Source organism: Streptomyces sp. NPDC045678 (assembly GCF_056432085.1).
On the sequence record NZ_JBWKJS010000001.1, the window covers coordinates 304334 to 535019 of the forward strand.

Annotated in this window: 179 protein-coding genes, 5 tRNA genes and 1 pseudogene (1 of these 185 only partly in view); 105 read left to right on the forward strand and 80 right to left on the reverse strand. The window is 71.3% G+C overall.

Translation table 11 applies throughout. The annotated features are described in order from the left end of the window. The first annotated feature begins 404 nt into the window (after positions 1–404). On the forward strand, positions 405–1460 hold the full coding sequence (locus AC07DO_RS01370) for a LacI family DNA-binding transcriptional regulator (protein WP_479056223.1): 1056 nt from the start codon (positions 405–407) through the stop codon (positions 1458–1460). A gap of 14 nt (positions 1461–1474) precedes the next feature. Here AC07DO_RS01370 and AC07DO_RS01375 read toward each other — a convergent pair whose 3' ends face one another. After that, positions 1475–2053 (reverse strand): hypothetical protein, encoded by a 579-nt coding sequence (locus AC07DO_RS01375; RefSeq protein WP_479056225.1) that lies wholly within the window; start codon positions 2051–2053, stop codon positions 1475–1477. A 75-nt stretch (positions 2054–2128) separates the two neighbouring features. Between AC07DO_RS01375 and AC07DO_RS01380 the strand changes: the two genes are divergently transcribed. Then, positions 2129–2425: a hypothetical protein gene (locus AC07DO_RS01380; protein ID WP_479056226.1), complete on the forward strand. Its 297-nt coding sequence runs from the start codon at positions 2129–2131 to the stop codon at positions 2423–2425. 21 nt (positions 2426–2446) lie between these two features. Here AC07DO_RS01380 and AC07DO_RS01385 read toward each other — a convergent pair whose 3' ends face one another. The 4 genes from AC07DO_RS01385 to AC07DO_RS01400 form a co-directional block, all read right to left on the reverse strand. Further along, positions 2447–3124 (reverse strand): DUF4352 domain-containing protein, encoded by a 678-nt coding sequence (locus AC07DO_RS01385; protein ID WP_479056228.1) that lies wholly within the window; start codon positions 3122–3124, stop codon positions 2447–2449. Positions 3125–3287: 163 nt separating this feature from the next. Then, a tRNA-His gene (locus AC07DO_RS01390) sits at positions 3288–3360 on the reverse strand. A gap of 111 nt (positions 3361–3471) precedes the next feature. Beyond that, entirely contained in the window at positions 3472–4074 is a 603-nt protein-coding gene (orn, locus tag AC07DO_RS01395; protein ID WP_150168196.1) for an oligoribonuclease, read from the reverse strand. 10 nt (positions 4075–4084) lie between these two features. Next, positions 4085–5314 (reverse strand): GlxA family transcriptional regulator, encoded by a 1230-nt coding sequence (locus AC07DO_RS01400; protein ID WP_479056229.1) that lies wholly within the window; start codon positions 5312–5314, stop codon positions 4085–4087. 1211 nt (positions 5315–6525) lie between these two features. Here AC07DO_RS01400 and AC07DO_RS01405 point away from each other — a divergent pair. Further along, positions 6526–7050, forward strand: coding sequence for a universal stress protein (locus tag AC07DO_RS01405; protein ID WP_479056230.1), 525 nt, complete (start codon positions 6526–6528; stop codon positions 7048–7050). Positions 7051–7328: 278 nt separating this feature from the next. On the opposite strand, the gene glmS is transcribed toward AC07DO_RS01405, so the two are convergent. From glmS to AC07DO_RS01420, 3 genes are all read right to left on the reverse strand, one after another. Then, positions 7329–9146 carry a glutamine--fructose-6-phosphate transaminase (isomerizing) gene (glmS, locus tag AC07DO_RS01410; RefSeq protein WP_479056231.1) on the reverse strand — a complete coding sequence of 606 codons (1818 nt, stop codon included), beginning with the start codon at positions 9144–9146 and terminating at the stop codon, positions 7329–7331. 10 nt (positions 9147–9156) lie between these two features. After that, complete coding sequence (locus AC07DO_RS01415; RefSeq protein WP_055565532.1) at positions 9157–9414, reverse strand: hypothetical protein; 258 nt, start codon at positions 9412–9414, stop codon at positions 9157–9159. A 97-nt stretch (positions 9415–9511) separates the two neighbouring features. Beyond that, positions 9512–10402 (reverse strand): DUF4429 domain-containing protein, encoded by an 891-nt coding sequence (locus AC07DO_RS01420; RefSeq protein ID WP_479056232.1) that lies wholly within the window; start codon positions 10400–10402, stop codon positions 9512–9514. Between the two features lie 126 nt (positions 10403–10528). Here AC07DO_RS01420 and AC07DO_RS01425 point away from each other — a divergent pair, with 126 nt between their 5' ends. Then, on the forward strand, positions 10529–12205 hold the full coding sequence (locus AC07DO_RS01425; protein ID WP_479056233.1) for a beta-N-acetylhexosaminidase: 1677 nt from the start codon (positions 10529–10531) through the stop codon (positions 12203–12205). Here the strand turns inward: AC07DO_RS01425 and AC07DO_RS01430 are convergent. The 7 genes from AC07DO_RS01430 to AC07DO_RS01460 all read right to left on the reverse strand — a co-directional run bounded on the left by AC07DO_RS01430 (position 12109) and on the right by AC07DO_RS01460 (position 20871). Continuing rightward, positions 12109–12447, reverse strand: coding sequence for a GNAT family N-acetyltransferase (locus AC07DO_RS01430; protein ID WP_479056234.1), 339 nt, complete (start codon positions 12445–12447; stop codon positions 12109–12111). The genes AC07DO_RS01425 and AC07DO_RS01430 overlap by 97 nt on opposite strands. Further along, a complete protein-coding gene (locus AC07DO_RS01435) occupies positions 12431–13795 on the reverse strand; it encodes a pyridoxal phosphate-dependent decarboxylase family protein (protein ID WP_479056236.1) in 1365 nt (454 codons plus the stop codon). The genes AC07DO_RS01430 and AC07DO_RS01435 overlap by 17 nt, the downstream gene beginning before the upstream one ends. A gap of 137 nt (positions 13796–13932) precedes the next feature. Next, complete coding sequence (locus AC07DO_RS01440) at positions 13933–14973, reverse strand: ABC transporter substrate-binding protein (protein WP_479056237.1); 1041 nt, start codon at positions 14971–14973, stop codon at positions 13933–13935. 111 nt (positions 14974–15084) lie between these two features. After that, a complete protein-coding gene (locus AC07DO_RS01445; RefSeq protein ID WP_479056238.1) occupies positions 15085–16239 on the reverse strand; it encodes an acyl-CoA dehydrogenase family protein in 1155 nt (384 codons plus the stop codon). A 6-nt stretch (positions 16240–16245) separates the two neighbouring features. Then, the gene (locus AC07DO_RS01450) at positions 16246–17199 is read right to left on the reverse strand and encodes a hydroxymethylglutaryl-CoA lyase (RefSeq protein WP_479057489.1); all 954 of its coding nucleotides are present in this window, start codon (positions 17197–17199) and stop codon (positions 16246–16248) included. 89 nt (positions 17200–17288) lie between these two features. Continuing rightward, complete coding sequence (locus AC07DO_RS01455) at positions 17289–19226, reverse strand: acetyl/propionyl/methylcrotonyl-CoA carboxylase subunit alpha (RefSeq protein WP_479056239.1); 1938 nt, start codon at positions 19224–19226, stop codon at positions 17289–17291. A 13-nt stretch (positions 19227–19239) separates the two neighbouring features. Next, on the reverse strand, positions 19240–20871 hold the full coding sequence (locus AC07DO_RS01460) for a carboxyl transferase domain-containing protein (RefSeq protein ID WP_479056240.1): 1632 nt from the start codon (positions 20869–20871) through the stop codon (positions 19240–19242). Between the two features lie 131 nt (positions 20872–21002). Between AC07DO_RS01460 and AC07DO_RS01465 the strand changes: the two genes are divergently transcribed. The 4 genes from AC07DO_RS01465 to AC07DO_RS01480 all read left to right on the forward strand — a co-directional run bounded on the left by AC07DO_RS01465 (position 21003) and on the right by AC07DO_RS01480 (position 24745). Beyond that, the gene (locus AC07DO_RS01465) at positions 21003–21593 is read left to right on the forward strand and encodes an SACE_7040 family transcriptional regulator (protein ID WP_479056241.1); all 591 of its coding nucleotides are present in this window, start codon (positions 21003–21005) and stop codon (positions 21591–21593) included. A gap of 94 nt (positions 21594–21687) precedes the next feature. Beyond that, complete coding sequence (locus AC07DO_RS01470) at positions 21688–22845, forward strand: acyl-CoA dehydrogenase family protein (RefSeq protein WP_479056243.1); 1158 nt, start codon at positions 21688–21690, stop codon at positions 22843–22845. Positions 22846–22866: 21 nt separating this feature from the next. After that, positions 22867–23727 (forward strand): acyl-CoA thioesterase, encoded by an 861-nt coding sequence (locus tag AC07DO_RS01475; protein ID WP_479056244.1) that lies wholly within the window; start codon positions 22867–22869, stop codon positions 23725–23727. 46 nt (positions 23728–23773) lie between these two features. Beyond that, positions 23774–24745: a cation diffusion facilitator family transporter gene (locus tag AC07DO_RS01480; protein ID WP_479056246.1), complete on the forward strand. Its 972-nt coding sequence runs from the start codon at positions 23774–23776 to the stop codon at positions 24743–24745. Here the strand turns inward: AC07DO_RS01480 and AC07DO_RS01485 are convergent. Both AC07DO_RS01485 and AC07DO_RS01490 read right to left on the reverse strand, forming a co-directional pair. Then, a complete protein-coding gene (locus tag AC07DO_RS01485) occupies positions 24706–25494 on the reverse strand; it encodes a phosphatase (protein ID WP_479056248.1) in 789 nt (262 codons plus the stop codon). The two genes, AC07DO_RS01480 and AC07DO_RS01485, sit on opposite strands and share 40 nt — an antisense overlap. 203 nt (positions 25495–25697) lie before the next feature. Continuing rightward, a complete protein-coding gene (locus AC07DO_RS01490; protein WP_479056249.1) occupies positions 25698–27161 on the reverse strand; it encodes a PucR family transcriptional regulator in 1464 nt (487 codons plus the stop codon). 177 nt (positions 27162–27338) lie between these two features. Between AC07DO_RS01490 and AC07DO_RS01495 the strand changes: the two genes are divergently transcribed. The 7 genes from AC07DO_RS01495 (at position 27339) to AC07DO_RS01525 (ending at position 38628) form a co-directional block, all read left to right on the forward strand. Further along, positions 27339–28802, forward strand: a complete 1464-nt coding sequence (locus AC07DO_RS01495; protein ID WP_479056250.1) for a sodium:solute symporter family protein — start codon at positions 27339–27341, stop codon at positions 28800–28802. Positions 28803–28858: 56 nt separating this feature from the next. Continuing rightward, on the forward strand, positions 28859–29845 hold the full coding sequence (gene speB / locus AC07DO_RS01500) for an agmatinase (protein ID WP_479056251.1): 987 nt from the start codon (positions 28859–28861) through the stop codon (positions 29843–29845). Positions 29846–29951: 106 nt separating this feature from the next. Beyond that, on the forward strand, positions 29952–31640 hold the full coding sequence (locus AC07DO_RS01505) for a thiamine pyrophosphate-binding protein (RefSeq protein WP_479056252.1): 1689 nt from the start codon (positions 29952–29954) through the stop codon (positions 31638–31640). A gap of 134 nt (positions 31641–31774) precedes the next feature. Next, positions 31775–32713 (forward strand): serine hydrolase, encoded by a 939-nt coding sequence (locus AC07DO_RS01510; RefSeq protein ID WP_479056253.1) that lies wholly within the window; start codon positions 31775–31777, stop codon positions 32711–32713. Positions 32714–32794: 81 nt separating this feature from the next. Further along, entirely contained in the window at positions 32795–36556 is a 3762-nt protein-coding gene (locus AC07DO_RS01515) for an ABC transporter ATP-binding protein (protein WP_479056254.1), read from the forward strand. 122 nt (positions 36557–36678) lie between these two features. Then, entirely contained in the window at positions 36679–37089 is a 411-nt protein-coding gene (locus AC07DO_RS01520) for a hypothetical protein (protein ID WP_479057490.1), read from the forward strand. 102 nt (positions 37090–37191) lie between these two features. Next, the gene (locus AC07DO_RS01525) at positions 37192–38628 is read left to right on the forward strand and encodes an aminopeptidase (protein WP_479056255.1); all 1437 of its coding nucleotides are present in this window, start codon (positions 37192–37194) and stop codon (positions 38626–38628) included. A gap of 135 nt (positions 38629–38763) precedes the next feature. On the opposite strand, the gene AC07DO_RS01530 is transcribed toward AC07DO_RS01525, so the two are convergent. The 3 genes from AC07DO_RS01530 to AC07DO_RS01540 all read right to left on the reverse strand — a co-directional run bounded on the left by AC07DO_RS01530 (position 38764) and on the right by AC07DO_RS01540 (position 43472). Next, entirely contained in the window at positions 38764–39417 is a 654-nt protein-coding gene (locus AC07DO_RS01530) for a hypothetical protein (RefSeq protein ID WP_479056256.1), read from the reverse strand. 78 nt (positions 39418–39495) lie between these two features. Beyond that, on the reverse strand, positions 39496–41364 hold the full coding sequence (locus AC07DO_RS01535) for a glycoside hydrolase family 3 protein (RefSeq protein WP_479057491.1): 1869 nt from the start codon (positions 41362–41364) through the stop codon (positions 39496–39498). 1103 nt (positions 41365–42467) lie between these two features. Further along, entirely contained in the window at positions 42468–43472 is a 1005-nt protein-coding gene (locus AC07DO_RS01540; protein ID WP_479056257.1) for a LysR family transcriptional regulator, read from the reverse strand. Positions 43473–43580: 108 nt separating this feature from the next. Between AC07DO_RS01540 and AC07DO_RS01545 the strand changes: the two genes are divergently transcribed. Beyond that, a complete protein-coding gene (locus tag AC07DO_RS01545; protein WP_479056258.1) occupies positions 43581–44654 on the forward strand; it encodes an EamA family transporter in 1074 nt (357 codons plus the stop codon). Here the strand turns inward: AC07DO_RS01545 and AC07DO_RS01550 are convergent. The 3 genes and pseudogenes from AC07DO_RS01550 to AC07DO_RS01560 all read right to left on the reverse strand — a co-directional run. Continuing rightward, positions 44638–45321: pseudogene (locus AC07DO_RS01550) on the reverse strand (sugar phosphate isomerase/epimerase family protein); the annotation flags it as partial. The gene AC07DO_RS01545 and the pseudogene AC07DO_RS01550 overlap by 17 nt on opposite strands. A gap of 66 nt (positions 45322–45387) precedes the next feature. After that, a complete protein-coding gene (locus tag AC07DO_RS01555; protein WP_479056260.1) occupies positions 45388–46371 on the reverse strand; it encodes a bifunctional helix-turn-helix transcriptional regulator/GNAT family N-acetyltransferase in 984 nt (327 codons plus the stop codon). Positions 46372–46420: 49 nt separating this feature from the next. Beyond that, entirely contained in the window at positions 46421–47020 is a 600-nt protein-coding gene (locus AC07DO_RS01560) for a LysE family translocator (protein ID WP_479056261.1), read from the reverse strand. Positions 47021–47049: 29 nt separating this feature from the next. Between AC07DO_RS01560 and pdxR the strand changes: the two genes are divergently transcribed. Beyond that, positions 47050–48645: a MocR-like pyridoxine biosynthesis transcription factor PdxR gene (pdxR, locus tag AC07DO_RS01565; protein ID WP_479056262.1), complete on the forward strand. Its 1596-nt coding sequence runs from the start codon at positions 47050–47052 to the stop codon at positions 48643–48645. 83 nt (positions 48646–48728) lie between these two features. Here pdxR and AC07DO_RS01570 read toward each other — a convergent pair whose 3' ends face one another. Continuing rightward, a complete protein-coding gene (locus AC07DO_RS01570) occupies positions 48729–49772 on the reverse strand; it encodes a LacI family DNA-binding transcriptional regulator (protein WP_479056264.1) in 1044 nt (347 codons plus the stop codon). A gap of 134 nt (positions 49773–49906) precedes the next feature. Here AC07DO_RS01570 and AC07DO_RS01575 point away from each other — a divergent pair, with 134 nt between their 5' ends. The 3 genes from AC07DO_RS01575 to AC07DO_RS01585 are packed head-to-tail and all read left to right on the forward strand — an operon-like array spanning position 49907 to position 53048. Beyond that, positions 49907–51058 (forward strand): Gfo/Idh/MocA family protein, encoded by a 1152-nt coding sequence (locus tag AC07DO_RS01575; RefSeq protein WP_479056265.1) that lies wholly within the window; start codon positions 49907–49909, stop codon positions 51056–51058. Beyond that, positions 51055–52215: a dihydrodipicolinate synthase family protein gene (locus AC07DO_RS01580; protein WP_479056266.1), complete on the forward strand. Its 1161-nt coding sequence runs from the start codon at positions 51055–51057 to the stop codon at positions 52213–52215. Before AC07DO_RS01575 ends, AC07DO_RS01580 begins: the two co-directional genes overlap by 4 nt. Next, complete coding sequence (locus AC07DO_RS01585) at positions 52212–53048, forward strand: sugar phosphate isomerase/epimerase family protein (protein ID WP_479056267.1); 837 nt, start codon at positions 52212–52214, stop codon at positions 53046–53048. The genes AC07DO_RS01580 and AC07DO_RS01585 overlap by 4 nt, the downstream gene beginning before the upstream one ends. A 41-nt stretch (positions 53049–53089) precedes the next feature. Here AC07DO_RS01585 and AC07DO_RS01590 read toward each other — a convergent pair whose 3' ends face one another. Next, a complete protein-coding gene (locus tag AC07DO_RS01590) occupies positions 53090–53626 on the reverse strand; it encodes a DUF937 domain-containing protein (protein WP_479056268.1) in 537 nt (178 codons plus the stop codon). A gap of 299 nt (positions 53627–53925) precedes the next feature. Between AC07DO_RS01590 and recD2 the strand changes: the two genes are divergently transcribed. Together recD2 and AC07DO_RS01600 are read left to right on the forward strand one after the other, a co-directional pair. Continuing rightward, positions 53926–56193, forward strand: a complete 2268-nt coding sequence (gene recD2 / locus AC07DO_RS01595; RefSeq protein WP_479056269.1) for an SF1B family DNA helicase RecD2 — start codon at positions 53926–53928, stop codon at positions 56191–56193. Between the two features lie 181 nt (positions 56194–56374). Beyond that, a complete protein-coding gene (locus AC07DO_RS01600; protein WP_190415400.1) occupies positions 56375–57673 on the forward strand; it encodes a citrate synthase in 1299 nt (432 codons plus the stop codon). 456 nt (positions 57674–58129) lie between these two features. On the opposite strand, the gene AC07DO_RS01605 is transcribed toward AC07DO_RS01600, so the two are convergent. The 4 genes from AC07DO_RS01605 to AC07DO_RS01620 form a co-directional block, all read right to left on the reverse strand. Next, on the reverse strand, positions 58130–60403 hold the full coding sequence (locus AC07DO_RS01605; RefSeq protein ID WP_479056270.1) for a heavy metal translocating P-type ATPase: 2274 nt from the start codon (positions 60401–60403) through the stop codon (positions 58130–58132). 119 nt (positions 60404–60522) lie between these two features. After that, positions 60523–60843, reverse strand: coding sequence for a heavy-metal-associated domain-containing protein (locus tag AC07DO_RS01610; protein ID WP_479056271.1), 321 nt, complete (start codon positions 60841–60843; stop codon positions 60523–60525). A 145-nt stretch (positions 60844–60988) separates the two neighbouring features. Continuing rightward, the gene (locus tag AC07DO_RS01615; protein WP_479056272.1) at positions 60989–61186 is read right to left on the reverse strand and encodes a MerR family transcriptional regulator; all 198 of its coding nucleotides are present in this window, start codon (positions 61184–61186) and stop codon (positions 60989–60991) included. Positions 61187–61463: 277 nt separating this feature from the next. After that, complete coding sequence (locus AC07DO_RS01620; protein WP_479056273.1) at positions 61464–62363, reverse strand: sugar phosphate isomerase/epimerase family protein; 900 nt, start codon at positions 62361–62363, stop codon at positions 61464–61466. A gap of 137 nt (positions 62364–62500) precedes the next feature. On the opposite strand from AC07DO_RS01620, the gene iolC reads away from it, so the two are divergent. The 10 genes from iolC to AC07DO_RS01670 all read left to right on the forward strand — a co-directional run bounded on the left by iolC (position 62501) and on the right by AC07DO_RS01670 (position 76338). Next, the gene (gene iolC / locus AC07DO_RS01625; protein WP_479056274.1) at positions 62501–63472 is read left to right on the forward strand and encodes a 5-dehydro-2-deoxygluconokinase; all 972 of its coding nucleotides are present in this window, start codon (positions 62501–62503) and stop codon (positions 63470–63472) included. Between the two features lie 5 nt (positions 63473–63477). Then, positions 63478–64353 (forward strand): Cgl0159 family (beta/alpha)8-fold protein, encoded by an 876-nt coding sequence (locus tag AC07DO_RS01630; protein ID WP_479057492.1) that lies wholly within the window; start codon positions 63478–63480, stop codon positions 64351–64353. A gap of 29 nt (positions 64354–64382) precedes the next feature. Next, entirely contained in the window at positions 64383–65195 is an 813-nt protein-coding gene (gene iolB, locus AC07DO_RS01635) for a 5-deoxy-glucuronate isomerase (protein ID WP_479056275.1), read from the forward strand. Next, complete coding sequence (iolD, locus tag AC07DO_RS01640) at positions 65192–67060, forward strand: 3D-(3,5/4)-trihydroxycyclohexane-1,2-dione acylhydrolase (decyclizing) (protein WP_479056277.1); 1869 nt, start codon at positions 65192–65194, stop codon at positions 67058–67060. The genes iolB and iolD overlap by 4 nt, the downstream gene beginning before the upstream one ends. A 17-nt stretch (positions 67061–67077) precedes the next feature. Continuing rightward, positions 67078–68589 carry a CoA-acylating methylmalonate-semialdehyde dehydrogenase gene (mmsA, locus tag AC07DO_RS01645; RefSeq protein WP_479056278.1) on the forward strand — a complete coding sequence of 504 codons (1512 nt, stop codon included), beginning with the start codon at positions 67078–67080 and terminating at the stop codon, positions 68587–68589. A 116-nt stretch (positions 68590–68705) separates the two neighbouring features. After that, positions 68706–69065, forward strand: coding sequence for a 5-carboxymethyl-2-hydroxymuconate Delta-isomerase (locus tag AC07DO_RS01650; RefSeq protein ID WP_479056279.1), 360 nt, complete (start codon positions 68706–68708; stop codon positions 69063–69065). Positions 69066–69452: 387 nt separating this feature from the next. After that, positions 69453–70886: an APC family permease gene (locus AC07DO_RS01655; RefSeq protein WP_479056283.1), complete on the forward strand. Its 1434-nt coding sequence runs from the start codon at positions 69453–69455 to the stop codon at positions 70884–70886. A 117-nt stretch (positions 70887–71003) separates the two neighbouring features. Then, positions 71004–73715 carry an alpha/beta fold hydrolase gene (locus tag AC07DO_RS01660; RefSeq protein WP_479056285.1) on the forward strand — a complete coding sequence of 904 codons (2712 nt, stop codon included), beginning with the start codon at positions 71004–71006 and terminating at the stop codon, positions 73713–73715. Continuing rightward, the gene (locus AC07DO_RS01665) at positions 73712–74575 is read left to right on the forward strand and encodes an ABC transporter permease (RefSeq protein ID WP_479056286.1); all 864 of its coding nucleotides are present in this window, start codon (positions 73712–73714) and stop codon (positions 74573–74575) included. The genes AC07DO_RS01660 and AC07DO_RS01665 overlap by 4 nt, the downstream gene beginning before the upstream one ends. A gap of 128 nt (positions 74576–74703) precedes the next feature. Next, on the forward strand, positions 74704–76338 hold the full coding sequence (locus AC07DO_RS01670) for a vWA domain-containing protein (RefSeq protein WP_479056287.1): 1635 nt from the start codon (positions 74704–74706) through the stop codon (positions 76336–76338). A gap of 66 nt (positions 76339–76404) precedes the next feature. Here the strand turns inward: AC07DO_RS01670 and AC07DO_RS01675 are convergent, their stop codons facing one another. Further along, positions 76405–78189, reverse strand: a complete 1785-nt coding sequence (locus tag AC07DO_RS01675; protein ID WP_479056288.1) for an arabinofuranosyltransferase AftB family protein — start codon at positions 78187–78189, stop codon at positions 76405–76407. A 119-nt stretch (positions 78190–78308) separates the two neighbouring features. Further along, positions 78309–78779, reverse strand: coding sequence for an SCP2 sterol-binding domain-containing protein (locus tag AC07DO_RS01680; RefSeq protein WP_479056289.1), 471 nt, complete (start codon positions 78777–78779; stop codon positions 78309–78311). A 69-nt stretch (positions 78780–78848) separates the two neighbouring features. Here AC07DO_RS01680 and AC07DO_RS01685 point away from each other — a divergent pair, with 69 nt between their 5' ends. From AC07DO_RS01685 to AC07DO_RS01700, 4 genes are all read left to right on the forward strand, one after another. Beyond that, positions 78849–79535 (forward strand): TetR/AcrR family transcriptional regulator, encoded by a 687-nt coding sequence (locus AC07DO_RS01685; protein ID WP_479056290.1) that lies wholly within the window; start codon positions 78849–78851, stop codon positions 79533–79535. Between the two features lie 148 nt (positions 79536–79683). Then, positions 79684–81606 (forward strand): AMP-dependent synthetase/ligase, encoded by a 1923-nt coding sequence (locus AC07DO_RS01690; protein WP_479056291.1) that lies wholly within the window; start codon positions 79684–79686, stop codon positions 81604–81606. A gap of 144 nt (positions 81607–81750) precedes the next feature. Further along, positions 81751–82737, forward strand: a complete 987-nt coding sequence (locus AC07DO_RS01695) for a hypothetical protein (RefSeq protein ID WP_479056292.1) — start codon at positions 81751–81753, stop codon at positions 82735–82737. 29 nt (positions 82738–82766) lie between these two features. Next, complete coding sequence (locus AC07DO_RS01700) at positions 82767–82943, forward strand: hypothetical protein (RefSeq protein ID WP_479056293.1); 177 nt, start codon at positions 82767–82769, stop codon at positions 82941–82943. A 60-nt stretch (positions 82944–83003) separates the two neighbouring features. On the opposite strand, the gene AC07DO_RS01705 is transcribed toward AC07DO_RS01700, so the two are convergent. Then, the gene (locus tag AC07DO_RS01705) at positions 83004–83432 is read right to left on the reverse strand and encodes a VOC family protein (RefSeq protein ID WP_479057493.1); all 429 of its coding nucleotides are present in this window, start codon (positions 83430–83432) and stop codon (positions 83004–83006) included. Positions 83433–83561: 129 nt separating this feature from the next. Next, positions 83562–83642: transfer RNA gene (locus tag AC07DO_RS01710), tRNA-Arg, on the reverse strand. Positions 83643–83755: 113 nt separating this feature from the next. Between AC07DO_RS01710 and AC07DO_RS01715 the strand changes: the two genes are divergently transcribed. Next, the gene (locus tag AC07DO_RS01715; protein ID WP_479056294.1) at positions 83756–84316 is read left to right on the forward strand and encodes a hypothetical protein; all 561 of its coding nucleotides are present in this window, start codon (positions 83756–83758) and stop codon (positions 84314–84316) included. Further along, complete coding sequence (locus AC07DO_RS01720; protein ID WP_479056295.1) at positions 84292–85194, forward strand: tyrosine-type recombinase/integrase; 903 nt, start codon at positions 84292–84294, stop codon at positions 85192–85194. The genes AC07DO_RS01715 and AC07DO_RS01720 overlap by 25 nt, the downstream gene beginning before the upstream one ends. 18 nt (positions 85195–85212) lie before the next feature. Here the strand turns inward: AC07DO_RS01720 and AC07DO_RS01725 are convergent, their stop codons facing one another. Then, positions 85213–86352, reverse strand: a complete 1140-nt coding sequence (locus AC07DO_RS01725) for a Fic family protein (protein ID WP_479057494.1) — start codon at positions 86350–86352, stop codon at positions 85213–85215. Positions 86353–86628: 276 nt separating this feature from the next. Here AC07DO_RS01725 and AC07DO_RS01730 point away from each other — a divergent pair, with 276 nt between their 5' ends. From AC07DO_RS01730 to AC07DO_RS01745, 4 genes are all read left to right on the forward strand, one after another. Next, a complete protein-coding gene (locus tag AC07DO_RS01730) occupies positions 86629–90186 on the forward strand; it encodes a type I restriction endonuclease subunit R (RefSeq protein ID WP_479056296.1) in 3558 nt (1185 codons plus the stop codon). A 14-nt stretch (positions 90187–90200) separates the two neighbouring features. Beyond that, complete coding sequence (locus AC07DO_RS01735) at positions 90201–91607, forward strand: restriction endonuclease subunit S (protein WP_479056297.1); 1407 nt, start codon at positions 90201–90203, stop codon at positions 91605–91607. Next, positions 91604–93160: a type I restriction-modification system subunit M gene (locus AC07DO_RS01740; protein ID WP_479056299.1), complete on the forward strand. Its 1557-nt coding sequence runs from the start codon at positions 91604–91606 to the stop codon at positions 93158–93160. The genes AC07DO_RS01735 and AC07DO_RS01740 overlap by 4 nt, the downstream gene beginning before the upstream one ends. Before the next feature lie 79 nt (positions 93161–93239). Next, positions 93240–93893, forward strand: coding sequence for a hypothetical protein (locus AC07DO_RS01745; RefSeq protein WP_479056301.1), 654 nt, complete (start codon positions 93240–93242; stop codon positions 93891–93893). A gap of 82 nt (positions 93894–93975) precedes the next feature. On the opposite strand, the gene AC07DO_RS01750 is transcribed toward AC07DO_RS01745, so the two are convergent. From AC07DO_RS01750 to AC07DO_RS01760, 3 genes are all read right to left on the reverse strand, one after another. Beyond that, complete coding sequence (locus AC07DO_RS01750; protein WP_479056302.1) at positions 93976–94845, reverse strand: CBS domain-containing protein; 870 nt, start codon at positions 94843–94845, stop codon at positions 93976–93978. A gap of 46 nt (positions 94846–94891) precedes the next feature. After that, positions 94892–95506, reverse strand: a complete 615-nt coding sequence (locus tag AC07DO_RS01755; RefSeq protein WP_479056303.1) for a hypothetical protein — start codon at positions 95504–95506, stop codon at positions 94892–94894. Between the two features lie 373 nt (positions 95507–95879). Beyond that, positions 95880–95952, reverse strand: a tRNA-Arg gene (locus AC07DO_RS01760). Positions 95953–96260: 308 nt separating this feature from the next. Between AC07DO_RS01760 and AC07DO_RS01765 the strand changes: the two genes are divergently transcribed. From AC07DO_RS01765 to AC07DO_RS01795, 7 genes are all read left to right on the forward strand, one after another. Next, positions 96261–97910 (forward strand): dynamin family protein, encoded by a 1650-nt coding sequence (locus AC07DO_RS01765; protein WP_479056305.1) that lies wholly within the window; start codon positions 96261–96263, stop codon positions 97908–97910. Beyond that, positions 97907–99865 carry a GTPase gene (locus AC07DO_RS01770; RefSeq protein ID WP_479056307.1) on the forward strand — a complete coding sequence of 653 codons (1959 nt, stop codon included), beginning with the start codon at positions 97907–97909 and terminating at the stop codon, positions 99863–99865. Before AC07DO_RS01765 ends, AC07DO_RS01770 begins: the two co-directional genes overlap by 4 nt. Positions 99866–99986: 121 nt before the next feature. Further along, positions 99987–100430 carry a single-stranded DNA-binding protein gene (locus tag AC07DO_RS01775; protein WP_479056309.1) on the forward strand — a complete coding sequence of 148 codons (444 nt, stop codon included), beginning with the start codon at positions 99987–99989 and terminating at the stop codon, positions 100428–100430. Positions 100431–100882: 452 nt separating this feature from the next. Then, positions 100883–102241 (forward strand): Cys-Gln thioester bond-forming surface protein, encoded by a 1359-nt coding sequence (locus tag AC07DO_RS01780; RefSeq protein ID WP_479057495.1) that lies wholly within the window; start codon positions 100883–100885, stop codon positions 102239–102241. A 175-nt stretch (positions 102242–102416) separates the two neighbouring features. Continuing rightward, positions 102417–104081, forward strand: coding sequence for an energy-dependent translational throttle protein EttA (gene ettA / locus AC07DO_RS01785; RefSeq protein ID WP_479056310.1), 1665 nt, complete (start codon positions 102417–102419; stop codon positions 104079–104081). A 7-nt stretch (positions 104082–104088) separates the two neighbouring features. Continuing rightward, positions 104089–104538 (forward strand): acyl-CoA thioesterase, encoded by a 450-nt coding sequence (locus tag AC07DO_RS01790; protein WP_479056311.1) that lies wholly within the window; start codon positions 104089–104091, stop codon positions 104536–104538. Next, positions 104535–105221 (forward strand): DUF8185 domain-containing protein, encoded by a 687-nt coding sequence (locus tag AC07DO_RS01795; protein ID WP_479056312.1) that lies wholly within the window; start codon positions 104535–104537, stop codon positions 105219–105221. The genes AC07DO_RS01790 and AC07DO_RS01795 overlap by 4 nt, the downstream gene beginning before the upstream one ends. Before the next feature lie 36 nt (positions 105222–105257). Here the strand turns inward: AC07DO_RS01795 and AC07DO_RS01800 are convergent, their stop codons facing one another. Beyond that, a complete protein-coding gene (locus AC07DO_RS01800) occupies positions 105258–105662 on the reverse strand; it encodes a globin (protein ID WP_409237345.1) in 405 nt (134 codons plus the stop codon). A gap of 134 nt (positions 105663–105796) precedes the next feature. Between AC07DO_RS01800 and AC07DO_RS01805 the strand changes: the two genes are divergently transcribed. Then, complete coding sequence (locus tag AC07DO_RS01805) at positions 105797–106756, forward strand: methyltransferase domain-containing protein (RefSeq protein WP_479056314.1); 960 nt, start codon at positions 105797–105799, stop codon at positions 106754–106756. Positions 106757–106776: 20 nt separating this feature from the next. On the opposite strand, the gene AC07DO_RS01810 is transcribed toward AC07DO_RS01805, so the two are convergent. From AC07DO_RS01810 to AC07DO_RS01825, 4 genes are all read right to left on the reverse strand, one after another. Beyond that, the gene (locus AC07DO_RS01810) at positions 106777–108189 is read right to left on the reverse strand and encodes an FHA domain-containing protein (RefSeq protein WP_479056316.1); all 1413 of its coding nucleotides are present in this window, start codon (positions 108187–108189) and stop codon (positions 106777–106779) included. Between the two features lie 83 nt (positions 108190–108272). Then, positions 108273–109628: a vWA domain-containing protein gene (locus AC07DO_RS01815; protein ID WP_479056317.1), complete on the reverse strand. Its 1356-nt coding sequence runs from the start codon at positions 109626–109628 to the stop codon at positions 108273–108275. Between the two features lie 69 nt (positions 109629–109697). Continuing rightward, positions 109698–111077 (reverse strand): PP2C family protein-serine/threonine phosphatase, encoded by a 1380-nt coding sequence (locus tag AC07DO_RS01820; protein WP_479056319.1) that lies wholly within the window; start codon positions 111075–111077, stop codon positions 109698–109700. A gap of 2 nt (positions 111078–111079) precedes the next feature. Beyond that, positions 111080–113227 carry a serine/threonine-protein kinase gene (locus AC07DO_RS01825; RefSeq protein ID WP_479056320.1) on the reverse strand — a complete coding sequence of 716 codons (2148 nt, stop codon included), beginning with the start codon at positions 113225–113227 and terminating at the stop codon, positions 111080–111082. A gap of 10 nt (positions 113228–113237) precedes the next feature. On the opposite strand from AC07DO_RS01825, the gene AC07DO_RS01830 reads away from it, so the two are divergent. Next, entirely contained in the window at positions 113238–113570 is a 333-nt protein-coding gene (locus AC07DO_RS01830; protein ID WP_479056321.1) for a hypothetical protein, read from the forward strand. Positions 113571–113607: 37 nt separating this feature from the next. Here the strand turns inward: AC07DO_RS01830 and AC07DO_RS01835 are convergent, their stop codons facing one another. The 9 genes from AC07DO_RS01835 to AC07DO_RS01875 all read right to left on the reverse strand — a co-directional run bounded on the left by AC07DO_RS01835 (position 113608) and on the right by AC07DO_RS01875 (position 124465). Next, positions 113608–114927: a coiled-coil domain-containing protein gene (locus AC07DO_RS01835; protein WP_479056322.1), complete on the reverse strand. Its 1320-nt coding sequence runs from the start codon at positions 114925–114927 to the stop codon at positions 113608–113610. Between the two features lie 94 nt (positions 114928–115021). Further along, positions 115022–116011 (reverse strand): glutamate ABC transporter substrate-binding protein, encoded by a 990-nt coding sequence (locus tag AC07DO_RS01840; RefSeq protein ID WP_479056323.1) that lies wholly within the window; start codon positions 116009–116011, stop codon positions 115022–115024. Between the two features lie 32 nt (positions 116012–116043). Continuing rightward, entirely contained in the window at positions 116044–117528 is a 1485-nt protein-coding gene (locus AC07DO_RS01845) for a hypothetical protein (RefSeq protein WP_479056324.1), read from the reverse strand. A gap of 208 nt (positions 117529–117736) precedes the next feature. Further along, positions 117737–118729, reverse strand: coding sequence for an N-acetylglucosamine kinase (locus AC07DO_RS01850; protein ID WP_479056325.1), 993 nt, complete (start codon positions 118727–118729; stop codon positions 117737–117739). Next, complete coding sequence (locus AC07DO_RS01855; protein WP_479056326.1) at positions 118720–119985, reverse strand: 6-phospho-beta-glucosidase; 1266 nt, start codon at positions 119983–119985, stop codon at positions 118720–118722. The genes AC07DO_RS01850 and AC07DO_RS01855 overlap by 10 nt, the downstream gene beginning before the upstream one ends. Positions 119986–119993: 8 nt before the next feature. Next, on the reverse strand, positions 119994–120908 hold the full coding sequence (locus AC07DO_RS01860) for a carbohydrate ABC transporter permease (protein ID WP_479056327.1): 915 nt from the start codon (positions 120906–120908) through the stop codon (positions 119994–119996). A gap of 9 nt (positions 120909–120917) precedes the next feature. Next, a complete protein-coding gene (locus tag AC07DO_RS01865) occupies positions 120918–121853 on the reverse strand; it encodes a carbohydrate ABC transporter permease (protein ID WP_479056328.1) in 936 nt (311 codons plus the stop codon). A 20-nt stretch (positions 121854–121873) separates the two neighbouring features. Beyond that, positions 121874–123214 carry an ABC transporter substrate-binding protein gene (locus tag AC07DO_RS01870; protein ID WP_479056329.1) on the reverse strand — a complete coding sequence of 447 codons (1341 nt, stop codon included), beginning with the start codon at positions 123212–123214 and terminating at the stop codon, positions 121874–121876. Positions 123215–123283: 69 nt separating this feature from the next. Then, positions 123284–124465 carry an ROK family transcriptional regulator gene (locus tag AC07DO_RS01875; RefSeq protein ID WP_479056330.1) on the reverse strand — a complete coding sequence of 394 codons (1182 nt, stop codon included), beginning with the start codon at positions 124463–124465 and terminating at the stop codon, positions 123284–123286. A gap of 830 nt (positions 124466–125295) precedes the next feature. On the opposite strand from AC07DO_RS01875, the gene AC07DO_RS01880 reads away from it, so the two are divergent. Further along, positions 125296–126099: an LPXTG cell wall anchor domain-containing protein gene (locus AC07DO_RS01880; protein ID WP_479056331.1), complete on the forward strand. Its 804-nt coding sequence runs from the start codon at positions 125296–125298 to the stop codon at positions 126097–126099. 121 nt (positions 126100–126220) lie between these two features. Beyond that, complete coding sequence (locus AC07DO_RS01885; protein ID WP_479056332.1) at positions 126221–126673, forward strand: hypothetical protein; 453 nt, start codon at positions 126221–126223, stop codon at positions 126671–126673. Between the two features lie 646 nt (positions 126674–127319). Here the strand turns inward: AC07DO_RS01885 and AC07DO_RS01890 are convergent. Next, a complete protein-coding gene (locus AC07DO_RS01890) occupies positions 127320–127988 on the reverse strand; it encodes a DUF4232 domain-containing protein (RefSeq protein ID WP_479056333.1) in 669 nt (222 codons plus the stop codon). A gap of 602 nt (positions 127989–128590) precedes the next feature. Here AC07DO_RS01890 and AC07DO_RS01895 point away from each other — a divergent pair. Next, positions 128591–129118 (forward strand): hypothetical protein, encoded by a 528-nt coding sequence (locus AC07DO_RS01895; protein WP_479056334.1) that lies wholly within the window; start codon positions 128591–128593, stop codon positions 129116–129118. 76 nt (positions 129119–129194) lie between these two features. Then, positions 129195–130493, forward strand: coding sequence for a GNAT family N-acetyltransferase (locus AC07DO_RS01900; protein WP_479057496.1), 1299 nt, complete (start codon positions 129195–129197; stop codon positions 130491–130493). Positions 130494–130519: 26 nt separating this feature from the next. Here the strand turns inward: AC07DO_RS01900 and AC07DO_RS01905 are convergent, their stop codons facing one another. After that, positions 130520–131653: a mechanosensitive ion channel family protein gene (locus AC07DO_RS01905; protein ID WP_479056335.1), complete on the reverse strand. Its 1134-nt coding sequence runs from the start codon at positions 131651–131653 to the stop codon at positions 130520–130522. A 266-nt stretch (positions 131654–131919) separates the two neighbouring features. Here AC07DO_RS01905 and AC07DO_RS01910 point away from each other — a divergent pair, with 266 nt between their 5' ends. Then, complete coding sequence (locus tag AC07DO_RS01910; protein ID WP_150184145.1) at positions 131920–132456, forward strand: HNH endonuclease; 537 nt, start codon at positions 131920–131922, stop codon at positions 132454–132456. Between the two features lie 77 nt (positions 132457–132533). Here AC07DO_RS01910 and AC07DO_RS01915 read toward each other — a convergent pair whose 3' ends face one another. Continuing rightward, positions 132534–135500: a beta-N-acetylglucosaminidase domain-containing protein gene (locus AC07DO_RS01915; protein ID WP_479056337.1), complete on the reverse strand. Its 2967-nt coding sequence runs from the start codon at positions 135498–135500 to the stop codon at positions 132534–132536. A gap of 450 nt (positions 135501–135950) precedes the next feature. Between AC07DO_RS01915 and AC07DO_RS01920 the strand changes: the two genes are divergently transcribed. From AC07DO_RS01920 to AC07DO_RS01930, 3 genes are read left to right on the forward strand one after another with little or no spacing between them, the layout of a single operon-like run. Then, the gene (locus AC07DO_RS01920) at positions 135951–136187 is read left to right on the forward strand and encodes a hypothetical protein (RefSeq protein WP_479056338.1); all 237 of its coding nucleotides are present in this window, start codon (positions 135951–135953) and stop codon (positions 136185–136187) included. Further along, entirely contained in the window at positions 136187–138595 is a 2409-nt protein-coding gene (malQ, locus tag AC07DO_RS01925) for a 4-alpha-glucanotransferase (RefSeq protein ID WP_479056339.1), read from the forward strand. The genes AC07DO_RS01920 and malQ overlap by 1 nt, the downstream gene beginning before the upstream one ends. Positions 138596–138615: 20 nt before the next feature. Beyond that, the gene (locus AC07DO_RS01930; protein WP_055569298.1) at positions 138616–138852 is read left to right on the forward strand and encodes a hypothetical protein; all 237 of its coding nucleotides are present in this window, start codon (positions 138616–138618) and stop codon (positions 138850–138852) included. Between the two features lie 116 nt (positions 138853–138968). On the opposite strand, the gene AC07DO_RS01935 is transcribed toward AC07DO_RS01930, so the two are convergent. Continuing rightward, positions 138969–139541, reverse strand: coding sequence for a TetR/AcrR family transcriptional regulator (locus AC07DO_RS01935; protein ID WP_479056340.1), 573 nt, complete (start codon positions 139539–139541; stop codon positions 138969–138971). Between the two features lie 126 nt (positions 139542–139667). Here AC07DO_RS01935 and AC07DO_RS01940 point away from each other — a divergent pair, with 126 nt between their 5' ends. The 3 genes from AC07DO_RS01940 to AC07DO_RS01950 all read left to right on the forward strand — a co-directional run bounded on the left by AC07DO_RS01940 (position 139668) and on the right by AC07DO_RS01950 (position 143153). Then, positions 139668–141152, forward strand: coding sequence for an FAD-dependent monooxygenase (locus AC07DO_RS01940; protein ID WP_479056341.1), 1485 nt, complete (start codon positions 139668–139670; stop codon positions 141150–141152). 133 nt (positions 141153–141285) lie between these two features. Next, positions 141286–142212 carry a DMT family transporter gene (locus AC07DO_RS01945; RefSeq protein ID WP_479056342.1) on the forward strand — a complete coding sequence of 309 codons (927 nt, stop codon included), beginning with the start codon at positions 141286–141288 and terminating at the stop codon, positions 142210–142212. A gap of 29 nt (positions 142213–142241) precedes the next feature. Further along, positions 142242–143153 carry a LysR family transcriptional regulator gene (locus AC07DO_RS01950; protein WP_479056343.1) on the forward strand — a complete coding sequence of 304 codons (912 nt, stop codon included), beginning with the start codon at positions 142242–142244 and terminating at the stop codon, positions 143151–143153. Between the two features lie 368 nt (positions 143154–143521). Here the strand turns inward: AC07DO_RS01950 and pepN (AC07DO_RS01955) are convergent, their stop codons facing one another. Further along, the gene (gene pepN, locus AC07DO_RS01955) at positions 143522–146089 is read right to left on the reverse strand and encodes an aminopeptidase N (RefSeq protein WP_479056344.1); all 2568 of its coding nucleotides are present in this window, start codon (positions 146087–146089) and stop codon (positions 143522–143524) included. Positions 146090–146390: 301 nt separating this feature from the next. On the opposite strand from pepN (AC07DO_RS01955), the gene AC07DO_RS01960 reads away from it, so the two are divergent. Further along, complete coding sequence (locus AC07DO_RS01960; RefSeq protein ID WP_479056346.1) at positions 146391–147668, forward strand: flavin-dependent oxidoreductase; 1278 nt, start codon at positions 146391–146393, stop codon at positions 147666–147668. Between the two features lie 102 nt (positions 147669–147770). Further along, entirely contained in the window at positions 147771–148292 is a 522-nt protein-coding gene (locus AC07DO_RS01965) for a DUF1203 domain-containing protein (protein ID WP_479056347.1), read from the forward strand. 3 nt (positions 148293–148295) lie between these two features. Here the strand turns inward: AC07DO_RS01965 and AC07DO_RS01970 are convergent, their stop codons facing one another. Then, the gene (locus tag AC07DO_RS01970) at positions 148296–149177 is read right to left on the reverse strand and encodes a LysR family transcriptional regulator (protein WP_479056349.1); all 882 of its coding nucleotides are present in this window, start codon (positions 149175–149177) and stop codon (positions 148296–148298) included. A 126-nt stretch (positions 149178–149303) separates the two neighbouring features. On the opposite strand from AC07DO_RS01970, the gene AC07DO_RS01975 reads away from it, so the two are divergent. Further along, entirely contained in the window at positions 149304–150503 is a 1200-nt protein-coding gene (locus tag AC07DO_RS01975) for an MFS transporter (RefSeq protein WP_479056350.1), read from the forward strand. Between the two features lie 23 nt (positions 150504–150526). On the opposite strand, the gene AC07DO_RS01980 is transcribed toward AC07DO_RS01975, so the two are convergent. Next, a complete protein-coding gene (locus AC07DO_RS01980) occupies positions 150527–151543 on the reverse strand; it encodes an aspartate-semialdehyde dehydrogenase (RefSeq protein ID WP_479056351.1) in 1017 nt (338 codons plus the stop codon). A gap of 199 nt (positions 151544–151742) precedes the next feature. On the opposite strand from AC07DO_RS01980, the gene AC07DO_RS01985 reads away from it, so the two are divergent. Further along, positions 151743–152276 carry an RNA polymerase sigma factor gene (locus AC07DO_RS01985; RefSeq protein ID WP_150167773.1) on the forward strand — a complete coding sequence of 178 codons (534 nt, stop codon included), beginning with the start codon at positions 151743–151745 and terminating at the stop codon, positions 152274–152276. 1 nt (position 152277) lies between these two features. Then, positions 152278–153018 carry a hypothetical protein gene (locus AC07DO_RS01990; protein WP_479056352.1) on the forward strand — a complete coding sequence of 247 codons (741 nt, stop codon included), beginning with the start codon at positions 152278–152280 and terminating at the stop codon, positions 153016–153018. 78 nt (positions 153019–153096) lie between these two features. Here AC07DO_RS01990 and AC07DO_RS01995 read toward each other — a convergent pair whose 3' ends face one another. Continuing rightward, a complete protein-coding gene (locus tag AC07DO_RS01995) occupies positions 153097–156381 on the reverse strand; it encodes a S8 family serine peptidase (protein WP_479056353.1) in 3285 nt (1094 codons plus the stop codon). A gap of 247 nt (positions 156382–156628) precedes the next feature. On the opposite strand from AC07DO_RS01995, the gene AC07DO_RS02000 reads away from it, so the two are divergent. The 3 genes from AC07DO_RS02000 (at position 156629) to AC07DO_RS02010 (ending at position 160431) form a co-directional block, all read left to right on the forward strand. Further along, positions 156629–157093 (forward strand): NUDIX hydrolase, encoded by a 465-nt coding sequence (locus AC07DO_RS02000; protein WP_479056354.1) that lies wholly within the window; start codon positions 156629–156631, stop codon positions 157091–157093. 255 nt (positions 157094–157348) lie between these two features. Then, positions 157349–159145 (forward strand): TIGR03767 family metallophosphoesterase, encoded by a 1797-nt coding sequence (locus AC07DO_RS02005; protein ID WP_479056356.1) that lies wholly within the window; start codon positions 157349–157351, stop codon positions 159143–159145. A gap of 110 nt (positions 159146–159255) precedes the next feature. Beyond that, positions 159256–160431: a serine hydrolase domain-containing protein gene (locus AC07DO_RS02010; RefSeq protein WP_479056357.1), complete on the forward strand. Its 1176-nt coding sequence runs from the start codon at positions 159256–159258 to the stop codon at positions 160429–160431. Between the two features lie 31 nt (positions 160432–160462). Here AC07DO_RS02010 and AC07DO_RS02015 read toward each other — a convergent pair whose 3' ends face one another. After that, on the reverse strand, positions 160463–161518 hold the full coding sequence (locus AC07DO_RS02015) for a hypothetical protein (RefSeq protein WP_479056358.1): 1056 nt from the start codon (positions 161516–161518) through the stop codon (positions 160463–160465). Positions 161519–161696: 178 nt separating this feature from the next. Continuing rightward, the gene (pepN, locus tag AC07DO_RS02020; protein WP_479056359.1) at positions 161697–164273 is read right to left on the reverse strand and encodes an aminopeptidase N; all 2577 of its coding nucleotides are present in this window, start codon (positions 164271–164273) and stop codon (positions 161697–161699) included. Positions 164274–164417: 144 nt separating this feature from the next. On the opposite strand from pepN (AC07DO_RS02020), the gene AC07DO_RS02025 reads away from it, so the two are divergent. Then, entirely contained in the window at positions 164418–165059 is a 642-nt protein-coding gene (locus AC07DO_RS02025; protein WP_479056361.1) for a mycothiol-dependent nitroreductase Rv2466c family protein, read from the forward strand. Between the two features lie 157 nt (positions 165060–165216). Here the strand turns inward: AC07DO_RS02025 and AC07DO_RS02030 are convergent, their stop codons facing one another. From AC07DO_RS02030 to AC07DO_RS02040, 3 genes are all read right to left on the reverse strand, one after another. After that, entirely contained in the window at positions 165217–165867 is a 651-nt protein-coding gene (locus tag AC07DO_RS02030) for a superoxide dismutase (protein WP_055701917.1), read from the reverse strand. 208 nt (positions 165868–166075) lie between these two features. Then, entirely contained in the window at positions 166076–167497 is a 1422-nt protein-coding gene (locus tag AC07DO_RS02035; protein ID WP_479056363.1) for an amino acid permease, read from the reverse strand. 174 nt (positions 167498–167671) lie between these two features. Continuing rightward, positions 167672–169093: an amino acid permease gene (locus AC07DO_RS02040; RefSeq protein WP_479056364.1), complete on the reverse strand. Its 1422-nt coding sequence runs from the start codon at positions 169091–169093 to the stop codon at positions 167672–167674. A 264-nt stretch (positions 169094–169357) separates the two neighbouring features. On the opposite strand from AC07DO_RS02040, the gene AC07DO_RS02045 reads away from it, so the two are divergent. Next, complete coding sequence (locus AC07DO_RS02045; protein ID WP_362723555.1) at positions 169358–169936, forward strand: biotin transporter BioY; 579 nt, start codon at positions 169358–169360, stop codon at positions 169934–169936. A gap of 22 nt (positions 169937–169958) precedes the next feature. On the opposite strand, the gene AC07DO_RS02050 is transcribed toward AC07DO_RS02045, so the two are convergent. Continuing rightward, a complete protein-coding gene (locus tag AC07DO_RS02050; protein WP_479057497.1) occupies positions 169959–171224 on the reverse strand; it encodes an FAD-binding oxidoreductase in 1266 nt (421 codons plus the stop codon). A 130-nt stretch (positions 171225–171354) separates the two neighbouring features. After that, a complete protein-coding gene (locus AC07DO_RS02055; RefSeq protein WP_479056366.1) occupies positions 171355–172830 on the reverse strand; it encodes an amino acid permease in 1476 nt (491 codons plus the stop codon). Positions 172831–173014: 184 nt separating this feature from the next. Here AC07DO_RS02055 and AC07DO_RS02060 point away from each other — a divergent pair, with 184 nt between their 5' ends. Beyond that, positions 173015–173500, forward strand: a complete 486-nt coding sequence (locus AC07DO_RS02060) for a ribose-5-phosphate isomerase (protein WP_479056368.1) — start codon at positions 173015–173017, stop codon at positions 173498–173500. 162 nt (positions 173501–173662) lie between these two features. Next, complete coding sequence (locus AC07DO_RS02065) at positions 173663–174475, forward strand: Fpg/Nei family DNA glycosylase (RefSeq protein WP_479057498.1); 813 nt, start codon at positions 173663–173665, stop codon at positions 174473–174475. Positions 174476–174484: 9 nt separating this feature from the next. Here AC07DO_RS02065 and AC07DO_RS02070 read toward each other — a convergent pair whose 3' ends face one another. Next, positions 174485–175714, reverse strand: coding sequence for a GNAT family N-acetyltransferase (locus AC07DO_RS02070; protein WP_479056369.1), 1230 nt, complete (start codon positions 175712–175714; stop codon positions 174485–174487). A 175-nt stretch (positions 175715–175889) separates the two neighbouring features. Between AC07DO_RS02070 and AC07DO_RS02075 the strand changes: the two genes are divergently transcribed. Then, entirely contained in the window at positions 175890–177035 is a 1146-nt protein-coding gene (locus AC07DO_RS02075; protein WP_479056370.1) for a SpoIIE family protein phosphatase, read from the forward strand. Between the two features lie 13 nt (positions 177036–177048). On the opposite strand, the gene AC07DO_RS02080 is transcribed toward AC07DO_RS02075, so the two are convergent. Then, positions 177049–178278, reverse strand: a complete 1230-nt coding sequence (locus AC07DO_RS02080; protein ID WP_479056372.1) for a cation:proton antiporter — start codon at positions 178276–178278, stop codon at positions 177049–177051. A 247-nt stretch (positions 178279–178525) separates the two neighbouring features. Between AC07DO_RS02080 and AC07DO_RS02085 the strand changes: the two genes are divergently transcribed. The 3 genes from AC07DO_RS02085 to AC07DO_RS02095 are packed head-to-tail and all read left to right on the forward strand — an operon-like array spanning position 178526 to position 182297. Next, positions 178526–179344, forward strand: a complete 819-nt coding sequence (locus tag AC07DO_RS02085; protein WP_479056373.1) for an ABC transporter ATP-binding protein — start codon at positions 178526–178528, stop codon at positions 179342–179344. Next, complete coding sequence (locus AC07DO_RS02090) at positions 179344–181800, forward strand: ABC transporter permease (RefSeq protein ID WP_479056374.1); 2457 nt, start codon at positions 179344–179346, stop codon at positions 181798–181800. Before AC07DO_RS02085 ends, AC07DO_RS02090 begins: the two co-directional genes overlap by 1 nt. After that, entirely contained in the window at positions 181797–182297 is a 501-nt protein-coding gene (locus AC07DO_RS02095; protein ID WP_479056376.1) for an HD domain-containing protein, read from the forward strand. Before AC07DO_RS02090 ends, AC07DO_RS02095 begins: the two co-directional genes overlap by 4 nt. Positions 182298–182303: 6 nt before the next feature. Here the strand turns inward: AC07DO_RS02095 and AC07DO_RS02100 are convergent, their stop codons facing one another. Further along, positions 182304–183512 (reverse strand): acyltransferase family protein, encoded by a 1209-nt coding sequence (locus tag AC07DO_RS02100; RefSeq protein ID WP_479056377.1) that lies wholly within the window; start codon positions 183510–183512, stop codon positions 182304–182306. 577 nt (positions 183513–184089) lie between these two features. Here AC07DO_RS02100 and AC07DO_RS02105 point away from each other — a divergent pair. Beyond that, positions 184090–184284 (forward strand): hypothetical protein, encoded by a 195-nt coding sequence (locus AC07DO_RS02105; RefSeq protein WP_055570088.1) that lies wholly within the window; start codon positions 184090–184092, stop codon positions 184282–184284. Between the two features lie 88 nt (positions 184285–184372). After that, entirely contained in the window at positions 184373–186520 is a 2148-nt protein-coding gene (locus tag AC07DO_RS02110; RefSeq protein ID WP_479056378.1) for a serine/threonine-protein kinase, read from the forward strand. A gap of 49 nt (positions 186521–186569) precedes the next feature. On the opposite strand, the gene AC07DO_RS02115 is transcribed toward AC07DO_RS02110, so the two are convergent. Continuing rightward, positions 186570–186640: transfer RNA gene (locus tag AC07DO_RS02115), tRNA-Gly, on the reverse strand. A gap of 143 nt (positions 186641–186783) precedes the next feature. Between AC07DO_RS02115 and AC07DO_RS02120 the strand changes: the two genes are divergently transcribed. From AC07DO_RS02120 to clpX, 5 genes are all read left to right on the forward strand, one after another. Then, positions 186784–186860, forward strand: a tRNA-Pro gene (locus AC07DO_RS02120). A gap of 126 nt (positions 186861–186986) precedes the next feature. Beyond that, positions 186987–188387, forward strand: a complete 1401-nt coding sequence (gene tig, locus AC07DO_RS02125; RefSeq protein ID WP_479056379.1) for a trigger factor — start codon at positions 186987–186989, stop codon at positions 188385–188387. A 419-nt stretch (positions 188388–188806) separates the two neighbouring features. After that, the gene (locus AC07DO_RS02130) at positions 188807–189412 is read left to right on the forward strand and encodes an ATP-dependent Clp protease proteolytic subunit (RefSeq protein WP_190329594.1); all 606 of its coding nucleotides are present in this window, start codon (positions 188807–188809) and stop codon (positions 189410–189412) included. Between the two features lie 62 nt (positions 189413–189474). Further along, positions 189475–190170, forward strand: a complete 696-nt coding sequence (locus AC07DO_RS02135; protein ID WP_479056380.1) for an ATP-dependent Clp protease proteolytic subunit — start codon at positions 189475–189477, stop codon at positions 190168–190170. Positions 190171–190337: 167 nt separating this feature from the next. Next, positions 190338–191624 (forward strand): ATP-dependent Clp protease ATP-binding subunit ClpX, encoded by a 1287-nt coding sequence (clpX, locus tag AC07DO_RS02140; protein ID WP_150184111.1) that lies wholly within the window; start codon positions 190338–190340, stop codon positions 191622–191624. Between the two features lie 83 nt (positions 191625–191707). On the opposite strand, the gene AC07DO_RS02145 is transcribed toward clpX, so the two are convergent. The 3 genes from AC07DO_RS02145 to AC07DO_RS02155 all read right to left on the reverse strand — a co-directional run bounded on the left by AC07DO_RS02145 (position 191708) and on the right by AC07DO_RS02155 (position 195063). Then, entirely contained in the window at positions 191708–192727 is a 1020-nt protein-coding gene (locus tag AC07DO_RS02145) for a hypothetical protein (protein ID WP_479056381.1), read from the reverse strand. A gap of 124 nt (positions 192728–192851) precedes the next feature. Beyond that, a complete protein-coding gene (locus AC07DO_RS02150; RefSeq protein WP_479056382.1) occupies positions 192852–193886 on the reverse strand; it encodes a hypothetical protein in 1035 nt (344 codons plus the stop codon). Between the two features lie 184 nt (positions 193887–194070). Continuing rightward, a complete protein-coding gene (locus AC07DO_RS02155) occupies positions 194071–195063 on the reverse strand; it encodes a hypothetical protein (RefSeq protein ID WP_479056384.1) in 993 nt (330 codons plus the stop codon). Positions 195064–195200: 137 nt separating this feature from the next. On the opposite strand from AC07DO_RS02155, the gene AC07DO_RS02160 reads away from it, so the two are divergent. After that, a complete protein-coding gene (locus tag AC07DO_RS02160) occupies positions 195201–197825 on the forward strand; it encodes a valine--tRNA ligase (protein ID WP_479056385.1) in 2625 nt (874 codons plus the stop codon). A gap of 56 nt (positions 197826–197881) precedes the next feature. On the opposite strand, the gene AC07DO_RS02165 is transcribed toward AC07DO_RS02160, so the two are convergent. The 5 genes from AC07DO_RS02165 to AC07DO_RS02185 all read right to left on the reverse strand — a co-directional run bounded on the left by AC07DO_RS02165 (position 197882) and on the right by AC07DO_RS02185 (position 203385). After that, the gene (locus AC07DO_RS02165; RefSeq protein WP_479056386.1) at positions 197882–199231 is read right to left on the reverse strand and encodes a glycosyltransferase family 2 protein; all 1350 of its coding nucleotides are present in this window, start codon (positions 199229–199231) and stop codon (positions 197882–197884) included. A 157-nt stretch (positions 199232–199388) separates the two neighbouring features. Beyond that, complete coding sequence (gene wecB, locus AC07DO_RS02170) at positions 199389–200540, reverse strand: non-hydrolyzing UDP-N-acetylglucosamine 2-epimerase (protein WP_479056387.1); 1152 nt, start codon at positions 200538–200540, stop codon at positions 199389–199391. Between the two features lie 235 nt (positions 200541–200775). After that, complete coding sequence (locus tag AC07DO_RS02175) at positions 200776–201459, reverse strand: response regulator transcription factor (protein WP_479056389.1); 684 nt, start codon at positions 201457–201459, stop codon at positions 200776–200778. Further along, complete coding sequence (locus AC07DO_RS02180) at positions 201456–202628, reverse strand: sensor histidine kinase (protein ID WP_479056391.1); 1173 nt, start codon at positions 202626–202628, stop codon at positions 201456–201458. The genes AC07DO_RS02175 and AC07DO_RS02180 overlap by 4 nt, the downstream gene beginning before the upstream one ends. Before the next feature lie 4 nt (positions 202629–202632). Continuing rightward, the gene (locus AC07DO_RS02185; RefSeq protein WP_479056393.1) at positions 202633–203385 is read right to left on the reverse strand and encodes a hypothetical protein; all 753 of its coding nucleotides are present in this window, start codon (positions 203383–203385) and stop codon (positions 202633–202635) included. Positions 203386–203565: 180 nt separating this feature from the next. Between AC07DO_RS02185 and AC07DO_RS02190 the strand changes: the two genes are divergently transcribed. After that, the gene (locus AC07DO_RS02190) at positions 203566–204726 is read left to right on the forward strand and encodes a sensor histidine kinase (RefSeq protein ID WP_479056394.1); all 1161 of its coding nucleotides are present in this window, start codon (positions 203566–203568) and stop codon (positions 204724–204726) included. A gap of 744 nt (positions 204727–205470) precedes the next feature. On the opposite strand, the gene AC07DO_RS02195 is transcribed toward AC07DO_RS02190, so the two are convergent. Beyond that, complete coding sequence (locus AC07DO_RS02195) at positions 205471–206487, reverse strand: rod shape-determining protein (protein WP_479056395.1); 1017 nt, start codon at positions 206485–206487, stop codon at positions 205471–205473. A 166-nt stretch (positions 206488–206653) separates the two neighbouring features. Here AC07DO_RS02195 and folC point away from each other — a divergent pair, with 166 nt between their 5' ends. The 18 genes from folC (at position 206654) to obgE (ending at position 230018) form a co-directional block, all read left to right on the forward strand. Then, a complete protein-coding gene (gene folC / locus AC07DO_RS02200) occupies positions 206654–208177 on the forward strand; it encodes a bifunctional tetrahydrofolate synthase/dihydrofolate synthase (RefSeq protein ID WP_479056396.1) in 1524 nt (507 codons plus the stop codon). Positions 208178–208183: 6 nt separating this feature from the next. Continuing rightward, positions 208184–208549 carry a DUF4233 domain-containing protein gene (locus tag AC07DO_RS02205; RefSeq protein ID WP_479056397.1) on the forward strand — a complete coding sequence of 122 codons (366 nt, stop codon included), beginning with the start codon at positions 208184–208186 and terminating at the stop codon, positions 208547–208549. A gap of 71 nt (positions 208550–208620) precedes the next feature. Then, positions 208621–209034: a nucleoside-diphosphate kinase gene (gene ndk, locus AC07DO_RS02210; RefSeq protein ID WP_150218669.1), complete on the forward strand. Its 414-nt coding sequence runs from the start codon at positions 208621–208623 to the stop codon at positions 209032–209034. A gap of 311 nt (positions 209035–209345) precedes the next feature. Next, the gene (locus AC07DO_RS02215) at positions 209346–210365 is read left to right on the forward strand and encodes a rod shape-determining protein (RefSeq protein WP_030362602.1); all 1020 of its coding nucleotides are present in this window, start codon (positions 209346–209348) and stop codon (positions 210363–210365) included. 163 nt (positions 210366–210528) lie between these two features. Next, the gene (gene mreC, locus AC07DO_RS02220; protein ID WP_479056399.1) at positions 210529–211482 is read left to right on the forward strand and encodes a rod shape-determining protein MreC; all 954 of its coding nucleotides are present in this window, start codon (positions 210529–210531) and stop codon (positions 211480–211482) included. A 12-nt stretch (positions 211483–211494) separates the two neighbouring features. Continuing rightward, a complete protein-coding gene (mreD, locus tag AC07DO_RS02225) occupies positions 211495–212166 on the forward strand; it encodes a rod shape-determining protein MreD (protein WP_479056401.1) in 672 nt (223 codons plus the stop codon). Then, complete coding sequence (gene mrdA, locus AC07DO_RS02230; protein WP_479056402.1) at positions 212163–214337, forward strand: penicillin-binding protein 2; 2175 nt, start codon at positions 212163–212165, stop codon at positions 214335–214337. The genes mreD and mrdA overlap by 4 nt, the downstream gene beginning before the upstream one ends. Next, positions 214337–215533, forward strand: coding sequence for a rod shape-determining protein RodA (gene rodA, locus AC07DO_RS02235; protein ID WP_479056403.1), 1197 nt, complete (start codon positions 214337–214339; stop codon positions 215531–215533). The genes mrdA and rodA overlap by 1 nt, the downstream gene beginning before the upstream one ends. A gap of 59 nt (positions 215534–215592) precedes the next feature. Continuing rightward, complete coding sequence (locus tag AC07DO_RS02240; protein WP_479056404.1) at positions 215593–217158, forward strand: CYTH and CHAD domain-containing protein; 1566 nt, start codon at positions 215593–215595, stop codon at positions 217156–217158. Positions 217159–217208: 50 nt separating this feature from the next. After that, the gene (locus AC07DO_RS02245; protein ID WP_479056405.1) at positions 217209–219134 is read left to right on the forward strand and encodes a TIGR03960 family B12-binding radical SAM protein; all 1926 of its coding nucleotides are present in this window, start codon (positions 217209–217211) and stop codon (positions 219132–219134) included. Positions 219135–219146: 12 nt separating this feature from the next. Beyond that, entirely contained in the window at positions 219147–219692 is a 546-nt protein-coding gene (locus tag AC07DO_RS02250) for a GNAT family N-acetyltransferase (RefSeq protein ID WP_479056407.1), read from the forward strand. Positions 219693–219698: 6 nt separating this feature from the next. Continuing rightward, positions 219699–220853: a hypothetical protein gene (locus tag AC07DO_RS02255; RefSeq protein ID WP_479056408.1), complete on the forward strand. Its 1155-nt coding sequence runs from the start codon at positions 219699–219701 to the stop codon at positions 220851–220853. Positions 220854–220900: 47 nt separating this feature from the next. Beyond that, positions 220901–221698: a TIGR03936 family radical SAM-associated protein gene (locus AC07DO_RS02260; RefSeq protein ID WP_479056409.1), complete on the forward strand. Its 798-nt coding sequence runs from the start codon at positions 220901–220903 to the stop codon at positions 221696–221698. Between the two features lie 231 nt (positions 221699–221929). Further along, positions 221930–226063: an Rne/Rng family ribonuclease gene (locus AC07DO_RS02265; RefSeq protein ID WP_479056410.1), complete on the forward strand. Its 4134-nt coding sequence runs from the start codon at positions 221930–221932 to the stop codon at positions 226061–226063. A gap of 222 nt (positions 226064–226285) precedes the next feature. Then, entirely contained in the window at positions 226286–227638 is a 1353-nt protein-coding gene (locus AC07DO_RS02270; protein ID WP_479056411.1) for a phospholipase D-like domain-containing protein, read from the forward strand. 186 nt (positions 227639–227824) lie between these two features. Then, positions 227825–228145 carry a 50S ribosomal protein L21 gene (gene rplU / locus AC07DO_RS02275; protein WP_055566950.1) on the forward strand — a complete coding sequence of 107 codons (321 nt, stop codon included), beginning with the start codon at positions 227825–227827 and terminating at the stop codon, positions 228143–228145. A gap of 14 nt (positions 228146–228159) precedes the next feature. Beyond that, positions 228160–228414 carry a 50S ribosomal protein L27 gene (gene rpmA, locus AC07DO_RS02280; RefSeq protein WP_150167684.1) on the forward strand — a complete coding sequence of 85 codons (255 nt, stop codon included), beginning with the start codon at positions 228160–228162 and terminating at the stop codon, positions 228412–228414. 155 nt (positions 228415–228569) lie between these two features. Then, on the forward strand, positions 228570–230018 hold the full coding sequence (obgE, locus tag AC07DO_RS02285) for a GTPase ObgE (RefSeq protein WP_479056412.1): 1449 nt from the start codon (positions 228570–228572) through the stop codon (positions 230016–230018). 94 nt (positions 230019–230112) lie between these two features. On the opposite strand, the gene AC07DO_RS02290 is transcribed toward obgE, so the two are convergent. Continuing rightward, positions 230113–230686, reverse strand: partial view of a hypothetical protein gene (locus AC07DO_RS02290; protein ID WP_479056413.1) — the final stretch only. It continues 1517 nt past the right edge of the window; the window shows 574 of its 2091 coding nt (coding positions 1518–2091); the start codon falls outside the window, past its right edge; its stop codon occupies positions 230113–230115.

The following is a 230686-nucleotide window of genomic DNA, read 5'->3' on the forward strand; positions in this document are numbered from 1 at the left end:
GGCACCTCGGATCATGTGGCCGTCCCTTTCTCGCTCCCTTCCCCCCCCCCCCCCCCGAGCCGACGGGACCTGCGGGACCGGCGGAAAGTGCTGCTGCGCATGACGTCCTCCTGTTGCCTGACGTGCCGACCCCCCGGCCAACTGCACTGCTGGGCCCGTTGGTTCACTCTGCGGCTCGGGCGGGGAACGTGCGGGATGTGTACGTGTCAGGTAGTGTGGGAGCGCTCCCACAAGTGATGAGTTGAAGACTCGTGGCTCGCGCCGGGGGTGTCAAGGGACCGGACATGGAGTTATGTCTTCGGTTATCGGGCCGTTACGGGACGCCCCTGGAATCGGCCCCGGAGCCCGGTGAAGATCGGGCTGTTACATTCCTCGCCGGGGGAAGTGTGACGGGAGGCGGGACTATGGCAGCTCACGCGGCGCGGGGCCGCAGCGGCGGACGGCCCACTCTGGAAGAGGTGGCGGCGCGGGCGGGGGTCGGCCGGGGCACGGTCTCCCGCGTGATCAACGGTTCGCCGCGGGTGAGCGAGGCGACCAGGACCGCCGTCGAGGCCGCCGTGGCCGAGCTCGGGTACGTACCGAACACCGCGGCACGCGCCCTCGCCGCCAACCGCACGGACGCCATCGCCCTGGTCGTCCCCGAGCCGGAGACCCGCTTCTTCGCCGAGCCGTACTTCTCCGACGTCCTGCGCGGCGTCGGCGCCGAGCTCAGCGAGACCGAGATGCAGCTGCTGCTGATCTTCGCGGGCAACGACCGCAGGCGCCAGCGCCTGGCCCAGTACCTCGCCGCCCACCGCGTCGACGGTGTCCTCCTGGTCTCCGTCCACGCCGACGACCCGCTGCCCGACCTGCTCTCCCAGCTGGAGATCCCCGCCGTCATCAGCGGCCGCCGCTCCGCCGAGGAAGCGCTGCCCTCCGTCGACTCCGACAACTTCGCGGGGGCCTGCTCGGCCGTGGAACACCTCCTGGCCCGCGGCCGCACCGCCATAGCCACCATCACGGGCCGCCTCGACGTGTACGGCGCGCAGCGCCGCCTGGACGGCTACCGCGCCGCGCTGCGGGAGGCGGGCCGCGAGGTCGACGAGCGACTGATCGCGCCGGGCGACTTCACCGAGGAGGGCGGCCACCGGGCGATGCGCGAGCTGCTCGCCGCCCATCCCGGCATCGACGCGGTGTTCGCGGGCTCCGACGTGATGGCGGCCGGCGCCCGGCAGGCGTTGCGCGAGGCGGGGCGCCGCATACCCGACGACGTGGCGCTCGTCGGCTTCGACGACTCGGCGATCGCCCGCCACATGGACCCGCCGCTGACGAGCGTGCGCCAGCCCATCGAGGAGATGGGACGCGCGATGATCGACCTCCTCCTCGCCGAGATCGCGGACAGCCGCCCCGCCGCCGCCCGGCGCCTGGAGCGGCGCCAGCTGGTGCTGCCGACGCGGCTGGTGGAGCGGGCCTCGTCCTGAGGCGCGGCGCCGTCCTACTCCGGGGCCTGCCCGTTGCCGGTCCTGCGGCTCGCGCGCAGGGCCTCCGCCATCTCGTGGGCCACCTCGGCGTGGCGCCGGTGCTCGGCGGCCCGCCGCGGCCGGTCGTGCTCGGCGTGGTCGTGGGCGAGCCTGGCGTGCGCGCCGAACAGCGTGTCGAGGATCCTCGAGGCCTGCTGCTGCAGACGCTGCACCCGGCCTTCCAGGGCGTCGCGCGCATCGGGGCCTTCGACGGTCCGCCGCGAGGTGGAGGCGGCCGCCTCCGGGGCGACGGCGTTCTGTTCCCGCGCGTCCGCGGTGTCCGCGGCGTCCGCGTGCCGCAGCGCCGACTCGCTGCGGTCGAGCCGTGCCCGGCTCGTCGTCAGCAGTTTCTGGATCCGGTCGATCTGTTCGTGCGAGCGCTGCCGTCTGCCGTGGGGAGCGCGGCCGGCGGCACGCTCCCCGTCGTCGACCTTCGCCTCCCGGTCGGTGAAGCGGCGCTCCCGCTCGTCGGCCGGCTGGTCCGGGACGTCGGCTGCCTCCGTGTGCTCATGGCCGTCCGGGTCGGGGGGACTGCTCTGCGGATCGGAACCCATGACGGCAGTATGCTCCGTCTGCTGCCTCCGGAGCGTGCGATCCGGCCGCGCACCCACGGCCGAGGAACCTGGCACATGAACTTTCCCGAGTACGGCGGTCCGGGCGACGGCGACGGCTGTGGCGTCGTCGACCACCACCCGGACGGCACCACCGTCCACTGCACGGCGGCAGGGACGTGGCACATCGCGTGGGAACACGAGGGCCCGGACGAGATCAGAACGTCCTTCGTGTGCGACGGCCACATGGGAGCGGTGCGGACGCACCACGTCTACCTGGACAGACACCCCGTCGGCCCGGACTGCACGCACCCCCGCGCCCGCTGGGTGGACAGCCGCGTCGGCGCCTGGTGCCGCGCGCCCGACGGCGGCTGACCGCCCGCCGACTTTCCCCCGCTACTTCACGTCGCCCGTGAAGATCGCGGCCTCAGACTCCATGTCCATCTCCGGCGAGACCTCGATCTGGATCGTCTTCTCGGCCTTCGGCATCTCGCACGCCCACGTCACCGTGATGGACCGCCCCGCGAGCAGCTTCGTGTCGGGCCCGCCGTTCAGCCCCTGCTCCGAGTCGAAGATCGATTCGCTCGACCTGCCGTCCTTGCCGTACGAGCAACTGGCGGTGAACATCGACGTGTCGACGGTCGACTTGCCGTTGTTCTTCACCTGCACGCCGAATCTGACGTACGGGGTGTTCTCCGGCGAGCCGTACGAGCTGGACGTGCCCCGGGCGAACTTCGACAGGCTCAGCTTGACGTCGTTCCCGTACTCCACGGTGTCGTCGAGCCCGGCCACCTCCCCCTCGGTGCTCTCGGGGCCGGACTCCGGCTCGGGCTCCTCGGCCGCCTCCTCCTCGTCCGCGACCACGTCGTCGGCCGGCGCGGACGCGGGGGCACCGGCGGTCTTCTCCGGCTTCTTGTCGTCGTCACCGCTGTTGACGACGACGATGCCCGTCGCGACGACGGCCGCGATGACCGCGGCGGCCGACCCGATGACGACCGCGTTGCTCGGCCCGCGCCTCGGCGGAGGGGGCTGCGGCGGATACATGGGCGGTGGTGGCGGCGTGGCGTTACTCATGGGTCCCCCCTGCGTTCGTGCGTTCTCAGGGCATCATCCGCCGATGTGTGGAGGATGTGAGGGGGAAGTGGCTGTTTCGTGATGTCACGATCAGGGGGGCGGTCCGGCCCCGGACATGACGAAGGCCCGGCCTGCTTTCGCAGGCCGGGCCTTGATCAATCAGGGTGAGTGACGGGACTTGAACCCGCGGCCACCTGGACCACAACCAGGTGCTCTACCAACTGAGCTACACCCACCATGCCCGGTCTTTTGTCGTTCTTCCGACCGGCCGAGAAAAAGTGTACAGGGTCTGGAGGGGTGCTCGCGCACACGTTTTCCCGACCCCGTACACAGGGCTCCCGCCTGGGCTATTCCGCAGGCAGGACGTGCTTGGCCGCGATCGTCCGCGCCGTCTCCGAGTCCGGGCCCGGCTGCGGGACGAAGATCGCCTCGCGGTAGTACCTGAGCTCCGCGATGGACTCACGGATGTCGGCGAGCGCGCGGTGGTTGCCGTTCTTGTCCGGGCTGTTGAAGTACGCCCTCGGGTACCAGCGCCGGGCCAGCTCCTTGACGGAGGAGACGTCGACGATGCGGTAGTGGAGGTACTCCTCCAGTGTCCGCATGTCCCGCGCCAGGAAGCCGCGGTCGGTGCCGACGGAGTTTCCGCACAGCGGGGCCTTCCGCGGCTCCTTGACGTGCTCACGTACGTACGCCAGGACCTGCTCCTCGGCGTCGGCCAGCGTGGTGCCGCCGGCCAGCTCGTCGAGGAGCCCCGAGGCGGTGTGCATGGTGCGCACCACCTCGGGCATGGTCTCCAGCGCCGCGTCCGGCGGGCGGATCACGATGTCCACACCTTCGCCGAGCACGTTCAGTTCCGAGTCGGTGACCAGTGCGGCCACCTCGATAAGTGCGTCGTCCGTCAACGAGAGCCCGGTCATCTCGCAGTCGATCCACACCATGCGATCGTTCATGCGTCTTACCCTACGGCGCGCTCCTCTGGCCGGGCAGAGGAGCACGTCCTGGCGCGTACACGTCCGAGTTCGGCTTGCCGGGATCGGTCGGCACCGAGGTCGAGGGGCCGAGCGCGCTCGCGGCAGCCGTACGCCGGGACTGGGACGGCACGGGTCCTGCCTCCACCAGGGTGGGCATGGCCTGCGACGTCGTGGGCACGGACTCCAGTGCCCGCTCGCCCTGTGGCCTGCGGGCGCGGTAGGCGGCCCGGTAGGCGGCGGGGGAGGAACCCAGCTGGCGTCGGAAGTGCCCGCGCAGCGCCACCGGCGAGCGGAAGCCGCAGCGGCCCGCGACCTCGTCGACCGAGTAGTCGGAGGTCTCGAGGAGTCGCTGTGCCTGAAGCACCCGCTGGGTGATCAGCCATTGCAGCGGTGCGCTGCCCGTGAGCGAGCGGAACCTGCGGTCGAAGGTCCGCCTGCTCATGTAGGCGCGCGCGGCCAGCGTCTCCACGTCGAACTGTTCGTGGAGGTGCTCCAGCGCCCAGGCGACGACCTCGGCGAGCGGGTCGGCGCCGATCTCCTCGGGTAAAGACCTGTCGAGATAGCGCTCCTGGCCGCCGGCCCTGCGCGGTGGCACCACGAGCCTGCGTGCGAGCGCGCCCGCCGCCTCGTTGCCGTGGTCCGTGCGCACGATGTGCAGACAGAGATCGATTCCGGCCGCGGTGCCGGCACTCGTCAGGACGTCCCCGTCGTCGACGAAGAGCTCGCGCGGGTCCACGTGGACGGACGGATAACGCTTCGCGAGCGTCGGCGCGTACATCCAGTGGGTGGTCGCCGGGCGGCCGTCGAGCAGTCCTGCCGCGGCGAGCACGAACGCCCCCGTGCACAGCCCGACGATGCGGGCGCCCTCCTCGTGCGCGCGACGCAGCGCGTCGAGCGCCTCGGGTGGCGGTGGCGATGTGATCGACCGCCAGGCGGGCACGACGACCGTGCCGGCCCGGCCGATCGCCTCCAGGCCCTGTGGGGCGGTGAGTTCCAGTCCGCCGGTGGTCCGCAGCGGGCCCTCCTCGCCGGCGCAGACCAGCAGCCGGTAGCGGGGGACGCCCGCGTCCTGCCGGTCGATGCCGAAGACGGAGAGCGGTATGGAACTCTCGAAAATGGGACCGCCGCTGAACAGCAGCACCGCTACGATCTCCCGGCGGCGCCGCCCCGAGAGTTTCCGAGCCGCGGCCTCCGGCGCGGCAGTGGAGTCGTGGCTCATGGTGCTAAACCCCCCTTGGACTTCGCGGCTCCTTGTTCCTGGCGTGCTTGACGTTTTTGACGTGCTTGACGCGCTTGCCTCGCTTGTCGCTCCTGCACGTTTCCCCTCGGTCCTCCACCAGTCCCCCGCCGTAATACAGTCAAGATCGAATCTACTGCGTCCCGTGCTGCCGGGGTGACCAGTTCATCACTCGGCAGATTGTCGACATGGCAACTTGGCGTGAAGCATTCGATCACGAAGCGTTGCACTCGTGCGGCTTGCTGGGAAGTACGCCTCCGCTCCATGGCCGGTCCCCGTAGGGTGCGGGCGGCCTGAGCGCGGCTTTCAGCCCTGGTCGGACGGGGGTTGAGGGGGCGTTCGGCCAAGAAATCGACGGCCCCCGGAAGTTGGCTGAAAACCTACGGGAGCGTGTGTGTGAATTGGTCAGTCCAACGGTGCACCATCGGCACTCTGACGGGTGCCCCTGTGCGCCCCCACGCCCGTCCTGCCGTGCCGTCCCCGGTGCCCTCTGTTCTGTTCTGCAAGCAGTCGCGCGGCGCCCCGCTCCGACTGTCGCAGAAGGACCCGGCACACCCCCGTGACGGCCACGAGCCCGAGCGCCGCGCCGGTGGCGCCGGCCAGTGAGCCCCCGTACCCGACAAGGACGACGGGGACCAGGACGCAGCTGAACGCGGCCCAGCGGACCACGTCGCTCACCGAGTCCTGCGGGGGTGCGGCGGGCGACTCCCGGGTGCGCGGCGCGGGCGCCGCGAGGGGGTGGCGGCCCGGTGTCCCTTGCTCGGGTGAAGACTCGGGTGAAGAAGGGAAGCGGGTGGAGGGTGGGGACGCGGTCGAAGGTCCAGGCACGGCGTGCTCCCTGTGGCATATGGCGTAGGACGGTCCAGCGCTGTCCAACGCGGGGCACGTCGGCGAGTCACTGCGGAAGCCTCCGGGTGGCGCCGGACGGGTGGGCAAAACGCCTGTAGGAGGCAGCAACCATTGCCATACGGGCGCGGCTCATGCATGCTCCGGTGAACGCCGGGAGGCCCTGTGGGGCCCGGGACGGGCTCCGAGCGGGGCTCTCCGCAGGCTCTGGGCAGAGGAGGAGTGTCGCCGTACCCTTGGGGGTATGGGGTTGGGAAGATGATTCCCGGACGACCTTCCAGGTCCTGAACGTTGTATCACCCGAAAAAGCCGACCCTCCCACAGAGGACTCCTTCGCCGAGACACCCATGGCCGGTCACGAATTCTCCGAACCTGCGGACCGCAAACGGCAGGTCGCCGATCCCACAGCGACCCCCCGAGCGGCGGAAGAACCGCGTCACGCCTGCGATCCCGCCTTCCTGCACGGTGTCGTCGTCGGCTTCGACGGCTCGACCTCCAGTGAGCGGGCCCTCGCCTATGCGATCGGGATGGCCCACCGCTCCGGATCGGGCCTGATCATCGTCCACGTCGCCAACCGGCTGCCCACCACGGTGTGGGCGGGTTGCGAGCCTCCGGTCTTCGTCGACGTACCGGATCACCGTACGGAAGTGCTCGGACTCGAACTGGCCTGCGCGGAGTACCTGTCCGAGGTGCCGTGGATCCTCGTCGAGCGCGGCGGGGACATCTGCCACGAGCTGGAGGAGGTCGGTCGTGAGTACAGCGCGGACGCGATCGTCGTCGGCTCCACGCACGGCATCGTCGGGCGCATTTTCGGCTCGGTCGCGGGCCGTCTCGCGCGCCGTGCGCAGCGCCCCGTCATCGTCATCCCGTAACGCCCGTACGCGCCCCGGCGGTTGGGGCGCGTGAGGCTCAACTCGCCTTGTGTAGTGCTTTTGTGGACAGATAAATCTACTCGCGCGTAGAGGTGGTTCGCGCCCCTGGGAAGGGTACATAAGGGTCACAACGGCGTCTCGGGCCGGCGGGTGACGGCCACCGGACGAGACGAGCGCGGGTCGGGGTAATGGGCGACCCCGGCCCTTCGGGAACGACCCCCTGTGTGCTGGTGGCACGCACAGGGGGTCGTTCACATGGAGGGGCTCCGGGGGGGGGGCTACTCCACCGTCACGGACTTCGCGAGGTTGCGCGGCTTGTCGATGTCCCGGCCGAGCGCCAGCGCCGTGTGGTAGGCGAGCAGCTGGAGCGGGATGCCCATCAGGATCGGGTCCAGCTCGTTCTCGTTCTTCGGGACGAGGATGGTCTGGTCGGCCTTCTCCTGCTCCTGGTGCGCCACCGCGAGGATCTTGCCGCTGCGCGCCTTGATCTCCTCCAGGGCGGCGCGGTTCTTCTCCAGGAGGTCGTCGTCGGGGACGATCGCGACCGTCGGCAGGGCGGGCTCGATGAGCGCGAGCGGGCCGTGCTTCAGCTCGGAGGCGGGGTAGGCCTCGGCGTGGATGTACGAGACCTCCTTGAGCTTGAGCGAGGCCTCGCGGGCGACGGGGTAGCCGCGTACGCGCCCGATGAAGAGCATGGAGCGGGCTTCCGCGTACTGCTTGGCGATCTTCTTGATCTCGTCCTCCTGCTTGAGGATCTCCGAGATCTGGCCGGGCAGCTTGCGCAGGCCCTCGATGATCCGCTTGCCGTCGGAGACCGACAGGTCACGGATGCGGCCCAGGTGCAGGGCGAGCAGACCGAAGGCGACCGTGGTGTTGGTGAAGCACTTGGTCGAGACGACGCAGACCTCCGGGCCCGCGTGGACGTACACGCCCGCGTCCGCCTCACGGGCGATCGCCGAGCCGACGACGTTCACGACGCCGAGGACGCGGGCGCCCTTGCGCTTGAGCTCCTGCACGGCGGCCAGCACGTCGTACGTCTCACCGGACTGGGAGACCGCGATGTAGAGGGTGTCGGGGTCCACGACCGCGTTGCGGTAGCGGAACTCGCTCGCCGGCTCCGCGTCGGCGGGGATGCGGGCCAGCTCCTCGATCATCTGGGCGCCGATCATGCCCGCGTGGTACGAGGTGCCGCAGCCGAGGATCTTGACGCGGCGCACCTTGCGGGCGTCGTGCGCGTCGAGGTTCAGGCCGCCGAGGTGCACGGTGGAGAAGCGGTCGTCGATGCGGCCGCGCAGGACGCGGTCGACCGCGTCGGGCTGCTCGAAGATCTCCTTGTGCATGTACGTGTCGTGGCCGCCCATGTCGTACGACTCGGCCTCCCACTCCACGGTGGTCGGAGAGGCGGTCGTGCGTGAACCCTCGGTGGTGTACGTGCGGTAGTCGTCGGCCTTGATCGTGGCCATCTCGCCGTCGTCGAGGGTGACGACCTGGCGGGTGTGCGAGACCAGCGCGGCGACGTCCGAGGCGACGAACATCTCCTTCTCGCCGATGCCGAGGACGACGGGCGAGCCGTTGCGGGCGACGACGATGCGGTCGTTGAAGTCGGCGTGCAGCACGGCGATGCCGTACGTGCCCTCGATGTGGCGCAGCGCCTCGCGGACCTTCTCCTCCAGCTTGTCGGCCTGGGAGCGGGCGATGAGGTGGGTGAGGACCTCGGTGTCGGTCTCGGAGAGGAACTCGACGCCGTCGGCGGTGAGCTTGGCGCGCAGCTCGGAGGCGTTGTCGATGATGCCGTTGTGGACGACGGCGACCTTGTTGTCCGCGGAGAGGTGCGGGTGGGCGTTCTCGTCGGAGGGTGCGCCGTGGGTGGCCCAGCGGGTGTGGGCGATGCCGGTCGTGCCCTTGAAGCGGGCCGGGACCTTGGCCTCCAGGTCGCGCACGCGGCCCTTGGCCTTGACCGTCTTCAGGCCGCTCGCCTTGGGACCGGTGACGGCGATGCCCGCGGAGTCGTAGCCGCGGTACTCCAGGCGCTGCAGGCCTTCGAGGAGAAGCGGGGCGACGTCACGCTTGCCGATGTATCCGACGATTCCGCACATAAAGGGTGTCCTAGCCGTAGACGATGCGGCGCAGCTGCCGGAGGGTGAGCTCCGGTGGCGCGACCGCGCGGTATTCGAGATCCGCCGAGATCTGCTGGAAGATCGCCGCGTTCAGCAGGCCCTGACCCTGCAGCTCGCGGTGGCGGCGACGGACGAACTGTTCGGTCGTCTCGTCGAAGTAGGCGAGCACGTCCTGGACGACCCGCAGCGCTTCGCCCCGCTGGAGCGGGGTGCTGCGGGTGAGGTGATCCACCAGGTCGTCGTGCATTCGTTGATCCTGGGGTATCGGACACCCTTTCGCAAGAATCCTGCCCGGAATCGGGCAGGAGCGTGTCGAACGGGTCTTCGCGTGGCGCGATCGGCGCTCACATGCGGCGCAGGACCGCCTGCTTGGCCGTCGTGAACTCCTCGCCCGTGAGGATCCCGGCCTGGCGCAGCTCGCCCAGCTCCCGCAGGCGGCGCAACAGCGTGTCGTGGTCGTCGGCGGCGGGCCGCTCCGCTCCGGCCGGCGAGTCGTCGGCGGACGGTTCCGCGAGTGTCTTCGGGGCGGCGGGGGCCGCGGGGTGCGGCAGGCGGGCCTGGACGGCGGCCGCCACCAGCGCCATCAGCGGGTCCTTCTTGAAGCCCCACAGCTCGACGGCGTTCGGGTCGTACTTCGGCGGGGCCTTGGTCGGCGCGTTCTTCACGGTGAACCGCAGATGGCCGTTCTCCAGGCCGACCGCGGGGTGCCACTCCACGGCCGCGACATCGGCGAGCGCCAGCGACCGCGTGCCCGCCGCCGTCTTCGCCTCCTCCGTCTTCCAGTTCCACTCCAGACGGACCGACTCCCCGTCGAAGCTCGCGGTGCCGTCCCCCGCGGAGACGGACAGCGGCACGGAAGGACCCGTCAGGAGGTACGCGTCGCAGGGCGTCGCCGGTACCTGTTCGATCAGATGGGCGTTGCGCACCTCGTCGACCAGATACTCCGCCACCCCGTACCGGTCGGGCTCGACCGTCAGCTGATACGGGTCCGAGGAGTCCGTCAGCTTCCCGCCCGTCGCCTGGAGCAGCGGGTCGGAGCCGTCGCGCAGCCGCAGCCGCAACCGGCCCGACTTCTTCCCCTGCTCGAAGGCGATGCCCGCCAACGCGGCCAGCGGGACCGTCAGTTCGCCCAGGGCCTTGCGCAGCAGCGACACGTTCTTGTCGTGGCCCGGCACAAGGCGCAGTGTCTCTCCGTCGAAGGTCCAGGTCCCGTCGCGCTGGATGATTTCCGCCATACGAGGATTCTCGCACCGACCCCTTGGACAAATGGTCTACGCCCCTTGACCCCTTGTGGGGGCCGCGTTACCAAGGAGGACCGTTCGATTGCGATGCACCACATATGCGCCCGAAGGGACCCGCTTGTGAGATCGCACAGAAGAACGACACGCATCCTCGGATCGCTCCTGCTCGTGGCGGCCGCCGGCATCTCCTCCTTCGCCGCGGCGCCCGCGCCGGGAGAGGCGGGAGCCCCCGCCACCACACCGCTCGGCCAGGTCGTGCCCGCGCCCCTGGCCGCCGAGCCGGGCGGCGCCGGATACGAGATCACCGCCAAGACCCGCATCCGCGTCGGCAAGGACAACGCCGAGGAGCGCCGCGTCGCCGAGTACCTCGCCGAGGTGCTGCGGCCCTCCACCGGCTACAAGCTTCCCGTCACCAGCGACCAGGGATCCGACGGCATCCGGCTGCGCATCAGCGCCGAACCGGCGAACAAGGCGCTCGGCAACGAGGGGTACCGCGTCATCTCCGCGCGCGGCTCCCTCACCATCACCTCGTGGAGCGGCGCCGGCCTCTTCCACGGCGTACAGACCGTGCGGCAGCAGCTGCCCGCCGCCGTGGAGAAGAGGACGAAGCAGCGCGGCCCCTGGCGGATCGCGGGCGGCACCGTCAAGGACATGCCGCGCTACGGCTACCGCTCCACGATGCTCGACGTCTCACGGCACTTCTTCACCGTCGACCAGGTGAAGCGCTACATCGACCAGGCCGCCCTCTACAAGATGAACAAGCTGCACCTGCACCTCAGCGACGACCAGGGCTGGCGCATCGCCGTCGACTCCTGGCCGCGCCTCGCGACGTACGGCGGTTCCACGCAGGTCGGCGGCGGCAGGGGTGGCTACTACACGAAGGCGCAGTACAAGGAGATCATCGACTACGCCGCCTCGCGGTACCTGGAAGTCGTCCCCGAGATAGACATGCCGGGTCACACCAACGCCGCCCTCGCCTCGTACGCCGAACTGAACTGCAACGGCGTCGCCCCGCCGCTCTACACCGGCACCCAGGTCGGCTTCAGCTCGCTGTGCGTCAAGAAGGACGTCACGTACGACTTCGTGGACGACGTGATCCGTGAGCTCGCGGCGATGACGCCCGGCAAGTACCTCCACATCGGCGGCGACGAGGCGCACTCCACCAGCCACGAGGACTTCGTCGCGTTCATGGACAAGGTGCAGCCGATCGTCGCCAAGTACGGCAAGACGGTGATGGGCTGGCACCAGCTGGCCGGCGCCCGTCCGGCCAAGGAAGCCGTCGTGCAGTACTGGGGCTACGACAGGACCGGTGCCGCCGAGCGCGAGCAGGTCGTGAACGCCGCGAAGAACGGCACCAAGCTGCTGCTCTCCCCGGCCGACCGCGCCTACATCGACCACAAGTACACCAAGGACACGCCGCTCGGCCTCTCGTGGGCGGGCTACGTCGAGGTGCAGCGCTCCTACGACTGGGACCCGGCGACCTACCTCCAGGGCGCGCCCGCCGACGCGGTCATCGGCGTCGAGGCGCCGCTGTGGACGGAGACCCTCTCGACCCCCGCCCACCTGGACTACATGGCGTTCCCGCGGCTGCCCGGCATCGCCGAGCTCGGCTGGTCGCCGGCCGCCACGCACGACTGGGACACGTACAAGGTGCGCCTCGCCGCGCAGGCCCCGCGCTGGGACGCGCTGGGCATCGGCTACTACGCGTCGCCGCAGGTGCCCTGGCCCGCCGACAGTTCCCGCAGGTCGTACCACTCCACGAGGAACGAGGGCACGCCCTTGCACAGGCCGAGGTAGGCCTCGCGGTGGCCGGAGGCCGCGATCGCCATGTAGGTGCGCTCGACGTCCGTCAGGGTGGCGTCCCGTGCCATCCAGTGCTCCGCCCGGGGGTGCGTCACCCAGGTGTGCACCAGCTCGGAGTCGGTCAGGGGGTCGAGGGTCCGGAGCGTGAAGTCGGCGCTCCCGCGGTCGAGGTGATCGAGGCGGTCGAGTCGGTCGAGACGGCCGGTGGGCAGGTGGAGGTCAGCTGGCGCGGTCAAGGTGCTCTCCCAAGTACTGCTCGGCGTGGCCGGCGATCAGGTCGAGGACGGCTTCGATGTCGGCGGTGCTCGTTTCGGGGTCGAGCAGGGTGAACCTGAGGTACTGGCGGCCGCCCGTCCTGGTGGTCGCCACGACCGCGTCGCCGGAGGTGTAGAGCGCCTTGCGGGCGTACAGGTTGGCGCGGTCGATCGCGGCGGGCGAACAGATCGGCGCCGGGATGTAGCGGAAGACGAGCGTGGAGAGCTGGGGCTCGGCCACGACGTCGAAGCGCGGGTCGGCGACGAGCAGTTTCCAGCCGCGGGTGGCCAGGCCGCAGACCTCGTCGAAGAGGTCGCCGATGCCGTCCGCACCCATCACGCGCAGCGTCATCCACAGTTTCAGCGCGTCGAAGCGGCGGGCCGCCCGCGGCTGCGGCAGCGCCCGGTCCCGTACCAGGACGGCGGACGAACCCACCGGCTGGAAGAAGGACTTGTCGAAGTCCACGGTGACCGAGTCGGCCCGCTCGATGCCGTCGAGGAGGTGCCGGTTCCGGCGCGAGGCGAGCAGCCCGCAGCCGTACGCGGCGTCCACGTGCAGCCAGGTCCCGTACTGCGCGCAGAGCCGGGCGATCTCCGGCAGCGGGTCGATGGAGCCGAAGTCGGCGGTGCCCGCGGTGGCGACGACCGCCATGGGGGAGAGGTCGTCGCGTGCGCAGCGCTCCAACGCGCGGGCGAGGGCCACGGTCTGCAGGCGTTTGTCGCGGTCGGTGGGGACGGTCACGACGGCGTCCTCGCCGAGGCCGAGCAGCCGGGCCGTCCGCCGGACGCCGGTCTGCGCGGCCTCGGAGACGAGGATCCGCAGGGTGGCCGGGTCCCGGTTCCCTGCCTCCTCGCGGGCGAGCAGCAGCGCCCGCAGTTCGGCGTCGGCGCCGCCGTCGGTGAACGCCCCGTCGGCGGCAGGGCCGAGGCCGATGCGCTCGGCGGTCCAGTCGATGAGGCGGCGCTCGATGAGCGGGGCGCCGGCCGGCTGGTCCCAGGCGCCGAGGGCGGAGTTGGCGGCGGAGAGCACCGCTTCGCCCAGGACGGCGGGGATGACGGCAGGGGCGTGGAGGTGGGCGAGGTGGCGGGGGTGGTGGGCGCGCACGGCGTCCCGCAGGTACAGCTCGTCGAGTTCGTCGAGGGCCGCGAGGGTGTCGTGCAGGGGCTCGTCCAGGTCGACGGCCTCGGCGCGGGGTGCGGGGCCCCCGGCGGGCGCGGCGGTGAACGGGTGGGAGGTGGTGGCCAGTCGGTCGGCCACCCGCTCGACTCCTTCGGTCACGGAGCTGCGGTACCGCTCCGCGGTGGTGCCGTTGAGCAGGTGCGAGCGCATGAACTGTCCTCCGGGTGAGGGGTTGACTTAGGTAAGCCTAACCTAATCTCAACTCCCCTTGGGGTCGGGGCCCGAAGAGCGGAACGACAAACGAAACCGCCCCCTCCGGGAGTGAAGGGGGCGGCGGGCGGCGGGTGTTACTTCAGCTTCTTCGCCTTCTCGATCGCGTCGGCCAGGTCCTCGAGGATCGGCGCGCACTTGTCGTACGAGAAGATCGGCTCCGCGATGCGCGGGATGACCTGCCCGGCCTTGACCGCGGGCAGCTTCTTCCAGGTCGGCTTGGAGATGTCGGCGGGCTGGATCGCCGAGGTGCGGTTGTCCATCATGATGACGTCCGCCTGGTACTTGTCGACGTTCTCCCAGCTCAGGTTCTCGAACCAGCCGCCGGACTCCTTCTTGGCCGCCTCGGGGGGCTCGACGAGGTTCACGCCGAGCGCCTTGAAGTACTCCAGGTCGACGGAGAGGTTGGAGCCGGAGACGTAGAACAGGTCCTGGCTCGCGGAGCCGACGAGGACCTTGATGTCCTTGTGGGCCTTGGCGACCTCGCGGAGCCGCTCGGACGCGTCCTCGAAACGCTTCTTCGCCTTGACGACCTTGTCGGCCTTCACGTCCGCGCCGAGCGACTCGGCGAGCGCCTGGATGCGCTGCAGCGGGTGCGTCAGCTGACGGTCGTAGACGCTGACGCCGACGCTCGGGGCGAGCTTGAGGATCTTGTCCTTGCTCTCCTCGGGGACGTACCAGAGCGTGCCCTTGTCGTCGAACATCGTGGAGATCAGCACGTCCGGGGCGAGGCCCGCGTACTTCTCGATGTTGAACTGGCCCCACTCGTTGCCGATGACCGTCAGCTTGCTGATGTCCATGTCGCCGGCCTGGACGTCGGCCTTGCCGTCCTTGGTCTTCGTCGGACCGAAGACACCCTTGACCTCGATGCCGTAGTCGAACAGGGCCGCGGCGACACCCGTGAACGCCACGATGTTCTTCGGCGTCGCGTCGCGCTTCGCGGTCTGGCCGCGGTCGTCCTTGAAGCTCCAGGGGCCGGTCTTGCCGCCGCCCTCGGTCTTGCCCGACCCGTCCTTCTTCTCGCTGCCGCAGGCCGCGAGGGCGGCGGTGAGGCCGAGGGCGCCGCCGGCGGCGAGGATGCCCCGGCGGGACGGCTGGGGGAGGCGGACCTGGCGCATGTGGGTCTCTGCTTTCGTGACGTACGGCGGCGGGGCCGCTGGCCGGAATTCGAGCTTAGGCTAACCTAAGCTAACTCCTGGCTCAGCAGCCCCTCGCGCCACGCCCCCCGATCAGCTCGTGAAACCCAGCTCCCGGGCGATCAGCATGCGCTGCACCTCGCTCGTCCCCTCGCCGATCTCCAGGATCTTCGAGTCCCGCCACATGCGGGCGACCGGGTACTCGTTCATGAAGCCGTACCCCCCGTGGATCTGTGTGGCCTCGCGGGCGTTGTCCACCGCGACCGTCGACGAGTAGAGCTTGGCGATGGCCGCCTGCTTCTTGAAGGGCTCGCCCGCGACCAGCCGGGACGCCGCGTCGTACCAGCCCACGCGCGCCATGTGCGCCCGCGTCTCCATGTCGGCGATCTTGAACTGGATGGCCTGATTCGCACCGATCGGCCTGCCGAAGGCGTGCCGCTCGCGCGCGTACTTCACCGACTCGTCCACACATCCCTGGGCAAGACCCGTGGCGAGCGCGGAGATCGCGATCCGGCCCTCGTCGAGGATCCGCAGGAACTGCGCGTACCCCCGGCCCTCCTCGCCGAGCAGGTTCGCCGCCGGGACGCGGACGTCCGAGAAGGACAGCTCGCGGGTGTCCGAGGCGTTCCACCCCACCTTCGAGTAGGGCGCGGCGACCGTGAACCCGGGTGTCCCCGACGGCACGATGATCGAGGAGATCAGCGGGCGCCCGTCGTCCTTGCGGCCCGTGACGGCGGTGACCGTGACCAGGCCGGTGATGTCCGTGCCGGAGTTGGTGATGAAGCACTTGGAGCCGTTGATCACCCACTCGTCGCCCTCGCGCACCGCCGTCGTGCGCGTACCCCCCGCGTCCGAGCCGCCGTCCGGCTCCGTCAGGCCGAACGCGCCGAGGGCCTCACCCGCGCACAGTCGCGGCAGCCACTCCCGCTTCTGCTCCTCCGTGCCGAAGAGGTGCAGCGGCATCGCGCCCAGGGAGACGCCCGCCTCCAGGGTGATCGCCACGGACGAGTCGACGCGCGCGAGCTCCTCGAGGGCGATGCCCAGCGCGAAGTAGTCGCCGCCCATCCCGCCGTACTCCTCGGGGAAGGGCAGGCCGAACAGGCCCATGCGGCCCATCTCGCGGACGATCTCGTACGGGAACTCGTGGCGCTCGTAGAAGTCGCCGATCTTGGGGGCGACGACGTCGTGCGCGAACGCCTCTACCGTGCGCCGCAGTTCCTCGTGCTCGGGGCTCAGACGGTGGTCCATCGTTGTTCACTGCTCCTGTGGGGCGGCGGTCCGCTCTTCGTGGGAGCGGGCCGTGAGGGCACGGACGGTGCGGGACGGGCTGGGCCGGCCCAGCTGGTCGGCCATCCAGGCGCTGGTGGCGCTGAGACGGACGAGGTCGACCCCGGTGTCGATGCCGAGGCCATGGAGCATCCACACGAGGTCTTCGGTGGCGAGGTTGCCGGTGGCGCTCTTCGCGTACGGACAGCCGCCGAGGCCGCCCGCGGACGCGTCCACCGTCGTCACGCCGTGCTGCAGGGCGGCGAGGGTGTTGGTGAGCGCCTGGCCGTACGTGTCGTGGAAGTGGACGCCGATGCGCTCGGTCGGCACCTGCACCGCGTTGAGCGCGGCCAGCATCGCCGAGACGTGGCCGGGCGTGGCCACACCGATCGTGTCGCCGAGGCTCAGCTCGTCGCAGCCCATGTCGAGCAGGGCGCGGCAGACGCGGACGACCTTGGAGATGGGCACGGCGCCCTCCCACGGGTCGCCGAAGCACATCGACAGGTAGCCGCGCACGTGCACGCCCTGCTCACGCGCGCGGGCGACCACCGGCGCGAACATCGCGAGGGCCTCGTCCACCGTGCGGTTGAGGTTGGCACGGGCGAACGACTCGGTCGCGCTGGCGAAGACCCCGACGCGGTGCGCGCCGAGGGCGAGGGCGCGGTCGAGTCCGCGTTCGTTCGGCACGAGGACCGGCAGGTGGACGCCCTGGAGGTCGCCGAGCAGCGGGAAGAGGTCTTCGGCGTCGGCCAGTTGGGGCACCCACTTGGGGTGCACGAAGCTGGTCGCCTCGACGGTGGTGAGGCCCGCGTCGGCGAGGCGGTGGATGAACTCCGCCTTGATCTCCGTGGGGACGACCGTCTTCTCGTTCTGCAGGCCGTCGCGGGCGCCCACTTCGTGGATGCGGACGCGGGTGGGCAGGCCGCGGGTCGGCACGACCATGGGGAGCGGTGCGGACGCCAGCTCCAGCGGCTCGTCCTCCGGTGCCGGGGACGGCGGGGTGCCCGGCGCGGCTGTCGGGTCGGTGCTGGTCATGCCTGCTCCTCCTCGGGGGTGACGACGGCGAGGACCTGGTCCATGGCGACGGTCGTGCCCGGGGTGACGTCGAGCTCGGTGACGGTGCCGGCGTGCGGGGCGGAGATGACGTGCTCCATCTTCATCGCCTCGACGACGAGCAGGCTCTGGCCCGCGGCCACCGTGTCGCCGGGGGAGACCTTCACGACGGTGACGGTGCCCGGCATGGGGGCGGTGAGCGCGTCGGCCCCGGCGTGCGCGGCGCCGGTGAGGGAGGCGGCGACGGGGTCGTGGTCCTGGACGTGCCAGGCGTCGCCGTCCCGGCCCAGCCAGTCGCCCGCGCGGCGGAAGGTGTGCAGGGTGCCGTCGACGGTGACGCGCACGCGATCGGCGGTGACGGTGTGACCGGTGCTCCGCAGGCGGTGAGTGACGGGTTCGAGTCCCGCCGCCTTGAGCCAGTGCGTCACGGGCGCCGGGGTGCCGCCGAGCCGCCAGCCGCTCGGCACGGAGAACGGGTCGGTCCAGCCGTCGCCCGCGGGCTTGAGGGCGTCCTCGCGGACCGCGGCCGCCGCCTCGTACACCTCGTCGGGCACGCCGTCCGGGACGAGCCCGTCCGCCTCGCGCTCCACCAGGCCCGTGTCCAGGTCGCCCGCGACGACGGCCGGGTGCGCGAGGAGCCTGCGCAGGAAGCCCGCGTTCGTCGGCACGCCGAGGATGACCGTGTCCGCGAGGGCGGCGCGCAGCTTGCGCAGGGCCGTCGCGCGGTCCGGGCCGTACGCGATGACCTTCGACAGCATCGGGTCGTAGAGACTGCCGACCTCGGTGCCCTCGCTCAGGCCGGAGTCGGTGCGCACGCCGTCGCCCTGCGGCTCGTGCAGCGCGAGGACCGTGCCGCCGGAGGGCAGGAAGCCGCGTGAGGGGTCTTCCGCGCAGACGCGGGCCTCCACCGCGTGCCCGGTGAGGGTGATGTCGTCCTGGGCGAACGGCAGCGGCTCGCCCGCCGCCACGCGCAGCTGCCACTCCACGAGGTCGAGGCCGGTGATGAGCTCCGTGACGGGGTGCTCCACCTGGAGGCGGGTGTTCATCTCCATGAAGTAGTACGACGACGGGTCACCGCCGGGGACGATGAACTCGACCGTGCCCGCGCCCGCGTACCCGCACGAGCGGGCCGCCTGGACCGCGGCCTCACCCATCGCCGCGCGCGTGGCCTCGTCGAGGAGGATGCTCGGCGCCTCCTCGATGATCTTCTGGTGGCGGCGCTGGAGGGAGCACTCGCGCTCGCCGAGGTGCACCACGTTCCCATGGCCGTCCGCGAGGACCTGGATCTCGATGTGCCGGGGGCGGTCGACCCACCGCTCCACGAGCAGCGTGTCGTCGCCGAAGGAGGCGCGGGCCTCACGGCGGGCCGCCGCGATCTCGTCGGCGATGAGCGCCTCGTCGCGGACCAGGCGCATGCCCTTGCCGCCGCCGCCCGCGCTCGGTTTGAGCAGCACCGGGGTGCCGATCTCGCGTGCCGCGTCGGCCAGTTGGGCGTCGGTCAGGCCGCTGCCCGAGGAGCCGGGGACGACCGGCACGCCGGCCGCCCGCACGGTCGCCTTGGCGCGGATCTTGTCGCCCATGAGGGAGATGGCCGCGGCGGGCGGGCCGATGAAGGTGAGGCCCGCGTCGGCGCAGGCCTGCGCGAACTCCGCGTTCTCCGCCAGGAATCCGTACCCCGGATGGACCGCCTGGGCGCCGGACTTCGCCGCGGCCTCCAGGATGCGCTCCACGGACAGATAGCTCTCGGCGGCCGGGGCGGGACCGATCCGCACCGCCGTGTCGGCCTCGCGCACGTGCTGGGCGTCCGCGTCCGCGTCGCTGAAGACGGCGACCGAACGGACGCCCGTCTCCCGCAGCGTGCGGATGACGCGGACCGCGATCTCGCCCCGGTTGGCGACCAGAACCGTGTCGAACATCGTCATTCGTTCCTCACATCCGGAAGACGCCGAAGCCGGGCGCCGTGTCGTCCCTCTGGGGAAGCGGGGCGCCCGCGCACGCGGTCAGGGCCAGACCCAGCACCTGCCGGGTCTCCATGGGGTCGATCACACCGTCGTCCCAGAGGCGGGCCGTGGCGTAGTACGCGTTCCCCTGTTCCTCGTACTGCGCGCGGATCGGGTCCTTGAAGGTCTCCTCGTCCTCGGCGCTCCACTGCTCGCCGCGGGCCTCCAGCTGGTCGCGCTTGACCGTGGCGAGGACGGAGGCGGCCTGCTCGCCGCCCATCACGGAGATCTTGGCGTTCGGCCACATCCACAGGAAGCGGGGGCTGTAGGCCCGGCCGCACATCGAGTAGTTGCCCGCTCCGTACGAACCGCCGACGACGACCGTCAGCTTCGGCACGCGCGTGGAGGCCACGGCCGTCACCATCTTCGCGCCGTGCTTGGCGATGCCACCCGCCTCGTAGTCCCGTCCCACCATGAAGCCCGAGATGTTCTGCAGGAAGACCAGGGGGATGCCGCGCTGGTCGCAGAGCTCGATGAAGTGGGCGCCCTTCTGGGCGGACTCGGAGAACAGGATGCCGTTGTTCGCGATGATCCCGACGGGGTGGCCGTGGATGTGGGCGAAACCGGTGACCAGTGTCGTCCCGTACTCCGACTTGAACTCGGCGAAGCGGGAGCCGTCGACCACGCGCGCGATGACCTCCCGCACGTCGTACGGGGTACGGGAGTCCGTGGGCACCGCGCCGTACAACCCCAGGGGGTCGACCTTCGGCTCCTCGGCGGGCCGCACCGGCCAGGGCAGCGGGGCGCGCTCGGGGAGGGTCGAGACGATCGTGCGGACGATGCGCAGGGCGTGCGCGTCGTCCTCGGCGAGGTGGTCGGTGACGCCGGAGGTGCGCGAGTGGACCTCGCCGCCGCCCAGCTCCTCGGCCGTGACGACCTCGCCGGTCGCGGCCTTCACCAGGGGCGGGCCGCCGAGGAAGATCGTGCCCTGTTCGCGCACGATCACCGCCTCGTCGCTCATCGCGGGGACGTACGCCCCGCCGGCCGTGCAGGAGCCGAGGACGGCGGCGATCTGCGGGACTGCGGCGGCCGACATCCGCGCCTGGTTGTAGAAGATCCGCCCGAAGTGCTCGCGGTCGGGGAAGACCTCGTCCTGCATCGGCAGGAAGGCGCCGCCCGAGTCGACCAGGTAGAGACACGGGAGGCGGTTCTCCAGGGCCACCTCCTGGGCGCGGAGGTGCTTCTTCACCGTCATGGGGTAGTACGTGCCGCCCTTGACCGTGGCGTCATTGGCGACGATCACGCACTCGCGGCCCGAGACGCGGCCGATGCCCGCGATGACGCCGGCGGCGGGGGCACCCCCGCCGTACAGCCCGTCGGCCGCGAGCGGGGCCAGCTCCAGGAAGGGCGAACCGGGGTCGAGGAGCGTGTCCACCCGGTCGCGGGGCAGCAGCTTGCCGCGCGCCACATGGCGGGCCCGCGCCCGCTCTCCGCCGCCGAGCGCGGCCGCCGCGAGCTTGGCCCGCAGCTCGTCGACGAGGGCGGTGTGCGCCGCCTCGTTCGCCCGCCATGCCTCGGACGCGGGATCAGCCGCGCTCGTCAGCACTGGTGCCTGCCGCATCAGTCGAGCCCCCTTGTCGGGTCCATTCGGTCGTGCCGGGTCCGGCGGATCGACACCCGGACCGGTTAATGACCGTTAACGCGTTTCCTTCAGGTTAACGAGCGCTAACCGGCCTGTCTAGAATCAATTCCATGGCCACGAGAACCGACGCCCCCACCCGGCGCGAGCAGATCCTCAAGGAGGCCGCCCGGCTCTTCGCCGAGCGTGGCTTCCACGGAGTCGGAGTCGACGAGATAGGAGCCGCCGTCGGCATCAGCGGGCCCGGTCTCTACCGGCACTTCGCGGGCAAGGACGCGATGCTCGCCGAGCTGCTCGTCGGTATCAGCGGGCAGCTCCTGACGGGCGGCAAGCACTGCGTGGCCGACGTGGGCGGATCACCCGAACGGGTTCTCGACGCGCTCATCCAGGGGCACATCGACTTCGCGCTCGACGACCGCTCCCTGATCACGCTGCACGACCGTGAGCTGGACCGCCTGCGGGACAGCGACCGCAAGCTGGTCCGCCAGCTCCAGCGGCAGTACGTGGAGATCTGGGTCGACGTCGTCCGCAAGGTCTACCCGGACCTCGCCGAGAACGCCGCGCGCGTGGCCGTGCACGCGGTCTTCGGGCTGCTCAACTCCACGCCGCACCTGAGCCGCCGCGACGCGCTGCCCAGCCGGGCGGCCATGGCGGAACTCCTGCACCGCCTGGCCCGTGGGGCCTTCGAGGCCGCCGCCGAGTGACACGCGTCTCTGGACGCTCTGGTGACTGCCGGGTAACCTGCCTCTGAGCAAGCGCTTAGTCGATGTAGGCAGATGCAGGCAGAAGGAGTTCTCCGTGCGCCGTACCGTTTTCAATGAGGACCACGAGGCGTTCCGGGAGACCCTGCGCGCCTTCATCGAGGCCGAGGTCGTCCCCGTCCACGACGAGTGGTTCGCCGCGGGTCAGGTGCCGCGCGAGTTCTACTACAAGCTCGCCGAGCTCGGCCTCTTCGGCATCAACGTCCCCGAGGAGTTCGGCGGCGCCGGCCTGGACACCCACAAGTTCGAGGCCATCCAGTACGAGGAGACCGCCCGCGCGGGCGTCACCTTCGGCGGCTCCGGCGTCCACGTGCTGCTCGCCCTGCCCTACATCAAGGCGCTCGCCACCGACGAGCAGAAGAAGCGCTACCTGGAGAAGTTCGTCTCCGCCGAGGAGATGTGGGCCCTCGCGATGACCGAGCCGGGCACCGGCTCCGACCTCGCGGGCATGAAGAGCACGGCCAAGCTCTCCGAAGACGGCACCCACTACGTCCTCAACGGCTCCAAGACCTTCATCACCGGCGGCGTCCACGCCGACCGCGTGATCGTCTGCGCCCGGACCTCCGCGCCCACCGCCGAGGACCGTCGCCACGGCATCTCGCTCTTCGCCGTCGACACCAAGTCCGAGGGCTACTCCATCGGCCGCAAGCTCGACAAGCTCGGCCTGAAGACCTCCGACACCGCCGAGCTCGCGTTCGTCGACGTCAAGGTGCCCGTGGAGGACCTCCTCGGTGAGGAGAACAAGGGCTTCTACTACCTCGGCAGCAACCTGCCCTCCGAGCGCTGGGGCATCGCCTACGGAGCGTACGCACAGGCCAAGGCCGCCGTCCGGTTCGCCAAGGAGTACGTCCAGGACCGCACGGTCTTCGGCAAGACGGTCGCCTCCTTCCAGAACACCAAGTTCGAACTGGCCGCCTGCCAGGCCGAGGTGGACGCCGCCGAGGCCGTCGCCGACCGCGCCCTCGAGGCCCTGGACGCGGGCGAGCTGACCGCCGCGGAGGCCGCCTCCGCGAAGCTCTTCACCACCGAGGTCGCCCACCGCGTCATCGACAAGTGCCTCCAGCTGCACGGCGGCTACGGCTTCATGAACGAGTATCCGATCGCCCGCCTGTACGCGGACAACCGCGTCAACCGCATCTACGGCGGCACCAGCGAGGTCATGAAGATGATCATCGCGAAGAACATGGGCCTGTAGAACGCCTGTAGAAATACCTTCATGAACCAGGCACTTGAAGCCCTCCTCGACCTGCTCGACCTGGAGCAGATCGAGGAGGACATCTTCCGGGGCGTGAGCCGCTCGGCGCTCGTGCCCCGCGTCTTCGGCGGCCAGGTCGCCGCACAGGCCCTCGTCGCCGCGGGCCGCACCGTCCCCGACGACCGCCCCGCCCACTCCCTCCACGCCTACTTCCTGCGTCCGGGGGACCCCGGCGCGCCGATCGTGTACTCCGTGGACCGGATCCGCGACGGGCGCTCCTTCACCACGCGCCGCGTCGTCGCCGTCCAGCACGGGCAGCCGATCTTCCACCTCTCCGCGTCCTTCCAGACGTACGAGGAAGGCCTTGAGCACCAGGCGCAGATGCCATCCGCGCTCGACCCGGAGACGCTGCCCACCGCCGCCGAGATGCTCCCGCGCCACCTGCCGAAGGACGTCGCCGACCGGCTCGTCGAGACCCGAGCCGCCGTCGACCTGCGCTACGCCGACACACCGCCCTGGGGCACCGTCGGGCAGCCCCGCGAACCGCGCTCCCAGGTGTGGTTCCGCGCCAACGGCAAGCTGGCCGACGACTCCTTGCTCCACGTCTGTCTGGCCACGTACGTCTCCGACATGACGCTCCTCGACTCGGTGCTGCTCGCGCACGGCAGGGGCGGCTGGGCCGTCGGCGACGTGGTCGGCGCCTCGCTCGACCACGCGATGTGGTTCCACCGGCCCTTCCGCGCGGATGAGTGGCTCCTCTACGACCAGGAGTCGCCGTCGTCCTCCGGCGGGCGCGGCCTCGGCCAGGCGCGGATCTGGACGCAGGACGGGCGGCTCGCGGTCACGGTCATCCAGGAGGGTGTGGTCAGGGTCCCGCGGTGAGGTCCGGCGTTCGCGTCTCCCGCTGATCGGACATACCGTCCGATACATGAGTGAGCAACCCTCCGAGGCGGGCGGCGAGAGTGCTTTCACCGTCATCGTCGCCGCCGTCGCCAATCTCGGGATCGCGCTGGCCAAGGCCGTCGCGGGCGTCATCAGCGGCTCCAGCGCCATGCTCTCCGAAGCGGCCCACTCCGTCGCCGACACCGTCACCGAGCTGATGCTGCTCGTCTCCCTGAAGGCCAGCGACAAGCCCGCCGACGAGGAGCACCCCCTCGGCTACGGAGGCGCCCGCTACATCTGGGCGCTCCTCGCCTCCGTCGCCACGTTCGTCGGCGGCGGCGTCTTCGCCGTCTACGACGGCATCCACACGCTCACCCACGGCGAGGACCCCGGCGACCCCCTCGTCTCGTACGTCGTGCTCGGCATCGCCTTCCTCCTGGAGGGCTACTCGCTGCGCACCGGCCTCAAGCAGGCACGCGGCGAGGCCGACCGCTTCGGAGTCCACATCAAGCGCTATCTGCGCCACACCCCCGACACCGCGGTCAAGGCCGTCGTGATGGAGGACTCCGCGGCACTGGTCGGCCTCGTGCTCGCCGCGGCCGGGCTCCTCGGCGGGCAGCTCACCGGGTCCGGCGTGTGGGACGGCATCGCCTCGCTCTGCATCGGCGTGCTCCTCGTGTACGTCGCCTGGGTCCTCGGGCATGCCAACTCCGAGCTCCTCATCGGACGCCCGCTGCCGCCGGAGATGCGGGCGGCGGTCCGCGCCGAGCTCCTCGCCGACCCGCACGTGGTGGACGTACTGGAGCTGACCACGCTCCTCCAGGGCCCCAAGGAGGCCCTGGTCGCCGCGAAGGTCGACTTCCGGGACGTGTCGAGCGCGGCGGACATCGAGCGGGCCTGCGACCGGATGGCGCTCCGCGTCCAGGAACGCTTCCCCGCGGTCCGCAGGGTCTACCTGGACCCGACACCGGGCCCCGCTCAGGCGCCGGGCGTCAGCCCCGCCGCGTCGAGCAGGTAGGCCGTCATCGGGTCGTAGTGGCGCGGGCTCGTCACGTGGTCGTCGAGCGGCACCGTCACCTGCACGGTGCCCTCGGCCTCGCCGATGAACAGCGCCGGGTCGTTGCAGTCCGCGTAGCCGACGGAGTCCAGGCCGCGCTGGCCCGCGCGGCCCGCCCAGCCGTGGTCGGCGACGACGAGGTCCGGCTGCGGCCGTCCCTCGCGCTCCAGGCCGTCCAGGATCGCGTTCATCGGCTCCGGCGAGTGCGTGTGCCACAGCGTCGCGCCGCGCTCCAGCATCGCCACGTCCGCGAACTGGAAGACCATGCCCTCGTCGGCCGTCAGGCCCTCGGGGATCACGACGATCTCGCAGCCCGCGGCGCGCAGGGCGGCGGCCGTCGCGCGGTGCACGTCGAGCAGTCCTCCGGGGTGACCGGTGGCGAAAAGCACCCTCTCCTTGCCGGCGGCCGCCTTCCGCAGGCGTGCGGCCATCCGCTCCAGGGCGGCGACCGTCAGCTCCGGGTCGATCGTGTCCTGGCCGTACCGGTGCTCCGGGTCGTCGATGACGCCGCAGCGCTCGGCCATCACCGCGAGGACGTCCTGCTCGTCCGTCCAGCGGTCGCCGAGCTCGAGCCCCAGCCAGTAGTGGCGGTCGCCGTTCGCGAGCTTCCTGTAGTGGCTGAGGTTGTTGTCGCGAGGCGTGGCTACGTCGCCCGCGATGCGGGTGCGGACGAGGTGATCGACTAGCGCGGCGCGGCTGGGTATCGGCATGTCTCTCATTGTGCGGGACGAGTGCTCTGCGCAGGGGGCGGGATCGCTCAGCCTGCGGCTGCGGTGCGGGTCTGTGGGGGCTTGTCGCGCAGTTCCCCGCGCCCCCGAACTCGCGCCTCCGTGACGCGCGCCCCCAAACTCGCGTCCCCGGACCCGCGTCCCCGGACCCGCGTCCCCGGACCCGCGTCCCCGACGGGGCTCCTTCAGTGGGGTCTGCTCAGGGCGAACCAGAGTTCCATGCGGACGTCCGGGTCGTTCAGGTCGGTGGCCAGGAGGGTCGTGCAGCGGGCGATGCGTTGGCGGACCGTGTTGCGGTGGACGCCCAGGGCCACTGCCGTGCGGTCCCAACTGCCGTGCAGGGAGAGCCAGGTGCGCAGCGTCGACGTCAGGGTCTCGTTGTCGGCCAAGGGCGACAGCAGCACGCGCGCGTGGGCGTCGGCCTCCTCGGGGGCGATCAGGTCGGCGACGCCGTTGGCGTGCTGGCGGACGAGGGGGGCCCGGGTGGCCTCCGCGCGGCGCAGGGCGCGGGCCGCCTGGGCGTCCGCTGCCGCGAGGCCCGCCGCGGGCGCCGGTGCGGAGGCGCCGAGAGTCCAGCCCTCCAGGGGGGTGATGTCGAGGTCGGCGGGGACGAGGAGGCGTACGGGGTCCTCACCCGGGTCGACCAGCGCCGTGCCCAGCGCCGTGGCGAGCGCGGAGGCCGACAGGGGAGTGGTGCGGTCTCCGCGCGCGTGCACCACGGTCCACAGCTCGCTCCCCAGGAGCGCGCCCACCGTGTGCGCGGGCGCGCCCAGGAGCAGGCGGACCAGCGCCGCCGACCGCGCCGCCTCCGACGTGCCCTGGTGTTCCCCCGTGAGCAGCGACAGCAGCACCACCGCCGCGCCCGCGATCGTGTGGTCGCCCGGCTCGCGGCGGTCCGTGGCCACCCCGAGCGCGAAGCCGCGGCCGCCGCCCAGCGCGTACGCGGCCAGGTGCGTGGCGCCCGCCGTGTCGGCCGCGGAGGCCGGGGCGGAGGGGGCGGCGCGGCGCACCACGCCCGTCAGCTCGCGGAGCGCGTCCCGCGCCGCCTCCCGCACGAGGCCCGCCGACTGGATCTCCGTGCCGTCGGGGCCGTACAGGACCGCCGCGCCGCCCAGCCGCGACGCAAGCTGGCGCAGGACGGCCGGTACCGGGTCCGTCCTTGCCGCCGCCGTGGCGAGGCCCTGCTGCGCCTCCGTGACCCGGCGCAGCTCCGCGTGCCGTGCCTCGGCCATCAACCGCCACACGGCGCGGGCGACCCCGCTGAACGTGGTGCGCCGGGGGACCTCGACCAGCGGCAGCCCGTGCCGGTCGCAGGCCTCGGCCAGGGCGCGCGGCACCGTGTCGTGCACGGGCGCCACGCCGAAGCCGAGGGCCGCGCCGCCCGCGGCGACGATGCGGGAGACGTACGCGTCCAGGTGGTCGCCGGCCGCGTCCGACGGGTCCGCGATGTGCACGCCCGCCGTGAGGAGCAGCTCGCCGCCGAGGAGGTACGGGTAGGGGTCCGCCATCTCCGAGGTGTGCACCCACTGCACGGCCGTGCCCGCCGCCCGCGCGTCGGGTCCGGCGAGCTGCCGCAGGCCCAGGTCCTCGCGGGCGAGCAGCGCGGCGAGCGGCACGGGCGGGGTGGGCGGAGCCGTGGGGTCGGCCATATGGGCATTCCATCCGTACAGGTCGCGGCGAGTGGAGGAAACGTACACTTCAGCGTTGCTTTCCGGCCACCTAAGGTCGTGCCGACCGGAGGCCGCGGGTACGGGCGGATGTCCCCGCGGCCGGTCCTCACCCCCATCTGCACGACCCGCCACCGAGGTGCGCGAAGGAGGCCCCCCATGGCCGTCGACTACACAGTGATCGTCGTCTATCTCGCAGGGATGCTGGCCATGGGCTGGTGGGGCATGCGCCGCGCCAAGTCCAAGAGTGAGTTCCTGGTCGCCGGTCGCCGCCTCGGACCCTGGATGTACTCCGGGACCATGGCCGCGATCGTCCTCGGCGGCGCCTCCACCATCGGCGGTGTCGGCCTCGGCTACCAGTACGGGCTCTCCGGCGCCTGGATGGTCTTCACCATCGGCCTGGGCCTGCTCGCGCTGAGCGTGTTCTTCTCGGCCCGCATCGCGCGCCTGAAGGTCTACACCGTCTCCGAGATGCTCGACCTGCGCTACGGCGGGCGCGCGGGCGTCATCTCCGGAGTGGTCATGTGGGCTTACACGCTGATGCTCGCGGTCACCTCGACCATCGCGTACGCCACGATCTTCGACGTCCTCTTCGACCTGAACCGCACCGTGGCGATCGTCATCGGCGGTTCGATCGTCGTCGCGTACTCGACGCTCGGCGGCATGTGGTCCATCACGCTCACCGACATGGTGCAGTTCGTGGTGAAGACCATCGGCGTGCTGCTGCTCCTGCTGCCCATCGCGGTCGTCAAGGCCGGCGGGTTCGGCGAGATGAGGGCCGAGCTGCCCACCGAGTACTTCGACCCGCTGGGCGTCGGCGGCGAGACGATCTTCACGTACGTGCTGATCTATACGTTCGGCATGCTCATCGGGCAGGACATCTGGCAGCGCGTCTTCACCGCCCGCAGCGACAGGGTCGCCCGCTACGGAGGCACCGTCGCCGGCACATACTGCCTGGTGTACGCCATCGCGGGCGCCGTCATCGGCACCGCGGCCAAGGTCATGTACCCGAAGCTGCCGAGCGCCGACGCGGCCTTCGCGACCATCGTCAAGGACGAACTGCCCGTGGGCGTGCGGGGGCTGGTTCTCGCGGCCGCCCTCGCCGCCGTGATGTCGACGTCCTCCGGAGCGCTCATCGCCTGCGCCACCGTCGCCAACAACGACATCTGGTCGCGGCTGCGGGGCGCGGTGGGGAAGCCGGCCGGCGAGGCGCACGACGAGGTCAGGGGCAACCGCGCCTTCATCCTCGTCATGGGCGTCGCCGTCATCGTCATCGCCATCGCGCTCAACGACGTCGTCGAGGCCCTGACCGTCGCGTACAACCTGCTCGTCGGCGGTCTCCTTGTGCCGATCCTCGGCGGGCTGCTCTGGCGGCGCGGGACGGCGGCGGGCGCGCTCGCGGCCGTCGTCGCCGGCGGTCTGTCCGTGATCGGCCTGATGTGGTGGTACGGGATCCTCGCCAACGAGCCCGTCTACTACGGCCTGTTGACCTCCCTCACCGTGTACGCCGTCGTCTCCCTCGCCACGAGGCCGACCGACGCGCAGGTCCTCGCGGCCTGGCGCGAGCGGCTCGCCGGACGCGCCGCCGAGCCCGTGGCGGAACCGGCCCCCACACCTCAGTAGAGTCAGAAAGCGCCCACAAAGCGCATCGAAGCGTAAAAAGGAAGGCACTCCCCACCATGAGCAGCAACGAGACGCCCCGCGGCCCCGTCGACTCCTCCCGCATCCCGCGGTACGCGGGCCCGGCGACGTACGCCCGGCTGCCCCGCCTCGACGAGGTCGGCGGCAAGACGGACGTCGCCGTGGTCGGCGTGCCGTTCGACAGCGGCGTCTCGTACCGTCCCGGCGCCCGCTTCGGCGGCAACGCGATCCGCGAGGCCTCCCGCCTCCTGCGCCCCTACAACCCGGCGCAGGACGCCTCGCCGTTCGCGCTCGCGCAGGTCGCGGACGCCGGTGACATAGCGGCCAACCCGTTCAACATCAACGAGGCCGTGGAGACGATCGAGGCCGCCGCCGACGACCTCCTCGGCTCCGGCGCCCGCATGATGACCCTCGGCGGCGACCACACCATCGCGCTGCCGCTGCTCCGCTCGGTCGCCAAGAAGCACGGTCCTGTCGCGCTGCTCCACTTCGACGCGCACCTGGACACCTGGGACACCTACTTCGGTGCCGAGTACACGCACGGCACGCCGTTCCGCCGCGCCGTCGAGGAGGGCATCCTCGACACCGAGGCGCTCTCCCACGTCGGCACGCGCGGCCCGCTCTACGGCAAGAAGGACCTCACCGACGACGAGAAGATGGGCTTCGGCATCGTCACCTCGGCGGACATCTACCGCCGCGGCGCCGACGAGGTCGCCGACCAGCTCCGCCAGCGCATCGGCGACCGCCCCCTCTACATCTCCATCGACATCGACTGCCTCGACCCGGCCCACGCGCCCGGCACCGGCACCCCCGAGGCCGGCGGCATGACCTCCCGCGAGCTCCTGGAGATCCTGCGCGGCCTCGCCTCCTGCAACCTCGTCTCCGCCGACGTCGTCGAGGTCGCCCCGGCCTACGACCACGCGGAGATCACGGCCGTCGCGGCCTCCCACACGGCCTACGAACTGACGACGATCATGAGCAGGCAGATCGCCGCCGCCCGCGGCGCGGAGCAGAGCACGAAGTGACCACGGCCGCAAGGCTGTTGGGTGCCCGTGCCCGCCGGGCCGTACGCGGCCCGGCGGCCGGAGCGCCTGCCGGGCCGTGGCCCGGACGAGACGGAGGAGACGTCGCATGACCCACGACCACGACCTGGTGCTGCGCCCCACGCCGCGCCAGACCGAGGCCGCCCTGAACCCGCCCCCCGGGCGCAACGGCGGCGACCTCGTCATGGAGACCCTCGCCGGCCTCGGTGCGACCACCGTCTTCGGCCTGCCCGGCCAGCACGCGCTCGGCATGTTCGACGCGCTGCGGCGCTCCCCGCTCTCGTACGTCGGATTCCGCGTCGAGAACAACACGGGCTTCGCGGCGGACGCGTACGGCCGCATCACCGGTGAGGTCGCCCCGCTGCTGCTCTCCACCGGGCCCGGCGCGCTCACCTCGCTCGCCGCGCTCCAGGAGGCGGCCGCGGGCTCCTCCCCGGTCCTCGCCATCGGCAGCCAGGTCCCGGTGGCCGGGCTCGGCGGCGGCCGCCACGGCTATCTGCACGAACTCCGCGACCAGCAGGCCTCGTTCAGGGACGTCGTGAAGTCCGTGCACACGGTCCGTACGGCCTCGCAGATCCCGTCCGCCGTCGCCGCGGCCTGGGAGTCCGCGCTCACCGCGCCGCACGGCCCGGTATGGGTGGAGATCCCGCAGGACGTGCTGCTCGCCGAGACGACGCTGCCGGTCGTCACCGCGATGGACGCGACGCCCGAGGAGGTCGTGCCGCGCCCCGAGCTGACCGCGGTCGCCGCCGACCTGCTGTCCCGCGCCGAGCGCCCCGCGATCATCGCGGGCGGCGGCGTCGTGCGCTCGGACGCCTCCGGCAAGCTGCGCGCGCTCGCCGAGCTGGTGAACGCCCCCGTCGTCACGACGTTCGGCGGCAAGGGCGCCTTCCCCTGGGAGCACCCGCTCTCGCTCCAGTCCTGGCTGGAGGACCGGCACACCACGGACTTCCTGGAGGACGCGGACGTCCTGCTCGTCGTCGGCTCCGGCCTCGGCGAGCTCTCCTCGAACTACCACACGTTCGCGCCCCGCGGCCGGGTGATCCAGATCGAGGCGGACGCCGGGAAGCTGGAGTCCAACCACCCCGCACTCGGCATCCACGCGGACGCGCGGACCGCGCTTTCGGCACTCCTCGAGACCATCGAGGAGCCGCGCGAGGACGCCTCGGCGCCCGAGCGGGTCGCGGCGGTCCTCGGCAGGGTCCGCGAGCGGATCGCCGCCCAGGACCTCACCCTGGAGCAGCAGGTCCTCGCCGCCGTGCGCGAGGCCCTGCCGGACGCGGCACCGTCCTTCTGGGACATGACGATCCTCGCGTACTGGGCGTGGTCGGCGTTCGACGCGCGGCGCCCCAACACGATGCACTCGGCGCAGGGCGCGGGCGGCCTCGGCTACGGCTTCCCGGCCGCCCTCGGCGCGGCCGTCGCGGACCCCTCCCAGCCGGTGCTCGCCGTCTCGGGCGACGGCGGCGCGATGTACTCGATCGCGGAGCTGGCGACGGCACGGCAGTACAACCTGCCCGTGACCTGGCTGATCGTCGACGACGGCGGCTACGGCATCCTGCGCGAGTACATGTCCGACGCCTTCGGCGAGGCGACGGCCACGGAGCTCGCGCGCCCGGACTTCGTGAAGCTCGCGGAGTCCTTCGGAGTGCCGGGCGTGCGGTCGTCGCCGGAGACGCTCCGGGACGACCTCGCGAAGGCGCTGGCCGAGCCGGGGCCTTCGGTCGTGGTGCTCCCGGCACTGCTGCGGATGTTCGCGCCCACGCATCTGGGCTGATCGATGCAGATTTTCATATAAGTCAGTGCAACCATTCACCGGTGCCGGTGAGTCATGTGTGATGAGCGTGCCGGGGGGCGCGCTTGTACGGGCCCCGAGGGTCTTGTACGGACCCAAGGGGACGGGAAAATTCCATGACTCACCCGGTATCGGGTATATCCAGGCGTGCCCGCGTGCTCTCGGCGGGCCTCGCCGCCGGCGTGCTGCTGCCGCTCGGCGCGACCGCCGCCGCCACGCCCGCCGCAGCCGCGACGGCGCCGCAGGTCACCTGCACCTCCGGACAGGCCGGCCTCGCCGCGAAGCTCACCAAGGACATCACCGCCGCGCTCAAGAACCGCAAGGGCACCGTCGCGGTCGGCCTCCACGACCGCACCACGAAGACGACCTGCACCCTGCGCGGGTCCACCTCGTACGACTCAGCGAGCGTCGTCAAGGCGACCGTCCTCGCGGCGCTCCTGTGGGATGCGAAGAAGACCGACCGGAAGCTGTCCGAGCGCGAGTCGGACCTCGCGTACGCCATGATCACCAAGTCGGACAACGACGCGACCAGCAAGCTCTGGCGGCAGCTCGGCACGGGGAAGATCAAGGGGTTCCTCGCGGCCGCGAAGATGACCAAGACCGTGCCCGGCTCCGGCGGCTACTGGGGGCTGACCCGGATCAACGCGACCGACGAGCAGAAGCTCCTCGCGCTGATCACCGCCAAGAACTCCGTCCTGAGCGACAACGCGCGCGCCTACATCCTCAAGCTGATGGGCAAGGTCGTCTCCTCCCAGCGCTGGGGCACCCCCGCGGGCACGCCGTCCGGCGTCTCCATCCACGTCAAGAACGGCTGGCTCCAGCGGTCGACGCACGGCTGGCGCGTGCACAGCATCGGCGCGTTCAAGGGCGGCGGCCACGACTACACGATCTCCGTGCTCACCCACGGCAACAGCACGATGAACTACGGCGTCGCCACGATTCAGGGGGTGGCCAAGGCGGTGCACAAGGACCTCGCGCCCCGTGCGGCGTCGGCGAGCAGGTACGCGCCCACGGACCAGCCCCGTGAGGCTTTCGTGGCGGTGCCCGCCGCCTGAGACCGGTTTGTTGCGGCGGGATGAAATCCGCGTCCCGCCGTGTTGGGCCTCTCGGCAGGTCAGGTCGACGGGAGGCAGCACGTGACGGAGCAACGGGGCGGGGTTCGGCAGGAGGAATCCGGCTGGGCCAGGCGACTCACCGGGTACGCGTGGCGATACCCGAAGGACGTCGTGCTCGCGCTCGGCTCCTCGCTCGGCGGCATGGCCGTCATGGCTCTCGTACCGCTGATCACCAAGGTGATCATCGATGACGTCATAGGCCAGGACGGCCAGGGCGGCGGCCGCTCCATGGGCCCCTGGGCGGGCGCCCTGATCGGCGCCGCCCTCGTCGTCTACGTCCTCACCTACATCCGCCGCTACTACGGCGGCCGCCTCGCCCTCGACGTCCAGCACGACCTGCGGACCGAGATGTACGGGACGATCACGAAGCTCGACGGGCGGCGCCAGGACGAACTGTCCACCGGGCAGGTCGTCGGCCGCGCCACCAGCGACCTGCAGCTCATCCAGGGTCTGCTCTTCATGTTGCCGATGACCATCGGCAACATCCTGCTCTTCGTGATCTCGCTCGTGATCATGGCGTGGCTCTCCCTGCCGCTCACCCTCGTCGCCCTCGCCGTCGCCCCCGCCCTCTGGGTCATCGCCCGCCGCTCCCGCTCCCGGCTGCACCCCGCCACCTGGTACGCGCAGGCGCAGGCCGCCGCCGTCGCCGGAGTGGTCGACGGCGCCGTCAGCGGCGTACGCGTGGTGAAGGGCTTCGGTCAGGAGGAGCAGGAGACCGGGAAGCTCCGCGAGGTCGGGCGCAAGCTCTTCGCCGGACGGCTGCGGACCGTCCGCCTCAACTCCCGCTACACCCCCGCCCTCCAGGCCGTCCCCATGCTCGGCCAGGTCGCCATGCTCGCCGTCGGCGGCTGGCTCGCCGTCAAGGGCGAGATCACCCTCGGCACCTTCGTCGCCTTCTCCACCTACCTCGCCCAGCTCGTCGGACCCGTGCGCATGCTCGCCATGGTCCTGACCGTCGGCCAGCAGGCCCGCGCCGGCGTGGAGCGCGTCCTCGAACTGATCGACACCGAGCCGAGCATGGAGGACGGCCGCAAGGAGCTGCCCGCCGACGCCCCGGCCACCGTCGAGTTCGACGACGTCTCCTTCGCCTACGAGGACGACCGGCCCGTCCTCGACGGCCTCTCCTTCGAGATCCGCCCCGGCGAGACCCTCGCCGTCGTCGGCTCGTCCGGCAGCGGCAAGTCGACCGTCTCGCTGCTCCTGCCGCGCTTCTACGACGTGACGCACGGCGCCGTCCTCATCGGCGGCCACGACGTGCGCGAGCTGACCCTCGACTCCCTGCGCTCCGCCATCGGGCTCGTCCCCGAGGACTCCTTCCTCTTCTCCGACACCGTGGGCGCCAACATCGCCTACGGCCACCCGGAGGCCACCCGCGAGCAGATCGAGACCGCCGCGCGCGCCGCCCAGGCCCACGGCTTCATATCCGAGCTGCCCGAGGGGTACGACACCAAGGTCGGCGAGCAGGGCCTGACCCTCTCCGGCGGCCAGCGCCAGCGCATCGCGCTCGCCCGCGCCATCCTCACCGACCCCCGCCTCCTCGTCCTCGACGACGCCACATCGGCCGTCGACGCGCGCGTGGAGCACGAGATCCACGAAGCGCTGCGCGGCGTCATGGCGGGCCGCACCACCCTCCTCATCGCCCACCGCCGCTCCACCCTCGGCCTTGCCGACCGCATCGCCGTCCTCGACGAAGGACGCCTCGCCGACCTCGGCACGCACGAGGAGCTGGAGGAGCGCTCCGCCCTCTACCGGCGGCTGCTCACCGACCCCGACGAGCTCGGCGGCGTCTCCCCGGGCCACGCGCTCCCCGCCGACCTGCCCGAGGACACCTCCGTACGCGAGGAGCTCGACGCCGAGTTCGACGCGGAGCGCGGCATCACGCCCGCCCTGTGGACCGGCGACCGGGACGCCAAGAGCGCCAAGGACCCGGCACTCGCCGGGATGCCGTCCACGCCCGAGCTCCTCGCCCAGGTCGAGGCGCTGCCCCCGGCCACCGACACCCCCGGCATCGACGAGGCGCGGGCCGTCACGCCCGAGGAGTCGTACGGGCTGCGCAGGCTGCTCGCCGGATTCGGCGTGCCGCTGCTGTTCAGCCTGCTCCTCGTAGCCGTCGACGCGGGCATGGGGCTGCTGCTGCCCGTCCTGATCCGGCACGGCATCGACGAGGGCGTCAGCGACCTCGCGCTCGGCGCCGTCTGGACCGCCTCGGGGCTCGCGCTCGCCGCCGTCGTCGTGCAGTGGGCGGCGCAGACCGGTGAGACGCGCATGACGGGACGTACGGGTGAGCGGGTGCTCTACTCACTGCGGCTGAAGATCTTCTCGCAGCTCCAGCGGCTCGGCCTCGACTACTACGAGCGGGAGCTCACCGGGCGCATCATGACCCGGATGACGACCGACGTCGACGCGCTCTCCACGTTCCTCCAGACCGGGCTCGTCACCGCGTTCGTCTCCGTCGTGACCTTCTTCGGCATCATGGTCGCCCTGCTCGTCATCGACGTGGAGCTCGCCCTCGTCGTCTTCGCGACGCTGCCGCTGCTGATCGTCGGCACGTACTTCTTCCGCAAGTCCAGCGTGAAGGCGTACGAGCTGGCGCGCGAGCGCGTGTCCGCGGTCAACGCCGACCTCCAGGAGTCCGTGGCCGGGCTGCGCATCGTGCAGGCCTTCCGGCGCGAGCGGGCGGGCGCCGAACGGTTCGCCGAGAACAGCGACAGCTACCGCCAGGCCCGCATCCGCGGCCAGTGGCTGATCTCCGTGTACTTCCCGTTCGTGCAGCTCCTGTCCTCCGTCGCCGTCGTCGCCGTGCTGATCGTCGGCGCGGGCCGGGTCGAGGCGGGCACCCTGACGACCGGCGCGCTCGTCGCCTACCTCCTCTACATCGACCTGTTCTTCGCCCCCGTGCAGCAGCTCTCGCAGGTCTTCGACGGCTACCAGCAGGCGACCGTCTCGCTCGGCCGCATCCAGGAACTGCTCCAGGAGCCGACGTCGACGAAGACCGCCGACGAGCCCATGGAGGTGCTCTCCCTGCGCGGCGAGATCGCCTTCGAGGACGTGGACTTCGCGTACGCGGCCACGGGCGAGGGCGACCCCGAGGAGGCGCTCAGCGACGTGCGCCTGCGGATCCCGGCGGGACAGACCGTCGCGTTCGTCGGCGAGACCGGCGCGGGCAAGTCGACGCTCGTGAAGCTCGTCGCCCGCTTCTACGACCCCACGGGCGGCCGCGTCACGGTCGACGGCACGGACCTGCGCTCCCTCGACCTCACCTCGTACCGCCACCGCCTCGGTGTCGTCCCGCAGGAGGCGTACCTCTTCGCGGGCACCGTCCGCGACGCCATCGCGTACGGCCGACCCGACGCCACCGACGCCCAGGTCGAGGCCGCCGCCCGCGCGGTCGGCGCCCACGACATGATCGCCACCCTGGACGGTGGCTACCTCCACGAGGTGAGCGAACGCGGCCGCAACCTCTCCGCGGGACAGCGCCAGCTGATCGCGCTGGCCCGCGCCGAACTGGTCGACCCCGACATCCTGCTCCTCGACGAGGCGACGGCCGCGCTGGACCTCGCCACGGAGGCGCAGGTCAACCAGGCCACCGACCGCATCGCGGGCAAGCGGACCACGCTGGTCGTCGCCCACCGCCTCACCACGGCCGCCCGCGCCGATCGCGTCGTCGTGATGGACCATGGCCGGGTCGCCGAGGACGGCACGCACGAGGAGCTCCTCGCGCTGGACGGGCGGTACGCGCGCCTGTGGCGGACGTTCGTGGGGGAGCCGGTCGAGGCGGTCTGAGCGGGTGCCGGGCAAAGGTGCCGGTAACCGGTTGCCGAAAAAGGGGCGGGATCCCGCAACCGCACGGGCCGCGGGCTGCGTCCGTACCTCAGAACGTTGAGACAGGAGTGGCGGGAGGGGCAATCGTGAGCAGTGGGCGCGGCAGTGGTCGGATACGACGGCGGCTGACGCTCGGCACCGCCGTGCTCGCAGCCGCCGTACTCCTCGCCCTCGCGGGCCCCGGCACCTCGTCGGCCCAGGCCGTCGACGGGCTCTGCGCCGGCCGCAAGGTGCGCACCCTGCCCTTCAGCACCGGCCGCGTCGACGTCTTCAAATCCCGCGGCTACGTCTGCGCCGTGGTCGTCGCCAAGCGCACCGGCGCCCGCAAGTCGATGTCCGTCAGCGTCAAGGCACGCGGCGGCCGCCCCGCCCGCGACAAGGGCCACTACAGCCACCACGCGGGCCCGGTGACGGTCCACGCGGGCCACCGCTGCGTGTGGGTGAAGGGGAAGATCAGCGGCCGCGGGGTCAGTTCGGGCTGGATTCTCTGCTGAAGTCCGGTCTGTGACCGCACGATGTCCCGATAACTCCCCCTGGTGCGGACCCAGTTGCTCCCGTAGGTTCCGGGGCATTGCTGTGTCGACAGGGGAGGGTGCATGCGCAAGACGCTCAGATGGGTGCTGTCGCTCGTGGTGCTGATAGGCACGATGGGCGTGGCCGGAGCGACGACCGGGGCGGCGACGGCCGCGGACCACACGAGAACCAACAGTCATGCTGACAGCACCGATATCAAGGACAGGCTGCTCGCCATACCCGGCATGAGCCTGATCGAGGAGAAGCCCTACCCGGGATACCGATTCTTCGTCCTCAACTACACCCAGCCGGTGGACCACCGGCACCCGTCCAAGGGCACCTTCAAGCAGCGCCTGACCGTGCTGCACAAGGACACCAGCCGCCCGACGGTCTACTACACCAGCGGCTACAGCGTCTCCACGGCCCCCAGCCGCCGCGAGCCGACGCAGATCGTCGACGGCAACCAGGTCTCCATGGAGTACCGCTACTTCACGCCCTCGCGCCCCCAGCCGGCCGACTGGTCCAAGCTCGACATCTGGCAGGCCGCCAGCGACCAGCACCGCATCCACCAGGCGCTGAAGCCGATCTACGGCAAGAAGTGGCTGGCCACGGGCGGCTCGAAGGGCGGCATGACCGCCACGTACTACGAGCGCTTCTACCCGCGTGACATGGACGGCGTCGTCGCGTACGTCGCCCCCAACGACGTGGTCGACAAGGAGGACTCGGCGTACGACAGGTTCCTCGCCGGCGTCGGACCGCGCGAGTGCCGCACCCGGATCCAGGACGTCCAGCGCGAGGCGCTGGTGCGCAGGGAGCCGCTGTCCGCGAAGCTCTCCGCCTACGCCGAGGCCGAGGGCTACACCTTCAAGACCGTCGGCACGCTCGACAAGGCCTTCGAAGCAGTCGTCATGGACCTGGTGTGGGGCTTCTGGCAGTACCAGCCGGCCGCCACCGCCTGCGGCAAGATCCCGACCGCGGCCACGGCGACCGACCAGGAGATCTTCGACTACGTCGACTCGGTGGGCGGCTGGTCCTCCTACACCGACCAGGGCCTGGAGCCCTACACGCCGTACTACTACCAGGCGGGCACGGAACTCGGCGCGCCCACCATCGGCCAGCCCTGGCTCGGCGGCCTCAGCCGCTACGGCTACCAGCCGCCGCGCAACTTCGTGCCGCGCGACATCCCGATGACGTTCAAGCCGCACGCGATGCGGGACGTCGACCGCTGGGTGCGGCACAACGCGCACCGGATGATGTACGTGTACGGCGAGTACGACCCGTGGGGCGCCGAGCCGTTCAGGCCCGCCCGGGGCGCCAAGCACGACTCGTACGTCTTCACGGCGCCCGGCGCCAACCACGGCGCGAACGTGGCGCAGCTCGTCGCCACCGACAAGGCGAAGGCGACGCAGCGGATCCAGGCGTGGGCCGGGGTGTCCTCTCCCTCGGGCAAGCCGCTGGCCGCGTACGACAAGAAGCTGGACCGGCGCGACGTGCGCAAGGAGCAGACGCTGCGCCCGTGAGGCACCGATCCGCTCATGTCGGGCGCTGACCCGCTCATGTCGGGCGCTGACCCGCACATGCCGGGCGCTGACCCGCACATGTCGGGTGCTGGAGGGCCGGTCCGGTTCGGGCCGGTCCTTCAGTGTTCGCGGGAGTCACATGTGTACCGCGCACCCCACCGGACGCGCACCGTCCAGCGTCACGTAGAGCCGCGTGGCGGCGGGACACCCGGCCCGGTCCTCCACCGCCGACGACACCAGGTACTCCGGGGGCCGTTCGCCGGAGCCGTCGCAGGCCGTCTCCCGCACCTCGCCGCGCCCCGCCCCGTACACGCAGTCGCCGACGACCGTCCGCGGGCCGCCGCCGCGCCCGGGGTCGCCGGGATGCGGTGCCTCCAGATTCCGCATGCAGGCGTACCCCTGAGGCACCTCGCCGTCACCGTCCTCGTCGACGGCGGGCCTGCTCTCGCTGACGTGCAGCACGAAATCGGTACGGGCCGGGCAGGCGGGCCCCTCCTTGACCTTGCCGTCGTAGCGCGCGATGACCCGCGCGGCGGCCCGCTCGCTGCCGCACGGCACCTCCGTGAAGGACTCGCGCCCCCGCGAACTGCACTCGTCCACGGCGAGGAAGCCGGTACCGAAGCCGGAGGGCCGGGCGGAGGAGGGGGTGGCGGAAGCCCGTGATCCTGATCCGGACGGCTTCTGGCAACCCGTCACCGCCGCGGCGGTCGTCGCGACGGCCGCGGTGAGCAGCAGAGCACAGACGGCCCGGCCGGCCGTACGCGGCCACCCCGAGTCGCAGGCAATCATGGCCATCCCCCCGATGCGTGCACCCAGCGTGACCCGCCGCGGCGGGCGCACGCCAGGCGTGCGGGGGCTTTGGGGTTCTTAGTCTTGGTACGTCAGTCCGTGCCCGATCGGATACAGCACCTGAGCGGGATCGTCCGCCCGCCGCACCGGCACGGGAAGTCGCCCCTGCGGGGCGGTGCGGCCCGCGATCACCCGTGCGGCGGCGCGCAGCTCGACGTCCGTCCAGCAGTACGAGGCGAGGGCGGCGTCCACGGGCGGCAGGTGCGCCACGTCGTAGGGGTTGCGGATCGCGAGGGCGATGACGGGGAGACCGGTGGCCTTGAGGGCGGCGACGAGGCCGACTTGGCCGGTGTTCTCGCCGTCGTACTCGTCGTTCTCGTCGTACTCGTTGCTGTCGTCCGGGTCCGTCGCCCGGTGGGCGCGGGCGTGCGGAGCGGGGCTCCGGTCCAGGGTGGTGTTCGCCGCCTGGGTGTTGTCCTTGGTGGCGGCGTGCGTGCTGATGTTGTACGTGGCCACGAGGACGGCGTCCTGACCCCGGGCGTCGGCCACCGCCTGCTCGATGGTCGCCTTGTCGGGCGCGGTGCCTGTGGGCAGCGCGACGGCCTGGAAACCGAGGCTGTTGAGGGCGCCCGCGAGGACCGTGGTCGGCGGTCCTGTGGTGCCGGACGGCGAACGGGGGTCCGCGCCGACGACCAGGACGCGGGGGTGGGTGGCGGGGGACAGGGGGAGGAGCGCGTCGGTGTTGACCAGGAGGGTCGTGGTCGCGTCGGCGATGTGGTCGGCGGCGACGAGGTGGGCGGGGGTGCCGACGGTGGCGTCGACGGAGGGGGTGGGGGCGGAAGGGGTGGGGGTGGAAGGGGTGGGAGTGGAGAGGGTGGGGGCGGGTGGCGTTGACGGTGCCGGTTCCCTCTCCAGCACCTGGTTCGACATCTGGTTCAGCACCTGGTTCAGGAGACCTGCCCGTGCCTTCATGCGGAGCACGCGGAGGACGGACTCGTCGATACGTTCCTCCGTCAGCTCGCCGCTCCGGACGGCCTCGATGACCGCGTTCCAGGCGACGTCGGGGCGGGGCGGGTTGAGGAGCTGGTCGGCGCCGGCCTTGAGCGCGAGTACGGCCACCCGGTCGTCGCCGTACTTCGTGCGGACGCCGCGCATGGCGAGGGAGTCGGTGGCGATGACGCCGTCGTAGCCGAGCTCCTCCCGGAGGATGCCGGTGAGGATCGGGTGGGAGAGCGTGGCGGGGTCGCCGGAGGGGTCCAGGGCGGGCACCACGATGTGGGCGGTCATGACGGAGTCGACGCCTGCGGCGATCGCGGCGCGGAAGGGGGGCGCGTCGTAGCGGTCCCACTCCTCGCGGGTGTGGCTGATGTGCGGCAGCTCGGTGTGGCTGTCGTCGGTCGTGTCACCGTGGCCGGGGAAGTGCTTGGCGGCGGTGGCGATGCCGGCGCTCCGGTAGCCGTCGATCTGGGCGGCCACGAATCCGGCGACGGCGTCGGGGTCGGCGCCGAAGGAGCGTACGCCGATGACGGGGTTGGCCGGGTCGACGTTCACGTCGGCGTCCGGGGCGTGGTTCTGGTGGATGCCGAGGGCGCGGAGTTCGGTGCCGGCGATCCGGGCGGCCTCACGGGCGTGCTCGTGCGAGCCGGAGGCGCCGAGGGCCATGGCGCAGGGGAGGAGGGTCGCGGGGGCGCCGATGCGGGCGACGGCGCCGTGCTCCTGGTCGACGGAGATCAGGACGGGGAGGGTGGGGGCGGCCTTCTGGATGCCCTCGGAGAGCTCGGCGATCTGGTGCGGGGAGCGGGTGTTGTGGGCCCAGCCGAAGTAGATGATGCCGCCGAGCCGGTACCGGGCGATGAGCCCGGCGGCGTCGCGCACGCCGAGCTCGCGGAGGTTGGTGTCGACGTCCGCCTGGTCGGGGTCGGTGGCGGTGTGCCCGTACACGTGCATCACGAAGAGCTGGCCGACCTTGTCCTCCAGGGACAGGGTGCGGATGAGGGCGCGGAGCGGGTGGTCGCGGTCGTGGTCGTGGTCGCGGTCGCGGTCGGCGGATGCGGACAAGGAGTGCTCCTGCGGCTGGGCTGGCTGGGCTGGAGGGGCTGGCGGGGCCGGCCTGAAGATTAGTTTCAGGAGCAACGGATATCCCGAAGATTTCTGCCGGTCAAGGGATGGGGCCCTGAGGGGCCGTCACCGGCGCTGTTGGAGGGGGGCGCACCGGTGACGGCGGGCTGTCGGCCGCAGGCGGCGGAGAGGGTGATCAGCGTTCGCAGCCAGCAGCGATGCCGACACCGCCGTGCGGAGACTCACCGACAGCGTGCGGGTTGGACGCGCGGGGGCGGCGGGGGGTTCCCCCTCCTGGCCGGGCTGGGGTTCGCCTGTTGCCCGTGGGTGGGGGCGGGGCCGCGGGGGTATGTGCGTACTCGCCATCCCTGCGCCCCGCGGAATGTCCCCGGCCGCCCCCGTGTGCTCGGTGCTCCGTGCGCACATACCCCCACGTCCCCTCGGGCGCGCGAGCGGCTGCGACCCCGGTGGGAGGTGGGGTACGAGCGCCGCCGCCCGGTCGGAGGTGGGGTGGGAGCGCCTCCGCCCGGTGGGTGCTGGGGCGCCCGGGCCGGTGGGGCGCGACCCCCCTCGCCCGGCGGGAGGCGGGGCGTGATCACGCTCGTCCGGAGGGGGTGGAGTGCGGTCACCCCCGCTCGGCGGGAGCCGGGGCGCGACCACCTCCGCCCGGTGGGTGCTGGGGCGCGACCACCTCCGCTCGGTGGGTGCTGGGGGTTCCCCGTGGATACTCTGAGCTCCCCCCACCCCCCCCGGTGGCTATCGCAAGTTCTCACCCACCCCCCGTGGCTTGCTACAAGCTCCCCCCCACCCGCTCCCACGTGGCTACTGTGAGCCCCCCCAACCCCCCCCATGGCTACTGTGAACCCCCCCGCTCGCCCCCGTACTACTGCGAGCCTCCCCCCCCCCACCCGCCCCTACTCCCGCTGGACGTCGCGGGGTGAACGGGTGGGTGGGTGGGGAGCTTCCGCCGCGAAGCGGCGGGGGTGGTGCTCCTACTCGTACGGGGCGGTGCGGGGTGAACGGGTGGGTGGGTGGGAGTGATCCGCCGCGGAGCGGCGGGGGTGGTGCTCCTGGCCCAGCGGGGCGGTGCGGGGTGGACCCTGCGGAGCCCAGTGCAACTGCAGCGTGCGGACCGTTTCGGCGATCGCGGGCCGCCGAGACGCCCCCGCCCGCCACAGCGCGTACAGGCGCCGGACCGGCACGGGAGCGAGGGGAACCGTGACCGCCCCGGACGGGATCGGCCCGCGCCCGAGGCGCGGGATGAGCGCGACCCCGAGCCCCGCCGCGACCAGCGCGACCAACGTGGGATTCTCCTCCGCCTGATGGGCGATGTCCGGCTCGCACCCCGCCTCCCGAAGCGTCCGGATGAGCCACTCGTGGCAGACGAGACCGGGAGGCTGCGTGATCCACCGCTCGGACTTGAGCTCCTCGCGCCGGACGGACTCCCGCCCCGCGAGCCGGTGGTCGTGCGGCACGACGAGGTCGCAGAAGTCGTCGCCGATGACCGCCTGTTCGACCCCCGGCGGCGTCGGAATCGGCGCGATGTCCCAGTCGTGGGCGACGGCCATGTCGACCGCCCCCTTGGCCACGAGGTCGATGGACAGATGCGGGTCGATCTCCGTCATGCGGGTGTCGAGGGAGGGGTGACGCCGCGCCAGGTCCGCGAGGACGGCCGGCATCAGCCCCCGCGCCGCCGAAGCGAACGCCGCGATCGTGAGCCGCCCCGCGGGCACCCCGCGCCGCTCCTCCAACTCGGTCTCCGCACGCTCGACGATGGCCAGCAACTCCCGCGCCGTGTCGGCGAGATGGCGGGCCTCCTCGGTGAGCGCGACCCCGCGGCCCTGCCGTTCGAGCAGAGTCGTCCGCGTCTCGCGCTCCAGTTTGGCGATCTGCTGGGAGACGGCGGACGGGGTGTATCCGAGCGCGGTGGCCGCCGCGCCGACCGTGCCGTGAACGGAGACGGCGTGCAGCGCGCGGAGCCGGCCGAGATCGAGCACGAGAAGAACCCCCAAAGGCACCGGACCCACACCATGAAGCGTTGCTTCATTCAACCATGCAGAGATCCGCGCTGGTGCTACACATTCCCGCCGGGTGATCCTCGACGCATGCGACCCGCACACATCTGCCTGGCCGTCCTCGTCGCCGCCGTATGGGGCGTCAACTTCGTCGTCATCGAAGTGGGACTCGACCACTTCCCGCCGCTGCTCTTCTCCGCCCTCCGCTTCCTCGTCGCCGCCCTGCCCGCCGTCTTCTTCGTGGGACGGCCGAAGGTGGCGTGGAAGTGGATCGTCGGGGTCGGACTCGCACTCGGCGTGGCCAAGTTCGGGCTGCTCTTCATCGGGATGGACGCCGGCATGCCGGCCGGTCTCTCGTCGCTGGTACTCCAGGTCCAGGCCGTCTTCACCGGATTCTTCGCGTACCTGGCGCTGGGGGAGCGGCCCGGCCGCGTACGGGTGACGGGCATGGTGCTCGCGCTCGGCGGGATCGCCGTGGCCGCCGTCGACGAGGGCGGGACCGGCCCGCTGACCGCGTTCGCGCTGCTCATGGGCGCCGCGGCCTGCTGGGGCGTCTCCAACGTCCTCACCCGCAAGGCGTCCCCGCCGGACTCCCTGAACTTCATGGTGTGGGTGAGCACGGTCCCGGTGCTGCCGCTGCTCGTGCTCTCCCTGCTCTTCGAGGGACCGTCCCGGGACCTCGACGCCCTGCGCTCCCTCGACTGGCAGGGCGCGGGCATCATCGTCTACGTCGCCTGGGTCACCACGGTCTTCGGCTTCGGCGCCTGGGGCTACCTGCTGCGCCGCCACCCCGCGTCGACGGTCGCCCCCTTCTCGCTGCTCGTCCCCGTCTTCGGGATGTCGTCGGCCGCCCTCGTCCTCGACGAGTCGGTGAGCGGCCTGCGGTGGTGTGCGGCGGCGCTGCTGGTGGGAGGGGTGTCGCTGGCCTCCTTCGCGAAAGCGGGGGCGGGACCGGAGGTGAGGGTGGGGGCGGGAACGGGGGCGACAGCAAGTACAGGTGCAGGCGTCGCCCCCAGCTCGACCGGGCTCCTCAGCCGGAGCGGTTCACCAGCCGTGACAACAGTTCCCGCCCCGGCCCCAACAGCTCCGGCAGCGGCGCCGCGTCCTCGTACCACCGCTTCTCGTACTCCCAGCACAGCCACCCCTCCCAGCTCTCCGCGCTGAGCCGCGCCACGCACTCCTCCAGCGGCAGGACTCCGGAGCCGAGGGCCAGGGGTGTCGTGTCGTCCGCGGACGCGATGTCCTTGACCTGTACGTAGCCGAGGTACGGGGAGAGCGCGGCGAAGGTCTCCGTGACGGACTCGTCGCCGAGCCAGGTGTGCATGAGGTCCCAGAGGGCGCCGACCTGGCGGTGCCCGACGGTGCCGAGGATGCGGGTGGCGTCGGCACCGGTGCGGTGCGAGTCGTGGGTCTCCAGGAGGATGCGTACGCCCGCGTCGGCGGCGTACCGCGCGGCGGTGCCGAGCCGCCGCGCGGCCGTCGCGTCGGCCTCGGCCGCGCCCTGCTCGGTGCCGCCGCCGGGGAAGACGCGGACGAAGGGGGCGCCCAGGTCGCGGGCGAGCGAGACGAGGGAACGTATCTCGTCGAGAACGGGCTCGTCGTCGCCGGGCGCCGCCACGCGCGCGTACCCGGCGATGCCGAGGATCTCCACCCCGGCCGCCTTGAACTCGGCCGCCACATCGGCCCGTTCGACGAGCCCGAGACCCGGGTGGACCGGCTCCTCGGGGTGCGCGCGGAGCTCGACGCCGTGGTAGCCGTGGGCGGTGGCGAGCTGCAGCACGTCGGGGACGGGCAGGCCGGGCACGCCGAGCGTGGAGAAGGCGAATTTCATGGTCCCGACAGTAGGCGGCGTGCGACCGTGGTCAACCCCGCCGCGAGGACGATGGACCCACGCGGCTCACTCGGGCCGCTCGTGCAGCGGAAGCAGCCAGTCCTGCCCGACGAGGTCGACGCCGAAGGAGCGGTGCGGCTTCTCGGCGACGAGGGCGAAGCCGTGGCGCCGGTAGATGCCGCGAGCCGATTCCAGTACGTCATTGGTCCACAGCGTCAGCTCGCGGTAGCCGACGCCCCGCGCGAACTCCACGCAGGCGGAGACCAGTTGGTCCCCGATGCCGAGCCCCCGCGCCTCGGGCTCGACGAGCAGCAGGCGCAGCCGGGCCGTGCCGGGCGCCTCGTCCCGTACGCACATCACGCACCCCGCGGGGCGCCCGTCGACCTCGGCGATCCACACTCGCTCCAGGTGCGGGTCATGGTCCTGGGAGAAGTCGGCGACTATACGGGCGACGAGGCCTTCGTACTCCGCGTTCCAGCCGAACTCCGCCGCGTACACGGCGGCGTTGCGCTGCACGATCCAGCCGAGGTCGCCGGGCCCCGGCTCCCGCAGCGTCACGTCCGCGCGGCGCTCGCGGCGGCGTTCCTGCCCCCGCCGCCCCTGCCCCCGCCGCCCCTGTCCGCGGCCGTCCTTCAGGATCTCCCGCACCGTGCGCATCGCCGCCGCGAGCCGGGACCGGTCGGCGGGAGGAACGTCGGCCAGCAGGGAGCCGACCGATTCCCGTGACCGCTCGTCGAGCAGCTCGGCGGCTTCGCGCCCGCGCGCGGTGAGCGTGATGCGCTGACGTCGCGAGTCGTCGGCCGACGGGGCCCGCTCGACCAGCCCGTCCCGCTCGAACTTGGCGAGGAGTCGGCTCAAATAGCCCGCGTCCAGGGAGAGATCCGCCCTGAGGTCGGCGGCGTCGGTGTGGGGTGCGCGGGCGAGTTCGTACAGGACGCGCGACTCGGTGAGGGTGTACGGGACGTACAGGTGGCGGCTGTAGTCGAGCGCGCCGATGAGGTTCGTGTAGAAGCGGTTGAAGGCGCGCATCTCGTGGATGGGTGTCGCCATTGCGCATCACTCTGGAATACCTTTGACTGAGTCAAAGGTAACCCCGTCGTCAGAGGAAGGCCAGCCTCGCCCCCAGCGCCGCGAACGCCACCGCGAAGGTGCGGCGCATCCGGGCCACCACGCGCGGGCGCGAGATGACGTGGTGACGCATGGCCGCGGCGAACCGTCCGTACGCCACGAAGACCACGAACGTGATCAGCATGAAGTAGGCGCTCAGCTCCGTCATGCGCAGGAAGGCGTAGGGCTCGTCGGTGCTCACGAACTGCGGCAGGAACGCGAAGAAGAACAGCGTCAGCTTCGGGTTGAGGATGTTGATCAGTACGCCCGTCAGGATCGTGCGGCCCGCCGAACGCGGCTCGCCCTCCCGCTCCGCGGTGAGCTCGCTCTTGTCCCGCCAGGTGCTCCACGCCATGTACAGCAAGTAGGCCACGCCCAGGTACTTGAGCGTCTGGAAGGCGACGGCGCTGGTGTTCAGGAGCGCCGCGAGCCCGGTGATCGCGGCCACCATGTGCGGGACGACGCCCAGCGTGCAGCCGACGGCGGCGGTCACTGCGGCGCGGGTGCCGCGCGAGAGGCCGGCCGCGATCGTGAACAGGACGCCGGTGCCCGGTGTCACGCAGACGACGAGGGAGGTGAGAAGGAATTCCATGCCCCGACCCTGGCGCCCACAATGGCTCCATGAACAGGTCCATTGGATCGCCTTCCCACAGGTCCATAACGTCTGCGCGGTCCGAGTCCGTCCGGTCCGAGTCCGTCCGGTCCGAGTCCGTCCGGTCCGAGTCCGTCCGGTCCGAGTCCGTCCGGCCGGGCGGAGTCTCCGACTTCCTCCAGCTCGACACCGGCGACGCCGGCAGGGGAGGCCTCGCGGACTGGCTCGCGCGGGAGATCAGGGACGCCATCGCCGACGGCCGCCTCCCCGTCGGCAGCAGACTCCCCGCCACCCGTACCCTCGCCGCCGACCTGCGCGTGTCCCGCGGCGTCGTCACCGAGGCGTACCGTCGGCTCACCGAGGACGGCCACGTCGCGGGCCGGGGCAGGGGCGGAACGGTCGTCGTGGCGGTACCGCATGTGCCGCCCGCGCCCTCGCCGCCCGCGCCCTCGCCGGGCGCGTCAACTCCCCCGCGGCAACCGGGAAGGGGTGAGGGGCTCTTCACGGTCCCGCTCGACGACCTCGGCGTCTTCGACGCCGTCCGCGCCGCGCCCGCCCGCATCGACCTCTCGCCCGGCCTGCCCGACCTCGCGGCCTTCCCGCGCGCGGCCTGGCTGCGCGCCGAACGCTCCGTGCTCGCCGGGCTCACCCCGTCGGACTTCGGTTACGGGGATCCGCGCGGCACCCCGGCCCTGCGCGCGGCCGTCGCCCACTGGCTCTCCCGGAACCGCGGAATCCGCGCCGAGCCGGACGACGTGATGATCGTGAACGGTACGGCCCAGGCGCTGCGGCTCCTCGTCGATGTCCTGCACGCCGACGGGGTCCGCGAGGTGGCGGTGGAGGAGCCGGGGTCGCTCGGTGTGCGGCAGCATCTGCGGCCGCTCGGCACGCCGCCCGTACCGGTCGACGCCCACGGCATCCGCGTCGACGCCCTGCGTGCCACCGGGGCACGCGCCGTGTTGCTCACCCCCGCCCACCAGTTCCCCACCGGCGTCGTCCTCGGCGGCGAGCGGCGCCGCGAGCTCATGGAGTGGGCCCGCGACGGCGGCCTCGTCATCGAGGACGACTACGACGCCGAACACCGCTACGACCGGCCCGCGGTCCCCGCCCTGCGCGCCCTGCTCCCGGAACACGTCTGCTACGCGGGCAGCGTATCCAAGCTCCTCGCGCCCGCGCTGCGCCTGGGCTGGCTGCTCGCCCCGCCCGCATACCGGGACGCGCTCCTCGACGCCAAACGCCTCACCGACCTCGGCACGGCGGCCCTGCCCCAGCTGGTCCTGGCGCACCTCATGGAATCCGGCGGCTTGGAACGCCACCTCCGCCTGATCCGCAGGCACCATCGCCGGCGCAGGGACGCCATGATCGCGGCGATCCGGACCCAGCTGCCGACGGCGGTCGTGCACGGTGCCGCCGCGGGGCTGCACCTGATGATCACCCTCCGTCCGGAGGCGTACGAGGGGTCCGACACCGCCCTCGCGGCCGCCGCCCTGGCCGAAGGCGTCAAGGTGCACCCCCTCTCCTGGCACACCCAACTCCCGCACCCGCCCGGCCTCGTACTCGGCTACGCGGCGAGCGGCACCGCGGAGATCGCCGAGGGGGTGGGGGTGCTGGGGCGCTTGGTGTAAGGCGCTTGGTGTGAGGCGGGGACGATCCGGTGGCGCTGCTGTCCTTACCGGTGCTGCGGTCCTTACCGGTGCCGCTGCCGTCCCTACCGGGGCCCCGCCGTGGACCCCCGCACCATCAACTCCCCGTGCACCGTCGCCACACCCCCGGGCGGCGGCTGCTCCTTGCTCATCGCGATGCGGCCCGCCCGGGCGCCCGCCTCGTGGAGGGGCAGACGCACCGTCGTGAGTGCGGGAACCGCGTCGGTGCTGAACGGCAGGTCGTCGAAGCCCGCCACCGACACGTCGTCCGGGATGCGCAGGCCCTTGTCGCGCAGGGCCGCGCACGCGCCGAGCGCCACCGTGTCGTTGGCGGCGACGACGGCTGTCAGGTCGGGGGCGCGGCGCAGGAGTTCGTCCGTGGCGTCGTAGCCGGAGCGGCGGTCGTAGGGGCCGTGGACCGTCAGCGCCGGATCGTCCGGGACGCCCCGGGCGGCGAGCGCGGCGCGGTGACCCTCCAGGCGGTGGCGGGTGGTCGTGCGTTCCTCGGGGCCCGCGATGTAGCCGATGCGGCGGTGGCCGAGGCTCAGGAGGTGGTCCGTCAACTGCTGGCCGCCGCCGCGGTTGTCGAAGGTGAGCGCCACCGCGTCGGTGTTCGGCGACGGCGGCCTGCCGCACAGCACCACGCGCGTGCCCGCCTCCGTGAGGCGCCGCAGCTTGCCGGAGATCGCGGCGGCGTGTCCGGCGTCCTCGATCGCGCCTCCGGTGAGGATCACGGCGGCGGCGCGTTGGCGCTGAAGGAGCGTGAGATAGGTGAGTTCGCGCTCCGGGGAGCCGCCCGTGTTGCAGACGACGGCCATCCGCTCGCCGCCCGCACGCCCGCCGGGACCGCCGATCTCGGACTGCACGGCGCCCGCCATGATCCCGAAGAAGGGGTCGGCGATGTCGTTGACGAGGATGCCGACCAGGTCGGAGGTGGCGGCGGCGAGCGCGCTCGCGGGGCCGTTGAGGACGTAGTCGAGCTCGTCGACGGCGCGCAGGACGCGCTCGCGCGTGGCGGTCGCCACCGGGTAATTGCCGTTCAGCACGCGGGAGACGGTGGCGGGGGAGACCTGCGCGCGGGCCGCCACGTCCGCAAGGGTCACGGTCATCTCATCGTCCTCCGGTCACCCGTTTGTCCCGCCCGGTCACCGCTCTCGACCGAAGCCCTTGTCCGAACCTTGTGCGGCAGGCTAGCTTGCCTCCAGATAGAAAGCGCTTGCTACGTATCTACGGAGGGACCTTCGTGACACGCAAGACGGTGCGCATCGCCATGAACGGCGTCACCGGACGCATGGGCCACCACCAGCATCTGGTCCGTTCGATCCTCGCCCTCCGGGAACAAGGGGGCCTCGATCTGGGCGACGGCACCGTGCTGTGGCCCGAGCCCGTCCTCGTCGGCCGCAGGGAACACGCACTGCGTGCCCTCGCCGAGCGGTACGGCCTGGACCAGTACTCGACCGACCTCGACGCGGTCCTCGCCGACCCGGCCGTCGACATCTACTTCGACGCGCAGGTCACCTCCGCGCGCGAGGACGCCATCAAGCGGGCCGTCGCCGCGGGCAAGCACATCTACACCGAGAAGCCGAGCGCCACCGGCCTCGACGCGGCACTCGACCTCGCGCGCCTCGCGGAGGCGGCCCGCATCAAGCACGGCGTCGTACAGGACAAGCTCTTTCTGCCGGGCCTGCGCAAACTGAAGCGGCTCGTCGACGGCGGCTTCTTCGGGCGGATCCTGTCGGTGCGCGGAGAGTTCGGCTACTGGGTCTTCGAGGGCGACTGGCAGCCCGCCCAGCGCCCGTCCTGGAACTACCGCGGCGAGGACGGCGGCGGCATCGTCGTCGACATGTTCCCGCACTGGGAGTACGTCCTGCACGAGCTGTTCGGCCGCGTGCGCAGCGTCCAGGCGCTCACCGCCACGCACATCCCGCAGCGCTGGGACGAGCGTGACAAGCCCTACGACGCCACCGCCGACGACGCCGTGTACGGCATCTTCGAGCTGGACGGCGGCGCCGTCGCGCAGATCAACTCGTCCTGGACGGTGCGCGTCAACCGCGACGAGCTCGTGGAGTTCCAGGTCGACGGCACCGAGGGATCCGCCGTCGCGGGCCTGCGCAACTGCCGCGTACAGCACCGCGGTACGACCCCGAAGCCGGTCTGGAACCCGGACCTGCCCGCCACCCACTCCTTCCGCGACCAGTGGCAGGAAGTGCCCGACAACGGCGACTTCGACAACGGCTTCAAGGCCCAGTGGGAGCTCTTCCTCAAGCACGTCTACGCGGACGGCCCCTACCACTGGGACCTCCTCGCGGGCGCACGCGGCGTGCAACTCGCCGAACTGGGACTCAAGTCGTCCGCCGAGGGCCGGCGCATCGACGTACCGGAGATCGCACTGTGACCACCCTCCTGCTCCCCGTCGCGGGCGGCGGCACGCGCGCGTACACGCCACGCGCCGAACCGCCGCCCACGACCGCCGGCGGCCCCCCGCTCACCTCGCGCACCGTCTTCTCCGCGGCGCACGTCGTCGCCGACCCGTTCGCCGACGTGTCCCCGGACGGCCCCGCCGCCGTCGACTGGGACGCCACCCTCGCCTTCCGCCGCCACCTCTGGTCGCACGGCTTGGGCGTCGCCGAGGCCATGGACACCGCCCAGCGGGGCATGGGCCTGGACTGGGCCGGGGCGGCCGAGCTGATCCGGCGGTCGGCCGCCGAGGCGAAGGCCACCGGGGGACGCATCGCCTGCGGCGTCGGCACCGACCAACTCGCGGGCCCGGCAACCCTGCCGGAGGTCAGGGGCGCGTACGAGGAGCAGCTCGCCCTCGTCGACGCGGCCGGCGCCCAGCCGATCCTCATGGCGTCCCGGGCCCTGGCCGCCGCGGCCACGTCGCCGGACGACTACCTGGAGACGTATGGCCCCCTCCTGCGCCAGGCCTCCGAACCCGTGATCCTGCACTGGCTCGGTCCCATGTTCGACCCCGCCCTGGAGGGCTACTGGGGCGCCACCGACCTGGACGCGGCCACCGAGACCTTCCTGGAGGTGATCAAGGCCCACCCCGACAAGGTCGACGGCATCAAGGTCTCGCTCCTGGACGCCGACCGCGAGATCGCCCTGCGCCGCCGCCTCCCCGACGGCGTGCGCTGCTACACGGGTGACGACTTCCACTACCCCGAACTGATCGCCGGGGACGACCACGGCTTCAGCCACGCCCTGCTCGGCATCTTCGACCCGCTGGGCCCCCTCGCCGCGGAGGCCGTGCGGGCCCTGGACACCGGGGACGCGAAGCGGTTCCGCGCCCTCCTCGACCCCACCGTCGAGCTCTCCCGGCACCTCTTCCGGACCCCCACCCGCTACTACAAGACCGGCGTCGTCCTGCTCGCCTGGCTGGCCGGGCACCAGACGCACTTCACGATGGTCGGCGGCCTCCAGTCGGCCCGCTCCCTGCCCCACCTGGCCCGCGCCTACGAACTGGCCGACGCACTCGGCCTGTTCCCCGACCCCGGCCTCGCGGCCGCCCGCATGCGATCCCTGCTCACCGTCCACGGAGTGCCCCGATGAGCGAGCCGGTGCCGTCGTCGCGGCTGAGCATCAACCAGGAGACCGTCAAGCAGTGGTCGCTCCCCGAACTCGCCGAGGGCTGCGCCAAGGAGGGCGTCGGAGCCGTCGGCCTGTGGCGCGCGCCCGTCCAGGAGTACGGCGTCGAGCGCGCCGCCCGCCTCATGCGGGACACCGGGCTCACGGTGACGAGCCTGTGCAGGGGCGGCTTCCTCACGGACGTCGGGGAAGCGGCACGCGCGCGTGCCCTCGACGACAACCGCGCGGCGGTCGACGAGGCGGCGGCGCTCGGCACGGACACCCTGGTCCTGGTCTCGGGCGGCCTCCCGGCCGGCAGCAAGGACCTGGCGGGGGCGCGCGAGCGCATCGCGGACGCGCTCGCCGTCCTCGGCCCTTACGCCGAGGAGCGGGGCGTGCGCCTCGCCATCGAGCCGCTGCACCCGATGTTCGCCTCCGACCGCTGCGTCGTCTCCACCCTCGGCCAGGCGCTCGACCTCGCGGAGCGCTTTCCGGCGCAGCAGGTCGGCGTGGTCGTGGACACGTACCACGTGTGGTGGGACGACCTGGCGTTCGCGCAGATCGCCAGGGCGGGCCGCGGCGGCCGTCTGCACGCCTTCCAGCTCGCCGACTGGATCACACCGCTGCCCGCGGGCGTGCTCCTGGGCCGCGGGCAACTGGGGGACGGCAGCGTCGACTTCAGGGCCTTCAGGGCGGCCGTCGACGGCGCCGGGTACCGCGGCCCGATCGAGGTGGAGATCTTCAACGAGGGGCTGTGGGCGCGGGACGGGGGCGAGGTGCTGAGGGAGACGGCGGAACGGTTCCGCGCGCACGCGTGAGCCGGGAGCCGGGATCTCCGTCTCGCTCCTTGCCGCCTGTCCTACTTCTTGCCGCCCAGGATCTGACCCAGCAGGTCGCCGAGACCGCCGCCGGAGGAGGGCGCGGAACCGCTCGGGGCACCGGGCCCCTTCGTCCGCGCCGCCCTCTTGGAGACCACGGTGAGCACCACGGGGATCAGCATCTCGATCACGCGTGTGACCTTCGCCGCCGGGAGGCCGGTCTTCTTGGAGACCGCGTTCGCCACCGGCTTGCTCACCTTCGCGAGCATGCCGGCCATCATCCCGCCGCCGAGGAGACCACCTAGGCCGCCGCCGAGAGCGGCGACCCCTTGCGGGGTCGGATCGGCCGGCCCGACTTCGGCGAAGGCCTGCCGCACCTCGTCGGCCTCCGCGGGGTCGGCGGCGCGGCCCCGGATGTCTCCGGAGAGCGCGGACGCGGTCGTGCCCACGACGTCCTGTGCACCGGACGTGTCCGTGCCGAGCACGTTCGCGATCTCCTGGAGCCGGTCGTCGCCGAGCTCGTCGAGGACGTCCTCCTCGAAGGAGCGGGGCTCAGAGGTCTGGGAATCATCGCTCATGCGACAAACGCTACGTCTGACCCGCTTTGTCAGCACCTGGAGCCGTCAGAAAAAAGTTGGCGACACGGTGCAACCCTCCGGGCACGACGCGTGTCGTATATGGCGTCAGGGCTTATGAGGGGGGAACCAGGATCTGGGGGGATCCGGGGGGATCGCGAGTTCTGACAGGGGAGGGAAAACCCGAAGGGGTCTGGCTGGGAGGTCGGGCCCCTTCGAAGTTCTCCACAGGACGCCGCGGCCGGGCGCGCGGTTGTCCACAGGCCCACCGCACTGTCGGTGCCGGGCGGTAGCGTCGGATCATGTCGAGTCCAGGTCCGGCGATGACGGTGCTCGAGGGGGTCCTCGAGCGCATCACGTACGCCAATGAAGAGACGGGTTACACGGTCGCGCGGGTCGACACCGGCCGCGGCTCCGGTGATCTGCTCACCGTCGTCGGCGCGCTGCTCGGCGCCCAGGCGGGCGAATCGCTGCGGATGCAGGGCCGTTGGGGCTCCCATCCGCAGTACGGCAAGCAGTTCACCTGCGAGAACTACACGACGGTGCTGCCCGCCACCATCCAGGGAATCCGCCGCTATCTCGGCTCCGGCCTCATCAAGGGCATCGGCCCCGTCATGGCCGACCGCATCACCACCCACTTCGGTGTCGACACCCTCGACATCATCGAGACCGCCCCCGAGCGTCTCGTGGAAGTGCCCGGGCTCGGCCCCAAGCGCACGAAGATGATCGCCGCCGCCTGGGAGGAGCAGAAGGCCATCAAGGAAGTCATGGTCTTCCTCCAGGGAGTCGGCGTCTCGACCTCGATCGCCGTGCGCATCTACAAGAAGTACGGGGACGCGTCGATCTCCGTGGTGAAGAACGAGCCCTACCGCCTCGCCGCCGACGTCTGGGGCATCGGCTTCCTCACCGCCGACCGCATCGCGCAGGCCGTGGGCATCCCGCACGACAGCCCGGAGCGCGTCAAGGCCGGTCTCCAGTACGCCCTTTCACAATCCACCGACCAAGGGAACTGCTACCTCCCCGAGGAGCGCCTGATCACGGACGCGGTGAAGCTGCTCCAGGTCGACACGGGCCTGGTCATCGACTGCCTCACCGAGCTCGCGGGGGACGAGGAGGGCGTCGTCCGCGAGACGCTGCCCGACCCGGACGGGGGCGACGACATCTCCGCCGTCTACCTCGTCCCCTTCCACCGCGCCGAACTGTCCCTGGCCGGCCAGCTGTTGCGGCTCCTGAGGGCCGACGACGACCGTATGCCCGCCTTCCGGGACGTCGCCTGGGACAAGGCGCTCGCCTGGCTCGCGGCCCGCACCGGCGCCGAGCTCGCGCCCGAACAGAAGGACGCGGTCCGGCTCGCCCTGACGCAGAAGGTCGCCGTCCTGACCGGCGGACCCGGCTGCGGCAAGTCCTTCACCGTCCGCTCGGTCGTCGAGCTGGCCCGCGCCAAGAAGGCCAAAGTCGTCCTCGCCGCCCCCACCGGCCGTGCCGCCAAGCGCCTCGCCGAGCTCACCGGAGCCGAGGCCTCCACCGTGCACCGCCTGCTCGAACTGAGGCCCGGCGGAGACGCGGCGTACGACAAGGAGCGGCCGCTCGACGCCGATCTGGTCGTCGTCGACGAGGCGTCGATGCTCGACCTGCTGCTCGCCAACAAGCTGGTGAAGGCCGTCCCGCCCGGCGCCCATCTGCTCTTCGTGGGCGACGTCGACCAGCTGCCCAGCGTCGGCGCCGGAGAAGTGCTGCGCGACATGCTCAGCGACGAGAGCCCGATCCCAGCCGTCCGTCTCACCCGCATCTTCCGGCAGGCCCAGGAGTCGGGCGTCGTCACCAATGCCCACCGCATCAACTCCGGTGTCCCGCCCATCACCCATGGCATGAAGGACTTCTTCCTCTTCGTCGAGGAGGAGACCGAGGACGCGGGCCGCGTGACGGTGGACGTCGCCGCGCACCGCATCCCCAAGAAGTTCGGCCTCGACCCGCGGCGCGACGTTCAGGTCCTCGCCCCCATGCACCGGGGCCCGGCCGGTGCGGGAAATCTCAACGGCCTCCTCCAGCAGGCGATCACGCCCGCCAGGCCGGACCTGCCCGAGAAGCGGTTGGGCGGCCGGGTGTTCCGCGTGGGCGACAAGGTCACCCAGATCCGCAACAACTATGAGAAGGGACAGAACGGCGTCTTCAACGGCACGGTGGGCGTCGTCACCGCCCTCGACAGCGACGAGCAGCGGCTCACCGTCCGTACGGACGAGGACGAGGAAGTTCCGTACGACTTCGACGAACTGGACGAGCTGGCGCACGCCTACGCGGTGACGATCCACCGCTCCCAGGGCAGTGAATATCCGGCGGTGGTGATCCCGGTCACCACCGGTGCGTGGATGATGCTGCAGCGCAATCTGCTCTACACCGCCGTGACACGCGCCAAGAGGCTGGTCGTTCTCGTCGGTTCGCGCAAGGCTCTGGGGCAGGCAGTGCGCACGGTCTCCGCGGGCAGGCGCTGCACGGCCCTGGACTTCCGGCTTTCCGGTCTTCCCGGGCGCCGCGGAGCAGGCCCTGGACGTTTTGATCGATCAAACGAGTAGGAAACCTCACACAGCACTTCCGGAACCGGGGCGAAGGGGGCAGGATGAGCAGGTTGGCGGCACTGAGTGCCGCCAATAGGCCCAATGGTCGACCCCGAGTGCACTCTCCAGGGCCAAATGGGGGATGGTAGAGACAGTCAGGGCACCTCGAAGAAGAGGCACAACGTCGGTGAGGGATGACGTGAGCGAGAACGCTAACAACGGTGTAGTACTGCGGTACGGCGACGACGAGTACACCTACCCGGTGATCGAGTCGACCGTGGGCGACAAGGGCTTCGACATCGGGAAGCTCCGCGCCCAGACCGGTCTGGTGACCCTGGACAGCGGCTATGGCAACACCGCCGCCTATAAATCCGCCATCACCTATCTCGACGGCGAACAGGGCATCCTCCGGTACCGCGGCTACCCGATCGAGCAGCTGGCCGAGCGCTCCACCTTCACCGAGGTGGCGTACCTCCTGATCAACGGCGAGCTGCCGAAGGTCGACGAGCTGGCCACCTTCAAGAACGAGATCACGCAGCACACCCTGCTGCACGAGGACGTCAAGCGGTTCTACGACGGCTTCCCGCGTGACGCGCACCCGATGGCGATGCTGTCGTCCGTGGTCAGCGCGCTGTCCACGTTCTACCAGGACAGCCACAACCCGTTCGACGAGAAGCAGCGTCACCTCTCGACGATCCGCCTTCTCGCCAAGCTTCCGACGATCGCGGCCTACGCGTACAAGAAGTCGCAGGGCCACCCGGTCGTCTACCCGCGCAACGACCTCGGCTACGTCGAGAACTTCCTGCGCATGACGTTCTCGGTGCCCGCCGCCGAGTACGAGCTCGACCCGGTCGTGGTCAACGCGCTCGACAAGCTCCTGATCCTGCACGCGGACCACGAGCAGAACTGTTCGACCTCCACCGTGCGTCTGGTCGGCTCCTCGCAGGCGAACATGTTCGCCTCGATCTCCGCCGGCATCTCGGCCCTGTGGGGCCCGCTGCACGGTGGCGCCAACCAGTCGGTCCTGGAGATGCTCGAGGGCATCCAGGCCTCCGGCGGCGACGTCGACACCTTCATCCGCAAGGTGAAGAACAAGGAAGACGGCGTGAAGCTCATGGGCTTCGGGCACCGCGTCTACAAGAACTTCGACCCCCGGGCGAAGATCATCAAGGCGGCGGCGCACGACGTCCTCTCGGCGCTCGGCAAGTCCGACGAGCTGCTCGACATCGCGCTGAAGCTGGAAGAGCACGCGCTGGCCGACGACTACTTCGTCGAGCGCAAGCTCTACCCGAACGTCGACTTCTACACCGGCCTCATCTACCGCGCGATGGGCTTCCCGACCGAGATGTTCACGGTCCTGTTCGCCCTCGGCCGTCTGCCGGGCTGGATCGCCCAGTGGCACGAGATGATCAAGGAGCCGGGTTCGCGCATCGGCCGCCCGCGCCAGATCTACACGGGTGAGGTCCTCCGCGACTTCGTCCCCGTCGAGGGCCGCTGACCTTCCCGGTCACCCCTCGGCAGCTCCCCGCAGAGAGCGGAAAGCGCCCCGCCGTCGATCCCCCCACGGGTCGACGGTCGGGGCGCTTCCCTTTTTCCCGGTGCGGATTCCCCCCACGGGATCCGGCCGGGCGTCTGTGGCGGCCCTGCGGTCTGCCGGGACGCGTACGTACGGGAGGGCCGCTCAAAGCTCCCCGGTGCACGTGCCCCGGCAACGCAATATCCAGGAACATCCCCCAAGATGTCCCTCGATGTCAGGAAGACGTCCCCCAAGACATCTTCCTGCATCGCCCCATTAGACTCGCGACCCCCCTCAATGGTTACGTTGCAAACACTGTGATCTGCGTCTCCTGCATATGTCCAGTAGATGCGCAAGATCCCCGATATGTGGATCTCGGGAAGCGGGTGCAGATGCTGAAACGACCTTGTGAAGACGGTATGTGAGCGCCTGGGATCGTTATCGGAACGTGCTCAGGCGAAGACTGTTGGTGACCACGAAGACCGACGAGAAGGCCATCGCGGCCCCCGCGATCATCGGATTGAGGAGACCGGCGGCGGCGAGCGGCAGTGCGGCGACGTTGTAGCCGAAGGCCCAGAAGAGATTGCCCTTGATGGTGGCGAGGGTCTTCCGGGAGAGCCTGATGGCGTCGGCCGCGACCCGCAAGTCCCCGCGCACCAAAGTCAGGTCGCTCGCCTCGATCGCCGCGTCCGTGCCGGTGCCCATCGCGAGCCCCAGATCGGCGGTGGCGAGCGCGGCCGCGTCGTTCACGCCGTCCCCGACCATCGCCACGACCTTGCCCTCGCCCTGCAACCGTCGTACGACGTCGACCTTGTCCTGCGGCAGGACCTCCGCGAACACCGCGTCCGGCGCGATGCCCACCGCGTCGGCGACCGTCCGGGCGACGGCCTCGTTGTCGCCCGTGAGCAGTACCGGCGTCAGACCGAGCGAACGCAGCTCGCGCACCGCCTCCGCACTGGTCTCCTTCACGGCGTCCGCGACGGCCAGGACGCCGCGCGCGGCGCCGTCCCAGGCGACCAGGACGGCCGTGCGCCCGGCGGCCTCCGCGTCGTCCCGCAGCTTGGCCACGTCTTCCAGGCCCGTCACCCCGGCCTCCGCGAGGAGCCGCTCGCGGCCGGCGAGGACCTCGTGCCCGTCCACCGTGCCGCGCACCCCGGCCCCGGCGACGTTCTCGAACCGCTCCGGCGCCGGCAGCTCCCCGGGGTCGAGGCCGAGGCGCTCGGCGGCCCCCGCCGTGACGGCGCGGGCCACCGGGTGCTCGGAGGCGTGTTCCAGGGCGCCCGCGAGGCGGAGCAGGAGCTGCTCCCGGGTGTCCCCGGCGACGTGCACGTCCGTCAGCTCCATGCGGCCCGTCGTCACCGTCCCCGTCTTGTCCAGGACGACGGTGTCGACGCGGCGCGTGGACTCCAGGACCTCGGGGCCCTTGATGAGGATGCCGAGCTGGGCACCCCGGCCGGTGCCGACCATGAGCGCGGTCGGGGTGGCGAGGCCGAGCGCGCAGGGGCAGGCGATGATCAGGACGGCGACGGCGGCGGTGAACGCGGCGGTCGCGTCGCCCGTGGCGCCCAGCCAGCCGCCGAGCGTGCCGACCGCGATGAGGAGGACCACCGGCACGAAGACGCCGGCGATCCGGTCGGCGAGGCGCTGCACCTGGGCCTTGCCGGTCTGCGCGTCCTCGACGAGCCGCGCCATCCGCGCGAGTCGGGTGTCCGAACCGACGCGGGTCGCCCGCACGACGAGGCGCCCGGAGACGTTCACGGTGCCGCCGGTCACGGCGGCGCCGACGCCCACGTCGACCGGCACGGACTCACCGGTCAGCATCGAGGCGTCGACGGCGGAGGCGCCTTCCTCGACGGTGCCGTCGGTCGCGACGGTCTCCCCGGGGCGTACGACGAACCGGTCCCCGACCGCCAGTTGCCCCACCGGCACGCGCCGCTCGGTGCCGTCCCGCAGGACCGCCACGTCCTTGGCGCCCAGTTCGAGCAGGGCGCGCAGCGCCGAGCCGGCCTTCCGCTTGGAGCGGGCCTCCAGCCAGCGGCCGAGCAGGATGAACGTGACGACGCCCGCGGCGACTTCGAGGTAGACGGTCGAGGCGCCGTCGCCCGGCGAGGCCGTGAAGTCGAAGCCGTGCCGCATCCCCGGCATCCCCGCGTCCCCGACGAACAGCGCCCACAGCGACCAGCCGAACGCGGCGAGCGTGCCGATGGAGACGAGCGTGTCCATCGTCGCGGCCCCGTGCCGCAGGTTGGTGAACGCGGCACGGTGGAACGGCAGCCCGCCCCACACGACCACCGGCGCGGCCAGCGTCAGCGAGAGCCACTGCCAGAAGTCGAACTGCAGGTCGGGAACCATCGCGAGCAGCACGACGGGCAGCGAGAGGACCGCGGAGACGATCAGGCGCTGCCGCAGGGTGTCGGGCTCGGTGATGTCGGCCGTGGTGGGGGCGGGGGTGCCGCCGGGAGCGGCGTCGAGGGGCTCCGGCGGGGGCGGCACGATCTCCTCGGCCGTGTAGCCCAGCTTCTCGACCAGCGCGATCAGCTGGGCGACCTCGACCGCCGCGCCGTCCTCGGCCTCGTCGAACGAGACCTTCGCCTTCTCCGTGGCGAGGTTGACCGTGGCGGTCACGCCCTCCACGCGGTTCAGCTTCTTCTCGATGCGCGAGGAGCAGGAGGCACAGGTCATCCCGCCGACGGCGAGTTCGACTTCGGTCATGACTCTTTCGTACTACTTCCGGGATCGTGGGACGGCTGCGGGCCCCGAGGTGTCGGTGTCGACACCCCGGGGCCCGGGTACCCGGCAGGCCGCCGGTCGTGCGGCGCGGCCCGGGAGGGTCAGGCCTTGACGCCGGCGAGGTCGTAGCCGGCCTCGTCGACGGCGGCGCGCACCGCGGCCTCGTCCAGCGGGGCCTCGGAGACCACGGTGACCAGGCCGGTCGCGGCGACGGCCTTGACCGAGGTGACGCCCGCGATCTCCGAGATCTCCTCGGACACCGCGCCCTCGCAGTGCCCACAGGTCATGCCCGTCACCTCGTACACCGTGGTGACGGCGCCCTGCGGAGCGGCGGCGGCGTCGGAGTGGCAGGAACCGCTGGGGGAGCAGCAGGACCCGGTCGTCTCGGACGCGGCCTGCGGGAGCTCGGTCTGGGCGCTCATGTCGTTCTCCTCGGGAGTGTGTACGTATGCGGCGTAGCGTGCAGAAGGGGGCCCGGGAACCCCGGCGACCTCCTGACACACTCGAGACTATACCCCTAGGGGGTATTCCTCAACGAGGTGGGGCCGCGCATGGCGGGGGCGCGCGTCAGCCGTTGCGCCCTCGGTTGCGGGGCCGGGCCGCCACCCAGGCGCGGACCGTGTCCGCGTACCAGTAGGGCTTTCCGCCCTCCACGTGATCGGGGTCGGGCAGCAGCCCGTGCTTGCGGTACGAGCGGACCGTGTCGGGCTGCACACGGATGTGCGCGGCGATCTCCTTGTACGACCAGAGCCTGCGGTCGGTCATCAGTGGCACCTCCCTGCGTGCGCCCAGGGCGGCCGGAGAGGCCGACGGGGGAGCTGGGCGCGACGCGTGGCGATCACTCAGCCTGTGCCCGTTGAACGACGCAGAGTGACCACCGGTGGGCGTCTGTCGATCCCCTGTGACGCAAGACCCGCGTACGTGAGACATGTGTGACAGGACGGGATTGTTTGTGACAGAAGAGACGCATGCGGAGGGCGCGAGGGCTCGTGGCTCCTACGCGCCGCGTCTCCCGGTTCCCACGCGCCACGTCTCCTGGTTCCTACGCGCCGCACGACCGCAGGAACGAGCGGGTGCGGCGGGCGATCGGCAGCGGCCTGTCCGGGTCGCACGGGTACATGTCCTGCTCCACGATGGCGAAGAGCTCGACCCCCAGCTTCTGCGCCGCGGCGAGCACGGGCTCCAGCGCCGGCACCCCGGCGGGCGGCTCGCACATCACCCCGCGCGCCACCGCGGGCCCGAACGGCACCTCGTCGGCCCGCACCTCGGCGAGGACGGCCGGGTCGACCTGCTTGAGGTGCAGATAGCCGATGCGTTCGCCGTACGTCTCGATGAGCTTGACGCTGTCGCCGCCGCAGTACGCGTAGTGCCCGGTGTCCAGGCAGAGCGAGACGAGGTCGGGGTCGGTGGCGTCGAGGAAACGGGTGACGTTCTCCTCGCTGTCGATGTGCGTGTCCGCGTGCGGGTGGACCACGACGCGCAGGCCGTAGCGCTCGCGGACCTCGTGGGCCAGGCGCTCGGTCTGGGTGGTCAGTTCGCGCCATTGTGCGGGCGTGAGGACACGGTCCTCCAGGACCTCGCCGGTCTTGTCGTCGCGCCAGAAGGACGGGATCACGACGAGGTGCTCGGCGCCCACGGCCTGCGCGAGCGCCGCGTTGTCCGCCACGTGCGCCCAGGTCCTGTCCCAGACGGCGGGCCCGTGGTGCAGCCCAGTGAAGACCGTGCCCGCGGACACCCTGAGGCCGCGGCGGGCCGTCTCGGCGGTCAGTTCGGCCGGGTCGGTGGGCAGATAGCCGTACGGTCCGAGCTCGATCCACTCGTACCCGGACTCCGCGACCTCGTCGAGGAAACGGCGCCACGGGACCTGCCGCGGGTCCTCGGGAAACCACACGCCCCACGAGTCGGGCGCCGAACCGATCCGGATGCGAGACAGCGTCGTCATGCCAGCCAGCGTCCAGGCCGCTTCGGAAGAGTGTCAAGCAGTGGTCCGAATGTAAGGACAAAATGTTGACAGGGTTCCGGGGGCGGGATTAGACCTGAGGGCACACGATCGTCGGGTCCGGCGAAGGGACGCACAGGGTGAGTGATCCGTACGACGTCATCACGATGGGGCGGATCGGGGTGGACCTGTATCCCCTGCAGAGCGGGGTGCCCCTCGCCGAGGTGACCGCGTTCGGGAAGTTCCTCGGCGGCTCGGCCAGCAACGTCGCGGTCGCCGCGGCCCGCCTCGGCCGCCGCGTCGCCGTCATCACCCGCACCGGTGCGGACCCCTTCGGGGCGTATCTGCGCGGCGCGCTGCGGGACTTCGGCGTCGACGACCGCTGGGTGACCCCGGTCGCGGGCCTGCCGACACCGGTGACGTTCTGCGAGATCTTCCCTCCGGACGACTTCCCCCTGTACTTCTACCGGCTGCCGAAGGCACCCGACCTGGAGATCCACGAGAGCGAACTCGACCTCGACGCGGTCGCGACGGCGCGGATCTTCTGGATGACGGGCACGGGGCTGTGCGCCGAGCCCAGCCGCACGGCGACGCTGGCGGCGCTCGCGCACCGGGCACGGAGCGGAATCACCGTCTTCGACCTGGACTGGCGACCCATGTTCTGGAAAGACACGGGCCGGGAGGGCGCCGGTGAGGCGCGGCCGCATTACGAGGCCGCCCTCGCGCACGCCACCGTCGCCGTCGGCAACCTCGACGAGGTGGAGATCGCGACGGGCGTGCGGGAACCCCGCGCGGCGGCACGGGCGTTGCTCGACGCCGGCGTCGAACTGGCCGTCGTCAAGCAGGGCCCCGCGGGAGTGCTCGCCATGAACCGGGCGGGGGAGGCGGCGCAGGTCCCGCCCCTGCCGGTCGAGGTCCTCAACGGGCTCGGCGCGGGGGACGCGTTCGGCGGGGCGCTCTGCCACGGGCTGCTCGCGGGCTGGGACCTGGAGACGATCATGCGGTACGCGAACGCGGCGGGGGCGATCGTCGCTTCCCGCCTCGAGTGCTCCTCCGCCATGCCGTTTCCCGGCGAGGTCGCCTCGGCGGTCGAAGCGGGGGCGGTCACGTGAGCGTCGTGGACGTCGGCGAGCTCGTCCGCACCCGTGCCCGGCACCCCGAAGCCATAGCCGAAGCCGCCTCCCGGCGTGTGCGGCGGGAACTGCTCGGGGACAGCGGGCGGCTCATGATCGTCGCCGCTGATCATCCCGCCCGGGGCTCCCTCGGCGTGGGGCGGGACCCGCTCGCCATGGCCAACCGCGCCGACCTCCTCGAACGGCTCTGTCTCGCGCTGTCGCGGCCCGGGGTCGACGGCGTGCTCGCCAGCGCCGACGTGCTCGACGACCTGCTGCTCCTCGGTGCCCTCGACGGCAAGGTCGTCATGGGGTCCATGAACCGCGGCGGACTCGCCGGTGCCTCCTTCGAACTGGACGACCGGTTCACCGGGTACCGGCCCGAGGACATCGAGCGGCTCGGCTTCGACGCGGGCAAGCTGCTGCTGCGCGTCGACTACGCAGACCCGGGCTCGCTGCGGACCCTGCACTCCGCCGCCCGCGTCGTCGACGCCATGGCCGAGCGCGGGCTGCCCGTCTTCGTCGAGCCGTTCCTGACCGCGCGCGACGGCACAGGACCGCCCCGCAACGACCTGGGCGCCGACGCCGTCACCCGTTCCATCGCCATCGCCTCCGGACTCGCCGGCACCTCCGCGTACACCTGGCTGAAGGTCCCCGTCACCGAGAACCCCGACGACATGGCCCGCGTCATGGAGACCTCGACGCTCCCCGCCGTCCTGCTGGGCGGCGACACGGGCGGCGATCAGGAGGCGGCGTACGAGAAGTGGCGCGGCGCCCTGCAACTGCCCACCGTGCAGGGGCTCGTCGTGGGCAGGGCGCTGCTGTACCCGCCCGACGGGGACGTGGCGGGGGCGGTCGACACCGCCGTGGGACTGTTGTAGGCGAGGCGGATCAGGCCCGGGAGGCCCCCATGACGTACGTACCGAAAGGGAGTGCGGCCGACGGCCCGTACGCCCTCGCCATCGATCCGAAACGGGCCGGTTGGAGCTACGCGCAGCTGCGCGTCGTCGAGCTCGAACCGGGCGGGACGCACTCCTTCACCACCGGAGAGAGTGAATGGATCGTGCTCCCGCTGACCGGCGGCTGTACGGTGCAGACAGCAGACGGGATCATCGAACTGCTGGGCCGCGAGAGCGTGTTCAGCGGAGTCTCCGACTTCGCTTACGTGCCGCGCGACGCCCGGATCCAGATCGCCTCCGGCGCGGGAGGCCGCTTCGCCCTGGCAGGAGCGAAGTGCGAGCGTCGACTCCCCGCCCGCTACGGCTCCGCGCCGGAGGTACCAGTCGAGAACCGCGGCAGCGGCGGCTGCGCACGCGAGGTGCGCAACTTCGCGTCCGCGGACGCCTTCGACTGCGACCGGCTCATCGCCGTCGAGGTCATCACGCCCGGCGGCAACTGGTCCTCGTACCCGCCGCACAAGCACGACGAGCACCGGCCGGGCGTCGAGGCGGAGCTGGAGGAGATCTACTACTTCGAGATCGAGGCGCACGGCGATCGCGAGGGCTTCGGGTACCAGCGGGTCTTCCCGTCCAGGGAGGGCGGCACCGACGTCCTCGCCGAGGTCCGTACGGGGGACGCCGTCCTTGTGCCCGACGGCTGGCACGGCCCGTCCGTCGCCCAGCCCGGCCACGCCATGTACTACCTGAACGTGATGGCGGGACCGGGCGAGGAGAGGGAGTGGCGGATCTGCTTCCTCCCGGACCACACGGAGGGATACCGATGATCCGGCTCACCACGGCCCAGGCCCTTGTCCGTTTCCTGGCGCGGCAGTACACCGAGCGGGACGGCGCGCGGCAGCGGCTCATCGGCGCGACCTGGGGCATCTTCGGACACGGCAACGTGGCCGGGGTCGGGCAGGCCCTCGTGGAGTACGCCGACGAGATGCCGTTCCACCAGGGGCGCAACGAACAGGCCATGGTGCACGCCGCCGTCGGGTACGCCCGGCAGCGCGGCCGCCTCTCCACCCACGCCGTCACCACCTCCATCGGCCCCGGCGCCACCAACCTCGTCACCGGCGCCGCGCTCGCCACCGTCAACCGGCTGCCCGTCCTCCTGCTGCCCGGCGACGTCTTCGCGGCCCGGCCCGCCGACCCCGTCCTCCAGCAGCTCGAAGTCCCCTACGCCGGAGACGTGTCGGTCAACGACTGCCTGCGCCCGGTGTCGAGGTACTTCGACCGCGTGACCCGCCCCGAGGCGCTGATCGCCGCCGCGCTCGCCGCGATGCGCGTCCTCACCGACCCCGTGGAGACCGGCGCCGTCACGCTCGCCCTGCCCCAGGACGTGCAGGCGGAGGCGTACGACTGGCCGGAGGAGTTCTTCGCCGAGCGGACGTGGACCGTACGCAGGCCCGCCCCCGACCCGCGCGAACTGGCCGCCGCCGCGGCCGCCGTGCGCGCGGCCCGGCGCCCCCTGATCGTCGCGGGCGGCGGCGTCCACCACAGCGCCGCCGAGGACGCGCTGCGGGAGTTCGTGGACGCGACCGGCATCCCCGTCGCCTCCACCCAGGCGGGCAAGGGCTCGCTGCGCCACGACCACCCGGCGGACGTCGGCGGCATCGGGCACACCGGCACGGCCACCGCCGACGAACTGGCCCGCACCGCCGACCTCGTGATCGGCGTCGGCACCCGCTACAGCGACTTCACCACCGCGTCCTGCACCCTCTTCGAAGCGGCGGACGTGCGCTTCCTCAACCTCAACATCGCCCCCTTCGACGGCCACAAAATGGCGGGCGCCACCCTGATCGCCGACGCGCGCGCCGGGCTCGAAGCGCTCACGGAAGCGCTGCGCGGCCACCGCGTCGATCCCGCGTACGTCGTCGGGTACGGGGACGGGAAGGAGCGCTGGGAGCGGCGCGTCACCGCCGCGTTCCAGTCGGACGAGCCGGACACGCGCCCGACGCAGGCCCAGGTCCTCGGCGTCCTCGACGAGGTGGTGACGGACGACGACGTGATCATCAACGCCGCCGGATCGCTCCCCGGCGACCTGCACAAACTGTGGCGGGCGCGGTCGCCGCGGCAGTACCACGTCGAGTACGGCTACTCCTGCATGGGATACGAGATCCCCGCGTCCATCGGCGTCGCGCTGGCCGCGCCGGAACGGCCCGTGTGGGCGCTGGTCGGTGACGGCACGTACCTGATGAACCCGACGGAGCTCGTCACCGCCGTCCAGGAGAACCTGCCCATCAAGGCCGTCATCCTCCAGAACCACGGCTACGCCTCCATCGGCGGCCTCTCCGAGTCCGTGGGCGGCGAGCGGTTCGGCACCGCGTACCGCTTCCGGGCGGCCGACGGGTCGTACACCGAAAGCCCACTGCCCGTCGATCTCGCCGCGAACGCGGCCTCGCTCGGCATGCGGGTGCTGCGCGCCGGGAGCGTCCGCGAGCTGCGCGCGGCGCTGCGCGAGGCGCGCGACGCAGACCGTCCCACATGTGTCTATGTGGAGACGGAAACGGCAGACACAGTGTCGGGCCCGCCCCCGGCACAGGCGTGGTGGGATGTGCCCGTGGCCGAGACGGCGACCCGGGTGTCCGCGGTCAAGGCCAGGGAAGAGTACGACCGGCACGTCACTGCCCGACGCCGCCACCTGTGAGAAGAGGGATGCTTGTCATGACGAAGACCGTCAACCACTGGATCGGTGGAAAGTCCGTCGAACAGGCTGCGGGTGCGTCCGGCACGTACGGTTCGGTGACCGATCCGGCGACCGGCGCCGTCACGACGCGGGTCGCCTTCGCGAGCGTCGACGAGGTGGACGCGGCCGTCGCCGCCGCCCGTGAGGCCTTCGCGACCTGGGGCACCTCCTCGCTCGCCAGGCGCACCGCGATCCTCTTCAAGTTCCGCGCGCTGCTCGACGCCAACCGCGACGCGATCGCCGAGCTGATCGTCGCCGAGCACGGCAAGGTGCACTCGGACGCGCTCGGCGAGGTCGCCCGCGGCCTGGAGATCGTCGACCTGGCGTGCGGCATCACGGTGCAGCTGAAGGGCGAGCTGTCGACGGAGGTGGCGTCCCGCGTGGACGTCTCCTCGATCCGCCAGCCGCTGGGCGTCGTCGCCGGCATCACGCCGTTCAACTTCCCCGCCATGGTGCCGATGTGGATGTTCCCGCTGGCCATCGCGTGCGGCAACACCTTCGTGCTCAAGCCGAGCGAGAAGGACCCGTCCGCCTCGATGAAGATCGCCGAGCTGCTGAGCGAGGCGGGTCTGCCGGACGGCGTCTTCAACGTCGTGCACGGCGACAAGGTGGCCGTGGACCGCCTCCTGGAGCACCCGGACGTGGCGGCCGTCTCCTTCGTCGGCTCCACCCCGATCGCCCGCCACATCCACGCCACCGCCTCCGCCAACGGCAAGCGCGTGCAGGCCCTCGGCGGTGCCAAGAACCACATGCTGGTCCTGCCGGACGCCGACCTGGACGCGGCCGCCGACGCCGCGGTCTCCGCGGCCTACGGCTCGGCCGGCGAGCGCTGCATGGCCATCTCCGCGGTCGTCGCGGTCGGTTCGATCGGCGACGAGCTCGTCGCGAAGATCAAGGAGCGCGCCGAGAAGATCAAGATCGGCCCCGGCAACGACCCGACGTCGGAGATGGGCCCGCTGATCACGGCCGCCCACCGCGACAAGGTCGCCTCGTACGTGACGGGAGCGGCGGCCGAGGGCTGCGAGGTCGTCCTCGACGGCACCGGCCACACGGTCGAGGGTTACGAGGACGGCCACTGGATCGGACTCTCGCTGCTCGACCGCGTCCCGACGACCGCCAAGGCCTACCAGGACGAGATCTTCGGCCCGGTCCTGTGCGTGCTGCGCGTCGACACGTACGACGAGGGCGTGGCCCTCATGAACGCCTCGCCGTTCGGCAACGGCACCGCGATCTTCACCCGGGACGGCGGCGCGGCCCGCCGCTTCCAGCTGGAGATCGAGGCGGGCATGGTGGGCGTGAACGTGCCGATCCCGGTGCCGGTGGGCTACCACTCCTTCGGCGGCTGGAAGGACTCGCTCTTCGGCGACCACCACATCTACGGCAACGACGGCACGCACTTCTACACCCGCGGCAAGGTCGTGACCACGCGCTGGCCCGACCCCTCGGACGCGCCGGCCGGCGTGGACCTCGGGTTCCCGCGCAACCACTGAGCCGCCGCCCCCCCCGGCTCACGAGCCCCCGGCCCAGGCCGGGGGCTTCGCCGTTGGTTCACCGTGTTGGTTCACCGTTCTACGATGTGTGTGCACTACATGAAAGGCCGTGAGCCATGCCGCACATCGACATCGACTACGCCGACACCCTGTCCGGCACCCTGGATCTGCCCGCCCTCGTGGCGGAGCTGCATCCCCTGGTCGTGGAGCGGGTGGACTCGGTCGGCGTCGGCAAGACGTTCTGCCGGCCCTCGGCGGCGTTCGTCGACGGCAGGCCCGGGGCCGCCTTCGTGCACGTCACCGTGGGGTTGCTGGCGGGGCGTACGCGGGGCGTGAAGGTGGCGCTCTCGGACGACGTCCTCGCGCTGCTCGGCAAGCACCTGTCCGGGGTCGAGGGCGCGACGTGCTCGGTGGAGATCCGCGACCTCGATCCTTCGTACCGCCTGGACCCGACGTACGGGGGGCGGCGGGACTGAGCGCAGTGGGGTCGTGACCGACCGTGGAGCAGGGCCGTCCGGAATTCGGACGGCCCTGATTCTTTTTTGGCGCCGCCCTTGCGGTTCCCGTGCACAGGGTGCAATCCGGGCAGCTAAACCCGACGCGTTCATGTGCCTGCAATACGAAGGTCATATTCGGCAGCGGCATGTTCATTACGGCCCGCGAGGGCAAACTCTTGGGAAAGCGAGGCGACTTGAGGGGCGGCGGGGCTGCGGATTCCGTAGGTGAATGACCGTTGACGTTCCGGTTGCCCCCGGGGTTCGATGACGCGCCGGGAGCCACAGAAAGACGCAGCTCAACTGCCTTCGGAGGCGATAGCGCTCCCGCCGCACCTCTTGCCGCACGACTCGATCGGACCGCGCTTCATGACCGATACGCTTCGCCCGCTCCAGTCCGCCCCCACCGAGGCACCCTCACAGACGCCCTCGGTGACAGCCGTACCGGGCGACCCCCAGAAGCTCAAGCGCTCCATCGGCGTCGTCGGCGGCACCCTCCTCACGCTGTCGTGCGTGACGCCCGCCTCCACGCTCTTCGTCGTCGTCCCCGACCTCTTCTCCTCCCTCGGCACGGCCACCGCGCTCACCATCGCGATCGGCTCGCTGCTCTGCGTGGGCGTCGCGTTCTGCTACTCGGAGCTCGGCACGCTCATCCCCAGCGCGGGCGGCGAGTACGCGATGGTCTCGACGATGGCGGGGCGCCTGGCCGGCTGGCTCGTCTTCGTGCTCTCCCTGCTGGTCGTGATGATCGTGCCGCCCGTGATCGCCATGGGCACGGCCGACTACCTGGCGCCGGTCATGCACCTCGACCCGTCCTACGCGGGCGCCGGCGTCATGATCTGCGCCACCCTCGCCGGCCTCCTCGACCTGCGGGCCAACGCGTGGATCACCGGCATCTTCCTGGTCCTCGAAGTCGTGGCGGCCGGCGTCGTGGCCGTCCTCGGCTTCGCACACGCCGAGCGCGGCCCCGGCAGCCTGGTGGACCTCACGGTGGCGTCCGGCCCCGGTTCCGGTCCCGGCGGCGTCGACACGGTCACCGCGATGCTGATCGTCTCCGGCCTCGCCATCGCCCTCTTCGTCACGCAGGGCTTCTCCACGGCGGTCTACCTCTCCGAGGAGATGGAGAACCCGCGCCGCAATGTCGCGCGGACCGTCCTCGCCACCCTCGCCATCTCCTCCGTGATCATCCTGGTGCCGGTCGTCGCGATCACCATGGGCGCCGAGAGCCTGACCGCCCTCACGGAGGGCGACATCAGCGCCATGGTGACGGCCTGGTCGAACTCCGCGGTCGGGACGTTCGTCAGCCTCTGCGTGGCCCTCGCGATCATCAACGCGGGCATCGTCATGGTCATCCAGAACTCCCGCGTCCTGTTCGCCTCCGCCCGCGACAAGGCCTGGCCCACCCCGGTCAACAAGGCCCTCTCCAAGCTCGGCGCGTCCGGCGCCCCCTGGGCGGCCACGCTCCTCGTCGGCGTCCCCGGCGCCCTCCTGTGCTTCGTCAACCTGGACACCCTGTACGGCGTCACCGGCGTCTCCGTGACCGGCATGTACCTGCTGGTGGCGGTCGCCGCCCTGCTGGGCCGCCGCGGCTCCCACGGCACCGGTCACGCCTGGCGGATGCCGCTGTGGCCCGCGGTACCGGTGGTCCTGATCGCGGTACTCGGCTACGTACTCAGCCAACAGGAACTGCCCTACCTCGGCTGGACGGGAGGCATCGTGGTCGCGGCGACCCTGTACTGGGCGCTGTACCTGCGGCCGCGGCGCGAGACGCGGTGGCTGGTGAGCGTGCCGGAGGGGTCCTGACACCGGCCGGCTACGACGACCGCGGTAGGCGGGCGCGGAGCCTACTCCCCGGGGAGGCACCCGGGTTCAGACCGGCGGCTGCCCCGGTTGTCGGCGGTCGCCCGTACGGTTGACGGCATGGATCTACGACTGCCCAGGCCAAGGATGTCCGTGCCACGCGGTCCGCGCAGGCTGATCGCCGCCGCGGCCGCCGTCGCGGTGCTCGCCGGTGTGGGCACGTGGTCGGCGGTCGCCTCGGAGGGGTCGGCGGACGACGGGGCTGCCGTGCGGCGCACGGACCGCGTGATGGACACCGGTGGCGCGCGGATCGACACCTCGTACTTCACGGCGGGCGACCCGGACACCAAACGCCCCGCGATCCTCATCGGGCACGGCTTCGGCGGCAGCAAGGCGGACGTGCGCGAGCAGGCCGAAGACCTGGCCCAGGACGGGTACGCGGTCCTGACCTGGTCCGCGCGCGGCTTCGGGAAGTCCACCGGCAAGATCGGACTCAACGACCCCAAGGGCGAGGTGGCCGACGCCCGCAAGCTCATCGACTGGCTGGCGACCCGACCCGAGGTGCGGCTCGACAAGGACGGCGACCCGCGCGTGGGCATGACCGGCGCCTCGTACGCGGGAGCGGTCTCCCTTCTCACCGCCGGGTACGACCGGCGGGTGGACGCGGTCGCCCCCCAGATCACGTACTGGAACCTCGCGGACGCCCTGTTCCCCGACGGCGTCTTCAAGAAGCTGTGGGCCGGCCTCTTCATCAACACCGGTGGCGGCTGCGAGAAGTTCGAGAAGCAACTGTGCGCCATGTACGAGCGGGTCGCCGAGGCCGGCAAGCCCGACGCGGAGGCACGCAAGCTGCTCGCCGACCGCAGCCCGGCCGCCGTCGGCGACCGCATCAAGGTGCCGACGTTCCTCGCCCAGGGGCAGACCGACTCCCTCTTCCCGCTCGGCCAGGGCGACGCCATCGCCAAGGCGGTCCGCAAGAACGGCGCACCCGTCTCCGTCGACTGGATCGCGGGCGGCCACGATGGCGGCGACCGCGAGCAGGGCCGCGTCGAGGGCCGCGTCAACGACTGCTTCGACCGCTACCTGAAGAACGACAAGAACACCGACACGGGCCCCGCGTTCCGTGTCACCCGCACCGGAGGAGTCGACTCAACCGACGGCGCCGCCCGCAAGCGCGGCGCGAGCGCGGAGGCGTACCCGGGCCTGGAGAGCGGCACGCGCGCAATACCGCTGCGCGGCCGCGAGCAGACCTTCGACAACCCGGCCGGCGCCAGCCCGCCCGCCATCTCCGGACTCCCCGGCGTCGGCGGCAGCCGCCTCTCCCAGTTCGCCTCACTCGGCGTCGGCATCTCCGTGGACTTCCCCGGACAGTTCGCCAAGTTCGACTCGGCACCGGTCCGCGACGACCTCCGCATCACCGGCTCGCCCACCGTCCGCGCCCGCGTGAAGTCCTCCGGCGACGACGCGGTGCTCTTCGCGAAGGTGTACGACGTCAGCCCTGACGGCAAGCAGCAGGTCCTGCCCTCACAGCTCGTCTCGCCGGTCCGCGTGACCGACGCACGGCAGGGCAAGGACGTCGAACTGCGGCTGCCCGCCGTCGATCACAAGGTGCAGAAGGGACACCACCTGCGCCTCGCCCTCTCCTCGACCGACTTCGGCTACGCGTCGCCGTACAAGCCCGCCAAGTACACCGTCTCGCTGAAGGGCGACCTACAGGTGCCGACCGCGCCCGGCGTGGACACCGCGGCCGCGCCGCTGCCCGCCTGGGTGTGGTGGCTGCCCGCCGCCGGCGCCGTGCTCGCCCTCGGTCTGCTCGGCACCGCACGCAGGCGCACCACCGCGCCCGCCCCCGACCCGGCACTGGCCGAAGTGCCGCTCCAGATCACCGACTTGAGCAAGCGCTACGCCAAGTCCAGCGACCGGTACGCCGTCCGTGACGTCTCCTTCACCGTCGAGAAGGGCCAGGTACTCGGTCTCCTGGGACCGAACGGCGCGGGCAAGACGACGACGCTGCGCATGCTCATGGGCCTCATCCGCCCCGACGCGGGCGAGATCCGCGTCTTCGGGCAGGCCATCAGGCCCGGCGCGCCCGTCCTCTCCCGCGTCGGCGCGTTCGTCGAGGGAGCGGGCTTCCTGCCGCACCTCTCCGGCCTGGAGAACCTGGAGCTGTACTGGAAGGCGACCGGCCGCCCCGCCGAGGACGCCCACCTGGACGAGGCCCTGGAGATCGCGGGCCTCGGCGACGCTTCCCCGAGTTCTCGGCTCCGCTCGAACAGGGGAGACCCCATCGCCCGCGCCGTGCGGACGTACTCCCAGGGCATGCGGCAGCGCCTCGCCATCGCCCAGGCCATGCTCGGCCTGCCGGACCTGCTGATCCTCGACGAACCGACCAACGGCCTCGACCCGCCCCAGATCCGCGAGATGCGCGAGGTCATGATCCGGTACGCGCGCGGCGGCCGCACGGTCATCGTCTCCAGCCACCTCCTCGCCGAGGTCGAGCAGTCCTGCACGCACCTGGTCGTCATGGACCGCGGCCGACTCGTCCAGGCGGGCCCCGTCGCCGAGATCGTGGGCTCCGGAGACACGCTCCTCGTGGGACTCGCGGAGGACATCCCCGACCCGCTGGTGGAGAAGGTCGCCGCGCTTCCCGGCGTCGCGTCCGCGGTCCGCGCGGACGACGGCCTCCTGGTGCGGCTCGACGGCACGGAGCACGCGAGCGCCGTACGCCTGCTGCCCGAACTGGTCCGCCTCGGCGTGCCGGTGGAGTCCATGGGCCCGCACCGCCGCCTCGAAGACGCGTTCCTCACCCTGATCGGAGGCACCACCGCATGAGCGCCACCCTGGAGCGCCCGACCGCGCCCGGCTACCGCGCGTGGCGGACCCTGCCCCTGCGGGTCGAGGCGGTCCGCCAGCTGAAGCGCCGCCGCACGCTCGTCATGGGCGGCATCATGGCGCTCCTGCCGATCGTGCTCGTCATCGCGTTCGCCGTCGCGGACGGCTCGCCGGGCTCCCGCAACGGCGACGTGACACTGATGGACACGGCCACGTCCTCGGCGGCCAACTTCGCCGCGACGTGCCTGTTCGTCTCCGCGGGCTTCCTGCTCGTCATCCCCGTCGCGCTGTTCTGCGGCGACACCGTGGCCTCCGAGGCGAGCTGGTCCTCGCTGCGCTATCTGCTCGCCGCGCCCGTGCCGCGGGCCCGGCTGCTCTGGTCCAAGATGATCGTCGCACTCGGCATGAGCGCCGCCGCGATGGTGCTGCTGCCGCTCGTCGCGCTGGCGGTCGGCGCGGTGGCGTACGGCTGGGGCCCGCTGGAGATCCCGACCGGCGGCACGCTCCCCGTGGGCACGGCGACCCGGCGCCTGCTCGTCGTCGTCGCGTACATCTTCGTCTCCCAACTGGTCACCGCGGGCCTCGCGTTCTGGCTGTCCACGAAGACGGACGCGCCGCTCGGCGCGGTCGGCGGCGCGGTCGGCCTGACCATCGTCGGGAACGTCCTGGACGCGGTGACCGCGCTCGGCGACTGGCGCGACTTCCTCCCCGCGCACTGGCAGTTCGCCTGGGCCGACGCGATCCAGCCGCAGGCCGAGTGGGGCGGCATGATCCAGGGCTCGGCGATCTCGGTGTCGTACGCGCTGGTGCTGTTCGCGCTGGCGTTCCGGGGGTTCGCGCGGAAGGACGTGGTGTCGTAGGGCCTGTGTCACCACCCGGGCTCTCGGGCCCGTAGCCGCATCGAGACTCTTCCGCAACGGTTCCGAGCGATCGTTCGCAGGTCCTCCGGCGTCACAGTCGTGTGAGCGGACGACGCGAGGGGGACCGGATGAGGAATCGGTGGAGCGGGCGGATCGCGGGGCCCTGGCGGGCCGGGCGGCCCGGACGGGGCGGGAAGGTGCGGCAGGGGGCGCTCGCCGTGGCCGTGGCCGGGGGCCTCGCGCTCACCGGCTGCTCGGGCGGCGGCGGGAGCGATGCTCACCGGGCAACCGGTGACAGCGGCGGGAAGCGTGACAGCGCGCCGATGCCCGCGCCCGCGCTGCCGGACGGCGGCACCGGCGCGCCCTCCGGCGAGCAAGGAGACGACGACCAGCGGGAGTTCGCGCCCGACCACCTGTCCACGTTCGCCCTGGACGTCGACACCGCGTCGTACGGCTTCGCGCGCCGCACCCTCGCCGAAGGGCGCCTGCCCGATCCGTCGACGGTCCGGCCCGAGGAGTTCGTCAACAGCTTCCGGCAGGACTACCCCCGGCCCGACGGCGACGGCTTCTCCGTGAGCGTGGACGGCGCCCGCACGGACGACGACGGCTGGTCGCTGGTCCGGGTCGGCCTCGCCACCCGAGGCGAAGCGGCGGACACCGAACGTCCGCCCGCCGCCCTCACCTTCGTCATCGACGTGTCCGGCTCCATGGCGGAGCCGGGCCGCCTCGACCTCGTGAAGCAGTCCCTCGGCCTCATGACCGACCGGCTGCGCCCCGACGACTCGATCGCCCTCGTCACCTTCAGCGACACGGCGGAGACAGTGCTGCCGATGACGCGCCTCGGGGGCAGCGGGGACGGCGGGGACGGGCGTATGCGCGTGCACCGGGCCGTCGAGGGCTTGGAGCCCACCGAGTCCACCAACCTCGAAGCGGGCATCACCACCGGCTATGACACGGCGGTGCGCGGCAAGAAGGAAGGCGCCACCAACCGCGTCGTCCTGCTCTCCGACGCCCTCGCCAACACCGGAGAGACCAGCGCGGACGGCATCCTGGACCGCATCTCCGACGCCCGCCGCGAGCACGGCATCACCCTCTTCGGCGTGGGCGTCGGCAGCGACTACGGCGACGCCCTGATGGAGCGGCTCGCCGACAAGGGCGACGGTCACACGACGTACGTGTCGAACGAAGAGGACGCGCGCGACGTGTTCTGCGAGCAACTGCCCGCCCACATCGAGCTGCGGGCCCGCGACGCGAAGGCGCAGGTGTCCTTCGACCCGGAGACGGTCGAACAGTTCCGGCTCATCGGGTACGACAACCGGGAGGTCGCCGACGACGACTTCCGCGACGACTCCGTGGACGGCGGGGAGATCGGCCCCGGCCACACGGTGACGGCGCTGTACGCGGTGCGGACCACGGCGGGCGCGGGCGGTCATCTGGCCACGGCGAGCGTCCGCTGGCTCGACCCTGACAGTCGCGCGCCGCACGAGGAGTCGGGCCGCATCGAGACGGCCGACCTCGACGGGTCACTCCGGGAGGCGGACGCGGGCCTCCAGGTCACCGCGGTGGCGGCGTACTTCGCGGACGGCCTGCGCGCCGCCGCCCCGCCCGGCGGCCACGCGGCCCGGGACCTCCCCGAGCCGGCCCCCGCCACGCCGTCCCTCGCGGAGCTCTCCGAGCGGGCCCACGCGCTGCCGACCCGCACGAGGCAGATCCGTGAACTGACGTCGTCGATCGACGCGGCGGCGCGCCTGAGCGGGGACTAGGACCTGTGCCGCACGCTGCGGGGCCCGCCCTCCGGGCGGAACGACGGGACTTCCGGCACAGGCCCCCTAGCGCCCGCACACCTGCCGTTCCGCCCGCACCGGGTCGCTCGGGAAACGGAACGACGTGCGCTCCACGGACCCCGTCAGGTTCCGCCAGAAACGGCCGACGGTCAGGGGCGCGCGGGTGGCGGCCCGCAGTTCGGCGAGGGGCCCGCAGCGCAGGGCCCGGCGGGCGGCCTCGACCCGGGCGGGGTCGAGGCCTTCGGGCACGTCGGCGGCGCCGCGCTCGGCGACGATCCACTCGTCGGGCAGCCGCTTGTCGTGTCCCACGCGGCCGTTGACGATGCCTTCGGAGTGGGCCGCCAGAGGGTAGGCGAGCCCGATGGGGTCGAGGGCCGCGCCGGAGAGCGGGACGACGGAGCCGCTGAACCCGAGCGTGTTGTAGACCCCCGTCACCCCCGGCGCACCGCCCGCCACGGGCGTCCGGGCGAGGAGCAGGGTCGGGGCGCCGCTCAGCGCCCGCTCCCGTACGAGAGCGGCGTACGCCCGGTTTCCCGGCTGGCCCGCGAAGTCGTGGTGGAGGGGGTGGGGAGAGGCGTTCTGGCGTACGTACACGCCTCGCTCGTCCGCGATCCCGCCCGCGCCGATCCGCCCTTCGTACGGCACCCGAAGCACGCCCGCGCACGCGACGGCCCACACGCCGATCACCAACGCGGCCACGCCCCACGCGCGCGTGAGGGGCACCAGGAAGACGGGCAGCAGCATCAGGAGCAGCCCCGGCAGGAACATCCGGCCGTGCATGAAGTCGCCGCCGACCTTGATGACGTAGAGCCAGCAGAGGGCACCGGCGAGGACGGGGGCGCCTGCGAGGACGGGGGTGCCTGCGAGGACGGGAGTGACGACCGGGGCGGCGTCCCGCACGATGTCGGGATCGCGTACCTGTCGTACGCCGAACCTCCCTGCGTACAACGCAGCCGCGCCGACCGACACCATCGCCACCATCGGCGCCCACAGCGCGTACGGCCCCGTGAAGTCCCAGAGGTAGTCGAACCCGCGCCCCCACAGACTTCGCGACGCCTCCTTCGTGACGCCGGGCAGCGGCATCAGATGCCCGTAGTAGCCCATGCGGAAGATCTCGTACGCCACGGGAAGCGCCCCGGCGGCCCCCGCCCCGGCGAGCGCCCCGCGCCACGAGGGCCGTACCGTCACCCACTGCGCGGCCAGGAGGACCACCGACACCAGCGCCAGGTCGGGCCGCACGAGAGGCCCGAGTCCGAGCACGGCGCAGGTCACGAGCGACCGGGGGCGTGCCACGAGCGCGAGCCAGGCGCCCGCGATCCAGCAGGTGGCGAGCCCCGTCTCCAGGCCGGAGGTGGCGAAGTCCCAGACGGGCGGGAGCGCGAGCAGGACCACGGCCCCGCAGGGCACGAGGAGCCCGCCCCTGCCGCCTCCCCGCAGCCGCGCCGCTCCGACCCCGGCGAGCGCGAACCCGGCGACGGTGAACAGCAGCCCCCCGTACATCGCCACGGTCGCCACATCGGCCCCCACCGCCCCGCCCGCCACCAGCAGCCACTGCCACAGGGTGCCGGTGGACGATTCCGCGCGCTCGCCCGCGTTGAAGACGGGCCCGTTGCCGGCGAGGACCTGCCGGACCGTACGGACGTAGATGTGCCCGTCGTCGGACATCCACCGCCGCTGGAAGCCGGCGAAGCCGATGACGAGCGCGGGCAACAGGCAGGCCCCGAGCCGGGCGTGGTCCCGCCATCGGCCGGGCGCTCCTGCTCCCGCTCCCGGGGAGGGCCCGGCGACGGCTTCGGGGTCACGGACGGAGGTGTGCGCGGACGTCGTCATGATCACTACATCGGCGCAGGCCGACGACGGCTTGAGGCAGCCGGAGAATCCCCGGGCCCGAGTCCGAGTCCGAGTCCGATCCCGGGCCTGGCCCCGACCCGCGGTCGCCCGAGGGGGTGTCAGACCTTGGGAATGTCGAAGTACCGCGTGAGCCCCGCGGCCAGCGCCACATCACCCACCACCCGTACCTTGCGCATCATGAACAGCGCGACGGGACCCACGTTTCCGGAGACGAGCTTGAGGAACTCGGCGTCGGCGAGGATCAGCGTGACCCGCGGCTTCGACTCCGACTGTCCCTCGCGCACGGCACACGTGCCGTCGGCGATGTCCGTCTCGTACACCACGTCTTCGTTGCCGCCACTGCCGGTGATCTTCCAGCGGATGAGCGCGGTCACGGAGGCCGCGGCCTCGGGCTTGAACTGTCGTTCCATCCGCCCGAAGACCTCCTGGAGGACGCGTCCGCGCAGCGTGCCGTCCTCGGCGAGCTCGGTGAACTGCTTTCTGGAGAGCCCTTTCACGATCCGCGCGAATTCCTCGGGCGTGACGTCGGCGAAGTCGAGTTCGGCGATCTCGCTGATGTCGTCGGCCACGTCAATCTCCTTACTCCACAGTAAACTTACTAAACGGTAAGGTAATCGTCACCAGGGAGGCTGACAAGGGTGAGCGGCACATTCGAAGACGCACCGGACCCGAAGGGCGCCCGGGCCCCGCGCAGGCGCCGGGTGCCGCGCCGCGAGCGGGAGCGCCAGATCGTCGATGTGGCGGTCCGGGTCTTCGCCAAGCGTGGCTATCACGGGGCGTCGGTGGACGAGATCGCCGAACTCGCGGGCATTTCCAAGCCGATGGTGTATCTGTACCTGGACTCCAAGGAAGGCCTCTTCCTCACCTGCCTGCGACGTGAGGCGGACCGCCTGGTCGGCGCCTTCCAGGGCGCGGTGACGACGAGGGGCGCGACGCCCGAACTCCGGCTGCACGCGGGGCTGCTCGCGTTCTTCGCGTTCGTCGCCGAGCACCGCGACAGCTGGGTGGTGCTGCACCGCCAGGCGTCGGAGCTGAGCGAGGCCATCGCGGCCGCCGTCGCCGAGGCCCGTGTCGCGGTGATGGCGGAGGTGGCCGGGCTGGTGCGGGCGGGCATCGCGGAGGCGGGCCCCGCGGCGCAACTGTCCGACGACGACGCGGATTTCGTGGCCCACGCGCTGGTGGGCGCGGCGGACTCGCTGACGGACTGGATGGCCCGCCACCCCGACCAGTCGCCGGAAGGCGTGACGCTGCGGCTGATGAACATGGTGTGGGTCGGGATGGGGCGGGTGCTGGAAGGGGAGACCTGGAAACCGGCGACAGGCTGAGGGGCCGTCCCTCTTGAATTTTCCTTACGCGCCAGTAAGTTGACTCACCAGTAAATAAGTCGGTTCGCTCTTGGGCGAGTTGACCCACGAGCAAGTACGCGCGCCGATCGCCTGCACATCAGCTGGGAACCGGAATCCGGGAGCCGTCATGGGCGTACGCAAGGATCTGAAGAGGGCACAGCGCCACAGCGACCTGGCGGAACGCGGCGAGGTCGAAATCGTCAAGGACGAGCACGGCACGGTACGTGAGGCGCGTACCGCCCCCCTCGTGTCCCGCGCCACCGCGGGCAGTACCGCGGACATCCCCTTCACCAACGCGGTCGAGGCCCCCGACGCCGTGGTCCTGCGCCGCAAGCAGGCCGGTCGGTGGCGCCCCGTCATGGCCGCGGCCTTCGCGCGCGAGGTGACGGAGACGGCCAAGGGGCTCATCGCGGACGGCCTGGAACCGGGCGGCCGCGTCGCGCTCATGTCCCGTACGCGTTACGAGTGGGCCGTCCTGGACTTCGCGATCTGGGCGGCGGGCGGCCAGACCGTCCCCATCTACGCGACGTCCTCCGCGGAACAGATCGAGTGGATCGTCCGGGACTCGGGCGCACGCTTCCTGATGACCGAGACGGCGGAGAACGCGAAGACGGCGGGGGAGGCCCTGGCCGCCTTGGACGGGCCTCCGCTCGTACGCACCATCGACGGCGGAGCGATGGCGGAACTCGCCTCGCTCGGACGGCACTTGTCGGACGAGGAGGTCACGAAACGCAGGTCCGCACTCACCCCGGACTCCATCGCGACCCTTTGCTACACCTCGGGCACCACGGGCCGCCCCAAGGGCTGCGTCCTCACGCACGGCAACCTGCACGCGGAGGCGGCGAACACCGTCGAGCTGCTCCACCCCGTCTTCAAGGAGATCACGGGGCAGGTCGCCGCCACGCTCCTCTTCCTGCCGCTCGCCCACATCCTGGGCCGCAGCATCCAGATCGCCTGCATGATGGCGCGCATCGAGCTCGGTCACTGTCCGAGCATCAAGCCGGACGAACTGCGCCCGGAGCTCCGGGCGTTCAGGCCGACGTTCGTGGTCGGCGTCCCGTACCTCTTCGAGAAGATCCACGAGACGGGCCGGGCGACCGCGGAGAAGATCGGGCGTGCCGCTTCGTTCGACCGGGCCGAGCGGATCGCGGTGCGCTTCGGCGAGGCGTACCTGAACAAGTTCCTGGACAGGAGCGGGCCGGGTCCGTCCCTCGGTCTGCGCGCGGGCTGGGCGCTGTACGAGCTGCTCGTCTACCGCCGCATCCGCAAGGAGGTCGGCGGCCGCCTGCGCTACGCGATCAGCGGCGGCTCACCCCTGGACCGCAACCTCAACCTCTTCTTCTACGCCGCCGGGATCATCATCTACGAGGGGTACGGCCTGACCGAGACCACGGCCGCCGCCACCATCACCCCACCGCTCAAGCCCCGCCCGGGGACGGTCGGGCTGCCCGTGCCGGGCACGTCGGTACGTATCGCGGACGACGGCGAGGTGCTGATCAAGGGCGGCATCGTCTTCGGCTCGTACTGGAACAACCCGGCCGCGACGGACGCCGTGCTGACCGACGGGTGGTTCGCCACGGGCGACCTGGGGGCGCTGGACGGCGAGGGCTACCTCACGATCACCGGCCGCAAGAAGGACATCCTCGTGACCTCCGGCGGCAAGAACGTCTCGCCCGCGGTCCTGGAGGACAGGCTGCGCAGCCGGTCGCCGGTCGGCCAGTGCATCGTCGTGGGGGACAACCGCTCCTACGTGGCCGCGCTCGTGACCCTCGACCCCGAGGCGGTCGCCCACTGGCTCACCGTACGCAAGCGCCCCAAGGACACGCCGCTGGAGGAGCTGGCGCGGGACCCGCAGATGATCGCGGAGGTCCAGAAGGCGGTGGACTACGCGAACGCGGCGGTCTCCAAGGCGGAGTCGATCCGTAGATTCGCCATAGTGGGCGGCGAGTTCACGGAGGACAACGGCCTGCTCACCCCCTCCCTCAAGATCAAGCGACATGCGGTGACGGAGGCGTACGCGGCGGAGATCGAGGAGTTGTACGGCGCGTAACAGCCGGACCGGCCGAACCTGTATCGGGACCAAAGTCCCTCCTCCGTCTTCTACACATGTGTAAAAGTATGGGCGGCGCCCCGGGCGGGGATCCTCTTGCGAGGGCTCGGGGTGCCTTCGTATGCGCAAAAACGGGAGGGACCCATGAACATCACGAAGAGCGGCGCGCGGAAGAAGACGAGACGAATGACGGGCGGCTTCGTCGCGTCGGTGACGGCGGGCGCGGTCCTCGGGGCGCTGGCCCCCGCGGCCGTGGCGGACGAGGCGCCGTCGTCGACGGCGGCGGCACGTGCCGCGGAGGTCGTGGAGAAGGCGACCGGTACGGCGGACCTGACCCAGCTGGACGGAGGCCGCCGGGGCACCGCACGGACGGCCGAGGGCGAGGTGACGGTATCGGCCCCCGCGACATCGACGGGCGACGTTCTCCTGGACGCCCCGAACGCCGACGTCTCCCTCGGTCTTCCGGAGGTGAAGGACACGGCGGGCGTGACGGCCGGCGCGGGCACGGTGGTCTACCCCGACGCCGCACCGTCGACGGACATCGCCGTACAGCCCACGTCGGACGGCGCGGCCCGCACGCTGGTGACGCTCAAGGACGCGAAGGCGCCGACGACGCACGACTTCGACCTGAAGCTCCCCGAGGGGACGGGCCTGACGGAGGACGGCGAGAACGGCTTCCTGATCACGAAGGCGCACGGCGAGGACACGGAGGTCCTGGGCGCGATCGACGCGCCGTGGGCCAAGGACGCCAACGGCAAGGCCGTACGGACGAGTTACCGCCTCGACGGCGACAGGCTGACGCAGACGGTGGACGTCACACCGGACACGGCGTTCCCGGTCGTGGCCGACCCGAAGATCTCGCTGGGTTGGTCCATCTACCTCCGCTTCAGCAAGAAGGAGGTGAAGGACATGGCCAAGACCCCGATGTACCACTTCGCGGCCACGGCGACGGTCATGGCCTGCGCCAAGATCCCCAACGCGGTGGCCGCGGCGGGCTGTGGCGCCGCTCTGACGGCCCAGGCGAGCTCTCTGCGGGGCCAGATGCAGGACGCGGCGAAGGCGAACCAGTGCGTGGAGTGGAAGGTCAGCTACGTGGGCGTGATCACGAACTGGAAGCGCTACAAGTGCTGAAGACGGACAAGCGGCAAGAGGCGAGGGACATGAGCAAGAAGAAGGACTTGGCGCTCCTCACCGTCACGTACGTGGCACTGGTGCTGATAGCCGGAGCGTTGATGGGCTGGTCGACGGCCCGCTGGATGCTCCTGCTCCTGCCCGTCCTCGTGGCGACCCGTGCGCTGACCTACCGGGGAAAGGGGCAGTGCGAGCCCCGGAAGTAACGAAGTGGCGAGCTCGCCCCGAGGGGACCACGCGGAGGCCCCTCGAGGCGAGCCGGCCCCTCAATCGATGCAGAACTCGTTGCCCTCGATGTCCAACATCGGAATGCACGCGTCATTGCCGTCATACAACGTCTGCACGTACACGGCCCCGAGCGGGACCAGCCGATCACGCTCGGCCTCCAGCGCGGCGAGCCGCTCCGGGCCCACGAGTCCCGTGCCGACCCGCACATCCAGATGGACCCGGTTCTTCACAGCCTTCCCTTCGGGAACCCGCTGGAAGTACAACCGCGGGCCGACACCCGAGGGGTCGACGCAGGCGAACGAGGAGTCCCGCTGCTCAGGCGGCTGCGACTGCTTGAAGTCGTCCCAAGTGGCGAATCCGTCCGGGGGCGGCGGTACGACATACCCCAACACTTCGCACCAGAAGCGGGCGAGGCGCTCGGGTTCTCCGCAGTCGAAGGTGACCTGGAACTTCTTGATCGTCGTCATCCGCTCACGGTAGGAGCGCACGCCCACTCCCTGGAACCCCCGACGCCGGCGAAGGCGCTTGCTGTAGAGCGATGTGCAGCCGCACAGGAAAGAGCCCCTCACGCGTTTTTGCAGGTGAGAGGCTATGTGCGCCCCCGGCAGGACTCGAACCTGCGGCCAAGCGCTTAGAAGGCACTTAGTCTAACGGTACCTCTACCGCCCTGACCTGGCCTTTTATCGTCCAGTGACGCATCGTCAACTGTTTTGGGGGACGCATGTGGGACGATCTTGCCGCCCGGTTGGTGGTGGGATCATGGAGGTAGAGCCCGTAGCGGTTCGGGGACATGGGTTTCCGCGAGGCGGGGCGCCACGGGCGGGATCGGATCGCGGTGCGGACCATGGATACCACCTTTGACGTCAGGGTCTGGCAGATCGAGAGGGGTTCCGGGAAGCTGCGCGAGTCCTACAGGGTCCGCTGGTCCGTGGGTGGAAAGCGTCAACGCAAGACGTTCCAGACGTACGCGCTGGCCGACGGTTTCCGAGCGGAGCTGGTGACCGCGACGCACGCTGGAGAGCCGTTTAACATGTCGACCGGCTTGCCGGAACGGCATGAGCCGAGAGCTTCCTCGGTCGGGTGGTACGACTTCGCCGTCCAGTTCACGGACGCCCAGTGGCCGCGTGTGTCGGCGAACCACCGGAAGAACACGGCTCGCACGCTGATGATCGTCACCACTGCGCTGATGGACCGGGATCCACCGGGCGTTCCATCTCCGCGGGTCCGTACGGCGCTCAGTGACTGGGCCTTCAACACGGGCCGCCGCGACGATGCCCCGGATGACGTAGTCGCGGTTCTCGGCTGGTGCGGCGACACACTCCGACCATGGACGCCTGGACTGATCCGCTGATCGTCCAGGACGTGCTGTTGGTACTGGGAACGCTGCTGGACGGGAGACGAGCGGCGGCCTCATCTGTGAAGCGACATCGGCGGGTTCTGCATCTGGTGATGAGGTATGCGATCGTTCGCGGGATTCTGCTGTCCGATCCGGTTCCTCAGGGGCGGAACCTCACTCCACAGTCTGCTGGCGCGATCGATCGACGCCGTCTACTCAATACGCGGCAAGCGGCGCAGTTGCTCGACTGGATACGCAATCGGCCGCGCAGCGGGCGAAGGCTGCATGCGTTCTTCGCCACGTTGTACTTCACAGGGCTGCGCCCGGAAGAGGCTGTCGCGCTGCGTGTGTCAGATCTTGTCGTGCCTGCTTCAGGAGAGGGGCAGTGGGCCGACATCGTGGTGCACGCCGCCGAGCCCGAGATCGGGCGTACGTGGACCGACAACGGAACCCGGCACGATCAGCGGCATCTGAAGGGGAGAGCAGAGGGTGAATCGCGCATCGTGCCGTGCCCTCCCGGGCTTGCCCGTATTTTGCGGGCGCGTATTCAGGAGGCGGTCCTGCTCCCCGACGACCGGTTCTTCCCCGGAGAGCACGGCGGAGTTCTCGCGGGTTCCGTCTACCGCCGCATGTGGGACCGCGCCCGTAGCGCGATCTTGCCACCGCATGTATGCGCGTCACCGACTGGACGACGCGTGTACGACCTTCGACATACCCGGCTGACGATGTGGCTCAACAACGGCATCCCGCCTGCTCAGGTGGCCGAGTGGGCCGGCACCAGTGTTGCCATGTTGTTCGCCACGTACGCGCAGTGCATCAGTGGTCAAGAGCAAGATCTGCGGCAGCGGCTCGACGAGATGCAGGACGCCCCGGCTAACCTGGCGGCGGCATAACCGCTGAGGGTGGGTGGGTCACCGTTCCCGCCGGTAGGGATCTGTGTACGGCTCCATGGACTGGCGGACCTCGTCTCGGACTGGGCCCATGAGGGGCCCGGGGGCGTAGTAACGGGCGCGGGCCTTGCCGTGGGGGACGAGCCAGCCGCGGGCCACGAGCTCCCGGATATCGCGAATGGCTTGCTGGTCGCTGAGGTCGGCGTCCTGCTGGTAGACGGTGCGACGGACCTTCGCGTCAGAGAACGCGGGCAGCAGGGCGTAGACGACCCGCTCGTCGAGGCCAGTTGCCTCGACGCCTTCGACCAGGCGGCTCCAAGCCCGCGACATCACGTCGAAGCGCCGCTGGGCCTGCTGGGCCTGGCGGTGGTGGGCGGTCAAGCAGAATCGGATCCAGGGCCGGGTGTCCCGCTCGGGGCTCCAGTGCGGGCCGCCCACGTCCTCTAGGGCCTGGTAGTAGGCGTAGGTGTTCTGTCCCCGGCCGAGCCATTCCTCGATGGAGGAGAACTCAGGGGGCATCAGAGCCTCGCGGGAGAACACCAGAGTGGACAGGGCGCGGGACATGCGCCCGTTGCCGTCCTTCCATGGGTGGATTTTGACGAGGTTGAGGTGAGCCATGGAGGCGCGGACGTGGACGGGGGCGTCGAGGTCGCCCTCGTTGAGCCAGTCGATGAACTCGGACATCAGAGCGGGAACGTCCGCCTGGTCGGGTGCGGTGTAGGCGGGGACCAAGGGGTCGTCGGGGCTGGTGACGTAGACGGGTCCGTCGCGCCAGCGGCCGGGCCGTTTGTCCAGGTGGTGGCCCTGGAGCATGAAGTGCAGGCCGTTGAGCAGGCCGGCGTCGTACCGGAAGTCGTCCCCGGCGTCGGCGAGAGCCTGGATGTAGGTCATGCCGCGCTGGTAGCCCTCCAGCTCGGCGCGCGTCTTCTCGCCGGTCTCCAGCGGTTCCTCGCCGGACATGAGGGCTTCCACGTCGTCGACCGTCGCCGCGTACCCCTCGATGGTGTTCGATCCGGCGATCGCGCGGGCGGTGAGATTGCGGCGCAGTTGACGGGTCCAGCGCGGGGTGGCTCGGAGCATGTGGCGCAGGGAACGGCGCATGCTCTCGATCTCGTCGAGGGCTCGCTGGTCATCGGAGGTCAGGCGTGGGGTCGCGTACATCACGAGTCAATGACACTATGATTGTGTCATCTAGTCAAGTGCTCAAGTGGGAGAACCCTTCTCTGGACCGGTTGAGCCTTCCGATCGCGACCGGTGGACACTCATGTACCTGCTCCATCCGTGGCGTGAAGTTCGGGTGAGGCACCGTAGGTTTTGCGCCACATCACTCGCTTCGTGTGCCTGGCCGCAGGTATCCAAGCTCACACGTGCCACAGCTGCCCGCGTAGGCTGAGGGGTCATTCGTACGGCAACCGCGCCTCGGGGGAGAAGAGCAGGATGGACGACCGGCTTCGCGATTTCGCGAAGGGCTCACCGAACTTCGCGGTGCTGTATCAGCACCAGCCTCTGTTGGCTCTGTACGGAGCGTCGGCCGAGGCGACAGTCTTCAGCAACCCCAATTCGTCCTTGGTGCAAGCCGGCCAGTTCGGAGAGGTTCTCGCCGAGGAACTAGTCGCCCGGATCGGGATGCGTATTGAGGGAGACCGCCAGATTGACCGGCTGACCGCGCTCACACGCGCCGGAGTCCTCGTCTCCGAGATTCGTGACGACTTCGACAGGTTGCGCCGAGACCGGAACAGGGCAGCTCACAGTCACCTTTTCGACACCTCGCGGGCTCTTGCCGCCGTCCGTGTCTGCTACAAGCTCGGGCTGTGGTTCCATGACGCCATCGACGGACGCCGGACCGTGGCGGAGTTCGTGCCGCCCACGGATCCTGGTGCGACCGCCGAGGTCACAGACCCGGCCGAGCTGGCCGAGCTGCGGGAGGCCCTGGACGGCCACCGCCAAGCGCTTACTCAGGCCCGAACCCGGCTCGCCGAGTCCAGCGATGCTCTGGAGGCTGAGCGCAAGGCGCGCGCCGAGGCTGAGCGCCTGATCGCCAGCGCCGATACCAACAGGCGCGAACTGCTCGCCCGCGTCGAGCAATTGAGCGCGGAGATCGAGGGGCTGCGCAACGCCCAGCAGGCGAAGTACGACGCCGCTCGCAGGCAGCCGCGGCAGGTGGACGCCGGCAGTCGCGACGCCATCATCCACCGAGCCCAGCGGCCGGCCCCGCTCAACGAAGTGCAGGCCCGCGGCACCATCGACGCGATGCTCCGCGCCTCCGGCTGGCAGGTCCAGGACCGGGACCAGCTCAACCCGCAGGCCGGACAGGGCGTGGCCGTTCGCGAGTTCACGCTGGCCACGGGCCGCGCCGACTATGTGCTGTACGTCGACGGGCGCATCGTCGGCGTCATCGAGGCGAAGCGCGAGGGCGACCACCTCTCCAGCGCCGTCGAGCAGAACGACCGGTACGCGACCGGCGTGCTCAAGGAGCACCGGCTCGCGGTGTGGCGTGAGGCCGAGCCCTTCGCTTTCCGTTACGCGACCACTGGCGCGGAGACATACTTCGTCAACCGGCTCGACCCGGATGCCCGCTCCCGCGAGGTCTTCTCTTTCCACCGTCCGGAGACGATCGCAACCTGGGTGCGGCGGGCGGACGAGTCCCCTGGTTGCCCGACCTTCCGGGCAGCCTTGCGACAGCTGCCTGTGCTGGAGCCGAACGGACTGCGGCTTGCCCAGATCGACGCGATCTCCGGCCTGGAGGAGTCCCTGGGCGGGGACCGCGCGCGGGCGCTGATCCAGATGGCGACTGGCGCGGGCAAAACGTTCACGGCGGTAGCACAGACGTATCGCCTGCTCAAGCACGCCAAGGCCCGCCGGATCCTGTTCCTCGTCGACCGTAACAACCTGGGCAAGCAGGCGCTCGACGAGTTCCGAAAGTTCACCACGCCCGACGACGGCCGCAAGCTCTCCGACATCTACAACGTCGACCGGCTCGGCGCTTCCGGCCTTCAGGACACCTCGTCCGTCGTCATCTGCACGATCCAGAAGATGTACTCGCTGCTACGGGGCGAGACATTGACGGACGACGAGCAGGCGGACGCGGCGGCGGACAGCGCGGCGTATGAAGACACGTACGAGACTGCCGCGCCTATCGAGGTGTCGTACAACCCGGATGTGCCGATCGAGTCGTTCGACCTAATCGTCGTGGACGAGTGCCACCGTTCCATCTACGGCCTGTGGCGGGGTGTGCTGGAGTACTTCGACGCGCACCTCGTCGGTCTCACCGCCACCCCGAAGCCGCAGACGCTGGGTTTCTTCCACCGCAACCTGGTCTCCGAGTACACGTACCCGCAGGCGGTCGCGGACGGCGTGAACGTCGATTTCGACGTCGTACGCATCCGCTCCGATCTGCGCGAGAACGGCGTCGCCACCATCGAGTCGGGTACGACGATCAGGGTTCGGGACCGCAAGACGCGGCGGCAGCGTTACCAGGAGCTGGACGACGACTTCACGTACACGACCGGGCAGATCGGCCGGTCCGTGGTGACGGTCGACGAGATCCGGTCCGTGCTGACCGCCTACCGGGACAACTGGCGGAGCTGGTTCCCGGGGCGGACTGAGGTTCCCAAGACTCTGATCTTCGCGGTGGGTGAGGACCACGCAGAGGACGTCCTGGCCCAGGCGAAAGAGCTCTTCGGCCGCGGCGACGACTTCGCGAAGAAGATCACGTACAAGAGCCGGCAGGCCGGGGAGGACCCCGACGAGCTGATCCGCGCGTTGCGGACTTCGCCGAGGCTGCGGATCGCGGTCACGGTCGACATGATCGCGACGGGGACGGACGTGAAGGCCCTGGAGTGCGTGATTTTCCTGCGCGAGGTGCGCAGCGCTGTGCTCTTCGAGCAGATGAAGGGGCGTGGGGCGCGGACGATCGATGCGACCGAGCTCCAGGAGGTCACCCCGGACTCGGACGCGTCGGTGCGCAAGGACCGGTTCGTGTTGGTGGACGCGGTGGGTGTGACGGACTCGCCACTGGTCGATGCGCGGCCGCTCGTGCCAGCGAGCGAGCGGCAAGTATCGCTGGCCAAACTGCTGGACAAGGCTGGCACGAAGTCGATCAGCGCGAGCGAGGCCGAGACCCTGGCAGGGCGCTTGGCGCGTCTCAACCAGCAACTGACGGACGACGAGCGTGAGCAGTTGGAGCGGTCGGCAGGCGGCCGGACCCTGTCCCAGATCGCGGGCGCGATCGTCGCGGCCGTGGACCCGGACCGGCAGGAGCGGGTGCGCGATGAGCAGGGGGCGCGGGCTGCGCGTCAGCTGGTCGAGGACGCGATCGCGCCACTGACGGCTAGCCCCGAGCTGCGCCGGCAGATCATAGAGATCCGGCGGGACAAGGACTACGTCTTCGACGAGACGACTGCCGTGAACGTCAATCTGGAGGAGATCCCCCGGGAGGCTCGGGCGCGGGAGGAGATCGGCCGCTGGAGCCGCTTGCTGAAGGAGGAGCGGGACCGTATCGCGGCGGTGTCACTGGCGCTGAGCAGCCCCCGGACGATGTCGCCTTCGGAGGCGTACACGGCGCTGCGGGAGCTGGCCACTGAGATCCACCGCCCGCAGTTCGCGTGGACGCCGCACGTGCTGTGGACGTACTACGAAGACCTTGGCGCGGCGGCACACCGGCCGGGACGTGAAGCGGGCGTCCCCGATCTGATCTCGCTCATCCGGTATGAGTTGGGCGTGGATGAGGACCTTCGTCCGTACCGGGATACGGTGGAGCGGCGCTTCGAGGCGTGGCTGCTGAAGCAGGAGCAGGCCGGGGCGGACTTCTCGGAGGAACAGCTGTGGTGGCTGCGGGCCATACGGGATGTCGTCGCGAGTGATGTCGGGATCGGCACGCAGGAGTTCAACGCCGAGCCGTTCAAGGGGCGGGGCGGGGGGCGCGGGTTCCAGCATGCGTTTCCGGGGCGGGATGTTCGGGCTTTGCTTGGTGAGCTGAATCGGGAATTGGCTTGAGTGGGATTAGTGACATGAAGCTCCCGGCAGGGTGGGTGCAGACTACCTTGGGCGAGGTCGCGACATGGGGCAGCGGAGGAACCCCCAAGAGTGGTGTCGCCCAGTACTACGGTGGGGACATCCCGTGGATTCTGAGTGGCGACCTGGACGACAAGCCACTCCATGAGGCCACATCGAAGATTACCCCTGATGGCTTGAATTCAAGCTCGGCGAAATGGGTTCCCGAAGGTTCCGTCCTAATCGCCATGTACGGCGCAACGATCGGGAAGCTGGCGATCACACGGCGATCTGTAACCACTAATCAGGCAGTGGCGTTCGCAACTCCTTTCCGGGATCTCATGGATGAGCGATTCCTATTCTGGTACCTGCGTTCTCAGCGCGACGCATTGCGTAAGACCGGAAAAGGTGGAGCTCAACCGAACATTAGCCAGACCATCCTCAAAGCGTGGCCCGTTGTCGTGCCACCGCTAGCGGAGCAGCAGCGCATCGTCGAGGCCCTCGAAGGCCACCTTTCTCGCCTCGATGCCGCCACAAGTGAAGTTGAGGCGGCGCTTGGAAAGGTTGTGGCCTTGCGAAGGGCTGCTCTCATGCGGTTCGTTCCAGAAATGACGCCTGATTCCTGGAAAATGACTACCACCGGAGAAGCTGGTGCAATTGACCTCGGGCGCCAGCGGCACCCTGACTGGCATCACGGTCCCGAGATGCGGCCATACTTGCGTGTAGCGAACGTATTTGAAGATCGCATCGACGTCTCAGACGTGATGGAGATGGACTTCTCCGGCGTGTTCGAAAAGTACCGACTAAAGCCAGGTGACGTTCTTCTAAATGAAGGGCAGAGCCCGCACCTTGTAGGGCGTCCGGCTCTGTATCGAGGGGATCCGGAGAAAGTCGCCTTTACCAATACCTTGCTCCGCTTTCGGGCTCGCTCTGATGTGCTCCCAGAGTGGGCACTGATGGTGTTCCGGCGACACATGCACGCTCGTCGTTTTATGCGAGAGGTTCGCATTACGACCAACATTGCTCACCTGTCGGCAAAGCGCCTTAAAAGTGTGGAATTTCCCATTCCTCCGCTCGATGAGCAGAAGCGCCTGGTCCAATCCTGCGAAGAGCTTATGAGTAATGCCGATGCCTTGGAACGTACGTTGCGGCGCAGCCGACTGCGGGCGATGCATTTGCGTCAGACTCTCTTTGGCCGCGCCTTTACGGGGGGGCTTGTCCCCCAAGACCCCGCTGACGAACCCGCCTCCGCCCTTCTCGACCACATCCGCGCCGAGCGCGAGGCGCAGAACGGCGGCAAGGGCGCAGCCAAGCGCGCTAACCGTCGCCCGCACAAGGTTACGGCCACCGGAGACGTCCCGCCGCCCCCGCCCCCCTCAAGCCCCTCCCCCACCACCGCCGTTCAGCAGGAGCTCCCGCTGTGACCCCCGCCACCACCGCCCAGGCAAGTGCCCAGACCAGCACCCTGGTCGCCAAGCTCTGGAACTACTGCAACGTTCTGCGGGACAACGGCCTGTCGACCATTGAGTACGTCGAGCAGCTCTCCTACCTGCTCTTCCTGAAGATGGCCGACGAGATCGCCTCGGACCCCTTCACCGAGGAGGAGGCCAAAACAGTCGTACCCGCCGCGTATGACTGGAAGTCGCTCGCCCGTCTCAAGGGCATTGATCTCGAAGTGCACTACCGCGAGATCCTCGCCGCCCTCGCCAAAAACCCTGGCACCACCCTCGGCACGATCTTCGCCAAGTCCCAGAACCGGATCACCGAACCCGCCCTCCTAGAAAAGCTGGTCGTCGATCTGATCGGCAAGGAGGACTGGACGATCCAGGGGACCGACCTCAAGGGCGACGCCTATGAAGGGCTGCTCGCCAGGGGGGCTGAGGACACCAAGACTGGGGCCGGGCAGTACTTCACCCCCCGCGCGCTCATCGACGCGATGGTCGACGTGATGCAGCCCCGTCCCGAGGACACCATCACGGACCCTGCCTGTGGCACTGGCGGCTTCCTCATCGCGGCCCACAGCTACATTCGCAAGCACCACATGCAGAATCTTTCGCGCGAGCAGCGACTTGCTCTCGGCAACGGGAAGATCTGGGGCAACGAGCTAGTGACCGGTACCGCGCGGCTCGCAGCGATGAACATGCTGCTCCATGGGATCGGTGACGCCGACGGGCCGTCGCTCATCACCGAAGGTGATGCGCTCGCCGAGCAGCCTGGTCGGCACGCCTCCCTCGTTCTCGCCAACCCACCCTTCGGTAAGAAGTCGGCGATCACGGTCATCGGCACGGACGGCAAGGCCGAGAAGGAGGACATCTCCTACGAGCGTGACGACTTCCGCGCCACCACCACGAATAAGCAGCTCAACTTCCTCCAGCACATCATGTCGCTGATGGAGATGAACGGACGTGCCGCTGTCGTCCTGCCCGACAACGTCCTCTTCGAAGGCGGGGCCGGCGAGAAGGTACGACGGCGACTGCTTGAGGACTTCGACCTGCACACCATCTTGCGGCTGCCCACCGGCATTTTCTACGCGGGCGGCGTCAAGGCCAATGTCCTGTTCTTCGAGAAGCGGCCGCCTCGCAGTGAAGGGGCCAACACCTCCAAGCTTTGGGTGTACGACTTCCGAACCGGCAAGCACTTCACCCTGAAGCAGCACCCGTTGCGGCGGGCCGACTTGGACGAGTTCGTCGAGGCGTACCTGCCGGACAAGCCGCGCAGCGAACGCGTCGAGAGTGAGCGGTTCAAAGCCTTCGACTACGACGAACTCATCGCCCGTGACAAGGTCAACCTTGACATCACCTGGATGAAGGACCCGGCTCTCGACGATTCCGACAGTCTCCTCCCACCCGAGGTGATCGCCCAGGAGATCGTCGAGGACCTGCAAGCGGCCCTCAGCGAGTTCGCCGCCATCGCCGAAGCTCTCGGCGGCGAAGTCCCGGCTGACACCGACGAGATCCAGCCAACTGGAACCGACTAATCTACAAGTGAGTTGCCCTCCTCCCCGCTCTGGCCGGATTCTGTTTCGTGAGGTCCAGCGAGACGGGGAGAAGAGTTCCATGCCGGTGGCAGCACATCCACAGACGCGCGAGTTCCGGGCGTTCCTGACCAACCTTGAGTACGCCCGGAAGATGGTCGTCGCCGGCCAAAGCCTGGCCGCGTTCCAGTCCCCGGTCATCGACATCGGCGATTTCTATCGTGCTGCCTGGGTGCAGGCTGTCAGCGCCATCGACCACTGGTTCCACGAGGAGTTGTACCGGCGCGTCGCCGAGCTGGCTGCCGAGGACAGCCCTGGCATGCCGTACCAACTGACTAGATTCGAGCTGCCGTTGGTCAAGGTCGAGGAGGTGCGGCGGGGTGCGACCACTCTCGCCGATGCCGTCTCAGAGCATGTCAAGGCGAAGTGGGGCAACGCCGCTCTCCAGAACCCTCGAAAGATCAGCGAGGCGCTGAAGCTGGTCACCGAAGAGGACATCTGGGCCAAGGCCGCCGTCCAGCTCAACCAGTGGAATCACGACCGTACGTCGTTCAACGCGCAGTCCCTCAAGCAGCAGTACATCTCGATTACCGACCGCCGCAATCGCATCGCCCATGACGCGGACCTGCTCGACGGCGACCTCAAGCGCCGCCGCGCGATCTCCGACGCTGAGGTCACGGACGCGATCGACTGGGTCGAGCGGATCGCTCTCGCCATCGCAGCAGTACTGGGCTGATCTCGATAAGTTGAGAAGAACTGAGACAGATGGCATCGCTCCGCGCTGATCGACCAGCGCGGAGCGATGCCATCTGTCCTGATCACGGCCGTGGGTCGTGGTCGATCAGCTTCAGCAGGCTCAGCAGCTGCTTGGTCTCCGTCAGTGCCTCAGTTTTCGTCTCTGGGGCGTCCATGTCCCAGTGAGCCAGTTCGTTCCGATAGTCCTTGACGGCGGTGACGCGCAGGACGAGATCGTCCTGCTCGTACGGCCACGCCAGCCTCGCCCAGCAGGCATTGTCCTTGAGGGCTTCCGGATACTGGCCGAGAGTGAGGTACTTGCCTGCGGCGCGTGTCTTGCGCACTCCCGAACCCGTGGGCAGCTCGTCCACGGGCAGCCGATCGGTGAGGCGACGCAGCCGCCGCTCCGCCTCGCCGAGAAGGATGAACGGCTCAACCCGGAGCTTGAGCTGGTCGGCCAAGTCGGATGCGGTGAGGATGCCGAGCACGAGATTGTCGCCGTCGGTGACGATGAGGAAGCCGTGGCGCTGGATGTCGTCGATGCGGACGAACAGCTCCTCCTGCTCCTGAGCGGTCAGCGGATGAGGATCCAGGGCTGCGGCTATGGTGGCGCCGCGGTGCCCCAACTGGGCACGGGCGATACTCTCCCAGGTGACGACCCCACGCAGCACGTTGTTCCGGTTCACCACCGGAAGCTGCGAGAAGTCACCCTGGACCATGCGTGTGATGGCGCGGCTGAGCGGTTCGTCGAAGCCGACCGTGACCACGTCGCGGGCGAAGGGGAGGCTGCCGATGCGCCAATGGCGACTCAGATCCTCGCCCGCGGCCCTTGTGGGCGTGTGACCAAGGTCTGTCCCCGGAGGCTCCTGAGCTGCCTCTCCCGTCAGGGTGGTCTCCTCCGCGGAGACCGTGACCAGGCCGTCGAGCTGGACTTCCGTGAAGTGCGGGGCCACCTGCAGACCACGAGCCGCAAGCTCCCGGTCGACGAGGTCGATGACATCACCGGTGCGCCTCCCAGCCCCACAGGCCGATCAGGTCCCGGGCGGTCAGCTGTCGGGTGCCCTCGTCGCGCACATCCTGCTCCAGCGCCTCGGGGTCCGCAGGCGGCTCCACGGCGCCCTTGTAGCCCGGGTCGACACCGGTCTGCGCCAGTGTCTCGACACGGTGTGCTGCGTCACGGCGGCGCAGCTCGCTCACGGTCAGGAACGCGCCGATGCTGTCCCGGAGGTCGCCACCGATCGCGGCCCGCTCGACCTGGGTGCGCACCCACTCCACCTTGCGCGTGTGCCGGAAGCCGGGGGCGGCCTCGCTCCGGTACTCGTACCCCTCGGTCAGTCGCCCGATGGCGACGACTCCCAGGAACTTGCGGGGCATCACGACCAGATCCCCGGTCTCCATCGTGATGAAGCGCCACAGCTGGTGCTTCCAGTTGTCCACCCTGCCGGGCAGCTCATCCGGATATGCCCGCGCCAGCACATCCCCCACATCGGCGATCGAAGCGCAGCTGCTCAGATCGCCGACCTCCTCCCAGCCGGCGATCACCACACCCTCGTCCAGTGCCTGCTCTTCGCGCTCTCCGTGCTGGCCCCCGCGGACCGTCCAAGCTCTGACCATGGTTCCCCACCCGTAAAGCCCTCCAGCCGCATCCCCGTCGGGCGGCTCGCGTCGGGGATGAATCTACGTGCGCGTTGCGGCGTGACGACAGGTGCGGAGCAGATTGAGCCAGCAGCCAAGAACAGGGCAGGCGCCGCTTTGGCGCCTGCCCTGTTCTTGGCTGGCAGGTCATCAGTATGGCTCTGACCAGGGGCGACTCTCTGGCGAGTGGCGGCTAGGCGTATGTCGGTGCCGCAACCGGGGGACGTATGTGGGACGCGGTCCCTCAATCGGGGGTGTATATACCCACAAAATACCCTCACAGGCACTGAAAAAGCCCTCCGCGGGCGATCTCGCGAAGGGCTAAAAACAGCCTCTGACCTGCATAAACGAGCGCCCCCGGCAGGACTCGAACCTGCGGCCAAGCGCTTAGAAGGCGCCTGCTCTATCCACTGAGCTACGGGGGCCGGGTGTGGCTTGGTGGCACGGAGCCGGATGTGGGGGTGATCCGTGACCTTGCCGGGGACAAGGATAGGGCTCCCAGGTCCCTGTCCCTGATGCTTCGCCTCCGCGCCGTGATGTGGAGGTTCGGTGAAGCGATCCTGATAATCGCAGGCAGGTGCGAATCTCGCATCGCTTTTGGCGTCTCACGCCCCGGGTGTTGTGCACTCGTTATGCCTGCGCCCCGGTCGCCCCTTCCCTCACCTGCGTCCGATCGGCGCGCAGAGGCGTCCATATGCTTCAGAAAGGCGCCAAAATTGGGCATTCTTCGCATGTGGTGACCTTGGACGTACGGCCTCAGTTGCTTGACGCACTCTCCGCCCTGCGCGAGCGTGTCGCCGCCGCACGCTTTCCGCTCCCCCTGCCGGGAGCGCCACGCGCGCGTGCCAACCGGGACGAGTTGCTGGCACAGCTCGATGACTATCTCGTGCCCCGACTCAAGGCCCCCGAAGCGCCTCTTCTCGCCGTCGTCGGCGGATCCACCGGGGCCGGCAAGTCCACCCTCGTGAACTCCCTCGTGGGGCGACAGGTCAGTGAGGCGGGTGTGCTGCGGCCCACCACCCGCACGCCGGTGCTCGTCTGCCATCCGGAGGACCATCACTGGTTCTCCGGGATGCGGATCCTGCCCGACCTCACGCGCGTGTGGGTGCCCCGGCAGGACCCCGGGGAGGAGGGAAGCGAAGGGGAACAGGACGACGGCGGAGACGTGCCGGACGTCGTCGGTGAGGAGGAGCGCGCGCTACGCATCGAGACCGCACCCAGCCTCCCCCGTGGACTCGCCCTCCTGGACGCACCCGACATCGACTCCCTCGTCGCCGACAACCGCGTCCTGGCCGCCGAACTCATGTCCGCGGCCGACGTATGGGTGATGGTCACCACCGCGTCGCGGTACGCCGACGCCGTCCCCTGGCATCTGCTGCGCACCGCGAAGGAACACGACGCCACCCTCGTCACGGTCCTCGACCGCGTGCCGCACCAGGTGGTGACCGAGGTGTCACGGCAGTACGGAGCACTGCTCGCCAAGGCCGGCCTGGGCGACGTACCGCGCTTCACCGTGCCCGAACTGCCCGAGTCCGCGGGCGGTGGCGGGCTGCTCCCCGCCACCGCCGTCGCACCCCTGCGCGCCTGGCTCGCCCACCACGCCCAGGAACCCGCCGTCCGAGCCCAGGCCGTCGCCCGTACCGCCCTGGGGGCCATCCGGTCCCTCGACTCGCGCATGCCGGAGCTCGCGGGCGCCGTCGCCGCCCAGTACGCCGCCGCGCTGCGGCTCACCTCCGCCGTCGACGAGGCGTACGAGAACGAGCACGCGCGCGTGGGGAGGCGATTGCGGGCGGGCGGAGTACTGGCCGGCGGTGCCTTGAAGCGCTGGCGCAGCTACCCGCTCGACTGCGGGGCCGGCGAACTGCTCGACGCCATCGCCGAGAGCCTGGAGGCGCTGCTGCTGTGCGCCGTCACCGCCGCCGACGAACGCATCGACGAGGCCTGGCGGCGCGAACCCGCCGCCGGAGCCCCGGCCCTGGCCGGCCGCGACCCGGAGATCGAGACCGCCGAGCACCGCATCGGGATGGCGGTACGCAGGTGGCGGCGCGAACTGGAGGAGTACGCGGAGGACGAGGTGCGCTGCCTCGAACGGGTCGACAAGAACGGCCTGCCCGACCCCGAGGTGGTCGCCGCGCTGCTCGCCACGGCGCTGCTCGGCGGGCGCCGGGCGCGTGCGGCCGGGGAGGTGCTCGCCGAGCGGATCGGCGCGCAGGCCGCCGTCCGACTGCGCGACCGGGGCGGACGCCTGCTGACCGACTACCTGGAGAGAGTCCTCGACGCCGAGCGGGAGCGCAGACTCGCCCCCTTGGACGCCCTCGAAGTGCACCCCGAACCCCAGGCCGAGCTGATCGCCGCCCTGTCCGTACTGCAGAAGGAGAGGTGACCGCGGTGACCGCCGTCACTGATCACGCCGATCCCGTCGATCCCGCAGATCGCGCCGGCCGGGCGCACAACAGCGACCGGGACCGGGACCGGGAGCGCGGCCCGGGCCGGGACCGCGGCCGCGGCACGTCCGACGCCGACGCCGCCCGCGAGACCCCCGCGAGCCGCGACGAACGCACCGACAGCCGTTCCGGGCGTGCCTGGGACGACGGCCTCATCGCCCGCCGCGTCGAAGACGCGCAACGGCCGCCGGGCGGCGGGAGCGCGGACCTGGACATCAGCGGCGGGGCCCGCTCGTACGCCCCGGCCCCCTCCGCGTCCCCCACCCCCTCCTACGGGAACCCCCTGCGGACCCGCCTCGACGCCCTGCGCGAACTCGTCGGGCTCTCCCGCACCCGCCTCGACAGCGGCACGCTCGCCGAGGCCGGGCGTGTCCTGGACGAGGCCGCGGCCCGGCGAAGGCTCTCCGAACGGCACACCGTCGTGGCCATCGCCGGGGCCACCGGCAGCGGCAAGTCGACGCTCTTCAACTCGCTCGCCGGAGTGATGATCTCGGAGACCGGTGTGCGCAGGCCGACCACCGCCGCGCCCATCGGGTGCAGCTGGACGGACGGCGCGGCGGGCCTCCTCGACCGGCTCGGGATCCCCGGACGCCTGCGCCGGCGCCCGCTCCAGGGGCCCGGTGCCGACGAGCTCCAGGGGCTCGTCCTGATCGACCTGCCCGACCACGACTCGGCGGTGGGCGAGCACCGCGAGCACGTCGACCGCATCCTGGCCCTCGTGGACGCCGTGATCTGGGTCGTCGACCCGGAGAAGTACGCCGACGCGATGCTCCACGAACGCTATCTGCGCCCCATGGCAGGCCACGCCGAAGTCACCTTCGTGGTGCTCAACCAGATCGACCGGCTGCCAGGGGACGCCGCCGACCAGGTCCTCGACGACCTGCGGCGGCTCCTCGACGACGACGGCGTCGCCCTGGGCGAGCACGGGGAGCCGGGCGCCACCGTGCTCGCGATCTCCGCGCTGACCGGCGAGGGCGTCGCCGAACTGCGGGAAGCACTGGGGCAGTTCACCCAGGAGAGGGGCGCCGCGGCCCGCCGCATCTCCGCGGACGTGGACGCCGCCGCGGAACGTCTGCGTCCGGTGTACGTCTCCGGGGTGCACTCCGGCCGCAACCGCGGGCGGATCGGGCTCAGCGAGGAAGCCCGCGAGGAGTTCGCCGACCGGCTCGCGGACGCCGTGGGCGCGGCGGCCGCCGGGGACGCCGCTGAGCGGTCCTGGCGCAGGCACGCGGGCAAGGCGTGCGGGGACCCGTGGTTCAGGCTGTGGCGCTGGTACGAGGCGCGACGCTTCTCGCAGGGCGTTCCGACGCCCGTCGCCCTCGCCCCCGTGGACGAGGAGGCCACGGCGCGCCAGCGGGTGGAGCACGCCGTGCGCACGGTGGCCGACGAGGCGGCGAGGGGGCTGCCCCTGCCCTGGGGGCAGGCCGTGCGGGAGGCCGCGGTGCGGGGTGCCGAGGGGCTGCCGGAGGCGCTCGACGAGCTGGCGGTGACGGTGGGGGTGCCGGGCGGGCGGCCGCCGCGCCCCGGCTGGTGGCCGGTCGCGGTCCTGGCGCAGGCGGCGATGACGTTGCTGCAAGTCGTGGGCGGCGTCTGGCTGGTGGGCCAGATCATCGGGGTCGCCACGCCGAACCTGGGCGTTCCGGTGCTGTTGATGCTGGCGGGCATCGTGGGAGGTCCGTGCGTGGAGTGGACGAGCCGGATGGCGGCGCGGGGGCCAGCGCGCCGGTACGGGAACGACGCGGAACGGCGGCTGCGGGAGGCGGCGGCCGGGTGCGGACGGGCGAGGGTCCTCGATCCGGTGGCGGCGGAGCTGCTGCGGTACCGGGAGGTCAGGGAGCAGTTCGTGCGGGTGTCCGGGGAGCTGTCCGGGGCCGCCCGTTCCCCGATCGGGTGACGGAGTTTTCCCCAACCAGGCGGTGGTCCACAGAGCTCAGCGGGATCTCCCCGACCGGTGCAACCTGGGATCACAGCCGCGGGGCTGCACAAGACGGATGAAGCGGGGGAGGGGTTCGGCGATGAACGAGACCTTGGTGACGGTGGTGGGGAACGTCGCGACGACGCCGGTGTACCGGGAGCTGCCGTCGGGACCGGTGGCGCGGTTCCGGCTCGCGGTGACGGCGCGGTACTACGACGGGGCGAAGAGCACATGGACCGACGGGCACACCAACTTCTTCACGGTCTGGGCGTGGCGGGCGCTCGGCACGAACGTGCAGGGGTCGGTGTCCGTGGGCGAACCGGTCATCGTGCAGGGCAGGTTGAAGGTGCGCGACGAGGAGCGGGGTGGGCAGCACTGGACGTCGGCGGACATCGAGGCAGTGGCCATCGGCCACGATCTGTCGCGCGGCACGGCGGCGTTCAGAAGGGTGGGCAGGGGCAATCCGGCACTGACGGATCCGGCGTCGGGGCGGGGCGCGGGTACGGCCGGGGCGCGGGAGATGCAGCCCGAGCCAGTGGGGTGACGGCCAGTCAGGGACAGAGCCACGGGAGGTCCGTCGGTCGTGGCGGGCGTCGCGCCCGGACGCGACCGAAGTGTGGCATATCGGTGAATGGGCGCCGTTGATTTGTCGATAAGCCCAGCTCGGAGCGGTTGTTGGGGATAACGATTCCGAGTCGGATCCGCCGTCCGGTGATCTGCGTAGGGATCGTGATGCGGCGTTTCCTTAGGATGCCGAACGTAGCTCACGGGGCAGTCGGCAGGTGATGTCACGCAGGTGGCAGATGAACCTGCCCCTTTCAGTCTGCTGGCGGGACCACCCCCCACGTTGTGAACGGGTCCCGCCCGGAGGGGAATTCAGTGTTTTCTGCGTTGTCCATACGTAGCCGAAGCCGAAGCCGGGGCCGCGACGGAAGCCGGAGCCGCGCCCGACGCCAGGGCCTCGGCCACGGCCGGGGCGCCGCCCGGCTCGCCGCGGTGACCGCGGCGGCGGGTCTGGCCCTGGCGGGCGGGGTGACCTTCGCGGGCGCGGCCGCGGCGGAGGAGACGCCGGCGCACCGGGGCGGAGCCGTCGCGACGCTGGGCGGGCTGCAGACGTTCGACCAGGCCGTCATCCGTGACAACGGCATCTCACAGCGGGTGCCCGCGGGACTCTTCGAGATGTCCGTGGAGGGCGGCGGCACCCTGCAGACGTACTGCATCGACATCCTGAACCCCACGCAGAAGGACGCCAAGTACCAGGAGACCCCCTGGAGCGGCACCTCGCTGAACGGCAACCGGGACGCGGGCAGGATCCGCTGGATCCTGCAGCACTCGTACCCGCAGGTGAACGACCTCGCCGCGCTGGCCCGCAAGGCCGGGGTGCGGTCCCTCACCGCGCAGACCGCCGCGGCCGGCACCCAGGTGGCGATCTGGCGGTACTCCGACGGCGCGAAGGTCGACGCCGTCGACCCGCAGGCGGAGAGACTCGCCGACTACCTCTTCAAGAGCGCGCGGAACAGCGCCGAGCCCAAGGCGTCGCTGACGCTGGAGCCGCCGGCCGTGTCGGGCCGTGCGGGGGAGAAGCTCGGCCCGGTCACCGTGCGGACCGACGCCGAGTCGGTGACGGTCACGCCGCCCGCGGACTCCGAGACGAGCGGCGTGAAGGTCGTCGGCAAGAACGGCAAGCCGGTGAAGTCCGCGCGCGACGGCAGCCGTCTCTACTTCCACGTGCCGAAGGACGCCCCCGACGGCGCGGCCGCGCTGTCCGTGCAGACGTCGACCACCGTCCCGGTCGGGCGGGCCTTTGCGTCCGAGACCAGGAGCCAGACGCAGATCCTCGCGGGCTCCAGCGAGTCGACGGTGTCGGCAGTGGCGACCGCGAACTGGGCCGCCGAGGGGGCGCTGCCCGCCCTGTCGGCCGAGAAGAACTGCGCCAAGAGCGGGGTGGACATCACCGCGACCAACAAGGGCGACAAGCCGTTCACCTTCCGCCTGATGGGTTTCAAGCACACCATCAAGGCGGGCGCGTCACAGACGGTGACGATCCCGCTGCAGGAGGACCAGCCCTACGACTTCACGATCAACGGGCCGAACGGCTTCGAGAAACGGTTCAAGGGCGTGCTCGACTGCCGCACCGCGGGCGACACGGTCACGAGCAAGGCGGAGCCCGTCTCCCAGCCGAGCCCCGCGTCGGCGGGCGGCAGTGTCGGCGGCGGGGACCTCGCCGAGACCGGCAGCAGCAGCAACACCCCGCTGATCGTCGGCATCGCGGTGGCATTCGTCGTGGTCGGCGGCGCGGCGGTGTTCTTCCTCCGCAAGAAGGACGTCCCGACGGAGACCCCCACCGGGGAGTAGGTAGCGGTGTCCCACCGAGGAGTAGGCGGCCGGTGACGGAGGCGCGCGCGGTAGTCGTACGGCTACCGCGCGCGAGGCGGGGATCCGGTGGCCCACCATCCGGTTTCCGCCGGGGGCTGGCTGTACGGCAAGATGGGGTGTATCTGCCCACTCACTGATTGCCGGACGGTTTCTCTTGGCTGAGTACATCTACACCATGCGCAAGACGCGCAAGGCGCACGGCGACAAGGTGATCCTCGACGATGTCACCTTGAGCTTCCTTCCTGGCGCGAAGATCGGTGTCGTGGGCCCCAACGGCGCCGGTAAGTCCACGGTGCTGAAGATCATGGCCGGGCTCGAGCAGCCGTCCAACGGCGACGCGTTCCTCACGCCCGGGTTCAGCGTCGGCATCCTCATGCAGGAGCCGAAGCTCGACGAGTCCAAGACCGTCCTGGAGAACGTGCAGGACGGCGCCGCCGAGATCATGGGCAAGCTCAAGCGCTTCAACGAGGTCGCCGAGCTCATGGCGACCGACTACTCGGACGCGCTCATGGAGGAGATGGGCAAGCTCCAGGAGGACCTGGACCACGCCAACGCGTGGGACCTGGACGCCCAGCTGGAGCAGGCCATGGACGCGCTGGGCTGCCCGCCCGGCGACTGGCCCGTCGTGAACCTCTCCGGTGGTGAGAAGCGCCGCGTCGCGCTCTGCAAGCTCCTCATCGAGGCGCCCGACCTGCTCCTCCTCGACGAGCCCACCAACCACCTCGACGCCGAGTCGGTGAACTGGCTGGAGCAGCACCTCGCGCAGTACGCGGGTTGCGTCATCGCGGTCACCCACGACCGGTACTTCCTGGACAACGTCGCCCAGTGGATCCTCGAGCTCGACCGCGGCCGCGCGATCGCCTACGAGGGCAACTACTCCACGTACCTGGAGAAGAAGCAGTCCCGGCTCAAGGTCGAGGGCCAGAAGGACGCCAAGCGTGCGAAGCGTCTGAAGGAAGAGCTCGAGTGGGTGCGGTCGAACGCCAAGGGGCGGCAGGCCAAGTCCAAGGCGCGTCTGGCGCGCTACGAGGAGATGGCCGCCGAGGCGGACAAGATGCGGAAGCTGGACTTCGAGGAGATCCAGATCCCGCCGGGCCCGCGTCTCGGCTCGATCGTCGTCGAGGTCGAGCACCTGTCGAAGGCCTTCGGCGACAAGGTCCTCGTCGACGACCTCAGCTTCTCGCTGCCGCGCAACGGCATCGTCGGCATCATCGGCCCGAACGGCGCGGGCAAGACCACGCTGTTCAAGATGATCCAGGGCCTGGAGCAGCCGGACTCCGGCAGCATCAAGATCGGTGACACGGTCAAGGTCAGCTACGTCGACCAGGGCCGCGCCAACATCGACCCGAAGAAGACGCTGTGGGCCGTCGTCTCCGACGAGCTGGACTACATCAACGTCGGCCAGGTCGAGATGCCGTCGCGGGCGTACGTCTCCGCGTTCGGCTTCAAGGGCCCGGACCAGCAGAAGCCGGCCGGGGTGCTCTCCGGTGGTGAGCGCAACCGCCTCAACCTGGCGCTGACCCTCAAGGAGGGCGGCAACCTGCTCCTCCTCGACGAGCCGACGAACGACCTGGACGTCGAGACCCTGTCCTCCCTGGAGAACGCGCTCCTGGAGTTCCCGGGCGCCGCTGTCGTGATCTCCCACGACCGCTGGTTCCTCGACCGGGTCGCCACGCACATCCTGGCGTACGAGGGCGACTCCAAGTGGTACTGGTTCGAGGGCAACTTCGAGTCGTACGAGAAGAACAAGATCGAGCGTCTCGGCCCGGACGCGGCCCGTCCGCACCGCGCCACCTACAAGAAGCTCACCCGGGGCTGAGGCGACTGTGGCTCGACACCTATACCAATGCCCGCTCCGCTGGTCGGACATGGACGCCTTCGGGCACGTCAACAACGTCGTCTTCCTGCGGTACTTGGAAGAGGCGCGCATCGACTTCATGTTCCGGCTGGCGCCCGGTGACGGCTCGCCGTCGTTCTCCGGCGGGTCGGTCGTGGCCCGGCACGAGATCGACTACCTGCGGCCGCTGGTGCACCGGCACGAGCCGGTCACCATCGAGTCGTGGGTGACGAAGATCGGTGCGGCGTCGCTGACCATCGCGTACGAGATCAAGGACGCGCAGCAGGTGTACGTGCGGGCCTCCACCGTCGTCGTGCCCTTCGACCTGGAGGCGCAGCGACCGCGGCGGATCTCGGCCGAGGAGCGCTCGTTCCTCGAGGAGTACGTGGACGACAGCGCCGGAGGCGTCGAAGGCGGCTCGGGGGCGCTTGCCGCATGACCGCGCGGCTCCACTTCGCCGATGCCGGGGAGGCGGCTGACCTCGCCGCCTTCCTGGCCCGGCTGGTCCACTACGACAAGGCGGCCGCGGTGCGGCTGCAGGCCGCCGGGGACACGCTCGCCGTGTTCGGGCGGCCGCCGTCGTTCGAGGTGCTCGTCATCCGTACGGCACGGCTCGCCAAGCCGTACGAGTACGGACTCGACACCACGCTCGACGTCACCGTCTCCGCGGGCGAGTTCCTGGAACGCGTCGGCGAATCGGCGGAGTCCATGGAGACGGCGGGTGTCGCCGAGGTTCCCGCGGCCGTCACCGGACCGCCGTGGGCGGGCGTGCTGCCGCCGCGCGGCGGCTGGCGGCAGGAACCGGGGCTGCCCGCTCCGGAAGCGATGCGGTCCCTGGTCAAGCGGGCCGTCGCCGAATTCAGGTCGCGGGTCGAGGAGTTGCCGGCCGAGCGGCGCGTGCGTGCCGAACTCGACCGCGTGGGCCGGGAGATCTGGTCCCGGCCCGTCGCCGACACGCAACTCCCGGTCAGGGCGGCGCACGCGGCGCAGTCCCTCGGGTTCCTGCGGGGCGACGTGCTGACGCTGCTGTCCTCGGGAGCGTGGCTGCGGCTGCGCACGGCCTACGGGTCCGTCGCGGTGCGCCGCGCCGGAGTCGGAGGGCTCACGGTCACGCCCGCGTAGGAGCGGGCGCCACCGTGTCCCGGACGACCGCCGCTGTCAGCCCTCGGAGTTGACCATGGAAGCCGCGGCGTACGTCAGGTAGTTCCACAGCGTCCGCTCGTGCTCCTCGGAGAGGTCGAGCCGGTCGACCGCCGCACGCATGTGCTTCAGCCAGGCGTCGTGCGCGGCCCTGTCGACCGTGAACGGCGCGTGCCGCATGCGCAGCCGGGGGTGGCCGCGGTTGTCGCTGTAGGTACGGGGACCGCCCCAGTACTGCATCAGGAAGAGCGCGAGGCGCTCCTCGGCGGGCCCGAGGTCCTCCTCTGGGTACATCGGCCGCAGCAGCGGGTCCTCCGCGACCCCCTGGTAGAAGTAGTGCACCAGGCGTCGGAAGGTCTCCTCGCCGCCGACCTGCTCGTAGTAGGTCTGCTCCTGAAGCGTGCCGCGCGGGATATCTTTCACGCGTTCCATGGTCTCAGACGGGGCGGCCGAGTACGGAAGGCTTAGGACCATCGCCGATCACCGGGGTCCGCCCGGTGGCGGTAGCGGTGGTTCCGCCACTCGCATCGGAGGCCGCGGCGCAGCACAGTGGACCCATGGAACCCGATCCTGTACTGCTCGCAGAGGTCCGGGCCGGCCTCGTGCGGGAGATCGAGGCGAGCGGGGCCTGGCGGGACGACTCCGCCTGGCGGACGGCGTTCACCGCCGTCCCGCGGCACCTCTTCGTGCCCTACTACTACGTGGGCGTGAGCGGCGGGTACGAGCGGCTGTGGGGCGAGGACCCGGACGACGGCCGCCGCACCCGCTGGCTGCGCGGCGCCTACACGGACGCCCCCCTCGCGACCCGCGTGCGCGACGGGGACCTGCTCTCCTCCAGCAGCCAGCCGTCCCTGATGGCGAAGATGCTCGCCGAACTGGACGTACGCCCGGGAGACCGCGTCCTGGAGATCGGCGCGGGCACCGGCTACAACGCGGCGCTGCTCGCCCACCGGCTCGGCGACGACCACGTCACGACCGTCGACCTGGACCCGGAGATCACGGAGTCGGCCAGGCAGCATCTGGCGTCCGCCGGGTACCGCCCTGCCGTGATGACCGGCGACGGCGCGGCAGGCTGCCCCGAGCGGGCGCCCTACGACCGGATCATCGCCACCTGCACCCTGGGCTCGGTGCCGAGGGCGTGGCTCGCCCAGTGCCGGCCGGGCGCCCGCATCCTGGCGCCGCTGGCCACCGGCCTGATCGCGCTGACCGTGCGGAACGCGGAGCAAGCCGAGGGGCGCTTCCTGCACACGCCCGCCTACTTCGTGCCGCTGCGCGGGGGAGACGCGAGGACCCCGTACGAGCACCACGTCGCGGGGCTGCCGCGCAGGGCCCTGCAGAACGAGCTCTTCCGCTTCCTTCTGGAGCTGACCGCGGGCAGCCTCGATCCGTACGAAGCGCTCGCGCTGTGGCAGCGCGAGGGGCGGCCGGTGCGCGAGCGCTTCGGTGTCACCGCGAGCGGGCCGTACGAGTGGGCCTGGCTCGACGACCCCGAAGGGCCGTACGTCTGGCCTCTCTGAACCGGCGCGTTCCGCCTCCGTCAGTCGCGGCGGACGGTGAGCGTCGTCCAGGCGCCCACGTGGACCTGGTCGCCGTCCTGGAGGGGGACGGGCACGAACGGCTGGATGGGCTCCTCGCCGCCGTTGACCGTGGTGCCGTTCGTGGAGTTCTGGTCGACGACCGCCCAGCTGCCGTCCGGCTGCTGCACGAGGATCGCGTGCTGGTGCGAGACGCCCGGGTCCTCCGGCGGCACCGACAGGTCGATGTCCGGGGTGTCACCCGTGGAGTGCCTGCGGCGGCCGATGGTCAGCTGGTTGCCGGCCAGCGGGCGCTGCTGCTCCGGCGAGTACGCGGGCAGGTTCAGCCCCGAGGCCTCGGGGCCGCTGCGCTGCATCATCGCCATGAAGTACTCGCGGTCGGGACCGATCGTCACCGTCCACGTGCCGGGACCCTGCGCCTGCTGGGGCGGCTGCTGCTGGAACGGTTCCTGGGGCTGGAACGGCTGCTCCGGCTGCTGGAACTGTTCCTGCGGCTGAAACTGTTCCTGCTGGGCCGGGGCCGACGGAGGCGAGATCACCCAGTCGTCGGCGCCGCCACCGCCGAAGGACGGGCCGCCAGGGCCGCCGGGACCGCCGGGACCACCAGGGCCGGGCGGCGGCGGAGGGGGCGGGCCCTGCGGGGCGCCCGTCTCCTGCGGGAACGCGGGCGGCGCGGGCGGACCCGGCTGCTGGAACGCCTGAGGTGCGCCGGGCGGGGCCTGACCCGGGCCGGGACCGTGGGGACCACCGGGGCCCTGGGGGCCACCCGGACCCTGCGGACCGGGCTGTCCCGGGAACGGCTGACCAGGACCCTGGGCGCCGGGCTGCCCCGGGAAGGGCTGCCCCGGACCCTGCTGGCCACCCGGACCCGGACCCTGCTGGCCACCCGGACCCTGCTGGCCGCCACCGCCACCGCCACCGTTGCCGAACGGCGGGATCGGCTCGGCGGGCCGGTTCATCTGCGAGGGCCGCGAGCCCTGGTACTCGTAACCCGGCGGGGGCTGCTGGAACTGCTGCGCCGGGTTCGGACCCGGCGGCCTTCCGGGACCGCCACCGGGTCCGGCGTGCGTGCCCGGCAGCGGCGGGTTCGGTGCGGCCGGGGTGTACGACGTCGCCGTGTTCGTCAGGAAGTTCCAGCGGCACTCCTCGCAGAACGGCGCGTTCGCCTCGCGGGGCGTGCGGCACTGCGGGCAGAGCTCCGCCTCGGGAGCCGGGTCCGGCACGGCGGCCAGGTGCGGGCGCCCCGGCGCGGGCTGCGGGAAGCCCGGGTCCTGACCGGGCGGCGGCGGAGGGTAGCCATACCCGGCCGCGGGCGGCGGCGGGGGCGGCGGAGGTACGGCACCGGCCATGCGGTGACCGCAGACCTCGCACCAGTCATCGGAACCCGACTGGTGTCCGTTCGGGCAGGTCGGCATGTCGGCGCTTCCCCCTCTCCTTCTCCGGCCCGAGGGCCGTACGTCCTGCTTCTCGGTGCTGTCCGCGACGCCGGAGCGCCGCGCTACTGCTTCTTCACGCGAACAGTCTTCGTGGACCGCGTCTCGAGTGTCATCTCGTCGGCCTCGGCGACCTTCGCCTTCAATCGAACAGTACCTGCCGCGGCGTCCACGACGTCCACCACCTTCGAAAGCAGTTTCGCCGTATCCGCGTTGCCCGAGGCGCTCGCGAGCTGCACCGCGCGGCCCAGTTTGGCCGTCGCCCCGTCGACATCTCCCGATTTGCGGGCGTCGAGGCCCTGTTGGATCACCTGGGCCAGTTCCGCCTGGCCCGTGTAGTGCGCGACCTGCGGATTGATCGAGGTGGAGGCCGCCATGTCGTCCGTCCACACCGCCCGTACCAGGCCCTGCGACAGCGTCTGCGCGCTGCCGTCCTCGTGCGGCACGACCAGCGAGACACGGGCCGCGAGCATCTCCTGGCCCAGCTCGGCGCCCGGCACCTGGACACAGATGTGGTAGTCGCGGGACTCGTCGCCCCAGGACCCCGTGGGGTAGTCCCCGGCGCGCGGTCCGGCCTCCGTACGACGCGCGGTCAACTCCTCGACCGTGGGCGCCACCTGCTTCACGAACTTGATCTCCACGCCCACCGGCGTCCACAGCCGCAGACTGACGTCGGCGACCTCCTTGCCCATAGCCGTCTCCATCATCTGCGTGAAGTCGGCGGCGAGCCCGGCCGGATCGGCGACGATGTCGGCGGTGCCGAGCAGCGCGGAGGCGATCCCTGTGACCTCCTTCACCTCCCAGTCCGTGCCGACGCCGCGGGCGTCGCAGGTGTAGCGGCCCGCGCAGGAGTCCAGGGCGGCCTGGAGATCCTCGGGTGACTCGTGTTCGTTGCGGCCGTCGGTGAGCAGGATGCCGTGCCGCACCGCCGTCGCGGGCACGTCCGCGGAGGCCAGGAGGCGGTCGGCGAGGCGCAGCCAGGTGCCGATCGCCGTGCCGCCGCCCGCGCTCAGCCTGCGCAGTGCCTGCTTGGCCAGCTCACGGGTCTGCGGTCCCGCCACGGCGAGCCGGCCGCCGCCCGGATAGACCTCCTTGGCGATGTGGGTGCCGCCGATCACCGCGAACTGCACGCCGTCGCGGAGCGCGTCGATCGCGGCGGCGGTGGCGTCCCGTGCGCCGCGCATCTTCGTCGGCGGGTAGTCCATCGAACCGGAGCAGTCCACCATGATCGCGACGGCGGCGTCCGGGCTCCGGCCCGCCGCGTACAGGTGCGGTGCCCCGACCGCGGCCCCGATCGTCCCGCCGCCGGTCGAGGTGACCGTGGCGATGGCGTTGACCTCGCGGCCGCCGTCCGGGAGGTACTCGTTCTGGTAGACGTCCACAGAGAACTGCGGCACGTTCGATTTCGAGAAATTGGCCATGGAACTGCTCCCCCTCAGATCCTCAGAACCTCAAGACCACATGCCCCGGTACGGTCCCCCCGCCGGGCGCTAGGCCGATCCTGCCCCCTGCGGCACGAATGGGAACGGCACGACGGCCACTGTTACGTTGTCGTGGCCCCCGCCGTCCAGTGCGTGGCCGACCAGGACCTGGGCGCTGTGCAGCGGCCGGTCCGCGGCGTCGGCGGGCACCGCGGCGGCCATCTCCTCGACGGCTTCCGCGTAGTTCCACAGGCCGTCCGTGCACACCACCACTACACCCGCACGGTCCGGCTTGAAGGAAGCGGTGTGCGGCTCCAGTTCGTACGCGTCCGCGCCGAGCCAGCCCGTGATGGCGTGCGCGCGCTCATCGGCGTACGCCTCGGCCTCGTTCATCAGCCCCGCGGCGACCATCTGCGCGGCCCACGAGTCGTCCTCGGTCAGGCGCACGGTGGGGCCCTCCCGGTCGTCGGGGACCCAGTAGGCGCGGCTGTCGCCGACCCAGCCGACGACGAGCAGGCCGCCCGCGACGATCGAGCCGACCAGGGTGCAGGCGGGCGCGTTCTGGTGAGGGCTGTGCTCGCGGGCCGACGCGGGCTCGGCGGCGAGCGCGTTGACGGCGTCGGCCGCCGAGAGGATCGCCTCGTGCATCGCCTGCTGCGGATGCGTGCCGCGCGGCAGCGAGACCAGCAGCGACTCGTTGGCGGCGCGGGACGCGGCGAGCGAGGCCTCGTCAGGGCGGGTCGCGGACGAGACGCCGTCGCAGACGATCGCGACGACGGCGGGTGAGCCGTCGGGCAGCGCGGCCGTGGAGATCGCGAAGGCGTCCTCGTTGCGGTGGTGGCGCAGGCCGCGGTCGCTGACGGCGGCGACGGTGTCGAGCTCCTGCTCCATGTGGTCGCGCTCGCGGGGCTGGGCGTGCCCGCAGTTCTCGCAGTACCCGTCCGGGTCGACGCGGCCCGACCGGCACGCCACGCAGAGCTTGGTACCCGCGGAAGGCGTAGCCGTACGGGGGTCGGTGGTCGGGGCGGTCGGGGCGCCGGGGGCGGGCAGCGGGTACTCGTCCGGCTCGGCGGAGGCGTCAGGAGTGACCGGGGCGGCATCCGGAGTGACAGGACCGGCGTCCGGCGTGGTGGAAGCGGCGTCCGGGGCGACGGAGGCGTCCGGCCGCTCCGGGAGTTCGCCGCCCGCCGAGTCCGTGCCCGGCAGGTCCGTGGGGAGATGCGTCGGCACCGGGGTGTCGGAGCTGTCGGCCTCCGGCGCGACCGGCCACTCGGAGGGTTCCCCGCCCGCGGCGGCGGCCCGCACGGACCCGCCGGATCCGTTGGGGGAGACGTCCGGCCGCGGTGGCACCGCCGACAGATCGAACCCGCACGCACCGCAATACAGGTCACCCGACTCCAGCGGCTCCTCACAGCTGGGGCAGGCAGACAGCTGGGGCATCTGCGACATACTCACACCCACGTCCGGGGGCGGAAACGGTTGGCCCGCTCCACCAGTTCGATCCTCTCCTCGCCACCCTGAGCGAGCCGGGCCAGTGTCCGGTACGAACGCTCCAGGCCGAACCGGAGGCCGCGCTCGTCCAGGTCGCTGCCGAGCAGTACGGCCCGCGTCCCGGGGGTGCCGGGTGGCGCGGAAACGTGACCAGAGTGCCTACCGGAGAGTACCCAGTCGAGCGCCGTCCCCAGAACCTCGGTCGACAGGCGCTCCCTGCGCACCGCGTCGAGCCCGAACCCGGCAAGTGCCTCGATCTGCCCTGCGGCGGCCGTCAGCTCGTCCAGGAAGGCGACGCCCGAAGGGGCCTGCGTGTCCGACGTCATACGCTGACGCAGCCGCGCCCGCACCGCCGCCACCCGGGCCGCGGTGTAGTGGATGGAGGACTCCGGCACCGACTCCAGCGTGCGCACGGAACCGGCCCTGTCGCCGGCCGCGAGCTGCACGCGGGCCAGGCCGAACGCCGCGCTCACATAGCTCGGGTCGGTCGTCCACACCAGGCGGTAGTACTCGGCGGCGTTGTCCAGCTGGCCGAGGACCTCCGCGATGACGCCGAGCGCCAGCTTCGGCGCGGGCTCCCCGGGGAACGCGTCGTAGATCGCGTCGAAGGAGAGCGCCGAGTTCTCGAAGTCGCCGGTCGCCAGGGTCGCGACGCCCCGGTACCAGACCACCCGCCAGTCGTCCGGGTGCTGTTGCTCCAGCTCGACGAGGGCCTGGGCGGCGGGCGCCAGCTCCCCCATGGCGAGCCGGGCGCGCAGGCCGCGCAGTTGCAGTTCGAGGGAGTCCGCGGGCGCCGTGCCGAGCGCGGTGATCAGCTCGGCGGGCGCGGCCGTGATGAGACCGGCGAGGAACCCGGCGTTCGGGTCGTTCGGGTCCACCAGGGGCACGGGCAGCGCGAGGGCGGTCGCGGCGGAGTCGAGGCCCCGGACGATCCCCGCGGTCGAGGTGCTCTCCGGCAGCGCCCTGCCGTTCTCCCCGGCGGTGAGCTCGGCGCGGGCCCCCAGCCGGGAGACCTCCCCGGCCAGTTCGGCGAACAGCTCCGTGTCGGGCACCTTCACCTCGGGCCCGAACAGCGTCGACAGCGCGGGCCGCGGCAGCCCCGTCTGGACCGCCACGACCTCTCGCAGGACGCCCGTCAGCTGCTCGGCCATCTCCTGCGCGGAGGCGAACCTGCGGGCCGGGTCGGGGTCCGTGGCGCGGACCAGGAGGCGGTAGAAGGACTCGTACGTCCGGAAGACCTCGATGTTGTCGGGGTCGGGCAGGGAGTCCACGAACACGTTCGTGTAGCCCTGGAAGTCGAAGGTGAGGACGGCGAGGGTGCGGGCGACGGTGTAGAGGTCGGAGGCGACCGAGGGGCCGACGTCGGCGACCTCGGGGGCCTGGTAGCCGACCGTTCCGTAGATCGCGGACTCGTCGTCGTCCATCCTGCGGACCGCACCCATGTCGATGAGCTTGAGCTGGCCCTCGGTCTGGATGGCGTTGTCGACCTTGAAGTCGCAGTACAGGAGCTTGCGGCTGTGCAGATGGCCGAGGGCGTCCAGGGCCTCGATGCCGTACGCGCAGGCCTGCTCGACGGGCAGCGGGTCGCGTCTGCCCTCCGGCGTGCGGCGGCCGTTGGCGATCTCCTTCAGGGACTTGCCGCCGACGTACTCCATGACGATGTACCCGTCCATGGAGCCGGTGCGCTGGTCGAGGTGCTCGACGAAGTTGTAGATGCGGACGATGTTGGAGTGCTCGATCTCCGCGAGGAAGCGCCGCTCGGAGATGGCCGCGGCCATCGCGTCCTGGTCACCGGTGTCGAGCAGACCCTTCAGGACCACCCACCGGTCGGACACCGCACGGTCGATGGCCAGATAGACCCAGCCGAGCCCGCCGTGCGCCAGACAGCCCACGACCTCGTACTGGCCGTGCACGATGTCGCCCGGGTGCAGCTTCGGCACGAACGAGTAGGGGTGGCCGCACTTGGTGCAGAACCCCTCGGTGCGGCCGGGGCGTTCGCCGCGCGCGCGGCCCACCGGCGCCCCGCAGTCGGAGCGCGAGCAGAATCGCTTCCGCTCGGGCACCTCGGGGTTCTTCTGCACGGCCCCGCGCGGATCGGGGCGCGGCACGTCCGGGACGGTGACCAGACCGACGCCGAGCCGTCCGCGCGCCGAGGAGCCGGTCGCCGAGCCCGAGCTGCGCACCGACACCGAGCGCGACGTCGAACCGCCGGACAGGGAGCGGGAGAGCCGCCCCGACACCGACCTGCGCGAGGACTGCGAGCGCGACGACCGGGACGTACGGGCCGACCGCGACGACGACGAGCGGCCGCTGGAGCTCCCCGAACCCCGCGAGCCCCTGCCGCCCGCCGTGAGACCGGTCGGCGACGACGCGACCATGCCGTCCGGCGCCACGACGGGAGCGAGCCCGCACGTGTCGCAGTACAGCTCACCGCCGCCGAAGTCGTCGTAGCTGCCGGTGCACTTGGGCCGCTGACATTCACGCCGGCTCATGATTCCCCCGTCCGGTCGGTGGGCCCGCCCTGCTGCGGGACCCTCGGCGCAAGCACTTCGGCGGCCGCCTGCTGATAGCGGAGGACCGCCTGCTCGGCCACCCGGAGATCGCAGGGCGCGCTCCACAGCATGCGGCGCGCCGCGTCGTACCGCTCGACGAGGAGCGGGTCCTCGGCGTGGCCGAGCCGGGCGACCTTCGCCTTGTACGCGTCCAGGCGGCCGCGCAGCTCGGCGCGGACCGCGAGGGGCGCGGTGACGGCGGTCAACGACTCGCGGGCGCGCATCAGTTCGTCCTCGGCCTTCTGCTCCAGGGATTCCAGGAGCGGCGAGAGGCGGTGCCACTGGGCGTGCCTGCGGTACTCCGACGCCATCGCCAGCTGCTCCTGGAGCGCGGTCGGCGGGCCGCTGACGGCGGGCACCTCGGAGGCGGCGATCTTCGCGAGGACCTCCCCGCGCGCGGAGCGGGCCTCGGCGAGGGTGCGGTCCGCGCGGGAGAGCACGTCGCGGAGCCTGCCGAGGCGGACCTCCGCGTCCTGCCGGACGGTGAGCACCGCCTCGATCTCGCGGCGCACCTCTTCCAGCGCGCGTGCCTCGCGGTCGTAGCGCTCGGTGTGCGGGCGGCCGCCGCCGGGCGCCGAACTGCCCTCCGCGCGCCGCCAGAACGCGAGCGGGTCGGAGACCACCTGCTCGCGCAGCGCGGTCAGGGTGCGGGTGATGCGCTCCAGGTCGTCGCCGGCGGGGTGCTCCCCGGGACGTACGCCGACGGAGTGCGCGAGCTGCCGGGTGCGGTGCAGCTCGGCGGCGAGCAGGTCGATGCGGGCGGGCAGCGCGGACCACACCGCGTCGGCGGCGACGACCATGTCGAGGGAGTCCGCGTACAGGTCGTTCATGCGCGTCACGAGCTCTTCGAGGGTGAAGCGCTCGGTGAGCCGTGGGGGGCCGGTGAGCGAGGGGGACGCGCCGGACGAGGAGCCGCCCGCGACGGTCACCGCGTCGCCGCGCAGCAGCTCCGTCAGCTCGACGAGGTCGTCCTTGCTGGGCCACCGTCTGCGCTCACGGACGTCGCGTGCGGTGCGCAGGGCGCCCGCGTACGCGTCGAAGTACGCCCAGAGGAGGGTGATCCGGGCCTCCGTGGCCGTCCAGCGCTCCTCGGTGACGCCGGTGAGCCTGGCGCCTTCGAGCAGGCGGCGGCCCGCGTGGTCCTGGAGGGCGAGGAGCGAGGTCTCGATCGCCTCGTGCTCGGCGTCGAGCCGCGCCAGCGCACGGTCCACCTCGTCCCGGTCCATCACCGGACCGGGGGGTCCCGCGACGCTCATCGATCACTCTCCGCTCTGCGTTGCCCCGGGGTTCTCGGTAGTTGAGGTCCCGTCGTAACTCTCCAGTCGTACCAGGTCGGTTGTCGGCTCCGGGTCAGTCCCGGTACTCGGCGTCCGGCGGGCCCGAGGACGTGCCGAGTCCCTCCTTCAGCCACTTGTCGTAGGACTTCTGCCAGCCGCCGTCCTCGCGGTAGTCGTCGAGGACCTTGTTGACCCGGCGGACCAGGTCGTCCGAGCCCTTCTTCATCGCCACGCCGTAGTGCTCGGTGGTGAACGGCTCCTTGCCCTTCAGCTCGACCGTCGGATCCTGTGCGGCCTGGCCCGCGGCGAGGGCGCTGTCGGTCACCACGGCGTCCACCTCGCCGAGCTGGAGCCGCACCAGGCAGTCCAGCTGGTTGGGCACGGTGGTGGAGATGTCGGCGGAGTAGTTCTTCTTCTTGAGCTCGTCCTCGGCGATGGAGCCGGCGGCGGTGCAGATCTTCTTGCCGGTGAGCGACGGGTCGTACCCCGTGATGTCGGACTTCTTGGGGGCGAGGACCTGCTGGCCCGTCTCGAAGTACCCGGTGGAGAAGTCGACGTCCTTCAGGCGCTCGCAGTTGACGGTCATCGTGCGGACGACCATGTCGACCTGGCCGCTCTGGATCGCGGGGATGCGCTCGTTGGTCGGTATGGCACGGAAGACGACGGCGTCGCGGTCGCCGAAGATCTCCTCGGCGATCTCGCGCGCGAGGTCGATGTCAAAGCCCTCCAGCTCGCCGCCCTTCTTGTTCGGGTCGCGGTAGCCCCACCGGTAGCTGTTCTGGTCGACGCCGACGATCAGCTTCTTGACCTCGCGGTTCCTGATCTTCTCGATCGTCGGGCCGTCCTTGGGGGACGGGCTCAGACTGCGGTCGTTGCAGTCGTCGGCGTCCGCACGCGCGGGCGCGGCCACCGTCGAGCCCGGACCGCGCCGTACGCCGTCGTCCCCTCTGTCGCCCCTGTCCGGCAGCACCAGGACGAGCGATCCCGCCACGGCGCAGGCAAGACCCATCGTGCCCACACCGCCCCAGCCGCGCAGCCTGGCCGTGCCGCGTCGCGTCCGCATCGTCTGCGCGCCCCCTCTCACCTCTGACTCCATCACCGGTACTCCGAAAGCCTGCGGCCGATGCCGAGGACGGCGCCCGCCGCGGCGAGGACCGCGAGGACGGCGGCGCCGACGGCGAGGCCGCTCATGGCACCCCTGCCGTCCTTCGCCGCCTGCTGGAACTCGCGCTGTTCGTGCGCCAGGGCCCGGTCGAGGGCCGCGTCCACGTTGTCGAAGCACTCGCCGGTCGGCTCGTCGCCCTTGGAGCCGATGACCTTGTCGAGCGCCCCTTGGTAGTCACCGGAGTCGTCGCTGGAGCGGGCCACCTTGTGGCGGTCCTTCCAGACGCCCACGTTCTTCGCGGCCTCGGCGACCGGGTTCCCGCCCTCCGAGTCGTCGGCGAGGTCGGCGGCCCTGCCGAGCAGGCCGCTGTCGGCGCCGCCCAGCTGCTTCATCTGCGCGCGGTAGGCGACGTCGAACTTGTCCTCCGACTTGCCGGCCACCTCGGTGGTCTCGGCGCCGCGGCTGACCAGGGTCAGGTTCTCGTTGCCGCGCGCCTTCAGGGAGCTGATCCGGGCGTCGTTGAGGACGTTCAGGGAACGCACGCCGTTGTCGTACGAGTCGTTGAGCCCCGAGCGCGCGAAGGTGTGGCCGACGACGAGCCAGAGCAGCACGACCGTGGCGGCCGCGGTCGCGGCGAGCAGACCGTGGTTGAACACCCGGTTCGTACGGCGGTAGTTGCGGTGCTGCGCCCAGCCGAGCGCGGCCAGCGCGAGGACACCGAGGACGATCGCGAACCAGGGGTACGGCTTCGCGTTGCCGTAGTCGGAGCTGAGACGTTCGTTCTCCGCCTTGTAGAGCTTCTCGGCGGCCGGGAGCATCTGCGTCTGCATCTTGTCGTTCGCGTACCGCAGATAGGCGCCGCCCAGCGGCAGGCCCTGACGGTTGTTGGCGCGGGCGCGCTCGATCAGGCCCGTGTACTCGGGCAGGAGCCTGTTCAGCTTGCCCACCGCGGTCGCCGACGACGAGTCCGCGCCCGCGTTCGACGCGGCGGTCGCCAGCTTCTCGGAGGCCCGCTCGATGTCCCGCTCGTACCGCGCGCGGACGGCGGCCGGTTCCTGGCCGCCCGCGAGGAACCCGCTGGACGCCGCGGTGTTGGCGTCGGCCAGCGAGCGGTAGATGGCGGCCGCGTCGGCGCTCAGCGGCTGGCTGCGGCCGAGCACGTCGTCCGCGGCGGCCGAGCGCTCCGTCATCTGCCAGGTGGTGACCGCGCCGAACGCGACGACGAGCAGCGCGAGGAGCGCGCCGATGATCCGCAGCCTGCCCGGCTCCGTGGTCGCCGCGGCCCGCACCCGGTCGACGCCCTCGGACCAGGCGGTGCGGCGCGGAGCAGCGGGCGGCGCGGCCGGGGCGCCCGGCGCCTGGGGCGGCACGGTCGGCATCGTCGGAGCGGGCCGCTCCGGAGCCTGCGCGGGCACGGCCGGTGCCTGCACGGGCGGGCCCGACGGCACCGCGCCGCCGTTCGGCGGATGTGTCACCTTGCCTCGACCTCCCCCTCGGTCATCGGACGCTGGTCTCCGCCCGGCGCGCGCGGAGCGGGAAGTGCACGGCCGCAAGTATTGCCGCAGGGACCGACATCCGCACAGGCATTGACTCGATCTTGTGCGTATCCCCGCTCTGGAACACGAGATTGGGGGGCGTTCGGTTCCCGCCCGCGCGCCACGGCGCGGACGGGAAGCACTTCAGTCAGCCGCGCGCGCCGTCCTCGTAATGGGCCCGCACGCGCGCGTGCACCTCGGCCGGCGCCCCCACCTGGTCGAGACCGAGGAGCGCCGCGCCGAGCACGGGACGTGCGACGACGACCCGCGGCACCGCCTTGGGCGCCCGATCGGCGAGCAACGCCCGCACTCCGTCGTCCAGTTGCGGGTGGCGCGCGGCGAGGACGCTCCCGCCGAGCAGTACAGGGGCCTCCTCGTTCAGCAGGTCGAGCCGGTCCAGGGCGACCGTCGCCATGGTGGCGACCTCCTGGGCCATCCGGTCCACCACGGAGCGGGCCACGGCGTCGCCCGCGGCAGCGGTGGCGAACAGGACCGGCGTCAGCTCGTGCCGCCGCACGGGGGCGATGCCCCCCAGGTGCAGTGCCTCGATCAGCGCGTACATGGACGGCAGTCCGAAGTGCGCGGGCAGCGTTTCCCGCAGCGCGGTCGGCTCGCCCCGGCCGTCCTCGGCACGTGCCGCGAACCAGAGCGCCTCCTCGGCGAGGGCGCCGCCCCCGCCCCAGTCGCCGGAGATCCGGCCGATGGCGGGGAAGCGGGCGGTGCGCCCGTCAGGGAGCATGCCGACGCAGTTGATGCCCGCGCCACAGACCACGGCGACCCCGCGCGGCTCGGCGTCCTCGCGGAGCCCGGCGCGCAGGATCGCGAAGGTGTCGTTGCGCACGTCGACCGAGGGGCCCCACGCGCGCCGGCGCAGGGCGTCCGCCAACTCCCTTTCCTCCACGGGCAGGTCGGCGTTGGCGAGGCAGGCGGACACGTGCCCGACGGAGTCGGCGCCCGCCTCCGCGAGGGCGCGCGTCACCGCCTCCGCCAGGATGTCCACCGCGGTCTCGACGCCGACCTGCGGCGGCTGGAACCCGCCGCCGCGTGCCGTGCCGACGATCCGTCCGTCGGCCGCGACCACCGCGACGTCGGTCTTGCTGTTGCCCGCGTCGATCGCGAGCACGCTCGTGCCTACGCCCACGCCAGGTGCTCCCGGTTGTGCGCGATGAGACTGTCGGTGAGCTGCTCCGCGTACGCGTACTGCCCGACCAGCGGGTGGGCGAGCAGCGCCTTGAAGACACGCTCGCGGCCACCGTGCACGGCGGCCCGGAGTGCCAGGTCCTCGTAGCCGGTGACGTTCGCGATGAGCCCGGCGTACAGCGGGTCGAGCCGCGGCACGGGCAGCGGCTTCGCCCCCGAGCCGTCCACCGCGGCCTGCACCTCGATGACCGCGTCGTCGGGCAGGAACGGCAGCGTGCCGTTGTTGACGGTGTTCACCACCTGGTAGGGGCTGCCGCCGTTGCCGAGCAGCGAGGCCGCGAGGTCGACGGCCGCCTCCGAGTAGAAGGCGCCGCCGCGCTTGGCGAGCAGCTCCGGCTTCTCGTCGAGCGCCGGGTCGCCGTACATCTCCAGGAGCTGCTTCTCCATCTCGGCGACCTCGGCGGCGCGCGACGGCTTGGTCCGCAGTTCCTCGACGACGGCGTCGTGCTGGTAGTAGTAGCGCAGGTAGTACGAGGGGACGACGCCGAGCCGGTCGACGATCGCGCGCGGCATGCGCAGGTCCTCGGCGACCGCGTCCCCGTGCTCGGCGAGCAGCTTCGGCAGGATGTCGGCGCCCTGCGGGCCCCCGAGGCGTACGCCCGTCTCCCACGTCAGGTGGTTGAGGCCCACGTGGTCCAGGTGGATCTCGCCGGGTGCGACGTCGAGAAGCTTCGCGAACTTCCGCTGGAAACCGATCGCGACGTTGCACAGGCCGACGGCCTTGTGCCCGGCCTGGAGCAGCGCCCGCGTGACGATGCCCACGGGGTTGGTGAAGTCGATGATCCACGCGTTCGGGTTGGTGCGGCGCACGCGCTCGGCGATGTCGAGGACGACGGGCACCGTGCGCAGCGCCTTCGCCAGACCGCCGGCGCCGGTGGTCTCCTGGCCGACGCAGCCGCACTCCAGGGGCCACGTCTCGTCCTGGTTGCGGGCGGCCTGCCCGCCGACGCGCAGCTGGAGCAGCACGGCGTCGGCGTCCGCGACGCCCGCGTCGACGTCGGACGTGGTGACGATGCGGCCCGGGTGGCCCTGCTTGGCGAAGATGCGCCGCGCGAGGCCGCCCACCAGCTCCAGGCGGTCGGCCGCCGGGTCGACGAGGACCAGCTCCTCGATCGGCAGGGTGTCCCTCAACCGCGCGAAGCCGTCGATGAGTTCGGGTGTGTAGGTCGACCCTCCGCCGACCACTGCGAGCTTCATATCGGTTCTCAGCCCTTTACTCCGGTGAGGGTGACGCCTTCGACGAAGGCCTTCTGTGCGAAGAAGAAAACGATGATGACGGGGGCCATGACGAGCAGCGTCGCGGCCATGGTCATGTTCCAGTTGACGGCGTGGGCGCTCTTGAACGACTCGAGGCCGTAACTCAGCGTCCAGGCGCCGGGGTTCTGTGCCGCGTAGATCTGCGGTCCGAAGTAGTCGTTCCAGCAGTAGAAGAACTGGAAGAGCGCGATGGCGGCGATGCCGGGCTTGGCCATCGGCACCACGATCTTCACCATGGTGCGGAACTCGCCGCAGCCGTCGACCTTCGCCGACTCGATGTACTCCTTGGGGATGGTGAGGAGGAACTGCCGAAGCAGGAAGATCGAGTAGGCGTCACCGAACGCCATCGGAATGATCAGCGGCCACAAGGTGCCCGACAGATGGAACTGCTGCGCCCACACCAGGTACATCGGGATCACGATGACCTGCGGCGGCAGCATCATCGTCGAGATGACGAGCAGCATCGCGGTGCGCCGGCCGCGGAAGCGGAACTTGGCGAGCGCGTACGCCACGGGGATCGCCGAGCAGACCGTGAAGAGGGTGCCGAGCCCCGCGTACAGGAGCGAGTTGCGCCACCAGTCGAGGAAGCCCGGCGTCTCGAAGACGGCCTTGTAGTTCGACCAGTGCCAGGAGTCGGGCCACAGGTCGCCGCTCATGGCCTGCGAGTCGCTCATCACCGACGTCAGGAAGACGAAGACGAACGGCAGGAGGAACAGCAGCGCGACGGCTATGGCGACGCTGTGCACGGCGATCCAGTGCAGGATCCGCTTGCGGCGGGCGCGGGCGGCGGCGGGCCCCCGGTTCGGGGAGGTCCGTTCGGGCGTCGACGCCGACGCGGGCGCGCTGAGAGTCGTGGAAGTCATCGAAAGTCCTCAGTCCTCCGCCGAGAGCAGCCCGGAACGCTTGCGCATCAGGAGCATGGTCACGGCCATGGCGATGGCGAAGAGCACGAGCGAGAGCACGCACGCGGCACCGGTGTTGAAGTTCTGGAAGCCCATTTGGTAGACGAGCTGGGGGACCGTGAGGGTCGAGTGGTCCGGGTAGCCGGGCTGGATGACCGAGCCGGGACCGATGTTGACGCCGGAGGCGACCTTCCCCGCGACCAGGGCCTGCGTGTAGTACTGCATGGTCTGCACGACGCCCGTGACCACCGCGAACATCACGATCGGCGTGATCGACGGCCACGTCACGTAGCGGAACTTCGCCCACGCTCCCGCGCCGTCCAGGTCGGCGGCCTCGTACTGCTCCTTCGGTACGTCGAGCAGCGCGGCCATGAAGATCACCATCAGGTCGCCGATGCCCCACAGGGAGAGCAGCACCAGCGAGGGCTTGGCGGTGTCCGGGTCGTTGAACCAGTTGGGCCCGGAGAGGCCGACGGCGCCGAGGATCTCGTTCACCGGGCCCGAGCCCGGGTTGAGCAGGAAGACGAAGGCGACGGTGGCGGCCACCGGGGGAGCGAGGTAGGGGATGTAGAAGGCGGTGCGGAAGAAGCCCACCCCCGTCTTGATCTTCGTGATCAGCAGCCCGAGCGAGAGCCCGAAGACCACGCGCACCGCCACCATGATCACGACGAGCCAGAGGGTGTTCCACAGGGCGGGACCGAACAGGGGCATCTGCTCGAACACGTACTTCCAGTTCCTGAAGCCCACGAAGGTGGGCTCCTTGATCTGGTTGTAGTGCATGAAGGAGAAGTAGACGGTGGCGATCAGCGGGTACGCGAAGAAGACGCTGAAGCCGACCAGCCAGGGGGACAGGAACCCGAGCGTGCGCAGTCTGCGGCGCGCGGGGTTGGAGAGGGACAGTGCCATGGGTCGGGGTCCTCAGCTCTTCAGCTCTTCGACTGGAGGGTGTCGGCGTCGATCTGCTCGTCGAGCTTCTTCAGGCCCTTGCGCAGATCGGGGACGCGCCCGGCCTCCACGGAGTACGCGAAGTCCATCAGCGAGACGACGTACGCGCCGCCGTTGACGGAGGGCGGCAGGGCCTTGCTGTGCTTGTTCTCCAGGATGTCGAAGAAGGTTCGGAAGGTCGGGTCGGCGTCCAGGTCGGGCGACTTGAGCGCCGCGAACGTCGAGGGCACGTTGTGGATGGCGTTCGCGAAGCTCACGACCTGTTTCGTGTCCGCGGTCAGGAACCGCACCAGCTCCCAGGCGGCGTTCTGGTGCTTGCTGCTGTGCGCGATGCCGGCGACGGTGCCGGTGATGAATCCGCGGCCGTACGTCTCGGCCTGGTCGTCGGGGACGGGCAGCGGCGCCACGTCCCAGTTGAACCTGGCCTTGGCGTCCTTCAGCATCAGCCCGCGCCACTCGCCGTCCAGATGCATCGCGACCTTCTGGGTCAGGAAGGCGTTCTGGCTGGACATCTCGTCACCGAACGTCATCCGGAACTTCTCGAGGTCGTTGAACCCGCCCTGCGCGTCGGCGAGCTGTGCCGTGGTCTTGAAGAACTTGTACGTGGACGGATCCTTCGCGAGCCGCGAGTCGCCGTCGCCCTCGAAGTACGTCGGCCCCCACTGGGCGAAGAGCCGGTCCGGACTGTTCTGGTAGAAGCGGAAGTTGGGCATGAACCCGACCCGCTTGTACGAGCCCTTGCCGCCGCGCACGGTCAGCTTCTCGGCGGCCTCCTCGAACTCGGACATCGTGCGCGGCGGCCGCTCGATCCCCGCCTCGTCGAAGGCGTCCTTGTTGTAGTACATGCCGAAGGCGTCCGCGAGCAGCGGCAGCGCGCACTGGTTGCCGTGGTAGCTCGTGTAGTCGAGGAGCGTCTTGGGGAAGGTCTTGTGCTTGTCGAGGCCGGTCTTCCGCATGAACGGATCGAGGTCCGCCCACATCCCGGAGTCGCAGTACTGGCCCACGTTGTTGGTGGTGAACGAGGACACCACGTCCGGGGCTTTGTCACCGCCCGCCCGCAGGGCCTGGTTGATGGTCTCGTCGGAGACGTTCCCGGTGGCCTTCACGTGGATGTTCGGGTGCAGCTTCTCGAACCGGTCGATGCCGTCGTTGACGGCCTTGACCTCGCCGGGCGTGGCCCAGCCGTGCCAGAACTTCAGGGTGACCGGTTTCGTCGGGTCGTCGTTCGCGCTGCCGACGCTCGGGTTGGCGCAGCCGGAGAGCAAGAGACCGGCTGCGGCGAGCGCCGCGGACGCGCAGGTGGGCATGCGCCATCGCGGCATGGCGGACTTCCTTTACGGGGGCGGGGAGCGGAGGTTGAGGTGGTGCGGTACCAGGGGAGCAGGGGGGCCTCAGGCCGTGTCGAAGATCCGGTCGCGGGCCTGGGTGAGGGCGGAGCGCAGGGCGCCGGTGAGGATCGGGTCGCCGTCGAGTTCGCTGATGCGGATGTGCGGGCGGGGCAGGGCGAGCCCGGTGAGCTCTTCCTCGACCTTGATGCGCAGCTTGTCGCCGCCCGCGTGGGCCACCGAGCCGGAGAGTACGACGAGTTCGGGGTCGACGACGGCGACGACCGCGGCGATGCCGGTGGCGATGCGCCGGGCGACCTCGCCGAGCGCGGCGTCGTCGGCCATCACCTCGGACAGGGTCGCGCCGCCGCCGGCGAGTTCACGTACGACGTACGCGGAGACGAGGCTTTCGAAGCCCCCGTCGCCGCCGCCGCTCGGCGAGCCGCTTCCGGCGGATCCGCCGCGCACCAGCGGCGCGCCGGGCAGCGGCATGTAGCCGATCTCGCCGGCGCCGCCGGTCGCGCCGCGCAGCAGGGTGCCGCCGAGCACGATGGCGGCGCCGACGCCTTCGTCGAGCCAGGTCAGCACGTAGTTGTCGAAGTCCTGGGCGGCGCCCTCGTACTGCTCGGCGACCGCGGCGAGGTTCACGTCGTTCTCGATGACCACCGGCGTGCCGAGGACGGCGGCGAGATCGTCGCGCAGCGTCCGCGAGTGCCAGCCCGGCAGGTGCGGGGCGTACCGCAGTTGGCCGGTGTGCGGGTCGATGGCGCCGGGGGTGCCGATGACGGCGGCCCGCAGGTCCTCGTGGCCGAGCCCCGCCTGACGCAGGGCGCCGTCGACGGCCTCGGCGACGAGCTGGGCGGTGCGGTGGCGGACGTCCTCGGCGACGGCGTCGGCCTCCACGCGCTCCCTGCCGAGCACGGTGCCGGTGATGTCGGCGACGAGGGCGCTGATTCCCGTGGGGTCGGCGGACAGGGCGGCGACGTGTCCCGCGCCGGGGTCGATCTCGTACAGCAGGGCGTTGGGGCCGGGGCGGCCGCTGAGGCTGCCGGTGGTGTGGACGAGCCCGGCGGCTTCGAGACGGCCGAGGAGCTGGGAGGTCGTCGGCTTGGAGAGGCCGGTCAGCTCGCCGATGCGGGTGCGGGTGAGGGGGCCGTGGGCGACGAGGAGGTCGAGTACGGCGCGGTCGTTCATGGCGCGCAGGACGCGGGGGGTGCCCGGGGCGCCCGGGGTGCTGCCTGTTGCCATCACGACACCTGCCTCTCAGCTGCCCGTACGGTAACGGCCGCCGCTAACTGTTAGGAAACTTTCCAATTCGTGAGGACCGTACGGCTGGCGTGAATGAGGCGTCAATAGCGGACGCCACCCCGGCAACCAAGTCGTTATGTGCAGGGGGCGGGCGTTGCAGGGGGTGCAGTTCGGTCGGCGCGTATCGGGCGGAGAGGTGCGAGGGGTGCGTACTTATAGATACCGCTTATGGCCCCATTAGTCGGCCACCTCTACTCCGGCGTGCCGGGGGCTTGGAGGCTGAAGCCCGGCACCACCCACGGCACGCAAGGGACGACGTAGTGAAACTGATGCGCATGGCCGCGATAGCTGTCGTCGCGGCAGCGGCCCCGACGGCCCTGGGGGCCGCACCCGCGGCGGCGAGCGAGTCTTCCGCCGCGGCTGTGACGGCGCCGGACGCGGATCCGGCGGAGGAGGAGGCGCGGGAGGAACTGTCGGGGGAGCCGAGGGAGGGCCTGCGGGAGGAACCGGGGCAGGGCCTGTCGGACGACCTGGCGGAGCGGGACGAGGCGCCGGCCGACCCGTCTCCGACCGATGCTCCTGCGCCCAAGGCCCCGACTACCGCTCCTGAAGAGCCCCAAGCACCCCAATCACCGCAAGCACTTGAAGCACCCCAGGCACCTGATGCACCCGAAGCGTCTCAAGCGCCCCAGGTCCCCCAGGTCCCCCAGGTCCCCCAGGATTCCCGGGCGCCGGAGAGTCGTGCCGTTGAACCCCCGAGGCTCACGCTGGAGGGAGTCCCGGCCACTTTCGAGGTGGGTGGCGACTGGCATGAATTCACTGTCGTCATCGTGAACTCGGGCGGAGAGCTGGTTGGTTGGGAGCTGGACCTGGCCGTCAACACCGATGTACTCCCCGTGTCCCAAGGCGATGTTCAGGTCCAGGCCTGGTTCGACGGCGCATGGCATGACGCACAACTCGACAGTGACCCCGAGATGAGCGACATGGACCTCCTTCTGCTGGAGGGCCTGTCGTTCCCTACGGGCACCACCACCATCCCCGTCCGGGCCCGCGCCGGTAAGAACGCCCCGCTCACCGTGTTCTACCTGGGCCCGGTGGTCACCGACTGCAAGGGTGCCGTCCAGTCCGACCCCGCCTACTGGGTCTCCTCGGAGATCGTGGCCCCCGACGAAGGCGGCGAAGAGCCCGGCGAGGGCGGCCAAGGCGAGGGCGAGCGGCCCGGCGACGACGGCCAGGGCGAGGAACAGGATCCCGCAGGCGGTGGCGAGGGTACCGAGGGCCAGGACGAGGACGCCCCTCCCGGTGAACACGATGGGGGCACGGCAACCCTCCCCGCTCCCACGCCCGGGAACGCCACCTCCGCACCGGCCGCGGACCGCACCCCGACCACCGGCCCCGGCACGAACACCGCACCTGGCAGGAACGCCGCACCGGGCACGCATACCGCTCCCGGCACGAACACCGCGACCGAATCGGACGCCCGAACCGATGCCTCGCTCGCCGCGACCGGCAGCGACGCCGCGTCGAGCTGGACGCTCGGCATCGGCGGTGCGTCGATCGCGCTGGGCGCGGGCCTGGTGGCCGCCGCCCGCAAACGCCGCCGCTCCCCCTCTGACTCCGCCCCCACCCCCTGACGTCTGAAAGAAGGAGCAAGCGGATGTACGACCGGTGGGGTGTGTGGGACGTGTTGCCGGACAGCGCGCGGCGGCGATGGGCGCTGGAACCGTTCGAAAGCGTGGGCCCGCTGCGCTTCGGATGCGGCCCGACGACGTCACCGCCGCACTCGGCGGCATCGCGCGGAGTCCCCAGCACCACACGCGTGCGGCTCTGTCGCAGGACCGGTACGGCACGGTCAAAGGGGAGTGCTGGGGCCTCGGGCTGACGCTCTACTACGGCTTGGAGGAGCGGTTGCGGGGCATCGCGGTCGATGCCCTCAGAGGCCCTCAAGTCTTCGCGGACGGAACGGCGTTGGTGGGCCGCGTGCCCTCGGACCTCGAACAGTGGATCGTCGACCGCTCCGAGATCCGTGAGCCCTTCTCGGAGCTGTTCTACGCGCACCTCGGTGAACCCGGGTCCGTGAGCCTCGGCATGGTGGTCTGCGTACAGCGGGCGGGTGACCGGCTGCTCACGCGGCCGGTGTTCCTCCCCGCCGACGCCATGAACGCCCCCGTGAGCTTCCTCCCCACTGAGGCGTGGGCGACCCGCTGAGTTCTCGGACGCCCCCTCTCAGTACGCGAATCGAGAGCGGCCACGCCCACAGCGCCCGGGCACGCAATGATCCCGGTCCGTACACCCGAGCCGGGCGGGCAAGCCCGCATGCCGGGGGGCGCATTCGGCCTACCGAGGGGGGCGCGCGGTGAGTCCATTCGCAACTTTCCGAAAGTAGGTGCCGGAGGGGACGGCCCGAACCGTTCGGCAGACCGACCCTCACCCCCGCCCACGTCGGACCGGCCCGCACCTGGCAACGAGAGCCGATGACCCACCCCGAACCGTGAGGGCGACTCACGTTGGGACGGGCCGCACCCGGCAACGCGAGCCGATGACCCGAGCAGCGACGCCGCGCAGCTGGCGAGGCCGCGAACCGTGGCGGCCACCCACGTTGGACCGGTCCGCACCCGGCAACGAAAGGGAATGACCCACCCAGCGGCCCCCGTCGCCCCCACCCCTGGCCGTCCGGGTCAAGGTTCACGTGCGGTGCAGGGACGGGAGTCAAGGGTGGAGCGCAGCGGAATCGGCGCAGCCGACGCGACCGCAGGGAGCGCCCTTTACTCCCGGCCCGGAACCGCCACACTCCGCAAAACACCGGGCGGCCCCGGCAACCATCAACGTCACCGCCCGACCGAAGTCGTGCGGTTCAGCTCGCGCCACCCTGACCGGCGCTGCCCATCGGGCCGACCTTGACCGGGGTGCCGCCGCCCTCCGTGACGGGCAGCGAGCCGGCGCCCGGCCACTCCACGCTGACCGACTTGGTCTCGCCGGGAGGGGTCACGACGAGGGCGCTGACCTTGACGCCGGAGCCGCCGGAGTCGTTCACCGGGTAGGTGACGCCGAAGGACACGGACTCGCCGGCCTTGAGGACCATCGGGTCGGACGCACCGCCGCTGCGCTTGGCGGACAGATCGCCCGCGCTGGTCTTCAGATCGACACCCGCATAGCCGTTCAGGGCGCAGTCACTGCCACCGTTCTTGAACGTCACGGCCACGGTGCCCTCGGTGTCGCCGCCGACGGTGCCGTCCTGAGCGGTGATGTCCAGGTCGTCGGTACGGCACTTGCCCGCCTTGCCGTTCGCACCGGAGCCGGAGCCGGAGCCGGAGCCGGATCCGGCGTCCGCGCTCTGCCCGCCATCCTTCCCGGCGGAGTCCGACTCCGTGCCGCCCGACCCCGAACCATCGCTGCCCGAGGAGGACTCGGAGGCCGCGGACGACGTGTCGCCCCGGCCCGTGACGTCGTCGTCGTTGCAGGCCGTCAGCGAGAGGCCGGCGGCGACGGCCAGGGCCACGAAGGTGAGCTTGCGAACGCGCATTGTTTGTCCCTCAGGATCGGATGGGGCGCCGGCCGCTCCGGCAGACGTCAGTAGGTGAACGTTTCTGAACACCAGGACCGGACACGACCGCACACCCGTTCCAGACAACTCCGCGCCAATACACCCCTGTTACACGCATCGCCGTGCGGCGGGGGAGCCGGGTGGGGGAGTTGGGCCCCGGACGGGGGCCGTCGTACGGGGGTGAGGCCGGGCGGCGGGGGTCGGGAGCGATGGTTCCCGCGACCACTCGGCGCCCGCGCTCTCGCGCGCCTCACTGGGACAGACCCGTGACTCGGGAGATCTTGACCGCGGAGGACGCGGACCCGCTCGCCCCGAGCCGGGCGCCCCGAGGGTGGAAGGGAACCCCTGTCGCCATATCGTAAATTCCGTCTCGAACTGTGCGGAATCCCTGCATAGGCTTTACCCCGCCAGCGAACCGGCGAGTGAACCGGCGATGAACCGGCGAGTGAACCGGCCAGTGAACCCGACGCCAACCGCCGCGCCATTACGGAATATTCGATGACCTGGACGACTCAACGCGCGCCAAGAACCTCGCACATGCGAACCCGCTGATCGCTCTCTGAGACTGAAGGAGACGCACCGTGGAGTCCCAGCCGCCCAGTGACGAACCCACCTGGGCCTCCCTGTCCAGACCTGAGAAGGTGTCTGCCGCCCTCGGCATGACGGCCCTCGGGATCGGCGTCCTCGCCGGCCTGGTCATGGTGATGCTGGCAGGCGTCCTGGTTGTCGCCTTCCTCTCCAGTAACGTGATCGAGGTTGACAGCGTCAGCTCTCTCTTCTGGGCAGTCGCGCTGTCCCTGCCCTGTGGCCTGCTCGCGGTTGTATTCGCCGTCCCTGTACGTCTCGCACTGCGCCTGACAGCTAGGTCCGGCAGGGCCGGACGCGGTGCGGACCTGGCGATCTCCGCGGCGACGAATTTTCTGGGGGCATTGCTCGTGGAACACTTCACACCCGGGCTCCACGTCGAACACCCCTGGCTTCCGGCGCTGCTGGCAACACTGTTGATTGCTCTTGTCAATCAGCTGATCAACCACTTTGAGCGCCGTAAGAGTCACCGGAACAGCGACAGCGCGATGGACCACGAGGGCCGGCGGGCACGTCGGCCGTAAATCGTTTGCCCTGGCCACAGGGGGTTCCTGCACTCTAGGCGGACACATGTCCCTGTACGAGGAAGCTGTCGCGCCCATGGAGATCCGCACCACCACCGACGACGACCTCGAAGTCTTCGTCGACACCGTCCACGCCGCGTTCGGGAGGTTCCCGGAAACTCCGGTCGACGGCGGCGGGCTCTGGTGGTCGGCGCTCGAGATGGGGCGGGGGCTGCTCGCGCTGGCCGAGGACGGGCGGCCCGTCGGGACCGCCGCCGCGCACTCCTTCGAGCTCACCCTCCCCGGCGGCGCCCTCGTCCCCGCCCCCGGCGTGACGGCCGTCGGCGTGCTGCCCACGCACCGGCGCCGGGGCGTGCTCAGCGCGATGATGCGGCATCAGCTCACCGGGATGCGGGACAGCGGGGAGATCCTGTCCGTGCTGCTCGCCTCCGAGGCCACGATCTACGGCAGGTTCGGATACGGCCCCGCCACCCGTACGACCCGTCTCACCGTGCCCCACGCCGCCCCCCTCGCCGAGCCCCGCGCGGCGCGGAACGCCGTCACGGCCGACGGCGGCTCCGTCGACGTACTGCGCCGCGACGCCTGCGGAGACATCCTCGAAGACGTCTACGACCGGTACCGCCGCGCCCGGCCCGGCGCCCTGTCCCGGCCCCACCGCTGGTGGGAACGGCGCGCCGGACAGCCCCCGATCTCGCCCGCGCCACGCTACGTCGCCGTCCACCGCGACGCCGACGGCGTCCCGGACGGATACGCAAGCTACTCACTCGGCGAGCCCGGCGAGTCCGGCGAGCCCGGCGGTGGCCAGGTCCTGACCGTTGACGAGGCCATCGCCCACGACGACGCCGTCTTCACCGCCCTGGCCCGCTTCGTGCTCGGACACGACCTGGTCTCCCGGGTCGTGTTCAAGCACGTGCCGCCCGACCATCCGCTGCGGTGGCAGCTCGCGGACTTCCGCGCCGGTGAGGTGAGCGAGGACACCGACTGGCTCTGGGTGCGCCTCCTCGACGTACCGCGTGCTCTGACCGCGCGCGGCTGGGGTGCGGACGGCGAGCTCGTCCTGGACGTCGAGGACCCGTTCCTCTCCGAGCACGAGCACGAGCACGAGCACGGGCACGGGCACGGGCGTGGGCGCGCGAACAGGCAGGAGCGTTATGCGCTGACCGTCCGGGACGGGAAGGGCGACTGCGTGCCGACGGACCAAGAGCCCGACCTGTCGCTCGACGTACGCGACCTCGGCTCGCTCTACCTCGGCGGGACCGCCCCGAGCACGCTCGTGCGCGCCGGACACGTCCGGGCCCACCACCCGGACGCGGCCGCCCGGGCCGACGCCCTCTTCCGCACCGAGCGCGACCCGCACTGCCTCCACTGGTTCTGACAGAGGAGGCCGGGGGGACCCCGTGCCTACTTCGAAAGGTTCGGCGGCGGCGGAGGTATCGGGGACGCGGCCAACGACTGCGGAGACGTCGCCGACGCGTACGCGGACGGCGCCGCCATGCCCGCCGACGGGTCCGCGGCGTCCTCCTGCACCGCGAGCGGCAGGCCGCCCACGATGCGGATGCCCGCCTCGTCGAACGCCCGCTTGATGCGCCAGCGCAGCTCCCGCTCCACGCCCAGGGACTTGCCCGGCATCGTCTTCGCGGAGACGCGGACCACCATCGAGTCGAGGAGGACGCTGTCCAGGCCCAGGGTCTCCACCGGGCCCCACAGCCGCTCGTTCCACGGCTCGTCCTTCGCGATGGCCTCGCCGACCTCCGCCAGCGTCGCCTTCACCTTCTCCAGGTCCTCGTCCGGGCGGACCGTCACGTCGACACCCGCCGTGGACCAGCCCTGGGAGAGGTTGCCGATGCGCTTGACCTCGCCGTTGCGGACGTACCAGATCTCGCCGTTGTCGCCGCGCAGCTTCGTGACGCGCAGGCCGACCTCTATGACCTCGCCCGAAGCCACGCCCGCGTCGATCGAGTCGCCGACGCCGTACTGGTCCTCCAGGATCATGAAGACGCCGGACAGGAAGTCGGTGACGAGGTTGCGCGCGCCGAAGCCGATCGCGACGCCCGCCACACCCGCGGAGGCGAGCAGCGGCGCCAGGTTGATCTCGAACGTGCCGAGGACCATGAGCCCGGCCGTGCCGAGGATCAGGAACGAGGCCACCGAGCGCAGGACCGAGCCGATCGCCTGCGAACGCTGACGGCGGCGCTCCACGTTCACCAGGAGCCCGCCGAGCGCGGTGCCGTCCACGGCCTGCGCCGTGCGGTTCATGCGGTCTATGAGCTTGGTGATGGCGCGGCGCACCAGGACGCGCAGGACGACGGCTATCGCGACGATCAGCACGATGCGCAGACCGATGCCGAGCCACGTGGACCAGTTCTGCTCGACCCAGCTCGCCGCGTTCGTGGCGCTCTCCTGAGCGTCCTCGAGCGTCGGCGGCTTGGACTTCTGCGGGTCGTCCGGGTCCGTTCCGGCTGCCGACAGGACGGACAAGAACACGGCAGGTACCTCCAGGTATCGCGGCCTGCCCGGCGAACGAAGGACCGCCATCGAAGCGGAACCGGGGGAACCGGGCAGACTCACCACACTAACGGGGCATTGTGTGTGGAACGTTGTGATGTTCGAGGGAGAGACGGTGCTCACCTGGGGAAGAACCAGGCAGAGCCGATTGCCGCCCCCGTGCCGCGCCCCCTGTGGTCGAAAACACTTCAAGGCCGTTACGGGGACATGCTGGCGCTACGACCAGGCATGAGGGGAGACTGGCAGCAGATCGTCCCGGCGCGAGCCACGCGCCGCCGGCGTAATAGGAGGCATCCGTGCCGCATGTCCTGGTCCTCAACGCGTCGTACGAGCCCCTCGGCGTCGTACCGCTCCGCCGCGCGCTCGTCCTCGTCCTGGAGAACAAGGCTCTCTGCCTCGAGGAATCCGGCGCCTTCATGCACAGCGCAACGCGCACCGTCCCCGCACCCAGCGTGGTCCGCCTCAAGCGGTTCGTCCGGGTCCCCTACCGAGGGCCCGTCCCGCTGACACGGCGGGCGCTGTTCGCCCGCGACGGCGGCCGGTGCATGTACTGCGGTGGCGTCGCAACCAGCGTCGACCACGTCATTCCGAAGAGCCGAGGCGGCCAGCACGCCTGGGACAACGTGGTGGCTTCCTGCCGCCGCTGCAACCACGTCAAGGCCGACCGGCACCTCATGGAGCTCGGCTGGCGGCTGAGGCACAAGCCCGCGCCGCCCTCGGGCCTCGCGTGGCGCATCATCGGGACCGGACATAGGGATCCGCGCTGGCTGCCGTACTTGCAGCCGTTCGGCGCGGACGACGCGATGGCCCGGATCGACGGCATTTCTGCCTGACGACGATCCGGGCCTTTGTTGTACGTACGTACGGTGTCGTACGTGAAGTCACACGTACGGCGGACGCGTGGCGGTCGCTACCTCTCGGCGACCGCGTACGCCTCCACGGACCAGAGCGAGTAGCCGAAGCGCGTGGCCCGCTCGTCGCCCCGCACGCGGATGAAGCGGGTGTCGCGCGCGTCCATGCGGACCGACTCGCGGCCGCCCCCGCCGTCCCGCACGGTCGCCGCCGTGCGCCAGGTCCTGCCGTCGGCCGACGTCTGCACGCGGTAGCCCGCCGCGTACGCGTCCTGCCAGCGCAGCACGACCTGCCCGAGCCGTACCGGCTCCGCGAGCTCCGCCTGCCACCACGCGCCGTCCTCGGCCGGCGACGACCAGCGGGTCCCCGGATCGCCGTCGACCGCCGCCGACGCCGGGAAGTCCTTCGTCTCGTCGCCCGACGACGACGCCTTCGCGCCGCGCGCCAGGTCGGGCCCCGCCGTCCGCGGGAACGCGCGGACGGAGAGCACGCGGGTCTCGTCGCCGAAGGTCAGGGGGACGTCGTACGTTCCCGCGCGCGTGCCCGCCGGGACCGTGACGTCGACCGGCACGTCGACCTCCGTACCGCGCGGCAGCGTCGACCGGTCGGGGACCCTCACCTCGATGCCCTTCGGGGCCTTCGCGCGGAGCGCGCCGCTGACGTCGCCGGGACGCAGCGAACGCAGCTCCGCCGAGATCCGCAGCGGGCCTCCGCCGATCTCCGCGTCGGCCTCGGCGCGGGACAGCGACAGGCGGGCGTCGGGGGTGTCGGCGAACCAGGGGACGAGGTGGCGGACGGTGCCGTCCGAGCCGTCGGCGACCGTGGCCCGGACCGCGTCGGCGTGCCGCGATCCTCCGCGCCTCTTCGTGAGGTCCAGTTCGGTGAAGCCGCTCCGTGCGAGAGCGCCGACCCGCTGCCAGCCCTCGCCCGGAACGTGCGCCTCCACCGTGCCCTCGGTGCCGGGGTCGGTCAGCGCCGTCACCGCGGCGAGCGTGCGCTCGCGGCCGAAGCGGGCCGTCGCGCCGTGCGAGGTGGCCCGCTTCCCGTCCGTCCCAGCCCAGGCCGCGTACGCCTTCTGCGTCCGTGCGAGGAACGGGTCGAGGACGCCCTCGCCGACGGTGACGCCGCTCCCCTTCAGCTCCCTCTGGAGCTTCGTCAGGGCGCGCGAGCCCCGCCAGGCGGCCGCACCGTCACCGGCGGACTGCGCGGCCAGCAGGTCGACGGCCGTCTCGCCCGCCTCGCCGTAGCGCGCCAACTGCTGGATCCAGGGGCGCACTTCGCCGCCGAGCTCGCTGTCGGCCAGGCGCCGCGGGGCCTCCCGCATCACGGTGAAGGCGGCGCGCAGCGCCTTCGCGGCGCGCTCGTTGCGCACCCGGTCCGTCGTCGTACGGGCGTCCCAGAAGCCGTCCATGAGCGGCCGCAGGTACGCGGACTCGTCGGCGCCGAGCACGGACGACGCGTCGTTGCCCGCGAGGGCCCGCAGCGCGCCCCGCGCCTTCGCGTCGCCGCCCGCGAGGTCGTCGATGGCGGCGAGCCAGGACTCGTGGGGGCGGTAGGCGCGCGGGTTCCAGGCGTAGTCGGCGGCCGTGAAGAGAGGGATGCGGGAGGCGGAGGGCTGCTCCATGGCGTTGCCGAGGAGGGCGGCCGAGCCAGTGGCGACGGCGGGCTCGCGGCCGGTGTAGGGGCCGAGGAAGATGCGGTCCTGCGCGAAGTCGTTGACGGGATAGTTGTCCATCGTGACCAGCGGGTGCGGGCCGAACGCCTCGCGGGCGCCCGCGATCTCGCGCCCCGTGATGGTGCGCGGGACGACGCCGACACCGGTCCACGCCACCTCGACCCGGCGGTCGAGGGCCCTCGAGAGAGCCGTGCGGTACTCCGTCGCCCCGTCCTGGAAGTACTCCGTCGGCATCAGGGAGAGCGGCCCGGCACCGGGGTGGCGCGCGGCCAGATGCGCGGCGACCGCGTCGGCGACCCGGGCCTGCGCCTTCGCCGCGGCCTGTGGGCCGGACCCGAACGTCCCGGCGTCCTGCTCGCAGTGCCACTCGCTGTAGCTGACGTTCTGGAACTGCAGCTGGAAGGCGCGCACGCCGAGCGCCCACATCGCGTCGATCTTGCGGGTGAGGTCCCTGACGTCCCGGTCGGACGACAGGCACATGGCCTGTCCGGGCGAGACGGCCCAGGCGAGCGTGACGTGGTTGGCCTCGGCCCGCTTCGCCAGGGCGCGGAAGTCGGCGCGCTGGTCCGCGGGGTAGGGCTCGCGCCAGCGGGCCTGGCGGTACGGGTCGTCGCCGGGGGCGTAGAGGTACCGGTTCTGCTTGGTGCGGCCCATGAAGTCGAGCTGGGCCAGGCGCTGCTCACGGGTCCAGGGCGTGCCGTAGAACCCCTCGGTGAGGCCGCGCACGGCGGTGCCCGGCCAGTCGCGGATCCGTACGCCGGGGACGGTGCGGGAGGCCGGGGAGCCGGTGAGCTGTCGCAAGGTCTGCACGCCGTGGAAGAGGCCGTCCTCGCCGGTGCCTTCGAGGGCGACGGTGTCCCGTCCTTCGACGCGTCCGACGGCGAGCCGGTACCCGCCCCTCGGCAGGTCGCCGCGCTCGCGGACCCCCAGGGAGCGCAGCGCCCGGTCGGCGCCGGCGCCTCCGGCCCGTACGACGAGGGCGTTGCCCGCGGGCAACGGGTCGCCGTCGCGCACCTCGGTGACGCGCCGGGCGCCGGTGTCGTGGAGGTGGTCGCGGAGGGCCTTCAGGGCGTACGGGTCGTGGTCGCCGCGGGGGACGACGAGGACGACCTCGTCGCCGATCGTGACGGCGGTGCCCGAGGCGGTCATCGACTGGGGGCGCGGCCAGACCGACGGCAGGCGGGAAGCGCTCGCCGTGGTGTCATCGTCCGGGAGGGTGACGGGGGTGACGGGGGTGCCGGGCCTGCTGGGGGCGCCCGGGGCCGCGTGGGCGCCGGGTGCGCTGCCGAGTGCGCCCGCGATCACGGCGACCGCGACGGCGGCCGCGCCCTTCCTGCGCCGCAACTGCACGGCTCCTGCCCCTGTCTCTGCCCCCGGGGCCCTTGTGGCCCCTTGCGTCACATGTGCCAGTGAGCCCACCACTGAGGTGGCGGGAGTGTCAACGGGGGCGGGTGTCGCGCGGGGGATTCTTCGCGGAACCTGCGCGATTCGGGGGGTGGAGGGGGTAGGGGACGCTTCTGCGGGGCCATCACGGCATGCCCACGACGGGCCTGGGGCAGGCCCCTTGACGGCCCCTTGTCGGGCCCACGGCAACCCCGTGCCCGGTTCCGTCGGTGCGGACATCTTCCCGGCGGCCGCGGTGCTGGAGCCCGATCTTCCGGGGCGGGCTCGGCCCCGGTGGAACAACTTCCGTATGGGGAAAGGGGTGTGACCAGGGTCACGTTGTGGCAACGTATACGTCTGCGCGCCCGCGCACTGGGTAGGGCTGCCGAGACCTGCCCCCTGAAAAGGAGCTCCCACGTGGCCGCTTCCGCAAATCTTCTGCTGTCCGCGCTCTCCAAACAGGTCTCCCACCCCGACTCGGGCCTCGACGGCTCCTGCTCCTGCGGCTGCATCGAGCCGCCCCTCACCAGCGAGCCCCCGCTCGCCGACGCGGCGCCGCTGACCAGCGAGCCGCCCCTCACCGACGCCGCCCCGCTGACCAGCGAGCCGACCTCCACCGGCACGGCATCGGGCCTGGACTTCATGGGGGTCTGATGCCCCTTTCCCGGCTGGCCGCTTCGTACGGCGTGGCCACCTCCTACTCCCCGTCTCCGGGGCGCACCGTCCCCGCCACCGACACCGCGGTGATCGCCGCCCTGGCCGCGCTGGGTGTGGACGCGAGCACCCCGCAGGCGGTCCGGGCGTCGCTGACGGCGCGCGAGGCGGAGCGGGCCGCCCGTCCGCTGCCACCGACCGTGGTGGCGTGGACGGACGGACCTCTGCCCCCGCCCCTCGCGGCGCTGCCGCCGGGGACGCGGGTGCGGGTGGAACTGGAGGAGGACGGCGGTGCGGTCGAGTGGGAGGCCCCCACGGACGCGCTCCCCGAGACCCTCCCCCCAGGCATCCACCGACTCCACACCCAACCCCCACCACCTACCCCCGCGTCCGTGCCCGGCTCCGGCCCCACACCCGGTTCCGCCGCCATGCCCGGCCCCGACGCCACGCCCGGTTCCGACGCCACGCGCGGCCCCGGTTCCGGCGCCATGCCCGGTCTCGGTCCCGCGCCTGGTTCTGCCGCCACGCCCGGTTCCGCCACCATGCCCGGCCCCGGCCCCGGCCCCGGCCCCGGCCCCGCCGCCACGCCCGGCCCAGGCCCCACGCCCAGCTCCGCCGCCCCACCCACCCCCGGCTCTGCCCCCGTCCCCGCCTCCGCCCCGCCCCCGCCCCGGCGCGGGGAGAGCGTGTGGCTCATCGTTGCTCCGCGGCGTGTGAAGACGCCGGGGCGGCGGGTGCACGGGATGCTCGTGCAGCTTTACTCGATGCTCTCCCGGCGGTCCTGGGGCATGGGGGACCTCGGTGACCTCGCCGAGCTGTCCGGGTGGGCCGGGCGCATCCTGGGGGCCGGCTTCGTGCAGGTCAATCCGTTGCACGCCGCCGTGCCGAGCCCGCCGGAGGGTCCTGGCGGCGACCCCTCCCCGTACCGGCCCTCCTCCCGCCGCTTCCCCGACCCCGTGCACCTGCGAGTTGAAGAGGTCCCCGAGTACGCGTACCTCGTGGGGGAGGCCCGTGCGCGGGTCGACGAGCTGGGCCGGAAAGCCGGGCTGCTGCGGGACTCCGTGCTGCGGCAGGGCGCCCTCATCGACCGCGACGCGGTCTGGGCCCTCAAGAGCGAAGCTCTCGAACTGCTGCTCCACGAGGTGCCCCTCGGCCCCGGCCGCAGCGCCGCGTACAACGCCTTCCTCGCCGAGCAGGGCACCGCCCTGGAGGATCACGCCACCTGGAACGCCCTCGCCGAGGTCCACGGCCCCGACTGGCACTCCTGGCCGGCCGCCCTGCGCGACCCGGCCTCGCCCGGCACCGCCCGCGCCCGCCGCGAGGCGATGGACCGCGTCGACTTCCACTGCCGCCTCGCCTGGCTCACGGACACCCAGCTGGCCGCCGCCCAGCGCACCGCGCGGGAAGCGGGCATGGACATCGGCCTCGTGCACGACCTCGCCGTCGGCGTGCACCCCGGCGGCGCCGACGCCTGGGCCCAGCAGCGGCACTTCGCCCCGCACATGTCCGTCGGCGCCCCGCCGGACGCCTTCAACGCGCGCGGCCAGGACTGGGGCCTGCCGCCCTGGCGCCCCGACCGTCTCGCCGAGTCCGGCTACGCCCCGTACCGCGCCCTCCTGCGGGGCCTGCTCCGCAACGCGGGCGCGCTCCGCATCGACCACGTCATGGGCCTGTTCCGGCTGTGGTGGATCCCCGAGGGCCGCGAGCCCACCGAGGGGACGTACGTCCACTACGACGCCGAGGCGATGCTCGCCGTCCTCGTCCTGGAGGCACACCGCGCCGACGCCCTCGTCATCGGCGAGGACCTCGGCACCGTCGAGCCCGGCGTCCGCGAGACGCTGCGCGAGCACGGCGTGCTCGGCACCTCCGTGCTCTGGTTCGAACGGGACTGGGAGGGCACAGGACGCCCGCTCCCCGCCGACGCCTGGCGCGCCGACTGCGTGGCCACCGCCACCACGCACGACCTGCCCCCGACCGCCGCCCGCCTCACCGGCGAGCACGTGCAACTCCGCCACGACCTCGGCCTCCTGACCCGGCCGCTGGCACAGGAGCGGGCGGAGGCCGCCGCGGACGTGCACGAATGGCTGGGGGTGCTCGCCCGGCTCGGGATGCTGCCGGACGGCATCGGCGGCGAGGAGGACGAGATCCGCGCCGTGCACCGCTTCCTGCTCGCCACCCCGGCCCGCATGATCGGCATCTGGCTCCCCGACGCCGTCGGCGACCGCCGCCCGCAGAACCTTCCCGGCACCTGGGACCAGTACCCCAACTGGCGGCTGCCCGTCGCCGACGCCACCGGACGCCCCGTCACCCTCGAGGACCTCGCGGCCTCTCCGCGACTGCACGCCCTCATGGCGGTGTTCCGGGGTGAAGGCGCCCGTACGGCACCCCCGGGCGCGCACCCCGTTTAGGAGTTCGCTACGTTGGCACCGTGGACAAGAAGAACGCACTGCGCGCCGGCGCCCTGGCCTCCGGCACGACGCTGATGATGCTGCTCATGTCGTCCCCCGCGTTCGCGGCGCGCGACGACGGTGACGACCCGGGCCCCGGCCTGAGCGTCATCGACACGCTCGGCCTGTACGTCGCCGCGCCCATCGTGCTGTTCCTGGTGATCGCGGGCCTCGTGATGGTCGGCGACAAGTCCCGGAAGCAGCAGAAGCAGGGCTGACCCGAAGCTTCGGTATGCGCGCCGAGGGCGCCCCTCGACGACGTACTCCCGTACCGCGTACGGAACCCGTACCACGTACGGACGTCGTCGGAGGGCGCCCTCGACGTGCTTCCTGATCAGGGCCGTTCGGCCGTCAGATAGCGCTGGAGCGTCGGCGCCAGCCAGTCCGTGATCTCCTCCCGCGTCAGCGCCGCCGACGGCGGGAACCGCAGTACGTACCGCGTCATGGCGAGGCCGAGCACCTGCGCCGCGCAGAGCGCCGCCCGCGTCGGCGCCTCGGCCGGGTCGGGGCAGACCTCACGTGCCACCGGCAGCAGTTGCTCGCCGAAGACGGCCCGCATGCGCTCCGCCCCCGCCTCATTGGTGATGCCCACCCGGAGCAGCGCGGTGAGCACCTCGTCGCCTTCCCAGACGGTGAGGAAGTGCGTCACGAGCACCCTCCCCACGTCCGCCCTCGGCACCCGGGTGAAGTCCGGCAGGCGCAGGTCGACCGAGGTCGCGGCGGCGAAGAGCCCCTCCTTGTTGCCGTAGTAGCGCATCACCATCGACGGGTCGATACGGGCGTCCTTGGCGATGGCGCGGATCGTCGCACGCTCGTACCCGTCCGCGGCGAAGCGCTCGCGGGCCGCGGAGAGGATGCCGGCGCGGGTGGCGTCGGAGCGGCGGGCCGCCGGGGTCGTTTCCGTCATGTCGGCAACCTATGCCAACAATCGTTGGCCAACAAGCGTTGACAGTCCATGGGCGCAGTCGTACGTTGGCCAACAAGCGTTGACCAACAAGCGTTGACCCATACGTGTTGGCATCAGGAGGCGGCCATGAACGGCACGACCGGCGACACGAAGAAGAACGCGAATCCCCCCGAAGGACCCGGCACCGTCGTGGTGGTCGGGGCCGGCCCCACCGGACTGCTGCTCGCCGGGGATCTCGCCGCCGCGGGCGTCCCCGTCACCCTCGTGGAGAAGCGGGCGCCCGGCATCAGCAACCTCTCCCGCGCGATGGTCCTGCACGCCCGCACCCTGGAGCAGCTGGACGCGCGGGGCCTCGCCGACGAGCTGGAGGCCGAGGGGGAGCCGCTCGACAGGCTCCGCCTCTTCGACCGGCTCTCGCTGGACCTCTCGCGGCTGCCGTCCCGCTTCCGGCACCTTCTCGTCCTCCCGCAGTATGAGGTCGAGCGCGTCCTGGAGCGGCGCGCGGTCGACGCCGGCGTGCGCTTCGCGTACGAGACCGAGGTGGCCGGACTCACCCAGGACGCGGACGGCGTGACGCTCCGGGTCCGCGGCCCGGGCGACGAGCCGGGCACACTGCGCGCCGCCTACGCCGTCGGCACCGACGGCCTGCGCAGCGCCGTGCGCGAGGCGGTCGGACTGCCCTTCCCCGGCAGGTCCGTCATCCGCTCGCTGGTCCTCGCCGACGTCAGGCTCGCAGAGCCCCCGGAGACGCTGCTCACCGTCAACGCCGTCGGCGACGCCTTCGCCTTCGTCGCACCCTTCGCCGACGGCTACCACCGCGTCATCGGCTGGGACCGCTCGCGCGACGTCCCCGACAGCGCGCCGCTCGGCCTCGACGAGGTCAAGGACATCGTCCGGCAGGCGCTCGGCCGCGACTTCGGGATGCACGACGCCCGCTGGATGTCCCGCTTCCACAGTGACGAACGGCAGGCGCCCGCCTATCGCGTGGGCCGCGTCTTCCTCGCCGGGGACGCCGCGCACGTCCACTCACCGGCCGGCGGCCAGGGCATGAACACCGGCCTTCAGGACGCCGCGAACCTGAGCTGGAAACTGGCCGCCGCGGTCCACGGCCGCGCCCCGCAGGGACTCGTGGACAGCCTCCTGGACACCTACGAATCCGAGCGGCATCCGGTCGGCAAGGCGGCGTTGCGCAGCAGTGGCGGGCTCGTCAGGCTCGCGATGGCCAAGCGTCCGTGGACGCGCGCGGCCCGCGCCGCGCTCGCCGCCTTCGTCAACCGCGTACCCGCGGTGCGGGCCAAGGCGGCGGGCCAGGTCACCGGCGTCGGGATCGCGTACCGGTCACCGAAGGGTGCCCACCGGCTCGTCGGGCGCCGGGCCCCTGACCTCGCGCTCAAGGAAGGGCGGCTCTACGAAGCCCTGCGCGCGGGCGCGTTCGTGCTCGTCTCCCCGGAGGGCGCGGGGCACGCGGCAGGTCGCGCGGTCCCGGCCCGGTGGCGCGGCGCCCGCCGCACGACGCTCCTGGTCAGGCCCGACGGATACGTGGCGTGGGCCGCCGAGGACGCGGACGCGGAGGCGGTGGCCGTGGCGCTGAGGGAGCAGGGCGTCTCCTGAAGGATTATTCACTTCTACTTCAAAGATCCGGCTGAAAGATTCGATGGACCTGATGGGTTGAGGGGTGTCACGGTGGTCCCGCACCGCACCGAGACATCCCCGCCGAGGCGGGGAGGGAGGCAAGGGATACACCGTGGCAGTCCTCGACCGGACCCCCACCCACACAGCGGCGGACGCCAGGGCGGCCGCCCGGCCCATCGGCGTCGGCCTCGCCCTCGCGGCCCTCGCCACGGTCGTCTGGTCGGGCAGCTTCGTCACCTCCCGTGCCCTGCACGACACCGTGCCGCCCGTCCAGCACGCGTTCTGGCGCTGGATCATCGCCATCGCCGCGGTCGCGCCGTTCGCGGCACGTCAGACGTGGCGGCAGCGGAACGTGCTGCGCGAGCACCTCACGTTCCTGCTCGTGGCGTCCCTGCTGGGCGTCACCGTCTACAACACCCTGGTGAACCAGGCCGGCATGACGACCACCGCGGGCAACATGGGCATGATCATGGCCGCGTCGCCGGTCCTGATGGCCGTCTACGAACGCCTCGGCGGCGCCAGGCTCGGCACGCGGCGCGTCACCGGCATGCTCGTCGCCTGCGCGGGCGTCCTGCTCCTGGTCGGCAAGGGCTCGTTCACCATGGACTTCGCCGTCGGCGACCTCTGGATCATCGCGGCGGCACTCTCCTTCGGCTCGTACAGCGCACTGCTCAAGCGCAAGCCCGCGGAGATCGAAGGACTGCCGTTCCTGTTCGCGACGTTCGTGCTGGGCGCCCTGATGCTGCTCCCGGTCTTCGTGGCCAGCTACCTGCTCCAGGGCGGCTTCACGCCCACCGTCGGCACGGTCTCCCCCCTCCTCTACGTCGGAGTGGTGTCCTCGGCCGTCGCCTTCTTCGCCTGGAACAAGGCGATCTCGATCATCGGCGCGGCCCGCGCCGGAGTCGTCTACTACCTCCAGCCCGTCTGCGTCGCCCTGCTCTCCTTCGCGGTACTCGGCGAGGCGATGGGGTGGCTGCAGGTGCTGTGCATGGGGCTGATCCTGGGCGGGGTCGTGCTCGGCGCGGCCCGCGCGAAGTGATGCTCCTGACCAGTCGGTACGTTGGGCTCATGAGCGAGTGGGACATCAAGAAGCTGCAGATCCTGCGCACGTTGAGCGAGCGGGGGACCGTGACGGCGGCGGCGCAGGCGCTGCGGATGACGCCGTCGGCGGTCTCGCAGCAGCTGTCCAACCTCGCGAAGCAGCTCGGCGTGCCGCTGCTGGAGGCGCACGGGCGCCGGGTGCGCCTCACCGACGCGGCGCACCTGGTGCTGCGGCACGCGGAGGCGGTCTTCGCCCAACTGGAGAAGGCCGACGCGGAGTTGACGGCGTACGCGCAGGGGGAGGCGGGGGAGGTGCGGGTCGGCGCGTTCTCCACCGCGGTGCCCGCGCTGGTCGTACCCGCGGTGCGGGCGCTGCGGGAGGCGGCGCCCGGCATCTCCGTCCGGGTACGGGAGACCGAGGCCGCCCAGGCGTACGAACTCCTCGCGGCGGGCGAGGTCGACATCGCCCTGTCCCTGGCTGTCCAGGCACCGGCCGCGGTGGACGCGGACACGCGGTTCACCCGGGAGTCCCTGCTCGCGGACCCGCTGGACGTGGCGCTGCCCGGCGACCACGCCCTGGCGTCCGCGCCGGGCCTGCGGCTCGCGGACCTGGCGGGGGAGCCGTGGATCTTCGGCGGGAGCGGCCCCTGGTCCGAGATCACCCGGGCGGCGTGCGAAGCGGCCGGCTTCACGCCGACGCAGGCCCACTCGGCGGCCGGCTGGACGTCGATCCTCGCGATGGTGGAGGCGGGGATGGGGGTGGCGCTGGTTCCCCGCATGGCGGCGACGCGTCGTGACGGGGTCGTCATGCGGGAACTCTCCGAGGACCACCCGACGCGTCACGTCATCGCCGCGGTACGGCGGGGAGCGGCAACCGGCACGGCGCTCTCCCGCGTACTCACCTCCCTCCGGGAGGCGGTCCCGACCCGGGACGCATGACCCCGCCGTCTTCCACCTGCGGTCCGTGTGTGGCTGTTCGCGCAGTTCCCCGCGCCCCTAAAACGTGCCCCCCGCGCCCCGTCTTCGAGCTGCGGGTCGTGTGTGGTCGCTCGCGCAGTTCCCCGCGCCCCTGAAACACGCTCCCCCCGTCTTCTGGCTGCGGGCCGTGCGTGGTGCTCGCGCAGTTCCCCGCGCCCCTAAAACGTGCCCCCCGCGCCCCTGGACTGTCTCCGGCGGCCTTCGGCTGCCGGAGACAGTCAGGGGCGCGGGGAACTGCGCGAACAGCCCCCACCGGCCCGCGGGGGAATGCGGGCCAAGGGGGGGCGGGGCCCGCCCGGCCAGGGCAAGGCGGGCCGCCCCCCGGGAGGCTACGCGTCGGCGGAACGCGCCCGCAGGGCCCGTTCGACGCCCGCCCGCGACTCCGTGATCAGACGCCGCAGCGCCGCACCCGGCTCCGCCGACGCGAGCCACGCGTCCGTCGCGTCCAGTGTCCCCCGGGAGATCTGCAGCGACGGGTAGAGCCCGACGGCGATCTGCTGGGCCATCTCGTGGGAGCGGGAGTCCCACGCCCCCTTGACCGCGGAGAAGAACTTCTCCGCGTAGGGAGCGAGGAGTTCACGCTGGTCGGTCTGGACGAAGCCGCCGATCACCGCCTCCTGGATCGCGTTCGGCAGGGAGTCGGACTCCACGACGGAGGCCCACGCCGCCGCCTTCGCCTCCTCCGTGGGCCGCGCGGCCCGCGCGTACGCCGCGTGCCGCTCGCCCGCCGCCGTCTTGTCCCGCTCCAGCTCCGCCGCGATGCCCGCCTCGTCGAGGCGGCCCGTCGCCGCGAGCCGCGCCACGAACGCCCACCGGAGCTCCGTGTCGACGGCGAGGCCGTCCACGGACTCCGAGCCGTCGAGGAGCCCCTCCAGGAGCGCCAGGTCGGCGTCCGTACGGGCCGTCGCGGCGAACGCGCGGGCCCAGGCCAGCTGGTGGTCGCTGCCCGGCTCCGCGGCCCGCAGGTGCTCCAGCGACGCCTCGGTCCAACGCGCCAGCGCCGCGTCCCGCCCCTCCGGCGCCGCGTACAGGTCGAGCGCCAGCTTCACCTGGCGGTGCAGCGACTGCACGACGCCGATGTCGGACTCCTTGCCGATGCCGGAGAGGACCAGCGAGAGGTACTCGCGCGTCGGGAGTTCCGCGTCGCGCGTCATGTCCCACGCCGACGCCCACGACAGCGCACGCGGCAGCGACGCCTCGAAGTCGCCGATGTGGTCGGTGACGAAGGCCAGGGACTCGCTGTCCAGGCGGACCTTCGCGTACGACAGGTCGTCGTCGTTGAGGAGGATGACCGCCGGGCGCGCCTTGCCCACCAGCGCGTCCACGGCCGTCAGTTCGCCGTCGACGTCGAGCTCCACGCGGTCCGTGCGGACCAGCTTGCCGGACGTGTCGTCGAGGTCGTAGAAGCCGATGGCGATGCGGTGCGGGCGGAGCGTGGGCTCGCCCTTGGCGCCCTCGGGGAGGGCCGGGGCCTCCTGCTTGACGGCGAAGGACGTGATGACGCCCCGCGTGTCGACGTCCACGACCGGCCGCAGGACGTTGATGCCCGCCGTCTCCAGCCACTTCTTCGACCAGGTCTTCAGGTCGCGGCCGCTGGTCTCCTCCAGCGCGCCGAGCAGGTCGGAAAGGCGCGTGTTGCCGAAGGCGTGCCGCTTGAAGTACGCCTGGACGCCCTGGAAGAACTCGTCCTCGCCCACGTAGGCGACGAGCTGCTTCAGGACGCTCGCCCCCTTCGCGTACGTGATGCCGTCGAAGTTGACCAGGACGTCGTCCAGGTCACGGATGTCGGCCATGATCGGGTGCGTGGACGGCAGCTGGTCCTGGCGGTACGCCCACGTCTTCATGGAGTTGGCGAACGTCGTCCACGAGTGCGGCCACTTCGAGCCCGGCGCGTACGCCTGGCAGGCGGCCTCGGCGTACGTGGCGAACGACTCGTTCAGCCACAGGTCGTTCCACCACTCCATGGTGACGAGGTCGCCGAACCACATGTGGGCCAGCTCGTGCAGGATCGTCGCGGCCCGCACCTCGTACGCCGCGTCCGTCACCTTCGAACGGAACACGTACTGGTCGCGGATGGTCACCGCGCCCGCGTTCTCCATCGCGCCCGCGTTGAACTCCGGCACGAAGAGCTGGTCGTACTTGGCGAAGGGGTACGCGTAGTCGAACTTCTCCTGGAACCAGTCGAAGCCCTGCCGGGTGACCTCGAAGATCGCGTCCGAGTCGAGGAACTCGGCGAGCGAGGGGCGGCAGTAGATGCCGAGCGGCACGGACTGGCCGCCGGGACCCTCGTACGACGAGTGGACCGAGTGGTACGGGCCGACGATCAGCGCCGTCACGTACGTGGACATGCGGGGCGTCGGCTCGAACGTCCAGATGTCGTCCTTCGGCTCCGGCGTCGGCGAGTTGGAGATCACCGTCCAGCCGCTCGGCGCCTTCACGGTGAACTGGAACGTCGCCTTCAGGTCGGGCTGCTCGAAGGACGCGAAGACGCGGCGCGCGTCCGGCACCTCGAACTGCGTGTACAGGTACGCCTGCTGGTCGACCGGGTCGACGAAGCGGTGCAGTCCCTCACCGGTGTTGGTGTAGTCGCAGTCGGCGACGACCCTCAGCTCGTTCGTGCCGGCCCGCAGGTGCCGCAGCGCGATGCGCGAGTCGCGGAACACCGCGCCGACCTCGAGGGCGTGGCCGTTCAGGACGACCTCGTGGACCGCGGGGGCCACCAGGTCGATGAAGGTCTCCGCGCCCTCCTCCGCGGAGTCGAAGCGCACCGTGGTCACGGACCGGTAGGTGCCTCCTTCCTGCGCGCCGGAAAGGTCGAGATCGACCTCGTACGAGTCAACGGTGAGCAGCTTCGCCCGCTGCTGCGCCTCTTCGCGGGTCAGATTGGTGCCGGGCACGCGGTCATCTCCTCGGATACGACTTCTGGTCTGGTGGATGAGAAGTATCGGGTCTTGGCTGGGTGCGACTTGTGGTGTTTCCGGCCATCCTTCCATGCCCCCTCGGATGGCCGCCGGGCCCATTGTTCTCCCGCTGCCGTGCGGTTACGCTCCGCGCGTTCGCACCCGCCCCGGCAGGCCGCAGACCACGGCCGCACACACGGGGGCGGTCAGGAACCACGGTGGTCGGGAACCACAGGGGGATACGGGAGATGCTGGGGACCGAGAGGCCGGCCGACACCGGCCCGGCAGCGCGACGGCCATGACCGACGTACTGGTGGCGGGAGCGGGCATCGGCGGGCTCACCGCCGCGCTCAGCCTGCACGCGGCGGGCATCGACGTCCGGGTGGTGGACGCCGCCGATCAGCTGCGGCCCGTCGGGGTGGGCCTCAACCTGCTGCCGTACGCGGTGCGGGAACTGACCGAGCTGGGACTCGGCGACGAACTCGCGGCGACCGCCGTCGCCCCCGAGGTGATGGTCCACTTCGACCGGCACGGCAACCGCATCTGGGCCGAGCCGCGCGGCCTCGCCCTCGGCTACCGCTGGCCCCAGTACTCCGTCCACCGCGGCGCCCTCCAGCTGCTCCTGCTCGACGCGGTCCGCGACCGGCTCGGCGACCACGCCGTCCGCACCGGCACCGCCTTCGTGCGGCTCGCCGAGCGCGAGGGCGGCGGACTGCGGGTGATCCTGCGGGACATGGCGCGGGCCAGGGAGTACGGCGTACGGGTGCGGGCGCTGGTCGGCGCCGACGGGCTGCACTCGGCGGTGCGGGCCGTACTGCACCCCGGTGAGGGGCCGCCGCTGTGGAACGGCATCCGGATGTGGCGCGGCACGACCGACTGGCATCCGGTGCTCGGCGGGCGGACCGTCGCGGTGGCGGGCAGCAACACCGCCGCGAAACTCGTCGTCTACCCCATCTCCCGGCCCTACCAGGAGCGCGGCAGAGCGCTGCTCAACTGGGTGGCGGAGGTGCGGTTTCCGCCCACGCATCACCACGGCCACGCGGGGCCCGCCGACTGGAACCGCTCCGGGCGGCTCTCCGACGTCCTGCCGCACTACGCCGGGTGGCGCATCGGCGACCTGGACGTCCCCGCGCTGCTCGCCGCCACGCGGCACATCCTGGAGTACCCGATGGTCGACAGGGACCCGCTGCCCCGCTGGGGCCACGGCCTGGTCACGCTCCTCGGCGACGCGGCGCACCCGATGTACCCGGTGGGGTCGAACGGCGGCTCCCAGGCGATCCTCGACGCGCGCGTCCTGGCCCGCTGCCTCGCCCACACCGCGCCGGACCGCGAGGCGGGGCTGCGGGCGTACGAGGGGGTGCGCCGTGAGACCGCCAACGCGGTCGTCCTCGCCAACCGCGACATGCCGGCGGACCGCGTCCTGCACGCCGTCGCCGAGCGCGCCCCCGACGGCTTCGACCGCGTCGAGGACGTACTGACCCCGGAGGAACTGGGGGAGTTGAACGCGGCGTACCGCAGAACGACGGGCACGGATGTGGCGGAACTGAACGGGCGGGGGTCCTGGGGGGTGGGGTGAGCGGGGGGGGGTCCCGGCCGAAGGGGCTCCCGGGTGCGCTGCGTGCAGCGCGACGTCCGAAATCCGCCAGCCCCGGCCGCCCCCACGCGCGAGGCTCGGCCCATGACCACCACGTACCCGCGCACCGCCCACACCCCGCTCCCCATCGCCCCCGCGGCGCTCGCCGAGCTCCGCGACACCGACGACGCCGGGCGGCCCTGCGCCCCCTTCGTCGACCACGAGGGCGGCGCCCCGCTCCGCTGCTGCCTGCGGCCCGTCGCCCCCGGCGAGCGCATCGCCCTCGTGTCGTACGCGCCGCTGCGCCGCTGGGCCACCGAGACCGGCGCGGCGCCCGGCGCCTACGACGAGCAGGGGCCCGTCTTCATCCACGCAGACCCCTGCGCGGGCCCGTCGGACCAGCGGGGCGGCTACCCGTTCTCGCGGGCAGGAGCGCTGCGCACGGTCCGCAGGTACAGCGACCAGGGGCGCATCCTCGGCGGCCGCCTCCTTGAGATCCCAAAGGACGAGGAGCGGGGGTTCGACGAAGTCTTCGACGAGGCGTTCGCCGACCCGCGGGTCGCCCTCGTGCACGTCAGGGCCGTGGAGTACGGCTGCTTCCACTTCGAGGTGCGGCGGCAGGACTGAAGCTCACCCCTCCTCCGCCGCCACGGCCACCGCCCGCGCGAACTCCCGTATCCGCTCGGTCTCCCCGCCCCTGTGCCACACCATCCCGAGCACCGAGTCGGGGAGCCCGTCGACCGGTACGAAGACGACGTCCTTGCGGCCGTGGTACTCCGCCGTGGGACCGCACAGCAGCATCGCCGCCCGGTCCGCCGCCACCAGCGTCAGGCCCTCCTGGAGCGTGCGGACCGAGGGCGCGGGCGGGCCCGAAGGGGCCTGCGCCGCACGCCAGTACGCGGGCGCGGGGCCGGCCGCCGCGATCAGCGGCGTGTCGGCGAGCTCCGCGGCGGTGAGCGAGGAGCGCCCCGCGAACGCGTGCCGCACCGACACGGCGACGGTCTGCCGCTCGCTGGAGAAGACGGGGCCGAGCACCAAGTCGGGCTCGTCCACCGGCAGGAGCACGATCCCCGCGTCCACGTCGCCCTCCCGCACCGCCCCGAACGGATCGGCGAAGGGGATCTCCACGATCTCCGTCGCACAGGCCGGATGCCGCTCCTGGAACACCTCGATGGCCCGCATCAGCCGGTCGTCCGCGGTGCCCTGGAACCCGATCCGCAGCGTGCCCTCGACGCCCCGCGCCGCCTCCCGCGCCCGTGCCACCACCGACGCCAACTCGGCGTAGGACGGCCGTAGTTCGGCAAGGAATCGCTCCCCGAGAGTGGTCAGGGAGACCCGTCGGCTCGTACGCTCCAGCAGGCGCGCGCCGATCCGCCGCTCCAGGGCGGCGAGCAACTGGCTGACACGGCTCTGCGATATGTAGAGCCGCTCGCCGGCCCGCCCGAAGTGCAGCTCTTCGGCAAGCACCAGGAAGCACTCCAGCTCCCGGATCTCCAGCCCGTTCCCGCTCATGGCGCGCCGTCCCTCCTCCTTGAACGCCCAGGTCCGCCGGACCGACACGTATCGATGAATCCGGCTCATTCAAGGATGAGATCATCCGCGTTGTTCCCGGGCGGGCACCCCCACAGGGTGGATGCCATGTCACAGAGCACACACGTCCCCACGCGGCCCGTCGCCCCGCCGCCCCCGCGCGGCCGTCTCGCCGTCCTCGCCGTCGCCGCCGCGACCTTCTCCGTCGTCACCACGGAGATGCTGCCCGTCGGACTCCTCACCTCACTCGGCTCCGGCCTGCACGTCTCGGACGGCACCGCGGGTCTCGCCGTCACCCTGCCCGGCCTCGTCGCCGCGCTCGCCGCCCTGCTGCTGCCCGTCGCCGTGCGCCGCGCCGACCGGCGCACGGTCCTCTGGCTGCTGATGACGCTGCTCGCCGTCGCCAACGTCCTCTCCGCGCTCGCACCCGTCTTCGCCGTCCTGCTCGTCGCGCGCGTGCTGGTCGGCGTCTGCATCGGCGGGGTGTGGGCCATCGCGGCCGGGCTCGGCGTGCGGCTCGTCCGTGCGGAGGGCGCGGGCCGCGCCACCGCGGTGATCTTCAGCGGGATCGCGGTGGCGTCGGTGCTGGGCGTGCCGGCGGGCACGCTTCTCGGCGAACTGGCGGGCTGGCGCTGGGGGTTCGCGGCGCTCGCCGCCCTCGCGCTCGCCGTCGCGGGGCTCCTCGCCACCGTGCTGCCCCGGCTCCCCGCGGCCGAGGGCGTCCGGCTCGGCGCGTTCCCCGCACTCCTGCGCGTCGGCAGGCTGCGGGCCGGACTCCTCGCCGTCATGCTCCTGGTCACCGGCCACTTCGCCGCGTACACGTACATCCGCCCGGTCCTGGAGCGGGTGCCCGGCATCGGCGCGGGCCTGATCAGCGGACTCCTCCTCGCCTACGGGACGGCCGGCATCGTCGGCAACTTCGCGGGCGGCGCCGTCGCGGCCCGCGACCCGCGCAGGGCGCTGCTCGCGATCTGCGCGGGGCTCGCCGCCGTGGTGCTGCTCATGGTGCCCGCGGGCGCCTCGTCCGCCGCGTCGGTGGCGCTGCTCGTGGCGTGGGGCCTGGCCTACGGAGGGGTCTCGGTCTCCGCGCAGAACTGGGTGATGGCCGCGGCGCCGCACGCCCGAGAGACGGCGTCGGCGCTCTTCGCGGGCGTGTTCAACACGGCGATCGCCCTCGGCGCGTTCGCGGGCGGCCGGGTCGCGGACAGCCGCGGGGCCGGTGCCGTGCTCTGGCTCGGTGGCGGTCTCGCGGGTCTTTCGCTGGTGGCCGTGGCGTGCGCGAAGGGGGCGGCCACCCACGAAAGGTGACCGCCCCCATGGGCGTGCAGGGATCAGGCCTTGAGCTCCGCCGCGACGAGCTCCGCGATCTGGACGGCGTTCAGCGCCGCGCCCTTGCGGAGGTTGTCGTCGGAGATGAAGAACGCCAGACCGTTCTCGACCGTCTCGTCCTTGCGGATGCGGCCCACGAACGAGTCGTCCTTGCCCGCGGCGACCAGCGGCGTGGGCACCTCCGTGACGACGACGCCCTCGGCCGCCTCGAGCAGCTCGGTGGCGCGCTCGGGGCTCAGCGGACGCGCGAAGCGGGCGTTGACCTGGAGGGAGTGGCCGGTGAAGACCGGGACGCGCACGCAGGTGCCGGAGACCTTCAGCTCGGGGATCTCCAGGATCTTGCGGGACTCGTGGCGGAGCTTCTGCTCCTCGTCCGTCTCGTTCAGGCCGTCGTCGACGACGGAGCCCGCCATCGGCAGGACGTTGTACGCGATCGGCGCGACGTACTTGTCGGGCTCGGGGAAGTCGACCGCCGAACCGTCGTGGGTGAGCTTGGGCGCGTCCTCGCCGACCTTCGCGACCTGCTGGTACAACTCCTCGACACCGGCGAGGCCGGAGCCGGAGACCGCCTGGTAGGTGGCGACGACGAGCGCTTCGAGGCCCGCCTCGGCGTGCAGCGGCTTCAGGACGGGCATCGCGGCCATCGTCGTGCAGTTCGGGTTCGCGATGATGCCCTTGGGGCGGTCCTTGATCGCGTGCGGGTTCACCTCGGAGACCACGAGGGGAACCTCGGGGTGCCGGCGCCAGGCGGAGGAGTTGTCGATCACGACGGCGCCCTGCGAGGCGACCTTCTCGGCGAGGGCCTTGGAGGTGGCGCCGCCCGCGGAGAACAGGACGATGTCCAGGCCGGTGTAGTCGGCCGTGGAGGCGTCCTCGACGGTCACGCCGTCGATGACCTTCCCCGCGCTGCGGGCCGAGGCGAAGAGGCGCAGCTCGTCGGCCGGGAACTTACGCTCGGCGAGGATCTTGCGCATGACCTTGCCGACCTGACCGGTGGCTCCGACGATTCCGACCTTCACAGGGACTTCCTCCATATGTGCGTGCGGCCTCGTGACCTCGGCCGGTCTGTGGGGGGGGTGGCTCCATGATGCGTCTCTCCAGTGCCGCGTTGTCCAATCCATTGTCCGAGGTGCGGGACGCCACATTCGCCGGGCGCCGCCGTGAACCTTTCGGGCGTCCCGGGCGTCGTAGGGGAAACGCGGGGACGGGAGGGGCACATTGCTGCGCAGGAAAGCGCGCCGCGCGCAGACCGGCGCCGGGGGAGCGGACCCGCTGGACGCGGCCCAGGAGGACCGGGTCCGTGCGGTGCTCGCGCTGGGCGGGGTGCCGCACGCCGACCTGCCCGACGGAGTGCAGCAGGTCAGGCTGAAGCTCCTGGAGCGGGCCGCGGACGGGCGTGAGGCGCCGCGTGACGTGTCGGCGTGGGCGGCCGTCGTCGCCTCCAACCTGGCCATGGACTGGCACCGGGCGCGGCGCAGGCAGGAGCGGCTCGGGGAGCGGCTCCAGGTGCTGTGGCGGGAGGCCACCGACGAGGACGGCGCGGAGAAGCGGGCCACCTCGCTGGCCGTCGCCGAGGGGCTCGGCGCGCTGCCGGACGCCCAGCGGCAGGTGGTGGTCCTGCGCTTCTACGCGGATCTCCCGGTCCGCGCGATAGCGGATGAACTGGGCATTCCGGAGGGAACGGTCAAGAGCAGACTGCACACGGCGGTACGGCTCCTGAGGGCGCGGCTGCACGAAGGGGAGGTGGTGTGACGTGCGGGACAGGGAGTTCGACGCGCTGATGACGGCGATCACGGACGAGCCGGTGCCGGACGAGGCACTGCGCGATCCGGACTTCGCCGCGGCCCACGCGGCGGCCGTCGCCGACGTGGCGCTGCTGCGGGAGCGGCTCGGCGAGGTGGGCGAAGCGCTGGCGTCCGCCGGGCCGGGGCCCGAGGTGCCGGGCGAGCGTGTGGTGCCGCTCAGGACCGCGCGCAAGGCGTCCCGGCCCTTCTCCGCCGTCGCTCTCGGCGCGGTCGCGGCCACGGTGGCCGCCGCCCTGGTCGGGGGGCTCGCCTGGCTCGCGGTGGACGCGGGGCGGGGGGCGGGAGACGCGGACAAGGCGGACACGGCGTCGGGCGCGAAGAGCAGGCCGGGCGGCGGTGCGGACGGCGACGCGGACGCGGGCCTCGGCGCCGAGGGGTTCGTGGCGTGCTCGCGGCTGATCGTGGAGGGCACGGTCACGGCGGTGGACCCGCTGCCGGGCGGGCTCCAGGACCGGATCACGCTCGACGCGACGCGCTACCTGAAGCCGGCGTCCGGGAAGCCCACGGTCACCTTCCCCATGGACCGGGCCGTGGACCCGCGCCTGGAGAAGGGCGACCGCGTCCTGATCACCGTCGACGAGGGCTCCGCGGAGCCCGCCGACTGGGCCGTCGGCAAGGAACGCGACCGGCTGCGCACGATGATCCTCAAGGCCCTGCCGGCCTCGAAGAAGATCAGGTGCGACGGCTGACCGGGAGGCCGACCGGCGACAGAAAAGCGCCGGACGGACTCGACCGAGTCCGTCCGGCGCCGGAGAACCAGCGGTCCGTTACGGCGTGACCTTCTCCACCTTCACGCTGCCGCTGCCCGCGACCGTGCCGCCCGCGTTCAGCAGGGACACCTCGCCGAACAGCTCACGGCCCTCCGCGGCCGGGGCCTTCGCCTCGACCTTGGCCTCGACCTGCGCCGACGCGCCGTTGGCGAGCTTCACCGTCTTCGACTCGTCGACGGTGACCTGGCCGAGCGCGCCCGAGAAGAAGACGTCGCGGTAGTCGTAGGCGGTCGCACCGGACGGCACCGAGTAGCCCGTCACCTCGATCGTGTACGTACCGGCGGCCGGCTTCTTCAGGCTGACCGACTCCTCCGAGTCGCCCTCCGCCGACGAGCCCACGACCGCGCCGTCCTTCTTCACGGAGAGGTCCAGGTCCGCGGCGATGTCCGCGGGCGAGCCGATGGCGACGTCGAGACGCTCCGCGCCCGCGGGCACGACGACCTCGGTGGTCTGTGTCTCACCCTGCTTGATGCCGGGCCGCGCCGACTTGGACGAGCCGAGCGAACCGCCCTTCAGCTTGCCGTCGACGGCCGCGAAGTTGTTCGTGGCCTTCCAGGAGACGGGCGCCGGCGTGCCGACCTTCGCCTCGGGCAGCTTCTGCACGGCCGGGTCGAAGTCGACACCGAGCGCGGCGACGTTCAGCTCGTACGGGTTGTCGAGCAGCGGCGACGTACGGCGCGACTCGACCTCGATCTCCCAGACACCGGCCTGCGGCTGCGCGTAGGCGCGCAGGTCCGGGCGGCAGGTGTTGGCCGGGTTCTCGTAGTTCGGGTAGCAGACGATCGACGAGGTCGAGTCGACCGGGACGCCGTACGGGTGCACGGCGATGAAGCGGGTCTGGCTCTTGCCCTTCAGGCCGCCGAGGGAGACCTCGAGGGACTTGGCGCCCTTCGGGACGGTCACGAAGTACGACTTCGAGCTGTTGCGCTGCGTGGAGCCCTTGCCCGAGAAGGTGTACGCGGGCTTCGCGAGCGGCGCCGAGACGACGACCGTCGACATGATCTGCTGGTCGATGCCCTCGGTGCGCTCGTCGTCGAGGTGAAGGATCGCGCTGTGCAGACCGGCCGACTTGGCCTTCGCCCGGACCTTGACGGTCACCGGCTTGTTCAGCGGCAGCGTGATCTCGTCGTCGCCGAGCAGCTCGAAGGTGCCCTCGTGGTTGTTGACCAGGTCCAGCTCGTGGCGGACGCCGCGGTCCGGGCCGGAGGTGCGGGTGACGGTGACGTCGTACGTCCGCTTCTGGCCGGTCTTCAAGCCGCCCTCACGGTCGTAGATGCCGGTGCCGGGCTTCTTCAGCTCCTGCTCGAGGGCGGTGTCGACCGGAGCCTTCACCGTGTAGGTGTGGGCCTTCGCGCCGTCCTCGATGGCCTCCCAGGCGTCCACGATGTTGATGAGGCCGGTGCCCTGCGCGTACGCCTGCTCGCCGCGGATGCGGTCCGCGGTCGAGGTCAGCGCGGTGCGCAGCTTCGCCGGGGTCAGGTCGATCTTCTCGCGCTTGGCGGCGGAGAGCAGCAGCGCCGAGGCACCCGCGGCCTGCGGGGACGCCATCGAGGTGCCCTGCAGCATCGAGTAGCCCGCAGGGAGCCGGTAGCCGGCCTCGGCGACCGGGGAGCCCGGCAGCCAGGTCTGCGTGGTGTTGATGGCCGAGCCGGGCGCCGAGATGATCGGCGCGAAGCCGCCGTCCTCACGCGGGCCGCGCGAGGAGAACGGCATCATCGCGTACGGGCGCTCGACCTCGGAGCCGTAGTTGGCGGCCCAGGTCTCCTTGGAGATGGCGGCGCCGACCGAGATGACCTTGTCGGCGAGGCCGGGGTCGCCGATGGTGTTCGCACCGGGCCCGGAGTTGCCCGCGGAGATCACCAGCTGGACGCCGTACTCGTCGATGAGGCGCTTGTAGAGCTCGGCGCGCGCGTTGTTGCCGTCGTTGAGTGCGGGCAGGCCGCCGATCGACATGTTCACGATGTCGACGCCGCGCTTGGTGACGAGGTCGATCATGCCCTCGGTGAGCGCGACGTTGGTGCAGCCGCCGGTCCAGGTGCAGGCGCGCGAGGAGACCAGCTTGGCGCCGGGGGCGGCGCCGTTCATCCTGCCGCCGAACAGGCCGTTGGCCGCGGTGATGCCCGCGACGTGCGTGCCGTGCTCGGACTCGATGACGCCGATGTTGACGAAGTCGGCCTTCTTGCCGACCCAGTCGCCGCCGTACGGGTCGGTCGGCACGTCCTTGCGGATCTCGACGACGAACGGGACGCGCTCGACGACGTCGGTCGCCGGGTCGTCCTTGCCGAAGTAGGCGACCTGGTGGTCGTCCTTGTACGGCTTCATCGGCTCGTCGTCGGTGAAGTCCTTGTTGTCGTTCAGGTCGACGCGGACGGTGCCGGCGGCCGGGTCGTACAGCACGCCCCAGCTGTCGGTGGTGTCGCCGTCCCGGTTGATGTCGCCCTTGGCGTCGCCGCCGGTGGTGGCCGACTCCAGGAAGCGGTTGACCTGGAAGGAGCCCGCCGGGGCCTTCCACGTCGCGCCGTTCCAGGTGAAGACGGGGCCCGTGACCGGGTTGGTCATACGGCGCCAGGTGCCGTCCGCGTCCACGATCGGGTCGGTCGCGGTCACCCAGTCGGTGATCTTGCGCTCGCCGGTCGTGGTCTTCTTCAGCGCCGGGTGGCCGAGGTCGACGCCGGAGTCCAGGATGCCGATGGTGACGCCGCGGCCGTCCGCCTTGCGATGCTTCTTCACGAAGTCGACGGCGCCGGTCTCGGCGGACGGGTTGTACGGGTTGTCCGCCGGGGTCTTCTCGTCCGGACCCGGGTACGTGCCGCGCGCGCCGTGCTTCGCGCCCTCGGCGCGGTCGGCGGCGGGCGTCGGGTCGTCCAGCTCGATCTCGTGCCGCAGGTCGATGGCGTGCACGGACGACAGCGCGGCCGCGGACTTGATCGCCGCGTCGGCCTTGGCGGTCGGCACGGTCGCGCGGACGTAGCCGAGCTTGTCGTAGGTGCGGCCGACCGAGCCGCCCTTGACGCCGTCGAGCCGGTCGGCGACCTGCTCGGTGGCGCCGGGCGCGGTGGCGACCATCATCGTGACGGTCTTCTCGCCGTCCGCCTTGGCGTCGGCGAGCAGGTCGGCGTCGGCCGACCCGAGCTTGCCGTCCGCGGACTTGGGGGCGGGCACGGGCGTCTCGTCCGCCGCGAAGGCGAGAGGGGCGGCCCCGGTCGCGCAGAGCGCGGCGGTGAGACCGACGGCTATCGCGAGACGGGGCGCGCGTCTGGCGCTGGAACTGGATCTGGGCATCGGCATCCCTGTGCGTGAAAGACGGGAAGGAGGGTCGATACGGTCCCGGATTCCGGGAAGGTCCGGAATCCGGGGCCGGATGACCGCTCAGCCTTACGCAAGTGACAGGTGTTTGGGGAGAGTTGTCCGAGCTGTGATCAGGGCGTGACGCAATTCCGCCATACGCCATGGCGGACAAGCCGCTGTATAAGCGGACATGGTTTCCCGGAGAGCCCCGTCACGGGCGTGAACCGCCTAGCGTCAACCCGTGCACAAAGAACTTCGGGTGGCGGCCTACGCCGTATGCGTACGGGACGGACAGGTGCTGCTCGCCCGCTGGGTCGCCGGTGACGGCAGCAAACGCTGGACGCTGCCCGGCGGCGGCATGGACCACGGCGAGGACCCCTACGACACGGTGATCCGGGAGGCCGACGAGGAGACCGGATACGTCCTCGAGCCCGTCGCCCTCCTCGGTGTCGACTCCCTGCGCCGCCGCTACCCGCGCAGGCTCGGCGCCCTCGCCGACTTCCACGGACTGCGGATCGTGTACGAGGGGCGCGTCACCGGCGGAGCGCTGCGCCACGAGACCGACGGGTCCACGGACCTCGCCGCCTGGCACCCCCTGGACGCCGTACCGGACCTCGACCGCGTCGGACTCGTCGACATCGGCCTGGAGCTGTGGCGCACCCGCCCCGCCGACGGCCACGCACACCCCACGGGACCGGCCCACTGACCCTTAGCACCGCCTCCCCTTCCCCGAGAGGTGAACGCGGAGTGACCGCCTCCTCTCCGCCGGGAGAGGGGTGCGTGACCGCGCAGGGTGCCGACTGATCCACGTACGGTGATCTGCGCTGCCCGTTGCCGTCTCGTTCACGCGCACGCCACCCCCGCTGCCAACGATCCAGTACGAGCGAGAAGTTCGCGGGCCGCACCCCGGCCCGGGCTCCCCGCGACCACTGCCGAAGCGTTCGCACCCGGGAGACCGCGCATGCCGCGCATACGCTCTGTCGCCACCGCAACCGCCACGGCCGCCGCGGATGCCGCCGCCGGACTCGACCGCCGCGCCCTGCTCGCCGCCACCGGAGCGGTCACCCTCTCCGCCGGCATCGGCTACGCGCTGGGCCCCGGCGCCGGCTCCGGGAACGCCGCACCCGCCGACCGCGCCACCGTCCCGCGCTCCCGTCCGGCGCCCGCCGCACCCGCCGCGCCCCGGATGCCGTACAAGAACGGCACCACCCTGCACACCGTCGCCGCCCCGCACGGCACCACCGGCTACCGGCGGCTCGGCGAAGGACCGGCCTGGCCGCGGGTCGTCCGCGGCGACCTCGCGGCGGCGAAGCCGGGCCGCGAGGGGCGCAGGACCGCGCTCGCCGCCTTCGTGCAATTCACCGACCTGCACCTCGTCGACGTGCAGAACCCGCTGCGGTACGAGTACCTGCGCGCCCAGACCGCGAGCGCCTGGCGTCCCCACGAGTCCCTGTCCGTGGCGGGCGCCGTCGCCCTCGTCGAACGGGTCAACGCGCTGCGCGGCGCGCCCGCCACCGGCGCGCCCCTGCACTGCGTCGTGACGACCGGCGACAACACCGACAACAACTCCCGCGCCGAACTCGACTGGTTCCTCAAGGTGATGAGCGGCGGCCGCATCACCCCCAACACCGGCGACCCGCGCCGCTACGAAGGCGTGCAGGCCAGCGGCCTGAAGCTGTACTGGCACCCGGACGACCCGCTGCGCGACACCGACAAGCGCCTCGGCTTCCCGCACCTGCACGGCTTCCTCGACGCCGCGATCCGCGAGGTCAACAGCCCCGGACTCGGCCTGCCCTGGTACTCCACGGTCGGCAACCACGACGCGCTGCCCGGCGGCTGCTGGGCGCCCCGCGACCCGTACCTCACCGAGTTCGCCACGGGCGGCAAGAAGCTGATGTCCCTCGACGAGGCGCGCGGAGCCGCCCTCTGGAAGGCGGTCAAGAAGGGCCACGACCCCAAGGGCGCCCGCTTCAAGGAACTCCTCCGGAGCGAGAAGCGGCGCATGCGGTCCGTCACGCCGGACGCGTCCCGCGCCCCCTTCACCCCCGCCGAGTACCTCCGGGCCCACCTCGACCCCGCCCACACGGGCCCCGGCCCCGTCGGCCACGGCTACACGCAGGAGAACCTCGCCGCCGCCACCCAGCACTACTCCTTCCGCATCAGCGACGACGTGCTCGGCATCAGCCTGGACAGCACCGACCCCGGCGGCCACTACGAAGGCTCGCTCGGCACCGCCCAGCTGCGCTGGCTGGAGCGCGAGCTGAAGGCCAACGAGCGGCGCGACGGCGGTCCTTCGTACGTCGTCGTCCTCAGCCACCACACCAGCAGGACCATGCGCAACCTCCGCCACGACCCGGCGCACCCCGGGGAGGCCCGGCACGGCGGCGACGAGATCGTCTCGCTGCTCGGCCGGTACCGCTCGGTCCTCGCCTGGGTCAACGGTCACAGCCACAAGAACGCCATCACCCCGCACCGCACCCCGCACGGCGCCTTCTGGGAGATCTCGACCGCCTCGCACATCGACTTCCCGCAGCTGGCGCGGGTGGTCGAGCTCACCGACAACCACGACGGAACGATTTCCCTCTTCACCACACTCATCGAGTCCGCCGCCCCGCACCGCACGGATTTCGCCGATCTCTCCCAGACCGGTCTTGCCGCCCTGTACCGGGAGCTGTCCTTCAACGCCCCCGGCGCGAAGCCCGCGTTGGGCGGCGACGCGGGTGACCGGAACACGGAACTCGTGCTGCGAAAGGGCTGAATCGGGCTCAACCCCGGCGGGCCGCTCAACCCTCCGCACCGGGCCACGGGTCCATCCGGCCGACGCAAGCCGGACGACGTCCGGGACCTGAAGGCCGGGAGGGGCAGGGCATGACAGTGCGCAGAGGGCGAGCGGGGCGGGCAGGGGTGACGGCGGCGGTTGCCGTGACGGCGGTGATGACGGTGACGGCCGGGGCGTTCGCGGCCCCCGCGCTCGCCGCGCCGCACGGCCACGGCGAGGGGCACCGCGCGACGCTGCGCGCGATGAAGGCCGCCCTGAACGAGGACGCACCCGGTGTCACCGTGCGGGCCAAGGACCGGCACGGCCCCTGGAACGCCGCGGCGGGCACCGGTGACCTGGCCCGGCACACCCCGCGCGGCGCCCACGACCACTACCGGATCGGCAGCGTCACCAAGACGTTCGTCGCGACCGTGCTCCTCCAGTTGGAGGCCGAGGGCCGCCTCGACCTGGACGACACGGTCGGGCAGTGGCTGCCGGGCGTCGTCGAGGGGAACGGCCACGACGGCGACCGGATCACGGTCCGCCAGATCCTCAGCCACACCAGCGGCATCTACGACGTGACGTCCGACGACGAGGTCCGGCGCAAGGTGTTCAGCGAGGACTTCCTCGCACACCGCTACGACACCTGGACCGCCGAGCAGCAGATCGCCATCGCCATGCGCCACAAGCCGGACTTCGCGCCCGGCACCGCCTGGAAGTACTCCAACACCAACTACGTCATCGCCGGAAAGCTCATCGAGCGGATCACCGGCAACCCGTACGCGCAGGAGATCGAGCAACGCATCATCGAGCCGCTCGGCCTGCGCGCCACCTCGGTCCCCGGCACCGACCCGGCCATGCCCGCACCCAGCTCCCGCGCGTACACCAAGCTCTCCGACGGACCCGACGCCAAGAACCACGACGTGACGGAGCTGAACCCGACCGTGGCGGGTGCGGCCGGCGGGATGATCTCCAACTCGGCCGACCTGAACCGCTTCTACGCGGCGCTGCTGCGGGGCAGGCTCCTGCCCGCGAAGCAGCTCGCCGAGATGAAGACCACCGTCCCCAAGGGCGACGGCCGGCCGGGCCAGCGGTACGGACTCGGTCTGGAGCCCTTCAAGACCGCGTGCGGCACGGTCGTCTGGGGCCACGGCGGCGACATCCACGGCTCGGCGTCCGGCGCGGGTGCGACGGCGGACGGCCGCCACGCGCTCGCGGTCAACTTCAACGGCCCCGGGGGCGACGTGCGGCCGGTGCTCGACGCGGAGTTCTGCGGCAAGGGGTGAACGGCAGGGGAGAGCGGGGTGGGGTGAGGCGTCAGCTGGGCAGTACCACGACGTACGCCGCCGGCTCGCGGTCCGTCGACGCCATCAGCGCCGTCCGCACCACGGTGGCCTGCTGCTCCAGCGAGTCCCTGAGCTTCCTCGGGGTGATGTGGACGACGGTGATGCCGAGACGCTCCAGGTGCTCGCGCTTGCGGACGTACTCGGACCACACCGCGTCGTCCTCCTGCTTCAGGCCCTGCCGGGGCGCCCGCGTGTCCAGCTCCACGGCCACGGCCTGGTCGGGCCAGTAGGCGTCGACGCCGCCGAGGTGCGGGCCGCCGGGCAGCCGCAGATCGACGTTCCACATCGGGTCGGGCAGGCCGTGCTCGGCGACCATGCGGTACAGCCGGTCCTCGGCGATGGCCCGCCCCTCGGCGATCAGGGAGTCGACGGCGTCCACCATGTGCGGGCGGGACAGCAGCCGCGCCTGGGTCAACTCCCGCACGACGGCGGCCGGTTCGCAGTGGCCGCCGCGCACCGCCTCGGTGAGCAGCCGCCGCACCGCGCCCGCGTCGGCGAGTCGCGCCACCGCGTCGGCGAGCGCGCGGGGGACGGGCGCGACCGGAACTCCCGTGATCTGCTGGGGAGTCGGCAGCGCGGCGCCGCGCACGAGCCGGGCGAAGCCCACGGAGCGCAGGCGCCGGGTGCGGGGCACCAGGACGTCGATGCGGTCCAGGGAGAGCAGCGGGGGAGCGGACGAGAAACGGTGCAGGGCCAGCGCGGCGAGCCCCGTGATCATCGCGTCGGCGTAGGCGGCGTGCGGTTCGCCCGCGCGGGGCTGGGAGGGCACGGCCCCGGCCTCGCGTGCGGGCAGGCGCCCCGCGTACAGCAGGGCGCCGTGCAGCCGCTCCTCGCTCGTCGGCGGGCCCGGGTGCAACAGACAGACACCGGGCAGGAGTTGCTGCCAAGGACCACCCGGGCGGCAGTGCGCGCCGACGTCCGCCGGGGAGACGCCGTGCTCGCCGAGCTGGGCCGTACTCATGACGCGCAGCTGGACGTCGGCGAGGTGCGTCAGGGGGAGGGGGGAAAGCGGGGCGTTGTGGTTCATGACCCGGTCGTTCCCGCGCCTCCTCGCCCCGCTAACCGCTGTTACACGCCCGTCGACAAACCAGGACAAGCTCGCCCTAAAGCACGGGCGTTCGACAGCCGAGGATCTCCGGCCCCCGGCACACCCCCTGACCTGCGCCGCCGCCCGCCGACGGCACAGGCCAGTGCCTCACTCCGTGCTAGATCGCGGCACCCGCGTCGCACGCCTGTGCCCGCAGCGACCGCGCCAGGTCGTCGCGTGCCTCGAGCACCAGACGGCGCAGGGCCGGTGCCGACGACTCGTGCGCGGCGAGCCACTCGTCGGCCGCCGCCAGCGTCGCCGCGTCACCCTGGAGGTGGGGGAAGAGGCCCCGCACCACGTCCATGCCGATCTGGATGGACCGCTCGGCCCACACCCGCTCGATCGCCGCGAAGTACTTCGAGACGTACGGCGCCGCGAGCTCCCGCTGCGACGGCTGCGTGAACCCCGAGATCGTCGCCTCGACCAGCGCGTTGGACAGCTGGTCGGACTCCACCACGGCGGCCCATGCCTGCGCCTTGACGGCCGCCGAGGGCCGCGCGGCCAGGCAGCGCACCTGGTGCCGCTTGCCGGAAGCGGTGTCGTCCCTGGCCAGCTCGGCGGCGAGCGCCTCCTCGTCGGCGGCGCCGTGCGCGGCCAGCGGGCTCAGGAACGCCCATCGCAGCTCCTGGTCGACCTCCAGGCCGTCGATCTTGGCGTTGCCGTCCAGGAAGCCCTGCAGCAGCTGCAGGTCGGCCGCCGACGACGCCACCGAGGCGAAGAACCGCGCCCACGTCAGCTGGTGCTGGCTGCCCGGCGCCGCGATCCGCAGCTCCCGCAGCGCACCTTCGGCGAGCGCAGTGGCGCCCTCCTCGCGCCACTCGGGCGCGGCGTAGTGCGTGAGGGCGGAGTTCGTCCACGCGTGCAGCATCTGCAGGACGCCGATGTCGCTCTCCTGCCCGGCGAAGCGCAGCACGAGGCCGATGAAGTCCCGCGCGGGCATGAGCCCGTCCCGCGTGAGGCTCCACAGCGCGGACCAGCACAGGGCGCGGGCCAGCGGGTCGGTGATGTCGCCGAGGTGGTCCCGCAGCGTGGCGAGGGAGTTCTCGTCGAAGCGGATCTTGCAGTACGTCAGGTCGTCGTCGTTGACCAGGACGAGCTCGGGCGCCGTCTCGCCGGCGAGCTCGGCCACGACCGTGCGCGGCCCGTCGACGTCGACCTCCGCGCGTGCGTACCGCTCCAGGTCGCCGCCCGCCGCCCGGCGGTAGAGGCCGACGGCCACGCGGTGCGGGCGCAGCTCGGGGTGGGACTCCGCGGCCTCCTGGAGGACGGAGAGCTCGGTGATCCGGCCCTCCGCGTTCAGGATGACCTGCGGGGTCAGGGAGTTGACGCCGGCCGTCTGGAGCCAGGCGCGCGACCAGGACGCCATGTCGCGCCCGGAGGTCTCCTCCAGGACCGAGAGCAGGTCGCCGAGGACCGTGTTCCCGTACGCGTGCCGCTTGAAGTAGCGCCGGGCGCCCTCCAGGAACGCCTCACGTCCCACGTACGCGACGAGCTGCTTGAGGACCGACGCGCCCTTCGCGTACGTGATCCCGTCGAAGTTGAGCTTGGCGTCCTCCAGGTCGCGGATGTCGGCCGTGACGGGGTGGGTGGAGGGCAGCTGGTCGGCGCGGTAGGCCCACGCCTTGCGGTTGTTGGCGAAGGTGATCCAGCCGTTGGTGAAGCGGGTCGCCTCCACCATCGAGAAGGAGCCCATGAAGTCGGCGAAGGACTCTTTGAGCCACAGGTCGTCCCACCACCGCATGGTGACGAGGTCGCCGAACCACATGTGCGCCATCTCGTGGAGGATGACGTTGGCCCGGCGCTCGTACGACGCCTGGGTCACCTTGCCGCGGAAGATGAACTCCTCGCGGAAGGTCACCAGGCCCGGGTTCTCCATCGCGCCGAGGTTGTACTCCGGCACGAACGCCTGGTCGTACTTCCCGAACGGGTACGGGTGGTCGAAGTTGTCGTGGAAGAAGTCCAGGCCCTGCTTGGTGACGAGGAAGACGTCGTCGGCGTCGAAGTGCGGGGCGAGGCCCTTGCGGCACATCGCGCCGAGGGGGATCTCCAGGCGGGTGCCGTCGTCCAGCACGCGCGTGTACGAGTCCGTCACGTAGTGGTACGGGCCCGCGACGACCGCCGTGATGTACGTCGAGATCGGCTTGGTCTCGGCGAACTTCCACACGCCGTCGGTCAGCTCGCCCACGCCGTTGGACCACGCCGTCCATCCCTCGGGGGCCTGGACCGCGAAGCGGTAGGGCGCCTTCAGGTCGGGCTGCTCGAAGTTGGCGAAGACACGGCGGGCGTCCGCCGGTTCGTACTGCGTGTAGAGGTAGACCTCGCCGTCCTCCGGGTCGACGAAGCGGTGCATGCCCTCACCGGTGCGGCTGTACGCACACTGGGCGTCCACCACCAGTTCGTTCTCCTCGGCCAGATCCTCCAGCGTGATCCGGGTGCCGTCGAAGACCTCGGAGGGGTCCAGGTCCCTGCCGTTGAGCGACACCGCGGTGACGCTCGGCGCGATCAGGTCCGCGAAGGTCGCGGCGCCCGGCTCGGCGCTCCGGAACCGGATCGTGGTGACCGAGCGGAACGTGCGCGGCTCCTGACCGCTCTCGCCGACCGCCGACCGCAGGTCGAGGAAGACCTCGTAACCGTCGACGGAGAGCAGCGCGGCCCTCTCGCGGGCCTCGTCGCGGGACAGATTCTCACCGGGCACGGGCGGCACTCCCTTGTGACTCGCATGACTCGTACGAATGTCTACGATCCTCGCATGTGCCGTCTGCGGCCGACATCCGGGAATGCCCCGGTGCGCCACGGACGTTTCCCCGGCCAGATGCGAACGGATTCCCTAGGGAGAGACATGTCCGAGAACGGCAGCAAGACCCCCGTCGACTTCTGGTTCGACCCGCTGTGCCCCTGGGCCTGGATGACGTCCCGCTGGATGCTCGAGGTCGAGAAGGTCCGCGACGTGGAGGTCCGCTGGCACGTGATGAGCCTGGCCGTCCTGAACGAGGACAAGCTCGACGATCTCCCCGACGAATACCGCGAGATGCTGGAGACGAAGGCCTGGGGCCCCGTCCGTGTCGTCATCGCCGCCCAGCAGAAGCACGGCGACGAGGTCCTCGGCAAGCTCTACACCGCGCTCGGCACCCGTTTCCACAACCGTGGCGAGGGCCCCACGCGCGAGGCGGTCGTCGGCGCGCTGGAAGACGCGGGCCTGCCCGCCGACCTCGTCGACCACATGGACTCGGACGCCTACGACACGGAGCTGCGCGCCTCCCACAAGGAGGGCATCGACAAGGTCGGCCAGGAGGTCGGCACGCCGGTCATCGCCGTCCCCGGCGCCGACGGCTCGCAGGTCGCCTTCTTCGGCCCGGTCGTGACCCCCGCTCCCAAGGGCGAGGCGGCGGCGAAGCTCTGGGACGGCACGCTGCTGGTGGCCTCGACCCCGGGCTTCTACGAGATCAAGCGGACCCGCACCCAGGGCCCGATCTTCGACTGACGCCCCCGGAAGACCGGCGCGTGCGGAGATGACCCCGCGCACAGAAAGGCCCCCGTGAGTCACGTCCTCACGGGGGGCCTTTCCTTCATCCGCCCGCCTCGGCGAAAGTTGAGAAGACGATCACGAGGCAGGACGTTTCTTCACGGGGTCAGCGGCCTCACGGGGCCAGCAGGAGGCTGTTCACCCGCTCCTTCGCGGCCGCGTAACGCTTGGCCACGTCCTGCCAGTTGACGACCTGCCACATGGCCTCGATGAAGTCGACCTTCTGGTTCTTGTACTGCAGGTAGAAGGCGTGCTCCCAGGCGTCGAAGACCAGGATCGGCGTCGAGCCCTGGCCGACGTTGCCCTGGTGGTCGTAGACCTGCTCGACGATGAGGCGGTTGCTGAGCGGCTCGTAGGCGAGCACGCCCCAGCCGGAGCCCTGCGTCGTCGCCGAGGCCTTGGTCAGCTGGGCCTTGAACTTGGCGAAGGAGCCGAAGGACTCGGTGATCGCGTCTGCGAGGTCGCCCACGCCGTCCGCGGCCAGCGGTTCACCGCCGCCGCCGTCCTTCGGGCTGTTCATGTTGTGCCAGTAGATGCTGTGGAGGATGTGGCCGGAGAGGTGGAACGCGAGGTTCTTCTCCAGGCCGTTGATGGCGCCCCACGTCTCCTTGTCGCGCGCCTCCTCCAGCTGCTCAAGAGTGTCGTTCGCGCCCTTCACGTACGCCGCGTGGTGCTTGTCGTGGTGCAGCTCGATGATCTGCGGGTTGATGACAGGTTCGAGCGCCGCGTAGTCGTACGGAAGTTCAGGAAGCGTGTAAATGGCCATGATCCGAGCCCTCCGACTGCTGCTCTGCTGTGATTCTCAAGTTATTGCAACTCTGTCGCAAGTGCAGGCTAGCAGCAGCTACTGGGAGAAGTTGATCAGCCCTTCGTCCTAGGTCCGCGCGGGAATATGCGCGTACGCCTCCGGGCGCCGACGCACACGAAGAAGCCCCGGACCGCGAGGTCCGGGGCTTCTTTACGGGGTTCGGTGCTCAGACGGCCGCAGCCCGCTTCTCCGCGAGCTTCTGCCGCACGATCCCGATGACGGCGAGCGCCAGCGTCAGGCCCCCCGTGGCGAGCAGCTGCTTGCGCGTGTCGGGCTGGTCGGTCATCAGATAGAAGATGTACGCCATGCCGGCCAGCGCCACCCAGGTCAGGAACGGGAACGCCCACATCCGGATGACGAGCTTCTCCGGCGCCTCGCGCTCGGTCCTGCGGCGCAGGATGAGCTGCGAGACGGCGATGAAGATCCAGACCATCAGGATCATCGCGCCGATCATGTTGAGCAGCCACGGGAAGACGTCGTCCGGACGCCAGTAGCTGAGCAGCACGCAGACGAAGCCGAAGAACGAGGAGGCGAGCACCGCGAGGCGCGGCACGCCGCCCGAGACCTTGCCGAGCGCCTTCGGGCCCTGGCCGCGCTCGATCAGGGAGTACGACATGCGCGACGCGCCGTAGATGTTGGCGTTCATCGCGGAGAGCAGGGCGACCAGGACGATCACGTTCATGATCTCGCCGGCGCCGGGGATGCCCAGGTGGTCGAGCGTGGCGACGTACGGGCCCTTGGCGGCGACCTCCTTGTTGTCCCACGGCAGCAGCGTCACGACGACGAGCATCGAGCCGACGTAGAAGACGGCGATGCGCCACATCGCGGTGCGCACGGCCTTCGCGACGCTCTTGACCGGGTTCTCGGACTCGGCGGCGGCGATGGTGACGGTCTCCAGACCGCCGTACGCGAAGACGGAGGCGAGGAGGCCGATGATCAGGCCGTCCGTGCCGTTCGGCATGAAGCCGCCCTCGCCCGTGAGGTTCTCCAGGCCGGGGGCCGGGTTGTCGGAGCCGGGCAGGATGCCGAGGATCGCGAGGACGCCGATGCCGAGGAAGAGCGTGATGGCGCCGACCTTGAGCGCGGCGAACCAGAACTCGAACTCGCCGAAGTTCTTCACGGCCGTCAGGTTGGCACCGCAGAAGACCAGCATGAAGAGGGCGACCCACGCCCACTCCGGGCTGTCGGGGAACCAGCCGACCATGATCTTGGCGGCGCCGATGCCCTCGAGCCCGACGGCTACGCAGAGCAGGAACCAGAAGCCCCAGCCCGCGGTGAAGCCCGCCCAGGGGCCGATGGCGCGCTCGGCGTGGACCGAGAAGGAGCCCGACGCGGGGTTCGCGGCCGACATCTCACCGAGCATGCGCATCACGAGCATGACAAGTGCACCGGAGACGGCGTAGGCGAGGACGATCGAGGGACCGGCCGCGGCGATGCCCGCCCCGGAGCCCACGAAGAGCCCGGCGCCGATCACGCCACCGAGCGCGATCATGGAAAGATGCCGCTGCTTGAGGCCGTGGACCAGCGGGGAGTCGGCCTTCGGTGCTTCGTCGGGTGCTGCGTCCTGTTGGGTGGACGTCCGAGACATGGGCGTGCCCTGTTCAGTAGCCGAGACGGGGGAGCGAGCGGCCCACAGTCTGAGGTCCGGTACCGCTGACAGGGAACACTTGACCGCTATACGGACACGACGCTCACACGTTGTGAAGAATCACGCACAACAAGTTCACCTGTTGTTCACGTTGGTCTCTTGGAGCGGGCCCCGTCACACGGGCCTCTTCCTGCGGGCCTCGCGCCACTCCCGCAGGCCCGCGACCGCAAGGACGAGCGTCGTCGCCCCCGCCGACCACAGCAGCTGCGGCCGTGCGTCGGCGTCCGTCAGCATCAGCCCCAGCACGGCGGCCATCGCGGCCAGCGCCGCCCACGTCAGATACGGGAACGCCCACATCCGCAGCACGAGCCGCTCCGGCGCCTCGCGCTCGATGCGCCGCCGCAGCCGCAGCTGTGACACGGCGATCAGCGCCCAGACGAAGAGCAGCACCGCACCGACGGAGTTGAGCATGTAGAGGAAGACGGAGTCCGGCCACTTCAGATTGAGGACCACGGACACGAAGCCGAACGCGACGGACGCGAGGACCGCACGCCGCGGCACCCCGCCCCCGGACGCCCCGCCGCGGGCCACCTTCAGCAGCGCCTTCGGCGCCTCGCCGCGCTCGGCCAGCGAGAAGACCATCCGGGAGGACCCGTAGAGGTTGGCGTTCAGCGCGGAGAGCAGCGCCACGAACACCACGATGTTCATGATCGTCCCGGCGGACGGCACCCCGATCGAGTCGAGGACCGTCACATACGGACTGGCTCCCGCCTTCTGCGCCGTCCACGGCAGCACCGTCACGATGACCAGCATCGACCCGACGTAGAAGAAGAGGATCCGGTAGACCGCGCTGCGCACCGCGCGGGCGACCGAGCGCACCGGGTCGTCGGACTCGGCGGCCGCGATCGTCACGACCTCGAGGCCGCCGAACGCGAAGACGACGGCGAGGACGCCCGAGACGACACCGGACCAGCCGTGCGGCAGGAACCCGCCCTGCCCCGTCAGGTTCGTCAGGCCCACCGGGTCCGTATCCGGCAGCACGCCGAAGACCGCGAGCAGTCCGAGGACCAGGAACGCGATGATCGCGAAGACCTTGAGCGTCGCGAACCAGAACTCGAACTCCCCGAAGTTCTTCACCGACGCGAGGTTGGCCGCCGTGAAGACCACCATGAAGATCAGCACCCAGGCCCACTGCGGCACCGCGGGCGCCCAGCCGTTGGCGATCTGTGCGGCGCCGGTCGCCTCCACGGCGAGCACCACGACCAGCAGGAACCAGTAGAGCCAGCCGACGCTGAACCCCGCCCAGCGGCCCATCGCGCGCTCCGCGTGCACGGAGAACGAGCCCGAGGCGGGCATCGCGGCGGACATCTCGCCGAGCATCCGCATCACGCACATCGCGAGCGCGCCCGCGATCAGATACGAGACGACGATGCCGGGGCCCGCCACCGAGATCCCGGCACCCGACCCCACGAAGAGCCCGGCGCCGATGACACCGCCGAGCCCGAGCATCGTGAGGTGACGCTGCTTGAGACCGCCGCCGAGGGGCTCGGGTCCGGCCCCCGTCTCGGGCAGGCTGTCCGGTGGTGCGTCGTGCATGGTGCTCAGGCTGCTCTCGGGGCTCACAAGACTTTGGCGGGACTCCACAGTCTCTCCGGGGTGCGCCCCCTCGCGCAAAACGGGGCACCCACCCGCCGACCTCCGTGACGAGCATCACGCCGGTCGAGGTGTACACGAACCCCTTTGTACGGAGCCCACCAAGGCCCCGCCCCCGGGTTGTCGGCCGATGACCGTGTTGCCGCCGCGCCGCCTGGGATAGCGTCGACGCGTTCCCACCTGCCCACGTCCCCCGCGGAGTCCCCGATGAGCATCGCCGCCGCCACCACCCGCCCCGGCCAGGTCCTCGCCGACCTGCTGCCCGCGTCCCGCGTGAAGGACGCGGCGCTCGTGCTCGGCGGCGCCGCGCTCACCGGAATCGCCGCCCAGATCGCGGTGCCCGTGCCGGGCTCCCCGGTGCCGGTGACCGGACAGACCTTCGCCGCGCTGCTCGTCGGCACGTCGCTGGGCGCCCGCCGCGGCTTCCTCTCCCTCGCCCTGTACGCCCTCGTGGGCATGGCGGGCATGCCGTGGTTCGCCCAGGCGGGCTCCGGCGTCGCGGCCCCGTCCCTCGGCTACGTCCTCGGCATGCTGCTCGCCGCCACCGTGGTGGGCGCCCTGGCCCGCCGCGGCGGCGACCGCTCCGTGCTGCGCACCGCGGGCACGATGGTCCTCGGCTCGGCGATCATCTACGCGGTCGGCGTCCCGTACCTGGCCGCCGCCACCGGCATGTCGATGACCCAGGCGGTCGCCGCCGGGCTCACGCCGTTCCTGATCGGCGACGCCCTGAAGGCCGCGCTCGCGATGGGCGCCCTGCCGACGGCGTGGAAGTTCCTGGACCGCTGACCGCCGACGGACCGGCCCGGTCTCAGGGCTGGTCGAGGCCGTAGTTCCGCCTGAAGAGGTTCGCCGGGTCGTACGTGACCTTCAGCCCGGCGAGCCTCTTCCGCGTCTCCGGGTCGTACAGCCCCTGCGGCCTGTCGTTGCCGCCGAAGACGAAGTTGAGCGAACGCCCCAGCGTCTGCGGGGCCACGAGCCCGAACGCCTCCGCGTGCACCCGGCGGTGGGCCTCGACGTCCGCCCCGTCCAGCGGCGAAAGGAGCCGCAGCAGCCAGCCCGCCTCGCGGTGGGGGACGGCGTTCTCCGTGGGGCGCGCCAGCGCTCCGCCCAGGTGGTTGAGTTGCAGGATGTGCATCGCGGCCGCGTCGGGTCCGGTCAGCGCGAGGACGGCGCAGGCCGCCTCGACGTCCAGGGTGTCCAGGACGGCGTTGTCGCCGTAGTAGGCGTGCGGGAAGTCCGGGTCGCCGTGGATGGAGGGGCTCTCCGCGTACGGCATCTCCCGCAGCGTGTCCGACACCGTGGGCCCGAGCTCCCGCAGCGGCGCCACGAGCCGCTCGCCCTCCGCCCGCGGACCGGTGAACGCGACCCGGATCAGGACGAGATAGCTGCCCCGCAGATGCGGAGGGAGCTGCGGCAGGTCCGGATAGACGAGCGCCGCGAGTGACGAGGTCACCTCGTCGGGCAGGGTCCGCGTCCACTCCTCGTAGCCGCGCAGCACCGCGGCCGGGTCGACCGCCCTGCCGTCGAACGTGAGGGCGCCGCCGTACAGCCGCGCCACCGGCACCAGACCGATCTCCAGCTCCGTGACCACGCCGAGCTGCGCGCCGCCGCCCAGCAGGCCCCAGAACAGCTCCGGGTCGCCGGCCCGCGTGACGTGGCGCAGGACACCGTCCCCGGTGACGACGTCGACCGAGCGGACGTGGTCGGCCGCGTAGCCGAACTCCCGGCACAGGATGCCGAGTCCGCCGCCGAGCGTGTACCCGACGGCGCCCACACTCGGCGCCGTACCGTTCAGCGGCGCGAGCCCGTGCTCCACCGCGGCCTCGACGACCTGACCCCAACGGGCGCCCGCGCCGACGGTCGCGGTGCGCGCGCCGGGGTCGATCCGCACGGAGTCCATGCGCCGCGTGGTGATGAGGACGCCGCCCTCGGAGGCTCCCGGCACGCCGTGCCCGGTGGCCTGCACGCCGACGGGCAGACCCGCCCCGGCCGCGTACGCCACCGCGGCGGCGACGTCGTCGGCGCTCTCCGCGCCGAAGACGATGTCGGGCCGGGTCGCGAACCCGGTCTGCATTCCGGCGATTTCCTCTTCGTATCCGGCGTCGTCCGGCCGGAACACGAGTCGCTGGGCGGTGTGGTCCACGGGTGCCTCCCCTGTCTCGTATGACACAGAGAGCATCGCGCACCCGCGGCCCGCCCCGCCGTCAGCTCTTCTGCGACTCCACCGGAAGGTCGTCCGGTCCCCGGGGGCGGACCTTCTCCCGCACCAGCGAGAAGACGACCACGAAGGCGGCGGCGAGGAGCGAGAGCAGCACCTGCTTGCGGCCGGTCTCGTCGGTCAGCATGTAGACGAGGACGAACGAGATCATCGCGATCGTGACCCACGTCAGGTACGGGAAGAGCCACATCTTCACGACGAGCTTCTCCGGCTCCTCGCGCAGGATGATCCCGCGCATCCGCAGCTGCGTGAAGCTGATGATCAGCCACACGAAGAGGGCCACCGCGCCCGAGGAGTTGAGCAGGAAGTCGAAGACGGTGTCCTTCCACTGGTAGTTGAACCAGACGGCGACGAAACCGAAGACGACCGAGCCGAGGATCGCGGCCTGCGGGACGCCCCGCGCGTTGGTGCGCGCGAAGGACTTGGGCGCGTCACCGCGCCGGCCGAGCGAGAAGGCCATGCGGGAGGCGGTGTAGAGCCCGGAGTTGAGGCAGGAGAGCACGGCGGTGAGGACGATGACGTTCATGACCTGACCGGCGTGCGGGATGCCGATCGAGTTCAGCGCGGCGACGTAACTGCCGTCCTTGGTGATCGACTTGTCGTTCCACGGAAGGAGGGTGATGACGACGAAGATCGAGCCCAGGTAGAAGACGCCGATGCGCCAGATGACGCTGTTGGTCGCCTTGGTGACGGCGCGCTGCGGGTCCTCGGACTCGCCGGCGGCCAGCGTGACGATCTCGCTGCCCATGAAGGAGAAGACGACCATCAGCACACCGGTGAGGATGGCGCCCGCGCCCTTGGGCATGAAGCCGCCCGCGTCGGTGAGGTGCGCGAATCCGGCGCCCGGGTTGTCGGAGCCGGGCAGCACGCCGAAGACGGCGAGCAGGCCGATGACCACGAAGCCGCCGATGGCGACGACCTTGATCCCGGCGAACCAGAACTCGAACTCGCCGTAGGAGCCCACCGAGACGAGGTTCGTCGCGGTGAGCACGACCATCACGATGAGCGCCCAGCCCCACTGCGGGACGGCGGGTATCCAGCCGTTGAGGATCACGGCGCCCGCGGTGGCCTCCACGGCGAGCACGACGACCCAGAAGAACCAGTAGAGCCAGCCGATGGAGAAGCCGGCCCAGCGGCCGAGCGCCTGGTCCGCGTAGGTGGAGAAGGAGCCGGAGGCGGGCCGTGCGGCGGCCATCTCACCGAGCATCCGCATCACGAGGACGACCATCGTGCCGACGAGGGCGTACGAGACGAGGATCGCGGGCCCCGCGGCGGCGATGCCCGAGCTGGAGCCGACGAAGAGACCGGCACCGATCACACCGCCGATGGCGATCATGGAGAGGTGACGGTTCTTGAGACCCGCTTTCAGGCCGTCGCCGGTGTCACCACTGTCGCCAGACCGCGGATCCCCAGGGGGATTGGGGGTGCTGTCTGCCTTCGCAAGGGAGGGTTGCGAGGTCATGGACGAATCCTTAAGTTCTCGGGTCACGAGCCCCCGCATTCAAACCCAGGGGTGAACGGGACGGAAGTCCTGAATCCGGATCGTTGTATTCCGGGCTTCAGGCCTGGACCAAGGTCCCGACCAGGGAGATCAAGATCCTGCCCGGTCGCGGCTACCCGCTCCACGACGTGCCACACTCGGACCCATGCGCGTGTACCTCGGCTCGGATCATGCCGGCTACGAACTCAAGAACCACTTGGTCGAATGGCTCAAGAGCCACGGCCATGAGCCCGTCGACTGCGGGCCCCACATCTATGACGCCCAGGACGACTACCCGCCGTTCTGCCTGCGCGCCGCGGAGCGGACCGCCGCGGACCCGGAGGCCCTCGGCATCGTCATCGGCGGCTCCGGCAACGGCGAGCAGATCGCCGCGAACAAGGTGAAGGGCGTGCGGGCGGCCCTGGCCTGGAGCGAGCAGACGGCCGCGCTCGGCCGCGAGCACAACGACGCCAACGTCATCTCGATCGGCGGCCGCATGCACACGCAGGAGGAGGCGACGAAGTTCGTCGAGATCTTCCTGGGGACGCCGTACTCGGGTGAGGAGCGTCACACGCGCCGCATCGAGATGCTGTCGGCGTACGAGGAGACGGGCGAGCTGCCCGCGATCCCCGCTCACCACCCCCAGCCGTAGCGAGGGCCCGGGGCTCCGCCCCGGACCCCGCTCCTCACACGCCGGAGGGGCTGATTCCAGGCTCCGCTCCTCGAAGCGCCGGGCGGGCCGGTGTCGGCCCGTCCGGCGTGTGAGGACGAGCCCTTGAGGCGATCCGACCCGCACCACCCCCGGAGGGACACCGTGCCGGAGGGGCACACCATTCACCGGCTCGCGGCCGACCACCGGGACCGGTTCCGGGGCCGCGCCGTCCGGGCGACCAGCCCGCAGGGCAAGTTCTCCGACAGCGCCGCCCTCGTCACCGGCCAGGTGATGGAGACCGCCGAGGCCCACGGCAAGCACCTCTTCCTCGGCTTCGCCGACACCGGCTGGATCCACGTCCACCTCGGCCTCTTCGGCAAGTACACCCTCGGCGAGATCCCCGCCCCGCCGCCCACGGACACCGTCCGGCTACGCCTGTCGAACGACACGTACTACGCCGACCTCCGCGGCCCCACCACCTGCGCCCTCATCACGGACGCCGAGAAGCGGGCGATACACGACCGCCTCGGCCCCGACCCCCTGCGGGAGGCGGACGACCCGGCGAAGGCCTACCGCCGCATCTCCCGCAGCCGCACCACGATCGCCGCGCTCCTCATGGACCAGAAGGTCATCGCGGGCGTCGGCAACGTCTACCGCGCGGAGGTCCTCTTCCGGCACGGCATCGACCCGTACACGGCGGGCAAGGACGTCACCGAGGCGCAGTGGACCGCGATCTGGGCGGACCTCGTCGACCTGATGCACGAGGGCGTACGCCTCAACCGCATCGACACCGTCAGGCCCGAGCACACCCCGGAGGCGATGGGACGCCCGCCGCGCGTCGACGACCACGGCGGCGAGGTCTACGTCTACCGCAGGGCGAACCAGCCCTGTCACCTCTGCGGCGGCGACATCCGCACCGCGGACCTGGCGGCCCGCAACCTCTTCTGGTGCCCCACCTGCCAACGCCCCGCCTGAAGCCCCCGGCTAGAACCCGTGCGGCAGCCAGGGCGCCACATCGGACCCGAAGGCCACCGACGCCTCGGCCAGCGTTCCCCGGCGCAGTTCCCGGACCCGGCCCGCGGCCGCCAGTGACGTGAGGGACGTACCGCCGAGGTAGGCGGCGCCCAGCTCGCGTACCGACAAGGAGAGGTCGGCCGCGTCGGTCGTGCGCTCGCACGACGCGCCCTTCGCGTCGCCAGTGAGGCGCCAACGGCCCTCGTTCCAGGGACAGAAGGCGTCCTCGACCTCGAACACCACGTCCAGCGGCGCCTGATACGTCCGGGCCTCCAGGGCCGCGCCCACCTCGACGAGCCGCACGTACAGCGAATCCCGCACCGAGATGGCGCAGCGGCGGACGTCCGAGACGAGCTGCAGCAACGCGTCGTCGACCGGACGGTTGTGGACACCGACCGACGACGTCAGGTCGATGTCGAACAGGAACCGCCACAGCGCCGCGTACGCCGCCGGGTCCAGGGCCTCGATGTCGCGCACCCGGACCGAACCCTTCGGACCCTGCCAGTCCCAGTCGGGCTTCACGGCGAACCGCACGTACCCGACGAGCTCACCCGCCCGCTCGGCGACCACGCACTGGAGCGGTGACGCGCCGTTCCGCTCGCTCTGCGGGTCGAGCAGCCCGAGCCGCTCCCAGCCCGGCTGCCGGGCCGTCATGCCCGGACGCTCCGTCACGCGTCGTGCGTACAGCGCCTCGCAGGCCTCGTGGACGTCGGCGGGCCGTACGTACCGAAGATGTACGTCGTCCGTCCCGGCGGGCACGGACAGCGACACCCGCGTCGTGTCGATGTCGGCCTTCATCTGCTGCGTCGCCGCGCCGTACCCGAACCGGCCGTAGATGACCGGCTCGGACGCGGTGAGCACGGCCAGCGGCTCGCCCCACGCGCGGACGTCGTCCAGCTGCCGCCGCATCATCGACGTCAGGATCCCGCGCCGCCGGTGCGTGGCCGCGACGCCGACCATCGTCACGCCCGCCGCGTCCACCAGCGCACCGCCCGGCACGGCCACACGGAAGGAGAACGCCCCCGCCGTCCCCACGCACGCGTCCCCGTCCCACACGCCGATCGACCGGTCGTGCTCGGTGAGCACGCGCCACAGCTCACGTTCCTCGTCCGACTCGGCGACCCCGCCGAACGCGACCTCCAACGTCCCGTACCACGCGTCCCAGTCGGCCTTCCCGAGCACCCGCAAGTCTGTTGTCATATGCCATGCCTATCAGGGCGCTACCGCCCGATGCGACGGGTTTTTCCCCGTCCGTGACGCGGTCCGCGACCCTGTCCGCGACCCCGCGACCGACCGCGCCGGGCATGCCTCCGACGGGGGACAACCGGGACCTCCCGTGCGAAGTACGCGGCCCGCTGGATAAGGTCCACGAGCAATGGAGGTACGCGCGGAAGCCGACACGTTCACGGCCCGGATGAAGAAGCGGTTGCACCGGGCCCGCATCACGCTGCGCAAATCCGGGGTCGACTACTTCCGCGGAGACGGCTCGGACTGGGTGGCCCTGGCCGGCCTGCTGCTCACCGTCCCCGTCATCACCACCTGCACGATCGTCAACAACGAGTGGTTCTCGCCGTCCGCGCTCGTCCTGCCCATCGTCGCGGGCGGCCTGCTGCTGCGCCCCGCGAGCCTCCTGGGCCTCTACGCCGCCTCCGCGGTGGCGCTGATCGTGGAGTCCGTCCGGCTCGGCCCGTACACGGAGGGCGCCGCCCGCGTCACGCCGGGCACGGTCCTCGTGGTCGCCGCCTGCGGCTTCTTCGGACTCCTCATCGCCCAGTTCCGCAGCCGGGTCGGCGTGCCCTGGCGCGGCGGCGGCACCATGCTCTTCGACCTGCGCGAACGCATCCGTGTCCAGAGCAAGCTGCCGAAGCTGCCGCGCGGCTGGCACCGCGAGATGGCGCTGCGCCCGGCGGGCGGCCAGTCCTTCTCCGGCGACTTCGTGGTCGCGGCCCGCACGAACGGCGGCCGCACCCTGGAGGCCGTCCTCACCGACGTCTCCGGCAAGGGCATGGACGCGGGCTCGCGCGCGCTGCTGCTCTCCGGCGCGTTCGGCGGCCTGCTCGGCTCCCTGCCCCCGCACGCCTTCCTGCCCGCCGCCAACGGCTACCTGCTCCGCCAGGACTGGGACGAGGGCTTCGCGACCTCCATCCACCTGGTCCTCGACCTGGAGACCGGCGACTACGAACTCTTCTCCGCGGGCCACCCGCCGGGCCTCCAGCTCAGCGCGGGCAGCGGCCGCTGGGAGGAGAAGACCGGCCAGGGCCCGCTCCTCGGCGTCTACGACGGCGCCCAGTTCGACCCCGTCAAAGGCGTCCTGCGCCCCGGCGACGTCCTGATGCTCTTCACCGACGGCCTCGTCGAAACCTCCGACCGCGACATCGCCGAGGGAATGGACCGCCTCACGGGCGAGGCCGACCGCTACGTGGCAGGCGGTTTCCACGGAGCGGCCTGGCACCTCATCGAGGCAGTGGCGAAGGACGTCAACGACGACAGGGCGCTGTTGCTGATCTGCCGGGAGGCGTGACGTCGTACGGCGGCTACGCCGTGCCGCTCGCCGAGCTGTGGGACAGGTCGGTGGACGGGCTCGGGCCGCCCGCCCCGGAGTCGCCGCCCCCGGAGTCGTCGCCGTTCCTGCCGCCCGGCAGGATGCGTGCCAGCCACGCCGAGCGTCCCGCGGCCAGGGGGCCGAGGACCGCGAGGAGGAGGACGTACCCCGCGATGAAGGGGGACAGGCGTTCGTCCAGGCTTGCACCCGCTGCCATCGTTGCGAGGATCAGGGCGAACTCGCCGCGGGCCAGGAGCGTCGTGGAGATGTTCGCCGCGGGGCCCGGGCCGAAGCCGTACACGCGTGCCGCGCCGAGTCCGGCCAGGACGTTCATCAGGAGGGTGACGGCTACCGCGGCGAGGACCGGCCAGAGCACGGTCGGCAGGTCGCCGGGGTCGATGGAGAGGCCGAAGGCGAAGAAGAAGATCGCGCCGAAGGCGTCCCGCAGGGGGTGGACCAGGGTGCGGATGCGGTCGCCCGACGCCGTGCTGCCGAGCATCAGGCCGACCATGAACGCGCCGATCGCGTCGGCGACGCCGAACCATTCGGAGACTCCGGCGACGAAGACCGCGACACCGAGGAAGGAGATGACGAGCAGCTCGTCGTCCCGGGTGTCCATGAGGCGGCCGACCAGCTTGGTGCCGAACCGGGCCGCGAGGGCGAGCAGCAGCAGGAAGCCGAAGGCCTTGCCGCCGTCCATCACGGCGGCGGCGAGACTGTCCGCGCCGGACAGGATGGGCTGCAGCGCCGCGAGGTAGAGGGCCAGGAAGATGTCCTCCACGACGATGATGCCGAGGATCGGCTTCGTCTCGGGGTTGCCGAGCCTGCCGGTGTCGACGAGGACCTTGGTGACGATCGCCGAGGAGGAGATGCCGAGGACTCCGGCGAGGACCAGCGCTTCGGAGGTGCCCCAGCCGAGCGCGAATCCGAAGCCCAGGCCGGCGCCGACGTTCAGGGCGAGGTAGGTGCCTCCGGCGATGGCCATCTTGCGGCCGCCGGTCCTGAGGTCGTCCATGTGGAACTCGAGGCCCAGGTAGAAGAGCAGCAGGACCAGGCCGAGCGCCGAGAGCATTTCCAGGTCGTGGGGGTTGGAGACCAGGACCACACCGGGGGTGTGGGGGCCGAGGAGGATCCCGGCCAGGATGAAGAGCGGGATGGTGGGGAGTCCGATGCGGCCGCCGAGGCGGGCGAGGACGGCGGCGGCGAGAAAGGCGCCGCCCATGGCTATCAGGGTGTCTGCGTGTCCGATGGGCCCGTTCCTCCCGTAGGGGGTGCAAGAAAAGTGAATGGCAAAGGGAGCGTCAAGAACGCGTCAATACTTAGGTTACCAAACGATCAGTGAGGGTCGCCCTGAACGCGCTTGGTGGGGTTCTCCCCACCCCGGGTTCGCCAGCCGCCCTCATGGTCCGCACCACCCCCGTCTCCGTACGTTCAAGAGGTCGAATTCGTACGGAGAGGTGGACAGGGACATGGGGCTGCGGCGGAAGAAGAACCGAGTCGTCGAGGAGGACGTTCGCGTCCTCGGCGGGACACCCGGCGACTGGGCCGTCGAACTGCGCGGCGTCCGTCGGCAGTACGGCCGCGGCTCCGGCGCCGTCCACGCCCTCGCCGGCATCGACCTCGCCCTGCCCCGCGGCAGCTTCACCGCCGTCATGGGCCCCTCCGGCTCCGGCAAGTCCACGTTCCTGCAGTGCGCCGCGGGCCTCGACCGGCCCAGCGGCGGCACCGTCCACCTCGGCGGCACCGAGATCACCGGCATGAGCGAGAACAAGCTCACCGCCCTGCGCCGTACCCGCCTCGGCTTCGTCTTCCAGGCCTTCAACCTGCTGCCTTCGCTGACCGTCGAACAGAACGTCGTCCTGCCGATGCGCCTCGCGGGCCACCGCCCCGACCGCCGCAGGGCCGCCGACATGCTCACCCGCGTCGGCCTCGGCGACAAGGGCCGCCGCCGCCCCGGCCAGCTCTCCGGCGGCCAGCAGCAGCGCGTCGCCATCGCCCGCGCCCTGGTCACCGAGCCCGACGTGATCTTCGCCGACGAGCCGACCGGCGCCCTCGACACCACCACCGCCGTCGAGATCCTCGGCCTCCTGCGCTCCGCGGTCGACGGTCTCGGCGCCACCGTCGTCATGGTCACCCACGACCCGGCGGCCGCCGCCCACGCCGACCGCGTCCTCTTCCTCGCCGACGGCTCCCTCGTCGACCGCCTGGAGCGCGCCTCCGCCGCACAGATCGCGGCCCGCATGACCGCCCTGACCGCGCCCGCGTCGTGCGCGGGGGTGGCCGCGTAATGGCCTACGTCCCCAATGGCCTCGCCCGCGCGGCGGTCCGCTTCAAACCCGCCGCCTTCGCGGGCACCTTCGTCGCGCTGATGATGGCCTCGCTGATCGTGGCCGCCTGCGGAATCCTCCTGGAGACGGGGTTGCGCGCCTCCGTGCCGCCCGAGCGGTACGCGGGCGCCCCCGTCGTCGCCGCCTCGAACCAGTCCGCCCACTTCGTCACCGGCAGCGGCGACAGCAAGTCCGAGTCCGACACGCCCCTGCCCGACCGGGCCCGCGTCGACAACTCCCTCGTCGTCAAGGCCCGTTCGGTGCCCGGCGCCCGCACCGCCGTCCCCGACGTCACCTTCCCCGTCAAGTCCGGCGACAAGGACGTCACCGCCCACGGCTGGGGCTCCACCGCCTTCACCGGCGAGAAGCTGACCGCCGGCCGCGCCCCGCACCCCGGCGAGGTCGTCCTCGCCGCCCGCGGCGCCTCCGTCGGCGACCGCACCACCCTCACCACCGCGGACGGACCGCGCGACGTCCGCGTGTCCGGCACCGTACGCGCCGGCAAGACCACCCCCACCGCCTGGTTCGCCGACTCCGAGGCCGTCCGCATCTCCGGCCACCCCGGACGCGTCGACGCCATCGCCGTCCTGCCCGAGCAGGGCGTTCCGGCCGACACCCTCAAGTCGCAGGTCGCACACGCCCTCGGCGACAAGGCCGAGGTCCACACCGGCGACGACCGCAGCGAAGCCGAGGGCTCCTCGCTCGCCTACGCCAAGGAACTGCTCACCGGCCTCGGCGGCTCCTTCGGCGGCATCGCCGCCCTCACCGCGGTCTTCACCGCCGCGGGCACCGTCGCCCTCTCGGTCGGCCAGCGCGCCCGCGAGTACGCCCTGCTGCGCGCCATCGGCACCACCCCCCGCCAGATCCGCCGCACCATCGCCACCGAGACCCTGCTCGTCGCCCCCGCCGCCGCGGCCGTCGGCCTGCTGCCCGGCATCGCCCTGGCCCACTGGTGGTTCGGACAGCTGAAGGAGAAGGGCGCGATCCCCGAGGGCGTCGACCTGTCCGTCTCCTTCGTCCCGCTCGTCAGCGCCGTCGGCGTCGCCGTCGTCACCGCGCTCGGCGCCGGCTACATGGCAGCCCGCCGCCCCTCCCGCATCAAGCCGGGCCAGGCGCTCGGCGAGGCCGCCGTGGAGCGGGTGCCGCTCGGCTGGATCCGTACGCCGCTGGGCGTCGCCGCCGCCGTCGGCGGCGCCGTCTTCGCCGGGTTCGCCGCCAACAACTCCGGCGACGACGCGGCGAACGCCGCGCTCGGCGTCGTCATGCTCTTCATGCTCGCCGTCGCCCTGCTCGGCCCGCTGGTGGCCCGCGGCTGCGCCGCCCTGTTCGGCCTCCCGCTGCGCGGCGCCGGCGCGTCCGCCTCGCTCGCCGCCGCCAACTCCCGCAGCAACGCCCGCCGCATGGCCTCCGCGATCACCCCGATCGTGCTCGCCATGGCCTTCTCCTCCGTCCTCGTCTTCATGCACACCAGCGAGGAGCGGGTCGCCGCCGACCAGCAGCGCGCGGGCGTCACCGCCGACCACATCCTCACCTCCGACGGGGGCCTCGCGCCGGGCACGCTGGCGAAGGCCGCCGACACGAAGGGCGTCACCTCCGCCGTCGGCCTGCTCAAGTCCTCCGTGCTCGTGCCGGTGGGCTCGGGCGCCGACCGCTGGCTGGAATCCGCGTCGACGCAGGGCGTCACGGGCACGGCCGCCGGGCTCGCGAAGGTCCAGGACCTGAAGGTCGAGACAGGCACCCTGAAGCTCGGCAAGGGGCAGATCGCCGTCGACGCCGCCCTCGCCGACTCCGCGCACGTGAAGACCGGCGACCGCCTCGACATCCGCCTGCCCGACGGCACCAAGGCCTCGCCGACCGTCGTCGCGACGTACGGCAGGGGCCTCGGCCTCTCCCAGGTGACCATGCCCGCCGCCGACCTGAAGCAGCACGTCAGCTCGGCGTTCGCCACCGAGATCTGGACCAGCGGCGGCTCCGCGCAGACGCTCGCCGGACTCGGTGCCCTCATGGACCGCGACGGCTACGCCACCGCACAGTCCATGGACAACGAGCTCAACGCCTGGGCCAACACCACGATGGCGGCCGTCCTCGGTGGCTTCGCGGCCGTCGCGGCGATCAACACCCTGGTGATGACGGTCCTGGACCGCCGCCGCGAACTCGGCACGCTCCGCCTGATCGGCTCCACCCGCCGCCAGGTCCTGCGGATGATCCGCTGGGAGGCGCTGCTCGTGGCCTGCGCGGGCATCGTCATCGGCTCGGCCATCGCGTTCGCCACACTCGTCCCCATGATGAAGGGCCTGACCGGCGAATCGCCGTACGTCCCGCCGCTGGTGTACGGCTCCTTCGTGGCCGCGGTCCTGGTCATGGGCCTGGCCTCGACAACGATCCCGGCGAGGGCGGCACTAAGGTCGGCCGCATGAGGCCCCAGGACCACCACCCCGAACCACTGCCCCTGCCAGGGCAACCGCTGTCCCTGCCCGAGGTGGAGGCTCTCGCCCGCGAGGCGCACGCCGGTCAGACGGACAAGGCGGGGCGTCCCTACGCCGAGCACCTCCGGGCCGTGGCCGACGGCGTGCGGCGGCGGGGCGGCGACGACGAGCAGATCGCGGCCGCCTGGCTGCACGACTCCGTCGAGGACGACGCCCTGTCGGAGCGGTGGCTCGCGGACGCCCCGCTGCCCCGGCGCACCAAGGACATCGTCCTCGCCCTCACCAAACGCGCGGGCGAGCCCCCGGAGACGTACGCCGAACGCATCCTCGCCACCCCGGGCGCCCGCCTCGTGAAGGAGGCGGACCTGGCGCACAACGCGGACCCGGCCCGCCTCGCGGTCCTCGACGCAACGACAAGGGCGCGCCTGACGGCGAAGTACGCCACCATGCGCGCCCTGTTGGGGCTCGGGGAGGACCCGGTTCCGTAGCTGTCGCTACATCGACCTGGCCCGCTCGCGGGCGAGCTGCGCCGCGTCCCGCTTGAACGCCCACTCCATCTTGGGCTCCATCGCGAACCGGAACATCCGCTGCACCGGTGGCGTGCACAGCGCGGTGACCACGCTCGCGGCGACCACCGACACGAAGATCTCGCCGAGCGGCTGGTGCAGCCAGTCGTAGGTGTCGAACCAGCCCCAGAAACGGGAGCCCTTGGCGAGGAAGCCGTGCAGCAGGTAGCCGTACAGCGTGCCGGCGCCGAGGACCGTGAACCACATCTTGCGGCGCGGCACCCACGCGAAGAAGCACGCGGTGAGGACGACCGAGCAGCCGAAGAGCGCCAGCGTCATCACGACACCGGCCCACCACGGGGCACCCAGCTCCTGGGCGCTGTCCCGGCGGTAGAACCAGGCCGACGTCATCCGGGGAGCCGCCCAGTACGCCAGGAGCAGCGCGCTCGCGAAGACCGGGATCGACAGGAGGCGCACCTCACGGCGGCGCACCAGCTGGAAGTACTCGGGCTTCATGAAGAGGCCGAGGACGAAGAACGGCAGGAACTGCAGGACGCGCTGCAGGTCGAGGTCGTCGCCGATGTCGGGTGAGATCACGGCGAGCGTGGCGATGGCCAGTGCGAGCGGCACCGGCCAGCGCACGATCTTCCACAGCGGCACGGTGAGCCGCCACACGAAGAGCGCGACCAGGAACCAGGTGAGGTACCAGGGGTCGAGCAGGCTGATGGGCTGGCCGGGGTCGTCGTCCGCCCAGCGCTTGAAGAAGGTGTACGCGATCTCGAAGATGACGTACGGCACGGCGACACCGGTCACGAGCCGCTTGAGGCGGTCGGCCCGCATGTCGAAACTGCGCGAGAAGTAGCCGGAGATGACGATGAACGCCGGCATGTGGAAGGTGTAGACGGTCATGTACAGCGCTTCGGCGGTACGACTGTGATCGGTCAGCGGTTCCCATGCGTGGGCCATCGCCACGAGGACGATCGCCAGGTACTTGGCGTTGTCGAAGAACGCGTCGCGCTGCTTGGCGGGCTTCGGCCCGCTGTGGGCGGTGCTGCGGCCTGCCGGGGTGGGGGGAGCCGTGGGGGCGGCCTGCGGGGGCGGGTGGGGGGCGCGGGGAGTGGGGACTCCGGCCGCCGGCACCTGGGCCGGTGGGAGGGGCGCCCGGTGGCGTCCGTGCGGGTGCACCGAGTTGGTCACAGGCCCTCCCACCAAGAGCTCGGCGAGACGACCCGGGACCGCACTGCGCCTACGGGGGTGGTGGCAGCGTGGAACATCTGAGGCACCCTAGCGTCGCTCCGGCGTATTCGTAAAACCCTCGTCACTTCTCTCAACTCAATCCCTGACAATCACGTCGGTGAATCCCGCAGGTCGACAAAGAGACGTGACGGTTCGGGACTGCATTCTGTCCAGTACGTCACAACTCATCCGGTTTAAATGGTGCATACCACCCGCGGGCGACTCCGGTGGAATGTCCGATTGTTGGATGCCGGATGTGCCCTCCGTGACAATTCGAATTTCCTGCGAACGTCGTGTGTGGCGGTGGCAACGACCACGTCGAATTCCGGTGACCGCGGGACCTCGAATTGCTGTACGACGGCGCGCTGCCCATGCGCCCCCTGGGCGCCCTTGTGCGCGGGGGCCGTCAGGTGTTGGCCGACGTTGCGTCACCGGCCGCATGGAGGACGCCTGTTGGTGGCACGATGGTCCGTGGCGGGGGTGTGCGGGGTCGTACCCCCCCGGGCCGGGAGAGCGACCGACCTAGGGTGTGATCAGTGTGGCCATTTCGCTGTCAGTGGTGCTGCTGTTGGCGATCATCCTCGTGGTGCTGATCCGCGGGGGGTCGCTCAAGGCGGGGCCCGCGATCGTCGCGGTGCTCTTCGGCTTCTTCCTCGCCTCCACGGGTATGGCGCCCTCCATAAACCGTTTCCTGAACGAAGTGGCGGAGACCATCAACTCGATCAGCTTCTGAACACTCCGCGGGGGAGTGTTCTCGAACCGGCGTACGCTGCGGTGAACCGGAGAGCGAGGGCACGGACCGAGGGGCGGGGGCGTAAGAGATGGTTCTGCGCGACTCGGACCCGGAGGAGATCGGCGGATATCCGGTCGAGGACCGGCTCGGCTCCGGCGGCATGGGCGTCGTCTATCTCGGCCGCTCCGCCTCGGGACGCCGCCTCGCACTGAAGGTCGTCCACGGCCAGTACGCCGACGACCAGGAGTTCCGCACCAGGTTCCGCCGCGAGGTGGCCGCCGCCCGCCGGGTCAGCGGAGCCTTCACCGCCCCCGTCGTGGACGCCGACGCCGACGCGTCGAGCCCCTGGATGGCCACGGTCTACATCCCCGGCGAGAACCTCGGCAGTCACGTCCGCCGCGAGGGCCCCCTCCCGCTCGACCGGCTCAGGGAACTGGCCGCGGGCCTCACCGAGGCGCTGCGCGACATCCACCGCGTCGGAGTCGTCCACCGCGACCTCAAGCCCGCCAACGTCATGCTCGCGGAGGACGGGCCGCGCGTCATCGACTTCGGCGTCTCCCGCGCCGCCGAAGCCCTCGGCGCCGACGCGCTCACCCAGACCGGCCGCGTCATGGGGACCCCGCCGTACATGTCCCCGGAACAGCTCACCACCCCGCGCGACGTCGGCCCCGCGTCCGACGTCTTCTCCCTCGGCGCCGTCCTCGCGTACGCGGCGACCGGACGCGGCCCCTTCGACAGCGACAGCCCCTACGAGACGGCCACCCGCGTCGTCCAAGGCACCCCCGAACTCGACGACGTACCCGCCGAGCTGCACCGCTTCATCGAGTGGTGCCTCGACAAGGACCCCGAGGCCCGCCCCACCCCCGACGAACTCCTCGCCCTGCTCAAGGGCGAACCGATACCCCCGAGACGCACCACGGCCCCGCCCGCGGAGCAGAAGCCCCCGGCCACCACCGAGGCCCCCGCCCCGCGCCGCCGCCGCGGACTCCTCCTGACGGCCGCGGTGGGCGGGCTGCTGCTCGCCCTCGCCGGGACGGCCGCCGTCGTACGTCTCGCCGGTGACGACGCACAAGTGGTGAGCCGGTTGCCCGCGGGCTGGCGGGACTGGACCGCGAAGGACACCGTCACCGCCGCCAAGGGCGAGGACCCCTCACCCTCGGGCCCCTTCACGCGCTGCGCCGCCGCCCGCGCGGGCCTGATCTGCGCCGGCGACGACGTCAAGGCGGTCCGCTTCTCCCTCGCCACGGGCAAGAGGGAGTGGGGACTGCCCGTCGACAGCGTCCCCGACGACAGCAGCAGCATGGAGGGCGACGTCATCGGCACCGCCGGCGACCGCGTCTACGTCTACCGCAACGACCAGACCGTCCCGGACAAGGACAGCGGCGAATCGTACGAGAAGTACGCGATCGAAGCCGTCGACGCCCGAACCGGCGACGTCCTGTGGACCACACCCACCCAGCGCGGCACCGGCGCCACGGCCCCCGACCTCACCCCGGACACCGGCACCGCCGCGGCCACGAAGGACGGCGTCCTCACCGTCCACGGCGCCGAGGGCGATGCGTACGCCCTCCTCGACCCCGAGGACGGCGACCCGCGCTGGAAGCGGCCGCTGCCGGGCGGGGAGTGCCGGCTGCGGGCCGTCGCGGGGGAGGGGTACCTGATCTGCACCGCGGGCAAGTCGGGCACCCGCCTCTCCCGCCTCGACCCCGCCACCGGCAGGCCCGCCTGGACGGTCACGGTCCGCGGCACCCGCAGCCTCCTCGGCGGGACCGGCGGCCGGCTCCTCCTCGCCGACACCTCCGGAGCCACGTACCGCGACGTCGTCGCCGTCACCGCGACCGGCAGCCACACGCGGCGCACCCTCACACTGGACCGCCCCCAGCCGGCCGCGGCGACCGCCACCCTCAGCCGGGGCACGCTCTACTTCACGCTCTCCAGCGGCAGCGTCCGCGCCGTCGACCCCCGCACCGGCCACCGGCTCTGGAGCCGCAACTCCACCGTCGAGTTCCCCGGTCGCCCCCTCGCCTCCGCGAGCCACGTCTACATCGCCTCGCCCAGCGGCCGCCTCGCCGCACTGGACGGGAAGACCGGCGACGTCGCGTGGACCCGGCCCGGCAGGGGCGTCGGCACATCCTGGATGGGAGACGAGGGCGCACGCCTCACGCTCGTGGGCGACGCGCTCTACGTCCCGTACGGCACACGCTCCGTGTACACCGTCGACGTACGCCACCCCTGAGGGGGAACGAAGAAACCCCAGGTCACACGACCTGGGGTTTCTATCGAAGAGCGGGCGACGGGAATCGAACCCGCGTAGCTAGTTTGGAAGACTAGGGCTCTACCATTGAGCTACGCCCGCACAGTTCGCGCCACGAGCGGATGCCGCGGCACGACAGGCATCGTAGCGGGTCCTGACCCCTCACCGCACGTGCCCCCCGGAACCGGCCCCGTTTAACGGGGAGCCGCACTGCCTGCGGGCATGTACCCTACGTGTCGCACCGACGGGGTGTGGCGCAGCTTGGTAGCGCGTCCGCTTTGGGAGCGGAAGGCCGTGGGTTCAAATCCCGCCACCCCGACCATCGAAACCTCTCTCACAAGATCGCATTGTGGCTCGGCTCCTGCTTGCCGTTACTATGCAAGCTGTGTGCCCGTGTGTCTCTGAGCCGGGCAGAATCCCAAGAAGTCAGCCCCAAGGAGACCGAACCGTGAAGAGCGCCGTGGAGACCCTGAACCCGACTCGGGTTCGGCTCACTGTTGAGGTGCCCTTCGAGGAGCTCAAGGACAGCCTCGACGCGGCCTACAAGAAGATCAACCAGCAGGTCACGGTGAAGGGCTTCCGCAAGGGCAAGATCCCGGCCCGCGTCATCGACCAGCGGTTCGGCCGTGGCGCCGTCCTCGAAGAGGCCGTCAACGACGCGCTCCCGAAGTTCTACACCGAGGCCGTCAACGAGGCCGAGCTCAACGTCCTGGGCCAGCCCGAGGTGGACATCACCGAGCTGAAGGACAACGAGACCCTCAACTTCACCGCCGAGGTCGACGTCCGTCCCTCCATCGAGATCCCGGACTACTCCGGCATCGAGGTCGAGGTCGACGCGATCGAGGTCAGCGACGAGGACGTCGACAAGGCCGTCGAGGAGCTGCGCGAGCGCTTCGCCTCCGCCTCCCCGGTCGAGCGTGCCGCCGAGGACGGCGACGTCGTGACGATCGACCTCGAGGCCAAGGTCGAGGGCGAGGTCCTGGAGGACGGCGTCGCGTCCGGCGTCTCCTACACGATCGGCTCCGGCGAGCTCCTCGAGGGCATCGACGACGCCGTGAAGGGCCTGGAGGCCGGTGGCGAGGCCACCTTCACCTCCGAGCTCAAGGGCGGCTCGGCGGCCGGCAAGGAGGCCGAGGTCACCGTCAAGGTCACCCAGGTCGCCGCCCGCGAACTCCCGTCCCTGGACGACGACTTCGCGCAGCTCGCCTCCGAGTTCGACACCCTCGACGAGCTGAAGGCCGACAGCCGCAAGCGCCTCGAGAACATGAAGCAGTACGACCAGGCGACGCAGGCCCAGGAGCGCGTCCTGGAGAAGCTGCTCGAGCTGGTCGAGGTCCCCGTCCCCGAGAAGCTCCTCGCGGACGAGATCCAGACCCGCAAGCACAACCTGGTGAACCACCAGCTCGGCCAGATGGGCCTCGACCTCGCGAAGTACCTGGAGATCCAGGGCAAGACCGAGGAAGAGTTCGACGCCGAGACCAAGGAGCAGGCCGAGAAGGGCATCAAGACGCAGTTCGTCCTCGACGAGCTCGTCAACAAGGAGAAGCTGAACGTGAACCAGGAGGAGCTCACCGAGCACCTCATGCGTCGCGCGCAGTCCTCCGGCATGTCCCCCGACCAGTTCGCCCAGGCCGTCGTCGAGGGCGGCCAGGTCCCGATGCTCGTCGGCGAGGTCGCCCGCGGCAAGGCCCTCGCGGTCGTCGTCGAGGCCGCCACGGTCAAGGACACGAACGGCGAGGTCGTCGACCTCGAGGACGACGAGGACGAGACGGCCGAGACCGTCGAGGCGACCTCCGACTCCGCCGAGGACAAGGCCGAGGACAAGGCCGACGAGAAGACCGAGGCGTGACCGCTGCGCTCGGCTGAAGCGTGACGGGCCCCCGGGACTTTACGGTCCCGGGGGCCCGGTGCTTTCAGGGGCGCGGGGAACCGCGCGATCAGCCCCCTCGGGGCCGCAGGCGCGTCTGCCGCGGCAGGACCCGCGGCGGGTGCGGGTTGTGGGGGTTGCTCGCGCAGTTCCCCGCGCCCCTGACGGGGCACGACCGGCACCGCTCGAGGCGCCCCGCCAGGACCTGCGCTCACAGCGAACAGTTGGTTCTCCGGGATTCCCGGAGGGACCCCGCGCGTTAGGGTCCATGAATACGAGGGCAGGGGAGTCCCCGACGCCGCCCCGGAGCGGCGCCGCACGCGGGCCCCCGCGCCCCAGCTGAAGACGTGAGACGGCCCGGCGCCGTCGTAAGACGAGCAGGTGGATACGTGACGAATCTGATGCCCTCCGCCGCCGGCGACCCCTCCATCGGTGGTGGCCTCGGCGACCAGGTCTACAACCGGCTGCTCGGCGAGCGGATCATCTTCCTCGGCCAGCCGGTCGACGACGACATTGCCAACAAGATCACCGCACAGCTGCTGCTCCTTGCCTCCGATCCGGACAAGGACATCTACCTCTACATCAACAGCCCCGGCGGCTCGATCACGGCCGGCATGGCGATCTACGACACCATGCAGTACATCAAGAACGACGTGGTGACGATCGCGATGGGCATGGCCGCCTCCATGGGCCAGTTCCTGCTCAGCGCGGGCACGCCCGGCAAGCGCTTCGCGCTGCCGAACGCCGAGATCCTGATCCACCAGCCGTCCGCGGGCCTCGCGGGCTCCGCGTCGGACATCAAGATCCACGCCGAGCGGCTGCTGCTGACCAAGAAGAAGATGGCCGAACTCACGGCGTTCCACACCGGCCAGACCGTTGAGCAGGTCACGCGCGACTCGGACCGCGACCGCTGGTTCGACCCGCAGGAGGCCAAGGAGTACGGCCTCATCGACGACATCATGTCCAGCGCCGCAGGCATGCCGGGCGGGGGCGGCACCGGAGCCTGAGCCCCGTGCTCAGCGCCCCGCAGCCGACACCTAAGCCCCTCGCTTCTCAGGAGAAACCAGAGATGAACAACTTCCCCGGCCGCGGCCTCTACGGCTCTGCACAGGCCGAGAGCGGCCAGGCCGAGTTCACCGGCACCGGCGCCGAGTCGCGTTATGTGATCCCGCGCTTCGTGGAGCGCACCTCGCAGGGCGTGCGCGAGTACGACCCGTACGCGAAGCTCTTCGAGGAGCGCGTGATCTTCCTCGGCGTGCAGATCGACGACGCCTCCGCCAACGACGTCATGGCGCAGCTCCTGTGCCTGGAGTCGATGGACCCGGACCGCGACATCTCGATCTACATCAACAGCCCGGGCGGCTCGTTCACGGCCCTCACGGCCATCTACGACACGATGCAGTTCGTGAAGCCCGACGTGCAGACCGTCTGCATGGGCCAGGCCGCGTCGGCCGCCGCCGTGCTTCTCGCGGCGGGCACGCCCGGCAAGCGCATGGCGCTGCCGAACGCGCGCATCCTGATCCACCAGCCCTACAGCGAGACCGGCCGCGGTCAGGTCTCCGACCTGGAGATCGCCGCCAACGAAATCCTCCGGATGCGTTCGCAGCTGGAGGAGATGCTGGCCAAGCACTCCACGACGCCGATCGAGAAGATCCGCGACGACATCGAGCGCGACAAGATCCTCACGGCCGAGGACGCGCTCGCGTACGGCCTGGTCGACCAGATCATCTCCACCCGGAAGATGAACAATTCCGCGGTTGCCTGACGCAGAGCTGTAGCATCTGCCGCTCCTTGGCACGGTTCGCGTACGACTCGCGTCGAAGTGAACCGTGCCAAGGGGGGCCCGAACGGGGGGCCCGGCAAGGTACCGTCGGATATGAGGCACCAGGAGCCGCTGAACGTGGCGTCTCCCAGGCGAAGGGGAAGCACCTCGTGGCACGCATCGGTGACGGCGGCGATCTGCTCAAGTGCTCGTTCTGCGGAAAGAGTCAGAAGCAGGTCAAAAAGCTCATCGCAGGCCCCGGTGTGTACATCTGCGACGAGTGCATCGACCTCTGTAACGAGATCATCGAGGAAGAGCTCGCGGAGACGAGCGAGGTCCGCTGGGAGGAACTCCCGAAGCCTCGCGAGATCTACGAATTCCTTGAGGGCTACGTCGTGGGCCAGGAGCCCGCGAAGAAGGCCCTCTCGGTAGCGGTGTACAACCACTACAAGCGGGTCCAGGCGGGAGAGAACGGCGGCGCGCAGGGCCGTGACGACGCGATCGAACTCGCGAAGTCCAACATCCTGTTGCTCGGCCCGACCGGTTCCGGCAAGACGCTCCTCGCGCAGACGCTCGCGCGCATGCTGAACGTGCCGTTCGCCATCGCGGACGCGACGGCGCTGACGGAGGCGGGCTATGTCGGCGAGGACGTCGAGAACATCCTCCTGAAGCTGATCCAGGCGGCCGACTACGACGTCAAGAAGGCCGAGACCGGGATCATCTACATCGACGAGATCGACAAGGTGGCTCGCAAGAGCGAGAACCCCTCGATCACGCGCGATGTCAGCGGCGAGGGCGTCCAGCAGGCGCTCCTGAAGATCCTGGAGGGCACGACGGCGTCGGTGCCCCCGCAGGGCGGCCGCAAGCACCCGCATCAGGAGTTCATCCAGATCGACACGACGAACGTGCTCTTCATCGTGGGCGGCGCCTTCGCCGGCCTCGAGAAGATCATCGAGTCGCGGGCTGGCGCGAAGGGCATCGGCTTCGGCGCCACCATCCGCTCCAAGCGCGAGATGGAGGAGAAGGACCAGTTCGAGGACATCATGCCGGAGGACCTGGTGAAGTTCGGGATGATCCCCGAGTTCATCGGCCGCCTCCCCGTGATCACCTCGGTCCACAACCTCGACCGCGAGGCCCTGCTCCAGATCCTCGTCGAGCCGCGCAACGCGCTGGTGAAGCAGTACCAGCGCCTGTTCGAACTCGACGGCGTGGAGCTGGAGTTCGAGCGTGAGGCGCTCGAGGCCATCGCGGACCAGGCGATCCTGCGGCAGACCGGAGCCCGGGGGCTCCGCGCCATCATGGAAGAGGTCCTGCAGTCGGTGATGTACGAGGTGCCGTCCCGCAAGGACGTGGCCCGCGTCGTCATCACGGCGGACGTCGTCCGCTCGAACGTCAACCCGACGCTGGTGCCGCGCGACGCGCGGGGTGGCGGTGCGGGGGAGCAGAAGTCCGCGTAGGCATCACGTACGCGCGAAAGGGGCGCCCGGCGATTCGATCGCCGGGCGCCCCTTTCTGTTGCCCTGCCTCACCGCTGTGCGGGTCAGACCTTGACGCGGAGTGCCTTGCGGGCCCTGAGCGTGGTGTCCGAGGCGTCGTCGAGGGAGACCTTGCCCGCCATGGCGTCGGCGATCGTGAGCGGCACCACGACGCCGACGGTGCTGTGGTCGCCCCAGATGCAGACCGGCATGCGGATCTCCTTGGGGCCGGAGGACGTGCCGCCGCCGTTGCTGTTCTCCATCACGGACTCCTGGCACTTGAGGACGGTGTCCTTCGTGCTGAAGTCCTTGGGACTGCCGACGAGTTCGCCCGTTTCCGAGCTGCTCTTCTGCGAGTCCTTCTTGATCTTCGCGAACATGGCGTCGACGACGGGGCTCGGGTTCTCGATCTCGCCGTAGACGCCCATGAACTGGAGGGCCTTCTGCGCCAGGGGATTGCTCTCGTCCCCCGACTGGTAGCCGGCGTCGACGTCCTGCGGATCCTTCACGCCGGCCTTCTCGGCGGCCGTCAGGTCGCTGGAGTTGAAGCCGCCGGTCATGTCGTCGCTCTTGTCGTACTCGTTGAGGATCGTGGGCGGCGTCGTCAGCGTGTGCGGGCCGTCGTCCTTGATGCCACCGTCCGCCACGGTCGAGGAACCGCCGCCGTTCTTGCCGCCCTTGTCGTCGTCGCCCGCGAAGACGAAGTAGCCGCCGACCGCGGCAGCCGCGACCACGGCGACGGCGGCGATGATCAGCCCGGTCTTCTTGCCGCCGCCGACGGGGGGAGGGGGCGGCACCTGGCCGTAGGGGGCCTGCTGGGGGAACTGCCCGTAGGGGCCGGGCTGCTGGGGCTGGTGGTAGCCGCCCTGCTGCGGGGCCTGCTGCGGGGCCTGCTGCGGGGCCTGCTGTGGATAGCCGTAGCCGGGCTGGGGCGGCGGCGGGGGAGCCTGCGGGGGGTAGCCGTAGCCGGGCTGGGGCGCCTGCGGCTGCCGGCCGTAGGGGCCGGGCTGCTGCGGCTGCTGGCCGTACGGTCCGGGCTGCTGGGGCTGCTGCCCGCCGTACGGGCCCGGCTGGTTGTAGCTCATGGGGGTTCCCCTCCGAAAACGCTCAGGTGTTGCCGCCATCCTGACGCAACAGGGCCCGGCCGCATGACCGGGCCCTGCTGTGCGGACACCGCCGGGCCCGGAGAGGCCCGACAGGTGCCGGATGTCAGATCTTCACGCGGACTTCGCCGCGGAACTTGGCCGTGGTGCCCGCCGACTCGTCGAGGTCGACGGCCGTGCCGGACAGCGCGCTGGCGACGTCCGTGGTGACGACGTAGCCGAGGGTGCTGTGGTCGCCCCAGATGCAGGTCGCCGCGGACATCTTGCTCGGACCGCCGGACCCCGCCGTGGAGCCGGAGGTGCCCGCGCCGGCCCCCAGGTCGACCTTCATCTCCTGGCACTTCAGGACGGCGCCGTCGAGCCCGTCCGGCTTGTACTCCTTGGGCTCGCCGACCAGCGTGACGCTCTGGCCGCCGCTCGCGCCCGCCTCGTTCTTCTCCTTGGCGTTGGTGAACATGTGGTCCACGACGCCCTCCGGGTCCGCTATGTCGCCGTAGACGCCGCCGAAGGTCAGCACCTTCTGCGCCATCGGGTTGTCCTTGCTGCCCGACTGGTACTGGGCCTGCACGTCCTTGGGGTTCTTCACCCCGGCCGCCTCGGCCTTGTCGAGGTCGATGCTGTTCAGGCCGCCGGAGCGGGCCTCGTCCTTCTTGTAGTCGCCCATGACGAGCGACGGCGTCGTCAGCTTGTGCGGCCCGTCGTCCTTGATGCCGGAGTCGTCACCCCCGCCGCCGGCCACGTTCGAGGAGTCGCCGCCCTTCTTGCCGCCCTCGTCGTCGCCGCCCGCGAAGACGAAGTAGCCGCCGACAGCCGCGGCGGCGACCACGGCGACGGCGGCGATGATCAGCCCGGTCTTCTTCTTGCCGCCACCGGGGGGCGGGGGCGGTACCTGCCCGTAGGGGGCCTGCGGCTGCTGGCCGTACGGAGGCTGGGGCTGTTGCCCGTAGGGGCCCGGCTGCTGGGGCTGGCTGTAGCCGCCCTGCTGGGGAGCCTGCTGCGGGGCCTGCGGGGGGTACCCGTAGCCGGGCTGGGGCGCCTGCGGCGGCTGGCCGTAGGGGCCGGGCTGCTGCGGCTGCTGGCCGTACGGCCCGGGCTGCTGGGGCTGCTGCCCGCCGTACGGGCCCGGCTGGTTGTAGCTCATTGCTGGGGTTCCCTCCCAATGCTTACGTGTTCCGAACATCCTGGCGGATGGACGCGCGGGGTCGGGCGGCCGGACGAGATCGATGCGGAGTTGTTGAAGGGCTGTTCCAGAGGACGGACGTACGAGGGGCCCGGGGCGGATCATCCGCCCCGGGCCCGGCTCCCTCGCGCTGCGCGTCCGCTCGCTACACCTTCACGCGCGCGGCCTTGCGCAGCTCGGCGGCGAAGGACGCGACCTCGTCCGTGGCCATGCCGCCACCGCCCTTCATCATCGCTGCCACGTCCACGCCGAAGACGATGCCGTATGTGCTGTGATCAGCCCATATGCAGATCGGAAGCTTCGTCTCCTTGCCGTCCTCGGCGATGCTCGCGGTCTGGCACTTCATGATCGCGTTGTCGAGTCCTTCGGGCTCCACCGCCTCGGGGCTGCCGACGAGATCGAACTTCTCGTCCGATTCGCCGTCCGCCTCGCCCGACTCCTTCTTCGCGTTCTCGTCGGCCTTGGCGAAGCCGTCGTCGATGGCCTTCTCCGGGTCCTCGATCTCGCCGTACATGCCCTGGAAGCTCATCTGCTTCCCCTTGAAGGCTTCACCGAACTCGTACGCCGCCGCCACACTCTCCGGGTTCTTGATGCCGATCTCCTCGGCGTTCTTCTTGTCGCCGGAGCCGAGCGGGCCGTCGTCGGGGGCACCCGACTCGTCGCCCTTCTTGTACTTGCCCACGGAGGCCGGCGGCACCAGCTTGTGCGCGCCGTCGTCCTCGACCGAGGCCGAGCCGCTGTCGCCGCCGAAGACGAAGTACGCGCCGACGGCGGCGGCCGCGACCACGGCGACCGCGCCGATCACGAGCCCGGTCTTCTTCTTTTTGCCGCCGCCTTGGGGCGGCTCCGGGTACGGGGCCTGCCCGTAGGGGCCGGGCTGCTGGGGCTGGCTGTAGCCGCCCTGCTGGGGCGGCGCCTGGGGCGGTGCCTGCGGGGGGAAGCCGTAGCCGGGCTGGGGCTGCTGCTGAGGGGGCTGACCGTAGGGGTTCGGCTGCTGCTGCGGCTGACCCCCGTACGGGTCGGGCTGCTGCTGCGGCTGCCCGCCGTAGGGTCCCGGTTGCTGCGGAGGCTGACCCCCGTACGGCCCCGGCTGCTGGGGCTGCTGGCCCCCGTACGGGCCCGGCTCGTTGTAGCTCATTACGTGGGGTCCCCCTCCGAACGCTGATGTGTCCCGGACATCCTGAAGGAAATCCCGGCCCCCTGGACCCCCCGGCCGCAAGCGATGTCGAACATTCCGGTTTCGGGACCGCTCCGTCACCCCTCTAAACTGGCCGCGTGACCGAGAACGCTCAGCAGCAGCCCCCAGCGACCACTCCCGAACTGCCGACCCAGTACGCGCCGGCCGAGGTAGAGGGGCCGCTGTACGAGCGCTGGGTGGAACGGGGTTACTTCTCGGCCGACGAGAAGAGCGAGAAGCCGCCGTACACCGTCGTCATCCCCCCGCCGAACGTCACCGGCGCGCTGCACCTGGGCCACGCCTTCGAGCACACGCTGATCGACGCCCTCACGCGCCGCAAGCGCATGCAGGGCCACGAGACGCTCTGGCAGCCCGGCATGGACCACGCGGGCATCGCCACCCAGAACGTCGTGGAGCGCGAGCTCGCCAAGGAGGGCAAGTCCCGCCACGACCTGGGGCGCGAGGCGTTCATCGAGCGCGTCTGGCAGTGGAAGGGCGAGTCCGGCGGCCAGATCTCCGGCCAGATGCGCCGCCTCGGCGACGGCGTGGACTGGGAGCGTGAGCGCTTCACCATGGACGAGGGCCTCTCGCAGGCCGTCCAGACCATCTTCAAGAAGCTCTACGACGACGAGCTGATCTACCGCGCCGAGCGCATCATCAACTGGTGCCCGCGCTGTCTGACGGCGATCTCGGACATCGAGGTCGAGTACCAGGACGACGACGGCGAGCTCGTCTCGATGAAGTACGGCGAGGGGGACGACACCATCGTCGTCGCCACCACCCGCGCCGAGACGATGCTCGGTGACACCGCCGTCGCGGTCCACCCGGAGGACGAGCGGTACAAGCACCTGGTCGGCAAGCAGATCAAGCTGCCGCTGACCGACCGCACGATCCCCGTCGTCGCCGACGAGCACGTCGACCCCGAGTTCGGCACCGGCGCCGTCAAGGTGACCCCGGCGCACGACCCGAACGACTTCGAGATCGGCCGGCGCCACGACCTGCCGAACATCGCGGTCATGGACGAGCACGCGGTCATCACGGTCCCCGGCCCCTTCCAGGGCCTGGACCGCCTGGAGGCCCGCTCCGCGATCGTCGGCGCGCTGCGCGCCGAGGGCCGCATCGTCGCCGAGAAGCGTCCGTACACGCACTCCGTCGGCCACTGCTCGCGCTGCAAGACCACCATCGAGCCGCGCCTGTCGATGCAGTGGTGGGTCAAGGTCGGCCCGCTCGCCAAGGCCGCCGGTGACGCGGTCCGCGACGGCAAGGTCAAGATCCACCCGCAGGAGATGGAGAAGCGGTACTTCGACTGGGTCGACAACCTCCACGACTGGTGCATCTCGCGCCAGCTCTGGTGGGGCCACCGCATCCCGGTCTGGTACGGCCCGAACGGCGAGGTCGTCTGCGTCGGACCCGACGACGAGGCGCCCACCGGCGAGGGCTGGACGCAGGACAACGACGTGCTCGACACGTGGTTCTCGTCGGGCCTGTGGCCGTTCTCCACGCTCGGCTGGCCCGAGGAGACCGAGAGCCTCGCGAAGTTCTACCCGAACTCCGTCCTGGTCACCGGCTACGACATCCTCTTCTTCTGGGTCGCCCGGATGATGATGTTCGGCCTGTACGCGATGGACGGCACCCCGCCGTTCCACACGATCGTGCTGCACGGCATGGTCCGCGACCAGTTCGGCAAGAAGATGTCGAAGTCCTTCGGCAACGCGGTCAACCCGCTGGACTGGATGGACAAGTACGGCTCGGACGCCCTGCGCTTCACGCTCGCCCGCGGCGCCAACCCCGGCACCGACGTGCCGATCGGCGAGGACTGGGTCCAGGGCTCGCGCAACTTCGCCAACAAGATCTGGAACGCCACGCGCTTCGCGATGATGAACGGCGCGACGATCGAGGGCGACCTGCCGCCGGTCGAGCAGCAGTCCGCCACGGACCGCTGGGTGCTGTCCCGCCTCAACGCGACGGTCGCCGAAGTCGACGCGCTCTACGACGACTTCCAGTTCGCCAAGCTCTCGGACGCCCTTTTCCACTTCGCGTGGGACGAGGTCTTCGACTGGTACGTCGAGCTGTCCAAGACGACGTTCATGGCGGGCGGCGACGGCGCGAAGGTCTCGGCGCGCGTCCTCGGCGAGGTCCTCGACGTCACGCTGCGGCTGCTCCACCCGATCGTCCCGTTCGTGACGGAGACGCTCTGGACGGCGCTGACCGGCCGCGAGTCGATCGTGATCGCCGACTGGCCGCTCGACAGCGGCTTCCGCGACGCGGCCGCCGAGCGCGAGATCGAGACGCTCCAGCAGGTCATCACCGAGGTCCGCCGCTTCCGCGCCGACCAGGGCCTGCAGCCGGGCCAGAAGGTCCCGGCCCGCCTCACCCTGGACGGCACGACGCTGGCCCCGCACGAGGCCGCGATCCGCCAGCTCCTGCGTCTCCAGCCGGAGGGCGACGCCTTCACGGCGACGGCGACGCTGCCGGTGTCGGGCGCCACGGTCGCGCTCGACCTGTCCGGCACGATCGACGTGGCGGCCGAGCGCAAGCGCCTCGCCAAGGACCTCGCCGCCGCCGAGAAGGAGAAGGCGCAGGCCGAGGCGAAGCTGGGCAACGAGGCGTTCCTCGCCAAGGCGCCGGACAACGTGGTCGACAAGATCCGCGGCCGCCTCACCAAGGCGGAGGCCGACATCGTCCGCCTGCAGGCACAGCTGGAGGCCCTGCCGGCCGCGTGACGGCACGCAGTCGAAGGCCCCGGGACCGGTAGCGGTCCCGGGGCCTTCGCGTACGTCTAGGCCTCCGTGGCCACCGGCCCCGTGCCCAGCGCCTCCGCGTTGCGCCGCGTCTTCGCCCAGCCGTTCCTGCCCCGCAGCACGCGCAGCAGCCCGCGCGTCGCGACGACGAAGACGTGGTAGGCGTACAGCCAGAGCGCGAAGCCCCACAACAGGCCCTTGAGCCGGGAGTGTCCGGGCGCGAAGTCCCTGCGGTAGACCGGGCCCCACAGCGCGAACGGCAGGATCGAGAGCAGGCACAGGACGAGCACCAGCGGCCAGACGCCGAGCGCCGAGTCCAGCGGGGCGCGGCCGAGCGCGAGGGCGGCCACGAGCAGCACCGTCAGGATCAGGCTCGCCACGTGCGCGAGGGGCTGCATGAAGGTGTAGAGCGTCTCCAGGACGCCGCGCCCCGAGTAGTGGCGCGAGCCGACGATGCGGGGCGCGTACCGCACGCACTGCAGGTTGCCCTGCGCCCAGCGGGTGCGCTGGGTCAGGAAGCGGCGGGCGTGCGGGAGGCCTTCCTGGGAGACGTAGGTGTCGGCGATGTGGGTCACGCGGTAGCCGCCCAGGATCATGTGCAGGCCCAGCTCGTAGTCCTCCAGGAGGGCGTCGCGCTGCCAGGGGCGGCGTTCGGCCGCGGCGATCCGGTCGAGTGCGGTGAGCCGGGTGAACTGGCCGTTGCCGCCCAGGCCGACGGAACCGGTGCGGGCGCGCAGCAGCTGCATGCCCGCGTTGGAGACGGCGAACTCCATGTCCTGCATACGGACGAGGAGCCGGGCGCCGGCGTTGAGGACCCGGCCGCGCCCGGGCAGCGGCCGCGGCTCGTCCACGTTCCGCATCCGCACGCTGACCTGCACGCCGCCCGTCTCGGGGTCGCCGAAACCGGCGGGCCCGCTGACGGCGGCCAGTGCGCCGGGAGCGAGGTGCCCGTCGGCGTCCACGACGCACACGACGACCCGGGAGCGGTCGGTGTCGGCGGGCAGGAAGTCGTCGAGCTCGGCGTAGGCGGCGTTGAGGGCCGCGCCCTTGCCGATCCGGGCGTCGGGCCTGCGGCGCGAGACGAGGTGGACCCGGACGTCGTCCTCGGCGAGCGCGGCGACGACGGAGGCCGTGCGGTCGTCGCTGGCGTCGTCGACGACCCAGACGTGGGCGGCGGGGAAGTCGGCCCGCAGGCGGGTCACGGTGGCGCCGACGACGGTCTCCTCGTCGCGGCAGGGCACGAAGAAGTGCCACGCGAAGGCGCCGGGGTCACCGGCTTCGTGGGCGGGCCGGCGCAGATAGGAGTACCGGGCGCCCGCCCAGTAGAGGAGGAAGCAGCCGAGGAGGACGAAGGGGAAGAGGAAGAGGAACCGGTCGGGGGTGAGCATGGGGGTCTGGGGTCCTGGGGGGGCGTAGGGCTGGAGGTCGGGGGGCGAGGGCGGGGCGGGGGCTGGTGGTTGCCAGGGCGGTGGCGGCGGTGGTGGCGGTGCCGGGTGCCGCCGGTGTCGCCCGTCACGCGGCCGCGCCGTCGCGGCCGCGTGACGGTCAGGCCGCTGCCGGCAGCGGGGTGGACGAGGTTCGGTCGGCCACCAGGTCCGCCAGGAGCGTGACGATGCGCCGGGAGGCCCGCGCGTCCCCGAAGGGGCTGGGAGTGGCGGCGAGCCTGAGCAGGCCCGCCCGGCCCTCGGCGAGCACCCGCCGCGCCGCACGCCCGACCTCGGGGCCCGGCTCGACGAGCTCGGCGAACCCCGCGGCCACGGCCTCGGGCCGCTCCGTGGACCGGCGCACCACCACGAGCGGCCGCCCGAGGACGGTGACCTCCTCCTGCACGCCGCCGGAGTCCGAGACGAGCAGCGCCGCGTGACGGGCGAGCGCGAGGAACTCCCCGTACCCGATGGGCGGCAGGAGCGTGAGCGCCGAGAGGAGCCCGTCGAGCCCGGCGGCCTCGGCGCGGGCACGGGTGCGCGGGTGCAGCGGGACGAGGACGGGCAACCGCTCGGCGAGGGCGGCCAGTTCGGTCAGTACGGCCCGGAGCGCGGCGGGGTCGTCGGTGTTCTCGGGCCGGTGGACGGTGGCGAGGACGTACGAGTCGGGGGTGAGCCCGTGCCCGGCGAGGAGCGCGGCGCGCTCGGCCTCGGAGGGCAGCGCGTCGCGGACGGCCTCCACGACGGTGTTGCCGGTGACGGCGATCCGCTCGCCGGGGACCGACTCGGCGATGAGGTTGGCGCGGTTGTCCTCCGTGGCGGCGCACAGGACATCGGAGAGCTGGTCGATGAGGACGCGGTTGTGCTCCTCGGGCATGGCGCGGTCGTGGCTGCGCAGGCCCGCCTCGATGTGGACGAGGGGAATGCCGCGGGCGTTGGCGGCGAGGGCGCCGGACAGCGCTGCGTTGGTGTCGCCCTGTACGACGACGGCGCGCGGCGGCCGGGCGGCGAACTCCGCGTCGAGCTGGGCGAGCGCGACGGAGATCTGCACGGCACGCGTCTGCCCGCCGACGCCGGCGAGCAGGGTGGGCTCGGGCAGCCCGAGCTCGGCGAGGAACCGTCCGGACAGGGAGTCGTCGTAGTGCTGCCCGGTATGGATCACACGGGCCGCCGGGCCGAGCGCCCGCACCAGGGGTGCCGTCTTGACCAGCTCGGGCCGGGTGCCGAGGACGACGGCGACGCTGGCGGCGGGACGGATGGCGGCGGTGAACACGCGGGGCACTCCAGGAGGAACGGGACATTGCGGTGTACGTCATGGAGAGTGCGGGGCCACGGTTGCGCTCCCGGATCGCACTTGGTTGCGCGACGGTTGCAAATGGCCGAATTGCCGCTTACGGGCCTTTGGTCCGGGACGTTCGCCCTTCGGGGGCCACGGCAAGGCTCGGGTGGGTCCAGGGGCGCGGGGAACTGCGTGCCCGGCCCCCACCGGCGCGCAGCTGGAGACCCCCCTACAGAGCCCCGCGATACCGGTACCCGACCCCTCGCACCGACTCCACCGGGTCCTCACCTCCGGAGCCTCCCACCGCCAGGCGCCGCCGCAACCTGAGCACCGCGAACTTCACCCGCTCCCGACCGCTCCCGTCCGGCGAGTCCCACACCAGGTCGAGAAGCTGCTCGGTCGTGACGATGCGCCCCCGGTTGCGGACCAGCACCTGGAGCAGCCGGTACTCGATGTCGCTGAGCCGGACCTCCCGCCCCTGCCACACCGCGGACCGCCGCTCCGGCACCATCCGGAGCCCCGCCTCCACATAGTCGCCGCGCCATTGGTCGGGCCGGCTCCTCCGCAGCAGCGCCTCGATGCGGGCGAGCAGCTCCTGCGTGTCGAAGGGCTTGGTCAGGTAGTCGTCGGCGCCCGCGCGCAGCCCCCGTACCCGTTCCGCCGGGCTCGTACGGCCGGAGAGGATCAGGACGGGCAGGTCGGTCATGTCCCGCGTGCGGTCGAGGACCTCCCAGCCGTCGAGGCCCGGCAGCACCAGGTCGAGGATCATCAGGGCGGGACGCTCCGCGAAGAGCAGACGCAGCGCGGCCTGGCCGTCCTCGGCGAGCACCGTCTCGTAGCCGGCCCGGTCGAGGACGGTACGCAGCGCGAGGCCGAGGTCGGGGTCGTCCTCGACGACGAGCAGACCGGTCATCCGCGGCCGGCGGGGTCGGGCGCGGCCGCCGACGCCGCCGAGGCGGGAGGCGCCGTCGGCAGCCGCACCACCACCGCCGTCCCCTCCCCCTCCCCACCGTGCACGGCGACGTGCCCGTCGTGCAGCCGCACGGCGTCCCGGACGGAGGAGAGCCCGAGCCCGGTCCCCGGATACGCGCCGCGACGGGCGTTGGGGGCCCGTACGAACTCGGTGAAGACCTCCTCCTGGAACTCCTTGGGGATGCCGATTCCGGTGTCGGCGACCGAGATCTCCCACCCCGTGCCGTCCGGCTCGTCGTAGGGGTGGGCCGACACCGTCACCGTGCCGCCCGCCGGGGTGAACTTCACGGCGTTGTCGAGCAGCGCGGCCAGCGCGTTCTCCAGATGGCCGCGGTCGGCGTAGGCGGGCGGCCCCGGCTCGTGGTCGTGGACCAGGAAGAGGCCCGCGGTCTCCGCGCGGGGCTGCAGCTCACCGGTGAGGCGCCCCAGGAGCCGGGCCATGTCCACGCGTGCGTACGCCGTCTCCTGGCGGCCTCCCGAGGCGGCCGCCGCCGTCGCGGCGTGCAGCAGCCCGTCGACCATCTCCTGCATGCGCTGCGCGTTGCGCCGGATCGTGTCCAGATACGTGGCCTGCGCCGCGGAGAGCGGCTCCGCGGACGGCGGGGCGAGCAGGTCGCAGAAGCTGAGGATCGTGGCGAGCGGGGTGCGCAGCTCGTGCGAGGCCCGGGCGGTGAACTCGGACCGCTCGCGGGCGAGCTCCCCGAGCGTACGGATGTGGCGCCGCAGATCGGTCTCGCGGCGGCGCTGCTCGGTGATGTCCTCGGCCAGCCAGAGCACGCCGACCCGTTCGCCCGCCACGTCGATGGGCCGTCGGCTGGTCCGTACGACCCGGCCGTCGAGGAAGCGGACCTCGGCCGTCCGTGGAAACTGACGGCGGTTGAGCTGCCGCAGGGAGGGGCTGCCCGCGGGCAGCTGCTCCGCGACGGCCGCGGCGAGGGCCTCGACCGGCGCGCCCGACGACGTGTCGACGTCCTGGAGCCGGGCCAGGTCCACGAGCCGTCGGTTGACGGCCACGACCCGGTTGTCGGCGCCGACGAGCAGCGCGCCCTCGGGCACCGCGGCGAGCAGGGCCTCGGCGACCTGCGCGGTCAGCCGCAGGTTCTGGGGCACGGCTCTAGCCGACGGGACCGGTGACGGTTCCGGACACCCCGGCGCCCCCGGAGGCCTCGCCGGCATCCGCGGCCCCCGGCGCCTCCGTGGCCTGCGCCGGAACCGGCCGTACGACAGCCTCGGGCACCACCTGAGAAGGCGCTACCGGCACCGCCACCGGCGCAGGAACCGGTACCGGCACCTGCACCGGCGGCCCCAGCGGCGTGAAGTCGAGACCGAGCCGTTCGAGTTCCGCCTCGGCCAGCGCGTCCAGCGTCTCGGGATCACCGTGCCGCCAGCCCCAGGCGAGGCTGCCCGGCGTCGCGTCCGGGATCTCCGACGCGGTGAGGGCCACCTCGTGCAGCGGTCGGAGCAGGGTGCGCAGGGCGAGCAGTTCACGGCCGTCGTCGGAGGCGGCGAGGTCACGGGCGGCGCCCGCCTGCCGGATCCACCGCAGCCGGCGCGGCAGCCAGGCGTTCAGCACGAGGCCGACCGGGACGACGAAGAGGGCGACGGCACCCACGGCCACGGCGGTCCGTACGGTCACCGGGTCCATCGCGTCGATGACGCCCGCGACGCGGCGCAGCACGTTGTCGACGCGGCCCCCGACCAGCGGGAGCGGCGCGTTGTGCTGTTGCAGGGCGCGGGGGACGGCGAGCAGACAGGCCAGCCTGTACGCGATGACGGCCGCGGTGGCCCACAGCGCGGTCCACAGGAGGACCCCGGCGTCACCGACGAGCTGATGGGTCCGTCGGGCGGGATTCTGGGCATACCACATGGTCCGATTTGACCCCCGGCACGCGCCGGGAGCGGGCAGCCGCGCCGAAGATACACCCGTTGTGTGCACGCCCAAGTGGTTCGACCGTGTTCATCCGCAAAGCGCAGGCGTGCGGCAAATCACCAAATCAGGGACGTAAGTCCGGTGGAACGGGCCGAAGGACCTTGGATGATGGAGAGCATGCGCACCTTGCCCGCCGCCCAGGCGATTCGCCAGGCGGCGGCCACGGCCGGCCGCCTCGGCGGACGCTGGTCGAGGGAGCCCCGCGCCCTGGACGTCCTCACCGCGCTGAGCGCGTTCGCGCTGATGAGCCTGGACGTCCCCGGTCTCGCCGAGGCGGACAACTCCCTCAACGGCCCGCTGGCCGTGCTGGCCCTCGCGGGCGGCGCGTGCTCGCTGCTCGTGCGCCGCAGAGCGCCCTGGCTGACGTACGGGGTGGCGCTCTGCTTCCTGGGCTGGCTGCACGAGCTGACGCTCGCCCAGTTCGCGCTGTACTCCCTGGGGCGCTACCGGGGCCGTCCGGCCGGGGCGATCGGCGTCGTCGGGTACGTCGCGTTCGCGTACGTGATGTTCAACCTGCCCGGCTGGCCCGTGCACCGGGGGGACACGCTCGGCGAGTTCTCCAGCCTGGTCGTCCCGATCGGGGTGCTCGCCGCGGGCGTCGGCGTCGCCGCGAACCGGCAGGACCTGGTCCGTGCGCTGGAGGCGAAGCGCGTGGAGACGGAGACGCTGCACGCGGTCCAGCGGGAGCGGACCCGCATCGCGCGGGACGTGCACGACTTCGTGGGCCGTGAGCTGACGCTTCTCAGCGTCCGCTCTCAGGTACTGGCGCGCCGGGCCGAGGGCGGCCCCTTCGAGGACGGCTTCGAGGAGCTCTCGGAGACGGCACGCAGCGCGCACCGGATGCTGAACGAGATCATCGTGCAGCGCGGCACGGACGGCGCTCCGACGCCGGGCCTCGCCGCCCTGCCCGCACTCGCCGAGCGCAGCGGCCGCGCGGGCAGCCCCGTCGACCTCCTCGTCGACGAGAAGGCACACTCCCTCTCACCGCTCCGTCAGGCGGCCGTGCACCGGGTGGTCCAGGAGTGCCTGACGAACGCGGCGAAGCACGCACCGGGCGAGCGGGTCTCCGTCCGCGTGACCCTGGACGGCGGCCGCCTCCACATCACGGTCACCAACCCGCTCCCCACCACGGCTCCGCCCTCCGCCCCGGTCTCGGCGGGCACAGGCACGACGGGCATGGCGGAACGGATCAGAGCGGTCGGCGGCACGTTCGAGGCGGGCCCGAAGGCATCCACGTACGAGGTCCACGCAACCCTCGCCACAGGCGAACCAACCTGACGGCCCCCGCCCCGCAGCAACGGAAGGGAGCCACGCCCCACAGCCGCAAGAGAGAGCGCGAGGCGCCCCAACCGAACGGTCCCCGCCCCGCAGCAACGGAAGGGAATCACGCCCACGCCCCGCAGCCGCGAGAGGGCGCGAGGTGATCCAGCCGGACGGCCCCCGCCCCGCAGCAGCGAAAGGGAACCACGCTCACGCCCCGCAGCCGCGGGACGGCGCGAGGGACCCAATCGGACGGGCCTCGACCCGCAGCCGCAGGACGACGCGAGGGCCCCAACCGGACGGCCCCGCCCCGCAGCCGCGAGACGGCGCGAGGCGAACCGACCTGACGTTCCCCGCTCCGCAGCCGCGGGCCGGCGCGAGGGACCCAACCGGACGGGCCGGGACCCGCAGCCGCGGGACGGCGCGAGGCGAACCGGCCTGACGGTCCCCGCTCCGCAGTCGCGGGACGGTGCGAGGTGATCCAGCCGGACGGGCCTCGACCCGCAGCCGCGGGACGGCGCGAGGGGACGTGCCGGGATGTCTGCCCGGAGCACGGCGCGCGGCGCTCCGGGCAAGAAGCAGGACAACGCGGCGCAGGGATGGCGAGGACGGACATCCCGGCGCGTACCCGCCCCCTCACACCGGAGGCGGCCAAGCCCAAGCCCCCGCCCAGCCCAAGCCTCCGCCCCCAGCCCAAGCCCCGCCCACCGTGACGTCCCCACCCACCGCGACGATCCCACCCACCGCGACGATCCCGCCCGCCTACGCCGCCGACATCACCCGCTCGAGCCCGTCGAAGTCCTCCACACACTTCCCGCACCCCATGGCCACGCTGTCCAGCGGATCGTCCGCCACGAACACCGGAATCCCCGTCGCAGAGGCGATACGCAGGTCGAGGGCGGGCAGCAGCGCGCCACCCCCCGTGAGGACGATGCCGTGCTCCATGATGTCGCCGGAGAGTTCCGGAGGGCACTCCTCCAGCGTGGTCTTCACCGCGGCGATGATCTGCTCCACGGGCTCGTCGAGCGCGGCCCGCACCTCACGTGCCGTCAGATCGAGCGTCTTCGGCAGGCCGCCCACCTTCTCCCGCCCCCGCACCGTGAACGTCCGCATCTCCAGGGCGTCCTCACCCGGCACCGGCCACGCCGACCCGATGCCGACCTTGATGTCCTCGGCGGTGCGCTCGCCGATGAGCAGCGCGTGCTCCTTGCGCACGTAGTCGGTGATGGCCGTGTCGAGCCGGTCGCCGCCCACCCGCAGCGACTGGGCCGTGACGATGCCGCCCAGGGAGATCACCGCGACCTCGGTCGTCCCGCCGCCGATGTCGACGACCATCGACCCGCGGGGCTCGGCGACCGGCAGCCCCGCGCCGATGGCCGCCGCCATGGGCTCCTCGACCAGGTGGACGGCGCGCGCCCCGGCCCGCTGCGAGGCGTGCACGATCGCGCGCCGCTCCACGGGAGTGACGCCGCTCGGCACGCAGACGACCATGCGCGTACGGGGACGGCGCCCCGGCACCGCCTTGCGCACGAAGTGCCGGATGAGCTCCTCGGCCGCTTCGTAGTCGCTGATCACGCCGTCGCGCAGCGGCCGGATGGCGGTGATGGACCCGGGCGTCCGCCCGATGGTCTCCTTGGCCTCCGTCCCCACGGCGAGCACCCCGCTCCTGCCGCCCTTGTCCGCCCGCACGGCGACCACCGACGGCTCGTTGAGCACGATCCCCTTGCCGCGCACATAGAGGAGAGTGTTCGCCGTGCCGAGGTCGATACCTATGTCCATGATCGCCAAGTTTGCCCAACGGCTCCCCGAAGCGGAGGGACTTAGGTCCCGAATCGGACGGGTCGAAGGTCCCGACGAAGGTCCCGGCGAGAGACGCGCCCCCGGACCGGCGGGTTCCGACAGGTCCTGACGACGGCTGTCGGTGCCGCTCCGTAGACTGGCGTACGTGAGTGATCTCCCCCCGCGCGACGACCATGCCGACCACCCCGCCGACGCCGACCCCTTCGACGAGATCGTCGATGCCGAGACGGACCGCGACCCCGACCTCGCAGTGATCGAGGCGGGCAGCCGCACCCTGCGCACCCAGGCGGGTCCGCCCGAGAGCGGTGTCCCCGCGCGCCCCACCGACCCGGAGGTGGACCGGGCGCTGCGCGAGGTGGAGACGGAGCTCGCGGGCCGCTGGGGCGAGACCAAACTGGAGCCGTCCGTCAGCCGCATCGCCGCGCTGATGGACGTCCTGGGCGAGCCCCAGCGCGCGTACCCCTCGATCCACATCACGGGCACGAACGGCAAGACGTCCACCGCCCGCATGATCGAGGCCCTGTTCTCCGCCTTCGACCTGCGCACGGGGCGGTACACCTCGCCCCACGTCCAGTCGATCACCGAGCGGATCAGCCTGGACGGCGCCCCCATCGAGGCCGAGCGCTTCGTGGAGGCCTACCAGGACATCAAGCCGTACGTGGAGATGGTCGACTCCCAGCAGGAGTACCGCCTCTCGTTCTTCGAGGTCCTCACCGGCATGGCGTACGCGGCGTTCGCGGACGCCCCCGTGGACGTGGCCGTCGTCGAGGTCGGCATGGGCGGCAGCTGGGACGCGACGAACGTGATCGACGGCTCCGTCGCCGTCGTCACCCCCATCGACCTCGACCACACCGACCGCCTGGGCAACACGCCGGGCGAGATCGCCAAGGAGAAGGCCGGCATCATCAAGCAGGACGCCACGGTGATCATGGCGCAGCAGCCGGTGGACGCCGCGCAGGTCCTGCTGAAGAAGGCCGTCGAGGTCGACGCGACGGTCGCCCGCGAGGGCCTGGAGTTCGGTGTCGTCGCCCGTCAGGTGGCGGTCGGCGGCCAGCTCCTGACGCTCCGCGGCCTCGGCGGGGAGTACGAGGAGGTGTTCCTGCCGCTGCACGGCGAATACCAGGCGCACAACGCCGCGGTGGCGCTCGCCGCCGTGGAGGCGTTCTTCGGCATCGGCTCGCAGCACGCGCGCCCGCTGGACATCGACGCGATCCGCAAGGCGTTCGCGACGGTCTCCTCGCCGGGCCGGCTCGAAGTGGTGCGCCGTTCGCCCACCGTCGTCCTCGACGCCGCGCACAACCCGGCCGGTGCCCGCGCCACCTCCGCCGCGATCAGCGAGGTCTTCGACTTCAGCCGCCTCATCGGCGTGGTCGGCGCGAGCGACGACAAGGACGTGAAGGGCCTCCTGGAAGCCTTCGAGCCGATCTTCGCCGAGGTCGTCGTCACGCAGAACTCCAGCCACCGCGCGATGGACGCGGACACCCTCGCCGGACTCGCCGTGGAGGTCTTCGGCGACGACCGCGTGCAGGTCGAGCCGCGCCTCGACGACGCGCTGGAGGCGGCGATCACCCTCGCCGAGGAAGAGGGGGAGTACGCGGGCGGCGGCGTCCTCGTCACTGGTTCCGTCATCACGGTCGGCGAGGCCCGACTGCTCCTGGGGAGAGGCTGAATTCCTGTGCGTACGCTCTGCGCTTCGACGCTGATCGGCGAGTTCTTCGTGATCGGCTTCGCGGGTCTGGTCGCCATGAAGGACGAGGACCTGTCCATGGGCACGGTGTGGACGGTCTGCGGCATCGCGATGGTGGTGAGCCTCCTGCTCTGCGGGATGGTCACCCGGCCCGGCGGGGTGCAGCTCGGCTGGGCCCTCCAGATCGCGCTGATCGCGAGCGGTTTCGTGGTGCCGACGATGTTCTTCCTCGGCGCCGTCTTCGCCGCCCTCTGGTGGGCTTCGGTCCACTTCGGCCGCAAGATCGACGAGGCGAAGGCCCGCTTCGCGGCCATGGGGGAGGGGCAGCCGGAGGCCGGAGGTAACGCGGCGTAGCCGACCCCGGTATCGTGCGGCCCAATCCCACCCGATCGTAAAGATCGCAAGAACACCTCTTGGAGCCGCACATGAGCCAGCGCACCCTCGTCCTGCTGAAGCCCGACGCCGTCCGTCGTGGCCTGATCGGCGAGATCATCGGCCGCATCGAGCGCAAGGCGGGCTGGACGATCTCCGCGCTGGAGCTGCGTTCGCTGGACCAGGAGACCCTGGAGCAGCACTACGGCGAGCACAAGGGCAAGCCCTTCTACGAGCCGCTGGTCGCCTTCATGTCGTCCGGTCCCGTCGTCGCGCTCGTCGTCGAGGGCGAGCGGGTCATCGAGGGCGTGCGCGCGCTCGCGGGGCCGACCGACCCGATCGCCGCGGCGCCGGGCTCGATCCGCGGCGACTTCGGCACGATCGTCCGGGAGAACCTGATCCACGCCTCGGACTCGGAGGAGTCCGCGGAGCGCGAGCTCAAGATCTTCTTCCCGGGCGTCGTCTAGTCCGATCAGCCCCACACATTATTTTCTGACCGCGCGTCAGAAGTGCGCTGTTTCAGCCCGGGACGGCCGAAGGAATTCGGCCGTCCTTTGGCATATGCGCCCCCATTGGGGGAACCCGTGCCTCCGATGGCACGTCTCCAAGAGCGAGGCGGCCCATCATCTGCTGACAATGGCGGAGACCCTAGCGCCGTGTTCGCGCAGCCGAGACTACGATGGAAGCCTCCACTGCCACACAGCACCCACCTCGCCTACCTAAAAAGCCATCACACGCTCCACTAGGGAAGGCCAGACGCATCCTCATGGGGAACAACATGTCGTTCATCGGCCGTGACATGGCTGTCGACCTCGGGACCGCCAACACGCTGGTGTACGTCAGGGGTCGGGGGATCGTACTCAACGAGCCGTCCGTCGTCGCGATCAACACCAACACCGGTGGCATCCTCGCGGTCGGCGCAGAAGCGAAGAAGATGATCGGGCGCACGCCCGGCAACATCGTCGCGGTGCGCCCACTGAAGGACGGCGTGATCGCCGACTTCGAGATCACCGAGCGCATGCTCCGCTACTTCATCCTGAAGATCCACAAGCGGCGCTACCTCGCCCGTCCGCGTGTCGTCGTCTGCGTGCCCTCCGGCATCACGGGTGTCGAGCGCCGCGCCGTCATCGAGGCCTCCTCGCAGGCCGGCGCGCGTCAGGTGCACATCATCGAGGAGCCCATGGCCGCGGCCATCGGTTCCGGCCTCCCGGTCCACGAGGCCACGGGCAACATGGTGGTCGACATCGGCGGCGGCACCACCGAGGTGGCGGTCATCAGCCTCGGCGGAATCGTCACGGCACAGTCGATCCGCGTCGCCGGCGACGAGCTGGACAACGCGATCATCCAGCACATCAAGAAGGAGTACTCCCTCCTCCTCGGCGAGCGCACCGCCGAACAGATCAAGATCACCATCGGCTCGGCGTACGACATGGACGCCGACGAGCACACCGAGATCCGCGGCCGGGACCTGGTCTCCGGGCTGCCCAAGACCGTCGTCATCTCCGCCGCCGAGGTCCGCAAGGCCATCGAGGAGCCGGTCAACGCGATCGTCGACGCGGTCAAGACCACCCTCGACAAGTGCCCGCCCGAGCTGTCGGGTGACGTCATGGACCGAGGCATCGTTCTCACCGGTGGCGGCGCCCTGCTCCGCGGCCTCGACGAGCGACTGCGCCGGGAGACCGGCATGCCGATCCACATCGCCGAGGACCCGCTGGACAGCGTGGCGCTCGGCTCCGGAAAGTGTGTCGAGGAGTTCGAGGCGTTGCAGCAGGTGCTGGACGCCCAGCCGCGCAGATGATCTGACGCGTGAAGATCCGCCGTACGAGTGCCTGTCGACTCGTGCGGCGGATCGTTGATATAGAGGCAAGACACGCAATTCCCATAAGGCACGACAATTCCCCAGAACCTCGTGGAACCCGCAGATTCCACGGAATCCGATTGAGGAAGGCACGCCGCCGCACGTGAGGGACACACGAGAGAGCCGGCTGCTCCTGGTGCTGCTGGTCGCCATCGCGTTCGCTTTGATCACGGTGGACATCCGCGGCGGCGAGGACTCACCGGTCGACGGTGCCCGCCAGGCCGCCGCCACCGTCTTCGGGCCGGTCGAGGAGGGCATGTCCTCCGCCGTCGACCCGATCGGCAACGCCATCGGCGCGGTGCGCGACTCCGGTGAACGCCACAACCGCATCGCCGAACTGGAGCGCCAGAACGCCGCGCTGAAGGCCAAGCTCGGCAGCGACGACCGCAACCGCAGCCGCGTACGCCAGCTCGACAGCATGCTGAAGACAGCAGGCGCAGGGCAGTACGGCATCAAGGGCGCCGAGGTCATCGGGATAGGAGCGGCCCAGGGCTTCTCCTGGACCGTCACCATCGACGCGGGCGCCAACGACGGCATCAAGCGCGACATGACCGTCCTGAACGGCGACGGCCTGGTCGGCCGCGTCACCACGGTCGGCCCGAACACCGCGACCGTCCTGCTCGCCAACGACCCCGACTTCACCGTCGGCACCCGCATGGAGAAGACCGACGAGCTCGGCTTCGCCACCGGACAGGGCGATCGTCCGCTCTCCGTCCAGCTGCTCAACGGCAAGGCCGAGGTCGAGAAGGGCGACCGCCTGGTCACCTTCGGCTCGCGCAAGGACAAGCCGTTCGTGCCGGGCGTCCCGGTCGGCGAGATCGTCCGCGTCGACCCGTCGGGCGGCGACCTCACCCGCAACGTCTACGTGAAGCCGTACGTCGGGTTCACCAAGCTCGACATCGTCGGCGTCGTCGTCGAAGCACCCCGCGAGGACCCGCGCGACACGGTCCTGCCGAAGAAGCCCGAAAAGCCCAAGCCGACCCCGACGGTGACCGTCACGGCCACCCCGTCGGGCCGGCCGGTGGACGGCGCCGACGCAGGCAACGACGAGCAGTAGGAGACCGGACCCATGCGCTTCAACCGAATCCTGCTGTCCGCCGCCCTCGTCGTCGTCGCCCTGGTCATCCAGGTCAGCGTCCTGGCGCGGCTCCAGCTGCCGGGCGCGGTCCCGGACCTCGTCCTGCTCACCGTCCTCGGCCTCGCCCTGGTCTACGGCCACGTCGGCGGCGCCCTCGTCGGCTTCGGCGCGGGCCTCCTCGCCGACCTCGCGCCGCCCGCCGACCACGCAGCGGGCCGGTACGCGCTGGTGCTCTGCGTCATCGGCTACCTCGCGGGCCTCGCCAAGCCCGACGGCGGCCGGCTCCGCTCCGCCACCGGACCGCTCGTCGTGGTCGTCAGCGCCGCCATCGGCTCGACACTGCTGTACGCGGGCGTCGGCTCCCTCGTCGGCGACACCGCCGCCCGCCATGTGGGCCTGGTCGGGCTCCTGTTCACCGCCGCGCTCTACGACCTGCTGCTCGCGCCGTTCACCGTGCCGCTGATCATCGCGCTGGCCCGGCGCGCCGACAACGACCCGCTGGGGGAGAACTCGCCGGCCAACAAGTCCTCCGACGTCTCCTCCGGCTGGCTCTCGTCCGGCACCGGGCTGAGCATCGGCAACCAGCGCGGCGGCCTGCGGGCGAAGGCGGCCAAGGCCCGCGTGGCCCGCGCCGGACGCATCAAGGGGGTCAAGCGCCTGTGACCAACATCCCCGAGACCGGACGGACCCCGCGCGTCCAGATCCGCCTCGTCATCATCCAGATCCTCGTCCTCTCCCTCCTGTTCACCCTCGGCGGCCGCCTCTGGTACCTCCAGGTCCGCAACGGCGACGAGTACGCCGAGGAGGCCTCCGGCAACCACGTCCAGCAGGTCGTCCAGCCCGCCGTGCGCGGCTCGATCCTGGACGCCCGGGGCGTGCCCATCGCCGACAACGAGACCCGCCTCGTCGTCTCCGCGTCCCGCACCGACCTGATGAAGATGAAGGACGACGGCAAGGCGGTCCTCGCCAAGCTCGCCGACGTCCTCGACATGAAGCCCGAGGACGTCGAGGGCAAGGTCCGCCTCTGCGACGCCAAGACGCCGCAGCCCTGCTGGAACGGCTCGCCGTACCAGCCCATCCCGATCACCGACGAGGCGACGCCCAAGCAGGCCCTGCAGATCCGCGAGCGCTCCGAGGACTTCCCCGGCATCACCGCCGAACCCACGGCCGTGCGACGCTACGCCGCCCCCGGCAAGTCCAACACCGCCCAGGTCCTCGGCTACCTCTCGCCCGTCACGGACGAGGAGATCAAGAAGGCCGAGAACACCGACTCGCCGTTCCTCCGCTCGGACATGGTGGGCCGCTCCGGCCTGGAGCGCACGTACGACAAGCAGCTGCGCGGCAAGGCCGGCGTGACCCGCTACGAAGTGGACAATCTCGGCCGTGTCATCGGCGAGGCCGAGTCGGACGACGCGCGGCCCGGGGCGAACGTCGTCACCAGCATCGACGCGCGCGTGCAGGCCGTCTCCGAGTACTGGCTGAACGACGCGATGAAGAAGGCCCGCAAGGAGTTCGACAAGAACACCAACGAAAACTACAAGGCGGACGCGGGCGCCGTCGTCGTCATGGAGAACAAGACAGGACGCATCGTCTCCATGGCCTCCAACCCGTCGTACGACCCGAACGCCTGGGTCGGCGGCATCTCCGGCAAGGACTACGCCCGGCTCACCGGCAAGAAGTCCAACTACCCGCTGCTGAACCGCGCCATCCAGGGCCAGGCCGCCCCCGGCTCCATCTTCAAGGTCATCCCGACGACCGCCGCGGTCAACGCGGGCTACGACTTCAACGGCCGCTACCCGTGCCCCAGCTCGTACTCCATCGGCGGCCAGACCTTCAAGAACTACGAGTCCAAGGGTCACGGCTCCATCAGCCTCGGCCAGGCACTCGAGGTCTCCTGCGACACCGTCTTCTACAAGCTGTCGCACGACCAGTGGCGCAAGGACGGCGGCAACAAGCCGGTCAAGGACCCCAAGGACTGGTTCTACAAGACCGCCCACCAGTTCGGCCTCGGCAAGGAGACCGGCATCGACCTCCCCAACGAGGTCACAGGACGCGTCCCCGACCGCCAGTGGAAGAAGGACTACTGGAAGGCCAACAAGGACGCCTGGTGCAAGCAGGGCAAGAAGAGCGGCGGCGACTACGCCGAACGCATCGCCTACGAGAACTGCCTCGAAGGCATGAAGATGCGCGCCGGTGACTCCGTCAACTACTCCATCGGCCAGGGCGACACCCTCGTGACGCCCATACAGATGGCCACGATCTACTCGGCCATCGCCAACGGCGGCACCCTGTACGACCCCACCGTCGGCAAGGCGATCGTCAGCGCCGACGGCCGGCAGGTCGAGGAGATCGCGCCCAAGTCGCACGGCAAGCTGCCGTTCGACGCCAAGACGCAGAAGGACATAGACGGTGCCCTCGCCGACGTCGCCACGCGCGGCACGGCGGCCTGGCGGTTCCAGGGATGGCCGCAGGACAAGATCCCGATGCACGCCAAGACCGGTACCGCCGAGGTCTACGGCAAGCAGACCACCTCGTGGTTCGCGACGTACACCAAGGACTACACGATCGTCATGACGATCTCCCAGGGCGGTACGGGCTCCGGCGCCTCCGGCCCCGCCGTCCGCCAGATCTACAACGCGATCTACGGCCTGGACGACGAGGGCAAGCAGGACGCGAAGAAGGCCCTCCTGCCCGAGCCGCAGAAGAACCTGCCGAAGATCAAGCCCGACGGCTCCATCGCCTCCCCGAAGATCAAGCCGTACAAGCCCGCGGCCCCCAAGCCGCCGGCCGAGCAGCAACTGGCCGGCCCGCCGGCCGACTGGAGGCGCGACTGATGACCGGCAGCGGCTTCTCCGTCTCCGGGTACGGCCCGGAGCGCTCCGGGGTGTCGCGGCTCCTGGCCCGCGACTCGATAGTGCGCCGGCTCGACTGGCCGATGCTGCTCGCGGCGATCGCCCTCTCCGGGATCGGCACCGCGCTCGTCTACTCGGCGACCCGCAACCGCACCGAGCTCGTCGGCGACGACCCGTACTCCTTCGCGCTCAAGCACGTCCTGAACACCGGCATCGGCTTCGCCCTGATGATCGGCACCGTCTGGCTCGGCCACCGCACCCTGCGCACGGCCGTGCCGATCCTCTACGGCATCTCCGTCTTCCTGGTCCTGCTCGTCCTCACCCCGCTCGGCGCGACGATCAACGGCGCGCACGCGTGGATCGTGCTCGGCGGCGGCTTCTCGCTCCAGCCCTCCGAGTTCGTGAAGATCACGATCATCCTGGGCATGGCGATGCTGCTCGCGGCCCGCGTCGACGCGGGCGACCGCGACCACCCCGACCACCGCACCGTCCTCCAGGCCCTCGGCCTGGCCGCCGTCCCGATAATGATCGTCCTGCTCATGCCCGACCTCGGTTCGGTCATGGTGATGGCGATGATCGTGCTCGGCGTGCTGCTCGCCTCCGGCGCCTCCAACCGCTGGGTGTTCGGGCTGCTCGGCGCGGGCGTCGCCGGTGCGGTCGCCATATGGCAGCTGGGCGTCCTCGACGACTACCAGATCGCGCGCTTCGCGGCCTTCGCCAACCCCGCCCTCGACCCGGCGGGCGTCGGCTACAACACCAACCAGGCACGCATCGCGATCGGCTCGGGCGGGCTGACCGGCACCGGCCTCTTCAAGGGCTCGCAGACCACCGGCCAGTTCGTCCCCGAGCAGCAGACCGACTTCGTGTTCACCGTCGCCGGCGAGGAGCTCGGCTTCATGGGCGCGGGCGCGATCCTGGTCCTGCTCGGCGTCGTCCTGTGGCGCGCCTGCCGCATCGCCCGTGAGACCACCGAGCTCTACGGCACCGTCGTCGCCGCCGGAATCATCGCGTGGTTCGCCTTCCAGTCCTTCGAGAACATCGGGATGACCCTCGGCATCATGCCGGTCGCGGGTCTTCCGCTGCCCTTCGTCTCGTACGGAGGATCATCGATGTTCGCGGTCTGGGTGGCCGTCGGACTGCTCCAGTCGATCAAGGTGCAACGACCGATGTCGGCCTAGTCGACGCCGGTGTCGCCCCAGCCATGTTTGCCTTCCGATTTCGCGTCTAGATTCAATTCATGGCGGAGACGAAGCGCGAGATCGAGCGGAAGTACGACGTCACAGCGGGCACGGAGCTGCCGGACCTCTCCGGAGTCACCGGGGTCACGGGCGTCGTCGACAAAGGCACGGCGGACCTGGACGCCGTCTACTGGGACACCCCCGACCAGCGGCTCGCGGCGGCCTCCATCACGCTGCGCCGGCGCACCGGAGGCCACGACGCGGGCTGGCACCTGAAGCTTCCCGTGTCGCTCGCCGACGGCGTGCGCGACGAGATCCACGCGCCGCTCTCGGACACGGTGCCGCGCGCCCTGCTCGGTCTCGTGCGCGCCCGGGTGCGCGAGGCCGAACTGGTGCCGCTGCTGCGCCTGGAGACCACACGGCACGTGTGGCACCTCGTCGACGCGGAGGGCACCCTGCTCGCCGAGGTCAGCCTCGACGCGGTCCGCGCCGAGCGGTGCACCCCCGGCGGCGAGCGCATCGGCTGGTCCGAACTGGAGGTCGAGCTCGCCGACGACGGCGACCCGCAGCTGCTCGACAAGGTCGACAAGAAGCTCCGCAAAGCGGGCGTCGAACGCTCGCCGTGGTCCTCGAAGCTGAACCGGGCCCTGCGCACGACAGCACCGATGGACCCCGAGACCCAGTGCACCGACGACGAGGGCACGGGCCACGCCGTCGTCCACCTGGAGGACGACACACCCGTCTCCTCCGGAGACCACGTCCTCGCTCGTCTCCGCACCCAGCGCGACGCCCTCGTATCGCTCGACCCCGCCGTCCGCCGCGACCTGCCCGACTCCGTGCACCAGATGCGGGTCGCCACGAGGCGGCTGCGCAGCGCCTTCAAGTCGTACCGGAAGATCCTCGACCGCACGGTCACCGACCCCATCGGTGAGGAGCTCAAGTGGCTCGCCGCCGAGCTGGGCGTCGACCGCGACCAGGAAGTCCTCACCGAACGGCTCACCGAGCGCATCGGCGCGGTGCCAAGGACCCTCCTCCTCGGCCCGGTGCGCGGACGCCTGCGCATCTGGACCGTCGCCCGCGGCGCGGGCTCCCGGCGCAGGACGGTCGCCGTCCTGGAGAGCAAGCGCTACCTCGCCCTCCTCGACAACCTCGACGCCCTCATCGCCGCGCCCCCGCTGCGCCCCGCGGCCACCGCGCCGCCCGAGAAGGCGCTCGTCAAGGCGGCCCTCAAGGACTACGCCCGCCTCGCCACCCGTATCGAACACGCCCTCAGCCTGCCCCCGGGCCCGGAGCGCGACGTCGCCCTGCACGAGGCCCGCAAGGCCGCCAAGCGCGCCCGGTACGCGGGCGAGGCCGCGAAACCCGCGCTCGGAAAGCCCGCGAAGCGGTTCGCCCGACGGATGAAGTCCGTCCAGAAGGTGCTCGGCGACCACCAGGACAGCGTCGTCGCGCGCGAGGCCCTGCGCGCCCTGGCCATACAGGCACACCTGGCGGGGGAGTCCGCGTTCACCTGGGGCGTGCTGTACGGCCAGGAGGAGGCGGTGGGCGCGAACCGTGAGCGGGAACTGCCCGAGGTGTGGGCCGAGGCGTCCCGGGCGAAAGTGCGGTCGGCGCTGGGGAGCTGAACGCCGGGGTACGCTTGATGGTCACCCCTGCCAGCTCATGAAGGTCCGCGATGTCTGCCGAATCGGTCTTCCCACAGCTCGAAGCTCTGCTCCCGCATGTGCAGAAGCCCATCCAGTACGTCGGCGGTGAGCTGAACTCCACCGTCAAACCGTGGGAGTCCTGCGACGTCCGCTGGGCGCTCATGTACCCGGACGCGTACGAGGTGGGGCTGCCCAACCAGGGCGTCATGATCCTCTACGAGGTCCTCAACGAGCGCGAGGGCGTGCTCGCCGAGCGCACCTACAGCGTCTGGCCCGACCTGGAGGCCCTGATGCGCGAGCACCGGGTCCCCCAGTTCACCGTCGACTCGCACCGCCCCGTCGGTGCCTTCGACGTCTTCGGCCTGAGCTTCTCCACCGAGCTCGGGTACACGAACATGCTGACCGCCCTGGACCTCGCGGGCATCCCGCTGGAGTCCAAGGACCGCACCGTCGAGGACCCGATCGTCCTCGCCGGCGGTCACGCCGCCTTCAACCCCGAGCCGATCGCGGAGTTCATCGACGCCGCGATCATCGGCGACGGCGAGCAGGCCGTGCTCGACATGACGGAGATCATCCGCGCCTGGAAGGCCGAGGGCCGCCCCGGAGGCCGCGAGGAGGTCCTCTTCCGCCTCGCCAGGACCGGCTCCGTCTACGTCCCGCGGTTCTACGACGTCGAGTACCTCCCGGACGGCCGCATCGGCCGCGTCGTCCCCAACCGCAGCGGCGTGCCGTGGCGCGTGTCCAAGCACACCGTCATGGACCTCGACGAGTGGCCCTACCCCAAGCAGCCCCTCGTCCCGCTCGCCGAGACCGTCCACGAGCGCATGTCCGTGGAGATCTTCCGCGGCTGCACCCGCGGCTGCCGTTTCTGCCAGGCCGGCATGATCACGCGCCCCGTGCGGGAGCGAAGCATCACCGGCATCGGCGACATGGTCGACAAGGGTCTCAAGGCGACCGGCTTCGAAGAGGTCGGCCTGCTCTCGCTCTCCTCCGCCGACCACAGCGAGATCGCCGAGGTCGCCAAGGGCCTCGCCGACCGGTACGAGGAGGACAAGATCGGTCTGTCCCTCCCCTCGACCCGCGTCGACGCCTTCAACGTGGACCTCGCCAACGAGCTGACCAGGAACGGCCGCCGGTCGGGCCTGACCTTCGCCCCCGAGGGCGGCTCCGAGCGCATGCGCAAGGTCATCAACAAGATGGTGTCCGAGGAAGACCTCATCCGCACCGTCTCGACGGCGTACGGCAACGGCTGGCGCCAGGTGAAGCTGTACTTCATGTGCGGCCTGCCCACCGAGACCGACGACGACGTCCTCCAGATCGCCGACATGGCGACGAAGGTCATCCAGAAGGGCCGCGAGGTCTCCGGCTCGAACGACATCCGCTGCACGGTGTCGATCGGCGGCTTCGTGCCGAAGCCCCACACCCCGTTCCAGTGGGCCCCGCAGCTCTCCTCCGAGGAGACCGACGCCCGCCTGGAGAAGCTCCGCGACAAGATCCGCGGCGACAAGAAGTACGGCCGCTCGATCGGCTTCCGCTACCACGACGGCAAGCCCGGCATCGTCGAGGGCCTGCTCTCGCGCGGCGACCGCCGCATCGGCGCCGTCATCCGCGCCGTCTACGAAGAGGGCGGCCGCTTCGACGGCTGGCGCGAGCACTTCTCGTACGAGCGCTGGATGCGGTGTGCCGAGAAGACGCTGCCCGAGATGGGCGTCGACATCGACTGGTACACCACGCGCGAGCGCACCTACGAAGAAGTGCTGCCCTGGGACCACCTGGACTCCGGTCTCGACAAGGACTGGCTCTGGGAGGACTGGCAGGACTCGCTCGACGAGACCGAGGTCGAGGACTGCCGCTGGACCCCGTGCTTCGACTGCGGCGTCTGCCCGCAGATGGACACGCACATCCAGATCGGCCCCACCGGCAAGAAGCTCCTGCCGCTCACCGTCGTGAAGTAGCCGGACCCTCAATTGCCGCAACTCGCCCTGCCCACCGGCCTGGTGCACCGCTCCTACATCGCCGCGATGGAGGAGTTCCGGGCCGAGGGGCGGGGCGGGCCCGACGACGACACGACGCTCGGCGCGACCCTGCGCGACTACGGGCGGCGCTGGCGGGACCCCGCGGTCTTCGAGGCGTACGTCGCCGAGGTCCGTGCCGCCGCGCACCCCGCCGAAGCGCACTCCGTCCCCGTCACCACGCTCTGGTACGTCGACGACGCCGACTACCTCGGCAGGATCACCATCCGGCACACCATCGCCACCCGCTTCCTGCGCGAGTACGGCGGCCACATCGGCTACGACGTCCGCCCCTCCGCCCGACGCCGCGGCCACGCCACCGACATGCTGCGCGCCTGCCTCCCGCACGCCGCCGGACTCGGCCTGGAATCCGTCCTGGTGACCTGCGACACCGACAACATCGGCTCGCGCAAGGTCATCGAGGCGGCGGGCGGCACGTTCGAGGACGAACGCAGCGGGAAACTGCGGTACTGGATCCGAACCGGCGCCGCGCGCGTCTAGGACGACATGGACCTGGAAAAACGGCCTGACCCTCAGGTCGCGCAGCCCGTGGCGCCCACGCAGCCCGCAGTGCCCGCGCAGCCCGCGCCGCCCGTGGCTCCCGCGCAGGCCGACGGCTGTCTCGCCGTGGCGATCCGCATCCCGGTGCGGATCGTCGTGCTCGTGCTCGTCGTCCCCGTGCGCCTGCTGTGGGACGCGCTCGCCGTGTGCGGCAACTTCCTCTACCGCAACGCGCTGCGTCCCGTCGGCCGGGGCATCGGCACCGTACTGACGTGGCTGTGCAAGGCCGTCTTCGTGTGGCCGTGGGTCGGCCTGTGGCGGTATGTGCTCGTGCCGGTCGGCAAGGGCCTCGGTCGGCTGGGCCACGGCCTGCTCGTCGTCCCCGTGATGTGGCTCTACGCGCGCGTGCTGACCCCCATCGGCCACGGCATCGCCTGGCTGGGCCGGGTCCTCCTCGTCATCCCGGCGACGTGGCTCTACGCGCGCGTGCTGACGCCGGTCGGCCACGCCCTGTGGGCCGGCCTCGTATGGCTGGGCAAGGCCGTGTTCGTGTGGCCCTGGGTGGGCCTGTGGCGGTACGTGGTCGTGCCGGTCGGCATCGGGATCGCCTGGCTGGTCCGTACGCTGATCGTGGTGCCCGCCGTCTGGCTGTACAAGGCCGTGCTCACACCGGCCGGACGCGGCATCACCACGCTGCTCCGCCTGCTCTTCGTCGTGCCCCTCGTCGCCCTGTGGCGCTGGGTGCTCGCCCCCGTCGGGAGGGCGGTCGCCGTCGTCGCGCGGGAGATCGCCGACGCCTTCGGACACGCCTGGCGCATCGCCGGGCACATCTCCCTCGTCGTGGGCCGCTTCCTCGGCACACTCCTTCGGTGGATCTTCGTCGAGCCGGTCCGGTGGGCGTACCGCACCGTGCTCACGCCCCTCGGGCACGTCATCCGCGACACCCTGTGGAACCCCGTCGCCGCGGCCGCCCGGAGCGTCCGCCGCACGACGCGGCGGGCGCTCGCCTCGGCCAGGGACACCGTCCGCCAGGCCCGCGCCGACGTACGGCGGACGCTGTTCGGAGCGCCGCGCGAGCCGGTCCCGGTGGCCCGGCGGGAACCCGACACGCCCGAGACACGTACTCTAGGCAGCAGTACGACCGCACTCATGAAGGACTGACGACACTGGGCAAGCGACAGCCCGTAGGCCCGCCGCCCGCACCCGCGGTGCAGCGCATCCGCCTGCGCTACACCAAGCGCGGCCGCCTCCGGTTCACCAGCCACCGTGACTTCCAGCGCGCCTTCGAGCGTGCGCTGCGCCGCGCCGAGGTGCCCATGGCGTACTCGGCGGGGTTCACCCCGCACCCCAAGGTGTCGTACGCCAATGCCGCACCCACCGGCACGGGCAGTGAGGCCGAGTACCTGGAGATCGCGCTCACCGCACCGCGCGACCCGGACAAGCTCCGTGAGCTCCTCGACGAGTCGATGCCCGCCGGGCTCGACATCATCGACGCCGTCGAGTCCCGCACCTCGGGACTCGCCGACCGGCTGACGGCGTCCGTCTGGGAGCTGCGCCTGGACGGCGTGGAGCCCGCGGTGGCGCGGCGCGCCGCCGAGCAGTTCACGACGGCCGAGAAGGTCGAGGTCCAGCGCCGCACGAAGAACGGCATGCGCACCTTCGACGCACGCGAGGCCGTGGTGAGCCTGACGACCGTCGACGGCGGACCGTCCGCCGACGATGCTGATAGGCCGAGCGACAAGCCCTGTGCGATACTGCGGCTGGTTGTTCGGCACGTGACACCTGCCGTACGACCTGACGACGTCCTGTCCGGTCTCCGAGCTGTGGCCGACCTGGCGCCGCCGGTCCCCGCAGCGGTGACCAGGCTGGCGCAGGGGCTTTTCGATGAAGAGACCGGCACGGTGACCGACCCGCTCGCGCCCGACCGCGAGGCAGACACGGCCGCTCCACCCACGGCCGCCGTACCTGCCGCCGCGAAGGTGCCGGCGCCGGAAGGCCCCCGGTAAGGACGTACGTCACCGCGCAGCCCTCGTACTCGGGAGCCACCTGGGTCGGGCAGCGCACTGACCGAGACTTTCGCCAGGCCGTCCGCACATGGGCGTACGGAACCGGCGAGACAAGACATAGAGCTCCCGTGCGGCGCCCACGCCCCCGGATGGCGGCCCCGCGCACAGCGCGAGCCGCGACATCACCGGATCAGGCGCGGCGCCCGGGAGCGTGACGGGAGAACCGCCCGCATGCTTGAGCCGAACGAACCCACCGAGGGCTCGGACAACAACACCCCCAGCGACACCCTGCCGCCGCGCCGCAAGCGCCGCGCCGCATCGCGTCCGGCGGGTCCGCCGACCGGCGCCGCCGAAGCCGCGGCTCCGGCCATACCGGCCACCCCCGCCGCCGAAGAGGCTCCCGCCGCCGCGGCGGCCGACGAGCCCGCGCAGACGCCCGAGCCCGCGGAGGCTCCCGCCGCGCGCCCGCGCCGCCGTGCCTCCCGCCGCGCCTCCGCCCCGGCGGGCGCGCCGCAGACCGCCGAGGCGACGGAACCCGCCGCCGCGCCCGCGCCCGCCGCCGAGGCGGCACCGGAGGCCGCCCCGCAGGAGGAGGCCGCGGAGGCCCCCGCCGCGCGCCCGCGCCGCCGTGCCACCCGCCGCGCCTCCGCCCCCGCCGGCGCTCCGCAGGCCGCCGAGGAGGCCCCCGCGCAGACCGAGCCGGTCGCCGAGCCCGTCGCCGAGGAGGACGCGCCCAAGGGACGTACGCGCCGTCGTGCGACCCGCGCCGCGGCCCCCGCCGCCGAGCCGCAGACCACCGCCGAGGAGACGGCCGCCGCCGTCGAAGAGGCCCCCGCGCAGGCTCAGCCGGTCGCCGAGGAGGACGCGCCCAAGGGGCGTGCGCGCCGTCGCGCGACCCGCGGCGCCTCCGCGCCCGCCGGTGCGCCGCAGGCCGCCGAGCACGAGGTGGCCGCCAAGTTCGCCGACCAGCCGGCCGCCGTCGAGAAGGCCCCGGCCGACGAAGCCGCCGCAGAGGCCGCCGAGGACGACGCGCCCCGCGGCCGTCGCCGCCGCGCCACCCGCAAGACCGCGGCCACCGGGTTCTCCGCGCCGTCCGCGCACAAGGCCCGCAAGGCCCAGCGCGCCGAGGAGTCCGGCGAGGACGGCGGCCGCAAGCCCGCCCGCCCCGCCGTCGCCGTCTTCCAGGCCCCGGTGTTCGCCGAGCCGATGTTCCAGACCCCGGAGCGCGCCGCCGCGGCGGCCGCCGCCGAGGCCGCCGAGGACACGCCCGCCGAACCCGAGCCCGAGCCCACGCCCGCCCCCGTCGCGGAGGAGGAGACGACGCCGCGCCGTCGCCGCCGCCGTCGCGCCGCGGACGAGCAGCCCGTCGCCGAGGAGCGCGAGCCGGTCAAGGCCGCCCCCGTCGAGGAGCAGCCGGCCGAGGAGCCCGAGGAGGCCGCCGCCGAGCAGGCCGACTCCGACGACGACACGGAGGAGTCCGGCGAGCGCCAGGGCCGCCGTCGCCGTCGCGGTGGCCGCCGCCGTCGCCGCGGTGACTCCGCCGACCAGGACAGCGAGCAGAACGACGCGTCGGGCGACTCCGACGACGCCGAGCAGCAGGATCGCTCCGACGACGGCGCGTCCGACGACGCCGACGAGTCCGATGAGCCCGACGACGCCCAGGCCGCCGACGACGCCGCGGAGTCCAACGGCGCCGGTTCCAGCAGCAGCCGTCGCCGTCGCCGCCGTCGTCGGCGCGCCGGTGACTCCGCCGAGGGCGAGCCGGGCGACGGCGACCCCGAGCGCACGGTCGTCAAGGTCCGCGAGCCCCGCAAGAAGGAGGAGCGCGAGCTTGGCACCGGCGCCGACGAGGTCCAGTCCATCAAGGGCTCGACCCGCCTCGAGGCCAAGAAGCAGCGCCGCCGCGAGGGTCGCGAGCAGGGCCGCCGCCGCGTCCCGATCATCACGGAGGCCGAGTTCCTGGCCCGCCGCGAGGCCGTCGAGCGCGTCATGGTCGTCCGCCAGAACGGCGAGCGCACCCAGATCGGCGTCCTCGAGGACAACGTGCTCGTGGAGCACTACGTCAACAAGGAACAGGCCACCTCATACGTCGGCAACGTCTACCTGGGCAAGGTCCAGAACGTGCTGCCGTCCATGGAGGCCGCGTTCATCGACATCGGCAAGGGCCGCAACGCCGTCCTGTACGCCGGTGAGGTCAACTTCGAGGCGCTCGGGATGGCCAACGGCCCCCGCCGCATCGAGTCCGCCCTGAAGTCCGGCCAGTCGGTCCTCGTGCAGGTCACGAAGGACCCGATCGGCCACAAGGGCGCCCGTCTGACCAGCCAGGTCTCGCTGCCGGGCCGCTACCTGGTCTACGTGCCCGAGGGCTCGATGACCGGCATCAGCCGCAAGCTGCCCGACACCGAGCGCGCACGTCTGAAGACCATCCTCAAGAAGATCGTCCCCGAGGACGCGGGCGTCATCGTGCGCACCGCGGCCGAGGGCGCGAGCGAGGACGAACTGCGCCGCGACGTCGAGCGGCTCCAGGGGCAGTGGGAGGACATCCAGAAGAAGGCGAAGGCGATCTCCACGAGCTCGCCGAGCCTCCTGTACGGCGAGCCGGACATGACCGTCCGCGTCGTCCGCGACATCTTCAACGAGGACTTCTCCAAGGTCATCGTCAGCGGCGACGACGCGTGGCAGACCATCCACGGCTACGTCTCGCACGTCGCGCCCGACCTGGCGGACCGCCTCTCCAGGTGGACGTCCGAGGTCGACGTCTTCGCGACGTACCGGATCGACGAGCAGCTCGCCAAGGCCCTGGACCGTAAGGTCTGGCTGCCGAGCGGCGGCTCGCTGGTGATCGACAAGACCGAGGCGATGATCGTCGTCGACGTCAACACCGGCAAGTTCACCGGGCAGGGCGGCAACCTCGAAGAGACCGTGACGAGGAACAACCTCGAAGCGGCCGAGGAGATCGTGCGCCAGCTGCGCCTGCGCGACCTGGGCGGCATCGTCGTCATCGACTTCATCGACATGGTCCTGGAGTCGAACAGGGACCTGGTCCTGCGCCGCCTCCTGGAGTGCCTGGGCCGGGACAGGACCAAGCACCAGGTCGCCGAGGTCACCTCGCTCGGCCTGGTCCAGATGACCCGCAAGCGTGTCGGACAGGGCCTCCTGGAGTCCTTCTCCGAGACCTGCGTGCACTGCAACGGCCGCGGCGTCATCGTGCACATGGAGCAGCCCACCTCCGCCGGTGGCGGCGGCAAGCGCAAGAAGCGCGGCCGTGGCGGCTCGGACCAGCAGGACCACGGTCACGAGCACACGCACGAGGTGGAGACGGCGGACGTCGCCGAGCCGGAGACCGAGACCGCGGCGGAGGTCGCGGCCGAGGTCGCCGCTCCGGTGGCGCTGCCCGAGCCCGAGTTCGTCGCGGACGAGGAGCTCTACAGCAGCGCGGCCGAGGCCGAGGCCGCCGCGTCGTCCCGCGGCCGTTCGCGGCGGCGCGCGACGCGCCGGGCGTCGGCTCCGGCGGGCGCTCCCCGCGCGGAGACCGCTCCCGCGGAGCAGGCCCCGCAGGCCGACGCTCCGCAGGCGGACGCTCCCACGGACGAGGCTCCGAAGGCCGCGAAGAAGTCGGGCAGGAAGGCCAAGGCCGCCCAGAAGGCGGAGCGTGCCGCGAAGGCCGCGGCCAAGGACGCCGAGGTCCCGGTCGTCGAGTCCGATGTCGCCCGTTCCGAGGCCCCGGCCGTCGAGGACCCGATGGTGGGCAGCCCCGCGGCCGTCGAGGCGGCGCAGGAGGCACACGCCGAGGCCGCCGCGGCCCCCGAGGCGCCGGTGGACGACGCCGCGCCGAAGGGACGTACGCGCCGCCGTGCGGTCCGCAAGGCGACGTCGCCCGCGGGTTCGCCGAAGGCCGCCGAGCCCGAGGCCACCGAGGTCGTCGTGACGGAGGCCCCGAAGGCGGAGCAGGTCGCCGAGCCGGTGACCGAGCCGGTGACCGGCACCGTCGAGGCGCCCGTCGCCGACGCCGCGCCGCCGCGTCCGCGCCGCCGTGCGGTGCGCAAGGCCGCCGCGCCGACCGCGTCCGCCGAGGCGGCCGTCATGGTCGTCCCGTCGGCGGAGAAGCCGGCCGAGCAGCCCGCCGAGAAGGCCGCGACGGAGTCCGAGGCACCCGCCGAGGAAGCCGCTCCGGCCAAGAAGACGGCGCGCAAGACGGCTGCCAAGAAGGCGCCCGCGAAGAAGACGGCCGCAAAGAAGACCGCGGCCAAGAAGACGGCCGCCAAGAAGACGACGGCCAAGAAGGCGACGAAGGCGACGGCGAAGAAGGCCGCGGCGGCGGAGCAGACGCCGTCCGGCGTCTCCGCCAGCGCCGACGAGGCCTGACCCCTTCGCGCACCGGTGCCCCCTGCCCGACGGTCCTCCGTCGGGCAGGGGGCACCGGTGTGTCCGGCAAATGAGTCATTACACCCCGAAAGTGTGAAGGCGCTGCCCCGGCCTTGGAGCGCGGGGGAGTACCTGTAAAACTCTTGAGGTCTGATAAATGAACAGGGGCGTGAGCACGCGTGTGGGGAGACGGCGTGCACGCGTCCGGGGGAGGGATGACTGATGGCGCATGCGCGCCTGCGAGGCACGGGACGACACCGTGCGGTGAAACCGGTCAGGGGCGGCCGTCAGGCGGTGGCTCTTGCCACGGTCCTTTCGGCGGCCGGGATCCAGGCCGCGGGGTCCGTGGGGACCGCGTCGGCGGACGCCGGGCCCACCTGGACCGAAGGGCCGATCTTCAACGACCCGAAGGGCGACGTCGACGCGCAGTACGCGATCCGCTCCCGCCTGATCGAGCTGACGAACTCCGCCGTGCCCGGCTCGACGATCAAGGTCGCTGTCTACCACGTGTGGGAGGCCTCGGTCGTCAACGCGCTCGTCGACGCCAAGAACCGCGGCGTCCACGTGCAGATGCTGCTCGACGAGACCAGCAAGAGCGACCGGCCCACGAACACCTCGTACAACACGCTGAAGACGGCGCTCGGCACGGACAAGACCAAGTCGTCCTTCGTGTCGCTGTGCCCGACGGGGAAGTCCTGTCTGGGCGCCCCGAGGTACGGCAAGTCGATCATGCACAACAAGTTCTGGCTGTTCTCGGAGGTCGAGGGCGCCAAGGACGTGGTCGTGCAGACCACCTCGAACTCGACGCCCTCGGCGCACACCAAGTTCTTCAACGACGCGCTGCTGCTGCCGAACAACCCCGCCATGTACGACGCGTACGCGGACTACTTCACGGACATGCTCGGCAAGCGCTGGGCCGACTGGGACTACCGCACGGTCAGCAGCGGTCGCTACAAGGCGTACTTCTTCCCGCGCAACGGCACGGTCAACGAGACCGACACCATGTACTCGGTCCTGAACAACGTGAAGTGCACGTACAAGGACGCCGCGGGCGTCACGCAGCACACCAAGGTCCGCGCCGCGATCTTCAAGATCACACGGAAGCAGATCGCCGACAAGCTCGTCTCGCTGAAGAAGGCCGGCTGCTCGGTGAGCATCCTGTACGCGGAGACGGACAGCGCCAAGAGCCAGGGCGGCACCCCGGGCACCTGGGAGCAGCTGCACACGTCGGGCGGCCCCTCGGTGCGCTGCTACAACGACGACAGGGACCCGCTGCACCCCGGCTCCCGCCTCGCGGCGCCGTACATCATCCACTCGAAGTACCTGCTGGTCGACGGCGTGTACGACGGCAAGCGGAACAAGGTCTCCTTCACCGGCTCGCAGAACTACACGGCGCCGGCGCTGCGCGAGAACGACGAGGCGATCGTCAAGATCGACGACGACTCGGTGCACGATACGTACCGCTCGCACTTCGACCGCACGCGGGCCGTGGCCTGGCCGGGCAGCGCCGACAAGACGGACCTGTGCAAGGGCGTCAAGCCGCTGCCGCCGGACGGTGAGAAGCCGGTCACGTGACGGGGGAGCGGGGCCGGTTTGACCCTTCCGGGGCAGCCCCGTAACCTTGACCGTCGGCGTGTTCCTATGCGCGCCCGCCCCCTGTAAACCCTTTTCCTCTCGTGGCCCCGGCTGTGAGAGAGGCCGTTCCGCTTCTGCGGGCGGCTGGACTGCGGGGGTCCCGTTCCGAGCGAGAGAGAGATCCGCGTGTACGCCATCGTGCGCAGCGGTGGTCGTCAGCACAAGGTTGCTGTCGACGACATCGTTGAGGTTGACAAGATTTCCACTGCCAAGGTTGGCGACACGGTCGAGCTCTCGACCCTGCTCGTTGTCGACGGCGACGCTGTGACCAGCGACCCGTGGGTGCTGGCCGGCATCAAGGTCCAGGCCGAGGTCGTGGACCACCACAAGGGTGCGAAGATCGACATCCTTCGCTACAAGAACAAGACCGGTTACCGCCGTCGTCAGGGTCACCGTCAGCAGTACACGGCGATCAAGATCACCGGTATCCCCACGGCTGCGAAGTAAGGGACTGAGACAAGATGGCACACAAGAAGGGCGCATCGTCCACTCGGAACGGGCGCGATTCCAATGCTCAGCGGCTCGGCGTGAAGCGCTTCGGCGGTCAGCTCGTCAACGCCGGTGAGATCCTGGTCCGCCAGCGCGGCACCCACTTCCACCCGGGCTCGGGCGTCGGCCGCGGCAAGGACGACACCCTGTTCGCGCTGGACGCCGGTGCGGTGGAGTTCGGTACCCACCGTGGCCGCAAGGTCGTGAACATCGTTCCGGCCGCCTGAGTCCGTCTCTTCTGACTGATCAGGCGCTCGTCGAGCGAGTTCTGCGAGGGCGGACCTCTCTTCCCGGTGATCGGGAAGCGGGTCCGCCTTTCGCGTGTTGTAAATGGTTACAACACAGCTAAGACATTTCCGTTAGTTTCTGGAGGCACCGAACCATGACCACCTTCGTGGACCGCGTTGAGCTGCACGCCGCCGCGGGTAACGGAGGCCACGGCTGTGCCTCCGTCCACCGTGAGAAGTTCAAGCCGCTCGGCGGTCCCGACGGCGGGAACGGCGGCCGCGGCGGCGACGTGATCCTGGTCGTCGACCAGGACGTCACCACGCTCCTCGACTACCACCACAGCCCGCACCGCAAGGCCACCAACGGCCAGCCCGGCGCCGGCGACAACCGCTCCGGCAAGGACGGCCAGGACCTGGTCCTGCCCGTGCCGGACGGCACGGTCGTCCTCGACAAGGAGGGCAACGTCCTCGCCGACCTGGTCGGCCAGGGCACCACCTTCGTCGCGGGCCAGGGCGGCCGCGGCGGCCTCGGAAACGCGGCGCTGGCCTCCGCCCGCCGCAAGGCCCCCGGCTTCGCGCTGCTCGGTGTGCCCGGCGAGGAGCGGGACGTCGTCCTCGAGCTCAAGACCGTCGCCGACGTGGCGCTGGTGGGCTACCCGAGCGCCGGCAAGTCCTCGCTGATCTCCGTGCTGAGCGCGGCGAAGCCGAAGATCGCGGACTACCCGTTCACGACGCTGGTCCCCAACCTCGGCGTGGTCACGGCAGGATCGACCGTCTACACGGTCGCCGACGTGCCCGGTCTCATCCCTGGCGCCAGCCAGGGCCGCGGCCTCGGCCTGGAGTTCCTCCGGCACGTCGAGCGCTGCAGTGTGCTCGTCCACGTGCTCGACACGGCGACCCTGGAGTCCGACCGCGACCCCGTCTCCGACCTCGACGTCATCGAGGCCGAGCTGCGGGAGTACGGCGCGGGCCTGGAGAACCGGCCGCGCCTCGTCGTCCTGAACAAGATCGACGTACCCGACGGACAGGACCTCGCCGACCTGGTCAGGCCCGACCTGGAGGCGCGCGGCTACCGCGTCTTCGAGGTGTCCGCCGTCGCCCACAAGGGCCTCAAGGAGCTCTCGTTCGCCCTCGCCGAGCTGGTCGGCGAGGCGCGTGCCGCGAAGCCGAAGGAGGAGGCGACCCGCATCGTCATCCGCCCCAAGGCCGTGGACGACAGCGGCTTCACGGTCACCCGCGAGGAGGTCGGCGGCGAGCCGCTGTACCGCGTGCGCGGCGAGAAGCCGGAGCGCTGGGTGCGCCAGACCGACTTCAACAACGACGAGGCCGTCGGCTACCTCGCGGACCGCCTCAGCCGCCTCGGCGTCGAGGAAGAGCTGATGAAGGCGGGCGCCCGCAACGGCGACGGCGTCGCCATCGGCCCCGAGGAGAACGCGGTCGTCTTCGACTGGGAGCCGACGATGATGGCGGGCGCGGAGATGCTCGGCCGCCGTGGCGAGGACCACCGCCTCGAAGCGCCCCGCCCGGCCGCACAGCGCCGCAGGGACCGCGAGGCGGAGCGGGACGAGGCGCAGAAGGAGTACGACGACTTCAAGCCCTTCTAGCACTCCCCGCTGGAACCGCCGTACGGACAGACGACAGGGGCCCCGGAGCTTGCAAGCTCCGGGGCCCCTGTCGCGTGTGTCCGCGTGCGGACGGTCACGCCGTGACCGAGTCCTCCGCGCCGTTCGACTCGGACGGGTCCTGCGCCATCTCCTCCGCCGCTTCCTCCGCGACGCGCTGGCCCGGGATGTCCGCGTCGACGCGGGTGGCCATGCGGACGCGACGGGCGTCGGCCTTGGCGCTCAGTGCGAGGGCCGCCGCGTTGAAGCGGACCAGGGAAGGCGGGTCCGAGGGGCCCAGGAGGTGCTCCTTGAGCTCCGCGCGGGCCTCGGCGTGGGAGTCGAGCTCCGGCGTGCGTACGGCCTTCAGGAGGGCGGCCACGCCCTCCGCCTCGGGCGTCAGGATCGTCGCGGCGGACGCCGTCGGGAAGCTCGCGCGGAACTCCGCCTCGGACATGCCCGCCGTGTTGGCGACCGCGTACGGCTTCTCACTGCTCAGCCAGTCCGAGACGACCGAGGAGACGTCGCTGATCAGCAGGTCGGCCTGGTTGAAGCAGTTGAAGATCGCGGGACGCGCGGTGGTGATGATCTGGTGCTCCCACTCGGGGAACGACGCCCAGAACGCGGTCTCCCACGCGGCCGTCGCGGCCGCCACCGCCGCCTGCTGGTCG

Bases quoted from the DNA above. Each gene is read 5' to 3' on its own strand.
- AC07DO_RS01475 (WP_479056244.1), top strand. From the start codon at position 22,867: ATGAACCAGGCACTTGAAGCCCTCCTCGACCTGCTCGACCTGGAGCAG.
- AC07DO_RS02030 (WP_055701917.1), bottom strand. From the start codon at position 165,867: ATGGCCATTTACACGCTTCCTGAACTTCCGTACGACTACGCGGCGCTC.
- AC07DO_RS01815 (WP_479056317.1), bottom strand. From the start codon at position 109,628: ATGGCCAATTTCTCGAAATCGAACGTGCCGCAGTTCTCTGTGGACGTC.
- AC07DO_RS01975 (WP_479056350.1), top strand. From the start codon at position 149,304: ATGTCACAGAGCACACACGTCCCCACGCGGCCCGTCGCCCCGCCGCCC.
- AC07DO_RS01720 (WP_479056295.1), top strand. From the start codon at position 84,292: ATGGACGCCTGGACTGATCCGCTGATCGTCCAGGACGTGCTGTTGGTA.
- AC07DO_RS02090 (WP_479056374.1), top strand. From the start codon at position 179,344: ATGGCCTACGTCCCCAATGGCCTCGCCCGCGCGGCGGTCCGCTTCAAA.
- AC07DO_RS01435 (WP_479056236.1), bottom strand. From the start codon at position 13,795: ATGCGCTCGCACCTGCTCAACGGCACCACCGCGGAGCGGTACCGCAGC.
- AC07DO_RS01715 (WP_479056294.1), top strand. From the start codon at position 83,756: ATGGGTTTCCGCGAGGCGGGGCGCCACGGGCGGGATCGGATCGCGGTG.
- ndk (WP_150218669.1), top strand. From the start codon at position 208,621: ATGAGCCAGCGCACCCTCGTCCTGCTGAAGCCCGACGCCGTCCGTCGT.
- AC07DO_RS01620 (WP_479056273.1), bottom strand. From the start codon at position 62,363: ATGACGACGCTGTCTCGCATCCGGATCGGTTCGGCGCCCGACTCGTGG.
- AC07DO_RS01700 (WP_479056293.1), top strand. From the start codon at position 82,767: ATGAGCAAGAAGAAGGACTTGGCGCTCCTCACCGTCACGTACGTGGCA.
- mmsA (WP_479056278.1), top strand. From the start codon at position 67,078: ATGACGAAGACCGTCAACCACTGGATCGGTGGAAAGTCCGTCGAACAG.
- AC07DO_RS01725 (WP_479057494.1), bottom strand. From the start codon at position 86,352: ATGTACGCGACCCCACGCCTGACCTCCGATGACCAGCGAGCCCTCGAC.
- AC07DO_RS01605 (WP_479056270.1), bottom strand. From the start codon at position 60,403: ATGACCGAAGTCGAACTCGCCGTCGGCGGGATGACCTGTGCCTCCTGC.
- AC07DO_RS01865 (WP_479056328.1), bottom strand. From the start codon at position 121,853: ATGGCACTGTCCCTCTCCAACCCCGCGCGCCGCAGACTGCGCACGCTC.
- mreD (WP_479056401.1), top strand. From the start codon at position 211,495: ATGCGCTTCAACCGAATCCTGCTGTCCGCCGCCCTCGTCGTCGTCGCC.
- AC07DO_RS02165 (WP_479056386.1), bottom strand. From the start codon at position 199,231: ATGCTCACCCCCGACCGGTTCCTCTTCCTCTTCCCCTTCGTCCTCCTC.
- AC07DO_RS01995 (WP_479056353.1), bottom strand. From the start codon at position 156,381: ATGCCCAGATCCAGTTCCAGCGCCAGACGCGCGCCCCGTCTCGCGATA.
- AC07DO_RS02135 (WP_479056380.1), top strand. From the start codon at position 189,475: ATGAACAACTTCCCCGGCCGCGGCCTCTACGGCTCTGCACAGGCCGAG.
- AC07DO_RS02155 (WP_479056384.1), bottom strand. From the start codon at position 195,063: ATGAGCTACAACGAGCCGGGCCCGTACGGGGGCCAGCAGCCCCAGCAG.
- speB (WP_479056251.1), top strand. From the start codon at position 28,859: ATGAGCAGCAACGAGACGCCCCGCGGCCCCGTCGACTCCTCCCGCATC.
- AC07DO_RS01840 (WP_479056323.1), bottom strand. From the start codon at position 116,011: ATGCGGACGCGACGCGGCACGGCCAGGCTGCGCGGCTGGGGCGGTGTG.
- malQ (WP_479056339.1), top strand. From the start codon at position 136,187: ATGCCCCTTTCCCGGCTGGCCGCTTCGTACGGCGTGGCCACCTCCTAC.
- AC07DO_RS02265 (WP_479056410.1), top strand. From the start codon at position 221,930: ATGCTTGAGCCGAACGAACCCACCGAGGGCTCGGACAACAACACCCCC.
- AC07DO_RS01835 (WP_479056322.1), bottom strand. From the start codon at position 114,927: ATGAGCGTCGCGGGACCCCCCGGTCCGGTGATGGACCGGGACGAGGTG.
- AC07DO_RS01705 (WP_479057493.1), bottom strand. From the start codon at position 83,432: ATGACGACGATCAAGAAGTTCCAGGTCACCTTCGACTGCGGAGAACCC.
- AC07DO_RS02190 (WP_479056394.1), top strand. From the start codon at position 203,566: ATGCGCACCTTGCCCGCCGCCCAGGCGATTCGCCAGGCGGCGGCCACG.
- AC07DO_RS01820 (WP_479056319.1), bottom strand. From the start codon at position 111,077: ATGTCGCAGATGCCCCAGCTGTCTGCCTGCCCCAGCTGTGAGGAGCCG.
- rpmA (WP_150167684.1), top strand. From the start codon at position 228,160: ATGGCACACAAGAAGGGCGCATCGTCCACTCGGAACGGGCGCGATTCC.
- AC07DO_RS02045 (WP_362723555.1), top strand. From the start codon at position 169,358: ATGAGCATCGCCGCCGCCACCACCCGCCCCGGCCAGGTCCTCGCCGAC.
- AC07DO_RS01460 (WP_479056240.1), bottom strand. From the start codon at position 20,871: ATGCGGCAGGCACCAGTGCTGACGAGCGCGGCTGATCCCGCGTCCGAG.
- AC07DO_RS02175 (WP_479056389.1), bottom strand. From the start codon at position 201,459: ATGACCGGTCTGCTCGTCGTCGAGGACGACCCCGACCTCGGCCTCGCG.
- AC07DO_RS02080 (WP_479056372.1), bottom strand. From the start codon at position 178,278: ATGGGCGGCGCCTTTCTCGCCGCCGCCGTCCTCGCCCGCCTCGGCGGC.
- AC07DO_RS01900 (WP_479057496.1), top strand. From the start codon at position 129,195: ATGGAGATCCGCACCACCACCGACGACGACCTCGAAGTCTTCGTCGAC.
- AC07DO_RS01890 (WP_479056333.1), bottom strand. From the start codon at position 127,988: ATGCGCGTTCGCAAGCTCACCTTCGTGGCCCTGGCCGTCGCCGCCGGC.
- AC07DO_RS01950 (WP_479056343.1), top strand. From the start codon at position 142,242: ATGAGCGAGTGGGACATCAAGAAGCTGCAGATCCTGCGCACGTTGAGC.
- AC07DO_RS01775 (WP_479056309.1), top strand. From the start codon at position 99,987: ATGAACGAGACCTTGGTGACGGTGGTGGGGAACGTCGCGACGACGCCG.
- AC07DO_RS01545 (WP_479056258.1), top strand. From the start codon at position 43,581: ATGCGACCCGCACACATCTGCCTGGCCGTCCTCGTCGCCGCCGTATGG.
- pdxR (WP_479056262.1), top strand. From the start codon at position 47,050: ATGAACAGGTCCATTGGATCGCCTTCCCACAGGTCCATAACGTCTGCG.
- AC07DO_RS01450 (WP_479057489.1), bottom strand. From the start codon at position 17,199: ATGGTCGTGCCGACCCGCGGCCTGCCCACCCGCGTCCGCATCCACGAA.
- AC07DO_RS02040 (WP_479056364.1), bottom strand. From the start codon at position 169,093: ATGCACGACGCACCACCGGACAGCCTGCCCGAGACGGGGGCCGGACCC.
- AC07DO_RS01885 (WP_479056332.1), top strand. From the start codon at position 126,221: ATGCGGCCCGACGACGTCACCGCCGCACTCGGCGGCATCGCGCGGAGT.
- AC07DO_RS01810 (WP_479056316.1), bottom strand. From the start codon at position 108,189: ATGCCGACCTGCCCGAACGGACACCAGTCGGGTTCCGATGACTGGTGC.
- AC07DO_RS01445 (WP_479056238.1), bottom strand. From the start codon at position 16,239: ATGGACCACCGTCTGAGCCCCGAGCACGAGGAACTGCGGCGCACGGTA.
- AC07DO_RS02075 (WP_479056370.1), top strand. From the start codon at position 175,890: ATGGAGGTACGCGCGGAAGCCGACACGTTCACGGCCCGGATGAAGAAG.
- AC07DO_RS01730 (WP_479056296.1), top strand. From the start codon at position 86,629: ATGGACGACCGGCTTCGCGATTTCGCGAAGGGCTCACCGAACTTCGCG.
- AC07DO_RS01655 (WP_479056283.1), top strand. From the start codon at position 69,453: ATGACCGATACGCTTCGCCCGCTCCAGTCCGCCCCCACCGAGGCACCC.
- AC07DO_RS02015 (WP_479056358.1), bottom strand. From the start codon at position 161,518: ATGAACCACAACGCCCCGCTTTCCCCCCTCCCCCTGACGCACCTCGCC.
- AC07DO_RS01665 (WP_479056286.1), top strand. From the start codon at position 73,712: ATGAGCGCCACCCTGGAGCGCCCGACCGCGCCCGGCTACCGCGCGTGG.
- AC07DO_RS02010 (WP_479056357.1), top strand. From the start codon at position 159,256: ATGACAGTGCGCAGAGGGCGAGCGGGGCGGGCAGGGGTGACGGCGGCG.
- rodA (WP_479056403.1), top strand. From the start codon at position 214,337: ATGACCGGCAGCGGCTTCTCCGTCTCCGGGTACGGCCCGGAGCGCTCC.
- orn (WP_150168196.1), bottom strand. From the start codon at position 4,074: ATGAACGATCGCATGGTGTGGATCGACTGCGAGATGACCGGGCTCTCG.
- AC07DO_RS01970 (WP_479056349.1), bottom strand. From the start codon at position 149,177: ATGAGCGGGAACGGGCTGGAGATCCGGGAGCTGGAGTGCTTCCTGGTG.
- recD2 (WP_479056269.1), top strand. From the start codon at position 53,926: ATGTCGAGTCCAGGTCCGGCGATGACGGTGCTCGAGGGGGTCCTCGAG.
- AC07DO_RS01875 (WP_479056330.1), bottom strand. From the start codon at position 124,465: ATGGCAACAGGCAGCACCCCGGGCGCCCCGGGCACCCCCCGCGTCCTG.
- AC07DO_RS01860 (WP_479056327.1), bottom strand. From the start codon at position 120,908: ATGACTTCCACGACTCTCAGCGCGCCCGCGTCGGCGTCGACGCCCGAA.
- AC07DO_RS01490 (WP_479056249.1), bottom strand. From the start codon at position 27,161: ATGGCCGACCCCACGGCTCCGCCCACCCCGCCCGTGCCGCTCGCCGCG.
- AC07DO_RS01735 (WP_479056297.1), top strand. From the start codon at position 90,201: ATGAAGCTCCCGGCAGGGTGGGTGCAGACTACCTTGGGCGAGGTCGCG.
- AC07DO_RS01660 (WP_479056285.1), top strand. From the start codon at position 71,004: ATGGATCTACGACTGCCCAGGCCAAGGATGTCCGTGCCACGCGGTCCG.
- AC07DO_RS01675 (WP_479056288.1), bottom strand. From the start codon at position 78,189: ATGACGACGTCCGCGCACACCTCCGTCCGTGACCCCGAAGCCGTCGCC.
- AC07DO_RS02240 (WP_479056404.1), top strand. From the start codon at position 215,593: ATGGCGGAGACGAAGCGCGAGATCGAGCGGAAGTACGACGTCACAGCG.
- AC07DO_RS01525 (WP_479056255.1), top strand. From the start codon at position 37,192: ATGCGCAAGACGCTCAGATGGGTGCTGTCGCTCGTGGTGCTGATAGGC.
- AC07DO_RS01440 (WP_479056237.1), bottom strand. From the start codon at position 14,973: ATGCGCCAGGTCCGCCTCCCCCAGCCGTCCCGCCGGGGCATCCTCGCC.
- AC07DO_RS01695 (WP_479056292.1), top strand. From the start codon at position 81,751: ATGAACATCACGAAGAGCGGCGCGCGGAAGAAGACGAGACGAATGACG.
- AC07DO_RS02095 (WP_479056376.1), top strand. From the start codon at position 181,797: ATGAGGCCCCAGGACCACCACCCCGAACCACTGCCCCTGCCAGGGCAA.
- AC07DO_RS02050 (WP_479057497.1), bottom strand. From the start codon at position 171,224: ATGCAGACCGGGTTCGCGACCCGGCCCGACATCGTCTTCGGCGCGGAG.
- AC07DO_RS01795 (WP_479056312.1), top strand. From the start codon at position 104,535: ATGACCGCGCGGCTCCACTTCGCCGATGCCGGGGAGGCGGCTGACCTC.
- AC07DO_RS01455 (WP_479056239.1), bottom strand. From the start codon at position 19,226: ATGTTCGACACGGTTCTGGTCGCCAACCGGGGCGAGATCGCGGTCCGC.
- AC07DO_RS01375 (WP_479056225.1), bottom strand. From the start codon at position 2,053: ATGGGTTCCGATCCGCAGAGCAGTCCCCCCGACCCGGACGGCCATGAG.
- AC07DO_RS01415 (WP_055565532.1), bottom strand. From the start codon at position 9,414: ATGCACGACGACCTGGTGGATCACCTCACCCGCAGCACCCCGCTCCAG.
- AC07DO_RS01485 (WP_479056248.1), bottom strand. From the start codon at position 25,494: ATGCCGATACCCAGCCGCGCCGCGCTAGTCGATCACCTCGTCCGCACC.
- AC07DO_RS01380 (WP_479056226.1), top strand. From the start codon at position 2,129: ATGAACTTTCCCGAGTACGGCGGTCCGGGCGACGGCGACGGCTGTGGC.
- AC07DO_RS02070 (WP_479056369.1), bottom strand. From the start codon at position 175,714: ATGACAACAGACTTGCGGGTGCTCGGGAAGGCCGACTGGGACGCGTGG.
- AC07DO_RS01420 (WP_479056232.1), bottom strand. From the start codon at position 10,402: ATGGCGGAAATCATCCAGCGCGACGGGACCTGGACCTTCGACGGAGAG.
- AC07DO_RS01615 (WP_479056272.1), bottom strand. From the start codon at position 61,186: ATGACCGACCGCAGGCTCTGGTCGTACAAGGAGATCGCCGCGCACATC.
- AC07DO_RS01805 (WP_479056314.1), top strand. From the start codon at position 105,797: ATGGAACCCGATCCTGTACTGCTCGCAGAGGTCCGGGCCGGCCTCGTG.
- AC07DO_RS01570 (WP_479056264.1), bottom strand. From the start codon at position 49,772: ATGACCGTGACCCTTGCGGACGTGGCGGCCCGCGCGCAGGTCTCCCCC.
- AC07DO_RS01870 (WP_479056329.1), bottom strand. From the start codon at position 123,214: ATGCCGCGATGGCGCATGCCCACCTGCGCGTCCGCGGCGCTCGCCGCA.
- AC07DO_RS01555 (WP_479056260.1), bottom strand. From the start codon at position 46,371: ATGGCGACACCCATCCACGAGATGCGCGCCTTCAACCGCTTCTACACG.
- glmS (WP_479056231.1), bottom strand. From the start codon at position 9,146: ATGTGCGGAATCGTCGGATACATCGGCAAGCGTGACGTCGCCCCGCTT.
- AC07DO_RS01670 (WP_479056287.1), top strand. From the start codon at position 74,704: ATGAGGAATCGGTGGAGCGGGCGGATCGCGGGGCCCTGGCGGGCCGGG.
- AC07DO_RS01690 (WP_479056291.1), top strand. From the start codon at position 79,684: ATGGGCGTACGCAAGGATCTGAAGAGGGCACAGCGCCACAGCGACCTG.
- AC07DO_RS01405 (WP_479056230.1), top strand. From the start codon at position 6,526: ATGGCCGGTCACGAATTCTCCGAACCTGCGGACCGCAAACGGCAGGTC.
- AC07DO_RS01465 (WP_479056241.1), top strand. From the start codon at position 21,003: ATGGCCACGAGAACCGACGCCCCCACCCGGCGCGAGCAGATCCTCAAG.
- AC07DO_RS01905 (WP_479056335.1), bottom strand. From the start codon at position 131,653: ATGGCGGTCCTTCGTTCGCCGGGCAGGCCGCGATACCTGGAGGTACCT.
- AC07DO_RS02150 (WP_479056382.1), bottom strand. From the start codon at position 193,886: ATGAGCTACAACCAGCCGGGCCCGTACGGCGGGCAGCAGCCCCAGCAG.
- AC07DO_RS02195 (WP_479056395.1), bottom strand. From the start codon at position 206,487: ATGGACATAGGTATCGACCTCGGCACGGCGAACACTCTCCTCTATGTG.
- AC07DO_RS01385 (WP_479056228.1), bottom strand. From the start codon at position 3,124: ATGAGTAACGCCACGCCGCCACCACCGCCCATGTATCCGCCGCAGCCC.
- AC07DO_RS01480 (WP_479056246.1), top strand. From the start codon at position 23,774: ATGAGTGAGCAACCCTCCGAGGCGGGCGGCGAGAGTGCTTTCACCGTC.
- AC07DO_RS01530 (WP_479056256.1), bottom strand. From the start codon at position 39,417: ATGATTGCCTGCGACTCGGGGTGGCCGCGTACGGCCGGCCGGGCCGTC.
- AC07DO_RS01400 (WP_479056229.1), bottom strand. From the start codon at position 5,314: ATGAGCCACGACTCCACTGCCGCGCCGGAGGCCGCGGCTCGGAAACTC.
- AC07DO_RS02035 (WP_479056363.1), bottom strand. From the start codon at position 167,497: ATGTCTCGGACGTCCACCCAACAGGACGCAGCACCCGACGAAGCACCG.
- AC07DO_RS01935 (WP_479056340.1), bottom strand. From the start codon at position 139,541: ATGACGGAAACGACCCCGGCGGCCCGCCGCTCCGACGCCACCCGCGCC.
- AC07DO_RS01370 (WP_479056223.1), top strand. From the start codon at position 405: ATGGCAGCTCACGCGGCGCGGGGCCGCAGCGGCGGACGGCCCACTCTG.
- AC07DO_RS01960 (WP_479056346.1), top strand. From the start codon at position 146,391: ATGACCGACGTACTGGTGGCGGGAGCGGGCATCGGCGGGCTCACCGCC.
- AC07DO_RS02055 (WP_479056366.1), bottom strand. From the start codon at position 172,830: ATGACCTCGCAACCCTCCCTTGCGAAGGCAGACAGCACCCCCAATCCC.
- AC07DO_RS01590 (WP_479056268.1), bottom strand. From the start codon at position 53,626: ATGAGCGATGATTCCCAGACCTCTGAGCCCCGCTCCTTCGAGGAGGAC.
- AC07DO_RS01560 (WP_479056261.1), bottom strand. From the start codon at position 47,020: ATGGAATTCCTTCTCACCTCCCTCGTCGTCTGCGTGACACCGGGCACC.
- AC07DO_RS01495 (WP_479056250.1), top strand. From the start codon at position 27,339: ATGGCCGTCGACTACACAGTGATCGTCGTCTATCTCGCAGGGATGCTG.
- AC07DO_RS01505 (WP_479056252.1), top strand. From the start codon at position 29,952: ATGACCCACGACCACGACCTGGTGCTGCGCCCCACGCCGCGCCAGACC.
- AC07DO_RS02145 (WP_479056381.1), bottom strand. From the start codon at position 192,727: ATGAGCTACAACCAGCCGGGCCCGTACGGCGGGCAGCAGCCCCAGCAG.
- AC07DO_RS01855 (WP_479056326.1), bottom strand. From the start codon at position 119,985: ATGAAGCTCGCAGTGGTCGGCGGAGGGTCGACCTACACACCCGAACTC.
- AC07DO_RS01585 (WP_479056267.1), top strand. From the start codon at position 52,212: ATGAGCGAGCCGGTGCCGTCGTCGCGGCTGAGCATCAACCAGGAGACC.
- iolB (WP_479056275.1), top strand. From the start codon at position 64,383: ATGACGTACGTACCGAAAGGGAGTGCGGCCGACGGCCCGTACGCCCTC.
- AC07DO_RS02215 (WP_030362602.1), top strand. From the start codon at position 209,346: ATGTCGTTCATCGGCCGTGACATGGCTGTCGACCTCGGGACCGCCAAC.
- AC07DO_RS01650 (WP_479056279.1), top strand. From the start codon at position 68,706: ATGCCGCACATCGACATCGACTACGCCGACACCCTGTCCGGCACCCTG.
- iolD (WP_479056277.1), top strand. From the start codon at position 65,192: ATGATCCGGCTCACCACGGCCCAGGCCCTTGTCCGTTTCCTGGCGCGG.
- obgE (WP_479056412.1), top strand. From the start codon at position 228,570: ATGACCACCTTCGTGGACCGCGTTGAGCTGCACGCCGCCGCGGGTAAC.
- AC07DO_RS02060 (WP_479056368.1), top strand. From the start codon at position 173,015: ATGCGCGTGTACCTCGGCTCGGATCATGCCGGCTACGAACTCAAGAAC.
- AC07DO_RS02255 (WP_479056408.1), top strand. From the start codon at position 219,699: ATGGACCTGGAAAAACGGCCTGACCCTCAGGTCGCGCAGCCCGTGGCG.
- AC07DO_RS01755 (WP_479056303.1), bottom strand. From the start codon at position 95,506: ATGGTCAGAGCTTGGACGGTCCGCGGGGGCCAGCACGGAGAGCGCGAA.
- AC07DO_RS01610 (WP_479056271.1), bottom strand. From the start codon at position 60,843: ATGAGCGCCCAGACCGAGCTCCCGCAGGCCGCGTCCGAGACGACCGGG.
- AC07DO_RS01535 (WP_479057491.1), bottom strand. From the start codon at position 41,364: ATGCACGTGTACGGGCACACCGCCACCGACCCCGACCAGGCGGACGTC.
- AC07DO_RS02270 (WP_479056411.1), top strand. From the start codon at position 226,286: ATGGCGCATGCGCGCCTGCGAGGCACGGGACGACACCGTGCGGTGAAA.
- AC07DO_RS01510 (WP_479056253.1), top strand. From the start codon at position 31,775: ATGACTCACCCGGTATCGGGTATATCCAGGCGTGCCCGCGTGCTCTCG.
- AC07DO_RS02130 (WP_190329594.1), top strand. From the start codon at position 188,807: ATGCCCTCCGCCGCCGGCGACCCCTCCATCGGTGGTGGCCTCGGCGAC.
- AC07DO_RS02245 (WP_479056405.1), top strand. From the start codon at position 217,209: ATGTCTGCCGAATCGGTCTTCCCACAGCTCGAAGCTCTGCTCCCGCAT.
- AC07DO_RS02005 (WP_479056356.1), top strand. From the start codon at position 157,349: ATGCCGCGCATACGCTCTGTCGCCACCGCAACCGCCACGGCCGCCGCG.
- AC07DO_RS02025 (WP_479056361.1), top strand. From the start codon at position 164,418: ATGTCCGAGAACGGCAGCAAGACCCCCGTCGACTTCTGGTTCGACCCG.
- AC07DO_RS01940 (WP_479056341.1), top strand. From the start codon at position 139,668: ATGAACGGCACGACCGGCGACACGAAGAAGAACGCGAATCCCCCCGAA.
- AC07DO_RS02110 (WP_479056378.1), top strand. From the start codon at position 184,373: ATGGTTCTGCGCGACTCGGACCCGGAGGAGATCGGCGGATATCCGGTC.
- AC07DO_RS01965 (WP_479056347.1), top strand. From the start codon at position 147,771: ATGACCACCACGTACCCGCGCACCGCCCACACCCCGCTCCCCATCGCC.
- AC07DO_RS02085 (WP_479056373.1), top strand. From the start codon at position 178,526: ATGGGGCTGCGGCGGAAGAAGAACCGAGTCGTCGAGGAGGACGTTCGC.
- AC07DO_RS02185 (WP_479056393.1), bottom strand. From the start codon at position 203,385: ATGTGGTATGCCCAGAATCCCGCCCGACGGACCCATCAGCTCGTCGGT.
- AC07DO_RS01745 (WP_479056301.1), top strand. From the start codon at position 93,240: ATGCCGGTGGCAGCACATCCACAGACGCGCGAGTTCCGGGCGTTCCTG.